This is a genomic window from Pseudomonas sp. 32A (assembly GCF_052682255.1).
Genome location: NZ_JBQYLY010000001.1, coordinates 7,023,168 through 7,233,297, shown reverse-complemented (window position 1 = coordinate 7,233,297; position 210,130 = coordinate 7,023,168). Strand labels below are relative to the sequence as shown.

The 210,130-nt window shown below is 59.0% G+C and carries 186 protein-coding genes, 23 pseudogenes and 1 riboswitch; of the genes and pseudogenes, 104 read left to right on the top strand and 105 right to left on the bottom strand.

Annotation, left to right across the window (positions count from 1 at the left end; translation table 11 throughout):
* From tnpB (ACUN0G_RS33080) to ACUN0G_RS33065, 4 genes and pseudogenes are all read left to right on the top strand, one after another.
* Window positions 1-390: IS66 family insertion sequence element accessory protein TnpB (tnpB, locus tag ACUN0G_RS33080; protein WP_445575501.1), on the top strand; the 390-nt coding region annotated here is incomplete at its 5' end.
* Window positions 391-441: 51 nt separating this feature from the next.
* A pseudogene (gene tnpC, locus ACUN0G_RS33075) lies at window positions 442-1,979 on the top strand (IS66 family transposase).
* A gap of 228 nt (window positions 1,980-2,207) precedes the next feature.
* Window positions 2,208-2,660: a MarR family winged helix-turn-helix transcriptional regulator gene (locus tag ACUN0G_RS33070; RefSeq protein WP_445575500.1), complete on the top strand. Its 453-nt coding sequence runs from the start codon at window positions 2,208-2,210 to the stop codon at window positions 2,658-2,660.
* Window positions 2,657-3,472, top strand: a complete 816-nt coding sequence (locus tag ACUN0G_RS33065; RefSeq protein ID WP_445575499.1) for an NAD-dependent epimerase/dehydratase family protein — start codon at window positions 2,657-2,659, stop codon at window positions 3,470-3,472. The genes ACUN0G_RS33070 and ACUN0G_RS33065 overlap by 4 nt, the downstream gene beginning before the upstream one ends.
* A 484-nt stretch (window positions 3,473-3,956) precedes the next feature.
* Here the strand turns inward: ACUN0G_RS33065 and ACUN0G_RS33060 are convergent, their stop codons facing one another.
* Window positions 3,957-4,529, bottom strand: coding sequence for a hypothetical protein (locus ACUN0G_RS33060; protein ID WP_445575498.1), 573 nt, complete (start codon window positions 4,527-4,529; stop codon window positions 3,957-3,959).
* 109 nt (window positions 4,530-4,638) lie between these two features.
* Here ACUN0G_RS33060 and ACUN0G_RS33055 point away from each other — a divergent pair, with 109 nt between their 5' ends.
* From ACUN0G_RS33055 to ACUN0G_RS33045, 3 genes are all read left to right on the top strand, one after another.
* Complete coding sequence (locus ACUN0G_RS33055; RefSeq protein ID WP_445575497.1) at window positions 4,639-4,938, top strand: helix-turn-helix transcriptional regulator; 300 nt, start codon at window positions 4,639-4,641, stop codon at window positions 4,936-4,938.
* Window positions 4,935-5,555, top strand: a complete 621-nt coding sequence (locus ACUN0G_RS33050) for a helix-turn-helix domain-containing protein (protein ID WP_445575496.1) — start codon at window positions 4,935-4,937, stop codon at window positions 5,553-5,555. Before ACUN0G_RS33055 ends, ACUN0G_RS33050 begins: the two co-directional genes overlap by 4 nt.
* 214 nt (window positions 5,556-5,769) lie before the next feature.
* Window positions 5,770-6,042: a hypothetical protein gene (locus tag ACUN0G_RS33045; protein ID WP_445575495.1), complete on the top strand. Its 273-nt coding sequence runs from the start codon at window positions 5,770-5,772 to the stop codon at window positions 6,040-6,042.
* An 86-nt stretch (window positions 6,043-6,128) separates the two neighbouring features.
* Here the strand turns inward: ACUN0G_RS33045 and ACUN0G_RS33040 are convergent, their stop codons facing one another.
* The 3 genes from ACUN0G_RS33040 to ACUN0G_RS33030 all read right to left on the bottom strand — a co-directional run bounded on the left by ACUN0G_RS33040 (window position 6,129) and on the right by ACUN0G_RS33030 (window position 8,058).
* Complete coding sequence (locus tag ACUN0G_RS33040) at window positions 6,129-6,320, bottom strand: hypothetical protein (RefSeq protein ID WP_445575494.1); 192 nt, start codon at window positions 6,318-6,320, stop codon at window positions 6,129-6,131.
* Between the two features lie 610 nt (window positions 6,321-6,930).
* Window positions 6,931-7,239 carry a hypothetical protein gene (locus tag ACUN0G_RS33035; protein ID WP_445575493.1) on the bottom strand — a complete coding sequence of 103 codons (309 nt, stop codon included), beginning with the start codon at window positions 7,237-7,239 and terminating at the stop codon, window positions 6,931-6,933.
* Window positions 7,240-7,518: 279 nt separating this feature from the next.
* Window positions 7,519-8,058 (bottom strand): hypothetical protein, encoded by a 540-nt coding sequence (locus ACUN0G_RS33030; RefSeq protein ID WP_445575492.1) that lies wholly within the window; start codon window positions 8,056-8,058, stop codon window positions 7,519-7,521.
* Between the two features lie 100 nt (window positions 8,059-8,158).
* Here ACUN0G_RS33030 and ACUN0G_RS33025 point away from each other — a divergent pair, with 100 nt between their 5' ends.
* Complete coding sequence (locus ACUN0G_RS33025; RefSeq protein WP_445575491.1) at window positions 8,159-8,407, top strand: helix-turn-helix domain-containing protein; 249 nt, start codon at window positions 8,159-8,161, stop codon at window positions 8,405-8,407.
* Window positions 8,408-8,918: 511 nt separating this feature from the next.
* On the opposite strand, the pseudogene ACUN0G_RS33020 reads toward ACUN0G_RS33025, so the two are convergent.
* Window positions 8,919-9,395 (bottom strand): annotated as a pseudogene (locus ACUN0G_RS33020) (IS30 family transposase); the annotation flags it as partial.
* Window positions 9,396-9,530: 135 nt separating this feature from the next.
* Between ACUN0G_RS33020 and ACUN0G_RS33015 the strand changes: the two are divergent.
* From ACUN0G_RS33015 to ACUN0G_RS33005, 3 genes are all read left to right on the top strand, one after another.
* Window positions 9,531-10,037 (top strand): sigma-70 family RNA polymerase sigma factor, encoded by a 507-nt coding sequence (locus ACUN0G_RS33015; protein WP_445575490.1) that lies wholly within the window; start codon window positions 9,531-9,533, stop codon window positions 10,035-10,037.
* Entirely contained in the window at window positions 10,037-10,975 is a 939-nt protein-coding gene (locus ACUN0G_RS33010; RefSeq protein ID WP_445575489.1) for a FecR domain-containing protein, read from the top strand. Before ACUN0G_RS33015 ends, ACUN0G_RS33010 begins: the two co-directional genes overlap by 1 nt.
* 72 nt (window positions 10,976-11,047) lie before the next feature.
* Window positions 11,048-13,465: a TonB-dependent siderophore receptor gene (locus tag ACUN0G_RS33005; protein WP_445575488.1), complete on the top strand. Its 2,418-nt coding sequence runs from the start codon at window positions 11,048-11,050 to the stop codon at window positions 13,463-13,465.
* A gap of 275 nt (window positions 13,466-13,740) precedes the next feature.
* Here the strand turns inward: ACUN0G_RS33005 and ACUN0G_RS33000 are convergent, their stop codons facing one another.
* From ACUN0G_RS33000 to ACUN0G_RS32970, 7 genes and pseudogenes are all read right to left on the bottom strand, one after another.
* Window positions 13,741-14,226: a hypothetical protein gene (locus tag ACUN0G_RS33000; RefSeq protein ID WP_445575487.1), complete on the bottom strand. Its 486-nt coding sequence runs from the start codon at window positions 14,224-14,226 to the stop codon at window positions 13,741-13,743.
* Between the two features lie 37 nt (window positions 14,227-14,263).
* A pseudogene (locus tag ACUN0G_RS32995) lies at window positions 14,264-14,536 on the bottom strand (tyrosine-type recombinase/integrase); the annotation flags it as partial.
* 2 nt (window positions 14,537-14,538) lie between these two features.
* Window positions 14,539-14,654: pseudogene (locus ACUN0G_RS32990) on the bottom strand (IS66 family transposase); the annotation flags it as partial.
* Window positions 14,655-14,693: 39 nt separating this feature from the next.
* A complete protein-coding gene (locus ACUN0G_RS32985) occupies window positions 14,694-16,022 on the bottom strand; it encodes an OprD family outer membrane porin (RefSeq protein WP_445575486.1) in 1,329 nt (442 codons plus the stop codon).
* Between the two features lie 89 nt (window positions 16,023-16,111).
* Window positions 16,112-17,404, bottom strand: a complete 1,293-nt coding sequence (locus ACUN0G_RS32980) for an APC family permease (protein WP_445575485.1) — start codon at window positions 17,402-17,404, stop codon at window positions 16,112-16,114.
* Window positions 17,405-17,618: 214 nt separating this feature from the next.
* Window positions 17,619-18,521 carry a phytanoyl-CoA dioxygenase family protein gene (locus tag ACUN0G_RS32975; RefSeq protein ID WP_445575484.1) on the bottom strand — a complete coding sequence of 301 codons (903 nt, stop codon included), beginning with the start codon at window positions 18,519-18,521 and terminating at the stop codon, window positions 17,619-17,621.
* Window positions 18,522-18,643: 122 nt separating this feature from the next.
* Complete coding sequence (locus ACUN0G_RS32970; RefSeq protein ID WP_445575483.1) at window positions 18,644-19,327, bottom strand: LuxR C-terminal-related transcriptional regulator; 684 nt, start codon at window positions 19,325-19,327, stop codon at window positions 18,644-18,646.
* A 776-nt stretch (window positions 19,328-20,103) separates the two neighbouring features.
* On the opposite strand from ACUN0G_RS32970, the gene ACUN0G_RS32965 reads away from it, so the two are divergent.
* Window positions 20,104-20,982, top strand: a complete 879-nt coding sequence (locus ACUN0G_RS32965; protein WP_445575482.1) for a DMT family transporter — start codon at window positions 20,104-20,106, stop codon at window positions 20,980-20,982.
* A 30-nt stretch (window positions 20,983-21,012) separates the two neighbouring features.
* On the opposite strand, the gene tnpC (ACUN0G_RS32960) is transcribed toward ACUN0G_RS32965, so the two are convergent.
* From tnpC (ACUN0G_RS32960) to ACUN0G_RS32945, 4 genes and pseudogenes are all read right to left on the bottom strand, one after another.
* Window positions 21,013-22,560: an IS66 family transposase gene (tnpC, locus tag ACUN0G_RS32960; RefSeq protein ID WP_445575481.1), complete on the bottom strand. Its 1,548-nt coding sequence runs from the start codon at window positions 22,558-22,560 to the stop codon at window positions 21,013-21,015.
* A gap of 81 nt (window positions 22,561-22,641) precedes the next feature.
* Window positions 22,642-22,977, bottom strand: a complete 336-nt coding sequence (tnpB, locus tag ACUN0G_RS32955) for an IS66 family insertion sequence element accessory protein TnpB (protein WP_058392002.1) — start codon at window positions 22,975-22,977, stop codon at window positions 22,642-22,644.
* Window positions 22,974-23,306 carry an IS66-like element accessory protein TnpA gene (tnpA, locus tag ACUN0G_RS32950; protein WP_445575480.1) on the bottom strand — a complete coding sequence of 111 codons (333 nt, stop codon included), beginning with the start codon at window positions 23,304-23,306 and terminating at the stop codon, window positions 22,974-22,976. Before tnpA (ACUN0G_RS32950) ends, tnpB (ACUN0G_RS32955) begins: the two co-directional genes overlap by 4 nt.
* A gap of 218 nt (window positions 23,307-23,524) precedes the next feature.
* A pseudogene (locus tag ACUN0G_RS32945) lies at window positions 23,525-24,619 on the bottom strand (glutathione-independent formaldehyde dehydrogenase).
* Window positions 24,620-25,231: 612 nt separating this feature from the next.
* On the opposite strand from ACUN0G_RS32945, the gene ACUN0G_RS32940 reads away from it, so the two are divergent.
* Both ACUN0G_RS32940 and ACUN0G_RS32935 read left to right on the top strand, forming a co-directional pair.
* A complete protein-coding gene (locus ACUN0G_RS32940; protein WP_445575479.1) occupies window positions 25,232-25,603 on the top strand; it encodes a hypothetical protein in 372 nt (123 codons plus the stop codon).
* Window positions 25,604-25,632: 29 nt separating this feature from the next.
* Window positions 25,633-25,941, top strand: coding sequence for a hypothetical protein (locus ACUN0G_RS32935; protein ID WP_445575478.1), 309 nt, complete (start codon window positions 25,633-25,635; stop codon window positions 25,939-25,941).
* A 49-nt stretch (window positions 25,942-25,990) separates the two neighbouring features.
* Here the strand turns inward: ACUN0G_RS32935 and ACUN0G_RS32930 are convergent.
* From ACUN0G_RS32930 to ACUN0G_RS32920, 3 genes and pseudogenes are all read right to left on the bottom strand, one after another.
* Window positions 25,991-26,893: pseudogene (locus ACUN0G_RS32930) on the bottom strand (IS3 family transposase); the annotation flags it as partial.
* Window positions 26,894-28,243, bottom strand: coding sequence for an IS110 family transposase (locus tag ACUN0G_RS32925; RefSeq protein ID WP_445575477.1), 1,350 nt, complete (start codon window positions 28,241-28,243; stop codon window positions 26,894-26,896).
* A 207-nt stretch (window positions 28,244-28,450) separates the two neighbouring features.
* Window positions 28,451-28,729, bottom strand: a pseudogene (locus tag ACUN0G_RS32920) (transposase); the annotation flags it as partial.
* A 63-nt stretch (window positions 28,730-28,792) separates the two neighbouring features.
* Between ACUN0G_RS32920 and ACUN0G_RS32915 the strand changes: the two are divergent.
* Window positions 28,793-29,116: a hypothetical protein gene (locus tag ACUN0G_RS32915; protein ID WP_445575476.1), complete on the top strand. Its 324-nt coding sequence runs from the start codon at window positions 28,793-28,795 to the stop codon at window positions 29,114-29,116.
* Between the two features lie 303 nt (window positions 29,117-29,419).
* Here ACUN0G_RS32915 and ACUN0G_RS32910 read toward each other — a convergent pair whose 3' ends face one another.
* Together ACUN0G_RS32910 and ACUN0G_RS32905 are read right to left on the bottom strand one after the other, a co-directional pair.
* A complete protein-coding gene (locus ACUN0G_RS32910; protein ID WP_445575475.1) occupies window positions 29,420-30,346 on the bottom strand; it encodes a 2-hydroxyacid dehydrogenase in 927 nt (308 codons plus the stop codon).
* A 107-nt stretch (window positions 30,347-30,453) separates the two neighbouring features.
* On the bottom strand, window positions 30,454-31,533 hold the full coding sequence (locus ACUN0G_RS32905; protein WP_445575474.1) for a tartrate dehydrogenase: 1,080 nt from the start codon (window positions 31,531-31,533) through the stop codon (window positions 30,454-30,456).
* Window positions 31,534-31,641: 108 nt separating this feature from the next.
* On the opposite strand from ACUN0G_RS32905, the gene ACUN0G_RS32900 reads away from it, so the two are divergent.
* From ACUN0G_RS32900 to ACUN0G_RS32885, 4 genes are all read left to right on the top strand, one after another.
* Window positions 31,642-32,553, top strand: coding sequence for a LysR family transcriptional regulator (locus ACUN0G_RS32900; protein ID WP_445575473.1), 912 nt, complete (start codon window positions 31,642-31,644; stop codon window positions 32,551-32,553).
* Window positions 32,554-32,781: 228 nt separating this feature from the next.
* Window positions 32,782-33,831, top strand: coding sequence for an ABC transporter substrate-binding protein (locus tag ACUN0G_RS32895; protein ID WP_445575472.1), 1,050 nt, complete (start codon window positions 32,782-32,784; stop codon window positions 33,829-33,831).
* Between the two features lie 9 nt (window positions 33,832-33,840).
* Window positions 33,841-34,122, top strand: coding sequence for an NAD(P)-binding protein (locus ACUN0G_RS32890; RefSeq protein ID WP_445575471.1), 282 nt, complete (start codon window positions 33,841-33,843; stop codon window positions 34,120-34,122).
* The gene (locus ACUN0G_RS32885; protein ID WP_445575628.1) at window positions 34,122-35,573 is read left to right on the top strand and encodes a GMC family oxidoreductase; all 1,452 of its coding nucleotides are present in this window, start codon (window positions 34,122-34,124) and stop codon (window positions 35,571-35,573) included. The genes ACUN0G_RS32890 and ACUN0G_RS32885 overlap by 1 nt, the downstream gene beginning before the upstream one ends.
* 37 nt (window positions 35,574-35,610) lie before the next feature.
* On the opposite strand, the gene ACUN0G_RS32880 is transcribed toward ACUN0G_RS32885, so the two are convergent.
* Window positions 35,611-37,038, bottom strand: coding sequence for an aldehyde dehydrogenase family protein (locus tag ACUN0G_RS32880; protein WP_445575470.1), 1,428 nt, complete (start codon window positions 37,036-37,038; stop codon window positions 35,611-35,613).
* 137 nt (window positions 37,039-37,175) lie between these two features.
* Between ACUN0G_RS32880 and ACUN0G_RS32875 the strand changes: the two genes are divergently transcribed.
* The 4 genes from ACUN0G_RS32875 (at window position 37,176) to ACUN0G_RS32860 (ending at window position 41,040) form a co-directional block, all read left to right on the top strand.
* Entirely contained in the window at window positions 37,176-38,123 is a 948-nt protein-coding gene (locus ACUN0G_RS32875; RefSeq protein WP_445575469.1) for a LysR family transcriptional regulator, read from the top strand.
* A 142-nt stretch (window positions 38,124-38,265) separates the two neighbouring features.
* Complete coding sequence (locus tag ACUN0G_RS32870; protein ID WP_445575468.1) at window positions 38,266-38,970, top strand: HAD-IA family hydrolase; 705 nt, start codon at window positions 38,266-38,268, stop codon at window positions 38,968-38,970.
* Window positions 38,971-39,030: 60 nt separating this feature from the next.
* Window positions 39,031-40,314: an NAD(P)/FAD-dependent oxidoreductase gene (locus tag ACUN0G_RS32865; protein WP_445575467.1), complete on the top strand. Its 1,284-nt coding sequence runs from the start codon at window positions 39,031-39,033 to the stop codon at window positions 40,312-40,314.
* Between the two features lie 15 nt (window positions 40,315-40,329).
* On the top strand, window positions 40,330-41,040 hold the full coding sequence (locus tag ACUN0G_RS32860; protein WP_445575466.1) for a cupin domain-containing protein: 711 nt from the start codon (window positions 40,330-40,332) through the stop codon (window positions 41,038-41,040).
* Window positions 41,041-41,124: 84 nt separating this feature from the next.
* Here the strand turns inward: ACUN0G_RS32860 and ACUN0G_RS32855 are convergent, their stop codons facing one another.
* From ACUN0G_RS32855 to ACUN0G_RS32815, 9 genes and pseudogenes are all read right to left on the bottom strand, one after another.
* A complete protein-coding gene (locus ACUN0G_RS32855; RefSeq protein WP_445575465.1) occupies window positions 41,125-41,616 on the bottom strand; it encodes an Lrp/AsnC family transcriptional regulator in 492 nt (163 codons plus the stop codon).
* Window positions 41,617-41,654: 38 nt separating this feature from the next.
* Window positions 41,655-42,341, bottom strand: coding sequence for a hypothetical protein (locus ACUN0G_RS32850; RefSeq protein WP_445575464.1), 687 nt, complete (start codon window positions 42,339-42,341; stop codon window positions 41,655-41,657).
* A gap of 97 nt (window positions 42,342-42,438) precedes the next feature.
* Window positions 42,439-43,728, bottom strand: a complete 1,290-nt coding sequence (gene gabT / locus ACUN0G_RS32845; protein WP_445575463.1) for a 4-aminobutyrate--2-oxoglutarate transaminase — start codon at window positions 43,726-43,728, stop codon at window positions 42,439-42,441.
* 262 nt (window positions 43,729-43,990) lie between these two features.
* A complete protein-coding gene (locus tag ACUN0G_RS32840; RefSeq protein ID WP_445575462.1) occupies window positions 43,991-45,079 on the bottom strand; it encodes an ABC transporter ATP-binding protein in 1,089 nt (362 codons plus the stop codon).
* Between the two features lie 159 nt (window positions 45,080-45,238).
* Complete coding sequence (locus tag ACUN0G_RS32835) at window positions 45,239-46,699, bottom strand: NAD-dependent succinate-semialdehyde dehydrogenase (protein ID WP_445575461.1); 1,461 nt, start codon at window positions 46,697-46,699, stop codon at window positions 45,239-45,241.
* 275 nt (window positions 46,700-46,974) lie between these two features.
* On the bottom strand, window positions 46,975-47,769 hold the full coding sequence (locus tag ACUN0G_RS32830; RefSeq protein ID WP_445575460.1) for an ABC transporter permease: 795 nt from the start codon (window positions 47,767-47,769) through the stop codon (window positions 46,975-46,977).
* Window positions 47,770-48,696, bottom strand: a complete 927-nt coding sequence (locus ACUN0G_RS32825) for an ABC transporter permease (protein WP_445575459.1) — start codon at window positions 48,694-48,696, stop codon at window positions 47,770-47,772. It abuts the gene before it with no gap.
* Window positions 48,697-49,018: 322 nt separating this feature from the next.
* Window positions 49,019-50,071 (bottom strand): ABC transporter substrate-binding protein, encoded by a 1,053-nt coding sequence (locus ACUN0G_RS32820; RefSeq protein ID WP_445575458.1) that lies wholly within the window; start codon window positions 50,069-50,071, stop codon window positions 49,019-49,021.
* Window positions 50,072-50,297: 226 nt separating this feature from the next.
* A pseudogene (locus ACUN0G_RS32815) lies at window positions 50,298-51,232 on the bottom strand (SphA family protein); the annotation flags it as partial.
* Window positions 51,233-51,298: 66 nt separating this feature from the next.
* Here ACUN0G_RS32815 and ACUN0G_RS32810 point away from each other — a divergent pair.
* Window positions 51,299-52,402 (top strand): annotated as a pseudogene (locus tag ACUN0G_RS32810) (IS5 family transposase).
* Between the two features lie 95 nt (window positions 52,403-52,497).
* On the opposite strand, the gene ACUN0G_RS32805 reads toward ACUN0G_RS32810, so the two are convergent.
* Together ACUN0G_RS32805 and ACUN0G_RS32800 are read right to left on the bottom strand one after the other, a co-directional pair.
* Entirely contained in the window at window positions 52,498-54,669 is a 2,172-nt protein-coding gene (locus ACUN0G_RS32805) for a putative bifunctional diguanylate cyclase/phosphodiesterase (RefSeq protein ID WP_445575457.1), read from the bottom strand.
* Between the two features lie 216 nt (window positions 54,670-54,885).
* Window positions 54,886-55,323: pseudogene (locus ACUN0G_RS32800) on the bottom strand (integrase core domain-containing protein); the annotation flags it as partial.
* A 254-nt stretch (window positions 55,324-55,577) separates the two neighbouring features.
* Between ACUN0G_RS32800 and ACUN0G_RS32795 the strand changes: the two are divergent.
* Entirely contained in the window at window positions 55,578-55,727 is a 150-nt protein-coding gene (locus ACUN0G_RS32795; RefSeq protein ID WP_445575456.1) for a hypothetical protein, read from the top strand.
* 213 nt (window positions 55,728-55,940) lie between these two features.
* Window positions 55,941-56,246 (top strand): hypothetical protein, encoded by a 306-nt coding sequence (locus ACUN0G_RS32790; RefSeq protein ID WP_445575455.1) that lies wholly within the window; start codon window positions 55,941-55,943, stop codon window positions 56,244-56,246.
* Window positions 56,247-56,760: 514 nt separating this feature from the next.
* Here the strand turns inward: ACUN0G_RS32790 and ACUN0G_RS32785 are convergent.
* The 3 genes from ACUN0G_RS32785 to ACUN0G_RS32775 are packed head-to-tail and all read right to left on the bottom strand — an operon-like array spanning window position 56,761 to window position 60,933.
* Window positions 56,761-58,185: an efflux transporter outer membrane subunit gene (locus ACUN0G_RS32785; protein WP_445575454.1), complete on the bottom strand. Its 1,425-nt coding sequence runs from the start codon at window positions 58,183-58,185 to the stop codon at window positions 56,761-56,763.
* The gene (locus ACUN0G_RS32780) at window positions 58,182-59,330 is read right to left on the bottom strand and encodes an HlyD family secretion protein (protein WP_445575453.1); all 1,149 of its coding nucleotides are present in this window, start codon (window positions 59,328-59,330) and stop codon (window positions 58,182-58,184) included. Before ACUN0G_RS32780 ends, ACUN0G_RS32785 begins: the two co-directional genes overlap by 4 nt.
* Before the next feature lie 4 nt (window positions 59,331-59,334).
* Entirely contained in the window at window positions 59,335-60,933 is a 1,599-nt protein-coding gene (locus ACUN0G_RS32775; protein WP_445575627.1) for an MFS transporter, read from the bottom strand.
* 193 nt (window positions 60,934-61,126) lie between these two features.
* Between ACUN0G_RS32775 and ACUN0G_RS32770 the strand changes: the two genes are divergently transcribed.
* Window positions 61,127-61,768 carry a TetR/AcrR family transcriptional regulator gene (locus ACUN0G_RS32770; RefSeq protein ID WP_445575452.1) on the top strand — a complete coding sequence of 214 codons (642 nt, stop codon included), beginning with the start codon at window positions 61,127-61,129 and terminating at the stop codon, window positions 61,766-61,768.
* 187 nt (window positions 61,769-61,955) lie between these two features.
* Here ACUN0G_RS32770 and glgP read toward each other — a convergent pair whose 3' ends face one another.
* Both glgP and ACUN0G_RS32760 read right to left on the bottom strand, forming a co-directional pair.
* A complete protein-coding gene (gene glgP / locus ACUN0G_RS32765; protein ID WP_445575451.1) occupies window positions 61,956-64,478 on the bottom strand; it encodes an alpha-glucan family phosphorylase in 2,523 nt (840 codons plus the stop codon).
* A gap of 176 nt (window positions 64,479-64,654) precedes the next feature.
* Window positions 64,655-65,299 carry a TetR/AcrR family transcriptional regulator gene (locus ACUN0G_RS32760; protein ID WP_445575450.1) on the bottom strand — a complete coding sequence of 215 codons (645 nt, stop codon included), beginning with the start codon at window positions 65,297-65,299 and terminating at the stop codon, window positions 64,655-64,657.
* A 423-nt stretch (window positions 65,300-65,722) separates the two neighbouring features.
* On the opposite strand from ACUN0G_RS32760, the gene ACUN0G_RS32755 reads away from it, so the two are divergent.
* From ACUN0G_RS32755 to ACUN0G_RS32740, 4 genes are all read left to right on the top strand, one after another.
* Window positions 65,723-66,793: an HlyD family secretion protein gene (locus tag ACUN0G_RS32755; RefSeq protein WP_445575449.1), complete on the top strand. Its 1,071-nt coding sequence runs from the start codon at window positions 65,723-65,725 to the stop codon at window positions 66,791-66,793.
* Window positions 66,790-69,546: a ribosome-associated ATPase/putative transporter RbbA gene (gene rbbA, locus ACUN0G_RS32750; RefSeq protein WP_445575448.1), complete on the top strand. Its 2,757-nt coding sequence runs from the start codon at window positions 66,790-66,792 to the stop codon at window positions 69,544-69,546. Before ACUN0G_RS32755 ends, rbbA begins: the two co-directional genes overlap by 4 nt.
* 1 nt (window position 69,547) lies before the next feature.
* A complete protein-coding gene (locus ACUN0G_RS32745) occupies window positions 69,548-70,672 on the top strand; it encodes an ABC transporter permease (protein WP_445575447.1) in 1,125 nt (374 codons plus the stop codon).
* Between the two features lie 112 nt (window positions 70,673-70,784).
* Window positions 70,785-71,453, top strand: a complete 669-nt coding sequence (locus tag ACUN0G_RS32740; protein ID WP_445575446.1) for a hypothetical protein — start codon at window positions 70,785-70,787, stop codon at window positions 71,451-71,453.
* A 15-nt stretch (window positions 71,454-71,468) separates the two neighbouring features.
* Here the strand turns inward: ACUN0G_RS32740 and ACUN0G_RS32735 are convergent, their stop codons facing one another.
* The 3 genes from ACUN0G_RS32735 to ACUN0G_RS32725 form a co-directional block, all read right to left on the bottom strand.
* A complete protein-coding gene (locus ACUN0G_RS32735; protein WP_445575445.1) occupies window positions 71,469-71,825 on the bottom strand; it encodes a type II toxin-antitoxin system RelE/ParE family toxin in 357 nt (118 codons plus the stop codon).
* A gap of 2 nt (window positions 71,826-71,827) precedes the next feature.
* Window positions 71,828-72,118, bottom strand: coding sequence for a type II toxin-antitoxin system ParD family antitoxin (locus ACUN0G_RS32730; protein WP_445575444.1), 291 nt, complete (start codon window positions 72,116-72,118; stop codon window positions 71,828-71,830).
* Window positions 72,119-72,332: 214 nt separating this feature from the next.
* Window positions 72,333-72,542 carry a hypothetical protein gene (locus tag ACUN0G_RS32725; RefSeq protein WP_445575443.1) on the bottom strand — a complete coding sequence of 70 codons (210 nt, stop codon included), beginning with the start codon at window positions 72,540-72,542 and terminating at the stop codon, window positions 72,333-72,335.
* Window positions 72,543-73,170: 628 nt separating this feature from the next.
* On the opposite strand from ACUN0G_RS32725, the gene ACUN0G_RS32720 reads away from it, so the two are divergent.
* A complete protein-coding gene (locus ACUN0G_RS32720; RefSeq protein WP_445575442.1) occupies window positions 73,171-73,506 on the top strand; it encodes a hypothetical protein in 336 nt (111 codons plus the stop codon).
* Between the two features lie 467 nt (window positions 73,507-73,973).
* On the opposite strand, the gene ACUN0G_RS32715 is transcribed toward ACUN0G_RS32720, so the two are convergent.
* From ACUN0G_RS32715 to ACUN0G_RS32700, 4 genes are all read right to left on the bottom strand, one after another.
* Complete coding sequence (locus ACUN0G_RS32715; RefSeq protein ID WP_445575626.1) at window positions 73,974-74,768, bottom strand: glycosyltransferase; 795 nt, start codon at window positions 74,766-74,768, stop codon at window positions 73,974-73,976.
* A 72-nt stretch (window positions 74,769-74,840) separates the two neighbouring features.
* Window positions 74,841-75,050, bottom strand: coding sequence for a co-regulatory protein PtrA N-terminal domain-containing protein (locus ACUN0G_RS32710; protein WP_445575441.1), 210 nt, complete (start codon window positions 75,048-75,050; stop codon window positions 74,841-74,843).
* A 217-nt stretch (window positions 75,051-75,267) separates the two neighbouring features.
* On the bottom strand, window positions 75,268-76,662 hold the full coding sequence (locus tag ACUN0G_RS32705) for a sensor histidine kinase (protein ID WP_445575440.1): 1,395 nt from the start codon (window positions 76,660-76,662) through the stop codon (window positions 75,268-75,270).
* Window positions 76,640-77,332, bottom strand: a complete 693-nt coding sequence (locus ACUN0G_RS32700; protein ID WP_428553106.1) for a response regulator transcription factor — start codon at window positions 77,330-77,332, stop codon at window positions 76,640-76,642. Before ACUN0G_RS32700 ends, ACUN0G_RS32705 begins: the two co-directional genes overlap by 23 nt.
* A 118-nt stretch (window positions 77,333-77,450) precedes the next feature.
* Between ACUN0G_RS32700 and ACUN0G_RS32695 the strand changes: the two genes are divergently transcribed.
* Window positions 77,451-78,140, top strand: coding sequence for a response regulator transcription factor (locus ACUN0G_RS32695; protein ID WP_445575439.1), 690 nt, complete (start codon window positions 77,451-77,453; stop codon window positions 78,138-78,140).
* Between the two features lie 177 nt (window positions 78,141-78,317).
* Window positions 78,318-78,632: a hypothetical protein gene (locus ACUN0G_RS32690; RefSeq protein ID WP_445575438.1), complete on the top strand. Its 315-nt coding sequence runs from the start codon at window positions 78,318-78,320 to the stop codon at window positions 78,630-78,632.
* Between the two features lie 100 nt (window positions 78,633-78,732).
* Here ACUN0G_RS32690 and ACUN0G_RS32685 read toward each other — a convergent pair.
* Window positions 78,733-79,405, bottom strand: a pseudogene (locus tag ACUN0G_RS32685) (DeoR/GlpR family DNA-binding transcription regulator); the annotation flags it as partial.
* Between the two features lie 331 nt (window positions 79,406-79,736).
* On the opposite strand from ACUN0G_RS32685, the pseudogene eutH reads away from it, so the two are divergent.
* The 19 genes and pseudogenes from eutH to ACUN0G_RS32590 all read left to right on the top strand — a co-directional run.
* Window positions 79,737-79,874, top strand: a pseudogene (gene eutH, locus ACUN0G_RS32680) (ethanolamine utilization protein EutH); the annotation flags it as partial.
* Between the two features lie 41 nt (window positions 79,875-79,915).
* Entirely contained in the window at window positions 79,916-80,272 is a 357-nt protein-coding gene (locus ACUN0G_RS32675; RefSeq protein ID WP_322148683.1) for a DUF1937 family protein, read from the top strand.
* A 180-nt stretch (window positions 80,273-80,452) separates the two neighbouring features.
* Window positions 80,453-81,235, top strand: a complete 783-nt coding sequence (locus ACUN0G_RS32670; RefSeq protein WP_445575437.1) for an SDR family NAD(P)-dependent oxidoreductase — start codon at window positions 80,453-80,455, stop codon at window positions 81,233-81,235.
* Between the two features lie 13 nt (window positions 81,236-81,248).
* Window positions 81,249-82,454, top strand: a complete 1,206-nt coding sequence (locus ACUN0G_RS32665; protein ID WP_445575436.1) for an acetyl-CoA C-acetyltransferase — start codon at window positions 81,249-81,251, stop codon at window positions 82,452-82,454.
* A gap of 8 nt (window positions 82,455-82,462) precedes the next feature.
* Complete coding sequence (locus ACUN0G_RS32660; protein ID WP_445575435.1) at window positions 82,463-83,866, top strand: enoyl-CoA hydratase-related protein; 1,404 nt, start codon at window positions 82,463-82,465, stop codon at window positions 83,864-83,866.
* Window positions 83,867-83,889: 23 nt separating this feature from the next.
* Window positions 83,890-84,207: a 2Fe-2S iron-sulfur cluster-binding protein gene (locus tag ACUN0G_RS32655; protein ID WP_322145012.1), complete on the top strand. Its 318-nt coding sequence runs from the start codon at window positions 83,890-83,892 to the stop codon at window positions 84,205-84,207.
* 54 nt (window positions 84,208-84,261) lie between these two features.
* Window positions 84,262-85,518 carry an NAD(P)/FAD-dependent oxidoreductase gene (locus tag ACUN0G_RS32650; protein ID WP_445575434.1) on the top strand — a complete coding sequence of 419 codons (1,257 nt, stop codon included), beginning with the start codon at window positions 84,262-84,264 and terminating at the stop codon, window positions 85,516-85,518.
* Window positions 85,515-86,300, top strand: a complete 786-nt coding sequence (locus ACUN0G_RS32645; RefSeq protein ID WP_445575433.1) for an enoyl-CoA hydratase/isomerase family protein — start codon at window positions 85,515-85,517, stop codon at window positions 86,298-86,300. Before ACUN0G_RS32650 ends, ACUN0G_RS32645 begins: the two co-directional genes overlap by 4 nt.
* Before the next feature lie 253 nt (window positions 86,301-86,553).
* Window positions 86,554-88,035, top strand: a complete 1,482-nt coding sequence (locus ACUN0G_RS32640; protein ID WP_445575432.1) for an FAD-binding oxidoreductase — start codon at window positions 86,554-86,556, stop codon at window positions 88,033-88,035.
* Complete coding sequence (locus tag ACUN0G_RS32635; RefSeq protein WP_445575431.1) at window positions 88,032-88,760, top strand: glutathione S-transferase family protein; 729 nt, start codon at window positions 88,032-88,034, stop codon at window positions 88,758-88,760. The genes ACUN0G_RS32640 and ACUN0G_RS32635 overlap by 4 nt, the downstream gene beginning before the upstream one ends.
* Before the next feature lie 29 nt (window positions 88,761-88,789).
* Window positions 88,790-92,302 carry an indolepyruvate ferredoxin oxidoreductase family protein gene (locus tag ACUN0G_RS32630; RefSeq protein WP_445575430.1) on the top strand — a complete coding sequence of 1,171 codons (3,513 nt, stop codon included), beginning with the start codon at window positions 88,790-88,792 and terminating at the stop codon, window positions 92,300-92,302.
* A gap of 106 nt (window positions 92,303-92,408) precedes the next feature.
* Window positions 92,409-94,076: a DUF1302 domain-containing protein gene (locus ACUN0G_RS32625; protein WP_445575429.1), complete on the top strand. Its 1,668-nt coding sequence runs from the start codon at window positions 92,409-92,411 to the stop codon at window positions 94,074-94,076.
* A gap of 20 nt (window positions 94,077-94,096) precedes the next feature.
* Window positions 94,097-95,494, top strand: a complete 1,398-nt coding sequence (locus tag ACUN0G_RS32620) for a DUF1329 domain-containing protein (RefSeq protein WP_322145019.1) — start codon at window positions 94,097-94,099, stop codon at window positions 95,492-95,494.
* A gap of 56 nt (window positions 95,495-95,550) precedes the next feature.
* Window positions 95,551-96,648, top strand: a complete 1,098-nt coding sequence (locus ACUN0G_RS32615; RefSeq protein WP_445575428.1) for a WD40/YVTN/BNR-like repeat-containing protein — start codon at window positions 95,551-95,553, stop codon at window positions 96,646-96,648.
* A gap of 32 nt (window positions 96,649-96,680) precedes the next feature.
* Window positions 96,681-99,170 carry an efflux RND transporter permease subunit gene (locus tag ACUN0G_RS32610; protein ID WP_445575427.1) on the top strand — a complete coding sequence of 830 codons (2,490 nt, stop codon included), beginning with the start codon at window positions 96,681-96,683 and terminating at the stop codon, window positions 99,168-99,170.
* 54 nt (window positions 99,171-99,224) lie between these two features.
* Window positions 99,225-99,953 (top strand): hypothetical protein, encoded by a 729-nt coding sequence (locus tag ACUN0G_RS32605; protein ID WP_445575426.1) that lies wholly within the window; start codon window positions 99,225-99,227, stop codon window positions 99,951-99,953.
* A gap of 15 nt (window positions 99,954-99,968) precedes the next feature.
* A complete protein-coding gene (locus ACUN0G_RS32600) occupies window positions 99,969-100,532 on the top strand; it encodes a cytochrome c oxidase subunit 3 family protein (protein ID WP_322145023.1) in 564 nt (187 codons plus the stop codon).
* A 3-nt stretch (window positions 100,533-100,535) separates the two neighbouring features.
* Window positions 100,536-100,796: a cytochrome C oxidase subunit IV family protein gene (locus ACUN0G_RS32595; protein ID WP_322145024.1), complete on the top strand. Its 261-nt coding sequence runs from the start codon at window positions 100,536-100,538 to the stop codon at window positions 100,794-100,796.
* A gap of 31 nt (window positions 100,797-100,827) precedes the next feature.
* Complete coding sequence (locus ACUN0G_RS32590) at window positions 100,828-101,574, top strand: SDR family NAD(P)-dependent oxidoreductase (protein WP_322145025.1); 747 nt, start codon at window positions 100,828-100,830, stop codon at window positions 101,572-101,574.
* A gap of 42 nt (window positions 101,575-101,616) precedes the next feature.
* Here ACUN0G_RS32590 and aldA read toward each other — a convergent pair whose 3' ends face one another.
* Genes aldA through ACUN0G_RS32575 form a run of 3 tightly spaced genes read right to left on the bottom strand, consistent with a single transcriptional unit; the run spans window position 101,617 to window position 105,541 of the window.
* Entirely contained in the window at window positions 101,617-103,059 is a 1,443-nt protein-coding gene (gene aldA, locus ACUN0G_RS32585; RefSeq protein ID WP_445575425.1) for an aldehyde dehydrogenase, read from the bottom strand.
* On the bottom strand, window positions 103,056-104,270 hold the full coding sequence (locus ACUN0G_RS32580) for an alpha-hydroxy acid oxidase (RefSeq protein WP_445575424.1): 1,215 nt from the start codon (window positions 104,268-104,270) through the stop codon (window positions 103,056-103,058). Before ACUN0G_RS32580 ends, aldA begins: the two co-directional genes overlap by 4 nt.
* Window positions 104,271-104,299: 29 nt before the next feature.
* On the bottom strand, window positions 104,300-105,541 hold the full coding sequence (locus ACUN0G_RS32575) for a cytochrome P450 (protein ID WP_445575423.1): 1,242 nt from the start codon (window positions 105,539-105,541) through the stop codon (window positions 104,300-104,302).
* Window positions 105,542-105,844: 303 nt separating this feature from the next.
* On the opposite strand from ACUN0G_RS32575, the gene ACUN0G_RS32570 reads away from it, so the two are divergent.
* From ACUN0G_RS32570 to ACUN0G_RS32560, 3 genes are all read left to right on the top strand, one after another.
* Window positions 105,845-106,540, top strand: a complete 696-nt coding sequence (locus ACUN0G_RS32570) for a hypothetical protein (RefSeq protein ID WP_445575422.1) — start codon at window positions 105,845-105,847, stop codon at window positions 106,538-106,540.
* A gap of 29 nt (window positions 106,541-106,569) precedes the next feature.
* Window positions 106,570-107,616: an aldo/keto reductase gene (locus tag ACUN0G_RS32565; RefSeq protein WP_445575421.1), complete on the top strand. Its 1,047-nt coding sequence runs from the start codon at window positions 106,570-106,572 to the stop codon at window positions 107,614-107,616.
* 65 nt (window positions 107,617-107,681) lie between these two features.
* On the top strand, window positions 107,682-108,023 hold the full coding sequence (locus ACUN0G_RS32560) for a Rieske (2Fe-2S) protein (RefSeq protein ID WP_445575420.1): 342 nt from the start codon (window positions 107,682-107,684) through the stop codon (window positions 108,021-108,023).
* Here ACUN0G_RS32560 and ACUN0G_RS32555 read toward each other — a convergent pair.
* From ACUN0G_RS32555 to ACUN0G_RS32545, 3 genes are read right to left on the bottom strand one after another with little or no spacing between them, the layout of a single operon-like run.
* A complete protein-coding gene (locus ACUN0G_RS32555; RefSeq protein ID WP_445575419.1) occupies window positions 107,978-108,946 on the bottom strand; it encodes an EthD domain-containing protein in 969 nt (322 codons plus the stop codon). The two genes, ACUN0G_RS32560 and ACUN0G_RS32555, sit on opposite strands and share 46 nt — an antisense overlap.
* Window positions 108,947-109,005: 59 nt before the next feature.
* Window positions 109,006-109,800, bottom strand: a complete 795-nt coding sequence (locus ACUN0G_RS32550; protein WP_445575418.1) for an SDR family oxidoreductase — start codon at window positions 109,798-109,800, stop codon at window positions 109,006-109,008.
* Between the two features lie 38 nt (window positions 109,801-109,838).
* Entirely contained in the window at window positions 109,839-110,252 is a 414-nt protein-coding gene (locus ACUN0G_RS32545; RefSeq protein ID WP_322145035.1) for an ester cyclase, read from the bottom strand.
* A 304-nt stretch (window positions 110,253-110,556) separates the two neighbouring features.
* Between ACUN0G_RS32545 and ACUN0G_RS32540 the strand changes: the two genes are divergently transcribed.
* The gene (locus ACUN0G_RS32540) at window positions 110,557-111,597 is read left to right on the top strand and encodes an AraC family transcriptional regulator (protein WP_322145036.1); all 1,041 of its coding nucleotides are present in this window, start codon (window positions 110,557-110,559) and stop codon (window positions 111,595-111,597) included.
* A 100-nt stretch (window positions 111,598-111,697) separates the two neighbouring features.
* On the opposite strand, the pseudogene ACUN0G_RS32535 reads toward ACUN0G_RS32540, so the two are convergent.
* Window positions 111,698-112,301 (bottom strand): annotated as a pseudogene (locus ACUN0G_RS32535) (glutathione S-transferase).
* 789 nt (window positions 112,302-113,090) lie between these two features.
* Between ACUN0G_RS32535 and ACUN0G_RS32530 the strand changes: the two are divergent.
* Window positions 113,091-113,390 carry an Arm DNA-binding domain-containing protein gene (locus tag ACUN0G_RS32530; protein WP_445575417.1) on the top strand — a complete coding sequence of 100 codons (300 nt, stop codon included), beginning with the start codon at window positions 113,091-113,093 and terminating at the stop codon, window positions 113,388-113,390.
* A gap of 205 nt (window positions 113,391-113,595) precedes the next feature.
* Here ACUN0G_RS32530 and ACUN0G_RS32525 read toward each other — a convergent pair whose 3' ends face one another.
* The 3 genes from ACUN0G_RS32525 to ACUN0G_RS32515 form a co-directional block, all read right to left on the bottom strand.
* Window positions 113,596-113,952 (bottom strand): type II toxin-antitoxin system RelE/ParE family toxin, encoded by a 357-nt coding sequence (locus tag ACUN0G_RS32525; protein ID WP_445575416.1) that lies wholly within the window; start codon window positions 113,950-113,952, stop codon window positions 113,596-113,598.
* Window positions 113,953-113,954: 2 nt separating this feature from the next.
* Window positions 113,955-114,245 carry a type II toxin-antitoxin system ParD family antitoxin gene (locus tag ACUN0G_RS32520; protein ID WP_445575415.1) on the bottom strand — a complete coding sequence of 97 codons (291 nt, stop codon included), beginning with the start codon at window positions 114,243-114,245 and terminating at the stop codon, window positions 113,955-113,957.
* A gap of 207 nt (window positions 114,246-114,452) precedes the next feature.
* On the bottom strand, window positions 114,453-114,593 hold the full coding sequence (locus tag ACUN0G_RS32515; protein ID WP_445575414.1) for a hypothetical protein: 141 nt from the start codon (window positions 114,591-114,593) through the stop codon (window positions 114,453-114,455).
* Between the two features lie 427 nt (window positions 114,594-115,020).
* Between ACUN0G_RS32515 and ACUN0G_RS32510 the strand changes: the two genes are divergently transcribed.
* From ACUN0G_RS32510 to ACUN0G_RS32500, 3 genes are all read left to right on the top strand, one after another.
* The gene (locus ACUN0G_RS32510; protein WP_445575413.1) at window positions 115,021-115,902 is read left to right on the top strand and encodes a FitA-like ribbon-helix-helix domain-containing protein; all 882 of its coding nucleotides are present in this window, start codon (window positions 115,021-115,023) and stop codon (window positions 115,900-115,902) included.
* Window positions 115,903-116,294: 392 nt separating this feature from the next.
* Entirely contained in the window at window positions 116,295-116,555 is a 261-nt protein-coding gene (locus ACUN0G_RS32505) for a hypothetical protein (RefSeq protein ID WP_445575412.1), read from the top strand.
* A gap of 36 nt (window positions 116,556-116,591) precedes the next feature.
* Complete coding sequence (locus ACUN0G_RS32500; protein WP_445575411.1) at window positions 116,592-117,182, top strand: hypothetical protein; 591 nt, start codon at window positions 116,592-116,594, stop codon at window positions 117,180-117,182.
* 157 nt (window positions 117,183-117,339) lie between these two features.
* Here ACUN0G_RS32500 and ACUN0G_RS32495 read toward each other — a convergent pair whose 3' ends face one another.
* The gene (locus ACUN0G_RS32495; protein ID WP_445575410.1) at window positions 117,340-118,344 is read right to left on the bottom strand and encodes a hypothetical protein; all 1,005 of its coding nucleotides are present in this window, start codon (window positions 118,342-118,344) and stop codon (window positions 117,340-117,342) included.
* A 50-nt stretch (window positions 118,345-118,394) separates the two neighbouring features.
* Window positions 118,395-118,972: pseudogene (locus tag ACUN0G_RS32490) on the bottom strand (transposase); the annotation flags it as partial.
* Window positions 118,973-119,258: 286 nt separating this feature from the next.
* Between ACUN0G_RS32490 and ACUN0G_RS32485 the strand changes: the two are divergent.
* Complete coding sequence (locus ACUN0G_RS32485; RefSeq protein ID WP_445575625.1) at window positions 119,259-119,444, top strand: JAB domain-containing protein; 186 nt, start codon at window positions 119,259-119,261, stop codon at window positions 119,442-119,444.
* Window positions 119,445-119,453: 9 nt separating this feature from the next.
* Here the strand turns inward: ACUN0G_RS32485 and ACUN0G_RS32480 are convergent, their stop codons facing one another.
* Entirely contained in the window at window positions 119,454-120,011 is a 558-nt protein-coding gene (locus ACUN0G_RS32480; RefSeq protein ID WP_445575409.1) for a hypothetical protein, read from the bottom strand.
* A gap of 33 nt (window positions 120,012-120,044) precedes the next feature.
* Here ACUN0G_RS32480 and tnpA (ACUN0G_RS32475) point away from each other — a divergent pair, with 33 nt between their 5' ends.
* The 6 genes and pseudogenes from tnpA (ACUN0G_RS32475) to ACUN0G_RS32450 all read left to right on the top strand — a co-directional run.
* Window positions 120,045-120,422 (top strand): IS66-like element accessory protein TnpA, encoded by a 378-nt coding sequence (tnpA, locus tag ACUN0G_RS32475; protein ID WP_218568083.1) that lies wholly within the window; start codon window positions 120,045-120,047, stop codon window positions 120,420-120,422.
* Window positions 120,419-120,763, top strand: coding sequence for an IS66 family insertion sequence element accessory protein TnpB (tnpB, locus tag ACUN0G_RS32470; protein WP_133750717.1), 345 nt, complete (start codon window positions 120,419-120,421; stop codon window positions 120,761-120,763). Before tnpA (ACUN0G_RS32475) ends, tnpB (ACUN0G_RS32470) begins: the two co-directional genes overlap by 4 nt.
* Before the next feature lie 37 nt (window positions 120,764-120,800).
* Window positions 120,801-122,306, top strand: a complete 1,506-nt coding sequence (gene tnpC / locus ACUN0G_RS32465; protein WP_445575408.1) for an IS66 family transposase — start codon at window positions 120,801-120,803, stop codon at window positions 122,304-122,306.
* A 3-nt stretch (window positions 122,307-122,309) separates the two neighbouring features.
* Window positions 122,310-122,889 (top strand): annotated as a pseudogene (locus ACUN0G_RS32460) (plasmid pRiA4b ORF-3 family protein).
* Between the two features lie 900 nt (window positions 122,890-123,789).
* Window positions 123,790-124,614, top strand: a complete 825-nt coding sequence (locus ACUN0G_RS32455) for a DUF932 domain-containing protein (protein ID WP_445575407.1) — start codon at window positions 123,790-123,792, stop codon at window positions 124,612-124,614.
* Window positions 124,615-124,719: 105 nt separating this feature from the next.
* Window positions 124,720-124,827: pseudogene (locus ACUN0G_RS32450) on the top strand (DUF736 family protein); the annotation flags it as partial.
* Window positions 124,828-124,904: 77 nt separating this feature from the next.
* Here ACUN0G_RS32450 and ACUN0G_RS32445 read toward each other — a convergent pair.
* From ACUN0G_RS32445 to ACUN0G_RS32425, 5 genes are all read right to left on the bottom strand, one after another.
* Entirely contained in the window at window positions 124,905-126,650 is a 1,746-nt protein-coding gene (locus ACUN0G_RS32445) for a hypothetical protein (RefSeq protein ID WP_445575406.1), read from the bottom strand.
* A gap of 57 nt (window positions 126,651-126,707) precedes the next feature.
* Window positions 126,708-127,601 carry a nucleotidyltransferase domain-containing protein gene (locus tag ACUN0G_RS32440; protein WP_445575405.1) on the bottom strand — a complete coding sequence of 298 codons (894 nt, stop codon included), beginning with the start codon at window positions 127,599-127,601 and terminating at the stop codon, window positions 126,708-126,710.
* 12 nt (window positions 127,602-127,613) lie between these two features.
* Entirely contained in the window at window positions 127,614-128,576 is a 963-nt protein-coding gene (locus ACUN0G_RS32435; protein ID WP_445575404.1) for a patatin-like phospholipase family protein, read from the bottom strand.
* Window positions 128,573-129,055 carry a hypothetical protein gene (locus ACUN0G_RS32430; RefSeq protein ID WP_445575403.1) on the bottom strand — a complete coding sequence of 161 codons (483 nt, stop codon included), beginning with the start codon at window positions 129,053-129,055 and terminating at the stop codon, window positions 128,573-128,575. The genes ACUN0G_RS32435 and ACUN0G_RS32430 overlap by 4 nt, the downstream gene beginning before the upstream one ends.
* Before the next feature lie 257 nt (window positions 129,056-129,312).
* Window positions 129,313-129,627, bottom strand: coding sequence for a hypothetical protein (locus ACUN0G_RS32425; RefSeq protein ID WP_445575402.1), 315 nt, complete (start codon window positions 129,625-129,627; stop codon window positions 129,313-129,315).
* A 243-nt stretch (window positions 129,628-129,870) separates the two neighbouring features.
* Here ACUN0G_RS32425 and ACUN0G_RS32420 point away from each other — a divergent pair, with 243 nt between their 5' ends.
* The 3 genes from ACUN0G_RS32420 to ACUN0G_RS32410 all read left to right on the top strand — a co-directional run bounded on the left by ACUN0G_RS32420 (window position 129,871) and on the right by ACUN0G_RS32410 (window position 133,435).
* Window positions 129,871-130,923 carry a hypothetical protein gene (locus tag ACUN0G_RS32420; protein ID WP_445575401.1) on the top strand — a complete coding sequence of 351 codons (1,053 nt, stop codon included), beginning with the start codon at window positions 129,871-129,873 and terminating at the stop codon, window positions 130,921-130,923.
* Window positions 130,892-132,421 (top strand): hypothetical protein, encoded by a 1,530-nt coding sequence (locus ACUN0G_RS32415; RefSeq protein ID WP_445575400.1) that lies wholly within the window; start codon window positions 130,892-130,894, stop codon window positions 132,419-132,421. Before ACUN0G_RS32420 ends, ACUN0G_RS32415 begins: the two co-directional genes overlap by 32 nt.
* 243 nt (window positions 132,422-132,664) lie before the next feature.
* Entirely contained in the window at window positions 132,665-133,435 is a 771-nt protein-coding gene (locus tag ACUN0G_RS32410; RefSeq protein ID WP_445575399.1) for a hypothetical protein, read from the top strand.
* A 67-nt stretch (window positions 133,436-133,502) separates the two neighbouring features.
* On the opposite strand, the gene ACUN0G_RS32405 is transcribed toward ACUN0G_RS32410, so the two are convergent.
* The 4 genes from ACUN0G_RS32405 to ACUN0G_RS32390 all read right to left on the bottom strand — a co-directional run bounded on the left by ACUN0G_RS32405 (window position 133,503) and on the right by ACUN0G_RS32390 (window position 140,079).
* Window positions 133,503-134,525 carry a Wadjet anti-phage system protein JetD domain-containing protein gene (locus ACUN0G_RS32405; protein WP_445575398.1) on the bottom strand — a complete coding sequence of 341 codons (1,023 nt, stop codon included), beginning with the start codon at window positions 134,523-134,525 and terminating at the stop codon, window positions 133,503-133,505.
* Window positions 134,526-134,655: 130 nt separating this feature from the next.
* Window positions 134,656-138,078, bottom strand: a complete 3,423-nt coding sequence (locus ACUN0G_RS32400; protein ID WP_445575397.1) for an SbcC/MukB-like Walker B domain-containing protein — start codon at window positions 138,076-138,078, stop codon at window positions 134,656-134,658.
* Window positions 138,065-138,667, bottom strand: coding sequence for a DUF4194 domain-containing protein (locus ACUN0G_RS32395; RefSeq protein WP_445575396.1), 603 nt, complete (start codon window positions 138,665-138,667; stop codon window positions 138,065-138,067). Before ACUN0G_RS32395 ends, ACUN0G_RS32400 begins: the two co-directional genes overlap by 14 nt.
* Window positions 138,667-140,079, bottom strand: a complete 1,413-nt coding sequence (locus ACUN0G_RS32390) for a Wadjet anti-phage system protein JetA family protein (protein ID WP_445575395.1) — start codon at window positions 140,077-140,079, stop codon at window positions 138,667-138,669. Before ACUN0G_RS32390 ends, ACUN0G_RS32395 begins: the two co-directional genes overlap by 1 nt.
* A gap of 96 nt (window positions 140,080-140,175) precedes the next feature.
* Between ACUN0G_RS32390 and ACUN0G_RS32385 the strand changes: the two genes are divergently transcribed.
* The gene (locus ACUN0G_RS32385) at window positions 140,176-141,021 is read left to right on the top strand and encodes a WYL domain-containing protein (protein ID WP_301279513.1); all 846 of its coding nucleotides are present in this window, start codon (window positions 140,176-140,178) and stop codon (window positions 141,019-141,021) included.
* A gap of 392 nt (window positions 141,022-141,413) precedes the next feature.
* Here ACUN0G_RS32385 and ACUN0G_RS32380 read toward each other — a convergent pair whose 3' ends face one another.
* Window positions 141,414-143,210 (bottom strand): sensor domain-containing phosphodiesterase, encoded by a 1,797-nt coding sequence (locus tag ACUN0G_RS32380; RefSeq protein WP_445575394.1) that lies wholly within the window; start codon window positions 143,208-143,210, stop codon window positions 141,414-141,416.
* A gap of 166 nt (window positions 143,211-143,376) precedes the next feature.
* Complete coding sequence (locus ACUN0G_RS32375; protein ID WP_445575393.1) at window positions 143,377-144,216, bottom strand: EcsC family protein; 840 nt, start codon at window positions 144,214-144,216, stop codon at window positions 143,377-143,379.
* Between the two features lie 246 nt (window positions 144,217-144,462).
* On the opposite strand from ACUN0G_RS32375, the gene ACUN0G_RS32370 reads away from it, so the two are divergent.
* Entirely contained in the window at window positions 144,463-145,284 is an 822-nt protein-coding gene (locus tag ACUN0G_RS32370; protein ID WP_421523928.1) for a DeoR/GlpR family DNA-binding transcription regulator, read from the top strand.
* Window positions 145,285-145,334: 50 nt separating this feature from the next.
* Here the strand turns inward: ACUN0G_RS32370 and otnI are convergent, their stop codons facing one another.
* The 5 genes from otnI to ltnD all read right to left on the bottom strand — a co-directional run bounded on the left by otnI (window position 145,335) and on the right by ltnD (window position 150,616).
* Window positions 145,335-146,117 carry a 2-oxo-tetronate isomerase gene (gene otnI / locus ACUN0G_RS32365; RefSeq protein ID WP_445575392.1) on the bottom strand — a complete coding sequence of 261 codons (783 nt, stop codon included), beginning with the start codon at window positions 146,115-146,117 and terminating at the stop codon, window positions 145,335-145,337.
* A gap of 10 nt (window positions 146,118-146,127) precedes the next feature.
* Window positions 146,128-147,588, bottom strand: coding sequence for a GntT/GntP/DsdX family permease (locus ACUN0G_RS32360; RefSeq protein WP_063028994.1), 1,461 nt, complete (start codon window positions 147,586-147,588; stop codon window positions 146,128-146,130).
* A gap of 184 nt (window positions 147,589-147,772) precedes the next feature.
* Complete coding sequence (otnC, locus tag ACUN0G_RS32355) at window positions 147,773-148,411, bottom strand: 3-oxo-tetronate 4-phosphate decarboxylase (protein WP_445575391.1); 639 nt, start codon at window positions 148,409-148,411, stop codon at window positions 147,773-147,775.
* The gene (gene otnK, locus ACUN0G_RS32350) at window positions 148,408-149,700 is read right to left on the bottom strand and encodes a 3-oxo-tetronate kinase (RefSeq protein ID WP_445575390.1); all 1,293 of its coding nucleotides are present in this window, start codon (window positions 149,698-149,700) and stop codon (window positions 148,408-148,410) included. Before otnK ends, otnC begins: the two co-directional genes overlap by 4 nt.
* 10 nt (window positions 149,701-149,710) lie before the next feature.
* Window positions 149,711-150,616 (bottom strand): L-threonate dehydrogenase, encoded by a 906-nt coding sequence (gene ltnD / locus ACUN0G_RS32345; RefSeq protein ID WP_177027471.1) that lies wholly within the window; start codon window positions 150,614-150,616, stop codon window positions 149,711-149,713.
* Window positions 150,617-150,867: 251 nt separating this feature from the next.
* Here ltnD and ACUN0G_RS32340 point away from each other — a divergent pair.
* Both ACUN0G_RS32340 and ACUN0G_RS32335 read left to right on the top strand, forming a co-directional pair.
* Window positions 150,868-151,632, top strand: a pseudogene (locus ACUN0G_RS32340) (PAS domain-containing protein); the annotation flags it as partial.
* Window positions 151,606-152,223 (top strand): methyl-accepting chemotaxis protein, encoded by a 618-nt coding sequence (locus tag ACUN0G_RS32335; protein WP_442968512.1) that lies wholly within the window; start codon window positions 151,606-151,608, stop codon window positions 152,221-152,223. The pseudogene ACUN0G_RS32340 and the gene ACUN0G_RS32335, both read left to right, overlap by 27 nt.
* A 120-nt stretch (window positions 152,224-152,343) precedes the next feature.
* Here ACUN0G_RS32335 and ACUN0G_RS32330 read toward each other — a convergent pair.
* Window positions 152,344-152,886, bottom strand: a pseudogene (locus ACUN0G_RS32330) (methyl-accepting chemotaxis protein); the annotation flags it as partial.
* A 321-nt stretch (window positions 152,887-153,207) separates the two neighbouring features.
* A pseudogene (locus ACUN0G_RS32325) lies at window positions 153,208-154,185 on the bottom strand (HAMP domain-containing protein); the annotation flags it as partial.
* A 425-nt stretch (window positions 154,186-154,610) separates the two neighbouring features.
* On the opposite strand from ACUN0G_RS32325, the gene ACUN0G_RS32320 reads away from it, so the two are divergent.
* From ACUN0G_RS32320 to ACUN0G_RS32305, 4 genes are all read left to right on the top strand, one after another.
* Window positions 154,611-155,480, top strand: coding sequence for an isocitrate lyase/PEP mutase family protein (locus ACUN0G_RS32320; protein ID WP_017475386.1), 870 nt, complete (start codon window positions 154,611-154,613; stop codon window positions 155,478-155,480).
* Between the two features lie 345 nt (window positions 155,481-155,825).
* The gene (locus ACUN0G_RS32315; RefSeq protein ID WP_445575624.1) at window positions 155,826-157,835 is read left to right on the top strand and encodes an ATP-binding cassette domain-containing protein; all 2,010 of its coding nucleotides are present in this window, start codon (window positions 155,826-155,828) and stop codon (window positions 157,833-157,835) included.
* Window positions 157,836-157,843: 8 nt separating this feature from the next.
* On the top strand, window positions 157,844-158,893 hold the full coding sequence (locus tag ACUN0G_RS32310) for an ABC transporter substrate-binding protein (RefSeq protein ID WP_445575389.1): 1,050 nt from the start codon (window positions 157,844-157,846) through the stop codon (window positions 158,891-158,893).
* Window positions 158,890-159,807 carry a homocysteine S-methyltransferase family protein gene (locus ACUN0G_RS32305; RefSeq protein WP_445575388.1) on the top strand — a complete coding sequence of 306 codons (918 nt, stop codon included), beginning with the start codon at window positions 158,890-158,892 and terminating at the stop codon, window positions 159,805-159,807. The genes ACUN0G_RS32310 and ACUN0G_RS32305 overlap by 4 nt, the downstream gene beginning before the upstream one ends.
* A gap of 159 nt (window positions 159,808-159,966) precedes the next feature.
* Here the strand turns inward: ACUN0G_RS32305 and ACUN0G_RS32300 are convergent, their stop codons facing one another.
* On the bottom strand, window positions 159,967-160,518 hold the full coding sequence (locus ACUN0G_RS32300; protein ID WP_445575387.1) for a GNAT family N-acetyltransferase: 552 nt from the start codon (window positions 160,516-160,518) through the stop codon (window positions 159,967-159,969).
* 463 nt (window positions 160,519-160,981) lie between these two features.
* Here ACUN0G_RS32300 and ACUN0G_RS32295 point away from each other — a divergent pair, with 463 nt between their 5' ends.
* The 4 genes from ACUN0G_RS32295 (at window position 160,982) to ACUN0G_RS32280 (ending at window position 166,078) form a co-directional block, all read left to right on the top strand.
* Window positions 160,982-161,491 (top strand): sigma-70 family RNA polymerase sigma factor, encoded by a 510-nt coding sequence (locus tag ACUN0G_RS32295; RefSeq protein ID WP_445575386.1) that lies wholly within the window; start codon window positions 160,982-160,984, stop codon window positions 161,489-161,491.
* Between the two features lie 9 nt (window positions 161,492-161,500).
* Entirely contained in the window at window positions 161,501-162,460 is a 960-nt protein-coding gene (locus ACUN0G_RS32290) for a FecR domain-containing protein (RefSeq protein WP_445575385.1), read from the top strand.
* Window positions 162,461-162,551: 91 nt separating this feature from the next.
* Complete coding sequence (locus ACUN0G_RS32285; RefSeq protein WP_445575384.1) at window positions 162,552-164,345, top strand: ABC transporter ATP-binding protein; 1,794 nt, start codon at window positions 162,552-162,554, stop codon at window positions 164,343-164,345.
* On the top strand, window positions 164,339-166,078 hold the full coding sequence (locus tag ACUN0G_RS32280) for an ABC transporter ATP-binding protein (RefSeq protein WP_445575383.1): 1,740 nt from the start codon (window positions 164,339-164,341) through the stop codon (window positions 166,076-166,078). The genes ACUN0G_RS32285 and ACUN0G_RS32280 overlap by 7 nt, the downstream gene beginning before the upstream one ends.
* Before the next feature lie 34 nt (window positions 166,079-166,112).
* Here the strand turns inward: ACUN0G_RS32280 and ACUN0G_RS32275 are convergent, their stop codons facing one another.
* The gene (locus tag ACUN0G_RS32275; protein ID WP_445575382.1) at window positions 166,113-167,852 is read right to left on the bottom strand and encodes a dipeptidase; all 1,740 of its coding nucleotides are present in this window, start codon (window positions 167,850-167,852) and stop codon (window positions 166,113-166,115) included.
* 330 nt (window positions 167,853-168,182) lie between these two features.
* On the opposite strand from ACUN0G_RS32275, the gene ACUN0G_RS32270 reads away from it, so the two are divergent.
* Window positions 168,183-169,139, top strand: a complete 957-nt coding sequence (locus tag ACUN0G_RS32270; RefSeq protein WP_445575381.1) for a Dyp-type peroxidase — start codon at window positions 168,183-168,185, stop codon at window positions 169,137-169,139.
* A 96-nt stretch (window positions 169,140-169,235) separates the two neighbouring features.
* Here ACUN0G_RS32270 and ACUN0G_RS32265 read toward each other — a convergent pair.
* The 3 genes and pseudogenes from ACUN0G_RS32265 to ACUN0G_RS32255 all read right to left on the bottom strand — a co-directional run.
* Window positions 169,236-169,370, bottom strand: a pseudogene (locus tag ACUN0G_RS32265) (undecaprenyl-diphosphatase); the annotation flags it as partial.
* Between the two features lie 156 nt (window positions 169,371-169,526).
* Window positions 169,527-169,660, bottom strand: a pseudogene (locus ACUN0G_RS32260) (undecaprenyl-diphosphatase); the annotation flags it as partial.
* Between the two features lie 156 nt (window positions 169,661-169,816).
* Window positions 169,817-170,686, bottom strand: a complete 870-nt coding sequence (locus ACUN0G_RS32255) for an undecaprenyl-diphosphate phosphatase (protein WP_445575380.1) — start codon at window positions 170,684-170,686, stop codon at window positions 169,817-169,819.
* Between the two features lie 190 nt (window positions 170,687-170,876).
* Between ACUN0G_RS32255 and ACUN0G_RS32250 the strand changes: the two genes are divergently transcribed.
* Window positions 170,877-171,383 carry a GNAT family N-acetyltransferase gene (locus ACUN0G_RS32250; protein ID WP_309149025.1) on the top strand — a complete coding sequence of 169 codons (507 nt, stop codon included), beginning with the start codon at window positions 170,877-170,879 and terminating at the stop codon, window positions 171,381-171,383.
* Between the two features lie 4 nt (window positions 171,384-171,387).
* Here ACUN0G_RS32250 and ACUN0G_RS32245 read toward each other — a convergent pair whose 3' ends face one another.
* Window positions 171,388-172,344 (bottom strand): GlxA family transcriptional regulator, encoded by a 957-nt coding sequence (locus tag ACUN0G_RS32245; RefSeq protein WP_063029087.1) that lies wholly within the window; start codon window positions 172,342-172,344, stop codon window positions 171,388-171,390.
* Window positions 172,345-172,511: 167 nt separating this feature from the next.
* On the opposite strand from ACUN0G_RS32245, the gene ACUN0G_RS32240 reads away from it, so the two are divergent.
* Window positions 172,512-173,189, top strand: coding sequence for a type 1 glutamine amidotransferase domain-containing protein (locus ACUN0G_RS32240; RefSeq protein WP_445575379.1), 678 nt, complete (start codon window positions 172,512-172,514; stop codon window positions 173,187-173,189).
* Between the two features lie 95 nt (window positions 173,190-173,284).
* Window positions 173,285-174,409 carry an alkene reductase gene (locus ACUN0G_RS32235; protein WP_445575378.1) on the top strand — a complete coding sequence of 375 codons (1,125 nt, stop codon included), beginning with the start codon at window positions 173,285-173,287 and terminating at the stop codon, window positions 174,407-174,409.
* A gap of 6 nt (window positions 174,410-174,415) precedes the next feature.
* On the opposite strand, the gene ACUN0G_RS32230 is transcribed toward ACUN0G_RS32235, so the two are convergent.
* Window positions 174,416-175,021 (bottom strand): glutathione S-transferase family protein, encoded by a 606-nt coding sequence (locus tag ACUN0G_RS32230; protein ID WP_445575377.1) that lies wholly within the window; start codon window positions 175,019-175,021, stop codon window positions 174,416-174,418.
* A gap of 101 nt (window positions 175,022-175,122) precedes the next feature.
* Here ACUN0G_RS32230 and gcvA point away from each other — a divergent pair, with 101 nt between their 5' ends.
* Entirely contained in the window at window positions 175,123-176,022 is a 900-nt protein-coding gene (gene gcvA, locus ACUN0G_RS32225; protein ID WP_445575376.1) for a transcriptional regulator GcvA, read from the top strand.
* A 14-nt stretch (window positions 176,023-176,036) separates the two neighbouring features.
* On the opposite strand, the gene ACUN0G_RS32220 is transcribed toward gcvA, so the two are convergent.
* Complete coding sequence (locus ACUN0G_RS32220; protein WP_258344972.1) at window positions 176,037-177,035, bottom strand: NAD(P)H-quinone oxidoreductase; 999 nt, start codon at window positions 177,033-177,035, stop codon at window positions 176,037-176,039.
* Window positions 177,036-177,211: 176 nt separating this feature from the next.
* Between ACUN0G_RS32220 and ACUN0G_RS32215 the strand changes: the two genes are divergently transcribed.
* Together ACUN0G_RS32215 and ACUN0G_RS32210 are read left to right on the top strand one after the other, a co-directional pair.
* On the top strand, window positions 177,212-178,087 hold the full coding sequence (locus ACUN0G_RS32215; protein ID WP_421523906.1) for a LysR family transcriptional regulator: 876 nt from the start codon (window positions 177,212-177,214) through the stop codon (window positions 178,085-178,087).
* A gap of 107 nt (window positions 178,088-178,194) precedes the next feature.
* Window positions 178,195-178,611 (top strand): DoxX family protein, encoded by a 417-nt coding sequence (locus ACUN0G_RS32210; protein WP_445575375.1) that lies wholly within the window; start codon window positions 178,195-178,197, stop codon window positions 178,609-178,611.
* A gap of 59 nt (window positions 178,612-178,670) precedes the next feature.
* On the opposite strand, the gene ACUN0G_RS32205 is transcribed toward ACUN0G_RS32210, so the two are convergent.
* From ACUN0G_RS32205 to ACUN0G_RS32195, 3 genes are all read right to left on the bottom strand, one after another.
* Window positions 178,671-179,489: an alpha/beta fold hydrolase gene (locus tag ACUN0G_RS32205; protein ID WP_445575374.1), complete on the bottom strand. Its 819-nt coding sequence runs from the start codon at window positions 179,487-179,489 to the stop codon at window positions 178,671-178,673.
* Between the two features lie 87 nt (window positions 179,490-179,576).
* On the bottom strand, window positions 179,577-180,968 hold the full coding sequence (locus ACUN0G_RS32200) for an alginate export family protein (protein WP_445575373.1): 1,392 nt from the start codon (window positions 180,966-180,968) through the stop codon (window positions 179,577-179,579).
* The gene (locus ACUN0G_RS32195) at window positions 180,965-181,861 is read right to left on the bottom strand and encodes a glyoxalase (protein WP_445575372.1); all 897 of its coding nucleotides are present in this window, start codon (window positions 181,859-181,861) and stop codon (window positions 180,965-180,967) included. Before ACUN0G_RS32195 ends, ACUN0G_RS32200 begins: the two co-directional genes overlap by 4 nt.
* Window positions 181,862-182,011: 150 nt before the next feature.
* Between ACUN0G_RS32195 and ACUN0G_RS32190 the strand changes: the two are divergent.
* Window positions 182,012-182,176, top strand: a pseudogene (locus ACUN0G_RS32190) (NAD(P)-dependent alcohol dehydrogenase); the annotation flags it as partial.
* Window positions 182,177-182,314: 138 nt separating this feature from the next.
* Here ACUN0G_RS32190 and mntP read toward each other — a convergent pair.
* The 10 genes from mntP to ACUN0G_RS32140 form a co-directional block, all read right to left on the bottom strand.
* The gene (gene mntP, locus ACUN0G_RS32185; RefSeq protein WP_063029108.1) at window positions 182,315-182,878 is read right to left on the bottom strand and encodes a manganese efflux pump MntP; all 564 of its coding nucleotides are present in this window, start codon (window positions 182,876-182,878) and stop codon (window positions 182,315-182,317) included.
* A 10-nt stretch (window positions 182,879-182,888) separates the two neighbouring features.
* A riboswitch (yybP-ykoY riboswitch) is annotated at window positions 182,889-183,056 on the bottom strand.
* Window positions 183,057-183,096: 40 nt separating this feature from the next.
* Entirely contained in the window at window positions 183,097-184,047 is a 951-nt protein-coding gene (locus tag ACUN0G_RS32180) for an oligopeptide/dipeptide ABC transporter ATP-binding protein (protein ID WP_017475343.1), read from the bottom strand.
* The gene (locus ACUN0G_RS32175; RefSeq protein WP_445575371.1) at window positions 184,047-185,039 is read right to left on the bottom strand and encodes an ABC transporter ATP-binding protein; all 993 of its coding nucleotides are present in this window, start codon (window positions 185,037-185,039) and stop codon (window positions 184,047-184,049) included. Before ACUN0G_RS32175 ends, ACUN0G_RS32180 begins: the two co-directional genes overlap by 1 nt.
* Entirely contained in the window at window positions 185,036-185,917 is an 882-nt protein-coding gene (gene ddpC / locus ACUN0G_RS32170; protein WP_032868129.1) for a D,D-dipeptide ABC transporter permease, read from the bottom strand. Before ddpC ends, ACUN0G_RS32175 begins: the two co-directional genes overlap by 4 nt.
* Before the next feature lie 19 nt (window positions 185,918-185,936).
* Window positions 185,937-186,953, bottom strand: coding sequence for an ABC transporter permease (locus ACUN0G_RS32165; protein ID WP_258344985.1), 1,017 nt, complete (start codon window positions 186,951-186,953; stop codon window positions 185,937-185,939).
* A 188-nt stretch (window positions 186,954-187,141) separates the two neighbouring features.
* The gene (locus tag ACUN0G_RS32160; RefSeq protein ID WP_421526528.1) at window positions 187,142-188,692 is read right to left on the bottom strand and encodes an ABC transporter substrate-binding protein; all 1,551 of its coding nucleotides are present in this window, start codon (window positions 188,690-188,692) and stop codon (window positions 187,142-187,144) included.
* 118 nt (window positions 188,693-188,810) lie between these two features.
* Window positions 188,811-189,353 (bottom strand): D-alanyl-D-alanine dipeptidase, encoded by a 543-nt coding sequence (gene ddpX / locus ACUN0G_RS32155; protein WP_177045484.1) that lies wholly within the window; start codon window positions 189,351-189,353, stop codon window positions 188,811-188,813.
* A gap of 21 nt (window positions 189,354-189,374) precedes the next feature.
* Window positions 189,375-190,229, bottom strand: a complete 855-nt coding sequence (locus ACUN0G_RS32150; RefSeq protein WP_032898755.1) for a MurR/RpiR family transcriptional regulator — start codon at window positions 190,227-190,229, stop codon at window positions 189,375-189,377.
* A gap of 866 nt (window positions 190,230-191,095) precedes the next feature.
* Complete coding sequence (gene potE, locus ACUN0G_RS32145) at window positions 191,096-192,412, bottom strand: putrescine-ornithine antiporter (protein ID WP_445575370.1); 1,317 nt, start codon at window positions 192,410-192,412, stop codon at window positions 191,096-191,098.
* A 48-nt stretch (window positions 192,413-192,460) separates the two neighbouring features.
* Window positions 192,461-193,357 carry an AraC family transcriptional regulator N-terminal domain-containing protein gene (locus ACUN0G_RS32140; RefSeq protein WP_445575369.1) on the bottom strand — a complete coding sequence of 299 codons (897 nt, stop codon included), beginning with the start codon at window positions 193,355-193,357 and terminating at the stop codon, window positions 192,461-192,463.
* A 139-nt stretch (window positions 193,358-193,496) separates the two neighbouring features.
* Here ACUN0G_RS32140 and ACUN0G_RS32135 point away from each other — a divergent pair, with 139 nt between their 5' ends.
* From ACUN0G_RS32135 to ACUN0G_RS32125, 3 genes are read left to right on the top strand one after another with little or no spacing between them, the layout of a single operon-like run.
* Complete coding sequence (locus ACUN0G_RS32135) at window positions 193,497-194,240, top strand: SDR family NAD(P)-dependent oxidoreductase (RefSeq protein WP_445575368.1); 744 nt, start codon at window positions 193,497-193,499, stop codon at window positions 194,238-194,240.
* Between the two features lie 16 nt (window positions 194,241-194,256).
* Entirely contained in the window at window positions 194,257-194,658 is a 402-nt protein-coding gene (locus tag ACUN0G_RS32130) for a VOC family protein (RefSeq protein WP_421524482.1), read from the top strand.
* The gene (locus tag ACUN0G_RS32125; protein WP_445575367.1) at window positions 194,655-195,632 is read left to right on the top strand and encodes a saccharopine dehydrogenase family protein; all 978 of its coding nucleotides are present in this window, start codon (window positions 194,655-194,657) and stop codon (window positions 195,630-195,632) included. Before ACUN0G_RS32130 ends, ACUN0G_RS32125 begins: the two co-directional genes overlap by 4 nt.
* Before the next feature lie 19 nt (window positions 195,633-195,651).
* Here ACUN0G_RS32125 and ACUN0G_RS32120 read toward each other — a convergent pair whose 3' ends face one another.
* Window positions 195,652-196,521, bottom strand: coding sequence for an AraC family transcriptional regulator (locus tag ACUN0G_RS32120; protein ID WP_421552523.1), 870 nt, complete (start codon window positions 196,519-196,521; stop codon window positions 195,652-195,654).
* 147 nt (window positions 196,522-196,668) lie between these two features.
* On the opposite strand from ACUN0G_RS32120, the gene ACUN0G_RS32115 reads away from it, so the two are divergent.
* Complete coding sequence (locus ACUN0G_RS32115) at window positions 196,669-197,418, top strand: SDR family NAD(P)-dependent oxidoreductase (RefSeq protein WP_445575366.1); 750 nt, start codon at window positions 196,669-196,671, stop codon at window positions 197,416-197,418.
* A gap of 15 nt (window positions 197,419-197,433) precedes the next feature.
* Here ACUN0G_RS32115 and ACUN0G_RS32110 read toward each other — a convergent pair whose 3' ends face one another.
* Window positions 197,434-197,862, bottom strand: a complete 429-nt coding sequence (locus ACUN0G_RS32110; protein WP_258345043.1) for a hypothetical protein — start codon at window positions 197,860-197,862, stop codon at window positions 197,434-197,436.
* Window positions 197,863-198,023: 161 nt separating this feature from the next.
* Here ACUN0G_RS32110 and ACUN0G_RS32105 point away from each other — a divergent pair, with 161 nt between their 5' ends.
* Complete coding sequence (locus tag ACUN0G_RS32105) at window positions 198,024-199,025, top strand: ABC transporter substrate-binding protein (RefSeq protein ID WP_421524487.1); 1,002 nt, start codon at window positions 198,024-198,026, stop codon at window positions 199,023-199,025.
* A gap of 77 nt (window positions 199,026-199,102) precedes the next feature.
* Here the strand turns inward: ACUN0G_RS32105 and ACUN0G_RS32100 are convergent, their stop codons facing one another.
* Both ACUN0G_RS32100 and ACUN0G_RS32095 read right to left on the bottom strand, forming a co-directional pair.
* Window positions 199,103-199,486: a LysR substrate-binding domain-containing protein gene (locus tag ACUN0G_RS32100; RefSeq protein ID WP_421524537.1), complete on the bottom strand. Its 384-nt coding sequence runs from the start codon at window positions 199,484-199,486 to the stop codon at window positions 199,103-199,105.
* Window positions 199,487-199,659: 173 nt separating this feature from the next.
* Window positions 199,660-200,910, bottom strand: a complete 1,251-nt coding sequence (locus ACUN0G_RS32095; protein ID WP_445575365.1) for an MFS transporter — start codon at window positions 200,908-200,910, stop codon at window positions 199,660-199,662.
* Window positions 200,911-200,980: 70 nt separating this feature from the next.
* On the opposite strand from ACUN0G_RS32095, the gene ACUN0G_RS32090 reads away from it, so the two are divergent.
* Both ACUN0G_RS32090 and ACUN0G_RS32085 read left to right on the top strand, forming a co-directional pair.
* Entirely contained in the window at window positions 200,981-201,676 is a 696-nt protein-coding gene (locus ACUN0G_RS32090; RefSeq protein ID WP_445575364.1) for an ArsR/SmtB family transcription factor, read from the top strand.
* 90 nt (window positions 201,677-201,766) lie between these two features.
* Window positions 201,767-202,345 (top strand): M20/M25/M40 family metallo-hydrolase, encoded by a 579-nt coding sequence (locus ACUN0G_RS32085; protein ID WP_445575363.1) that lies wholly within the window; start codon window positions 201,767-201,769, stop codon window positions 202,343-202,345.
* Here the strand turns inward: ACUN0G_RS32085 and ACUN0G_RS32080 are convergent.
* On the bottom strand, window positions 202,293-203,081 hold the full coding sequence (locus ACUN0G_RS32080; protein ID WP_421524491.1) for an AraC family transcriptional regulator: 789 nt from the start codon (window positions 203,079-203,081) through the stop codon (window positions 202,293-202,295). The two genes, ACUN0G_RS32085 and ACUN0G_RS32080, sit on opposite strands and share 53 nt — an antisense overlap.
* 85 nt (window positions 203,082-203,166) lie before the next feature.
* Between ACUN0G_RS32080 and ACUN0G_RS32075 the strand changes: the two genes are divergently transcribed.
* From ACUN0G_RS32075 to ACUN0G_RS32065, 3 genes are all read left to right on the top strand, one after another.
* Window positions 203,167-204,165 carry a bile acid:sodium symporter family protein gene (locus tag ACUN0G_RS32075; RefSeq protein WP_445575362.1) on the top strand — a complete coding sequence of 333 codons (999 nt, stop codon included), beginning with the start codon at window positions 203,167-203,169 and terminating at the stop codon, window positions 204,163-204,165.
* A gap of 88 nt (window positions 204,166-204,253) precedes the next feature.
* Entirely contained in the window at window positions 204,254-205,444 is a 1,191-nt protein-coding gene (locus tag ACUN0G_RS32070; protein ID WP_445575361.1) for a sugar transporter, read from the top strand.
* Window positions 205,445-205,486: 42 nt separating this feature from the next.
* On the top strand, window positions 205,487-206,053 hold the full coding sequence (locus tag ACUN0G_RS32065; protein WP_445575360.1) for a hypothetical protein: 567 nt from the start codon (window positions 205,487-205,489) through the stop codon (window positions 206,051-206,053).
* Between the two features lie 18 nt (window positions 206,054-206,071).
* Here the strand turns inward: ACUN0G_RS32065 and ACUN0G_RS32060 are convergent.
* Window positions 206,072-206,188: pseudogene (locus tag ACUN0G_RS32060) on the bottom strand (outer membrane lipoprotein carrier protein LolA); the annotation flags it as partial.
* Between ACUN0G_RS32060 and ACUN0G_RS32055 the strand changes: the two are divergent.
* The 3 genes from ACUN0G_RS32055 (at window position 206,187) to ACUN0G_RS32045 (ending at window position 209,725) form a co-directional block, all read left to right on the top strand.
* Window positions 206,187-206,555 carry a lysozyme inhibitor LprI family protein gene (locus tag ACUN0G_RS32055; protein WP_445575359.1) on the top strand — a complete coding sequence of 123 codons (369 nt, stop codon included), beginning with the start codon at window positions 206,187-206,189 and terminating at the stop codon, window positions 206,553-206,555. The pseudogene ACUN0G_RS32060 and the gene ACUN0G_RS32055 overlap by 2 nt on opposite strands.
* A 726-nt stretch (window positions 206,556-207,281) precedes the next feature.
* A complete protein-coding gene (locus tag ACUN0G_RS32050; protein WP_445575358.1) occupies window positions 207,282-208,835 on the top strand; it encodes a TerC family protein in 1,554 nt (517 codons plus the stop codon).
* A gap of 47 nt (window positions 208,836-208,882) precedes the next feature.
* Entirely contained in the window at window positions 208,883-209,725 is an 843-nt protein-coding gene (locus ACUN0G_RS32045; protein WP_445575357.1) for a PhzF family phenazine biosynthesis protein, read from the top strand.
* Here the strand turns inward: ACUN0G_RS32045 and ACUN0G_RS32040 are convergent.
* Window positions 209,661-210,038 (bottom strand): thioredoxin family protein, encoded by a 378-nt coding sequence (locus tag ACUN0G_RS32040; RefSeq protein ID WP_445575356.1) that lies wholly within the window; start codon window positions 210,036-210,038, stop codon window positions 209,661-209,663. The two genes, ACUN0G_RS32045 and ACUN0G_RS32040, sit on opposite strands and share 65 nt — an antisense overlap.
* Window positions 210,039-210,130: the final 92 nt, after the last annotated feature.

The following is a 210,130-nucleotide window of genomic DNA, read 5'->3' as shown; positions in this document are numbered from 1 at the left end:
GTGGCCAGCCTCGGATCCGGACGGCTGCGCGTGTTTCGTTCGTGGCCTGGCCCAATGATTCGCGTCGATGCCATCTGGCTCGCCACCGAGCCCATGGACATGCGCGCCGGCACTGAGACTGCATTGGCCCGAGTGGTCGCGGTGTTCGGTGCGGCGAAGCCGCACTGCGCTTACCTCTTTGCCAACCGTCGGGCCAATCGGATGAAAGTCCTGGTGCACGACGGCGTCGGTATCTGGCTGGCGGCACGGCGCTTGAACCAAGGTAAGTTTCATTGGCCAGGCCTCCATCGTGGAACGGAAGTCGAACTCGACCCCGAACAACTCCAGGCCCTGGTACTGGGATTACCCTGGCAACGAGTCGGTGCGGGCGGCGCAATTATATTGCTTTAAATGCTGCCTTTTAGCTGAAGCAGTCGGGCTGCTTTGGTAAAATCCACCCCTATGACTTCCTTCCCCGATCTCGACCAAATGACCCCGAACAACTGCGCATACTGGCTGCGCAGTTGATGTCCAAGGTCGATACCCAGAGCCGAAAGATCAATCGTGATGAAACGATCATCGAGCAGCTCACTCACGAAATCGCCATCCTTAAACGCCACAAGTTTGCCAAGCGCAGCGAGCAGATCAGCCCGGCGCAAGGCAGCTTGCTCGATGACCTGCTCGATACCGACCTCGAAGCCATCGAGGCCGAGTTAAAAGCCCTTCATCCCGCTCCCGCACAGGCAGAGCCACGCCAGCAACCCAAGCGTGCGCCGTTGCCGCCGCAGTTTCCACGCACTGTGATTCATCACGAGCCGGACAACACTCAGTGCGCTTGCGGCTGCCAGCTTCAGCGCATCGGTGAAGACGTCAGCGAAAAACTGGACTACACGCCGGGGGTGTTCACCGTCGAACAGCATGTGCGTGGGAAATGGGCCTGCCGGCAGTACGAAACACTGATTCAGGCCCCGGTACCCCCACAGGTGATCGACAAGGGCATCCCCACTGCCGGCCTGCTGGCGCACGTGATGGTAGCCAAGTTCGCCGACCACCTGCCGCTGTATCGACAGGAAAAGATCTTCGGCCGTGCCGGCCTGGCTATCCCACGTTCGACCCTGGCGCAGTGGGTGGGCCAAACCGGCGTACAGCTTCAGCCACTGGTCGATGCGCTGCGCGAAGTGGTGCTGGCCCAGCGCGTGGTTCACGCCGATGAAACGCCGGTACAAATGCTGGCGCCCGGCGAGAAGAAAACCCACCGCGCTTATGTCTGGGCCTACAGCTCAACGCCGTTTTCGGCCCTCAAGGCCGTGGTCTACGACTTCAGCCCCAGCCGTGCCGGCGAACATGCGCGTAACTTCCTGGGCACCTGGAACGGCAAGCTGGTCTGTGACGACTTCGCCGGCTACAAGGCCAGCTTCGAGCTGGGCATCATCGAAATCGGCTGCATGGCCCATGCGCGCCGGAAGTTCTTCGACCTGCATATAGCCAATAAAAGCCAATTGGCGGAGCAGGCGCTTCACTCGATTGGCGGGCTTTACGAAGTCGAGCGACATGCCAGGGAAATGAGCGACGAAGACCGTTGGCGATTACGCCAAGAAACAGCAGTGCCCATCGCTGAAAAGCTGCATGAGTGGATGCTGGCCCAGCGTGAACTTGTGCCCGAGGGTTCGGCCACAGCGAAGGCTCTGGATTACAGCCTCAAACGCTGGGTAGCGCTGACGCGCTACCTGGCAGATGGTGCTGTGCCCATCGACAACAACCAGATCGAGAACTTGATCCGGCCGTGGGCGCTTGGGCGGTCTAACTGGTTGTTTGCGGGATCGCTGCGCAGCGGCAAGCGGGCGGCTGCGATCATGAGCCTGATCCAGTCAGCGCGCTTCAATAGGCATGATCCGTATGCTTATCTCAAGGATGTACTGACGCGGCTGCCGACGCAGCGGGCCAGCGAGATCGAGCGACTGCTGCCGCATCAGTGGACGCCTGCCCTACCAGACAAGTAACTCCGGCGGAAGCTTAGGCGGCGTTGGTAAGGATTGCCGAACATTTTGAGCCTACCTTTGCGCCGCTCATGGAGCAGGAGCAGGCCCCCATGTGCCCCAGAGGGTTAGCGGGTAGACGAGCCCAGAGCCTGCAGCACCAAGGCTGTTTATCAGAAACACCACATTCCTCCTTGACATAGTACGCTACCGAACCATAATGGTCCGGTAGCGCACTATAATGGAGTCTACTTGAATTTCTCTCAACAGAATTCGGCCGGTGCCTGGGCAAAGAAATATCACCAGGCTGCGCGTTCGGTAATCGAAGCTACGTTGAAGCCGTACGATCTCGGTTCAACGCAATGGTACGTATTGTGGCAGTTGATCAATGCCGGGCCGACGCCTCAGCGGGATTTTTTGGCGTATCTAAATATTGAAAAGACGACGCTCAGTGGCGTTACCTCTGCATTGGTACGCAAAGGACTCGTGGAGCAGGCAACCGACAGTAACGACCAGCGCCAGAAGATTTTATCCATCACTCCGGCGGGACAAGCCTTGTGGCAAGTATTGCCTGATCCGATTGATCTCATCCTGAAAACCGCTTTCGAAGGAATTCCCAGCGATGACCTTGCGGTCGTTGTTCGAGTTCTTAGCACTGGCACAGAGCGCCTTAATGGCCTTATCAAAAAAGGAGTTGAAAGATGAAAGTTCTCGTCACTGGCAGCACAGGCCTCGTTGGCACTCGCCTATTACCCCGCCTTTCAGAATCAGGTTTCGAATGTCGTGTGTTGATTCGCCCAGGAAAGACAGCTCCAGATGGGGTCACCGTCTTCGAAGGAGATGTGCTAGATCAGAAATCACTGATCAACGCTGTAGAGGGCGTTGACGCTATAGTACATCTAGCGGCGGTTCTACGGACACCTGATGCTTCCCAGATTTGGAACGTCAACCTTGAGGGCACACGGAATCTGATCGCGGTTACGAAGCAGTTTGCGCCAAATGCTCGATTTATAATGGCAAGTACCGGCCTTGTTTATGCTGACAGTAATCACCGCCCTTCCGGGGAGAGTGATAGCGTTAGCTCTGCGCGTGACTATCCTGCTAGTAAAATCGCTGCTGAAATCTTGCTCCGTGAAAGTGGGTTAACCTGGTCCATTCTGCGCTTCGGATTCGTCTACGGAGATAATGACGGCCATGTTGCGCAAATCCCGCACATCGCAAAATTAATGGATTTGCACCCATCCAACCGCTTGAGCATGATCCACCACCGTGACATAGCTAATGTTGTGCATATGGGACTGAGTGGACGCTTGGATGAGGCCACAATCAATGTGGTAGACGAGTCGCCCATGAGCGTTCTAGAACTAAGCAACATAGCTGGCTCCGCGATGGATACCGTCGATGCTCCGCTCGCGAAACCTTGGTTTGGAGTCATGGACGGTTCTTTGGCCAGAAGCCTCGGCTTCAAGCCGGAGGTTTCTACGACCTGGCAAGCCGTTAGGGAGGACGCCATCTGACGCGCTTGTACAAGGACGGCCTAATGGTAATAACTGCTTGTCGCATAGCGATGCAGAACGTGCGCTAGCCCAGTCGCTTTCAGCAAGAGGCGATGCCGTGACTCAGCGCGATGTCCGCGACTGAAACACCGAGTTATTGGCATTTTTGGACGACCTGAGATTTAAAGAATTTCGGTTAAGACTTACGTTGGCATATGACTATCCTAATATTGAGGGTAATTGCATCCGCCTAAATACGCGGACACCATCGCCCTTACTGCTGGGATTTTGAAGGTGTGTTCCCCATCCGCTTACCAAGCACAAGCAAAAGCTGCGCCAATTCGATTTGCTATTTCATGCGATGGTTGGTCTGATGCCGAGGCTGGAGACTCGCCGGTACTGGCACAATTGATTGACGATCCCATCATGTCTTGGCGTTACGGGGCTAAGCAGATAAGTTGTCTAGACCGATGCGTAAGAGGTGACTTGGCCGGACGCTTACCAATTACGCATCAAGAGACAGGACAAGCTCTCTAGTATCTGAGTCGGTTCGCAATCGAGTAGCCGCAGCCTGATCGCGCTCCTGCTGCCTGAGCTGATAAACCTCATAGAAGCTCGTGACAATCTGCTCCTTGGTCAAATCAGGGAGCGTCGTCCGACGCTTGAGGGTGTTCACTATTTTCCGTGCGCAAAGCTGAGCAGCTTCTCGCTCATACGACCGGAAAGCCAGATCGCGAAAAGCCCATATGCTGATCCAGCCGCTTGATAACGCCCATAGCATCAACCGCTGATAGGTCGACCAAGCCATACGTATTTGACCGCTCAAATACCGTCGGAGAATCCGGCCGTCCGCGTCTTTGAATCCGTAAATCCCTAGCTCTGTCAGCAACCGCTCAAGGGCAACCCGCGACATCCCTGACTTGCGCAAAATGGCTGAGAACAGATACTCAAGCAGATCCACGGGGACGCGGACAACAAAGTTTCTCCGGCCCGTTTCTTCATGACGTTTCAGTTCACGAAAAACAAGCTGGAAGGCTTCATCCGGGTCGACATCTGCATCGGGAATGTGTGGCTGCATGGAGCCATTCTTTGGCTAATTCGCGCATCTGTCAAAAAGGTGTCCTAGTGAATCAGCAGTCGCATGGCGAAAGCTGGAGGCATTCCCTAGCAGCCGAGCGACAGTCACGATGAGTATCGATTACGAAACCATTCAAAAAATTCAGAAGCTAGCAGATGACGTACTGATCGGCGTTGCCGAGGTCGCTGCATTGACAGGCTTCAGCGCTCTGACCGTGCGTCAGCGCAAATTGCCGGGGCTCGAGCCAGTTCCCGGCCTGTCACGCTTGCGATGGCGGCTAGGTGATCTCAGACAGTGGATGCGTACCGGGGCAATCACATCGGCTCCTCTCCTCAAGCAAGCCTCGACTGAAGGACAACATAAAGTCGGGCGCCCTACCAAGAAGTCTCAGGTGGAGGCTCGGAAATGAGTGAGCTGGAATTGTCGGTTGATGTCGCCACCGGGCAGGAACCACAGGATCAATTGAAATCCAACACCTATTGGTTTCACATTTTCCAGGCCATGGTGGATCACGAACTCGCAAAACTCGGGCCGTATGCATTTGCGGTTTACTGCGTGATCAAATCCCACTGCGATCTCAGAACGGGACTGTCGATTCCTTCAATCCCAACCATTGCTCGCAAAGCCGGGATCAGTCCACGCCAGGCTATGCGCGAGATCAAAACGCTTGAAACCCGAGGCTACATCAGCAGGACTCGGTCCCGTAAACATAACGAATACAAGCTCACGGAAAAAATCGCAATTAGCGACTCGCAAGGCAGACCCAGAGGCCAAGCACAGTGGGAGTACCGTCCAGCCCAGATCAAAAGCACGGTTGAGGAGCTGAAACGTATGCTCTTCAACAGGGAGGCAGTCGGCCAAGGTATTCACATCGAAAACCTACAGATCATCGAGAACCAGACCAACATTGGCTTCCAGATCAGCCAAGCTGACTTGGACCATTTGGCCGAGAGCAATCCGTACATCTACACCAAGCTACTGTCTATCCGGAACTCGATCCGGGAGCGCAAGGCGACCAAAACATGAGTTATACACAGGACCGCCAGTCACGTGACAGAGTGGCATGCATGCGCTTACTTCAGGTGACTGTGTGACATGTGTAACCTGATTTGAGGTGACACAGAGTCACCCATACAAGAAGAGAAAAAACCATATCAGTTGGAACGCCATTACTGCTGGCGACCTGACAAGATCCAGGAACGCGGCAAGCCATGATAACGATCAGCAGGAGGTCTCAACGATGACCCAACCATCAGATGCTCATAGACTGGAAATCGCCCAGGACGTCTTGGGCTGCTTGATAGCGCTCCGCTCCGAGTCAATATACTACGAGCGAAAGAAAGCCGAGCCGAATGCTGAAATCATCAGCTTGTGGGAAGCCGAGCGAAACACCCTCTTCGACCTGACCCGCAGTTTGAACTGTAACGACCGGGATACCATCGAGAATGTCATCGCGACCTATGGCCCCTCTGCCAGAGCTCTGTTTGATCAGGAAGGTAGTCTGAGCAGCTAGCCCTGCGTACCGGCTACCCAAGGTGCGTATCAGTTAAGGCGTTCCACTTTTACTGACAGGCGTTCAGCCACACTGAGATGCTGCACTCATTCTGAATCGGGCGGCGTGGAGCGTCTGGCAGATTTTGACTCTGGAATGAGCTCAGGTATCAGCTTGAGCTCTCCCGCATAGACCATGAGGGTTCCGCACCCGGTAAACGGCTTACCACCGTTCATCGCGTCTACAGATTTCCGTCCCAGTGCAAGCGACCGCATTTTTTTCAGCCAGCTTTCACTCATAGCGTTTACTCCAGTTGTGGATGACGTGCCCAGATTTGCCTACCGGATGCCTCCCTCAGCATCACCGGATTTACCTTTCCCTGTGCTGCCAGATGTTTTTCACTTCTTACCCGAGCGATGCACGCACAGTCACCAACGGCAAACGCGCGCGCTCCAAAATACTGACACCATCACAGGCAACGCCCTGCTTCGTACAGCGTCGTGTTGCGGTGTTTTCTGAAAATTACCGCGCTCACTTCGCAAAATATTTTGATGATCAATTTTGTTAGGCCGATGGCGTCTGATTCTTGTGTCTATCGAGTCATTGGACGATTCCCTCTGCACCCTCCCTAACGATGCTTTTATTCATCGAGGGCTAAGAAATCCAGGACCAACGTACAGATAGCTTTTAGTCACCAACATCGTCCACAAAGGCTGCAACCATTTGGAGGATAAGGACTGGGACAGGGTAGGGTTTGTACTACCGCCATGAATGGCGTACTTACAACCGGCAACGCGGCAGTCGTTTCACTTCTTTGCTTTGCCTACCGTCCCTGCTCAGGGCAAGCCCCGAGACCTCACTGCGGCCAATGGCCGGAAAGTTTTGGTAGAACGCGCTGCCGTCGATGGCTCACAACTCGGTAGAGATGCCTGACAGCACAAGAACCTCATGCTCTGCAAGCCCTTGCCTGCGCTGCGCCAATCCAAGGGGCGAAATAAGCGCCTCATGCTCGACGACCTGCTGTTCAAGCAACCGCCCTAAAAGCAGCAGCTCTCCCTGCACTTCGAGTGCGCGAAGCTGCTCGGGAGAATTAAACGCCCAGCGGTCAAGAATCTGCCAGCCGCAGGCATGATACGAAGTCGATCGGCGGACAGAGTCGATGGTCGTAGCCGCCAGGACGCTTGACGCGATTCTCAATGGCGTGTGGTTAATCAGCATGGGCAGATTTCCTTTGTTGTCGGCAATTGATCATTCGTGTGTTCTGCGCAATGGAAGAGGCTCTGAAGCCGCCTTTGCGTCTTAGCTCTCGAATGTGAGCGAGCGAAAAACCGAGAGTGGATAGAACGGCAACATCGTCAGAGGCCAGCGCTTGATTGGCCAAATGCATAGTGGCGTTGGCTTGCTTCAGTTAAGCGATATCTACCTGCCAAACACTGCCTGCGGTTACGTCGGTCATAGGGCTACTCCGAATAGGTAAGTGAAGCCTCCATCAACCAGCTAATTGCTGAAGATTGAATGCAGCCGTGCCTCCGTATTGGTCACGTCCGCCGTTTTAAGCGCTAGGCTGAAAGTCGGAATAGCCAAATCGCTGGTCAACAGCTCCAATCGATGGTTGCTCTTACCGACTGGAAGAATGCGCCAAGACCGAATCTCATCCAAACGGAAGAGATGACCATCCAGACCTACGGGGTAAGCCAGCAACATTTTCGATTCCAGGTCGACACCAACATAGGCGTCATTGATCTTCGCGAATACCTCGACCTGAGGGCGGAACCCTTTAGCCTGATAGCCGACGACCATTATTCTCAGCTTTTCGGCATAGCGCTGGTTGATTCGGGAAAACAGCCATCCGCCCCCGACGAAGTAGAGAACCAAGACCCAAAACAGCCATCGAATCGCCGGGTCTTCGCTACTGGTCAAACCAAGAAAGAAAGGCAGGTTGAAGCCAGAAAAAACCATCACGACTAGCAAAAGCGAACCCACCGGTAAACACCCGACGGCCCATGCCACGCGAAACAACTCCCAGATAAGTCTCATGCATCCTCCTAAACCAAACGTGCACAAACAAAATAACTGAAAATCAGATATCCCAAAAGCAGATATAGCGTGATAAGCCGAACCTTGCCAGGACACGGCTATGACGAAGGCTATTTATCGACACGAGCATGTGGTTTTTCTGCATGTGCTGAAGCTTAAGAGGGTTGAGTCCGGGATGACCCAGGCGCAGTGCTCTGCTGCGCTGGGGCGGCCGCAATCGTTTATGAGTGATGTGGAGAGAGGGGTGAGGAGGCTTGATATGGTTCAGCTTCGTGATCTGTGTCGGGTCTTGGGTAGCGACCTCATTAGCTTTACCAAATCATTTGAACAAGCCCTCGACGATGAGTGAATCGCCCCGGGTTGGTGGACGAACGCCTGGCGGACAGCGACCTGCTCAAACCGACATTCGTACAACGCTATTGGAGCTTCTGAAGTCCGACGATCACGTCAGGCAGCCGATCCAGCAAATCGCCGTCACGTCGCCCGCCCCTCGATCTGCAGGGCCCCAAAGCCAGCCGAATGCCTGCTATGCCGAGCGGGAGCTGCTGGGCTGAATGATCGCGGATGCCGAACTGAAAGATGCATGGCTGAGCGTTGACGAACCTGCAGAGCGCCAACTGGTCAGGCTGATTGCGACAGCCGCTCAATGGGACAGGTTGTTGCTGATGTGGGATCGCTTCGCCGCCCGCTGCAAAAATGAAAAGCGCAAGGCGTCACCGACCGAGCTGAACATCCTGAGCCGTAGCCTGGATATTCATAACCTCATATGGCAGGAACGCCAGGCCAATCTGCAAACCGCCGGGGCGGGCACAGCGTTCGATCCGCTCCTACACGAGCGCGGGCAGTTACAGGGTGACACCGTACCGCTCGCGCCGACCAGGATGCTTGGATCGCGTTCGCCGCTTGCTGTTGCCCTGGCGAAGATAGCCAATGAGCTGGCGTTTGAGCTCGCCACGTGGGTAGGCATAAATCGTCAGGTAAATAGTTTCGTGACTCACATGCCGCTCGGGATTGTCTGGCCAGTAGGCCTTGAGTTTGGCGGCTATTTGCTGGGGAGACCAGCCCCTGTCCAACATGCGTCGGATGATCTGGAAGAGCTCGGAGTTGTGACTCAGAGTTTTTTGCCGGCGAGGGATACGCCTGAGGTGGCGGGCCCGGGCTCCGGCGGAGCTGGCATCGTAGCGCTCGGGCTGGGGCTGGCGACGTACCTCTCGGCTAAGCGTGCTGGGCTGTCGACCCAGTATGTGGGCGATGGAGCGCAAGGAAGATCCATGCAGACGCATGATCATGAGTGTCACGCGCTCCTCGACGGTCAAGTGGGTGTAATGAGTAGTCATGCAGCACCTTACCTTGGGTGTTGCACTTGGTCACTGAGACCGCCCTTCCTGCCATGAAAAATCAATATACTCCACGCTGTATTGTTATAAGAATCATTACCAATTACTATCGCTACTTATTTCGGGGGGCGAGTAGTGAGTGATGACCGTCTAGGCCAGCTCTATGCAGAGCACAACAGGTGGCTGACGAGCTGGCTTTATCGCCGCCTGGGCTGCAACAGTCAGGCGGCGGACTTGGCGCAGGATACCTTTCTACGCATCCTTACTTCACAGCGTAAGACCGGCGAGAGGTCGAGCGTGAGTCGACCACGAGCCTACCTGGCGACGGTAAGCCACCGGCTGGTTTGCGACTATTTTCGTCGCCAGTCGCTGGAGCGGGCGTACCTCGATATGCTCGCCACGATGCCGGAAGCCTTTGCCCTGTCCCCGGAAGAGCAATGGCAGATGCGCGAAACACTGTTCCAGCTCGACGCATTGCTCGATTGCATGAAGCCTGTGGTACGCAGCGTATTTCTCCTGGCGCAGCTCGATGGCCTGACCTACCTGAAGATTGCTCGCGAGTTGGGCATTGGCGAGCGTACGGTCAAGCGTCATATGGCCACTGCCTTCGAAGCCTGCATTCTGAATGACATGGCGTTTTAATGTCCGCATCCGCACCGATCAGTCGCGATGTCGCGCGCCAGGCCGCCCAGTGGCTTGTGCTGATCCACGAACAGCCATTGAGTGTCGCCCAACAGGAGGCTTGTGCACGCTGGCGTCAGACTGACCCTGAGCACGAACGGGCCTGGCAGCGGGTGGCGTATGTGCAACAACAGCTGGGCGGTCTTCCCCAGGCAATCGCCATCGGGACCTTGAACCGCCAGCGGCGTCAGGTCCTGAAGACCTTGATGGCATTGGCTGCGGTGGCGCCCGTGGTTTACCTCGGCTACCGCCTTGGCGCCCAGCAGGGTTGGATGGCCGATTACCGAACTGCTGTTGGCGAGCGACGACGGATGACGCTTGCTGATGGAAGCATGGTCAACCTGAATACGGGCAGCGCCATTGATGTGCGCTTCGATGCTGAGCAGCGACTGATTCATTTGGTACGCGGCGAGATCATGGTCACCACAGGCGCCGATGCAGCTCGACGTCCGTTACGAGTGCTCAGTAAGCAAGGGCTCATGGAGCCTTTGGGCACTCGCTTCAGTGTGCGGCAGTTCGATGGGACCACACAGCTGGCAGTGCTGCAGGGCAAGGTGCGCGCCACTCCCGCACAGGCTGTGCCACAGATGGTGGAGGCGGGAGAACAGCGGTCTTTCAGTGATACCGCCTTCGGCCCTTCGCGCGCGGCTAGCGAGCTCACGTCGTCCTGGACGAAGGGGCAACTGGTGGCAGAGGATCTGCCGCTGCCCGATTTCTTCCAGGAGTTGACCCGCTATCGTCCAGGCCGGCTGCACTGCGACGAAAGTGTTGCGCACTTGCGTATCAGCGGCGGTTTTCAACTCGACAATACCGACGCCATTCTCGCCGCGCTGCCGACAACCCTCCCGATCAAGGTCATGTATCGAACCCGCTATTGGGTGACGGTGAGCAAAGCCTGACTTTTTTGGCCCGTTTTTTTATGGCGTCCGTCCTTAGTAGTAATAGGTCATTTTCTAAGGACAACCAGCCCCATGACTCATCTTGTTATCCCGCGCTCTGCCGTGGGCAGTACGCTCGCCGTCTCATTGTTCACATTGGCCCTGGCAATGCAGCCCCGAGGCGTGCGCGCAGAAGAAGGCATACATCATTACAACGTTCAGTCCGCGAGTCTGAGTCAGGCGCTCACCAGCTTCAGCTCGCAGGCCAGTATTACTGTGCAGTTCACCCCGTCGATGGTTCGGGGTTTGAGCTCTACAGGACTGGATGGGGACTACAGCATCAAGCAAGGGCTTGACGCGTTGCTGGCAAGTTCCGGTCTGGGAGCAGTGCAACTCGCAGATCACGTGTATGGGTTGGTGAATGTCAGCGCCGATGAAGCCGGCACGTTGACCCTGCCAGATGTCGATATCAACGGGCACCGTGCTGTCGAAGAGGGGTCGCAAGCTGCAGGCTACGTGAGTGAAAACGTCAGCAATGTTGGCGCTCTGGGCGGCATGAAGTTGCAGGACACGCCCTATTCCATGAGTGTGACCTCACAAGCGTTGCTCAAAAACCTGCTGGCGACCTCGACCGACGATGTGCTCAAACACAATCCGTTCACCCAGCTTTACTCCCCCAAGAGTGCCGGATACGCCAGTGCCGTAACCATCCGGGGTTTCGGCAGCTCCGCCAGCCTGAACATCGCCAACGACGGTCTGCGTTTCAGCACATTGGCCGATGCCGGCAACTTCATCGAAGATACCGAGCAACTGGAAGTGGTCACGGGCCTCACGGGCTTCCTGTATGGCCCGGCGTCTCCCGGGGGGCTGCTCAACTACGTGCTCAAACGGCCAACCTATCAGCGCTACAACAGCGTCACACTCGGTAATGCTGGCGGCGAGAACTACTACCTGCACGGCGACTTCGGCGGCCCGATCGACAGTGAGGGCAAGTTCGCATACAGGCTCAACGTCCTGACGCAGGATGGGGAAACCGCAATCGACCTGCAGAAGCGTCGTCGACAGATGATCAGCCTGGCTTTGGACTGGAACATCAGTGATGACTTGCAAGTGCAATTCGACGCTTCCCACAAGGAAAGCCATACCGGTGGCCTCACCAGCTACTGGTATTTCGCCGACCAGGCGTATCGCCCCAGTGCATCCTCGCTGGACACAGACAAGCTGTACAGCCAAAAATGGGCGTTCTCCGACAACGAAACCGACAAGGCAGGCGTGCGCGCCAAGTGGCGTCTGAACGATATCTTCAGCTTGCGCGGGGCCATCGCGGCGCAAAAGTACACCCAGGAATACACCTACACCGGCCCGCAAATCGATGCGCCGGGTGTGTACACACAGCCGCTGTATGCATTTGCTCCTATCGAAACCCAGGAGTACTCAGGCTACCTGTTCCTCGACTCGCAGTTCGCCACCGGCCCCCTGGATCACAAGGTGACGCTGGGGTATCAGGGCAATACCGCGCGCAGCCTGATGTACCAGAGCCACATCCCCAGTCAGCAATACACCTCGGTGACTGGGTCTGCGGTGTCGCTCGATGAACGACCGCAGGTCAGCAAACCGGATTATTCCATTGGCCACGGTGCTCAGCACATCTCCAGTACTTCCGACACTCACAATCTGTTAATCGGCGACATCATCACCTTCAACGCGCAGTGGTCGACGATCTTGGGGGCGACCCATACCCAGATCAAAACCTATAACAACGATTTCGTTTATTCGGTGATTCCCCGCAAAACCGAATACGACAAAAGCACCACCTCGCCCAGTGTGTCGCTGATCTACAAGCCTGTGCCTTGGCTGACGACGTATGCTACTTACATCGAAGGCTTGCAAAGTAGCGGAGTTGCACCGGCAAGGGCCATCAATGCCGGGACTGCGCTTTCGCCGCAGATCAGTGAGCAATACGAGATCGGCGCCAAAGCCACCCTAGGCAACACACTGGTCACTCTAGCGCTGTTCAACATTGACAAGCCCAACGCCTACACCAACAGCGCCCGCGTTTTCGTACAGGACGGTCGTCAGGAGAACAACGGTCTAGAGTTCAGCGTCACCGGCAGGGTCACCCCACAACTCACTCTTGTCAGCGGCTTCACGCTGCTCGACCCCGAAGTGAAAAAGGGCGCCAATGCGGCGAACAAAGGCAATATCCCCATCAACGTGGCCAAACAACTGGCCAAGATATATGCCGAATATGACGTGGCATCCGCACCAGGATTTGCCCTGACCGGCGGCGTTTTCTACACCGGCAAGCAGTACATCGACGAGGCCAACGACTACAGCTTGCCTTCGTTCACGACCTTTGACGCAGGTGCCCGTTACCGCCTGCCGCTGGGTGACAACAACCTGACCCTGCGGATGAACGTGAGCAACCTGACCGATAAAAAATACTGGCTCAACAGTAGCTATTTGGGTGATCCACGGACTGTCACTTTCTCGGCGCAGCTGGAGTTTTGATAACCCGCGTGGACCCTCGAAGATAGCTGTGATGTGTAGCCCTTGCCGAGCGCGGATTGGTGGCGAGCAGGGAGTCCGACTTATGCTCCGGGAAGTCGTCCCTGCTTTTCAGAAGAAGCCGCAGATCGGGCTCGACCTCGTGACGGAGGGCCAGCTCGTTGATATTGATAAGGGTATTTCGACGCCGGTATACGGCTTGGCGGCACTATTCCTCGCGCAACTGAATCTGCCTAGGATAAGAGTGCTGATGCTTTTGCCGGTCTTGCGCACTCCGTTTATTGAATTAGATGGAAGACTGAGACCCCAGTGATGTAAAGTTGAGAGATCCGCTTATTTACAGGTCCTGTAGCGATGCCGATCTTGATGATTTCAGTGCCATCAGCTGTGAAGAGATTGGTCCCCAGGACATATAGGGTGCCAATATCTTCAGCCAGCTTTTCGAGATTCTCACCCTCGATGAAATCTTCCGCCTCTAATTCGATAGGCCCCGCACTTGCCTCTAATGACATTCTGTGAGGCTTCTGAGATTTGTCAGCAAAAATATCTCTAGCGCTGCGGCAAGTTAAGTAGATCCGTGCCAGGACAGCATGATCAACATCCTTGTAGTTTCCGTTCTGGACATTACGTAGGTGCGACTCGGTGCCGTAGTGCTCAGGGTAATGAACCTTAACGACTTCCCTGATTTCTTGAGGCGTCATGCCTGCAGGGTGATCCCGCAGAATCGTGCGTACTACATCGGCAAAGCTAAGATCAGGTTGCATCCATGCTCCTTGTTTTCGGAGGCAGGATTGGCAAGAAGCTTTTTTCCCGACGCAGGCCGTGGTACAGCACCACGGCCAAAACTGCGCGATCCCTCATCCCCTTTAATATCTCAGTGGCCGGAGCCTCTAGCAACAACTTCGTCTGGCCGTTACAGAGTGCTGGCGTCTTGCCTTCGTTGGTTTCGAATCTGGGCCGTTTGACACCGTGCACGGGGCTGCCGCCGGCGACGGCATTGTTCTCCAGGAGGTGATCAAATAAGCAGGCCAGCGCCGCCAAGTTGCGCCGAATGGTGCCCCTGGCCAGGCTCCGGATTGACTTTTGTCGGCCACATGCAGATCGAAAAACTTGCGGGAGGCATGGGCCGTGCAGACGTTTTTAGTGATGTTTTTGCGAAACCAGCTTTGTAGCCAGCGAAGTCATCGCATACCTCGAAAGAAATGCTCAGACTGAATCACACGCCTCGTGCTCAGAAAAACGAAAAGGGGTAATCTAAAATCAGTCGCGTCTGGGAGATACGCCCACCGGTCGATTGTGCTCCCGAATGCCAGCCCTGCACCAGGCGCATGCTGAAGTTCTTTGCTGCGCCACTTTGAACCACGTAAGTCAGATCGAAATCGATCTCGTGTTCGCGCTGACCATCGCCATAGAACCCGTAATAGGCAGAATCAGCCTGAGTATCGCTGCCATCGATACCTGTGCCGCGCGTATACTTAAGGTTAGTCACCGCTCCCGGCCAGCCGAGCCCGGCTAGGTCCAGTGCATAGCGGACCTGCCATGAGCTTTCATTCGGCGCGTTGAAATCCGATATGTAGTTGGAGTTGGCCAAGTAGATGCTGTTGGAGAATTTACCTCCGGCCACGCCCGCTGACTCGCCACCGATGGCCGCATAGTCGTAGGGTTGGTCCCCGTGAATCTGTTGGTTAGAGACACCGACCGTTTGCGCACCGAAGGTGTATGCGAGCGATAGGGACAACGCCGTCATGTCGATGCCGCCGGCATTTGCCGAGCCCGCATCGGTGGCTCGATAAACTGTGACATCGCCCAACAGCGACTGGTGATCACTTAGTGCGTAGGCGTCGTTTAAGTTGAAATAGGACAGGTTCATCACGTCCTTGTATTGCGCCTGGTAGAAGCTGGTCGACAGCCCCTTGCTCAGGGTGTAAGTCCCCCCAGCATAATCGATGCGTCGTGTGGTGGTGCCACCATAGCCCAGCGCCAACGTGCCAGAGTGGCTGGTGGACGCGTAGCCGGTTCCAGAGGTGAAGCTGCCCGCCTTGAGTGCCAAGTCGCCAAATTCATTACTATCAATCATCCAGCCGCGCACAGTCTGATCGAGTTGGTAGGAGTTGCCGACGGCCAGCACCGGCGTAGTGGGCTCGGCATCGCCATAGCGGATCGTGGTGTTGGAGACACGCATTTTCACGCTGCCGCCGCTCTTCGCCCATGTCGATTGCGGATCGCCGTTACTGTCCATCGGCACACTGACCGAACCCGCATGGCCGCGGCCTCCGTCCAGTTTGACCGCCGTATCCACTTGCGCATCGAAGCCGAAGCCGATGAGTCCTTGGGTAAACCCCGAGATATAGTTGATCAGCAGCCCCTGTGACCAGTCCCGGTAATTGGCCGAGTCGCCACTCTGGCGTTCCAGCAGCGTACGGGTGATGGCGTTCAAATGGCTGTCGGCAATCAAACCGCCGCTGTCCGATTGCTCACTGGCCCGGCTGGCGGGTGCCCATGCGAACACCGCCACAGCTGCCATTTGAGTGGCAACGGAAAAAATTGATTTTGAGAACATAAATACCCATCAATAAAAGGAATGAGGGCAGTAGAAAGGCATCGATAGTGGCCTTTTCCAGGCTCTGATAACGGGTATGTACAGGCGCCTCAAGCGTCCTGGGCAAAGCGCTCGTATCGTGGGGATTTGCGTCGTTTCAATTGCCAGGCGATCACCACACCGATGACGAACACCATGGGTACCGAGGTCGGCAGCCAGAAATTGATCTCGCCAGTCTTGCCGGTGATCAACTCCACATTGGCCACTGCGAAGTACAGGATCATCCCCATCACCACCGCACTTAATGCCGGCGCTACTAGCGTGCGCCACAGGCTAAGCCCATGACGGTCGAAGCGAAAGAACGACATCACCGCCAGAGCTGTCAGCACTTGCAGAACCAGTACGCCGTAGATGCCTGGCGTGGTCACCGGCACGAAGAAATCGTTGAACGGATCGGCACCCGCCATCCAGAACGGCACGATAAACAATAGTGCGAGCAACGACTGAAACAGCGACGAGATCCAGGGCGACTTATATTGCGGATGAGTGCGCGCAAAGACTTTAGGGAAGATGCCCTCTCGCGCTAGGGCGAACTGATAGCGAGCCACGAAGTTATGGAACGCCAGCAGGCAAGCGAACATGCTGAGCAGGATAAACACCTCCATGGTCATCTTTGCCCAGTGCCCGACGTATTGCTCTGCGGCGGCGAAATACATGCCGGTCGGATCGCTGTTAGCCATCGCCACCGCGGCCACCGATCCATAGCCACTGATGATGGCCCACACGATGAAAGCATAGAAAATCGCCAGGAACGCGATGGCGATGTAGGTCGCACGGGGGATCGTCTTTTCGGGCGAGAGGGCTTCCTCACTGAAGATGGCCGTGGCCTCGAAGCCAATAAAGGTCGAGAAGGTGAACAGAAACATCGCCCCCATGCCTGGACTGAACAGGTGCGAAGGTGCCAGTGGCGCCAGCGACAGCCCGTCGGGGCCGCCGCCCTTGAGCAGAATGGCAGCGGCGACAATGATGAGGATCGTGCATTCAGCTATCAGCACGACGCCGAGCACATTGGCGCTCAAAGTGATATTGCGCACCCCCAGCCAGGTAGTGGCTATCAGCGCGATGATCACGATCAGCGGCCATGCCACGTTCAACCCTAGCACGTCGAGAAAGACCTTCTGGGCGAACACCGCGAATGCACCGTAGATCGCGATCTGCAGCGAGTTGTAGGAGAACACTGCAAGCAACGCTGCTCCCAGCCCCACGGGACGCCCCAGGCCACGTGATATATAGGTGTAGAACGCCCCGGCATTTTTGATGAACATGCTCATGGCGGTAAACCCCGCGGCGAACAGGCCCAGCACGATGCCGGCAACAATGTAGGCCAGCGGTGCCAGTGCCACCAAAGCCGATGGAGATCGGGCTGGTTGTGCAAAGGGCTGTCAAAGGCCCGGCGGCCGCGACGACGAAGAACACCAGGTGAGGTACGTTGATCGCGCCCTTGGCCAATTGGCCGGTATCGGGCGTTTGCGCCGTCGAGGGCTGCGCGTCAGGCGCGCTGTAATCCGCTGCTTTAGCCATGGTCTACCTACTGATCAAAGGGGACGAATACGCAAATCAATCCTTGAGAGCGTTACGGATGCTGGCAGCGGTCTTGGAGAACTGCGCCGTGGTGTCCAGCATCTGGTTGAAACTGGCAGGTGACGCCGGCAGGTCGGGAAACAGCGCGACGATCGGGTCTTCGAATTCGCGAACATAGCCCAGACTTGCCGCCCCCAGTGAATAGCCCATGAGGCTGCGCAGGTCTTCGGGCAACTCGCGGGCGATGTTCAGCGGCGTCGACAGGTACTGGTTTTCTTCCTGGCGTACCCAGCCCACGCAGTAGTCGATGTTCATCGCCCGCCGCGGCGCAGTGCTGCGATTGGCCCCGCCACCATGGATGGTCTTGCCGGTGTACACCAGCACTGAGCCTTTACTCATCTCGGCAGCGAGGGTGTCGCTCTGGCTGAAGTGTTCCGGAAATTCACGGTGTTTGTGGCTGCGCGGAATCACCCGGGTGGCACCGTTTTCTTCAGTAAAATCGTCCATCGCCCAGATGGTACTGACCTCGATATGCACGTCCGTAGGAAAATGATCGAAGAAGTCCCAGGCGGTTTCATCGCGATGCAGAAACTGAGCTTTTTCGCCGGGGTCGATGCAGATCAACTGCGTCAGGTTCAACTGCGTAACCGTCGCGTTGCGGCCCAAAAACCGGCGCGCGGCGCCCAGTACCGTGGGGTGCATGATCATTGCGTGGGAGGCGGGGGAGCGACCCGCAATTGCGCCACTGCGACGGGTCTTTTTGCCTACACCGTTGTTCTGCCCGGAATAGGTGCCATCTAGATATGGTTGCATTTGCTGGTTGACGGCATCAATGACTTCTCGCGATACGGCGTTATCGATAATGCAATAGCCTTCCAGATCAAGGCATTCGACCACTTCATCGACGGAAGCATCGGATCGTAAATGAATCAGCGACATTGTTTTCTCTCCCCCAACATGAATAAGTCCGCATGACGCAAAGGTTCTGGCGGATAACTCCATGCTAGGGAAAGCAGTGACTTCTGGCTCTCCACCAAATGGTGGAACTTGACTACGCGAGGCTAAATCGCGGCCACTACTGCGCCTACCGCCGCTCGAGTCTTGACATTCAGCTTGGCAAAGATATGCAGGGTGTGGGTCTTGACTGTTGCCGCTTCAATATTGAGCGCTTGGGCAATGGCTTTGTTGGGCGCCCCCTCGAGTATCAACTCGGTGACCGCCAACTCACGCGAAGTCAGGCCGTATTGTTGCCCCAGCCTGGCTTTGACCACGACAGGGCGCAAACAGGGCAGCCGACTCAAGCTCGACTGTAGGTAGCGTTGCAAGGCCTCGAACTTGTTGAGCGAAGAGAACATCGGGTCGTTCTCGCGTCTCAACGCGGCGATCAGTCCGAACGGCTGATCACCCAAGCGAAAAATGAAATCGACCTCATCGACAACCGCGTACTTATGCAGGTACCGGTCGTAGCGAATATGGCTATCGGTAGGCACACCGGCACGCTCGATCACTAATGAAGCAATGGTCTTGCGGTTCAGCAGCAAGCGCTCGATATTGAGCGGATCATCCTGCTGATAAGGCGGGTAATCCTCAAACATACCCTGGCCCACACCGCTTTTGATCGGATCACCACTCGCTGACCCCAGCCAAGTGAAGGCTACGCCCGAGCACTCAAGTGACGCACGGACAAAGATAAGCGCGTCATTCACGAGCGTCGTGGATACTGCGTCGACAGTGGATAAAGGCATAACAACTCCGCAAGACTATTTCGGCTCCAGCCCTGCTATGAGCAACCCTCCATGTTGCAGGAGGAATTAGCAATGTTTGTGCCGTCCTGGCGTAGTTCTCAGTTTGCATTTTGATGACGGATTTACCTTGGCAGCCAATAGTCGTCATGACCGTGTAAACAAAATGCGCCGCGTCACTCCATCCTCGGCGGATAACTCGCGCCATGTACACCTAAGCGCCGCCGTAGAGCCTGGGGCCAGGTACGTAGGAGAGGAAAGCTTTTCGATCCTCAAGACCGAGTAGCATAGGGCTGATCAGTTTTCAAAAGGCGCTGCTCAGCGGCACTATCAAGCCCAAGCGTTGCAAGACACAACGCGAGCTTTATTTTCTTCGTGATTAGCCGACTCCTGACGCCATTCGCCTGACTTACGCAATAATTGTAGGCCTTCAGGTTAAGGCCATGGTGCCTTACATTGAGGCTGAGCCAAACGAAGGAAAACGAAGCCATGGAAAAAACAACGGCAAGTTGAAACTGGTCTTTCCCCGCGCCAGGGCACTATCGTCGATGCCATATCATTGTAAGCGTCCGGCGAAGTGACCTACCTCGAATTGTCATTTAGGCAAGATAGTGATTGTTGATCGAATCGCCGACTGTTAATTTTCGAGCATGCTGCACAGGGAGAGCATTGTTGATTGCCAACGCCTTTGCTCTCCACTATCGTAGGCCTTTCTGGGTACCGCTGACATACAGCTCTTGGCAAGGCATTCGGTATAAATGCCTGCCTTGGAGCCGGCTATGTCATACCGAACCCTTTGGTCAATTGCGCTTTTTGCTGTCACGGCTGTGTGGGGCTGGAGCTTCGTTGCTAAGCACGAAACGCTGGCAATCATGACCGCATCCACGCTGAACGCCTGGATGTTCAGCTTAGCGGCTTTAGCGCTTCTTCCCTTTTCAATCCGCTCATTTCGATATCTGAAGCCGCGCGATTGGGTAGGCGCTGTAGTTGCAGGAACAGTGCTCTTTGCAGCGTTTTCAATGCAAACGTCAGGTGCAGCCCTTACTACTCCTTCCAATGCCGGGTTCATTACGGGTTTATGTACCGTGTTTACACCGTTGTTTGTGTATCTTATAGGCGGAGGACGCCCTAGTCCAAGACAGGCAGGAGGAACAGCAATTGCCGTGGTCGGGCTCGGCTTACTGAGCCTTGACGGGTTCGCGCTGCACTACGGAGACCTTCTAATTCTGGGTTGTGCAGCGTGCTTCGCAGTACATATAGTGATTATCTCGACTTTCACAACGCCTGCCGTATCCATGGCATCAGCGTCTGTACAGCTGGCGGTCGTTGGCTTGCTTTCTATGGCATGGAGCTTGGCTAGTAACCAGTTTTCTTTACCAAGCTCACTGCCTACGACGGTCACTATTTTATTACTAGCGCTGTTCGCTACGGCCTTGGCTTACGCAATTCAAAATCACGCTCAGGCTGTGCTAGCTCCTGAAAAGGTCGCCCTGATACTTATCTGCGAACCTCTCTTCAGTGGTTTTTTTGGCTATTTTCTAGCTGGAGATCGCTTGCCCCCTGAAAGACTTGCAGGGGCGGTGCTAATCCTTCTCGGGCTTGCAGTAACTGAGCTTCGAATCGCGAGTACCGTGCATGCCCCCCGGCGCAGATCGTAGGGTCGCGTCAGTTCAACACACCTTGCGCTGTTAAACGGGGGCCCATTTATGTGGAAGCAGCTCGGTAATATCGCTTGCCCGCTGCGTCGGCAGGCGCATGAGGACATCCTTCAGATACGCGTACGGATCATGACCATTCAGCCGCGCAGACTGGATCAAGCTCATGATCGCCGCCGCCCGTTTTCCGCTACGCAACGAACCTGCAAAGAGCCAGTTCTTGCGCCCCAATGCCCATGGCCGGATCTGGTTTTCTGCCCAATTGTTATCAATGGGCACGGCCCCGTCATCGAGGTAGCGCGACAGCGCTGCCCAGCGTTTCAAGCTGTAATCCAGCGCTCTGCTGATAGCCGAACCTTCGGGCACGAGATCGCGCTGGGCGATCATCCAGGCATGCAGAGCATCCATCACCGGTACAGCTTTTTCTTGCCGTATTCGGCGGCGTAAATCCGGTTCAAGGTCGCGGACTTCACTCTCGATTTCGTAAAGCAACTGGATGTAGCGCAAGGCCTGTTCGGCGAGCAGGCTCTTGTTGGTGGCGTGCAATTCGAAGAACTTGCGGCGCGCATGGGCCATGCAGCCGATCTCGGTGACGCCGAGTTCAAAGCTGGCCTTGTAGCCACCAAAATCGTCGCAAACCAGCTTGCCCTTCCAGCCTTGCAGGAAGTTACGTGCGTGCTCTCCGGCGCGGCTGGGGCTGAAGTCGTAAACGACCGCCGCCAAGCCCGAGAACTGGCTGGTGGCGTAGGCCCAGACATAGGCGCGATGGGTTTTCTTTGCGCCCGGCGTAAGCATCTGCACCGGCGTTTCATCGGCATGGATTACGCCATGTTCGAGAACATCATCGCGCAGGACATCGACCAGCGGCTGCAACTGCACACCACAGTGGCCGACCCATTGCGCCAGGGTCGAGCGGGCGATGGCCAAACCGGCCCGACCAAAAATCGACTCCTGACGATAGAGCGGTAAATGGTCGGCAAACTTCGCAATCATGACATGGGCCAGAAGGCCGGCGGTTGGGATACCTTTGTCGATGACCTGCGCCGGAACCGGTGCCTGGATCAGCGTTTCGCACTGACCGCAGACCCACTTGCCACGGATATGACGCTCGACGGTGAACACGCCTGGCGTATAGTCGAGTTTCTCGCTGACGTCCTCGCCGATACGCTTGAGGGCGCAGCCGCACTGGCAGTGACTGTTGTCGGGTTCGTGGTGGATCAAGGTGCGCGGAAACTGCGGCGGCAAGGCAGTGCGTTTTGGCTTTTGCCGAGCCTCGGTCGAAACAGGAGCGGGTTGCAGCGCCTCAAGTTCGGCTTCGATGGCCGCGATATCGGTGTCGATCAGGTCATCGAGTAGGCTGGCTTGATCCGGGCTCAGTTGCTCGCTGCGCGTGGCAAACTTGACGCGCTTGAGCTGCGCGATCTCGTGGGCCAGTTTCTCGTTGACCGTTTTGTGGTGGTGGATTTTCTTGCCCATTGTCTTGACTTTCTGATCGAGACTCTCGACACGCTGCAGCAACTGCGCCGCCAGAGCGCGCAGTTGTTCAGGGTTTAAGTGGTCGAGATCAGGAAGCGAAGTCATGCCGCCGATTTTGCCAGAACAGCCTAAAAGCGACGATAGGCTCATCGGACAATTGCACGGCCTGGCTGGTCGTGGCAGGCGTTATATGATGGAAATCGCGCTCCCTGGCCCAACTCTTTGCCAAGGCAAACCCAGTACCAGGGCATGCAGTTGTTCGGCACCTAGTTCCATCTGAGAGCCGTGTCGAGAACCCGGCCAGAAGAACTTGCCTTGATGCAGGCGGCGCGCCGCCAGCCAGATACCCAACCCGTCGTGCACCAGCACTTTCATGCGATTGGCGCGGCGGTTGGCAAACAAATAAGCACAGTGCGGCTGCGCCGCACCGAACACGGCGACCACACGCGCCAGAGCGGTTTCGGTGCCGGCGCGCATGTCCATGGGCTCGGTGGCGAGCCAGATGGAGTCGATGCGGATCATCGCAACAGGTCTCGAAGAAAGGTCGCGCAGGCAGCCACGCTTTCGGTCGGCCAGTTCACTTTGACAGTGCCACGCGGGTGTGGGATTTCAACGCAGATATTCGATGATGCAGCTTGCGAATTTGCTCCGGCTAGCTGTATGGGTAACGGAATAAAAGCAGGTTGCAGCTCCGTGTTTTTTTGCGTTTGCACCCGAATCCATTTGTGGACGAGGTTCGCGTTGAGGCTATGGCTCAGCGCGACGCTGGCAATCGAGGCACCGGGCTGGGCGCACTCTTGAATGACTTGGACTTTGAAGGATTTGGAGTAGGAACGGCGTTGTGGCTGCATGAAATACCCGCTTAAAAGGCTAGAACTGGTGCCCACTTAAATTTAAGTGCACACCATGTCTTGTCTCTGCGGGGCCGGGTAGATGACTTGGCCGGACGGATACATATCATTCACGTCCCCAGTTCGACCAAGAACCAGGAAAGCGTGGAGGGATGTGTAGCCTTGCAAGCCTGAAAAAAGCCCTCGCATCTACGACGACTTCATTATAAATAAACTTATCAGGCTCCTGGTTTGAGCACGACTTTGGTCCAGCCATCGTCACGGGCGTCGAAGTGTTTGTAAGCGTCAGGCCCTTCAGACAGCTTCAAGCTGTGGGAAATGATTTGCGAAGGCTTGGCGCGATCGTGATGAATTAGCTGGCTCAAACGACGGTTGTAGGCCTTGACGTTGGCTTATCCGGTTCGGATCTGTTGATCTTTGAACCAAAATGAGCCGAAGTCGAAAGCCATTTTTCCCTCCTTTGCCAATTCATTTTCAGCGCCAGGATCCTGGGGCACAAAAACCCCCACGACGCCGATGCCGCCGGTTGGCTTTGTAGTTGCCACCAAGTTATTCATCGTGACGTGATTAGCCTCATGACCGTGTTTGTCCCAGCACTGATAGCCCACGCATTCGCAGCCGCGATCTGTTTCTGCGCCGTTGACAGGTGTGGCGCCTATTTTGGCTGCCAACGCCAGTCGATCTGGGTGAGTGTCCACAACGAACACCTGAGAGGCGCCTTTGATCAACGCCGAGCGGGCAGCCATAAGGCCTACAGGCCCAGCACCGTAAATGGCAATACTTTCGCCCTGTAACAGCCCTGAAAGCTCAGAGGAATGCCAGCCGGTTGGGAATATGTCCGACAGCATGACGTAATCGTCTTCTTTTTCCTTGGCGTCTTCTGGCAGCACCAGACAATTGAAGTCGCCGTATGGCACACGCAGAAGCTCGGCCTGCCCTCCTTGATTGGGGCCCATGTCAGCAAAGCCGTAGGCGGCTCCGGCACTACCCGGGTTGGCAGTCAGGCAGTAACCGGTCAACCCTCGTTCGCAGTTTTCACAAAAACCGCAACCGATGTTGAACGGCAGGCAGACCATATCACCTACCTTGACTCGGTCAACGGCGGTGCCGATTTCAATCACTTCACCCATATTTTCGTGACCCAGAATCCTGCCAGCTTCAAAGCTGGTGCGTCCTTCGTACATGTGAGGATCCGAGCCACAGATGTTAGTGGTGGTGATGCGAACGAGCACATCAATGGCTTTTTCAATTTTTGCGTCGGGAACGTTCTGAATGCTGACGTCGAGGGGCCCGTTATAGATGATGGCTGTCAATGTGTTCTCCTACGGGGTGATGGCTTGATGCAAATTTTAAGCACTATTTTTTGGCACCCCGCGAGCCCCTACTGTTCAACTAAATAGATATGCCCGATAAGCGGTACGAAGATGTGAATCGCCCCTGATTTTATAGACGCGCTCAATTGTCTGACTTTTGCCAATTAGCCAGTTCTGAATGACGGAAGCGGGTCGGAAGTCGCCTGATCCGATCGGCGGTTTTTGGCCGATTTCTGCCTGTTGTGACCGGCTAAATCTGCCTGTTGTGACCGGCTAAAAACGAAATCGTCGCGACAATTCAGCCACAAAATTTTCAGTCGTTACGCGATCCGTCTCTGCTTTTGCGGTCTGTAATCTTGACTCTGCAAAAGGAAATGTTTTATGTCGATACGCCGTCTGCTCTGCCTGCTTGCATTGCCTATGTTCGCAGGCTGCCAGTATCTGCCCCACACCAACTATTTCACCACGCCCGAAAACGAGCCCAACCCCGCCTGAGTACGTATCGTCGACTACACGCAGCACGCCGAAATTTACCAATACGAAAACGGCAAGCGTTCGGGTGGCGCCGTTCGCTCAAGCCCGTTACCGTTCACCCACACACAGGAAGTGGGCATGCCCAAGGCAGGACAAGACCTGACATGGGACTATTACGAAACACAGATTCGACCCGGTATCGAAACGCGGGTGGATCTGTTCTGGGAGGGCGCACGCACTCGTTCCTGCAACGTCTCAGCGAAGTTCACGCCCCAAGCCGGACGCTATTACCAATTCAGGCTAACATCCGGCTCAGCAGGCAACTGTAGGTTGTACGCATCGCTGATCGAGCGCGACAAGGAAGGAAGCGGTTGGCATCTCACACCAAACCCGCAGGTGACCTATGGCGGCGATGGACCGACGACAAAAACCTATTACAAGAACAGCCGCTTTGAGAACCCCGATTTTCATCCACCTGAAGATCTCTATCCGGGAATAGACGTTCACTAAACATGTCCACGACTACAGGGAATCGTTCTTTGGCTAGCGCAAAATACTTCCGAACGCTTGGCGAGCGAGCCTCAGAGAATCTGTTTGCGTGGGCGGCATTTGTCGCTCAAACAGAATTCCTGTGGCAAGACACGGCGTCAATTCAGGATAACTTTGCATGGCAGCGTGTTTGGTTCGAGCTGGAAATACTCAACGGGCTTGCGTTGGCGCAATGGGAGGATGAGGGAAAGCCGGATAACTGGTCCTGCCGCTGGAACAACGACTATCGAGAAGAAGCGGCGACCCTGGCGAATGAGTTGTTGGAACTGCTGTGCGATGCAGAGTCATCAGGAGGCTGAATCATCACGTTAGCCTCACGCACAATGCCATGAGGTCGGATTGTAGTGGTCAACTAATCCCGGACACTGCGTGAAGTTTTTCTTCAACCACGGCGGGCGCTAGCCCGCCGTTGAATTGGTGTGGCCGTTGCCCGTTGTAGCGTTGCATCAAAAACCGGCCGATATCCTGCTGTGCCAGCGAAGCGCTCACATAGCCTACGATCGGTACCCATTCCGTTTTCAAGCTGCAAAACAACCTTTCCATCGGCGCATTGTCGTGGCAGTTTCCGCGCCGACTCATGCTCTGTGTGAAGCGAGAACGCCACAGTCGCTGACGGAAGCTTCGGCTACCGTATTGGCTGCCTTGATCGCTGTGAAACAGCACACTCTGTGGCCGACCACGCCGTTCATAGGCCATGTCCAAGGCCTTGATCACCAGGTCGGCATCGGGCTTCGCTGAAAATGCCCAGCGCACCACGCGACGGGCGAATAGATCGATGACGGCAGCCAAATAGTGCCAAAGACCTTGAGCCCAGACATAAGTGATGTCACCTCACCAAACTTCGTTTGGTGTCGATACGGTGATCGCTCGATCCAGCACGTTCGGGATATCTGGCCGCTCGACCGTCGCCTTTTTGTAAGCATGTGAACCGGGTTGCTTGCTGATTAGCTTCATTTCGCTCATCAGCTTGCGCACCTTGAAGCGCCCAATTTCTATGCCGTCCTCGCGTATCATAAACATGATGCTTCGGCTGCCCGCGGCGCTGCGGCTGTGAGTGAACAGCTCGTTCACGCGGCTGCGTAGAACCAACCGCTCAACGTCCGGAAATCGGCGCTTGCGACAGTGCGCGTAATAACAAGATCGAGCAACTTCAAATACCGAGCACAACAGATCAACAGGCTCTTCAGAACGAAGTTGAACAATTAACGCGAACGCTCGTGTTCCTCGGCCATCAAGAGCGCGGAGGCCTTCCTAAGAAACACCCTCCGCAGGCTGAAGAGTGAAACCAAATTCGGCAGCGCGGCGATGTAGACCTTTTACGACTCGCTCCCGATATCTCTGTTCGTACTGGTCTGCTCCGGGATCTTGATAGCTCATACCGAAACGCATCGCGTTGTAGAACAGAATCGCAATTTTCCGGGCGGTCGCGGTGACTGCTTTGGCTTTTCCGATTCGAGCGGCAAGACGTCTGTAGAAGGCCCCAAGCGCAGTACTCGTTCTCCCGACTTTGACAGCAGCCAAGCGCAGGTGGGCGGTCACTCGATTCTTGGTTTTCCGAGTATGAGCGGAAAGCACCTTGCCGCCACTGATCCTACATCCCGGTGCGAGCGTCAGCCACGAAGTGAAATGATGACAAGTACGCCATCGGCTCAGATCTGTACCGCATTCGGCGACCAGCCGAAGTGCCAAAAAGGGGCCAATACCATGTATTTGCGTGAGGTCCACACCGACCAGTTGATAGCGCAACGTGCGAACATCGAAGTTAAGCGCATTAGGTTGCCGGGTTTTATGACGGGGTTTAGGCAATGGTTCTGACGGGCGCACCTTTTCCTGCGAAAGCTTGATGAGCACTTGTGCAATTTGTTGATCACAGATGAGGAACTGCGCTTGGTACGCGTCATACATCGTCAGTGCTTGTGATAGGGCAAATATATGTTCCGGTTGATAATTGCCTACTAACGCAGCCTCAATGACATCAATACCAGCTTTGCAGCGAGTATCGCTCATGGCGGCCAATACTGACGGGCTTCGCTCACCGGCCACAATGGCTCGGATTATTCGCATACCGGTCACTCCGGTGACATCCGCCACAACATGATGCAGTTGCAGATTCATATGTGTGAGGGCTTTTTGCATGTGCTGAATATGCGCGGCCGCGTAGTCAAGGTGGCGCTCTCGCAATCTTAAATAGCTGCGTAAAGCCGAGATTTCGCGATCTGGACGGACGCTAGCTCGAAGCAATCCGCAAGAATGGAGTCGTTGAATCCACTGCGCATCATTCACGTCGGTTTTACGCCCAGGCACTGCGCGAGCATCTCGGGCATTGGCAAGTACCACATGAAGTCCGTGCGTTTCGAGTATCTCGTAAAGCGGAATCCAATAAACGCCGGTCGACTCCATGGAGACTGTCGAGATGCCGAGGCTCACTAGCCAGTTAGCCATCCGCTCAAGATCAGCGGTGAAGGCATTAAAGGTCTGAATCGGATCTTGCGCGAGATCAGCTGGAACGGCGACAACATGAAAGCGTGAACCGATATCAATGCCGGCCGCTCGAGTATTAATTACCGGTAACCCTCTGGTTTTTAAGTCAGACTTTTTCATACGCACCTCCAGTCAAGGGCAGGGCAGGACTGGACGGGGACTCGGATCAAATCACATTCCTAAACGGGTCATGAAAGCGCCACCACTAACGGGTCCGCAGCTTCCCCTGGGTCAAGTTTTTTGACGGGGACTTAGCCTCCAAAAAGCCAGCGACCACTGTCCAGGATGTAACTGTAGTACGTAGTGTTTCTAGCCCAATGGGCCGCGGAGCGCCGGGGAGGCGGTTTTTAATATTGATTTCTCGCGTTCGAGGGGAGCAATCCGAGCTTCCAACTCCTGGATTTTTTGCTGCTCGGGTGTCAGGGCCTTGCTCTGGGGCATGACGCCGGTACGCTCTTGCTGAAGCTGGTCGATCCAACGGCGCAGCGCCGACTCACCCACACTCAGTGAGCGACTGGCTTCGACGACGCTGTAGTTTTGCTTGAGCACGAGGTCAGCAGCCTCGCGTTTGAATTCTGGTGAAAAGGTACGGCGTTGCTTGGTCATCTGACACCTCAGTCTGGCGGGTATTCTCGCCTAAAGGGGTGTCCGGTTTCATTAGACCACTACATGAGCGTCCTTCAAAAGGTCTATGGCGATGAAGGGATCAGTTCGACGACGTCACCAGCGCCATCGCCGCGGTTGAGGAAACCTGTGGTCACCCATGATGCGCCTTTTGACCGCCGGCTCAAGGGAGACAAGAAGACCATCAGCCCGACAGTCCTGCAAGGCTATCAACTGCTCAAGAGCATCGGTTGTGTTGCTTGCCACTATCGTGAGGCCGTGGGCAGTGGTTTATTCCAAAAGATGGGCACGGTCGACCCCTACGCTATCCAGAATCCTGCCCAGGGCGTATCTGGCCTGATCAGCCAGGACGCCGCCGGACGAAGCTAAAAGTGCCGACCCTGCGCAACCTCGCTGGCGTATCCCTACTTCCAAGATGGCGCCGGCTGGAAACTGGAAGACACGGTGAGGTGATGTCTAGGCTGCAATTACGGCGCAAGTTGAGCACCGATAAAATCGATCAGATCTTTGCTTTACTTTACGCCCAGACCGGTCCGGCAGGTAAGCCGCCGAGCTTCAGGTGCCGATTCTGCCACCATCAGACACTTCGCCTGACACAATTCAACTGACCTTTCGAAAATCGCGACACGGAAAAAAGAAAAAAGACCTTCTGGTACTTTTTTCTACGGAGCCTCAATACCCATGACCGTGCTTGATCAGGCCTTGCATGGATTCGCCGGCCTGATGACGCCTGATATTGGCCAGCAACCCCCCGAACGCGCTCTGCGGTGCCGTCATTGCGCCAACGTGTGGCGTCAGCCAGATATGGGGGTGCTGCCAGAACCGATGATCCGGCGGAGGCGGTTCTTCGTTGAGCACGTCGAGAATGGCGTGGCTCAGTTGTCCGCCATCCAGTGCTTGAAGTAGATCATCTTCCTTGAGATGACCGCCCCGGCCCAAGTTGATGAGGCTGGCACCCTTTGGCAGTGCGGCCAGCGTTCTCGCGTTTAGCATGCCGCGAGTGTCGTCGGTCAGTGGCAGTAGGCAGATCAGAATGTCGCACTGATTGAGAAAAGTCTCGAGCTGGTCGCCCCCGGCATGGCATTGCACGCCGTCGATGCGCTTCTGCGAGCGCGCCCAGCCATGCAACTGGAAGTTGAATGCACGCAGGCTCTGCAGCACCGCAACACCCAGGTTACCCAGGCCCATGACTCCGATGCGACGTTGCGCTGCCGGGGTCAGGAGGTGGTCTTGCCAGTGCCCGGCCTGTTGTTGGTACAGGTACAGCGGGATCTGTCGATGCAGGCTCAACACGGCGAAGCAGGCGTACTCGACGATGCCTTGGGCTATGCCGGGGTCAAGCATGCGGACGACCTTGATGTGCTCTGGCAGCTCGCCGAGGTCGAATTGATCGACTCCCGCCGAGGTGGCGAAGATCACTTGCAGGTTCGGGAAGCGTTCATGCAGCTGCCGTGGCGGTTGCCAGGCCGCAAAGTAGCGTACTTGCGACGGGTCGCCGATGTCCGGCCAGAAGCGCACGTCGATGTCCGGCGCGTGTTGTTCGAACATTGATTTCCAGGCGCCGCCACGGGCATCGTCGACTTTGAACAGCAGGGTCATGGTGTCTCTCGCAAGCGCTGGAAAGGTATTCACACGATGCCAAAGTCACGCGCAACAATCTCCCGTATCACGCGCTGTGAACGGAAGATTGCGCGTTATTTGCCGGCTCAGACCGCAGCGGCGATGGCCTTGCCCAGGGCTTCGGTATTGCCCTTGCCGCCGATGTCGGCGGTCAATGGCGCGTTTCCCGGTCCCATCGCCAACACCGTTTCGATGGCCGTCAGCACCGCCGCGCCTGCCTGCGGGTGGCCTAGATGTTCGAGCATCATCGCGCCACACCAGATCTGTCCGATTGGGTTCGCAATGCCTTTGCCGGCGATGTCTGGCGCCGAGCCGTGCACGGGCTCGAACAGGCTTGGGAAGTTGCGCTCCGGGTTGATGTTGGCTGACGGCGCGATACCGATGGTGCCGGTGCAGGCGGGGCCGAGATCGGAAAGGATGTCACCGAACAGGTTGCTGGCGACCACCACGTCGAACCAGTCCGGATGTAGGACGAAGTTCGCGGTGAGGATGTCGATGTGGTACTTGTCGACCTTCACTTCAGGAAATTTCTTGCCCATCTCGACGACGCGCTCATCCCAGTACGGCATGGTGATCGCGATGCCGTTTGATTTGGTGGCGGAGGTGAGGTGTTTCTTCGGGCGGCTCTGGGCCAGGTCGTAGGCGAACTTGAGAATGCGGTCGACGCCGATGCGGGTCATGACGGTCTCCTGCAAGACGATTTCCCGATCGGTGCCCGGGAACATCTTGCCGCCCACGCTGGAGTATTCACCTTCGGTATTTTCCCGTACGACCCAGAAGTCGATGTCGCCCGGCTTGCGATCGGCTAGCGGCGCCTTGACGCCCGGCATCAGACGGCACGGACGCAGGTTGACGTACTGGTCGAATTCGCGACGGAACTGCAGCAGTGAATCCCACAGGGAAATGTGATCAGGCACGACGTCTGGCCAGCCCACCGCACCGAAGTAGATCGCGTCGTAGTCTTTGAGAATGCTGAACCAGTCGTCGGGCATCATTTTGCCGTGGGCCAGGTAGTAATCGGCGCTGGCGAAATCGAACCAGTCCCATCGCAATTCCAGGTCGTGTTTAGCCGCCACGGCGTCGAGTACGCGCACGCCTTCGGGCATAACTTCCTTTCCGATGCCGTCGCCGGGGATCACTGCAATTTTGTACTGGGCTTTGCTCATGGATTCGACTCCTGGGATTGATGTGAACTGATTGCCAGTGTATTCAGTAGTTCTTTATTAATAATTGGCCTCGTGTGAAATCCATTCTTAGTTTTAAGGAAATAATCCATGACGATGACCGATGACTTGTGTTTCTTCCAGCAGGTGGCGACACGCGGCAGTCTCACCGAAGTGGCGCGGCACCTCGGCCTGTCGTTGCCAGCGGTGAGCAAACGCCTGAGCCAGCTTGAAGCACGTCTGGGGGTGCAGTTGCTGCAGCGCACCACCCGACGCCTGTCGCTGACACCGGAAGGGACTTTGTATCTGGAAGGAGGGCGGCCGATCCTGCTGCAACTGGAAGAGTTGGAGAGTGCGCTCAACAGCCGGCAGCCGACGTTGCAGGGACGCTTGCGGATCAATGGCACCCTAGGTTTCGGCCGGCAACACCTGGCACCGGTGGTCTCCAGCTTCGCCCGATTGCACCCGGAGTTGGAGCTTTCCCTGGAGTTGTCCAGCCAGCCTTCAAGCCTGCTGGATGACCAGTTCGACATGAGCGTGTGCATGGGAGAGCCGCCCGATTCGCGACTGATCGCGTTGCGCCTGCTGGAAAATCCGCGCATCCTCTGCGCCTCTCCACAATACCTTGAAGCTATGCCTGAGCTGACGGGGTTGGCCGATCTGGCTCGGCATAACTGCATCATACTGCGCCAGTTCGGCAGTGATTACGCGATCTGGCGTTTCAGCAAGGCTGGTCAGGATTACTCGCACAAGGTCAGCGGCACGCTGTCGAGCAACGATGGAGAGGTCGCGTTACGCCTAGCCCTGGACGGGCATGGGCTGATCCTGCGTTCTCGCTGGGATGTTCAGGAGCACCTTGAAAGCGGGCGCCTGCGGGCGGTGCTCAGCGATTACCAGGCACCCAGAGCCGATATCTTTGTGGTCTATCAGCATCGCCGGCATATTCCGCAACGCATCTCGGTGTTCGCCCGCTACCTCGCGCAGGAGTTGGCTAGACGCTTGCCGTTCGCGGCGTTCAGGTAGGCGAGTGGCCGGGGCGATCGAGGGCAGGTGCCTAGGAAAATCAACATGATTTTAAGTTATGACATCCCTGACTATTCGTGCATTGCCCCGTGGTGTCATGCTCTTGTAACGTCGAAATGTCCCGCTCGGTCGAACAATAAAATCAAACCTGAGCAAAGCACGCTGGTGCAGGGTGTTCAGTCGAGGTTTTAACGCTGCCGAATTAATCTACGTCCAGGATGATTTGCCATGAAAACCTTGTCTGTTGCTCAAACGATCGGTTCCGTCATTTCCCTGTTGAGTCTTTCGGTGGCGTGCGCCACGCCCGCCGTGGCCGACGAAATCACCTTTGTCTCCCAAGGCGGCGCTTACCAGGAGGCCCAGACCAAGGCCATTCTGAATCCGGCGGCCAAGCTGCTGAATATCACCATCAAGCAGGACAGCGCCCCCGATGCCTGGCCGATGGTCAAGGCCCAGGGTGAAGCGAAGAAACCGGTCTGGGACGTGATCGATACACCACCCTCCAACTGCCTGCGCGGTGGCAAGGAGGGGCTTATCGAACCGTTGGACCTGAGCAAGTTGCCGAACGTGCAGAGCATGCCGGCGGCCTACCGCACGCCGTACTCGGTGGCTTACGAGTTCTATTCGTCGGTCATTGGCTACAACAAGAAAAACCTGAAAAAAGTGCCGCAGACCTGGGCCGAATTCTGGGATGTGAAGACATTCCCCGGAGTGCGTGCCTTGCGTAACGATCCGATGAGCACCTTGGAGGCGGCACTGCTGTCCGACGGTGTGCCTCGCGACAAGCTTTACCCGCTGGATGTCGACCGTGCCTACAAGCGTCTCGAGCAGATCAAGCCGAACATCGCCGTGTGGTGGACTTCGGGTGGTCAGTCGGCGCAATTGCTCGCCGATGGCGAAGTCGACATGCTGATGATCTGGAACGGTCGCGCCAGCGCCGTGCAAAAGAGCAACCCCGACGTGGCCTTCACCTATAACGACGGCCTGCTGCAAAACACCCAGTTGTGCATCCTGAAGAATGCCCCCAACTATGCGGCGGCCGTGAAGTTCCTCAACGAAGCGGTGTCGCCTGAGCTGCAAGCGAACCTGCCGCTCTACATCGACTATGGTCCAGGAAACCCGGCGGCGTTCGCCACGGGGAAAATCACCACCGAGCGGGCCAAGGAACTGCCAAGCTCGCCAGACAATGCGGCCAGGCAAGCGCTGATGTCGGAAGAGTGGTGGGCCTCCGCCGAAGGGATAGCCGCCAAGGATCGCTGGCTCAAGTTCGTTCAGTAAGGTGTCGGCATGATCGATTATTTGATTCTGGGCGGTGGGTCGGCCGGCTGTGTGCTGGCCGCCCGGCTCTCGGAGGACCCCGACAAACAGGTGTGCCTGATCGAGGCGGGGCGCGATATTTCCCGGCAGACAATGCCCCCCGAGATACGTAGTCGGTACCCGGGGCGCGCCTATCTGGATGTCAGCAATATCTGGCAGCGCCTGACGGCATTGATGGGCCAGCGTGCCAGCGCCACGCGGCGCTATGAGCAGGCGCGGATCCTGGTGGCGGCTCGGCGATCAATGCCTTGATGACCAACCGTGGCGCGCCGGCCGACTACGACGAATGGCAGGCGCTGGGGGCCGATGGCTGGAGTTGGAAAACCTGCCTGCCGTACTTTCGCAAGTTGGAAAACGACACCGACTTCTGCAGGCCGCAGGACCAGGCGCTGCATGGCAGCGACGGCCCGGTGAGGATCCAGCGTACGCCATCGGAGCGCCTTTCGCCTTTCGTCAAAGGTGTGATGAAGGTGCTGGTCGGGTGCGGCATCGAGCACAAGGCCGACCAGAATGGCGCCTGGGAGGAGGGCGTGTTCGTCGGCGCTATTGGCGTCAGCGAGCAGGGCGAGCGAATCCCCACATCGGTGTGTTATCTGACCGATGAGGTGCGCAAACGCCAGAACCTGACCTTGCGCACCCACTGCGTGGTGGATCGGGTGTTGATCGAGGCGGGCCGTGCGACGGGCGCCAGGATTATCGACAGTCATGGTGTCGTCGAGTGCCTGCGGGCGCGTGAGGTCATCGTCTGTGCCGGTGCGATCCACAGTCCCGCGGTGCTGCTGCGAAGTGGCATCGGCCCGACGGACGATCTGGCGTCGCTGGGCATCGCGTCGGTGGCGGACCGTCCAGGGGTGGGCGCCAACCTGATGGAGCATCCTTCGATTGCGGTGTCTGCGTTGCTCAACCGCGAAGGCCGCACGGCGTTTCCCGACGAGCACCATGAACAGGCCATCGTGCGTTTTTCCTCCGGCCTGGCCGACACGGTGCCCTGTGATATGCACGGTGCAATCCTTTCTCGATCCGGCTGGCATTCGATTGGCCATCGATTGGGCACGATCTTTTTCTGGGTCAACAAATCCTACTCCCGCGGGCGCCTGCGCCTGACATCCAGCGATCCCCATGACGAACCGAGCGTGCGCTTCGACATGCTGGGCGATGTGCGGGACCTTGAGCGTCTGAAGCAGGCGTTGCGCTTCGGCGCCCAGACGTTGTCGGCGTCCGCCTTGAACCGCGAGTGCAGCGTGGTGTTTCCATCGAGCTACTCACCACGGGTGGCCAGGGTCGCGATGCCGGGCAAGATCAATGCGCTGCAACGCGGCGCCCTAAGCTGGATGCTGGATATCGCCGGGCCGTTGCGGGGCTTGCTGATTCATGGCTTGGTCACCCAGGGTGTCACCCTGAAAAGGCTGCTCGCCGACGACAAGGCCCTGACCGAGTTCGTACAGCGCAATGTCGGTGGCACCTGGCATCCGTCGGGCACCTGTCGCATGGGGCGTGCCGATGATCCACTGGCGGTCACCACCGGTGACGGCCGAGTGATCGGTGTGGGAGGGCTGCGTGTGTGTGATGCCTCTCTGATGCCTTCGATTCCCTGCGCCAACACCAACGTCCCCACCCTGATGATCGCCGAGCGCATGGCCGATCTGATCAAGGCTGAGGCGAAAGTGTCGGGCAGTGTGGCCACGGTGGTGGCTCGACTGTAGCAACCACCTGGCCGGCGAACCTGTCAGGACGGGGGCATCAAGCCCCCCAACCGACAATCCCCTTCACTTCCAGAAACGCCTCCAGCCCCCATTCGGCGTATTCGCGGCCATTGCCCGATTGCTTGTAGCCACCAAACGGCGCGCCGGAATCCCAGCCTGGATAGTTGATATAGACGCTGCCGGCACGCATTTTCAGGGCGACGTCGCGAGCACGCGCCCGGTCCGCCGATTGAACGTAGGCGGCCAGCCCAAACACGCTGTCGTTGGCCATCTCGACCGCTTGCGCTTCATCTTCGTAGGCCTGGATGACCAGTACCGGGCCGAATATTTCCTCGCGGGCAACGGTCATGTCCTGGGTGACGTTGGCGAAGATCGTCGGCTGCACGTAGTAACCCCGAGGCAGGTGATCGGGGCGACCCGGTCCGCCGCACACCAGTTGTGCGCCTTCGTCGATGCCGATGGCAATCATCCGCTGGATGCTGTCGTACTGACGCTCGCTGATCACCGGGCCCATGGTCGTGGTGGCCGCATCGGGCGCGCCGACGCTGTGTTTTTGTGCGGCGCGGCGGGCAATGTCCACGGCCTGGTCGTGCAGCGCGGCGGGCACCAGCATGCGCGTCGGCGCATTGCAGGACTGCCCGCTATTGCCAAAGCAACTGTCGACACCGCTGGTCACTGCCGCTTGCAGGTCGACATCGTCGAGCAAAATGTTGGCCGATTTGCCGCCGAGTTCTTGATGCACACGCTTGACCGTCGGCGCAGCCAGGCGCGCGATTTCCGTACCCGCACGGGTCGAACCGGTGAACGAAACCATGTCCACTTGCGGATGGGCGGACAGGGCGGCACCGACCGTCGGTCCATCGCCGTTGATCAGGTTGAAAACGCCTGCGGGTACGCCGGCCTCGTGCATGACCTCGGCAAACAACAAGGCATTGATAGGTGCGATTTCGCTCGGTTTGAGCACCATGGTGCAACCGGCGGCCAGGGCCGGCGCGACCTTGCAGACAATCTGGTTGATCGGCCAGTTCCAGGGCGTGATCAGCGCCACCACGCCCACGGGTTCATGGGCAATCAATGTGGTGCCACGGGATTTCTGGAACTCGAACGTGTCGAGGGTGCGCAGCAACTGCTCCAGGTGATGCTTGCCGATCCCGGCTTGCCAGGCGTGGGACAAGGCTTTCGGCGCGCCGACTTCCTGGACGATGGCCTCGGCGATTTCGTCGTAGCGCGCCATGAAGACATCCAGAATCCGTTGCAACAAGAGTTTGCGTTGCGCGGGTGATGTGCTTGAGAACGCTGGAAAGGCGCGCTGGGCGGCCATGACGGCGGCCTCGACATCGTTCAGGTCACCCATGGCGATTTCGCAGAATGCCTGCTCGGTGGCGGGGTTGATCACGGGCAGGCGATCGAAGCTGTGAGGCTCCACCCAGCGGCCATCGATGTAAAACTTCAGGTTGTTGTTCATAGCAAGGAAGGGTCTCGTGAGGGGAGGAGTGCCGCGCCGAATATCCGTGGTCGCCTTACGCAGCCGCTCACCAGAATAGGCGGGGAATTTTGTTCGGGACAATTTACTAATAGTTGTGCCAGGCATAAACTCAGATCATGTCTAATCTTCGTCGCAAGATCCCCAGCTCCAGCTCGTTATTCGTCTTCGAAGCGGCCGCTCGATGTGGCAGCTTCACCCGGGCGGCGGATGAACTGTGCGTCAGCCAGCCGGCCGTGAGTCGCATGTTGTCGCGTCTGGAGGAACACCTCGGCGTGCAGCTTTTCGAGCGTGTTCGTGGCGGTGCGAGGCTGACGGAAAGCGGCAGCATTTTGTACCGTCGCGTACAGGAAGGCTTCAGTACCATCGAGTCGGCCATCAGTGAAATCGAGGCACGGGCGACGGGGATCGAGACCGTGACGCTGTCGGTGTCCACGGCGTTCACCACCCATTGGCTGATGCCGCGCATGAGTCGTTTCAGCCAGCGATTCCCCACCGTCGACATGCGCTATCAATTGATGTCCGGCAGGATCGGCGGCCCTCTGGTAGACGTCGACCTGGGCATGCGTTACCTCGAAGTAGGCAGTCTGAAAGCCACGGATACGCTGGTTATTCCGGAAATTACCCTGCCGGTGTGCAATGCCCAGTACCTGGCCGATGTCGTTCAGGGCAAGGGCAAAAAACAAGTGCCGACGCTGATCAGCATGGACAACCAGGATCGTGGCTGGGCCGCCGCTTTCGAGACACCGGGGCGTGCCGACAATGCGCTGGTGTTCTCCGATTATGCCGTGGTGGTACAGGCTGCCTTGTTGGGCCAGGGCATGGCGCTGGGGTGGTTGAACGTGGTGTCGAACTCCTTGTGCAAGGGGGAACTGGTGCCGGCGACGGACGCCTTTCGGGTCCATTCCCGGCGTTGCTGCCTGGTGGTCCCGGCCAATCGCCCGGTACGTCCGATCGTAGAAAGTGTGCGTGACTGGATCATCGAAGAGATGCGCGAGGACATGCTTAGGATCGACGCGCTTTACCCTCATCTGGGGTTGCTCGCGACCCTGGAATCGACCCATTGAGCACAGGTGCGGCACGTCGAGTAAAAAAACAGTAGGTTATGCCTCTTGGGTAGGGCAAAACAGAATATTTCGCGAGAAGGCGGGCAGATAATGGGCCTGTCCAGTCAGTTTCACCCTTACGACTTTTCTTGCGGAGCGCCCTATGTCTTTCACGCAGTTCAAAGCCCTGACGTTTGACGTTGTCGGTACCCTGATCGATTTCGAAGCCGGAATCCTGGCCCATGTACGCGAAGTCGCGGGTGACGCGGGCAAGGCTCGCAGCGACGACGAGATTCTCAAAGCCTACCGCGAGGCCCGCGCCTCCACCGACTCGGGCTGGTGGCCGGATGACCTGGAGCGTTGCTACCACGTCATCGCTTCCAAGCTGGGGCTGCCGGACAACGACGACTACGCCAAGGGCCTGGCGCAGGCGGTGAAGAACTTCCCGGCATTCCCTGATTCGGTCGAAGCACTCAAGCGCCTGCGCAAGCACTTCAAGCTGGTGGCCACCACCAACTCGCAGATCTGGGCCCTGAACTACATGGCCGAAACCCTCGACCAACCGTTCGACGTACGGGTCACCGTCGACGATGTGCGCTTCGAGAAACCTGATCCGCAGTTCTTTGCCTACACCCGGGGTGTGCTGGCGACCCAGGGCATTCTGTTCGAGAACATCCTGCATGTTGCCCAGAGCCAGTATCACGACATCGGCGTGGCCATGCGCCTGGGTTATCAGACCTGCTGGATCGAGCGTCGTTTTGCCCAGAAAGGCACCGGCGGCACCTTGGAATCGGAGCGCACTGAGCCGCATTACCACTTTACCTCGCTGGCACAACTGGCTGACGCGGTCGAGAAAGAGTTGGGGTGATCCCCTCGGCGCTCGGGCTCTGGCCGCGAGCGCCAATCCCTATTGAGTCGAGAGGCTGGCATGACTGTTCTGAGCTTATGGGCGGCCACCGCCCAACCGGCACCGGCGCTGCAATCCCTGGAAGGCGAGCGACAGTGCGACGTGGTGATCATCGGTGCGGGTTACACCGGTCTCTCGGCAGCCCATCACATTGCCCGCAGTGGCCGCGAGCCCCTCATCGTCGAGGCCAATACCCTGGCCTGGGGCGCCAGTGGACGTAACGGCGGAGTGGTCTCACCGAAGTTCCGGGTTGGCTTCCCCGCGCTCATGTCGCGCTTTGGCCGCGACACGGCGTTGCAGATGTACCACACCGGTTATGCCGCGGTGGACAGCCTGGTGGAAATGGTCGAAACCCTTGGCCTGACCGGTGTCGAGCTGCACCTGGGCGGGCATATCGCCGCGGCGCACAACGTCCATGCGTTGGGTGCTCTGGAATCCACTGCGGACTGGATCAAGCGTGAAACCGGCGGTACGTCATCACGGATGATCTCGGCCGAGCAGGTGCGGGAAATGACCGGCTCGACGATCTTCGCCGGCGGCCTGCTGACCCCCAAGGCCGGCGGTATTCACCCTTTGAATTACGCGCGCGGCATGGCTCGCTGCCTGATTGACCATGGCGTGAAAATGTTCATCAACAGCCCGGCCGAGCAGGTTCGTCGTAAAGGTGATCGGGTCATCGTGCAGACGCCGCAAGGGCGGGTCAGTGCCCGGCAAGTAATCTACGCCACCAACGGTTATTCCGATCAGACTCGAGCCACCGACACGTTGCATCGAAGGTTGATTCCGTTTCGCAGCGCGATCATCGCCACGCAACCCCTGCCGCCGCACATTCTCGCCGCGATCATGCCGGGCGGGCAGGTGTGTGGTGACACCAAGCGCATGTTGCGCTGGTTCCGCGTCATCGGCGATCGCTTGATTTTTGGTGGGCGGGGTGCGTTCGGCAAGGGCGATTCAGAAGGTGCGTACGATGCTTTGCAGCGCAGCATGGGCGATGTTTTCCCGATCCTGCGCGACCAGCCCATCGCCTATCGCTGGTCGGGCCTGGTGGCCATGACCCTGGATTACCTGCCCCATGCAGCGCAACTCGATGATCGCAGCTACTACGCCATTGGCTACAACGGTGGCGGGGTCGCGATGTCGACCTGGATGGGCAAGCAACTGGCCGCCATGACGGCGGGCGAGAAGGTCGAGCTCGGCTTGCTCTCGGGCGAGCATTTCAACCCCATTCCTCTTCATGCCTTCCGGGCGCCGGGCGTTCGCCTGGCGGCGGGCTGGCAGCAATTCCTAGACATCATCGGCCGATGAGCGAGCGTTAAGCGTATGCCACCGATTCTGCATTACTCCCACCCCCACACTGATCGTCAATTGCCCTGCGCAGCGTTCGTCCTGCAGGGCGATCCGCTGGCGGCCGGGCGTGTCATCAACTTCCACGACCCCGTGCAGGGCTATGCCGCAGGCAGCAGTGTCAGCACGGGGGCAAACCTGCTGATCGAGGCGTTTCCCTGGGCTGAACTGGGTGTGGTTGAAGCCGGAGAACTGCGTTTGCAGGGGGAGGGTTTCGACCTGCAACTGACGGCGGGGGATTGCTTCGTCGTGCCCCGTGGAGTCCGTGTGCGCTGGCAACATCACGGGCAATTGCGTCGATTGTTCATGGCGTTTCCGGGGCTTTCAGCCTCCACGCAAATGCCCAGCCCTCCCATCAGGATCGATCTGTCCCAGCCGCTTGCGCCGGCGATCCCGCCAGCAGCCAATGTGCTGTTGACCGCGACGCCCAAGGCTTGGAGTGAAACCCTGTTCAGCGCCGGTAGCCTGCGCATCGGGTTGTGGCAATGCGAGGCGTACGCTCGCAAGCAGGTCGAGCCGGGTTACAGCGAGCTGATGTTTATTCTCGAAGGCTCGGTGATGCTGCAGGCTGAACAGGGTGACAGCCATCATGTGCGGGTGGGGGAGACGGTGATCGTGCCTAAGGGCGCCACCAACGCGTGGGTCAGCGAGGAGACCGTGCGCAAGGTGTTCTGTATCTTGTCGTGAGTTCGGGAAAGGCGCTGCATGACCCATCCGACCTGCAGCTGTGCGCTAACCAACGATGGCCAGCCGCACAGCTGCAGGTTTTGTTTATACCGCCCGAACGAGGCTGCGCAACGGCACGGTGCTCTTGACCACGGGGGATTTGATCACGATGTAGCTGAAGTACTTCTCGATGCCAATGTTTTTGTCGAGGATCGATTCCATCAGCTCCTGATAGTGCTGAATGCTGCTGCACAGGAAGCGCACCAGGTAGTCGTAGCCGCCACTGATTAAGTGGCACTCCAGCACTTCGTCGATGTTGCGGATGCTCGATTCGAATTTCACGAAGTCGGCACGCTTGTGATCCGAGAGGGTCATTTCGGTGAACACAGTCACCGAGTTGGCGAACTTGGCCAGATTGACGTGGGCTTCATAACCGCTGATGTACCCGGCAGCCTCCAGGCGTTTGACACGTTGCAGGCAAGGGCTGGGCGACAGTGCAACGGCTTCGGCGAGGCTGACGTTGGTCATGCGCCCGTCCTTCTGCAATTGGACCAGGATGTTGATGTCGATACGGTCGAGCTTGGTTGCAGCGTCCATTGATCAATCCTCGCAATGTCAAGTCAGGGCCGTCGTACTCAGGCGTGCAATGCCTTTTGATGGGCATGGGCCAGGTCAGCGAGGCTGGCGTATTCACAGCGCTTGCCGTCCATTGCCTGAGGCGAATGGTTCCACGGCTGGTCATGGCCGCGACGGAGTGTGCAGACCGGAAAATCCACCCGCTCAATCCACGGGTCATCGCTTTCCGTGCTGCGCACCGGTAACAATTCCGAACGCTCCAGCCCCAGGCGATGCAACTCGCTTTCCAGGCTGTTGTGCCAATCCTCGTCGCTGGGCTCGATGATCGCATCGAACTCGACCGGCAGGCGACGGGCCAGGGCGAGTACATCGATACCCTGAGGTGGGGCGATCAGTATCAAACGGTAGAACTTGCCCAGGTACTGAAGGGCACCGGGCGCGTCTTCAAAAATCGGCCATAGGGATGAAGAGCTACTGAATGCCACACTTTCATCCCGGCCCGGAATAATTTGCAATTGTTGCGCCACACGTTGGTAAAGCTTGCCGTGGAAAGCGGCTGCGCTGACCTGCGGTGTACTGCTGGCAAGCTCTTGCGCCACTCGTCGGTAAGTGCTGAGTAACTGCGCATCGCTGGCGCGGGATTCACTTTGCACTGCCAGCGGTCGCAGGCCTTCGAGAATGCCCCGTTCGCGGTCAACCAACGTGCCGAATGACAGACCCAACGCCTTGTAATGGGTGACTCTCATGACTTGCTCCTGAGTAGGCCATGCCGGTTCCATCATGATTCAACCCTGGGCCCGACACTGCCGGAGCAGGTCGGGCCGGGTGTTACCGTTACTGCGTTCAGCAGGCGGTGGCCAACGCTTTTTCGAGCATCTGCAAGGCTTCTGCCACTTGCTCCGGCGTGGTCACCAGCGGCGCGAGGAAACGCACCACGTTGCGATGCACGCCGCACTTGATCACCAGCAAACCGGCGTTGCGGGCTTCATCGATGACCTTTTGCGCCAGTGCTGCATCGGGGCTGCGGGCAGCGTCGCCGGCGACCATTTCGATCGCCTGCATGAAGCCCAGACCGCGCACGTCACCGATTCGCGGGTAACGTTTCTGCAAGGCCAGCAACCCGTCACGCAGTTGGGCTGCCAGTGTCTCGCCTTGTGCCAGTAGATCCTGCTCTTCGAACAGGTCCAGCACGGCCAGCGCCGCAGCACAAGCGACTGCATTGCCGCCATAAGTGCCGCCCAGGCCACCCGGGGCCGGCGCATCCATGATCTCGGTGCGACCGACCACGCCCGACAGCGGCATGCCACCGGCCAGGCTCTTGGCAACGGTCACTAGGTCAGGCTGGATGTCGGCATGCTGGAAGCCGAACATCGTGCCGGTACGGCCGAAACCCGCCTGGATCTCGTCGAGGATCAGCACAATGCCGTGCTCGGTGCAGCGGGCGCGCAGGGCTTGCAGGAATTCGCTGGGGGCGGCGAGGAAGCCGCCATCGCCCTGGACCGGTTCGATGATGATCGCGGCGACACGATCCGGCGCCACATCGGTGGCGAACAGCTCATCCAGCTCGGCCAGCGCGTCATCGCTGCTGACACCGCGATAGGCGTTGGGGTAGGTGGCATGATAGATCTCGGCGGGGAAGGGGCCGAAGTTCTGCTTGTAGGGCTGGCTCATGCCGGTCAGGGTCACACCCAGCAGCGTACGGCCGTGGAAGCTGCCGCGAAAGGAAATCACCGCCGTGCGGTTGGTGTAGCCACGGGCGATCTTCACCGCGTTCTCGACGGCTTCGGCGCCGGAAGTGAACAGCACGCTTTTGTAGTGGGCATCGCCGCCGACCAGTTTGTTCAGGCGGGCGGCCACCTGGATGTAGTTCTCGTAGGCCACCACCTGGAAGCTGGCGTGGGAGATCTCGCCGACCTGCCGACGCACGGCCTCGACCACCTTCGGATGGTTATGGCCCACGTTCAGCACGCCAATACCGCCGACGAAGTCCAGGTAACGCTTGCCATCGACATCCCACAGTTCGGCGCCCTGAGTGCGTGCTGCAACAACCGGATGGGCAGTGGCGATGCCACGCGGTACATGCTGTTCGCGCAGGGCTATCAGGCGTTGGTTTTCAGTCAGTGCAGAATTCATCTCGATCTCCATGAACGCCGAAGGTGGCGGGCGATGTCATCAGGATAAGGATTGCCTGGAACCACAAGCGCTGAACTTGGGGCGTCGGGCGCTGTGATCGACTGTTTTGCAGGGGTGTGACGAAATATTTCGCTGCGCAGGGAGCCGGGTATCGTCTGTGCCAGAAACGACATGGGCCCGTGGCAGGGCGGTTTGTCGGCGGGACTCTGCATCGCAAATGCCGACAAACCGTGCTGCTACGGGCCGAAAGGTTCCGGGTGAATCAAACCCCGGCGCGAGGCACGACGATGGTGTCTTCCGGGTGCAGGCGCATCATCATGGGCGCGCCAATGGGCGGCAGGCTTAGGTTGCCTTCGTGATGGCTGGGTTGGCGCAGGCTGACCGTTGGCCCGCCTTCGAGGTCGACGAACACCTTCAGGCTTTCGCCCTGGAAAACGATGTCGGCCACGCGGCCACGCAGACGGTTCCATTCCGGTCCCGAGCTGTCGTTGTCCAGCAGCAGTTTTTCCGATTGCAGAGCCAGGAACACATCCCCCGATGCCGGCACCGGGCGGGTGGTGCGCAGGGCCGTGCTGCCTAGGGTCAAGCCGTTGTCCGAGCTGCGTTGCAGCGGCACCAGGGTACTCTCGCCGATGAAGCTGGCGACGAAATCGTCGGCCGGGTGATCGTGCAGGCGACGCGGTGTATCGACCTGCACCAACTGGCCGCCGCGCATGATTGCGATACGGTCGCTCATGGTCAGGGCTTCGCGTTGATCGTGGGTCACGTAGATCATGGTGGCGCCCAGGCGTTTGTGCAGGGCACGCAGTTCGATCTGCATGATTTCACGTAGTTGCTTGTCCAGGGCCGACAGCGGTTCGTCCATCAGGATCAGTTTGGGTTCGAAGACGATGGCGCGGGCCAGGGCCACGCGTTGACGCTGCCCGCCGGACAGCGCCGCGATATTGCGGTCTTCATAGCCGGACAGCTCCACGGTCGCCAGGGCGCTCTTGACCCGGTCGCGGCTTTTGCTGGCGCTTTCACCACGGGCACGCAGCGGAAAGGCCACGTTCTCGCCAACGGTCATGTGCGGGAACAGCGCGTAGTTTTGGAACACCACGCCGATTTCGCGCTTGTGCGGCGGCATCAGGGTGACGTCGCGCTCGCCGAATAAAATGCTGCCGGAACTGACCCGGATGAAACCACCCAGGATGCTCAATAAGGTGGTCTTGCCCGAACCGGACGGGCCAAGCAATGACATGAATTCCCCGGCTTCGACCTTGAGGTCAACGTTGTTCAACGCCTTGAGGTTGCCGTAGTGCTTGCACACCTTGTTAACGCTGACCGATTCAAAACCTTCAGTGAAATTCATGAAGCGTCGTCCTCTGTAGAACCAGGGATTACCCGATAAGCCTGCTGGTTATCTGAACACAGGCGCAGGCCTGATTCGTGCTGTTTTGGGGCGCCGGACCAACAGGATCTGCTGTCCGGCGCGAGTGGGGGACTACAGGCTGCTTTACGCCTGCCTCGATCAATCCAGGCCGCCGATGTGCCAGGCCTTCACCTCGAGAAACTCGTCCAAGCCATACTTGGAGCCTTCGCGACCGGTGCCTGATTGCTTCATGCCACCGAAGGGCGCCACTTCCATGGAGATGATCCCGGTGTTGAGCCCGACCATGCCGAACTCCAGGCGCTCACCGACGCGCCAGGCGCGGCGCATGTCCTGGGTGAAGTAGTAGGCGCCCAGGCCATAGGGCGTGGAATTGGCCAGGGTCAGTGCTTCGGCCTCATCCTTGAAACGGAACAGCGGAGCGACCGGTCCGAAGGTTTCTTCCGTGGCCAGTAGCATGTCGGCGTTGGCATCGCGCAGCACGGTCGGTTGCACATACAGCCCCTCGTCCTGCGGAACGCCACCGATGGCGATGCTCGCGCCTTTCTCCAGGGCGTCGTTGATGTGCCGTGCCACCTTGTCCACGGCGGCGGCGTTGATCAGTGGCCCGATGGTGACACCGCTTTGCAGGCAGTCGCCGACTTTCAACTCGGCAACGGCAGCGCTCAGGCGCTCGGCAAAACGGTCGTAGATGCCGTCCTGCACCAAGATGCGGTTGGCGCACACGCAGGTCTGGCCGGCATTGCGGAACTTGCTTTGCATGACACCGGCGATGGCCAGGTCAAGGTCGGCGTCGTCGAAGACAATGAACGGCGCGTTGCCACCCAGTTCCAGGCTCAGGCGCTTGATGGTGGCGGCGCATTGGCTCATCAGCAACTGACCGATCCGGGTGGAACCGGTGAACGACAGCTTACGCACATCGGGGTTGGCGGTCATCTCGCCGCCGACCTCGGCAGGCAGGCCGGTCAGGACGTTGAACACGCCGGCCGGGATGCCCGCGCGCTCAGCCAGTACCGCCAGCGCCAGGGCCGACAGCGGGGTCATCTCCGACGGCTTGACCAATACCGTGCAACCGGCCGCCAGTGCGGGCGCGCATTTGCGGGTGATCATCGCGTTCGGGAAGTTCCAGGGGGTGATGGCCGCGACGACACCGATGGGTTGCTTGAGTACCAGAATGCGCCGGTCGGCAGCCGGCGAAGGGATCGTATCGCCATAGATGCGCCGGGCTTCCTCGGCGAACCACTTGACGAAACTGGCGCCGTAGGCGATTTCGCCGCGGGACTCGGTCAGCGGTTTGCCTTGTTCGGTGGTCATGATCAGTGCCAGGTCTTCCTGGTTTTCCATGATCAGGCTGAACCACACCTCCAAGTAGCGCGCGCGTTCGGCAGCAGGCACTTCGCGCCAGGCGACGAAGCGCGCTTGCGCGGCTTCGATCGCACGGCGGGTTTCAGCGGCCTGCAACGCCGGGACCTGGGCAATTACGCTGCCATCGGCGGGGTTGGTCACGTCGATCGTCGCGCCGTCATCGGCCTCGATCCAGGCGCCATTGACGTAGGCGCGTTCGACAAGCAGGGAAGGGTCACGCAGTTGGTTTTTCAACATGATCAGGGCCTTGAGGGTGCGAACGGTGGGCCCATTGTAAAAAGCCCCGTCCAGTGGCCGATGCCGAGATGAGCCTGCGCACGGGTGATAGATGCTGAAATAAGGCGCGTGACGGCAGGCTGTGCTGGGGTTGGAAATGGCCGGGTGGCGGGTGAGAGACCGGTGCGCAACAAAGCCCCCGAAACGACGTTGCCCGCCTGGGCGGTGCAGCGCGTACATCGATAATGTCCGGCGCACCGCCCAGGCGGCGGGCAACAGTGTTTCTGCGGGAACGGTTACTGCTTGTTGCGTCCGGCGATCACCACCAGGATCAGGGAGGCCAGGATCAGGATCGAGCTGATGGCGGCAATGGTCGGGTCGATCTCGTCACGCAGTGCCGTGAACATGCGTTTGGTCAGGGTCTGGTTGTCGCCACCGGAGATGAACAGGGCCACCACGGTTTCATCCAGCGAGGTGATGAAGGCGAACAGCGTGGCCGACACCACGCTCGGCTTGATCTGCGGCAGGGTCACGGCCATGAACGCCCGGAAGCGGTTCATGCCCAGGCTGCGCGCCACCATCTCTTGCGACATGTCGAAATTACGAAAGCCGGCCAGCAGCGCGATGATCACATAGGGCAGGGCGAGCATGATGTGCGCCAGCACCAGCCCGGTAAGCGTGCTGATCAGGCCGACCCGGGCATACACGAAGAACACGCCGGCGGCGATCAGAATGATCGGCACCATCATAGGCAGCAGCAGAATGATCTGCAGCGTGCGCACCACCTTCAGGCTCGAATTGTTGATGGCGTAGGCGGCCGCCATGCCGATCGGCAGGCTGATTGCCATGGTGAAGAAGGCCGTGATCAGGCTGACCCGTGCCGCCGACATCCACTCCACGCTGTTGAAGAATGCCTCGTACCAATGGAATGACCATTGCTTGGGCGGGAACTGCAGGAAGCGCGCTTCGGAAAACGACATGGGCACCACAATCAACACCGGGATGATCAGGTACAGCAGGAACAACGCGACCACGAGGGTGAACAGCACGTGGGACACGCGCCGGTGACGCAGGTTGGCAAGCAGGTTCATTTAGCGAGCTCCCAGGATGCGTTCGATGGGAATGAAGCGGTTGATGCCCCAGAAAATCAGGAACACCACGAACAGCAGCACGAGGCCGACCGCACTGGCGGCGCCCCAGGCGTGGTACAACTCGACATTGCGTTGCACCAGCATCGACACCAGGATCGTGCGGCCGCCACCGAGCAGTTCAGGGGTGATGAAGAAGCCCAGGCAGATGACGAAGACCAGGATCGAACCGGCCATGATCCCGGGAGCCGCCATGGGCAGGAACACGCGGCGGAAGGTGTAGAAGGGTTTTGCGCCCAGGCTTTCCGAGGCTTGCATGAGGTCCTGGGGAATCTTCTTCATCACCGAATACAGCGGCAGGACCATGAAGGGCAACATCACGTGCAGGGTGCCGATCACCGTACCGGTGGTGTTGTGCATCAGCGTCAGGGGCTGGTCGATGATGCCCAGGTCCATCAGCGTCTGGTTGACCAGCCCGCGGCGTTGCAACAGCACCAGCCAGGCATAGGCACGCACCAGCACGCTGGTCCAGAACGGTAGGATCACGCAGATCAGGATCAGGTTGGCCCAGAAACCCTGCAGGCGCGAGGCGGCGTAGGCGATGGGGAAGCCCATCACGATCGACAGGATGGTCACCATGAAGCTGATCTTGAAGGTCAGGGCGAAGGTGTCCCAGTAGATAGCTTCCTGGAAAATCCGGATGTAGTTGGCCAGGGAAAACCCTTCCTCGGTCTGGACCGACTGCAAGGCCAGCCAGCACAGTGGCATGATCAACAGCACCACCACCATCACCAGCGCAGGGGTGAGCAGCAACAGCATCGAGGTGTGTTCCTTGCGCTCTTCGCGGGCCAGGGCGTCTTCGCTGGTCAACGGCGGCTGGGGCTGGTCGCTGGAGTCAGGCATGGATTTGGCGAGATAGGCGTTTGACATAAAGACCTCTCGTCACTGCTGGGGGCTGGAGGGAATACAGCGCTGGCTGACAGGGCTGGCGGCAATCGTCCTCGCGGACTGCAAGGTGCGGTACTCGGTTAGTGTCATGTAAGGAACTCCCAATGGTGGGCAGGTACTTAGGGCGAGCGCGAGTTGTCTGCACAGGTCACTCTGCGGGACCCTCAGGCCTAATGTACCGGGATGCCAACGAACGAAGCGGGTGGAATTGGCCGGTGCCGAAGTGCTTTATGTCGAAATCGGGGAGGCAGACGGCATGTCCTGCGCCGAGGCTTCTGGTCCGCGGCGCAGCATCAATCGGCCATCATTTTTTCTGGACGAAGGCCAGCCAGCGCTCTTCTGCCTTGACCCCGGCTTCCGATGCCCACCATTGCGCCGAAAGCAGGGCCTGGCGGGAGATGTTTTCTGGAGAGGACGGCAGTTTGGCCTCGCGCTCGGCCGGGATCACCCCGGTCTTGAACGCTTCGGGATTCAGCGGGCCGTAGTCGATGATCATCGGCAGAGCCGCCTGGAGTTTGGCATCGATGGCTTCGTTGACGAACTTCATCGCCGCCACCTTGTGCGGGGACCCCTTGAGTACACAGAGTGAGTTGGTTTCCAGCACGCCTTGGTTGTAATCGAAGGATACCGGTGCGCCGGCGGCCTGCACGGCGGTGATCCGGCCGTTCCAAGCCTGGATCATGTCCACTTCGCCGTCGCTGATCAACTGCGCCGACTGCCCGCCGGATGTCCACCAGGTGGCGATGTCGGGCTTGATCTGTTCGAGCTTCTTGAACGCGCGATCAACGTCCAGTGGGTAGAGCTTGTCCACCGGCACGCCGTCCGCCAGTAAGGCGATTTCCAGGGTCGGGCGCGGCAAGTTGCGCAGGGACCGTTGGCCTGGAAACTTCTTGATGTCCCAGAAATCGGCCCAGGTCCTGGGTACGTTGTCGCCCTTGAAGGCATCCGTCCGATACGCCAGCACCGTGGAGTAACTGATGTAGCCGACGCTGTATTCGTCCTTGAGGCTGTCGGGGATCTGCGAAGCGTTGGGAATCAGGGACAGGTCGAGCTTCTCGAACAAGCCTTCGGCTTCGCCCCGGATGCAATCCCCGGTGGGCAGGTCGACCACGTCCCAGGTGACCTTGCCGCTCTCGACCTGGGTCTTGATGATCGGGTAGGCCTTCGGTGAACTGTCCTGCTTGAGTGTCAGGCCGAGTTTTTTCGCGGCCCGTTCGAGAATCGCCTTACTCTGTGCCTCCTGATAGGCACCTCCCTGGGAAACGAATGTGATGTCCTCGGCCATGGCCTGGCTGGCGCCACCGATGAACAGGGCCAGGCTCGCGAGTTGGAAAGCTGGAGTGCGCAATGTGCTCATGGAAAAACTCCGAATGGTTGGCAGATTTCTAAGGCGAGCTGTAGGTTTTGTTGTCGGTCGCTCTGCGGGACCATGGAGATCTAATGTACCGGCTTGTCCATGAACGAAGCGGCTACAAATGCGCGGATGAAAAGTGGTTTATTGCGAAGATGGGAGCGTCCACGGTACTTCGTGCGTCAAGCGCCACCCTCGATGTATCGCTGCATCGAGGATGATGCTTTTGCCCTCAAAAGGTGTGTGCGTAACGTACCTGCACGACATAGTCATTGCGTGCTCGGTTCTCTACTTCCGACTCACGGTAGGTGTTAACCCAGGCACCGTCACCATCGCCTATTTTGCAGAAAATCCCCGGGCCAATCCCAAGCACTTTTTCGCGGGAGTCGGCGAGTTGTTGACCATTGACCTCGTCATCGCTTAGTTGCTTGAAATAGTACCCATTGAGGCCTACCGACACTTTGGGTATCACTTAATAGGAGGCGGTAAAATTAACCCATGCCGCTTTGCCTGCCTGGGTATCACGCACAGGCTGGCCTTTAAACAATTGCACTGAACTGCTGGCTGGATCTTTGTTTTTGAAGTTGTACAGATAGTGCAACCGCCAGCTCACTTCCCAGCGGATAGCGGGCATCCAGGTCGCCGCCCAGAATGGATTGATCGAGTAAAAGTTAGAGCTTTGGTTGAAGTCCTTGTGTTCATCATATTTACCGTGGGTAACAACACGTCCAGTGCCAAGCGCTGGACGAAAACAGGTCGCCCATGTTCATCGACGATAGGATCGAACTGCACCAGCGGACCGGTGGTGACGTCGCCGATGCCGGTGGCGTTGTCCTTGAGTTGCGGTCCGTTGTTACCAAAGTCGCCGTCGAGTGAAATGATCGGCACAAGGATGCTCCAGCGCAGGTGTGCGACTGCGCCAATTGTATTGGGCGAGTAATAGCTGAGTTGGTTGATCAGGCTGGTGACATTAACCTTCGGGTTATCGAAATCTTTGATGTCCTTGCCCGAGTTATCGCGAATAGAACTGGCGCTGGTGAATCTCAAGTATTGCTGTAACGAAAAGCCAGGTAAGCCAGCAAACCCATCGTAAAAACTGGTGCCTCCGAGATTCATCCCGTTCGGTTCCCCAACGCTAGGCGGTGGAGGGCCGTTGGCGGCTACAGCTTCTACGAGGGTGTAGACAAAATAAACTACCCTTACTACTCCTTCCGCCTGAACGGCCTTGAAGCCATGCCTCGAACCGGACGACCACCTGCGATTTCCGCAGAGCAGTACCCAATACTGGTCAAGCTCGCCCATGCCCACCCCTTTTTCGGCCAAGCTGAACTAGCGGATGCGTTCCACGATGCAACGGGTATCAGTGCTCATCCCGATACCTTTGCAAAGGCTTTGACGCTGGCTGGGATTACACGCATTAAGCAGCGTGCCAAGGGCAGCTTCGTGTCACCCGAACCGCGTAAGTCCTATGGTTATAACGACACGCACCGACGCCAGTTGCCGGAGCAGCGATACCCTAGCTGCCTGACCGATGCTGAATGGGCAGTGGTCTGCGATCTGTTTGAAACCGAGGGTGATCGTGGCGTGCTACCGCGTCACTCTCGACGGACGCTGCTCGAAGCCTGCTGTTATGTGGTACGCACAGGATGCTCCTGGCGCATGCTTCCGCACGAGTTTCCTCACTGGGACAATGTCTACAAGACCTTTCGCCGGTGGAGTCTTCAGGGGAGATTCGAGCAGATGCATGATCGCTTGCGCACGCAATGGCGGGACAGGGAGGATCGCGCTAACGCTCCGTCAGCGGCTATCCTGGATTCGCAATCAACCCGCAGCTCTCCACAGGGAGGGGACAGTGGATTTGATGCTGGTAAGAAGGTAAAGGGACGCAAGCGAAGTCTGATAGTAGATACGCTGGGGCTGCTGCTGGCGGTGAGCATCAGCGCAGCAAGCGTGCAGGATCGGGACGCTGCGGACGCCGCAGTGGCGTACTCGAAGGAGAAATATCCGTCATTGGATACGCTGTTCGTTGATAGTGCATACGCCGGAAAATGGGCTCAACGCATAAATCAAACACACGCCGTCGATGTTCAAGTGATCCGTGGGCCAAACAACCGGCGAACAGGGAAATGGCATTCATAGCAAGGGGATATGTTTGCTATAGCCCCTGCTCCGACCGGTTTTGTAGTGATGCCCAAGCGCTGGGTAGTGGAGCGAACTCATGCCTGGAACGAGAGGGCCCGGCGACTAATCATGCACCACGACCGATTGTTTGCCGTGAGCGAGGCTTGGGTGTGGCTGGCCGAAGCTCGCATGCTTGCTCGTCGGCTTACTACTTGATTTTGTCTACACCCTCCTAAGCGGATGGCGAACACACCATAGTGACGCTGTATCGCGTTGTGAGGAGTACTATGGCCTGATTTTCATAGGTGAGGTCACTCGCGTGACGTAGTTGGTTTCCGACAAATGAATCGATCCGAGAACTCCGAACTAGGCACAGGCTTCCCGAATAGATACCCTTGGGCTTCAAAGCATTCATTAGCGGTGAGGAAATCAAGCTGCGCCTCAGTCTCTACACCTTCAGCAATGACGCCGAGACCGAAACTTTTGCCGAGATAAATGACTGCTTTCACAACCGCAGCATCACCTTGGTTAATGTTCAGCTCACGAATAAAGGAGCGGTCAATTTTCAGGCGCGTGACAGGATACTGTTTCAACAAGCTCAGCGAGGCGAAGCCTGTGCCGTAGTCGTCAAAAGCGAGTCCTACTCCAAGCTCTCGCAGCCCATTTAACAGCCGAACTGTTATTTTATCCCGACGTAGCAGGATGTTCTCAACAATCTCTAGTTCGAGAGCTTCGGGAGGGAGGCCCGACTCTGCAAGTACATCTCTAACAACAGCGAGTAGTCGCCCTGAACGCAATTGAGCATCAAATAAGTTGACGCCTATCCGGAACGTGGGATCGTCCACCCGCCATGTCACAGCTTGCTTGCAGGCCGTGCGCAATGCCCATTCGCCCACCGCGGCAGCTATAGGCTTGTCACCGAGCACGTCAATGAATGACGCGGGCGAAAGCAAGCCTCGTGAAGGATGGCGCCAACGCATTAGTGCCTCAGCGCCAGTCAGCTTACGTGTACCGGTCGCTATTTGTGGTTGATAGAAAAGTTCGAATTCATCATTTTCGAAGGCAAGTTGTAATTCACGCTCAAAGATACGCCGGGCGATCGCTACGTCTCGGAAAGCGGGTATGAAGAGCTCATAGCGGCCTTTACCTGCTGCTTTGGCTTTATAGAGTGCTAGATCCGCAGCGCCCAGCAAGTCCTCAGGCCTACTTCCATGTATAGGAGCGAATGACACACCTATGCTTACGCCGGTGGATATAGATTGTCCAGCGAATTCATAAGGTTTTGAAATGGCTAATACCAACTGCTCAGCCAGAGCTCTTGCCGCTCTCACGTTATCACCGGCCATTAAAACAACAAATTCATCCCCTCCTAACCTTCCCAACATGAGGGGTTTTTTGCAAACAGACTTCATACGGGACGCCACATCTTTTAATACAGCATCCCCAGCTGAATGACCCAGTGTGTCGTTGACTTCCTTAAAACCGTCAAGATCGAAAAGGATAACAGTTGCAGACTCTCCAGCATGAAGTGTTGCTGTTAGAGCGGCGCGCCAGGCACTTCTATTCGGAAGATCGGTCAAGGGGTCGAGTGATGCCAATCGGAACAATCGCTCTTCATTCTGACGCCGTTCGGTGATATCGCGCACGATGGCACCGACGCTGACTTTATCTCCCTCCCCCCAAGTAGATAGTGAAAACTCGGCAGGAAATTCGCTCCCATCCTTATGTAAACCTGAGAGTTCAACGGTCTGGTTCGCAAGCTCCATTTTTTCGCCGGTTCTCAGCCGTACCATTTCGGCATCATAGATAGCCCGCCAACTTTCGGGTATCACTATAGCGCCCGACTTATCAGCGATCTCACTCGCTAAATAGCCAAAAAGCTTTTCGGCGGATCGATTCCAAAAGGTGATTTTTCCTTCCACGTCGGAGCAGATGATCGCATCAGGAGACGTTCCCGCGATATTTTCAAACCTTGCCAGGCTGACAGTCTTAGCATACTCGAGACGGCGCATTTCCATGCGGTCCATCACCAGCTCAGCTAAATCCGATATATTCTTGCGATCCTCTTCGCCAAACGTCATCCGAGGCTCGCTGTCAATCAAACAGATAGTGCCAAGGCTATGTCCATTAGAAGTAACCAATGGCTTACCAGCGTAGAAACGGATAAACGGCGGGCCTAATACTAGGGGGTTAGAAGAAAATCGTGGATCATTCAATGCATCCGGAACGAACAAGATGTCGTCTTGTAAAATCGCATGCGCGCAGAAGGAAACCTCACGGCTTGTTTCGCAGATATCGATCCCGACCCGTGCTTTGATAAACTGTCGGTCGCGTCCCACTAACGAAATCAGCACGATGGGTACATTAAAGAGCGAGGACGCGAGGCGAGCTAATCGATCAAAATCGCCAGACTGGGGTGTATCCCAGATCCGATATTCTGCCAAGGTGCTGAGACGCTGTTCCTCGTTGAGGATATGGGGCATCGCTAGAACTCCCTAATTCCGGACGTTTCGGCTCATAAGCAGTCTATGCTTGAAACGCTGGAGGCAACGATTTAATTAGAGGTGCTTTCTTATGATAGTAGAGGCCAATCAGTACATCAATCCGGTCGCCGATGGTGGTTTTAAGAAAATGGTAGTCTCATTCTCCGAATTTCCTACTGAGCCACGCTGGGGTTCATAGAGGCCGTTTCGTTTGAGTCAGACTGCCATGGACTGACCTGCTTTTTGCTGGTGGAGTTTTGCCTCAGCCTTTGCAGGCGTTACATACCCAATTGAAATTAGTGGGCTCTGATGGTTGTATCATTGCTACCCAGTCCAGAGTCGCCATTTCAACCTCTTCCCGACTATTCCAGGGTTGACGGTAAATTAGCTCAGTCTTGCACGGACCGTTGATGGTTTCAGCCGCGGCGTTGCCGTAGCTATCGCCCTTGCTGCGATCGAGGGCTCGATGCCGGCCCCCGCCACCTGCTCGGTGTTGTGGATAGAGACGTGCTGGTTATCACGGTCGCTTTGGAGAATCAGACCACCCGTGCGGTGCGGTTGGCGGGCGTACAGGGCTTATTCCAGGGCATTGAGCATGAAGTCGGTTTACATGCGTGGTCTCAATTTGCAGCCGACGATGCGCCGCGCAGAAACACGTCAACTACTAAAAGCAACAGGTGCTCCAGAACCATTCGCACGGTACGTTCATGGACTTCAGGGGAATAGTTGTTGTCTTTTTCATGGCCTCATCTTCTCAAGAGTTGTGACCCGCAATGAAACCCGGGGCGATTTAACGTATACGAACACTGAGTGTTTTGTCGGATGGCTGCTAGGATTGGACTGAGAGCTGCAATTATGCCTTCGGCGACCGTACGCCGCGCAGTGATCAAAAAACCACGAGGCGCATCGTGTTGCTGTATCTGTTCGATAACGGTGTGGCGCCCTATGTCAGCCACGGCCAGTTGTTCCAGCCTGTTGATGTCGCCAACCCTGGCGGGGCGGGGGCGTTTGGTTCGATCGAAGGTGAGCAGTACGAGGTGGGCATTTGCTACCGGTAGCCGGGCAGCAATACAATGTTCAGCGTGCCGGCCTACGAGCTGACCCAACCTACACGATCACTTAAGACGCTTTCACCAAGCAGTGCGAGCAATACGGCAAGAGAAGCTCCAAGGGGCTCGAACTCGAAGTCAAGATCGAGCGGACCGACAACCTCGGTATCGTGGCGGGCTACACCTGCACCGTCGCCCACGTACTGGACGACGTCATCACCAATGTCGGTAAACGCCGCGAAGAGCGCCGCACGACAACGCTTCGCTCTGGACGTATTATCGTTCGCCGACTTTCGGGCTGCCACAGGTCGAGGTGGGCTTGGGCGCCTTTCCACCGGTGTCACCCGGTCCGCCTACCGTGCAGATCGAAAAAATCCGGCCTATACGCGCTTCGATACACGGGGCAGTTTCTACATCGACGAGCATTGGCACCTGGCCGCTAAGGCGCAAAACCTGACCAATGAGTCCTATCTGTCGTGCACCACGTCCGCCGTTATGGCGAAGAACTCAGTGTCGTTGGTTCTGTGAACTACCAATGATAACGCACTGCAAAGCTGCGAAGTCCTGCCGTTATCGGCTTGCGGAGTTCTCACGGTTTTGGCGGGAGTGACTGGCGGATATCAAGCGTCTTGATCACCAGTTCGGCGCCGGGCTTTTCCGACTGTGCCCATCCCAATACCCGGCGGGTGCACAGATTCAAGACGACAACCAGGTTATGCCATTTTCCTGTGGGTATCCCTGCAATACACCTTCCTTCAGGAAACTGACCTCATTCGGGTTGAAAGCCCAATCGCAGCGTCCGGCCGCAGGAAACCTCCTAAGCGCAATGGGCTTGACCGAAGAGCTGAAGTCAACGTCAGAGCGATGAGGTACAGGCAGTGTGACAAGGTCAGTTGCAAAGATGTCCGTTACTCTAAAAGCCTCGGGTGACTGGGGCATGCCATTTTAATCGCGGTTGCTGTCACCTCCGGAGGGATTTAAGGCTGTGATACCGGCGCCAGAGATGAGCGATACGCTACAACAATGTAATCCGCCCATCGATTCAGTTTACATTCCTGACGGCTCTTGTGGCTTGGTTCAGATTCGAGCCAGGCCAACCTCCACCGAGTGCCTGATACAGCGAAATAACGTTGTTGAGTTGACTCTCTCTGACCTGAATCGCCGCTAACTCGGTGTTGAATAGATTGCGCTGGGCGTCGAGCACCTCCAGGTAGGAGGAATAACCACCTTGATAACGATCTTGAGCGATATCCAATGAACGGCCCAGCGTGTGTATCCGGGTGCGTGTCCATTCGATTTGTTCTTCAAAGCGCTTGACCGCCGACAGCGAGTTTTCCACTTCGCCGAATGCGTTGAGCGCGACAGCGCGATAGTTGTAAGCGGCCTGATCTCGTTGCGCCGTCGCCACCCCAACCTGTGCTTCAAGCCGTCCGGCACTGTAGATTGGGGCCAGTACGCTGGCGCCCAGATCCCACACCTTGACCGGATCGAAGTCCAGAGCGTTGACGTAGAGTCGACCGAAGCCTGCCGAGAGTTGCACTTGAGGCAGGTACTCATCGCGACGTGCCTCCAGGTTGTAATCCGAAGCCGCCACCATAAGCTCCGCTTGCTGGATATCCGGACGGCGCCGTAGCAATTCTGCTGGCAGCATCCCTGGCACTGAAGGAGGGACGACGTTCTGGAACAGGCTGCCGCGGGACACATAGCCCGGCAGCGTTCCTGTCAGCAGGCGGATGGCGTTTTCCTGCTGGCGTATCGATTGTTCCAGTTGCGGAATCATCTGCTGGGCGGATTCATACTCGGACTGCGCCTGGGTCAGTTCCAACTGCGAGGTATAGCCCTCATTGGCGCGGTCCTGAGCGACTATCAGTGCATCGCGGCGCGACGCGGCAGTATCGCGAGTGACCTTGAGCTGGGTGTCCAGCGACAGCAGGGTAATGTAGGCGCGTGCAACCGTGCTCGCGACCGACAGATGAATATTGTCCAGGTCTGTGCGGGTGGCCTGGTATTGCAACTGAGCCGCCTTGTCCAGGTTGCGCAGGCGCCCCCAAAGGTCTAACTCATAGGCCACCTGGATTTCCGGTTGCACCGATCGGGTGTGAGTCACGCCGGTCAGACCAAGGTTGCGTGTCGTCTGCGCGCTCAGTGTCCCGTCAAGCGTAGGCAACAGCGCCGAATGAGCCAGACCGATCTGCTGACGCGCCTCCTCAACGCGCGCGACCGCTGTGAGCACGTCGTTGTTATGCATCAACGCCTCATCGACCAGTTGGCTCAGGACAGGGTCATTAAAGGCTTGCCACCACTGCGCCGAGACAGGCGCCGGAGCTTCGGTTTGACCTCGCCACTGCGAAGGGGGGAAGACCTTGGATCGCGTTGGCGCAGGCGCTTTGGCGGGTGCGCAACCGGCCAAAGCGATTAGGGTTGCGAGCGCGAGGTGTTGCCACGGGCAGGAGGCTGACCGACTCATGGTGCACTACCTTCGTCGCCCGCGCTGGCCGTATCGACATGAGCGACGACCGACATACCGGGCCTGAGCCGCCGGGCCATCGGTTGGTTGGCGTCCAGTTCGATTCTTACGGGAATGCGCTGAGCGACTTTGGTGAAGTTGCCGGTGGCGTTGTCGGGCCGCAAGACGCTGAATTCCGAACCTGTGGCCGGAGCGAACCGCTCGACGCGCCCGCTCAGTCGCGCGCCGTCGAGGGCGTCCACGTCGAGGGTTACGGCTTGCCCCGCCAGCATGCCATTCACTTGGGTTTCCTTGTAATTGGCCACCACCCAAAGCTGCTCGGGCACCAGATACAGCAATTGTGAGCCGGCGCTGACGTATTGTCCAAGACGGACCGAGACCTCGCTGAGCACACCATCACGCGGAGCGCGGATGCGAGTGTTTTCCAGATCGATCTGCGCCAGGTGCAGGGCGGCCTGCGCGCTCCTGACGGCAGCCTCCAATACCCCCCGCGAAACCTGGGTGGATTTCACCGTCTCTTTCGCGATGTCGATTGCGGCTCGCGCTTTTTTTACATTGGCGCCCGCAGCGCGGGCGCTAGCGCGGATCTGGTCACGTTCGCGAATAGACACCGAACCTCGCGAGGCGAGTTCATTGACCCGCGCTTCGTCGGCTCTGGCACGATCAAACTCGGCCTCCACCGAAAACATCTCCGCCTGCCTGGACGCCAGCGTCGCCTGATCCGACGCCTGGGTTTGCAGCGAGTTTTCCAGGTCCGCCTTGCGCGCGTCCAGATCGGCTGCCGCTTGTTCAACCCGCTGCTGATAAATACGATCGTCGATTTGTATCAGCACCTTTCCCTGCTTGACCACCTCGAAGTCCCGCACGAGAACTTGCGCTACGTAACCATTGACCTGCGGCGCCATGACGGTGATCTGCCCCCGAACATAGGCATTCTCTGTGGTCATCACTGCGCTGTTGAACGGCCAGAACTGCCAGGCATACAGAACCAGGACGATGCCAACGCCGGCCACGCCCGCCATCAACCACAGGGTCGTACGGCTCGGTTTGATGATTTTCGGCGGATCGACCGCGCCACCTGCATCGGGCACATCGCTGGGAGAGGTTGAAGTTTCGATGTTTTTCGTCGGATCGGTCTGGCTCATAAGGTCACACAACTGCGGAGGAGGGAGTGGCGGGGGGCGGCGGTGTCGCTTTACGTGCAGCACGGGCGGTGTGCACCAATGACCAACACAGGAAGCTGATGGTCATCACACCCAGTACCCGGAAGACGTCATTGAATGCCAGTACATTGGCTTCTCGGGTGGCGGCCTGGCTTAGCTGGGATATGCCCTGCGCATTGCGTAGGGCGGGATCAGGCTGGGTCGCGGCATAGATCTGTCCCTGAATCTGCAGACGCTGCGCGATTATGGAATTGGTGGGGTCGATGTGCCCGTTGATCTGGCTGGAGTGAAACTTTTCCCGCAGGACCTGAAACGAGCCTAAAGCGGCTGGCCCCGCCAGCCCCCCAATACTTTGAGTGAGTGAGAAAAGTACAGCGAAGCTGACCATGTAATGAGGCCCGTTTTTCAGCGCGCTCATCACGCCTATCAGCAACAAAGGCCCCATGAACATTCCTGCCGCCACCGATAACAGGAGCTGACTGAGGAACATATTTTGCGGACGTGTCAGGTTGGTGGCATCGGCATCCATGAAACTGCCTACCGCGACCAGCACGATAGACGCCAGAATTTGCGGTATGGCAGCTTTTTCGCTGAAGGTCAGGGCGCTGACGAGCATCCCGGCCACAAGACCTGCAAGCATGACTGCATACAAGGACTGCAATTGATCGGCGGCCATGCCCAGATTCTGTAACAGGCCAACCGCGCCATAGGTTTGTTCGGAAAGGATGAAGCGCAACATCAGCGCGCCCATGGCAAAGCGTATCGTTTCGAGCGAAGCCAGCCAGCGGGTTTGCAGCAACGGGTTCTTGCGCTGGTGTTCGATCATGACGGCCACGGTCAGCAATACAATCGCGGCGATCAGTGCATAGCCAATCCACGTTTGGGTATTCCACCACTGGACGCGGCCCTGGGTCAGTACCGCAGCAAACAAACCCAGCGCAGGCGCGAGCAGGAAAAAAGTGAGAAAGTCCAGTGGTTCGAAGGCCTTGATCTGCACTCCGGGCGGCAGTTTGAGCGCCACTACGGCGGCCAGGCAGCACAGCGCCAAGCCCGCCTCGAAGACATATAGACGATGCCATTCGCCCATGTCGAGCAAGGCGGGGGAGATCAGCCAGGCGAGCGGCGTGGCCAATTGAGAGATACCGATGCCAAGGACTAGGGCGCTCCCCATTTCAGCCTTTTTAAATGCCTGCAACATGTACATCACGGCCAGTGTGCTGACGGTCGCCCCGGCAAAACCGCTGGCGGCCCTGACGAATACCGCCATAGTGAAGCCCTCGATGAATACATGCGCAACCGTGAGCACGACATAGGCGAGCAGACCAATTTCAGCGAAACGTCGCAGACCATACTGTTGGCGAAACTTAACCAACAGCAGTGCGGTAGATAGGTTCACCATCAGGTAGGCAGCCGGCAACCAGGCCGCTTCCGAGGGGGTCAATCCCAGATGCCCCTGGATATTGGCAAGGTTGGCGCTGATCAGTGCGTTGCCTAATCCCCCTGTAATGGCCAGCAACGTCGCAACAAGCGCATAGGCCAACCGCACGAGCGGGCTGTGATACGGGGTGGAAGGAGAACCTGGCATCGATGGCCGTTCATGCGCTTCCCATTTTGGCGTCGGTTCAAGGTACTCAGCCAAGCGCAGTAATCTCGATAAACCGTTATGGGCGAAGGTGCCGTTCAGTTTGCGGGATACTAGACGGGTGAGTCGAGTATTAGTTCATTTTACGACGATATCAAATCGGTCATAATGGACGGCCAAATCATGTATCTCTCCCATGACTGACAAGAAACCCTCTTCATCCCGTCCTCCTCAGCAAGCCCGCGGCCGCGAGCGGGTATCGGCGATATTGGACGCTTGCGCCCGTTTGACCCTGCTCGAAGGTGCCGCCCAGGTGACGATGCATGGCATTGCTCGAGAAGCTGGAACATCGATTGGCTCGCTCTACCATTTCTTTTCAGACAAGCAGCGAGTGCTGGAAGCGTTGGGCGAACGCCATATACAGTCACTGGCGGTCATTACGGACGAATTGATGGCCATCGACGACAGTGTCTGGGTCGACGAAAGCGCAGAGGGCGTTATCGCTCGACTGATCGTACCGATCCTGCGCTACACCGAGCAGCATCGGGACCTGGTTTCATTAATCTTTCCGCTCGATGGCACTTATCGTTTGAGTAACCCTGATCTGCGCCTGCGGATCGAAGGCATCTACGCACGGGTGCTTCAGATCCGATTGCCGGATGTTAATGCCGAGGCACGCCAAACTTACGTCCTGGCATTGATAGGGCTGCCCATGGGCGCCTTTCAGATCGCGCAGGAAAATAATGCGTTGTCCAGGCGTATCTTGATTGAAGAGCTTCCGAGAGCCCTGACCTCTTACCTGAAAGCCCTGGAAGGACTTCATAAAGTAACTGGGTAGATGTGCGCCCAAAACATGGGTGTGCCGAATGCCGTCGTGAGTCTGATCTGTGCCGCAATACCGGAAGGTGGATTGTCCCGTACAGACATACGGTGAATAGAAGATCATCGGCGGAAACCGTAATCCAACGATTCGTGCTTCGGCCGAGCCTTCTCGGAGAGCTGCAGTACCGCGTTGTTGCCTGGTGTCAGCTTGCCCAGTGAATCTGTTGACTTTCCAATGGCACCGCCAGGCCATATTCGCTGTCGGGAATGATGCGGACAGTGAAGTCTTCTATCTCCCGGTCACCGCGCGTCTCCACAACGTAGAGCCGCGTCTGGGCATGCTCATCGGCCTGTTTGAGCGTCATGTCCAGCACTTGCGCGGGCGCATGACCGCGTTGCTCCGCATACAACTGTACGCATAGAGCACTTACGGGTAGAGCGCCAGTATCGATTGCCACTTCCACTTTGTACGTCAGTGCCGGCCCGCGGGTGATCCGAGTGTCGAGTATCTTAATCTCGTCCCAATGTTCATCCAAGGACGTGAGTCGATCTCTCAACAGGTTCGCCACGGCACTACGCTCTTTCGTCCGCTCACGGTAGCGGAGGGCGCCTGGCAGATAGTAGCGCTCGGTGTACTCGCGTACCGCCCGGTCGGCGGAGTATTCCTGCACCAGATTGCTCATGCTACTGCGGATGTGCTGGATCCAGCGCCGCGGCAGTCCACCGGCGTCGTGCTCATAGAAGGTCGGAATGATCTCGTTTTCCAGCAGTTGATATAGCTGTTCAGCGTCCCTGGCATCTGCACCCGGATCGGCTTCGGGCTCCTCGCTACCATCGCCAATGGCCCAACCCAGCCCTGGCTCATAGGCTTCTGCCCACCAACCGTCCAGTTGCGACAGGTTCAGACCCCCATTGGCCAGGATCTTCATGCCGCTGGTGCCGCTGGCCTCCCATGGACGCCTTGGGGTGTTAATCCAGACGTCCACACCGCTTACCAGATGCTGTGCCACACGCATATCGTAATCGTCGAGAAAGGCGATGCGCCCCTGGCTGTCGGTGTCGCGAATGAAGGCATGCCATTGAGCGAGCATTGCCTGGCCCTGCAGATCTGCAGGATGCGCCTTGCCTGCTACCAGCAACTGGACCGGCCATTGTGAATGTTGGATCAGATTGAGCAAGCGTTGTGGATCATGCAGCAACAGGTTGGGGCGTTTGTAGGTGGCGAAGCGGCGGGCAAAACCCAAGGTCAGAACATCGGGGTCGAACCACTGCTGACACGCGTCGATCTGTTGCAGCGATGCTCCATGAATCGCTCGCTGACGAGCCAGATGATCACGGCTATAGTCCAGCAACGCACTCCGGGCCCGGCGGCGGATATTCCAGAGGTCCTGATCACTGAAGCTGCTCAGCGCCTGCTCGGCGGGCAGTTCCGGTTCACCTCCGCTGGGTTGTCCCTTATGCCAGTGTTTCCAGGCCTCCAGTGCGTCGGCGCCTATCCAGGTCGCCAGATGAATGCCGTTCGTGACATGGCCGATGGGTACTTCCGCCGCTGGCCAGCGTGGATACAGCGGTTCGAAGATGCGTCGGCTGGTGGCGCCATGCAGTTCGCTCACTGCATTGATCGCCCCCGCGGCACGACTGGCAAGCCAAGCCATGTTAAATGGCGAATCAGGCACTCCGGGCTGTTCCTGACCAAGACCGATCACTCGTGCCACGGGCTGTGCCAGCTCCTGCTGGATGTAATGGCCCAGGTACTTTTCGATCAGCGCGGGCGGAAAGCGATCAAAGCCGGCGGTGACCGGCGTATGGGTGGTGAACAGGTTGCCTGCACGAGTGGCTGTCAGGGCTACCTCGAAGTCGACATTGTGTTTGCGCTGATAGCTGAGCGCACGCTCCAGCACTGCAAATGCGGCATGGCCATCGTTAAGGTGCAGCACGTCCGGTTCGACGCCGGCGGCCTCCAGTAGACGCCAGCCGCCAATGCCGAGAACCAGTTCCTGGCGCAGACGCATTTCCAGATCGCCGCCATAGAGTTCGCCGGCGATCAAGCGCACTGGCGGCGGATTGGCCGGGTCATTGGTGTCGATCAACAGCAGGCGGTTACGTCCGACATTGACTTGCCATCCACGTAACCAGATGGTCCAACCGGGGAAATGGCAGGCCAGCCGCACCGGGTTTCCGCTGCCATCGAGCAACGGCCTTACGGGCATCTGTCGGGTGTCATTGACCGGGTACAACGCTTGCTGATGCCCCTGGCTGTCGAACTCCTGACGAAAGTAACCGTGCTGCCAGAGCATGCCTACCGCCGTGACCGGCACGCCTAGATCGCTGGCCGCCTTGAGCTGATCCCCGGCAACGTTTCCCAGCCCGCCGGAATAAATGGGCAGCGCATCGCTGAGCATGAACTCCATGGAAAAGTACGCGATGCAGCAGGCTTGTTCTTGCCGATGGCTTTGGTGAAACCAGCCTGGCGTGTTCAATTCGTCGTAGCGGGTCTGCGACAGCGCCTGCAACTGCGCACGAAACGTCGGCTGTCGCAGCAACGCCTCAATGTGATCGTCACTGACACTGGATAGCACCAGGCAAGGATTGCGGCTGAGCAGCCATAGATCATTGTCCATTAGCCGCCAGATCATGTCGTTCAAACTCGACCAGGTAATGCTCAGGTCGAATGCCAGCTCATCCAGGTCCATGCGCAGCTTTTCGATACTTTTTTCCAGCGCCATAAAGCCTCTCCGGTGCGTGTCACTAGCTTGGTAAAGGGCGGTTGACGCGTGTTGAACTATTTCTCCTGTCTCAGGGCTCGGAAGAACCGAATGCACGCCGTTGCATTGACGGCGTAAACGCCTGCGTATGTCGCCTGTGATGACCGACGAATAGGTTGCACAAGCAGCTTGCGTGTTCAAATTTCCCGCTGAAGAAGTGACCTCCATAGCGATTTCATGCCGGGCAAAAAATGTTCAGAACTGAATGCATTACCGCCGAGCTGTCCGACCAAAGAGCGCATCGAAACTGTCAGGGCAATAGCACCGGAGACATTATAGAAAAACAGCTCGGGATCAACGTTTTCAAGAAAGCCATCAGCGATTGCGAGCTCAACGGTTGGCAGCAGGACCTCCTGTGCTGGCCTGATGAGGCGCTCATAGACGTAGCGAAATCTTTCATCCCGCTGGGCGATTTCCTTTATGACGAACATCGACATTTCCGGCGCATCTGCTGAAAAGTCGATCATCTGGTCAATCGCAAGCTGAAGTCGGTCCATGGAAGTTCCATCCGCGAATTCGGCGGGACTTCGTGATCGACTCAGTTCCAGGACAAATTTACTTGCTATGTCATCCACGACTGCTTTCCACAGCTCCAGCTTTGCGCCATGGCGATACGCGATCAAGGCCACATCGACGTCCGCCGCAGTAGCGATACGCCGCAGGCTGGCACCTTCGAAACCGTGCGTTGCAAAGCACGTCAATGCCGCTCGCAGAATGGCATCGGGTTTGACCTCGTCGGCTTTGGGCGGCCTGCCTCGGCGTTTGGTGAGCTCGTTGGGCATTCGGTGGATATACCTGATCTAGACGGATTGGTTGACATGTGCGTCGAAGCGACGCTTTAATCAACGCTCGATGAATTAATTTTCATGATGGCTAATCCTAGCACCGGATCGTGGGGGCGTCTCACTATTGAGGGCCCGAAACGAGGCTGACCCACTGTCGTTTCAGGGGCAACCAACTCCCGACCTGAATTCGCAGCCAAATTCGCTCGCCGCGGCTGGAACCGGATATTGCTCGAGACTTGCGCGTTGCCGTTGCGCGAATCGAACACTTTTGAACTCGCTAGGGGATTCAGTGGGCGGACCTATTCCCATGCATTGCAGCCGAGTCGCTTTGTACGCCGCACAAGCGCAGACCAGGCCACTTCGCTATGGCTGCCGAACGCCTGAATTGAACGTAAAGCCCAAGGACTAAGGTCGTTATTCATGAAAGTACCTGGCAATAAGCTGTTAGTGCCCCTGGGCGTCGTCGTTGTATTGGTTGCAGGCTGGTTTATGTGGAAGGCCTTGAACCCTGTCGGGTTTGGCGATGGGTTTGTCAGCGGGAACGGGCGTATCGAGGCCACCGAAGTGGATGTCTCGGCAAAACTTGCGGGTCGTGTGGATGACATCCTGGTGCAGGAGGGTGACTTCGTCGAACGCGGACAGATGTTGGCAAGCATGCAAATCCAGACGCTTACGGCTCAGCGTGACGAGGCTGTCGCTCAGCATCAGCAGGCGATCAACACCGTGTTGGGCACCAAGGCACAGGTATTGGTGCGTCGAAGCGACAAATTGGCTGCCGAGGCGCTGATCGCCCAACGCGAAAGTGAACTTGACGCCATGAAGCGGCGACTGAAACGTTCCGAAATGCTGTCTCGTGAAGGCGCTTTGTCGACTCAGCAATATGACGATGACCGAGCGAACGTACGAAGCGCCAAGGCGACGCTGAAGGCGGCTCAGGCTCAGGTGGCAGCGGCTCAAGCCAATATTGAGGCTGCTCAAGCCGAGGTCGTGGGCGCGCAATCGGCGGTGACGGCGAGCCTGGCCACGATTGCTCGAATAGAGGCCGACATCACCGATAGCCAGTTGGTCGCGCCACGCGCCGGGCGCGTTCAGTACCGCGTCGCTCAGCCGGGCGAAGTGTTGGCGGCGGGCGGCAAGGTACTCAACCTGGTCGATCTTTCCGACGTGTACCTGACGTTTTTTCTCCCGGAAAGTGTGGCAGGGCGGGTCGCGCTGGGCAGCGATATCCGCATCATTCTGGATGCCGCACCTCAGTACGTCATACCGGCGAAGGTCTCGTTCGTCGCCAGCGTTGCACAATTCACCCCGAAGACCGTTGAAACGGCCAGCGAACGTCAGAAGCTGATGTTTCGTGTCAAGGCGCAGATCGATCGGGACCTTTTGCTGCGCAACCTCACACAGATCAAGACCGGTCTGCCCGGTGTGGCCTGGGTCAAGCTTGACCCGCAAGCCGACTGGCCAGTTGAACTGGCTGTGAAAGTTTCTAAATGACGGACGAACCCCAAGGCGATCCGTTGCCTGGCGTCGCCAGCGTCAGGGACGTAGTGCTGACCTACGGTAAGACCCAGGCATTAGCCAACATTACTCTGGATATTCCCGCAGGCCGAATGGTCGGGCTCATCGGCCCGGACGGTGTCGGTAAGTCCAGCCTTCTGTCGCTTCTGGCGGGAGCCAGGGCGATACAGCAGGGCCAGGTCAGCGTGCTGGGCGGCGATATGCGCCAGGTTGCCCATCGCAATCGGGTCTGCCCACGTATTGCCTATATGCCACAGGGATTGGGCAAGAATCTCTACCCGACGCTTTCGGTCGAAGAAAACCTGCAGTTTTTCGCCCGCCTGTTTGGCCATGACGCCGCGGAGCGCCGTCGCCGTATTGATGACCTGACCCGCAGCACGGGGCTGTACTCATTCCTCACCCGTCCAGCAGGCAAACTGTCAGGCGGCATGAAACAGAAGCTGGGCCTGTGTTGCGCGTTGATTCATGACCCTGATCTGCTGATTCTGGACGAACCTACCACCGGCGTGGATCCTCTGGCGCGGGCCCAGTTTTGGGACCTGATCGGTAGCATAAGGCAGCAACGGGCAGGAATGAGCGTCATTGTTGCCACCGCATACATGGATGAGGCGCAGCGCTTTGACTGGCTGGTCGCGATGGACGCCGGCACGGTGCTGGCGACCGGTTCGCCCGAGCAATTGCTGGCCAGTACCCAATCGCGGGATCTGGAAGCGGCGTTTATCGCCTTGCTGCCGGAGGAAAAGCGCCGCGGTCACCAACCGGCGCATATCGACCCGTTGGAGAACGTCGCTGAACCCGAGATCGCTATTGAAGCCCGGGATCTCACCATTCGCTTCGGTGATTTCGTGGCGGTGGATCATGTCAGTTTCCGTATTCGCCGCGGCGAAATCTTTGGTTTTCTCGGCTCCAACGGCTGCGGTAAATCCACCACCATGAAGTTGCTGACGGGGCTGTTGCCGGCCAGTGAGGGCACGGCAAGTCTGTTTGGACGCGAAGTCGACCCCGACGACATCGGTACACGACGTAGAGTCGGTTATATGTCGCAGGCGTTTTCGCTCTATAGCGAGCTTACCGTTCGGCAAAACCTGGTACTTCACGCGCAGCTGTTCCAAATGCCGGAAGAGCAGATCGGCCCGCGGATCGACGAGCTTGCCGATCGCTTCAGCCTCGGCGAGGTGCTGGGCAGTCTTCCAGAAAGTCTGCCGCTGGGGATCCGCCAGCGCCTGTCTCTGGCGGTTGCGACGGTTCATCGGCCCGAGTTGCTGATTCTCGATGAGCCGACCTCAGGCGTCGACCCGATTGCGCGCGACGGCTTCTGGAACCTGCTAATCGAGCTGTCCCGACGCGATCGCGTGACCATCTTCATTTCCACCCACTTCATGAACGAGGCTGAACGTTGCGATCGCATTTCGTTAATGCACGCGGGCAAGGTGCTGGTCAGCGATACGCCTGGCAATATCGTTAAGCAGCGTGGAGCCAGCTCACTGGAGCAGGCCTTCATCGCTTACTTGCAAGAGGCAGCAGGCAAGTCGGAAGAAGAGCCGGCGAAGGCCCCTTCACCTGCGGTCAATCCCAATCCGTCCAATTCCGCGGGTCAGCCGAGTTTCAGCGTCAATCGCATGTTCAGCTACCTGTGGCGCGAAGCATTGGAACTGCAACGTGATCCCGTGCGTGCGACGCTGGCCCTGATAGGGTCACTGGTGTTGATGCTGGTGATGGGTTTCGGTCTGAGTATGGATGTGGAAAACCTCAGTTATGCCGTGCTGGACCATGACCAGACCGAACTGAGCCGCAACTATGCGCTCAACCTTTCCGGCTCGCGGTATTTCAAGGAGATGCTGCCGTTGGCCGACTATCAGGATCTGGACCAGCGCATGCGCAGTTCGAAGATCACGTTGGCCATCGAGATACCGCCAGGTTTCGGGCGCGATCTGCAGAGGGGAGCACCGGTGCAGATTGCGGCGTGGATCGACGGCGCGATGCCGTCCAGGGCCGAGACGATACTGGGCTATGTACAGGGCATGCACCAGACATGGCTGCAGGATCAGGCCTTGCATCGCCTGGGCAAAGCGGTTAGCGACAGTTCGTTCAGCATCCAGACCCGGTTTCGCTATAACCCGGATGTCAAAAGCCTGCCCGCTATGGTCCCGGCCATCATTCCGCTGTTGCTGCTTATGCTGCCCGCCATGCTCACGGCGCTATCGGTCGTCCGGGAAAAAGAGCTGGGCTCGATCATCAATTTATATGTCACGCCGGTGACGCGAACCGAATTCTTGGTGGGTAAGCAGCTGCCGTATGTGGCGTTGGCGATGATCAACTTTCTGCTGATGACATTGATGGCGGTCACGCTGTTCGATGTGCCGGTCAAAGGCAGCTTCATGACTCTGCTTCTGGCCGCGTTGATTTATAACGTCATCGCCACCGGGATCGGCTTGCTGGCCTCGACACTGACCAGCAGCCAGATCGCTGCGATGTTTTTTACCATGATCGGTACGATGATTCCGGCTATCCAGTTCGCAGGGCTGCTTAACCCGGTCTCCTCGTTGGAGGGCGCGGCGAGATTCGTCGGTGAGCTTTATCCGGCGACTCACATGCTCAATATCAGCCGTGGCGTGTTTGGGAAATCCTTGGGGTTCAGTGATCTGCATAGCGAGTTCTGGCCATTACTGGTCGCTGTGCCGTTGATCCTGATGCTGACGGTTGCCCTGCTAAAGAAACAGGATCGCTGACATGCAGTCGTTCAAGAATATCTACCGGCTGGGTATCAAGGAGCTGTGGAGTCTGGCCCGCGACCCGACGATGCTGGTGCTGATCATCTACACCTTTACCTTTTCGGTATACACCGCAGCGACTGCACAGCCGGACGTGCTGCACATGGCACCCATAGCCATCGTCGATGAAGACCAGTCGCCATTATCCGGACGCATTGCCTCGGCTTTTTTTCCACCGCAGTTCACTACGCCGGTAATGATCTCCCTGGAGCAGGTTGATGCCGGCCTGGACGCAGGTGACTACACGTTCACGCTCACTATCCCGCCAAACTTCCAACGGGATGTGCTGGCGAACCGGGAGACGGAAATCCAACTCAACGTGGATGCGACCCGCATGTCCCAGGCCTTCACTGGCAGCGGTTATATCCAGCAAATGATCAATGGCGAAATCACCGAGTTCGTGCAGCGATACCGCGGGGCTCAGGCCCTGCCTGTGGAGTTGGTCACCCGCATGCGGTTCAATCCTTCTCTTGAACACGCCTGGTTTGGCGCGTTGATGCAGATCATCGACAACGTCACCATGTTGTCCATTGTCCTGACCGGCGCAGCGCTGATTCGTGAGCGTGAACACGGCACCATTGAACACCTGTTGGTCATGCCGGTGACACCTCGGGAAATCATGTTGGCCAAAGTCTGGTCGATGGGCCTGGTGGTACTTACCGCCGCTGCGCTGTCGTTGATATTCATCGTGCAGGGCGTGCTGCATGTGCCGATCGAGGGCTCCATCCTATTGTTCCTGGCCGGGGCCGCGTTGCATCTGTTCGCGACTACTTCCATGGGCATATTTCTGGCGACACTGGCGCGAAGCATGCCTCAGTTCGGCATGTTGATGATTTTGGTACTGCTGCCGCTCCAAATGCTCTCAGGCGGCAGCACGCCACGCGAGAGCATGCCCGAACTCGTCCAGAACATCATGCTGATAGCGCCTACCACCCATTTCGTTGAGCTCAGTCAGGCGATTCTTTATCGCGGGGCAGGGCTGATGGTGGTGTGGCCAACATTCGTGACGCTACTCATCATCGGCTCGGTGTTGTTTGCGATTTCGCTTTCGCGCTTTCGAAAAACGATTAGCCAGATGGCGTGATAGCTACGTTTACCAAAGCAGAGCAGACACTCGGATTGTCGTTTTCATCAGTAAGGGTTTTTTTGTGTCGTTGCATCATTTGAAGGGTTCGGCTCGCGTTTGGCCGGGCGCCATGTTGGTCTTGCTCGTGATGGCTATGGGTGGTTGTGCCGGGGTTAAGGTCAACACCATCGATAATCGCGATTATCTCTCGCTTCGGCGTGGCGACGTGCTGACGTCTGGGCAACTGAGCGCGGCATCGCGCACCGCTTTGCAAGTTGCTGGTGTCGAAGAAAAACGCTGCGACGAGGCCCCACAAGACTGCCGTGAACAGGTGCGTAATAACACTGGCTTGGGTGAGGAACAGCGTCTTGCCACGCTGTCTGAATTGTGGCTACAAGAGGCCCAACATGCACACAGCTCGTTAAGTGCCGAACGGCGTACCGACGCATTTCTGGAAAGCGCGCGTTATGCCTATGCCTATCTGTTCATGACCGCAAGAACACCCGGTCAGAGAGCATTGGAGGATCGTCAGTCTCAGGTCCGCGATTACTACAACTTCTCCGTTCAGCAAGCGCTCAGCGAGTTGTTCGAACGGTATCGGGGGCATCCGCCGAAGGCCGAAGACGACCAGGGGAATTTCCGACTGCGCGCAGGTCGCATCGTGCTTCTGGTCGTGGGTCTCGATAATCCGGTCGGACCCAGAACCTCCCGCTTCAATTGGCCACCGAGTCGGCTGGCAGCGAGGGCGCCCAAGTTGCTTGTAGAGGCGGGCGCCTTACCTTCGCTGTTGGCTAGCTAAGCCTTTGGGCTAGGATCAGTCATTAGGCAAGTGCAATTGCACTTCCATGGCGTCATGAAGGAGTCGGACGACCTCGATCACGTCGTCGCTTGCTACACGATAAAACACGACATGGCGTGGGCTTTTGACCGCGCCATGGGGGTGTTTGGCCTGCTGGCGTGAATAGATGAGGTGATAACTGCGAAGGCCCGGTGCCAGCTCATCGCGTTCGTGGCTGCCAATGCGATAAGGCGTGACGGCAATCGCTTGCAGCGCCGCTAGGATCAGTGCCAGATACCGCTGGCGTGTTTGATCGCCGAACTGCGTCTGGGAGAGCTTGAGGATGTCGACAATGTCGGCGCGCGCCGCGTTGGAAATCCGATACTGCGGCATGCTCAGTGTTTCTCTCTCGCAGGGATCGTTGCCTCCAGGCTCAAGCCCTCGAGGTAGTGCTCCAGATCCCCTTCGTTCATCTGAGTAAAGCGCCCGTGCTCAAGGTCCATGATGCCGATCGAGGTCGCCTGACGCAGGGCCTCAATTTTGGCGGTGTCTTCGGCGACGCGCTGTTCCAATAGGCGCAAACCTTCCCGCATCACTTCGCTGGCATTCTGATAGCGGCCGGACTGGACCAGGTCATGGATAACCTGTTCTTGGTGAGGGGTGAGCACAACGTTTCGCGTCGCCATAATGAGCTCCAGCTACCGGCAAACCTGTTTTTTCGGGCATTGGCATATTATGCCATTTTACGCCGCGAACACAGCGTTTGGGATTTGTATCTGACGAACTGTGTCGCAGGGGGGCATCCTTTGTGCCGACCAGCGCGAGCTGGCCCGTACCGCATGAGTACAAAATCCAAACAAGGCTGTCGCAGGCGTGACGTCGTGGACAGCTTGATCAGTGTTAGCCTTGTGCCTTCAGTTTGGCCAAGCCGTGTTTGATGTGTCCAGCGTTCCCCCCGATCGTTTGCAGCGCACCTCGGAAGTTGTCCCCAGTCTCCGTCGCACCCTGGCGCTCAGTCCTCAAGGTCAACTCCATCACGGCCGCTTCTAGGGCGAGCTGGTTTCCGTACAGACGCTCAAGGACATCGGGGAGTGAATATTCAATGGGCATTGTTTCGATTCCAATAGAGGATGTCGAAAGCGTAGCAGCGGGAAGGGCGGACGTCCTAAGGCAGGAGCGAGGTAAGTGCACGAATTGGCTTGGAGTGGGTGACAGCAAACGCCCGATTGTGTTGAAAAAGTCGGTTTGCCCAAAACGCTCGAATATTGATGGATGAAAACATCTCTTTTGCACGCTGCTACGTGAAATTTGACTCTTGAACCTTCCGCGCAAACTCAGATTTCTTCTCAGGCGCGTACTTTTCTGCCATAGAATTCGAAGCCGACTTTTCAACAGAATTAGCCGATAACCGCCAATCAGATAAGATTCGCCCTTCTCAGTCGAGCCACCTCTTGTTTGTCCTAGCATGCGTTCTCATCGTGAGCTTGCGGCCAATATACCTTGCGTGGTTATTCCAGTAACTCAACACAAGCGTCGCTGAATATCACGAAGCTTTCACGTTTATCCGACGGAGGCCAGACAACTGGGTGCCTACTCTGGCCGCTGCCATAGGGTCATACCATGGGTTCATAAAAGGGGATAAGCAAAGCAGTCCTGATGCAGGGACTTGATGGGTAAATGTTGACGTAATCGCAATGATTAAGAACGCACGTGCAATCTACTCAATGAGGAATCACCTATGACTATCGGAGCCGTATCAGCTTCAAATCCAGTGACTATCAATGGGCAGAGTTCTGCCCCAAGTCAGCCCCAGGCAAAAGCAAATCAGACACCGGCCTCTGCTACTGCTACCGCTACCGCTCCTGCTACTGCGGCCAGCAATGTCGCAGCCGCACTGAAAGAAGCTACTGAGACCGCCGCGCAAAGCGCTCAAGAGGCGGGACATGGTGATCGTCAGGCGCAGCGCTTGATACAAAAGCACCACCATCAAGCAGCAAACGCAGTAGCGCCTACGTCTGGTGTTGTGAATGGTAACGGGCAAATAACCGGCGAGATCATTAACACTAAAGTGTAACCTCTCGGATGCACTGAAAAGACTGGCGAATCCTGTACGAGCAGGGTTTTCCAGTTGCCTTTAAAGCACAGCAATACGCCACTTCTACAGCACTCTTCAGACTTCCTGGGCCTAAGCCTGACAGCTGTACCCATCCGGGTATTCCGTCTTGTGCAACTAAGCCTGGCAGCAGTTCGGCAAGGGTGATCGGCGCCCGCTTAAAGTAAGCGACGCAATCATCCTTTATGTTAAGTCTCTGTGTGAATCGACCCTAACTGATTAAGTACATTAAATGTCTCCAGTAGTGAGTTCAGCCATTACGATTTTGGCTGGCCTGACCTGACGCAGAGTGGCCACAACCAACTCGCGACTAACCACTAGTATGATCAGCATGCGAGTTAGCAGGCGAACGACTCTTTTTAGGCAACGGCGCAAGGTGCTGTCAAAGGTCCTGCCGTTCTAGAACATGCGCCTGCGGGTCTATCCATTCACCAGACTCTCAGGGTTTTCCCTTTGGTGATTTGCTCGTACATCCGAACCCTACGGTGATTGCGCGCATAACCGCCCATCGCAGAAACGGTGCCGCTTTGAATGTGATCCAGATAACGGAATATCTTTCGCGGTGAAATAGAACGCACCTGGTAGCCCAAGGCAGTCATTCGATCCTGCAGTTCATAACCCGGATTACGTTTATCCATTTGAAAGTGAAAGCCGTGTTGCTTGATGAACGCCACATTCCACAGTGTGCAAAAGCTCTTCAGGTGGATTTCTCGATACGGCTTGGGCGCTCTTGCCTGAACGCCGAGTGCCAGCAAACTCCGTCGGGCGTAGTGCTTGCAAAAGCGTGAGGCCAGGCGCCAGGCCGAGCGAACGCTCCCTCGATCCAATTGCTCCAAGCATCCGACGGCAGCCACGTCGCGTTGCTCCGTGCATTGGTCGAGCATCATGGTGAACACTGCCGGATCGTAAATGAAGGTATCGGTGTGCAACAGAAACAGATAGTCGGTTTCAACCTGCGCCAAAGCGAGATCCAGAGCACGGCCATGGGCAATGTTTCCGGCTTCGGAGCCGGTGTGCTTGCGTTCGATCAGCTCAATCCAGTCCAGCGAGCGCAAGTACTCGCTGCTCGCATCGTCGGAGTGGTTATCCACCACAATCACCGGAACATTTGTCCCGCGCAGAGCCTTCTGCAGAAGCATCAGACAGGTTTTGGTCAGATCAAGTGTTTTGTAGTTAACCAACACAATGCTGTAGTTGGCGGTCGCTGGAATTGGACGGGTCATAATCTTTGGTACCACGATGATTTCACCGATATCGCGCAACACCGTTCTTAACGGTGACGGACGTTCACACGGTCAGTTCGAACGCGAGGCGTCACTGGTGGAGGCGTTCTGGTTGCTGGCAGTGGCTGCAGCCGTGGCAGACTCTGACTGTTGATGCGAGGTCATGGCGGTCATCCTTGCCGCTTCCATTTTGGCCGTCACGGTATCGCCACCGCCTTCTGCCATTGCGGCGAAGGAAGCGGTCATCAAGGTCACGATCAAAAGGGCTTTAAGGCTGTTCATGAGTGTTTTCCAGTAATGAGTTGAGCCAACACATTGTTTGTTGGCTTGAACTCATCTTGACGCTCACTGCCTTTCGCCCTGTTCTCCGCAAAATGAATTTTTTGACAGGTTGGCGGCGAAGCTGGATTTTTTGAGGCCGAGGGGAAGATAATATGGCGGGAGGTTTTGTCGCGTTGCGTGTTTCGGCTCACGCTCAGTCAAACCCGAAAAAACCTGATCAGACAATGCCAAGTGGCGCGGATGGGCCCGTCGACCCAGCCTTGCCAAGCAGTTCGATGCGACAGCCAGGCGCCGCATCACTGACGGTCAGCTTGAGGTCGTGTAAGCGCGCAACGGCGCAGACCATGCTTAACCCCAGGCCATTACCCGGTGTGTTTCGGCTCGCTTCGGCGCGGTACAACCGACGAAAAACGGCTTCGCGCTCACCTTCGGCAATGCCCGGTCCGTTGTCTGTGACACAAATTCCGACCGACCCATGATCGGCGATTACGGTCAGGTTGACCTGGCTATGGTCGGGACAGAACTTGATGGCGTTATCCAGCAGATTGCAGAGTGCATCAAACAGCAATTGTGCGTCTCCGGCGATGACGGCAGGACCCTGGCTTTTATAGAGCGTGAGGCTGATGCCACGTTCTTCTGCCAACGGCTCATAGAGCTCGGTGGCGTCGGCACTGATCAGGTTCAGATCCAGCGGCGCGAAGTGACTGCGGCGGGCGCTGTTTTCGATTTCCGAGATACGCAGCAAGGCCTTGAAGGTCAGAAGCAGTGCCTTGGCTTCAACCAGTGCCGCGTCGATGCTGGCGGCGTATTGCGCTTCATCGAGACCGCGGCGCTGGGTGCGCTCCAGCCCGGCGATCAACCGCGTCAGAGGGGTGCGCAGGTCGTGAGCGATGTCGTCGCACACGCCTTTGACCTCGTTCATCAAGCGTTCCAGCTCATCGAGCATGCCGTTGACCACGGAGGCGAGGCGGTCGATGTCGTCGTTGTTGCCTTGGATGGGCAAGCGGCCGGTCAAATCGCCTTCGATGATCCCCTTGATCGAGCGACTGACCTTGTCCAGGCGTCGGTGGGCCGAGTAACCCAGTACCACCGCGCCAAACAGGCCGACCACCAGCAACAGCACGCCACCGGAAACCAGCGCCTTGATCAGCAGTTCATCAAATTCGCGTATGTCGTGGATGTCCTGGGCCACCAGCAAGGTCTTGCCGTCGGCCAGGTGATGGAAAATGAAGCGTATTGGGCGCTGATGACCGCTGGGCTTGCGCCAATCGAACTCCTGAGGTTTGTCGTAGGCGGAGAAGGGCGGCACTTGCTGGATGGCCCCGGCAATGAACTGGCCTTGTGCGTCGAACAGGCTCTGGGGAGCGCGCGCTTCGGTATCCTGCTCGGCGTGATTGCGGATTTCCCTGAGTTGTAACTCGGTATCCTGTGCACTGCGGGTTTCCACCTGGCGATACAGCGCGGTATCCGCTTCGGTTTTCAGGTAGAACGCTGTTTGCCAATAGACATAGCCGAACAGCGCCAGAAACGAACAGCCGAACAGTCCGAGAAACAGCAGGCCGGTGCGAAAACTGATTGTGCGTGGGATCTCACTCAGGCGAACGGAGGACATAACCGGCTCCACGAATGGTATGGATCATCGACGGTTCGTTTTCGTCGTCGATCTTGCGTCGCAAACGCCCCATGTGGACTTCGATGACGTTGGTGCGCTCATCGTAGGCGTAGTTCCAGACCGCTTCGAATAGCATGGTGCGGGTGACCACTTGCCCTGCATGGCGCATCAAGTGTTCCAGCAACGCGTACTCACGGGGCACCAGATCAATGACACGGTCACCACGCCGGACTACCCGGCTCAACAGGTCGACCTCCAGATTGCCGACCCGCAAGCGTGTTTCCCGAGCTTCGGAGACCGGTTCGGCGCGGCGACGGTTCAACGCATCCAGCCGTGCGGTAAGCTCGATGAATTCGAAGGGTTTGGTCAGGTAATCATCACCGCCTGCGCGCAGGCCGCGAACCCTTTCGTCCAGCGCACTCAAGGCGCTGAGGATCAGCACCGGGGTGCTCACGCTTGCCGCCCGTAAGGCGGTCAGTACACCAAGTCCATCGAGGCCGCCGGGTAGCATGCGATCCAGGACGATCAGATCGAACGGTTCACTCAGGGCCTTGAGCAGACCTTCGCGACCATTGTGGACGCAGCTCACGGTGAAGCCGTGGTCACACAGCGCCGCTTCGATTTCGCGGCAGGTAAGCAAGTCGTCCTCGACGACTAGAACATGGGTCATGGCAGATGAACCGCTCACATAATCGGGCAGAGATGGCATAGTGTGACAAAGCCTGCGGCTGTGCCACGTTCCCGCCAGGTAAATAAAAGTTTAGGTTGGATTTCTGGAGACGGTGCCTTTGCGCATTCTTGTGGTTGAAGATGACGCCCAGACCGCTGCTTACCTGTTACGTGGGTTGAGCGAAAGTGGTCACATCGTCGATATCGCCAGCGATGGCAATAGTGGGCTTGGCATGGCCCTGGAGCAAATCCATGATGTGCTGATCGTCGACCGCCGTTTGCCCGGCCTCGACGGTGTTGGCCTGGTCAAGGCTCTGCGAGCGCAACAGTTGCGGGTGCCGATCCTGATGCTCAGTGCGCAGGCGTCCACCACCGACAAGGTTGAAGGCCTGCAGGCCGGTTGCGATGATTATCTAGCCAAGCCTTACGCGTTCGCCGAAGTACTGGCGCGGCTCGATGCTTTGCTGCGCGGGCGCGAACAGACGACGAGGCCCGCGCGTCAGTTGCAAGTCGGTGAGCTGCAACTCGACTGCGCCACACGCACCGCGGTACGTCAGGGCCGAGTCATTGCCTTGCAGCATCGCGAGGCGCTTTTGCTGGAGAAGCTCATGCGCCACAGTGGTCAGGTGGTGACCCGCGACATGCTGCTCGACAGCGCCTGGGACTACTCTTTCGACCCCAACGACAACGTCATCGATAAACATATCCATCGCTTGCGGCGCAAACTCGATGAAGGTTTCGACTATTCGCTGATCAAGACCATTCCGGGTGCCGGCTACAGCTTTCAGGAGACGCCGAAGCAAGGCTAAACAAAAGTTTATCTGCCGACGAACGCTCTGGCAGGCACCCCTCGCTATCTTCTGCCCATTCGTGGATTGCTCCACACAGGATTTAGCGGGGATGGCTTGCCCATGTCGGTAACAACTTTGGTGGCTCGCCGCAGGCGGGTTGCGTGTCTTTCATCCGTGGCGTTAACGTTGTTCGGCATGCTCATGCTTGACGGCTGCTCGATGGTCCCGCAGTACCAGCAACCCGAGTTGCCCCTGGCGCAACAGTTCAATGGCCCGACAGACAGCTCGGCGGCTGAGGGCGGCCAGTGGTGGCGCGAGTTTCACAACGCCGAACTCGACTCATTGATCGCCCGGGGCCAGGCCTCCAACTACACCCTCAAGGCGGCGGTCAGCCGCATCGATGAAGCCCGCGCCTCGGCGCAGGTGGCGGGGGCGGCGCAATATCCGGCGCTTAATCTGGGAGGCAATTTACCAACGACAGAACAATTACGGCTCCACGGAAAAACGTAGCGTATTTGCCGAAGCCACCTATGAAGTGGATTTCTGGGGCAAACAGCGCGCTGCCGCTGACTCCGCCGATGCGTTGGCCAATGCCACGGTATTTGATGCGCATTCGCTCCAGCGGGAACACTTGGAACAGCGCACGCTTGCCCATTTTCGATGAGTCTGCAATCACCGTGAGATAACGCGTGCGGGCAATCATTGCGCGGGTGATTTCAGCTTCCTCGATGGAAAAGTCAAACGCGCCATCCGCGCTCAAGGCGCCGATCGTCACCACCGCGTGTTCAGCATTGAACCTGGCGATTTGCTCCATGGCCAACGCGCCGATGTTCTGTTCCGACTCCGGCCGATATTCCCCGCCGATCACAAACACCCGGTTGCCGCTGGCCCCAATGCTCACGGCAATCAGCAGGGAGTTGGTGATCACTGTGATGCGACTGAGCCTGGCCAGTTCGCGCGCAAAAAAACAGCGTCGTGGTGCCGGTGTCGATCAAGATACTGTCGCCCGGCGCATACAGCCCCGCGGCGTACCTGGCAACGGCTCGCTTCTCTGGCGAGTACTCATTCATCCGAGTCTGGAAGGCGTTTTCATGCTCCCCGCTCGGTGGAAAGGATGCGCCGCCGTGAAATTTGGTGACCTGGCTTTCTTCGGATAGAACCGTCAGGTCCCTGCGAATCGTTTCCTGCGAGGTGCTGAGGGTGCGAGCCAATTCATCGACTGAAATTCGCTCGAGCTGTCGCAGCAATTCAAGAATATGTTGGCGTCGTTCTGTAGGGCGCATGTGTCGTCCTCGGGTGCTACACGAAGTGCTGTGTTGGGGCGCATCCCTGTTACCTGGGAACACAAATGGAGCGATGGTAACGCGGCGGGTGCCGCCTCTGCGAAACCACAGGCAATGGGCCGTGGCATTCAGGCACAGCGGCCTCGCCCCGTGCCCACTGCACTGCAAGGCTGCCCTGCAGAATACGCCGCAGAAATGACCGATTCCAGTGGGTTTATCATTCAAAACCACATCAAAACAACGAATGGCATATGAAGTGTTTGTAATACGGTGAGAAACGGCAGGGCAGGTACGCGTCCACCGTGGACTTATGGAAGCAGTCATTAAACAGGGCGTCTGTGCGCAGGCAACCCTCGGCGATCATTTAGCTTTTATCGCCCACTTCCAGCCGACGCTGATCATGCCGATTTGCTGGCCAAAGCTGTTCGGCGGGCTGCTCGCCGTTGGCGCCGCTATCAAACAATCCATCACTTGGAAGGGGTAGAACCCTTCCATTTCAACGAGGTAAACATGCGAAAGATTTTTCTAGCCTGCCCGTATAGCCACGCTGATGCTTCGGTAACCCATGAGCGATTCATTGCGTGCAATAAAGTCGCGGCAACCCTCGTTGAGTCTGGCAACGCTGTGTTCAGCCAGGTCTCCATGTCCCATCCGATCAACCTTGCCTTTGAAGGCAAAGACAGCGCTGCTGTCGGCAAGCTTTGGGCACCGGTCGATGCGTTTTTCATGGAAGCATTGGAAGAACTGATTGTTCTCGACCTGCCCGGTTGGGACCTGAGTTCCGGGATCAAACGCGAAATAGAGTTCTTCAAAAGTCGCGGTCGCCGGGTGAGCCTCTGGTCTGAAGTGGCGTCGCAGTTCAACTGAGGCGAAAAGGGCAGGCCCGCCAGCGCGTCGTCGTCGGTCACCCTCACTAATGTCATGAAATGGCACGCCCTGGCGCCTTTGGTTGTGGCCGGTTTTCCACAAACCCGCACAATTGCCTGCAAATAATCAGATCAATCGCCGGTGCTTGCTCCACCGCCCGGCGATTCTGGAGGCAGGCAGATGAAACTCGACGCGAGCATAGCAGCAGTGGTCACCGGGGGCGCCTCGGGGTTGGGTGAGGCGGTGGTGCGCAGGTTGGCTGCGGCCGGTGTGAAAGTGACCATTTTCGATATGAATGCCGAGCGTGGGCAGCAGGTCGCGTGGGACGTCGATGGGCTGTTTTGCCAGGTCGACGTGCAGTCGGATGAGTCGGTGGACCAAGGGTTTGCCGCCGCCCGCGAGGCCCATGGCCAGGAGCGCATTCTGGTGAACTGTGCGGGTATTTCCAAAGGCGCCAAGACCGCTGGCCGCGACCGCGCCACGGGCGTGATCAAAGCCTTCCCGAGTGCCGATTTCGACCGCGTGATTCAAATCAACCTGGTCGGCAGTTTTCGCTGCTTGTCGCGCTCCGCCGCCGGCATGCTCAACCTTGAGCCCCTGGCCCATGGCGAGCGTGGGGTCATCGTCAACACCGCAAGCGTAGCGGCCCAGGACGGCCAGGTCGGTCAGTCGGCCTATTCCGCGTCCAAAGCCGGGGTGGTCGGCATGACGTTGCCGATCGCTCGCGACCTGGCGGGTGAGGGCGTGCGCATCAACTGCATCCTGCCGGGCCTGTTTGCCACGCCGATGATGGCGGGCCTGCCTGACACCGTGCAGCAGTCCCTGGCAGCCTCGGTACCGTTCCCCCATCGCTTGGGCCTGCCTGAAGAATACGCCGACCTCGCGACGTTCCTGATCACCAACAGCTACATGAACGGTGAATCGGTGCGCCTTGATGGTGCCATTCGTCTTGCACCTCGCTGATCCCGGAGCTTCCATGACTTGTGCTTATATCTTTGACGCCGTGCGCACCCCGCGCGGTCGCGGGCGGCCGGACGGTGCGCTGCATGAGGTGACGTCCCTGGCCCTGGCAGTGCAGGTGCTGCAAGCCATCCGTGAACGCAACCACCTGGACACCACCTGGGTCGATGACGTGATTCTTGGCTGCGTGATGCCGGTGGGCGAACAGGGCAGCGACATCGCGCGCATTGCGGCGCTGGTCGCAGGCTACGCGCAGAGTGTGCCGGGGGTGAGCATCAACCGGTTCTGCGCCTCGGGCCTTGAGGCGTGCAATATGGCTGCGGGCAAAGTACTCAGCGGCGAGGCACGCATGGTGGTGGCCGGTGGTGTGGAGTCGATGTCGCGGGTGGCGTTGGGTGCCGATGGTGGTGCGATGCTGGTCGATCCCAGCTTTGCCTTCGATCACTACTACGCGCCCCAAGGCATTGGCGCCGACCTTATCGCCACCTTGTTCGGCTACAGCCGCGAGGCCGTGGATAGCTACGCCGTTGAAAGCCAGCGCCGCGCCGCGCGTGCCTGGGAGCAAGGGCGCTTCGCCAGGTCGATCGTGCCGGTGCTGGACCAGAGCGGCATCGTGCTGCTGGATCGCGATGAGCATATGCGCCCACAAACCACCGTGCAGTCCCTGGCCGGGCTCAAGCCGGCATTCGCCAAGCAGGGCGAGTCCGGTTACGACAGCGCCGCGCTCGCACGCTACCCGATGGTCGAGCAGATCAACCACGTTCACCACGGCGGCAACTCGTCTGGCGTGGTGGACGGCGCCTCAGCCGTGTTGATCGGCTCCAAAGCCGCCGGCGAAGCATTGGGTCTTAAGCCTCGTGCACGCATCAAGGGCATGGTTTCGGTAGGTTCCGAACCGACCATCATGCTCACCGGCCCGGCCATTGCCACGCGCACAGTGCTTGATCGCCTGGGCATGACCACCGCTGACATCGACCTGTTTGAACTTAACGAAGCGTTTGCCGCTGTGGTGCTGCGCTACTTGCAGGTGCTCGACCTGGACCCGGCCAAGGTCAACGTCAACGGCGGTGCGATTGCCATGGGGCACCCGCTGGGGGCCACCGGCGCGATGATTCTGGGCACCGCCCTGGACGAGCTGGAGCGCACCGGCCAGGGAACCGCACTGGTCAACCTGTGCGTGGGTGCCGGCATGGGCACCGCTACCGTCATCGAGCGGGTTTGAGGAGCGATATGAACAATTTTTCCATCACGATCGACGCCGAGGGTGTCGCGCTGATTACCTTAGATGTGCCCGGCAAGGGCATGAATGTGATCAGCTTTGACGTGCAGCGCGAGTTCGGCGAGCTGGTCGAAACGCTGCGCAGCAACCCCAAAATCCGCGGGGCGGTGCTGGTCTCGGGCAAAACCAGCGGTTTTTGCGCGGGGGCCGATTTGCCGGAAATCGTCGGTTATTTTGACCGGTGGCGAGCGGCCCGAAGCCAGGCAGAACTGCGCGCTGCGTTGGCCGAAAGCGCCAGTTGGTCGCGGCACCTGCGCGCCCTGGAAACCTGCGGCAAACCCGTCGCGGTGGCCATCACAGGCCTGGCCCTGGGCGGCGGGCTGGAACTGGTGCTCGCCTGTCATTACCGGGTGGCGGTGGATGACCCCAAGCTGCGCCTGGCCTTTCCGGAAGTCGGCGTAGGCCTGTTGCCCGGTGCCGGTGGCACGCAGCGCCTGACCCGCTTGCTCGGCGTGAGCGCGGTACTGCCCCACTTGCTGGAGGGCACACCGATTGCACCCGCCGAGGCGCTGGCGACCGGCGTGGTGCACGCCTTGCTGCCCGCCGATCAACTGCTGCAAACGGCACGGCGCTGGGTACTCGAACACCCGGATGCCCAGGCGAGCTGGGACCAGGCCAATTTCCAGTTGCCCGCGGGCGGTGTGCATTCGGCCCAGGGTTATCGGTATTTCGGCCCGGCCCTGGCGGCGCGTCTTGGCACGGCGGGTGAGCACTACCCGGCAGTCGCCAATATCCTTAAATGCGTCTATGAAGGCGCTCAAGTACCGATAGACGCAGGGTTGCGCATTGAATCGCGCTACTTTTTCAACACGGTGCGTTCGCCGCAGGCCAAGGCCATCGCGCGCACCCAATTCATTTCGCGCCAGGCCCTGGCCAAGCGTGAAAGCCGCCAAAACCTCAGTGACTACCTCAGTCAATTGCGCCATGCCGTCGCGGCGGAGCAACGGGCGATGAAAGAGGAAGGGGTGTCGCCCACGCTGGTTGCCAGCCTGTCCCGGCGCAATGCGTTGAGCGCAGAGGCCGAGTGCCCTTTAGGCGCTGTTGAGCCAAGCGTGGAGGACGTGGATTTTGCCGCGATTGCCGAACTGGAGCGGCGGTTGCTCTACACCCAGGCGTTGACCGCCGTACGCTGCCTGGACAACCACGTGGTCGATGACCCGCTGGAGGCCGACTGCGGCGCTGTGGCGGCAGGCTTCCCGGTATGGAGCGGCGGGCCGGTTTCATACATTGAGGTGCAAGGCCTGGACGCCTTTGTTGCCGAGGCCGACCGCTTGGCCAGCCGTTTCCCGCAGCGCTTCAGTGTGCCCCACAGCTTGCGTGAACGGGCCGCCGCCAAGCGTGGTTTCTATTCCTGATCCTTAGTGCATCGAGGCAACACATGGCCATTGTTATTGTTGAAAACCGTGCAGGCGAACACATGACCCTGCAAGCGCAAAACGCACAGAGCCTGATGGACATCATGCGGTCCGGCGGCGTCGACGACATCCTCGCGTTGTGCGGTGGCACCTGCTCCTGCGCTACCTGCCATGTGATCGTCGATCCCGCTTTTGCCGATCGGCTGGCGCCCATGGGCGACGACGAAAATGACCTGCTCGACAGTTCCGACCACCGCACCGCGACTTCGCGCCTGTCCTGCCAGGTGATCTTCCGGGAAGACATGGATGGCCTGCGCGTCACCATCGCGCCGGAAGACTGATACCGCCTGCTGGGTTTGCGTTGACGCCGATAAGAACAACAAGAGGACCACACCATGCACAAAGACGTCGTGATCGTCGGTGCCGGCCATGCCGGTGCCCAAGCGGCCAGCCTGTTGCGCCAGCAGGGTTTCGAAGGCTCCATTGCGCTGATCGGGGAGGAGCATGAGCTGCCTTATGAGCGTCCGCCATTGTCCAAGGAATACCTGGCAGGCGAAAAAAGCTTTGATCACCTGTTGCTGCGCCCGGCGAGTTTCTGGAACGAAAAACATATCGATCTGCGCTTGGCCCAGCGTGTTGTGGGCGTCGATGCCCGAGCGCATCGGCTGACGCTGGACAGCGGCGCCCAGCTTGATTATGGCCAGCTCATCTGGGCCACCGGCGGCGCACCACGGCGCCTCAGCTGCCCAGGTCACGACCTGCAGGGCGTGCATTCAGTGCGTAACCGAGCCGATGTCGACCGCATGATCCACGAGCTGCCCGCCACGCAGCGGGTGCTGGTGATCGGCGGTGGCTATATCGGGCTGGAAGCCGCGGCGGTCTTGAGCAAACTGGGCAAGTCAGTGACCGTACTCGAAGCCCAGGACCGGGTCTTGGCACGTGTGGCCGGGGAAGCGCTGTCGCGTTTCTACGAAACTGAGCATCGGGCCAATGGTGTGGAGGTTCGCCTTAACGTGTTGGTCGATCATTTGGTCGGGGAGGGCGGCAAGGTCGTCGGCGTGGCCCTGGCGGACGGTAGCGTGCTGCAAGCCGATATGGTCATTGTCGGCATCGGTATCGTGCCGGCCATTGCGCCGTTGCTGGAAGCCGGCCTGCAAGACTGCAACGGTGTGCAAGTGGACGCGTTTTGCCGCGCGGCGCTGCCGGATGTGTTTGCCATCGGCGACTGCGCCGCGCACCTCAACCCCTATTGTGCGGTTCAGACCCCGATTCGCCTGGAGTCGGTACAAAACGCGAATGATCAGGCCAAGGTGGTCTCACGGTTTATCACCGGCCAGGCGCAAGCCTACGATGCGGTGCCGTGGTTCTGGTCCGACCAGTACGACCTGAAACTGCAAACCGTCGGCCTGTCCCTGGGCTACGACCAGACGGTGCTGCGCGGCGACCCTGCGACCCGCAGCTTCAGCGTGGTGTACCTCAGGCAAGGCCGGGTACTGGCCCTGGACTGTGTGAACCAGGTACGCGATTACGTGCAGGGCAAAGCGCTGGTCAAGGCAGGTTTTGCCCCCGACCTGGTTGCGCTGGCTGACGCCGACCTGCCGCTGAAGGCTGTGCCTGGCGTGGCGGCAGTGGTGCAGGAGTCCGCCCCATGAGCCCTGCACCAGTACGCCTGGATATTACGCGGGGCATCGCCAACCTGACGTTTGATCGGCCTGAGGCACTCAACGCAATCAACGTCGAAATGGCCCAGACTCTGTTGGTGCTCTGCGAGCAACTGCAGGGGCGTGAAGAGGTGCGCGTGATCGTACTCAGCGGCGCGGGCCGGGCCTTTATGGCCGGCGGCGACCTTGCGGCATTCGACGCCAGCGACGCCCCGGCTGAACTGGCCTCGGCGATCATCGAGCCGCTGCATGCCGCCCTCAGGCTGCTGGCACACATGCCCCAAGTGGTCATCGGCAGCGTGCACGGGCCGGTATCCGGTGCAGGCATGAGCCTGGCCCTGGGTTGCGACCTGACCATCGCCGCGAGCAACACACGGTTTTGCCTGGCCTATAGCGACATTGCTACCAGCCCCGATGGCGGGGGGTCCTGGCATTTGCTGCGGCAGCTGGGGCGCCAGCGCGCGCTGCAACTGGCCCTGTGCAATAGCGTTTTGAGTGCCAACGAAGCGCTGGCCCTGGGGCTGATCGCAAGCGTGGTGTCTGCAGGCTCGTTGCACGAAGACACACAGTGTCTTGCGCGCAAGCTGGCCTGCGGGCCCACCTTCGCCTACGGCCAGATAAAGCACTTGCTGCGCCAGGCCGCCGACCACACGTTGGAGCAGCAATTGGAGGCCGAGCACCAGGCCTTCCGTGCCTGCGCCGGCACAGCGGATTTTCGCGAAGGTGTCGCAGCGTTTTTTGCCAAGCGCAAGGCGATATACAACCACAGCTGATGCGTGACATTCCTTTGGTTTGACGCGGTAAAGCGAGCGTCATCGGGCCGATTCAGTGCTGACTGAATCGGCATTTTTTTGTCCGGCGTTTGTTCGTGCTGCAGCGGTCGCGGTTTTTGGCACGAAATGCTTCGCAGGCTCCAGCGTTGCCATCGCTGCGAGCCGGCCGATAGGCCAACAATTGGTCAACAGCCTCCCATTCGCCGGCCAGCCACGAATGGCGATAAATCTAAAAATGGGCAAGTGACGACTTATGACCACACGCGATGTTCTCTCTACCGACCGCACCGAATTCAAACCGGCGATCAGCGCTGGCGTGGTGCCCGCCGGCCTTCTTCAACAGCTGCATGCGGTGGTCGGTGAGGGCGGCATGCTCACGGGCGAAGACGTCAGTTCACGCCATCCGGGTGTGTTCATGGCACGCATCGAGGCAGATGCCATCCTGCGCCCCACGACCTCAGAGCAAGTGTCGCAAATCCTTGCCTTGTGCAACGCCGCGCGCCAGCCGGTGGTGGTGCAGGGCGGGATGTCCGGCTGGGTGCGGGCCACGCAGACTCGGCCGGGTGATGTGGTGGTGTCGCTGGAACGGATGAACCGTATCGAACACATTGACCTGGAGAACCGCACCGCCACGGTCCAGGCCGGGGTGATCCTGGAAACCTTGCAGGATCACGTGCAGCCTTCAGGCCTGAGCTTTGCCCTCGACTTGGGCGGGCGCGGGTCCTGCCAGTTGGGCGGTAACGCGGCGACCAACGCCGGCGGCGTGCGGGTGATTCGCTACGGAATGATGCGCGAGCAGATCCTTGGTATGGAAGTGGTGTTGGCCGATGGGCGCATCGTTTCGTCGCTCAACCGCATGCTTAAAAACAACACGGGCTATGACCTCAAGCAGCTGTTTATCGGCAGCGAAGGCACCCTGGGCGTGATTACCCGCCTGGTGTTGCGCCTGCGCGAATTGCCCTCGAGCAGCAACACGGCGATGGTCTGTGCTTCGCGTTTCGAGCAGTTGGCAAAACTGCTGCGGCACATGGATGGCGCCCTCGGGGGGCAGCTCAGTGCCTTCGAGATGATCGACAATAATTTTTACCGGGTGAATACCCGGCCCGGCCGCCATCAACCGCCGTTGCCGGTGGACAAGCCGTATTACGCGATCATCGAGACCCTCGGCGCCGACCAGCCGCGGGACACCGAACTGTTTGAAAAGGCCCTGGAAGCAGGTATCGAGAAAGGCCTGATCGACGACGCGGTCATCGCCCGTTCGGAGCGCGAGAAGCTGTCGATCTGGGAAATCCGCGAAGACCTTGAGCATCTGGTCAAGGATTTTCGCCCCTTCTACGCTTTTGATATTTCCCTGCCGGTGGGTGACATGGAGGCCTATATGGCCCAGGTCACCGCGCGCTTGCACCAGCGCTGGCCCGACGGCTTGATCGCGTTTCTGGGGCACGTCGGCGACGGCAACCTGCATATTGCGATTGGCGCCGGCACCGGCACCGACGATGAACGTGAACCGGTGGAGGCCTGCGTCTATGAGCCACTGGCCGCGTACCAGGGGTCGGTGTCGGCCGAGCATGGGATCGGCCTGGAGAAAAAACACTGGTTCCCCATCAGCCGCACGCCTATCGAGCGCGCGTTGATGCAGAACCTGAAAAACCTACTCGATCCCAACGGCATCCTCAACCCCGGCAAGATCTTCGACACCGAGCCTGGCTCGGCGGCGGGCGAGCAAGCGCCATGACTCGCCTCCAACCCTTGCGCCTGCACGGTTACGCCGTCAGCAACTACTTCAATATTGCCCACGCCGCGTTGATCGAGACCGCAACGCCGTTTGAACTGGTGACTACCCGGGCCAGCCAGCAGGCGGAGTTCCTGGCAATCAGCCCGATGGGCAAAATTCCGGTGCTGCACACCCCTGCCGGCTGGATCGGCGAGACCGTGGCGATCCTGGGCTATATCGAAGACTGCCTGCCAATGCCGACCTTGCACGCTGTCGATCCGTTCCAGCGTGCCCGTGAGCGCCAGGTCATCAACGTGGTGCAGTTGTATGTCGAGGCACCTGTACGTTCATTGTTCCCCGGCGTATTCATGGGCGCCAATAACAGCCCCGTGAGCGTTGCGGCAGCACGTATCACCCTCGACCGCGCCGTCGTTGCCTTGCGCCACCTCGTCGCCCCGGGGCCGTTTCTGATGGGCGCGGCCCTCAGCTATGCCGACCTGTTCGCGTTCTATTGCCTGGACATCGCCGAGCGCGTCAGTGGCTTCGTCTACCGCCGCTCAATTCTGGCCGAACTGGGCTTGCAAGGCTGGTTCGCACAGATGGCCCAGCGTGACAGCACCCAGACGGTGCTGGCGTTGTTCGAGGACGCCTTCGGGCAATACCTCAAGGAAAAAAATGCGACTTACCGCTTTCGACCTGTGGGTTACCGAACTCGGACCCCAGCCATTGAGCAGCGGCCCGCCTGATACACCCACGATTGAATGGGACATAAAAAATGCGTGACGTGAAGCTTGAGGATAAATACACCGCCGATACCGGCACGGTACTGATGACCGGGACCCAGGCGCTGGTACGCGTGCCGATGCTGCAGCGCGAGCTGGACCGCCGTGCCGGGCTGAATACGGCGGGTTTCATTTCCGGCTATCGCGGCTCACCCCTGGGCTCGTTCGATCTGGAGCTGTGGCGCGTCAAAAAGCTGCTCGACAGCCATGACATTCTGTTCCAGCCCGGCGTCAACGAAGACCTGGCCGCTACCGCCGTGTGGGGCACCCAGATGCTGGCCTCCACGCCGCTGCCGAACAAGGACGGGGTGTTTGCCATCTGGTATGGCAAGGGGCCTGGGGTAGACCGTTCCGGCGACCCGCTCAAGCATGGCAACGTCTGCGGCACCCACCCTCATGGGGGGGTGCTGGTGGTGGCGGGCGATGACCATTCCGGCAAGTCCTCAACCCTGGCGCACCAGAGTGAAGTGGCGCTGATGCACTGCAATATCCCGGTATTTGCCCCGTCGAATGTCGAGGACGTGATTCGCCTGGGTTTGCTGGGCTTTGCCATGTCGCGCTACACCGGCCTGTATACCGGTTTCAAAATGTGCAACGAAACCCTTGAGCAGACCATGACCCTGGACATCCAGGCGGCGGTGGTCACCCCGGTGCTGCCGCCGTATGGCGAGCTGCCGGCGAAGGGCATCCATAACGTTTCATCGCACATCGACCGCCAACAATCGGAAGTGGTGGTCAAGCGCTACCGTTGGCCGCTGGTGGCAAAATTCGTGCGCGCCAACCGTATCGATCAGGTACGCATCGACGCGCCGCAGCGTTGCCTGGGCATCGTGTCCACCGGCAAGGCGGTGCAGGATGTAATTCAGGCACTGGACATGCTCGGGCTGGATGCCGACAGCGCCGCGGCCCTGGGTATCTCGTTCTACAAATTGGGCTGCATGTACCCGGTGGAGCGCGAGGGCCTGGCCGAGTTCGCCGCAGGCCAGCGCGAATTACTGTTTATCGAGGAAAAGGATGGCCTGGTGGAAGCCCAGGCCAAGGCGATCCTTTATGGCCTGCAGGATGCCCCGCTGATCGTCGGCAAACTCGACGAAGACGGCGTGTTCATGATCCCGTCGGACATCCAGCTTGAGCCGATGCAATTGGCGGTGGTGATCGCCGAACGCCTGCGCCGGCTGGGCAAGTTGGACGAGACCCTGGCCGCCACCAGTTCCCACATGAGCCGTGAACTGGCGCGGGTTGACAGCATGGACCCGGCACAAGCCTCACGTTCGCCGTACTTCTGCTCGGGTTGCCCGCACAACACCGGTACGCGTACGGTCGAGGGCAGCATCGCTGCAGGTGGCATCGGCTGCCACGCCATGGCCATGTACAGCGGCCCGGCGATGCTGCCCAACACGCAAATGGGCGGCGAGGGCGGGCACTGGTACAGCCTGGCGCATTTTTCCGATACGCCGCATATCTTCCAGAACATGGGCGACGGCACCTATTACCACTCCGGCTTGCTGGCGGTGCGCGGAGCCGTGGCCGCCAAGGTCAACATGACCTTTCGCATCCTGTTCAATGACGCCGTCGCCATGACCGGTGGCCAACCGGTGGACGGCCCGCTGACCCCCGGCGACATCACGCGCCAGGTCCTTGCCGAAGGCGTGGTGCGCTGCGTCGTGGTCACCGACAGCCCAGCCAGCTACAACAGCCAAAGCGGCCTCGGCGAGGGCGTGAGCGTGCACCATCGCGACACCTATGAAACCGTGCAAAAAGAGCTGCGGGACGTTAAGGGTGTGACCGTCATCGTCTACGAGCAGACCTGCGCCGCCGAGAAGCGCCGCCGGCGCAAACGCGGCAAATTCCTCAACCCGGCCAAGCGCATGTTTATCAACTCGGACGTGTGCGAGGGCTGTGGCGATTGCTCGGTGCAGTCCAACTGCGTGAGCGTGGGGCCCAAGGAAACCGAAGTGGGGCGCAAGCGCGAGATCGACCAATCCAACTGCAACAAGGACTACAGCTGCGTCAAAGGCTTTTGCCCAAGCTTTATCACCGTGCTGGATGCCGAACCACGCAAGCCGAAAAAGTCCAGTCGCGTGGGCGAGTTGATCCTGGGCCTGCCGGAACCCCGGCAGGTGGCGTTGAGTGGCGCGTTCAACATCATGGTCACGGGTATCGGCGGTACAGGCGTGGTCACGGTCGGCGCCTTGCTGGCGATGGCTGCGCACCTTGAAGGCAAGGCCTGCTCTGTGTTTGACATGACCGGGTTGAGCCAGAAGAACGGCGCGGTGTATAGCCACGTGCGGATTGCCCGCGAGGCATCGCACCTTGGCGCGCAAAAGCTTGGTGTGGGCGAAGCGGACCTGGCGCTGGCCTTCGATGCGGTGGCGGGGTTGGCCAAGGAACCGATCATGACCCTCAATACCCAGCGCACGCACGTGGTGGTCAACCAGCGCGTTACGCCGACGCCGGCCTTTCAGCGCAACCCGGACTTGCACGTGGACAGTCAGCGCCTGGTCGGCCACCTGGCGCAATTGTCCAAGACGCTGCACGGCGTCGACGCCACTGGCCTGGGCCTGGCGTTGATGGGCGATACCATCGCCTCCAACCTGTTCATGCTCGGCTATGCGTGCCAGAGCGGGCTGTTGCCGGTTTCACCGCAGGCGATCGAGCGCGCGGTGGAAATCAACGCCGTGTCGGTCGAATTCAACCAGCAAGCCTTTGCCCTGGGTCGTCTGCAAGCCTGCGACCCGGCGCGTATCGATGCAGCGCTGGCCCAACAGCGTCCGTCCCTGGCGTTCACACCATTGACGGCCCTGGCGGACATTGTTGCGCACCGCACCCGTTTGCTCACCGACTACCAGAACGCCGCCTGGGCCAAGCGCTATCAGCGCCTGGTTGAGGCGGTCGGCATTGCCGAGCAACGGGTGCTGCCCAGCAGTGAGGCACTGACCGTGGCCGTGGCGCGCAACTTTGCCAAGTTGATGACCTACAAGGATGAATACGAGGTGGCGCGCCTGCATAACTCGGCGGCGTTCAAGGCGCAGCTCAAGGAGGCGTTCGAAGACGGTGCGCGTTACCGCTACAACCTGGCGCCGCCGCTGTTTGCCCGGCGCGACCCGCAAACCGGGCACCTTAAAAAACGTGAGTTCGGCCAGTGGATGGGCGCCGTCTTTGGGGTGCTGGCACGCTTCAAAGGCCTGCGCGGCAGCGCCCTGGATGTGTTCGGCTACACCGAGGAACGCAAGATGGAGCGCCGCCTGATCACCCATTACGAACAGCAGATGGTTGCGTTGATCGAGCACCTGACGCCCGTCAACCATTCCATAGCGATTCAGATTGCCTCGTTGCCGGGGCAGATCCGCGGCTTTGGCCACGTCAAAGAGGCGAATGTTGAAAAGGTCCGTGGGCTGGAAGCGCAGTTGCTCACGCAGTTCCACAACCCGTCGGTGGGCCAGCCCATCCAGTTTATCCCTGTGCGCCAGCTCTCGCCGCAGGAGCAGTTAAACCAAGCCGGTTAACCAGAATCGCAGGTGTTGCGCGGTGTCGCGTGGGCAGTCGTGAAGGGCCTGCCTGCGCGCACAAAACTAAAAATGACATCAAATAATAAGTCCAAAAGGATGTGTCATGAATACTAAAACCAAGCGTGGAACGTTACCGTCTCTGAAGTTCTTGACCCTGGTATTGGCCAATATCGGGGTGATGCATCAGGTTCAGGCGATGGACCTCGATACCGGCGAGAACTGGGACACCAGCCTCAATACCACCTTGCAATACACCATGGGTTGGCGAACCCAGGGGCGTAATGCCGGGGTAGCCAACAACCCGTCCTACGACGAAGGCGATTACAAATTCGACAAGGGCGACATGGTCACCAACCGTGTCAATGCCCTGGTAGAGCTGCAAGGTATCTACCAGCAGAACCTCGGTTATCGGCTGTCGGGCTCGGCCTGGAAAGACTTCGCCTACGACGATCACGTGGAGTCCAACCCGGCGTTTGCCGATATCACCAGCTACAGTAACAGCCGCTATTCCAGCACCACTAAAAAGTACAGCATGCGCGGCGCCGAGTTGCTCGACGCGTTCATGTTCTACAACACCGACATGGACCAGACCCCGGTGTACCTCAAGGCTGGGCGCTTTACCCAGTATTGGGGTAATGCGTTTTTCTTCGGGTTCTCCAACATCGGCTATTCGCAGCACCCGATCGATTACCAGAAGTCGTTCACATCGCCCGGCACCGAGGTCAAGGAGCTGTTCCTGCCACGTACGCAATTGATGGCGACCGCGGACCTCACACCGGAGCTGTCGGTCACCGGCCAGTACTTCCTGGAGTTTCGCCCCAACCGGTTCCCCGAAGGGGGTACTTACCTGGGGCCGTTCGACTTCCTCTATGCGGGGCCGAACCAGGCGCTGTCGTTGGGTGGGCCGTTTGATGCCGGGCATGAAAACAAACCCAAAGACATCAACAATAACTTTGGGGTCAAGGTGTCGTGGTCGCCGGAATGGGCGCATGGCGACCTCGGTTTCTACTACCGCCAGTTCGACGAAGTGCAGCCGTTGGCGTTGGTCGACCTGTACTCCGGTGGTGGCGGCAGCGTGCATCAGGAGTTCGTGCGAAACGCCAAGCTCTACGGCTTCAGCTACGAGGTCAACCTGGGCCCGGTGAGTACCGGCATGGAACTCTCCTACCGCCAGGACACTGGCCTTGCCAGTGCCTTGCTCAACGGCCAACCCGATACCCCGTACAACAAGGGCGCCACCGGCGACATCGCCAACTTTATCCTCAACGGCGTGTACACCCTGGGTAAAACCCCGCTGTGGGACACCGGTGCGCTGGTGGCTGAACTCTCGTACACGCGCCTGGTAAAGGTCACTGACAACAAAGAGGTCTACAACGGCATCGGCTATGCCGGCTGCGCCGGCGGCTCCAAAAGCGACGGGTGCGCCACGCGTAATGCACTGGGTGTCGCAGTGTCTTTCGAGCCGCAGTGGTTGCAGGTGTTCCCCAGCATTGACCTGAGCGCACCGATGTCCCTGACCTACGGCGCCAACGGCAACCCGGCCTACAACGGCGGCGCGTTCTACGCCGAAGGCACGCAGATCTATTCAGTGGGCATGCGCGCCACGTATCGCCAAACCCATTCCGCCACCCTGCAATACAACGGTTACCACTGGAACGCCAAGCACAAAGACACCGATTTCGGCGGCGGCATGGCGTACAGCGGTGGCAACGGCGCCATCGGGCTGAATGACAAAGGTTGGATCGAGTTGCAGCTCAAGACGTCCTTTTAAGAGTTCTCGGGAGAATAACAATGAAAAAGCTGAAGAAAATCTATCTGTCCGGCTTGACCCTGGCCATCACGCTGCTTGCGGCGCAGACCGGTTATGCCGCGGTTCCTGCCGAGGAAGCCAAGGTGCTGGGCACGACGTTGACCAAGTTCGGCGCCAGTGCCGGCGCGAGCAAGGACGGTGCGATACCGGCCTATGACGGCGGCTTGAAAACCCCGCCCAAGGTCGGTGCCAACAACTACCCGGACCCGTTCGCCGGCGAGAAACCGCTGTACACCATCCAGCAATCGAACATGGCCCAATACAAGGACCAACTGGGCCCGGGCAGCATTGCGTTGCTGGAGCGTTTCCCTGACTACAAGATCGACGTGTATCCGACGCATCGCACCATGGCATACCCGGACTGGTTCCTGGACAACACCGTGAAAAACGCCACCACCGCCACCGTCGGCGGAGCCGTCGAGGGTGACAAGGTCGCGGGCGCCGCAGCCGATGGCCTGCCGTACCAGGGCATTCCTTTCCCGGTACCGAAAACCGGCTACGAGGTGCTGTGGAATCACTTCTTCCGCTACGCGCCACCGATCTCGCGCCTGCGCTCCAGCAACTGGCTGGTAGACAGCAACGGCAGCCAGAACCCGCTGCCCGGGATCGACGCGGCTTACCTGCACCCCTGGTCGGAAAAGACCGGCGAACTGCGCAAGAAAACCTTCGATTCGATGTTTGGCTTCTGGACCACGCTGTTCTCGCCACCGACCTCGGCGGGCACCCAGTTCCTCAACTACTACCTGCCCGATGCCACCGATATTTCCAAGGTCTGGTTCTACACCCCGGGGCAGCGCCGCGTGCGTCGCGCGCCGGAGTTCACCTACGACACGCCGATGGGCAGCTACGCCGGGGTGATTGTCTGGGATGAACCGTTCGGCTTCGTCGGGCGCATGGACCGCTTCAACATGAAGTTGATCGGCAAAAAGGAAATGATCGTTCCCTACAACGTATTCGGCGTGACCAACCAGAGCACCTCCACGGAAATTCTCGGCAAGCAGTTCATCAAGCCGCAATACATGCGCTGGGAAAAACGCAACGTGTGGGTAGTGGAAGCTGACCGCAAGCCGGATGCACGGCACGCCTACAGCAAGCGCAACTTGTATGTCGAAGAAGACTGCTGGTGCCTGGTCGGTACAGAGTCCTACGACGATGGCGGCAAGATCTGGCGCGTATCGCAGATCCTCAACTTCCCAACCTGGGACATCGGCGGCATGAACAGCGACACCTGGATGTTCCAGGACTTGCGTAAAGGCAACTACATCATCATCAACGCCGGTCGTACCGAACCGGGCAACTACGTCAGAAGTTTCGGCAGCGACGAGAAGCTCAACCTCCCGCTCAACCCCAAGGCGCTGCAGAGTTCCAGCGCACGCTAGCGGCCGGCAACCCGCAGGGTGACAAGCCCTGCGGGCGTGCCTGAAGGTGACAGATGATGAACCAATTCAATGCAATCAAGCTTCGGGCGGGCTGCTTCGCCACGGGGCTGCTATGTGCCACGTTGACGCTACCGGCCGGTGCGGCATTCCTCGACCCCCTGGACCTGCCAGCCAGGCCTATGGAAAACCTGCAATCGCGCCCGCTACAGGCGGTGGCCAAGGCGGGCGAGCGGTTGGTCGCGGTCGGTTTGCGCGGCTTGATCATGACTTCCGATGACCACGGTGAAACGTGGCAGCAAAGCACGGTGCCGGTGCAGGACGACTTGGTTGCGGTACGGTTTCCGACCGCCACCGACGGTTGGGTTGTGGGGCACGATGGCGTGATCCTGCACAGCCAGGACGCCGGGCAAACCTGGGAGAAACAGTTCGACGGCCGCGCGGCCAAAGATCTTTTCACCCGTCATTACCAGCCCCTGGCCGACAGCGGCGATGCCGATGCCCAAGCGGCGCTGGCGTTGATCGAGCGCAATTACAAAGTCGGCCCGGCCTTGCCGTTGCTCGACCTGTGGTTTGAAGACGCGCAGCAAGGCTATGCGGTGGGCTCGTTCGGCATGTTGCTGAAGACGCTTGACGGCGGCCGCACCTGGCTGCCGTGGCTGGAACACATCGACAACCCGGACGTGCTCAATTTGAACGCGATCACCGGTATCAATGGCCAGCTGTACATCGCCGCCGAGAGCGGCACGGTGTATCGCCTCAACCGCGCCACCCAGCGCTTTGACACGCTTGCCACGGGTTACGACGGCAGCTTTTTCGGCCTGGCTTGCCAGGGCCAGACGGTATTGGCTTTTGGTCTGGTGGGGACGGTGTATCGCAGTGAGGACCAGGGAGACACCTGGGCACCGCTGGACACACCCTCCGAGGCGATTATTACCGCCGGTTTGGCGTTGCCCGACGGCCAGCAGTTCGTGCTGGTCAACGCCGCAGGGGACCTGCTGACGGGCATCCAGCAGGGGCCGGCAATGGCCCTGCACAAGACCGCAAGGCCTGCGCGCTACACCGGCATCCTGGCGCTGGGCGACGGCCGCTTCCTGATGAGCAGCCTGGAAGGTATCCGCACCGAGACGCCGTCTGACTCGACGGCGCAACGGTAACTTCACGTGAATCGATTTGGAATGCACAGCTGATGGCACACTCTCCCGGTCAAAGCGACGGCATGCCGATTACGTCCAATCTCAAGGATTTCGACACGGCCTCCGGAACGCGCACTGAGCGCCTGATCTTCAATCATCGGCGGCTGCTGATCGCCATTTGTATCCTGCTGACCCTGGGCCTGGGCTTTTTGTCGGCGCGGCTGCAAGTCAAGGCCAGCTTTGAAGACATGATGCCGCAGTCCCATCCCTTCGTTAAAAACTACCTTGAACACGCCAGTTCGCTGCGCAGCCTGGGCAACTCGGTGCGCATTGTCGTCACCAACCGTGACGGCGACATCTACGACCCGGCGTACCTGCAAACCCTGCGCGAGATCAACGACAAGGTTTACCTGTACCCAGGCGTCGACCGCGCGTTCGTCAAGTCGCTATGGATGCCGGTGGTGCGCTGGAACGAAATCACCGCCGATGGCTTCCAGGGCGGCCCGGTGATGCCCATCGGTTTCGACGGCTCGGCGGCCAGCGTAGAAGCGCTGCGGTTCAACGTGCGGCGCTCGGGCATTACCGGCTCGCTGGTGGGCAATGACCAGAAGTCCTCGATGATTTTCCTGCCGTTGATCGACAAGGATGCGGTCACGGGCGAAGCCTTCGACTACAAGGCTTTTCGCGACCAGATCGAAACCCTGCGCGGTGACTTCAAACAGCGTGGCGTGGATATCCAGGTGATCGGTTTTGCGCAATTGATCGGCGATTTGATCGACGGGCTCAACCAGGTGTTGGTGTATTTCCTGATCGCCGTTGTCACTGCGACCCTGTTTATCCTGTTCTACACCCGCTGCTGGCGCAGTACCTTGCTGGTGACCGGGTGCTCCATCGTCGCGGTGGTCTGGCAGATGGGCTTGATGCAAGCCTTCGGTTTTGTGCTCGACCCGTATTCGATCCTGGTGCCCTTCCTGATCTTTGCCATCGGCGTTTCCCACGGTGCGCAAAAGATGAACGGGGTGATGCAGGACATCGGGCGTGGTACCCACAAATACATCGCCGCGCGCTTCACCTTCCGGCGCCTGTTCCTGGCCGGGATGACCGCGCTGCTGGCCGATGCCGTGGGGTTTGCAGTACTGGCGGTAATTGATATCCCGGTGATCTGTGGCCTGGCGGCAGCAGCCAGTATTGGTGTGGCTGTGCTGATCTTCACCAACCTGATTCTGTTGCCGGTGTTGCTGTCGTTCACCGGCGTCAGTGCTGCCTCTGCGGCACGCAGCCAGCGCCGGCTGGAGGGCACGCACCCATTACTGGTGTGGCTCAGCAGGTTTGCCGACAAGCGCCGCGCGGTATGGGTGATCGTGGCGACGGTGGTACTTACGGCGGGCGGCTGGATGGTCGCACTCAACATCAAGATCGGCGACCTCCACCCCGGCGCACCGGAGCTGCGCGCCGACTCGACCTATAACAAGGACAACGCCTACATCAGCGGCCACTACCAACTGTCCAGCGATCAGTTCGCGGTCATCGTGGCCACGCCGCCCCAAGGCCTGATCAACTATGAAACCCTGTTGGAAATGGACCGTTTGGAGCAGGTCCTGCGTGACTTGCCCGGGGTGCAAACCACTGTGTCGGCGGCCACCCTGGCGCGGGCCTACACCAAGGTGGGCTTCGAAGGTTCATTGAAGTGGGAAAGCATCAACCGCGACCCGTTTGTGCTGCAGGACGCGATGAACCTGGTGTCTGCCACCAGCCCGGAGATGTTCAACGACGCCCGTTCGGTGGCGCCGATCATTGCGTTTCTCAGCGATCACAAGGCCGAGACCCTGACCCGGGTGGTCACCGCCGTCGAGGCGTTTGCCAAGGCGCATAACACCGACGAGCGCCAGTTCCTGTTGGCAGCCGGCACCTCGGGCATTGATGCCGCGACCAACATTGCGGTGGAACACGCCAACCGCACGATGTTGTTGTACGTGTACGCAGCGGTGATCCTGTTGTGCTTCATCACCTTTCGCAGCTGGCGCGCGGTGATCGTCGCGGTGGTGCCACTGGTGGTCACCACCATCCTGTGTGAAGCGCTGATGGTGATGCTGGGCATCGGCGTCAAGGTCGCGACCTTGCCGGTGACGGCGCTGGGGGTCGGGATCGGCGTGGACTATTCGTTGTACCTGCTGACCATCCACCTCTATCACCAGCGACAGGGCGCCTCGATTCGGGAAGCCTACCTCGCCGCGTTGTCCTCCACCGGCAAGGTCGTGGCCTTGATCGGTGTAACGCTGTCGGCCGGGGTCATCACCTGGGCCTGGTCACCGATCAAGTTCCAGGCCGACATGGGCATCCTGCTGGCGTTCATGTTCCTGTGGAACATGCTCGGTGCGCTGATCCTGGTACCGAGCCTGGCCGCGTTCCTGTTGCCGCAGTCGCGGATGACCCGCCAAGGCGGGCAAACCGATCAAACCGATGTGCTCAAGACCCAGGCCAGGCGCCCGCCGCCCATGCCGGCGCAGGCGGCCCGCAAGCCGCCCGCCGTGCGGGCGGGCTAAGGCACAGCCAGTACCAATCACCCCAACAATAATCACAAAAGGGCAGGGCGCGTGATGCACGACACTATCTTGCGAGACACCACTGTATTCCGGGTCTGGCGCCTTTGCGCCTGGGCCGGGCCGGTTTATCTGGTCGGGCTGGTTGCCTTCTGGGGGCTGCTCGCCGGCTTCCTGCCGGCGCCACCGCAGTATTTGAATGCGCAGCAGATCAGCGAGTTTTTCCTGGCCAATAACCTGAAGATCCGTGCCGGCATGGTCGGCACCTTGTTTGTTGCACCGCTGTATTACGTGTGGAGTCTGGTGATTTCCGCCGTGATCAAAAAGATCGAAGGCCCGGACGGCTTGCTGGCGCAACTGGAGTTCGTCGGCGGTATTGCAACGGCCTTCGTCACCCTGGGGTTTTCGATCATGTGGTTGACCGCCAGTGTGCGAACCAGCCTGCGTTCGCCCCAGGACATACAGCTGTTGAGCGACATCGGCTGGTTCATCTTCGACACCACGATCATGGTCACCGCGATCCAGATGTGCGCCTTCGGTGGGGCCATTTTCATGGACCGGCGCACGCAGCCCTTGCTGCCCAAGTGGCTGGGCTGGGCGACCTTCGCGATTGCCGCGACGTTTATCGCGGCGTACATCATGCCGTTTGTCGAAGACGGGCCTTTTGCCTGGCATGGGTTGATCACCTACTGGGTGGTACTCAGCAGCTTCTTTGCCTGGATGGTACTGACCAGCATTCTGCTGTTTCCGGCCATCCGCCAGGTCGAGCAGGAATCTTTGGCCTAACCCGCAGGTGCCGTGATGAATAGGACCCGTGTGTTACCCGGCGTGCCGGGGATCTGGATTTTCATTCTGCTGGACATGCTGTTTTTCAGCGTTCTGTTTTTGGCCTATGGCATGGAAAGGGCCAGGCAACCCCAATTGTTTGCCGCCGCCCAGGCGCAACTGAACGTGGCCCTTGGCCTGTGCAACATGCTGGTGCTGTTGACCAGCTCCTGGCTGGTTGCGCAGGCCGTGCATGCCATTCGCCTGGGGCGCACGCGCGCCGGCAAGCGCCTGTTGGTCGCGGCGCTGTGCTGTGCGCTGGTGTTTGCCGCGGTCAAGCTGGTGGAGTACGGGCAGGAGTTTTCCAGGGGTATCACGCCGCTGACCGACAGCTTCTTCACGTTGTATTTCAGCCTGACATTTTTTCATTTTCTGCATGTACTGGCGGGTAGCGTGGTGTTGGCCATCCTGGCGCGCAACACCGGCCTGTGTGCCTACGACAGCGGACGAACCTCGGGCCTGGAAACAGGCGCCACCTATTGGCACATGGTCGACCTCATCTGGATCATGCTTTTTCCACTTCTGTACCTGGCGAAGTAACCCATGGAACTGTTCTTCAACCGTCTAGGCGCCGTGTGGCTGGCGCTGATGCTCGCCACGGCGGGCGGCGCCTGGGTTGCCGCGCTGCAGGCCGGTGAACAGTGGGCTCCGGCGGCCATCCTGGGTTTGGCGGCGCTGAAGATCGCGCTGGTCATGCTCTGGTTCATGGAGCTGTTTGGCGCCCCGCGCATTTGGCAAGCGGTGTTCGGTACCTGGTTGCTGGTGGTCAGCGCGTTATTGATCGCCAGTTTCATCCTTATCTGATTTATCTGAAAAACAACAACAGGAGATTCCCATGTTTGATCTCACGGGCAAGAACGCCATCGTCACCGGCGGTGCATCCGGTATCGGCGCTGCCACCGCGCGCCGTTTGCGCCAGGCCGGCGCGCAGGTCTGGATCGCCGACGTTACCCAGGCCAGCGAAGACGGCTGTCATTACCGGCATGTCGATGTGGCCAACGAGGCTGCTATCGCCACGCTGTGTGACGAGGTGATGGACCGCACCGGGCACCTGGACATTTACGTGAACAACGCGGCGATCTCCAGCGGGCACTTGCTGGCCGACGCGGACCTGGAGCGCTCCGAGCGGTTCTGGCGTGTCAACCAGATGGGCGTGCAAATGGGCATCAAGCACGCCGCGGCGCGCATGACGGCAGGTGGCTCGATCATCAATTTTTCATCGATCACGGCGGTGCGCGGGTTTGCCCAGTGGGGTGAATACGCCGCCACCAAGGGCGCGATCATGGCATTGACGCAAACGGCGGCGGTTGAATACGGCTCGCGCGGTATCCGGGTCAACTGCATCGCGCCCGGCATCATTGAAACGCCGATGGCCATGAGCGAAGCGCCAGATATGGTGCGTAAGAACGCCGCGGTATTTGCCTTGCTCGGCCGTATCGGCCAGCCCGAAGAGCTGGCCGCCGTGGTGCATTTTCTGGCCAGCGACGACGCCAGCTACATCACCGGGCAGATCCTCTCGGTAGACGGTGGCTGGAGCACGGGCACATCGATCAGGGGGATTGAACTGGCGTTGGCGACTTGAAGGGTTGAACGTCGAGCCGCATTGCGCGGCTCGACGCCTGGGTCAGCCCTGGATGTAGGCGACCTGGGTGTGGGTGTACTCGTACAGACCGTGCTTGCCATCCGCGCCGCCGATACCGGAACGACGCACCCCGGCATGGAAACCCTGGAAGGCCTCGAAGTTCTCACGGTTGACGTAGGTCTCGCCAAATTTCAGCGCACCGATGGCGTGCATCGAGCTGGCCAGGCTGCTGGTGAAGATCGACGAGCTCAGGCCGTACTCGCTGTCATTCGCGCGGGCAATGCCCTCGTCGAGGTCTTCAATGGTGTCGACCATGACCACCGGGCCAAAGATCTCGCGTTGCAGGATATGCATGTCGGCGTGGGTATTGGCGATCACCGTCGGCTTGAAAAAACAGCCGTTATCGCTGTTCAGGCCGCTGCCGCCGGTGAGGATCTGCGCGCCCTTGGCCAATGCGTCATCCACCAGCAGGCCCAGGCGCTCGACGGCAGCGCGGTTGATCACCGGGCCCATTTCGACGGGGCGGCCACCCAGGGGGTCACCGAACTGAATACTCTCGAACGCCGCCGCGAGTTTTTCGTTGAACTCGGCCTGCACGCCACGCTGTACGTAGACCCGCTCGGTGCAGTTGCAGGCCTGGCCACTGTTCAGGCTTTTAGTGGCCTTCATGGCAGCGACAGCCAGGTCGATGTTGGCATCATCGAGGATGATCGCCGGGGCCTTGCCCCCCAGTTCCAGGTTGACCTTGGTAATGTTGCGCGCGGCGTTGGCCATGATTGCTGCGCCCGCGGCTGAACTGCCGGTGAAGCTGATCATATCCACCAAGGGGTGGGCCACGAGCGCCTGGCCGACACTGGCGCCCACGCCGCCGATCAGGTTGAACACGCCGGCGGGCAATTGCGCCTGTTCGACAATACGCGCGAACTCGTAGGCGCTGTATGGGGTTTCCTCACTGGGCTTGATCACCACCGTATTGCCCGTCAGCAGGGCCGGGGCGACCTTGCGCACCACCATGAACAAGGGGAAGTTCCACGGCAGGATGCCGGCCACCACACCCATTGGGCGACGAAACAACAGAATGTTTTCCTTGGGCCGGTCACTGGCGACGATCTCACCCTCAAGCCGTCGCGCCCACTCGGCGTTGTAGTCCAGGTATTCGGCGGCCAGTGCGACCTCAAGCTCCGCCAGCGGCATGACCTTGCCTTGTTCGATGGCGATGACCTGTGCCAGGCGCGGCAGGTTCTCGCGGACCAGTTTGGCCATGCGTCGCAGGTACTGGCCGCGCTCATTGGCGGGCAGGGCGGCCCAACTGTCCTGGGCCGCGCGTGCGGCGCCAACCGCTTCGTCGACCAGTGCCGCATCACCATCGGGAATAGAACCGATCAGGCCTTGGGTCGAGGGGTTGAACACCTCGATACGTTGGCCGGAACCTGGGATAAAACGGCCATTGAGGTAATGCTGAAAAGTAAATTCAGGGCTTGTCATTTCACGCTCCGAAGCAAAGTGGTTGAGAGTGGCGGGTGATCAGTGCCGGCCAAAAAATGCGGCAGCTTGCCGGCCACGGTGATGTGTTGGCGGTTGATCTCATCGAGGTTGGCACAGCCAAGCAGGGCCAGCGTGCGCGCCGTCTCCTGGCGCAGCAGGCTGAGTACGCGTTGCACACCGGGCTGGCCGAAAGCAGCCAAACCGTAGAGGTAAGGGCGGCCGAGCATGCAGGCGCGGGCGCCCATGGCCAGCGCCTTGACGATATGGCTGCCACGCCGTACGCCGCCGTCGAGGACCACTTCCAACTGGTCACCCACGGCGTCGACAATGTTGGCGATCAGGTCCACGGTGGCGGCGGTGCCGTCAAGCTGGCGCCCGCCGTGGTTGGAAACGATGATTCCATGCACCCCGGCGGCGGCCGCGTTACGCGCATCGCTGACCGATTGCAGGCCTTTGATCACGAACGGCTTGCCCCAATGCTGCATCAGCCGTTCTACCCGCGCCCAGGTGATGTTCTGTTCCATTTTTGCGGCAAAAAAAGCCGCCAGTGTGCCCAGGTCGCCGCCATCGGGCGTGGGTACATTGGGCAGGCTGATCCCGCCACCCACCAGGTAATCCAGGCACCAGTGCGGGCGTTGGGCAAAGGACCAGAGGTTTTTCAGGTTCAGGCGCGGCGGCACGGTGAGACCATGGCGCAAGTCGCGCTCGCGGTTGCCGGCGACGATGGTGTCGACCGTCAGGCAGATCGCATCGAAACCGGCAGCCTTGCAGCGCTCGATCATGTGCAGGTTCAGCCCGTCGTCGTTGAGCAGGTACAGCTGATAAATCTTTGGCCCACTGCAGGCCTGAGCAACGGCTTCGATACTGGTGGTGCCCATGGTCGACAGGCTGTACGCCACACCGGCCCGGGCTGCTTCCCGCGCCACCGCCAACTCGCCGGCAGGGTGAAATACACGCGTCATGCCGGTGGGCGACAACAGCAGTGGCCATTCCAGCGGGCAGCCAAACACGCTGCGGCGCATGTCGACCTTGCGGATATCGTGCAGGTACTGCGGCACCAGGTCGTAGCGGGCAAAAGCCTCGGTATTGGCGCGCAGCGTCAGTTCATCGTCGGCGCCGCCTGCAATGTAGTGGAACAGCGGCGCCGGCAAGCGGCGCCGGGCCGCCGCCGCGAAATCCCCCACGTTGAAGCAGTCTTCAAGTCGGCTCATAGGCCCACCCCCTTGTTGAAGGATGAGGCTTACTGAGCCTTGAAACGTACGCGCAGTTCATGGGGCCCGCGGGCAAAGTAGGAGTCGATCCAATGCACGTCCTTGGACAGCGGCTCCAGCAGGGTCAGGCGCTTGAATACCACCTCCAGTGCTTTGCCGGCTTCCATGCGGCTCAAGTAACTGCCCAGGCAAAAGTGCGGGCCCTGGCCGAACGACATGATCGGTACGCTGACCTTGCGGTCGATATCGAACACCTCGCCGTTGGGGAACTTGCTCTCGTCACGATTGGCTGAAGCGAGCAACGGCATGATGGTGGAGCCTTTGGGAATGGCCACGCCTGCCAGCTCGGTGTCTTCGGTGGTATGCCGGAAAATCATCTGCACGGGCGGTTCAAAGCGCAGCACTTCTTCAAGCAGCGCAGGGATCAGGCTCGGGTCGTTGCGCACGCGTCGCTCCACGTCCGGGTAGCGGTGCAGCAGGGTCAACGTGCTGCCCAGCAGGTTGGTGGTGGTTTCCACGCCGCCGATCAGCAACAGCACGGCCATCGACAGCACTTGCACATGGCTGAGTTTCTCACCCTGGACATCGGCCTGGATCAAGGTCGAGATGATGTCGTTGCCAGGCTCGGCGGTGCGCAGGGCGATGATGTCTTCCATGAACGCGCGCAACTGTTCGGAATTGGCCTTGATCTGGGCCAGGCGCGGTGCGTCATAAGCGGCGCGATTGGCGGCGGCCAGGGTGTCGTCGACCCATACCTTGAACTCCGCGCGGCGTTCGGTGGGCACGCCGAGTACTTCGGAAATCACCGTCACCGGGAACAGCGCGCAAAAGTCCCAGACCCAGTCGCATTCACCTTCGTTACCGTGCTTGGCAATGATGTCGTCGATCAACTCATGCGCGATATTGTTCGCGCGTTCCTGCAGCGCCTGGATCTTGCTCGGGGTGAACGCCTTGTTGGCGATCTTGCGCAGGTGGATGTGGTTCGGCGGGTCCATGGAGATCATCGGCGGTACCTCTGGCACCGGGTCAAACTCCCCGAGCAGTGCCGGCCAGAACTGCGCCGAACTGTAGAGTTTGCCGTTCTTGAGCAGTGCATCGACCTCCTCGTAGCTGGCCACTGCGAACGCTTGCATGCCTTCGAGCCACTTCACCGGCTCATCGCGCCGCAACTGGTTGTAGAACGGATAGGGATTCTGTTTGACGTCATGGTCCAGGGGGTCGTAGGTCTTGGTGGCGATATCGCCGTCCTGGGCAGCATGTGACTGATTCATGGGTATCTCCGGCGCTGTGGACTTTTATTCTTATTTCCCGAGAGGTATCCGGGTTCGCCTCTACACGCTATGCCTTCGTTGCCACTTTGCTCAATGGCAATACGCGCCATCGCCGCACTGCCTGTGCCATTCGCTGCGCGAGCGCTGCCAAGGGGTTTGCGGGCGCAAGGGCGGCCCAACGATTGTCACGAACCGCCTGCCGCTGGCATTTAAAGCAACGGGCGGCGGCAGTGGGGGCCGTTATAAGTATCGAGCGTGAAAACGGCTTGATGATTCATCCCAGAACAATAAGAGGACACGTGTATGCACATTCTTTATGCGAACCAGGTCAACGACGAGCACCTGGACCCGCACCAGCGCGAATTCATCCGTACTTTGCGCACGCCGGCACCGCTTACCCACGTCGAAGGCGCCAGCGCCCTGGGCGGTGGCCACGCCCGCAAGAGTTTCACCACGGCGCAGGACTGGGTCACAGCGTTCTTCGAGAAGGGCGCCGATGAGGTGCTGGGTTACTACGCCGACGATTTTGTCTGGGAAGACATAGAGTTTGGCCAGACCATCACCACCAAGGAGGAGTTGTACAAAGCCTTTGTGGTGTTCAACAACTCCGGACCCGACTCCGAGTTCGGTGAGCACCTGTTTGAAGTGATCAGTTATGACGGACACACCGTGCCCGTCTCCAAAGCCACTTTGCGCGAGGCCGGTACGCCCGCCGGCTGGGCCGAGCAGGACTACCACCGGCTGACGGACAACATGCGCCTGGGCGCCGATTTCGAATACGACGAGTGGGGCTACATGCAGTGGATCTGGAAAGCCCGGCATAACGCCGATTTCTTCGGCATCCCGGCCAAAGGCAAGACCACCGTGACCCGTGGCACCACCACGCAGTTCTACCGCCACGGCAAGATCGTGCGCTGCCGTACCCACTGGAACTTTCGAGAGTTCGCGATTCAGCTGGGGTTGATCCCCCCACCAGACGAAGCCTGGCGCAACAACTGAGCCCACCGTCAACCGAGAAGGAGCTGAACATGCGCTACTCGATTCTGGGTCGCAGTGGGTTACGTGTTTCGCAAATTTGCCTGGGTACCATGACGTTTGGCCCCGGTGCCGAATGGTCGCGCTCTGAAGCCCAGGCCCGTGGTGTGTTCGATGCCTTTGTGGAGGGCGGTGGGAACTTTATTGACACTGCCAATATGTATACCGGTGGTGAAAGTGAGCGGATTGTCGGCCATCTGGTGGCCGATGATCGTGAACGCTTTGTAGTGTCGACCAAATACGCCAATGCCGTGCCCGGAAAAGGCGACCCGAACGCTGCGGGCATGCACCGCAAAAGCCTGACCCAGTCGCTGGACGCCAGCCTGCAGCGGCTGGGGCTCGATTACATCGACCTGTATTCAGTCCACTGGTGGGATTTCACTACGCCAGTGGAAGAAGTCCATCGTGCGCTGGATGACGCGATCCGTGCCGGCAAGATCCTGCACATCGGGTTGTCCGATGTGCCGGCGTGGGTGGTCTCGCGTGCCCAGGCATTCCACGAGCTGCGCGGCCTGGCGCCGATTGCTTGTATGCAAGTGGAATACAGCCTGGTGCAGCGTTCGGTCGAGCGCGAGCACCTGACATTGGCTGACGCCTATGACATCGGCGTTACGGCCTGGTCGCCGCTGGCGGGCGGTATTCTCAGCGGCAAGTACACGCGGCAACAACCGCATGAGGGCTCCAAGCGTCTGGATTCGATGCAGTTGCAGGCACTGGATGCGCGTAACCGTGGGATCGCCCTGGCGGTAGACCGGGTGGCGGACCGTTTGCAGTGCTCATCGGCCCAGGTGGCGTTGGCGTGGGTGATGTCGCGCGGGGTCATTCCCATTATCGGCGCGACCCGTGCGCAACAGGTCCACGAGAACCTGCAGGCGGCCGAGCTTGAGCTTGATGCCCTGACGCTTGCAGAGCTGGACCAGGCCAGCGCCTTTGATGCCGGGCACCCCTACTCGATGCTGGGGTGGGACATGCCCATGTCGCTGGGGTATGGCGGCATGTTCGACCAACTTGACCTGCGGCGGTTTCCTGGCCGTCGTTGACCACAGCCGCAGGCAGGGCCTCTATGCGCCTGCCCGGCATAACAAGAACGTGTGAGGAGAGTTGCATGAGTACACCAGACAGTGCCCGGCTGATCGCCAGCTCGGGTGAGTTTCGACGGGTCGGTTCGGTTGTCGCGCTGCGTGGCGGTGAGCCGGTGGCGGGCATCGTTGACGGGCAGGCAGTCGCCGTTTTTGTGGTGCAGGACGCTGTTATTGCCACGGCGGGTATCTGCCCCCATGCAGAGGGGCCCTTGCACGAAGGCATCGTTGAGGGGCACTTGTTGACCTGCCCGTGGCACGGCTGGCAATTCAACCTGCAGACGGGGGGTTGCGAGGACGACCCGTGCATTAACCTGGCGCGCTACGAGGTGCGTATCGACGGTGACGATATCCTGGTGCGCGTCTGACCCCGACGCCAAGCGCTGGAACACAACGGGCGTGTGGTTACACGCCCATTTTTTTGGGTCGGGGGCCGGAGGCTGACGCCGTAAAGGGTGCGGACCACCGCGCTCTGCAACTGCAGGTCTGCACCGGCAAGGATAATGGTTTGCAGGGCATCCAGCCCGCGCAGGCCCAAATGCGTGGGCTGGGCGTTTTCCACCATCACGTGCCGGGCATCGACGCGGTACAGGTGCAACTTGCCTACCACCATAAAGTCTTGATGGCTGCCGGCGGCGCAGGCGTTTTTGATGCTGTCGAGGGTCAACTGGCTGTCGACGCCTTCAATGCGCAGCACCGCCTCAAAGGTGGTGGCGGTGCCGGCTTCGTTGTCGACGCCAGGGGTGCGCCACTGGCTCGGGTCGCCACTGCCCAGCACATGTACATGCAGGGCGCCGATAGCCGGGGCTGCACGCAATGCCGGTATCAGCCACTGCTCGATTGTATTGATGAGCTCCTTGGGGTTGTGCCCGGCACGCAACCCCAGCAGCATTACAAACCCCGCGTTCTCTGCGCCTGTCTCGGCCTGCGCATAACTGCGGCTGGCACCTGGCTCCAGGTTATAGAGCAGCGACGTCTTGAACAGGTAGCGCTCATCGGCCTGGATCAGTGCGGCGACTTTGCTGTTGGCCAGCCCCTCACGCGCAGCCGTATTGGCGAAGCCAACTTCGGCCAGGCCATGGAACCGCGCAGCCACAGGCCACGAACGCGAGACATGGGTGGGCAGCGCCAGATTGCGCACCACCGCGCCCAGGTGAAATTGCGTGTAGGTCTGGAAACCCGGAATACGCGCTGCAAGCACACCGTGGACATCGCGCCAATAGCGGAAGAACAAACGGGCGGGCAGGGCGTCCTTTTTGCTCAATAAGGCGAGCGTGGTCACTGGGGTCATAAAGGGGTTCCTGGCCGGTGAGTGCAAGGGCTCACCGGCTTCACCAAGAGAAAGTAGCGCTAGGCCGCGCCAAGAAAGCCACCGTCCAGCGCGGTGACGGTGCCGGTCAGGTAGGCACCTGCCCGTGAAGCGAGAAACACGACCATGCCGCCGATGTCTTCCTGGCTGCCGAAACGCCCTGCCGGGATTTTTCCGAGCATGGTTTGCTCCAAGTTGGGCACTGCCTCAAAAAAGCCTGCGGTCATGTCGCTGGGGAAGTAGCCGGGGGCAATCGCATTGACGTTGATATGGCGCACACGCAGGTCAGAGGCCAGCATGCGCGTGAGTTGGTGCAAGGCCGCCTTGCTGCACCCGTAGGCGTAGGCGCCGTTGCTCTGCGGCATCAGGCCGCCAATGGAGCCGATATTGATGATGCGCGCGGGGTCGGCGGTGCTCGCCTTTGTACCCAGCAACGGCAACAACGCCTGGATCAGCAAAAACGGCGTGCGCACGTTGAGCCCCATCAGGTCATCCCAGCTTTTTTCGCTGACGCTGCCCAATGGCTCGGCGTTGAAGGTCCCGGCATTGTTGACCAGAATATCCAGCGACGCGCTGTGCTCGGCAAGTTCCCTGGCCAAGGCCTGGACCTGCTCGGCGTCAGCCAAGTCGTGCTGCAGGAAGGTGCACTCGCCGTGTTCGGCCAATTCATCGACCAGCCGTTGACCCGCGTCGCGCGAGCGGCCGCTGATGAACACCCGGCAGCCGGCGCGCACCAGGGTCTTGCTGATCAGCGCGCCGACGCCCTTGGCGCCGCCGGTGACCAGCGCGGTCTTGCCCTTGAGTGAAAACAGCTCGTGATAGATATCCGCAGCCATGGTCTGTGTCCCGAAAAGTTGATGGGGTTGAGCCGAGGTCAGCTCGGCACAGCGCCCAGTTGCCGGAACACCGGGATCGCATCCCAGATGCTGCGTTCGAGGATGATCTTGCCGTCCTTCCAGCCCATCACGGTGACGCCTCGGGTTTTAGTGACTTTGCCGGCTGCCGGCACGCCGAGAAAATCGCCGGCATGTTTGGTTTCCCAGGTCCACTGGAAAGAACCCAGGGTTTCGTCACCCACGTAGTCGAACACTTCAAAGCGGTTGTACGACAGGCTCGGGTCGGCGATTTCGAACCCTTCAAAAAATTTGCGCAAGGCAGGCAGGTCATTGTTGATGCGCAGGTCGAAGTTGACGTCCTCGAACTCGAACTTGTCCGAATACAGCGTCATCAATTCGTCGGTGCCGTTGGCAAACAGGCCTATCCAATATTGGGACCATTGCAGGTTCATGCAGAGCTACTCCTGAGGCGTGGATTATTGTTGTTGGGGATGCAGGACGTTGTTGTAAGCCCGGTTACCTTACTCCCGCTCAAGGCCTGCTGCGATGGCACGAAATGCCAGGCCATGGCCGAACGTGACAATGTCACCCAGCGTCTGCGCCGGGTACCAAAAACCCTTGTGACAGCACCGAACGCTCTGTTTCAGGCGTTGCCGCGGGCTTTGTTGACAAGCATGGAAAGCTATGCGTAATTCAGCGAACAAAAATAAGATTAAGGCCTTGGCGCGATTAGCCGTGGGGCCCTGAGGAGGCGCGATGAAGTCGGGAATTTCGGGTTGGGTATTGGCCATTGCACGCACGCTGGACGTCGCGGGCATACCCCACGAAAAGATTTTCCAACAGGTGGGCATGGACCCCGCCGGTCTCAACGCAGGAAGCAACCGTTACTCTCAGGAAACCGTCAGCCGCTTATGGCGGGCCGCCGTGCAGGAAACCGCAGACCCTTACTTCGGGCTGAAAGTAGCCTCGCAAATCCGTCCTTCGACCTTCAGCGTCGTTGGCTACGCCATGAGCTGCAGCGCCACCCTGGGTGATGCCCTGAACCGTTTCGCGCGCTACGCCAAGCTGATCTCCAACTCGGCGACGGTCACCCTGACCGAGGACTGCGGTAAATTATCCATCAGCTTCAACTTCGACACCGGCGGCGCCCCGCCGATTTTTCACACCATCGACACCGTGGTAGCGGGGCTGGTGTGTTTCAGCAGTTGGATCGCCGGCAAGCAGGTGGTGCCCCACGAAGTGCATTTTCGGCATGAGCGTCCAGAGGATATCAAGGCTTATACCAAGATCCTCAAATGCCCGATTCATTTCGGCCAGGAGAACGATTGCATCGTCTTCAACAGCTGTGACATGACGCGCCCCATTCTCTCGGCGGACGAGCAATTGGCCGCACTGCTCGACAGCATGGCGGTGACGCAGATGGCGCAATTGTCTGAGCGTTTTTCCAAGAAAGTGCGTGATTGCCTGGTTCAGCAATTTGCTGAAGGGGAGATCTCGCGACGCGGCACCGCCGAGCGCATGCACATGACCGAGCGGACCTTATTGCGCCGCTTGAAGGACGAGAACACCACGTTCCAGGAAGTGCTTGACCGCTTGCGCGAGGAGTTGGCTTACGAATACCTGAGTGGCTCGGATGTTACGGTGCAAGCGGTGTCTTCCATGCTCGGGTTTTCCGACGCGAGTACCTTTTCCCGTGCGTTCAAACGCTGGACGGGCCGCCGGCCCAGCCTGGCCCAGCACAAAGACACGCCACCCAGCCTGCACCGCTGGACCGAAGAGAGCGCGCTGGCGGGGTAGGGGCGAGCCGTTTCATTGGCCACGGCGTTGAACGGCCATTCAGGTGATGTTGGCCCTCAAAAAAACAGGTCCTGGAGTGCCGGCTCGCAGTACCGTGCGCTTATTCGATGGGGTATTGCTTGAAGGCTGGGTGTTCTTCAAGTCGCTTGGCATGGCGCTGCAGATGCGGGAACGTCCCGGCGTTGACCACTGAAGCAACGGTGAACTGGCTGAAGGACCAGGCCACTGCGGCGGTTAGGGCACCTTGGGTCAGCGCTTCGTCAGCGCCGTGGGCCAGGCGCTTTTCCAGGGCGCAGTAGGCCGCCAGTAACTGGCCAGTCACTCGGTCGAGCCAGGGTTCGTGGAGTTTTTCTGCGGGGCGCAGATTATGCTCGTAAACAATCTGTACGGTTTTTTCACAGGCGGCCAGGGCGAGGCCGGTCAATTGCAAGTCTTGGGCGCGCGCGCTGGCCTGCTGTGGCAACAACTTCTTGTCGGCTGGCGCCAACGCTTCGAAGTAATCAAGGATCAGGCTTGAGTCCATCAACACGGGTTGAGTCCTCCAGCACCAGGCTGGGGGCCTTCACGACCGGATTGATCCTGGCAAACTCGTCGTAGATACTGAATACCGAGAGCGGCTGATGCTCAAAGTCGACGCCGTACAGGTCCAGGGAAATTGCTACGCGGCGCACGTAGGGCGAGTCCAGCATGCCGACCAGTTTCATGAAGCCTCCATTTACGTCAGGGTGATTTTCAAAGTGCAGTGAGGGTACTTGAGGAGTTGACGGTGTAACGGGAACCTCCTGCAACTGGCAGGATTGTTTAATTGAGGTTACTTTATAGCGAGAGAGGTCCACGCAATATCGAAAGTTTTTACCAGAATAGGTTAGTTTTACTTACATGAGCGCATTTCCTCCATTGACCTGCCTGCGACCTAGCGGTAAGCGATAAAAGCGTTAAACCATTGCCTTCCGAGCCCTCGTTCGAATACATCCCGCAGGGCCAGATTTTTGACATCGCCAGAACGAGGCGCTGGTTGATTAGTATGCGTGAAGAGAGTGATGTGCCTGTGATTGAGATCAACGAAGCATTGCTGGTGATCATTCGATAATGGTGCGCTTGCACTTGATCACTCATGCTGTCGCGCGACAAGCGAGGGGCTGTGCTTTGGTACTTGATGCCCTGGGAAAACAAGTCCAGAATTAAGTCTTTTCCTGCCTTGGCAAGAAAATAAATCCCTTAGATTTCAATAGGTCGGACGCTAGATACGAGTCTCGTTTCCCGCTCCAATTATTGTTCTACGGGTTTCTATTGAGATCTGTAGAGACTTAAAAAAGAGGCTTCGGCCTATTTTTTAGTTCCAGTAAGCTCCACTCGAAAACATTACCATCCACGTTTTCTTAGTACATTTTTTAGTACATTAATCCGGCGCTTGGTAGATCACTTTTTCGTGGGACTCGCCTCTCTGGAAACCGTACAAATCTCCTCCATCCAAACGAGACGGAGATTGTACGATGGCTTTCACCGATACCTCGGTCCGACACGCCAAACCCCGTGCTAAGGACTACACCCTCCCTGACTACAACGGCCTCGCCCTTTTCGTGAATACGAAAGGCGTCAAGTGCTGGCACTTCCGCTTTTCCTGGGCGGATAAGCAACCCCGTATTTCTCTCGGTACCTATCCTGAAATTAGTTTACGAGATGCTCGCGCTCTGCGTGATGTTGCGAGGGCACTGGTCGCTAGGGGTATCGATCCGCGTGTCCATCGGCAGCTGGAGCGTAATGCCAGGCGCCTGGCCACGGAAAACGCCTAAGAAGCGGTTGTTCAGCATTGAAAGTGTTACGCAAAGTTGAACATCGTGTTCTGGTCGTGGGTCTCGATAGTCCGGCCGGGCCCAGAACCTCCCGCTTCAATTGGCCGCCGAGTCGGCTGACAGCGAGGGCGCTCAGGTTGAGATGTAGAGGGGCGCCAGACCTTCGCTGTTCATGGCCAGTTAAGCCTTTGGGCTAGGTCGGTGATCAGTCGTTGGGCAGGTGCAGTTGCACTTCCATTGCGTCATGAAGGAGTCGGACGACCTCGATCACGTCGTCGTTTGCCACGCGATAGAACACGACATGGCGCGGGCTTTTGACAGTTCCATGGGGGTGTTTAGCCTGCTGGCGTGAGTAGATGAGGTGATAGCTGCGAAGACCCGGTGCAAGCTCATCGCGGTCGTGGCTGCCAATGCGATAAGGCGTGTCGGCAATCGCTTGCAGCGCAGCGAGGATCAGTGCTTGGTAGCGCTGGCGTGCTCGATCGCCGAACTGCGTCTGGGAGAGTCTGAGGATGTCGGCAATGTCGGCGCGCGCCGCGTTGGAAATCCGATACTGCGGCATGCTCAGTGTTTTTCCCTCGCGGGGAGGGTGGCTTCCAGGCTCAACCCCTCGAGGTAGTGCTCCAGATCCCCTTCGTTCAACTGCGTGAAGCGCCCATGCTCAAGGTCCATGATGCCGATCGAGGTCGCCTGACGCAGGGCCTCAATTTTGGAGGTATCTTCGGCGACGCGCTGCTCCAATAGCCGCAAACCTTCTCGCATGACTTCGCTGGCATTCTGATAACGGCCGGACTGAACCAGTTCATGGATAACCTGTTCCTGGTGAGGGGTGAGCACAACGTTTCGCGTCGCCATAATTAGCTCCAGCTCTGGGCAAGCAGGTTCTTTCGATCATTGGCATATTATGCCATTTTACTAAGGTGCACATAGCTTGAGAGCTGTATCTGACGAACTGGGTCGCACGGGGTCATCCTTCGCGCCAAACAGCGCGTGCTGGCTCGGGACTGTATGTGCACAAAGTCCAAAAAGGCTGTTGCAGGCGATACGTCGGGGACAGCTTTATTAGTGTGGGCCTTGGGCTTTCAGTTTGGCCAGGCCTTGTTTGATGTGTCCGGCGTTCTCTCCGATTGTTTGAAGTGCATCGCGTACATTGTCGCCAGTGTCCGTCGCGCCGTGGCGCTCAGCCCTCAGGGTCAATTTCATCACGGCCGCCTCTAAGGCGAGCTGGTTTGGGTACAGGCGCTCAAGGGCATCAGATAGTGAAGGCGTGCAGCGCCATCAAACATCGGGCAGGGCGAACTATTCCTTCGATAGGTGCCTAAGTACGACTGCAGGCTGCTCCGCCGGTCACCGTGCGCTGTGACGAGGGATAAGATGCTGGTGGGATTATGGATTCACTGCCGGGAGATTCTGTGGTGTTTGTAGGGAATGGCGCTAAAGAAGCAGCCTTCCCTCTAATTTGTTGAAGATCGATCCGTCCGAATTTCAGCGTTTCAAAGCTTGCTCTTTGTAGCAGAATGTCGGATATTGCCATTTCGCCCTCAAAGCGGGGGCTTTTTTTTGCACGCAGTGACTTCATTTTGACTTCAAAGTGATGTCATTGAGTCGCGAGCATTCAGGAGAGCGTGTTATGGCGAGAATAAATATCCGCGAGCTACCAGATCACATCCACCAGGCGATTAGTGAATCCGCCATCAAAAACAATCGATCCACTGAAGGTGAAGTCCGTTCGATACTGCAAAGCTACGTATTGAGCTTAGAAGCTAAACCGGCGGTGGCCGAAACCTACCGTCAGTCTTGGCAGAAGGGTTTTGGGTATCGCCTGGATCAGCTGTTCGCTTGCGTGCGCAGAGATCAAGTTTTTCCGATCACGGAGCCTCAAAGCATTGCTGACATAGCACGAGCTATTGGCGAAGAATCGCCTGCGAATTTGCTGGACTGCTTGGACGGCCTTAGCTCGCCGACCTTTGACATGTTGGATCGGATCGTTGTTTGGTCCGGCGGGTCCCACCGTTGGTTGCTGAGCGGTATGGGCACGGTCTTTCCTGTCGAAAACATCGGCAACAAATATCAAGATTTTTTCCTGTATGACCGGCACAGCAAGAACGTTACCTTCCACCTATTACGCATCTGCGGAGGGCGTTCTGATGGGATGATTTTGTGCGTTCGGCACGATATCGCAAAAAAAATCTACGCCAGCGGCTACATATACGAACACTTTATGCTTAAGGAGGGAATGGGTTCAGGGGGAAGCGGTAATCTCAACAGGTTTATTCGCTTTCTGAAAACGAACTGTGGCAACCGCGTTCTGAAAGCTTATAACTACGAAGAAACCGAGATGAATACGCAGCAAGGTGCTCATCATCCTCTGCATTACCTACGCTTAGCTAGCCAGGCTGATTGGTTGCGCAAGCTATTTAGCGGGGAAGATCCTGCTAATTGGCTGGCTGGATATTCGCCTCTGTGGACGGATATGGATGAGCTACCGTTTGGCAATGGCGAGGCGGAGTGAGATCGGGTGGTAGCAACCCATTCTTACGTATCGTCTTGGCACTACAAGCGCGATCACCCTTAATGTGGTGCTCTGTGCTCGCAAACCCTGAGCCACCCTCCTGACCATCAAAGAGGTTCAGATTTGGCTAGGCTCCCATATGAGATTGATATCCAAATCAGTCTCGATTCTATCAATGCTGAGATATTTGAAGTCTTACATGATGCGAAGGTGCTTGCCCGGCGTTACTACCGGTTAACGGGCAAGCCGTAGGGTATCACTGGTGATGTAGCTGAGTTCGAATCGGCTCCAAAGCTTGGCTTGGATCTGCACTGCGCCAGAAGGCTGGCTACGACGCTGCCGAAATCAGAAATGGCTGCCCTATACATATCCAGATCAAAGGTCGGTGGGTGGTGAACCAGACCAAGATAGTCGGCCGATTAGGCTCGATTGATTTGGCGCAACCCTTCGACGTGGTGCTGTTAGTGTTGCTTGACTCTGATTTGAACGCTTTTGCTATGTGCGAGGCCAGTCGTGATCCGGTGGTCACCGCCCTAACGAAGCCGGGTTCAAAAGCTCGCAATGAACGGGTTGCTAGGGATTCGGTAGTTCATGGCGATCAGTTCGCAGCGCTGGCTGCGTCCGTAGTGGACTACCTGCCCAGCCAGGGATGAACCTGAAACAGTGTAGAAACCACTCAGGAGGACAATATGAGCGTCGAGAAACAATGGGAGAATCTATTGACGCCTGCAGTGATGCAGGAGCGAATGATCACTGTCTCGCTCTACATCACGGCCTATGAAATGCTTAAAGAGTCCATCATTGGTCGTTTAAAAGATTTCTACAGCATCGGCTTTGATTCCGATGGTACAACCACCTCGCCAGATTACGATCTAAAAGTACTTAATCTTCATAAAAGGAAAAGCCCTCTTTACGCATCATTATTATGGTTAACGAATATAGGGGCAATTGATCAGGAGGATAATGAAGTGTTAGAGCAACTCAAGGAACTACGCAATTCATTAGCGCATGAAATGCCTGAAATTGTTCTCGCTGGAAAGGACCTTGCACTTACGGAGAAAATGCAAGATGTCATGAATTTGATCCGCAAGGTTGAGGTTTGGTGGATCGTTAACGTCGAACTCGAAACTGATCCCGATTATGATGGACGAGACGTCAATCCTGATGAAATCACGCCGGGCCCTATTCTCATGATGCAGATTATGATGATGGTGCTCTCAGGAGATGAAAAATTGAAAGAGCACTACAATGACAATAAACCAACTTCGTCGGAGCTGTAGTCAAGCTTTTAGACTTTATAATTGGCTTCTGCTGACCTAATCAATATTACGGCCCGGGGTAGCAACGGGGATTCTGAGCGTTTATTGGCGCCCGCAGTTCACGTGGCATTATCAATATGCTCCGACAGTGGCCCGTGCCACCAGCGAATCCCAAGTATCACCCGGCACTTTCCTGGAAATACGATGACTTTCTTTCGTCCGTAACGTTCGGGAGCAAGGCTTCAATGGGCGAAAATGTGCACTCAAAGTGACCTTCGTTCAGTCTGAAGTTGGACGCCCTGATTCCCGCCCAGAAAAGTGCCAGGTCCTTATCGCCAGTGCAGAGCAGAATCTTTTCGTCCGGGAACATGGCAAAGAGATGCATCAGTAGCTCAAGGGAGCGCAGGTCGGCAAGTGCGTTGTAGGCATGCTCTAACGAATAATTGCGCTCATTCATTTTCAGCAATCTCTTCGCCGGGCTCTTTCCATTGGGTACGCATACCGCGCTAAGGGCCGCAAGAACCACGAGTGAGCGCCTGGGGACGCCGCACTCGTCAGCGATCTTCAGTACCTCATCCCATATCTGGCCAACACGTCGGGCAGCCACCGGCGCTCGCAACATTGGGGAAAGACGAATCAGGAATACCTGCTTGCGTGCCATGCCAGCTTGCGTGTCGTTCATGATACCAATTGCACCCCGCAGCCCGCCGCGTCCTGAAGGAACCAGTTCGGCCAGCGGCAAGGCCGCCCTAATCATGGCGCAGGCAATATCAAACTGTTGCTCGATAACTTCAGGAGATGGATTGCTTCGAACGTTTCCTTCAAGGGCAAAGAGCAACGGGTTGATGCGAACGGTGTGATCTGCAAACAAATCGAGGAAATCTCTATCGTCTTCGTTCGTTTTTGCGCCGTCCCGGAATCGGCCACTCAACTCACTGAAGGTACATCTATCGGGCATGACTACCATGTTGTCTTGGAGGGCCATTCCCGACGGAAGCCAGCCGTCTTGCACTAAGCCAATGGTGCGAGACGAGTAGGGGCTTTCCAGGGAAGTGTTGACGGGGGCCACATCCTCAGGCGACACACCTTCGAGATCGCTCTCGACAACGCGTGCATTCGTCCATCTCAGCGGGATGTTGATCGGGGTGTTGAGCTTGTGATCGATGAGGTCTGCATACTTCAATCCGTGGAACTCGACGCCAACGAACGTTGCGCCGCGTCCAGTAGGAGCGCCTGTTTGCTGACTAAATCAAGCTCGCGCATCAAGCTACGCACTTTGAATCGACCGAGTTGCTCACCGTCTTCACGCATCAGCGACAGGATGCTGCGGCTGCCCGCAGAGCTGCGACTTCGCGAGAACAGCTCACTGACGTGACTACGCAATCGAAGCCGTTCAACATCGGGCGTGCGGCGCCGCAGGCGCTGGGCGTAGTAACACGAGCGCGTGACGTCAAACACCTTGCACAGCCAATCAACCGGCTCATGTGCGCTCAACTGGTCAATCAGCGCGAACGCTCGTGATCTTCCGACATCAAGAGCGCGGTAGCCTTTTTTAGTATCGATTTCTCTCGCTCAAGCCGAGTAATCCGGGCTTCCAGCTCCTGAATTTTTTGCTGTTCCGGTGTCAGAGCCTTGCTCTGCGGGGTGATGCCTTTATGTTCTTTCTGAATCTAGTCAACCCAGCGGCGCAATGCCGACTCACCAATGCCGAGTGAACGGCTGGCTTCGATGTAGCTGTAGTTTTGTTTGAGCACAAGGTCGGTAGCCTCGCGTTTGAATTCAGGAGTAAAGGAGCGGCGTTGTTTGGTCATCTGACACCTCGATCTGGCGAGCATTCTCGCCTAAATGGGTGTCCGGTTTCATTAGACCACTACACCTTGCTTGGTGTCGCAAATAAGGGGGCCTAGCTAGTTTTTGGAAAAACGCTGAAAAATGATTGGCCGGAAAGTCAAAGAATGCAGGAACCTTGCTGCTACATATTTTGGCTGGCATACGCCGAGATGCTACGCGGTACGCTCGACGCGGCTGAAGTGTATCTGCCGAAGTGCTCAAAGACCCTGCGGCGCGACGCAGCGGAGGTGATCGACCGGCACAACCATCCGATCGGGAATCCAGCCGAGCACGTTCGACCGGGTTCTGACGCCACAGCTCAATCAGGCGCTAGTCGTAGTGGACGTGCGCGAGCTCGACCATGGCATAGTCGCGGGAGGCGGTATGGCGTCCTTCGCCGAAGGGCTGTTCCAATCCAAGGGCTCTTGTCCATTTTCACCTTGTCTTGATTGAATTAGCCGTCTATATCCAGCGCCCCCATCCTTGCGGCACTTGAATTTGAAGTATGGCCTCTTGAAGTAGTGCCCAGTGCTTATAAAAATCAGCCGATGGTTTGTTCTGGACTGCCACCTCATCAACTACCGAACGCCACCCCAACATCTGCTCGATATATCTTATTTGTCCAATTTCGGCCCAATAGGGGTGGGTGCAGTAGTCAGCTACGCAGCTCTTGCATCCGTAGAGAAAATGGATTGAATTTTCATTGTCAATATAGAAGCCTGCAAGGGAGTATGGAATTCGCTCTTTGCTTATGATGTCTTTGCCGCACTCATCATTCATGCACTGCAGGGGTTTATAGCCGCCCGCTTCGGCTAAGTGATGGTGCATTTCTTGCGGGCGTTGGAAATATTTTTGAAGAGTGAATCCCATCATGGTTGGGATGATGTCAAGAACATTGTCTAGATATATCTCAATTACATCTATCCCGACCTTCTCTAATGAAATGAGTTTTCTTTTGAGTGCTGTTGTCGGTAACCGTCCGGCCAGCACCCTCTGCTGAGGGCCTCCAAAATTGGCCAAGATAGTGGACACCATTTTTTAGTGGACACTATCTTGGATACAGTTGCCCCCGTTCGTCGAACCGGCCGCCGCCCCAACTTCTCGCTGGCGTTCAAACGCCAAGTCGTCGAGGCCACCCTCCAGCCTGGCGCCTCCGTGTCGTTGATCGCTCGTGAGCATGACGTAAATGCCAACTTGGTCTTTCGCTGGCGGCATCAATATCAGGAAGGAACATTCGGCGCCGTCAGCCAGAGCACAACGCTTTTGCCCGTCCAGGTGATCGAGGCGCCAATGGATTTACCGCAAGTCATTCAGCCACCGCCAGAGTGTCATTCCGTGATCGTTGTTGAGGCGGGAAAAGCCAAGCTGCGCATCACTGGCACGCCTGACCCACATACCCTGCAAATCATCTTGCAGCAGTTACTGCGATGATTGCTCCTCCCGCTGGAACCCGCATCTGGATCGCTGCCGGCGTCACGGACATGCGCCGTGGCTTCGACGGTTTAGCCGCACTGGTGCAGACTCAGCTTGAAGCCGATCCGTTCTCCGGTCAGATTTTCGCCTTTCGCGGACGGCGCGGTGACCGGATCAAATTGCTATGGTGGGACGGCGACGGGTTGTGCCTGTTTTGCAAACGGCTGGAACAAGGGCGCTTCATCTGGCCGCAAGCAACCAGCGGCAGCGTGTCGCTGACGGCTGCGCAGTTGTCGATGCTTTTGGAAGGCATTGATTGGCGCAGGCCAATTCGTACAGCACCCGTCCTCGCGGTCTGACTTGCCACGCTGAAAAAATCCCAAGTAACATTCGGTCATGACTCTCGCGACCGACTCCCTGCCTAACGATCTTCAAGCATTGAAGGCACTGGTCTCTGCCCAGCGGGCAGAGATTGAGCGTTTGAAAATGATGATCGCCAAGCTGCGTCGTATGCAGTTCGGTCGCAGCTCCGAGCAACTGGACGCGATGATCGATCAGCTCCAACTGAGTCTTGAAGAGTTGCAAGTCAGTCAGACTGAACTGACGCCGCCACCCGAACCGCCACCTCGCCCTGTCTCTCGGCGCAAGCCGTTACCTGAACACCTACCTCGCGAAACTCACGTCCATCAGCCCGAGTCGCAATGCACTGGCTGCGGTGGGAAGCTTCGCCATTTGGGTGAGGATGTGTCCGAAGTGCTGGAGTACGTTCCGGCACGTTTCAAAGTGATCCGCCATGTTCGCCCCAAGTGGGTTTGCCGCTGCTGCGAACACATCGCTCAGGTACCGGCACCGAGTCGGCCGATAGCCCGAGGCCTTGCAGGCCCTGGGCTATTGGCCCACGTGCTGGTCTCCAAATTTGTTGACCATTTGCCGCTGTATCGGCAATCCGAGATTTACGCCCGTGAGGGCGTGGAGCTGGAGCGCTCAACTCTGGCCGACTGGGTCGGCCAGAGCAGCCAATTGCTCAGGCCGCTGATCGACGCCCTTGAGCATCATGTGATGAGAGGTCATAAAATCCATGCCGACGACACGCCGATTGGCGTGCTCGCGCCAGGCAACAGCAAAACCAAAACGGCTCGCCTATGGACGTACGTTCGGGACGACCGACCTGCCGGTTACGCGACGCCGGCGGCTGTATGGTTTGCCTACTCGCCGGATCGCAAGGGGCAACATCCCCGAGCTCATCTCAAGAGCTTCAGCGGGATTTTGCAAGCTGACGGCTACGCCGGCTTTGCTCAGCTTTATGCGACAGGCACCATTCAGGAAGCCGCCTGTTGGGCTCACGCCCGCCGCAAGTTTTACGATGTCTACAAAGACCAGGCTTCACCACTTGCCAGCGAGGCGCTGCAAAGGATTGCGGCCCTGTATGCCATCGAGAGCGAGATCCGAGGACAGCCGCCAGATCAAAGAAAAGCGGTTCGGCAAAGCCGAGCAAGTCCGCTGCTGGAACAACTACACGCATGGCTTAACCAGACGCTGACTCAACTGTCGAAAAAATCGACATTGGCCGGTGCAATCCTCTATGCCCTCAACCGGTGGCAGGCGTTGACGCGTTACTGCGATGACGGCCGAATCGAAATCGACAACAACGCCGCCGAACGGGCGCTACGCGCCGTCGCGCTGGGCCGCAAAAACTACCTGTTTGCCGGTTCCGATGCTGGCGGAGAACGAGCGGCTGCGATTTACAGCCTGGTCGGTTCGGCCAAGCTAAACGGGTTGAACCCACAGGCGTATCTAACCTATGTGCTTGAGCACATTGCCGAGCACCCGATCAATCGGGTGAGCGAGTTGCTGCCTTGGAACATTTCCTTGAACCACACCGAACACTGCGAGGCCGCCTGATTCATGGTTAAAACTGTCCGTTTACCCAAACCCACCCCCGACCTGTTGCTGCTGCACATTGAGCTGAAGTGGATCACTCCGACGATCTGGCGTCGGTTCGCGGTGCCTGAAAATATTACCTTGGGCAAGCTGCATCATGTCATCCAGGTCGTGATGGGCTGGAGTGATACCCATCTGCATGAGTTTGAAATTGCCGGTGAGAATTACGGCATGCCCGACCCTGATGGTTGGGGGCCTACGGTAAACCCGGAAGCTCGTAAAACGCTGATCAAGGCGCTTAGCGGAAAGCGGACATTCAATTATCTCTACGACTTTGGTGACAGTTGGCATCACCGTATCAAAGTCGAAAAAACGCTCCCCCCAATTGCCTGTCCTCAGGTTCCGTATTGCATCGACGGCGCCAATGCGTGCCCCCCGGAAGACGTAGGTGGCGGGCCTGGTTACGAGGACTTCCTGGAGGCGATGGCCAACCCCGATCATCCGGAGCATGACGCAATGGTTGAATGGCATGGCGATGTTTTTTGATCCAGCAGCATTTGAGCGCGAGCGCGTGAATCAGTGGTTTAAACGGATCAAGGTTTGAGTTGCAAGGCGGTGTAGCTCGGACGCTTACTGTTGTCGCGCCTACGGAGTAGAAGGCAATAAATCCAGTGCATTTATGCTGCTCCACCCTGTCTCTTATGTCCGACTCCTCTCTGACTCCGACATTCTTTCGCGATTTATGGTTGTGCTTGCAGCTTACTAAATACTTCACGTTTTCGCGCTCAACGACCATGTCAAGGCCATCATCCGGCCCTTCTGATGGCCCCAGAAGGATCATAAAGCCTAGGTGGAATAAGACATCCTGCGCGAACCATTCCCATTCGTTTGGCGTCAATCGATAAATATCTTCTTGATACATTGCTCCCCCTCCCTGAAGTATTGCCTTGATTTGAACAGTTGATTATCAATTAGAACAATCGACCTAGTGGCATTCAGTTCATAAAATATAAGTGAAGACAGCCTGTGCGTCTCCGCTGCGTGGATCACGTTACTCCAGATTCGCTATTCGCTCATCCCTGACGGGACGGGCATTCGCCAGCCTTCCATATCGCTGACGCCTACGGCCCGGACTCCTCGATCCGGGCCTGCGCGCTTCGCTTGCGTGTGGTCTGCACATTGAGGCGGCCATTGCCTGTTCAGCCGTCTCCCCTGACTTCATCACCTTGTCCGCGACTGTAGCCCGCGTCCGTGTGCCATCAAGGCGTGCAGGGCCGTGTCCTCGGCTGCGCCTGTGGGCCGCACCAACCCTGCGCTTGCCTCCTTGACAGCACCCAGCCGCGCGCTCCTCGCCGTCGCGGGCGATGAACTCAGGAAAGACGGTGGCAACGAGGCCAACCGGGTTCTTCGTGCCAACCACACCGAACAGCCGAAAGGCTGGGCTCCGAATCTAGGAATTCGGTGTGCGGTTTCTTCAACAGCCAACCTTGTCAGGAGAAATGCCATGCAACTCGCATCTCGCTTTGCTTCCCGTTCTCCGGTGTTGCGCTCGGAACATCCCTTGTCGGATGAACAAATCCGTGCCGTCGCCCCTTCCATTTTCGCGGACGCCCCGCACGAAGGCCGCTCGCAGCGGTACAGCTACATTCCGACCGCCACTGTTCTGCAGGAATTGCGCGGTGAAGGCTTCCAGCCCTTCATGGTGTGCCAGACCCGTGTGCGGCAGGACGACCGCCGTGAGTACACCAAACACATGATCCGGCTGCGGCATGCCAGTCAGATCAATGCCCGTGAGGCCAACGAAATCATCCTGCTTAACTCGTACGACGGTACCAGCAGCTATCAGATGCTCGCCGGCATGTTTCGGGTCGTGTGCAGTAATGGACTGATTTGCGGCGACACCCTGGCGGACGTGCGCGTGCCTCACAAGGGTGACGTAGGAGGCCACGTCATCGAAGGCGCCTACGAAGTCTTGCACGGCTTCGACCGAGCGCAGGAATCCCGAGACGCCATGCAGGCAGTCATGCTGGGCGCCGGGGAATCGGAAGTGTTCGCCCGCGCTGCGCTGGCGTTGAAGTACGACGAGAACAAGCCTGCGCCTATCACGGAATCGCAAATCCTGATGCCGCGCCGCCACGACGACAGCCGCCACGACTTGTGGAGTGTGTTCAACCGCACGCAAGAGAACCTCATCAAAGGTGGCCTGTCCGCCCGCGGTGCCAACGGTCGCCGCCAGACCACGCGCCCAGTACAAGGCATCGACAACGGCATCCGCCTGAATCGCGCTTTGTGGCTGCTGGCGGATGGCCTGCGCCAGTTGAAAGCCTGAACCTGCACCTTGGCAGGGGCTGGCAGCAACCCTCCGCCATTTCTCTTGCTGCTACATCCCAATCACTAGGAGTTATCACGATGAACGCCATCATCAACCGAATTGGATTACATATCCGTGACCCTCGATGTCCCGTCATTTCCGGCGACGGTCTATGCGTGCCTGATTGAAGCCAAAAAGGGAATGCGCGACCTGATCTGGTCGCGCAGCAAGCTCAGGTGGTCTGATTGTCGCCCGCTGCACCTGGTCCATTGCGGCCGGACGCTGACGAAGCGATTGCGATGCAGTAGTTAGTTGGTGAGATAGCTTTCGTCCATCTCTGGGTGGGTCTCAAATTTATCCGTTCCGAGATAGATAAGGCCTACTTCTTTTGGAAGAGAATCTAGTCTATCGATCGCCTCATTAATCCGGTCACATTGCTCAGCGTTGATATAGAAGCGATGCCTGTCTAGCCAATTTCGAGAATCATGATAATTATCGAGCGTTGCCTCCTCAAAAGTTGCGACATGTTGCACGATTTTTGAGCGGCTTACCAAGCCTCTGATTCGAGGAATGATATCGACAGTTCGATCATCCGACACGACGATCGCAAGCCTCCTAGGACCATTTTCCTGTACGTAGCGCACGCCAGAGTTGTATCTAGATCCCCTGGATGGCGTGCATTGATCTGTCGCCTCGCCGTCTAGAATGATCCCGATAGCGTGACAGAATCCAGCTGGATCGAGCAATATTGTCCCGTCGATACCGCTGACACTCCGGAGCAACGGTTCAGTAAGTCGGGTTGGTTCGATGTTGGTGCCTTGCTTGCTTAGCCTGCGCGCCTCGCTTGCCGCATCTTCCGCGACGACAATCATGCTGCCATGTTCTTGATGGGCCTGGGCTAGTAGCAGATTCCACAAGTTCAATCCGGCGTCTTGCGTTGAATGCGGGAACAGCCTTGCATAGTTTGCAAGGAAAGCTGTTTTGTCAAAGGGTTCCTGCGGAAGTTTGGGTATTGCATAGTGACTACGAAGCAATGCCTGGCTGCCACAACGCAACTCCCAGTGATAATGATCCAGGAAGGCAACTGTGAACGCATCCTGCTCGCTCGATATGTGTGACTCTTTCAACTGCCCGAGTCCGTATATGTTCTGACTATCTGCGATGATCCCTACGCCAGTGGTCGCCATCTGCAAGACTTTTCGAACCCAGCGTGGCTCACGAAAAGAGACGGGCTCAACAAACTTCACTAGGAATTCGACCGCATCATTCTCTGGATTGACGAGAATGAGCTGACCAATGCCTTTCGCCCCTTCGTACATGAGAGAGGAGACGAGGTTCAAGGCATCAAAAAGATCGGTATGAATGTACCGTCGTTCGATCGCTAGCCCTGGCGTATGCAGAAAGTCTTTCGCTGCGATCCGTATGATCTCCTCCGCATCTCTCATACTGCGATGGGTAAAGCGCCCAGGATCTGGGTTATGCAACTCTTCGGTAGCTTCATGAAGAGCCGCATGCATCGCTGCATGTATCAGGCTGCGAAATCCGCCTCCTTGTTGCCCCTTGTCAGTAGGCTTGGAACGCAATGGAGGGAATTGCGCGAAAGTTGCGTTTGGAATCTGTATGACTGGAGTGACGTAATAATCTTCAATGCGTCTAACCTCTCCGCAGAAGGATGTCACATTGTGCTCTGCATCAAAGTCTTCGAGTGCCTTGCCAACCGATGTCCGTACCGAGTCGCGACGCATCCATTCCGGCTTGTCTCGCATGCTTGGCTCATCGCCAAAAAACATGTTTTGCAATCGATGGCTCTGGTAAGTCAGTTCAACCGAATCGAGCAGTCCTTCGAATAAGGATAGCTGCCACCTACCATCTTCTGGCTCTACGCAAACGGGATTGGTATTTTTGCTATCCGGGCGACGTGCGCCCACAAGCAGAACTTCTGCATCAGACGGCGCGCCTAATTTTTTGAGTACATTTCGCGCCAAAATCTGGATGTGGATCCTATAGCTCGTTTGATAGGCCCACATGAAAAGGTAAATGACGCTGCCTGCCACATTAACTCCTCCTGCCTGTTGAATGCCGTGTTCTAAGACAGATGTCTTCGCCTCACTTCACCAATCATTCCATGCCTTGATGGCGGCCTCGATAAATTCTTCGGCGTTAGCTCTCTCCCACGAGGTATGCGTGCCTTCCCAAAGCAAGTAATACTGTTCATTGGCGCAGAGCAGCTTCTCCTTATCTGCTTCCGTTTGAATCCAATTCATTGCATTGACGAAAGAGTCGCCATGGCTAACTCCAAATTTTTCGTTTGGGACGTTGTAGAGCAGCCCTTCCAGGTAGTATGACGGAGCGAGTCCGGGCTTCAGCATACCGTCAGTAACGAGCTTGCTTCGAAGGTTCTTCAGCACGCGAACCATCGGTTTTAGCCAATTGTTGCTTGCTTGGTGTTTCTTGGTGAGATTCTCCGAATGCTGCTTCGGATAGTTGGCAATGCGTTCGCCAGACCCATTAAAGAAGCAGATTCCCTCGTCGTAGCGCGAATCGTAACTGCCATTGAATTTCCAATATCGACGAAATTGCATGGCTGCGATAACGTCCGCTTTGCGTCTGCTTCCATTTGCAGCAATGGCGATGGCCTTTTCTCCAGCCTTGGCATCAGAGCCAAAACGGTCGGTAAGGACCTTCAAAACATCATGTTTGTACTGATCGTACGAGTAACTAGCTGGCACGAATGCACGGTCATACGCCTCTTTCTCTTGTGGCGACAGCTGCGAAAGATCGCTGTAGTAGACATCATCGAGCCGTATAACCACATCCACATCGCTTTCTGCATAGATGTTGGTGTCGTTTCCATAGGACCCTTGAAGGAATACCTTGTAGCTCTTGTCGTGGTACGCAGAGCCTGTGCTCTCCAGTGCGTTTTTTATAGTGCTGTAAGTTGAGGCGGACTGCGTGATAGACCCTTGGTGGGACCATGTTTCGAGCTGCGATTCAGGTATTCCCATGTTGCACGCCCCTTATGTCAGAAACTCTCTTAGCTGCATCTCACGAGATGCAAACGATTCGCTCCCGCGCTGTCGAAGAATGTTCAGCTTATCGAGGTTGTGCTCTAGCAAATCTGTCGCCATTTCAGGCCGTTCGAACGTGTCGCTGATACGAATCGTCGGGATGTCCTTGAACAATATTTCGCGTAGCTGATCCAGCGACTGCGTGTTGATCTCAAGAGTCTTTTGAAGCAACTGGACGGCGAGCCACTTCTTGGCGATCCGCATCAGCAGCCCCGGTTTTGGTTCCGGGTAGATGCCCACACCGACATTTACGACCCGGATATCCTTACGGTCTTTTTTCAGGGCAACGGTCGCATCCGCGACTGCAAAAAGGGTGGGATTGTTTGCACAGTAGCCGCCATCAATCAACTCGATCTTGTCACCGGCAGCAGTGACGACCACCTTTCTCTCGAAGAACGGATAGGCCGAGCAAGACGCCTGCACTGCGTCAGCGATGCTAACCCCGAACCCGGGACTGAATGTTCCCTTGCGCCCATGGGCCTGCGCAACGCTACCCTTGAAGATCATGGGCCGTTCGGTCATCCAGCGGGTGGCGACGATGCCAACACCAGTCATCACATCTTCAAAAGTCTTGTCTTGGAAGACTTCCTTCGCCAAGTCTTGAAGTGCTGCTGTCCTTGCCGCAGCTGACCGGCTGGACATTACTCGCGGTACGTGCGCAGTGTAGAGGGCGTGTATCTGATCTACTTCATATCCCAAAGCAATCAGCGCGGCGATGATCGCCCCTGTGCTTGTACCAAATACAAGATCGAACCTCTTGTATAGCGGACATCCGAGCATGGCCTCAATTTCCTTGAGAACGCCCAGCGTGTAAAAGCCCTTTGCACCACCACCATCCAGTGCGAGAACACGGCATACGCAATCGCTGGCGTACTCAGTGGTGAGCGATGACGATGGATTGGATTTACTCATCCTTTTTGTTTTCCTTGTTCTCGGCCACCCAGCGTACTCCCGGCATAGAACATACCGCCGGGAAGCGAAAGGCCAGAAACAGTGACAGACTCGCCTGACGGCACCCAGCGGGCATCAGACCTCTGTGAGCTTGCATCTGGAATTTTAAAGGAGGTGGAGGGGCGCGAGCCGAGTTGGACGGTATAAAACTCGGGACTTTCTTCAACGTCCATATTGCTCGTCGAAACTTCATGCATAGAGGACGTAAGGCCTATGCCTTGTGAGTTCTGCGGGAGAGTTAACTCTTGAGGCGATGTCGGGATTTGATTGAGCTGTCGCTTTGCGCGTTGAGCCGGCAGCCATATGATCACGCCGATGCCGGCTATGACACCAGTGGAGATCCAAGCATTCTTCGGGATCGCAGCGACCGCACTGAAGGCCAGCGCAAAAATAATCAGGATGCCGATGCCACTGGAGTTTTTTGCCTTCTTCCTTGCCATGAGTCATTTCAACCTTGAAAAATGGGCGCTGACGCAATGGCAGTATCCGATAATTACCTTGCTAGAGCCATGGGCTGAGGAGAGCTGTTGATCTGAAAAATGACCAGCGTGGAACCAATCCAGAGCGCTAGCCGTGTTCATTACATTGCTCTGCCACTGAAACTTTAGCTCCGTTTTTTTCCGCGAATCGTGAAAGCCCCGTCCTGCAGCGGGGCGAGCGATAAGGAGGATAACTAGAAGCACTTCGACACGACCATTCATGCCGTCAGTATGGAGCCTACATCGACCACTCGTCCTGGATGGCATCGGCCTGAGGAATGTAACCCTATTTGAGGTTTGTCAAGAAGCATCGGCAGATTTGTTCGAGGTTGACCCTGTGCCGCTATCAATATCGCCGTTAGGATCTGGCCTAAAACTTCTTTTTTCGGATTTTTTTCCAGCCCCTGTCTGACGTGTCTTATGGCTGCCAGCTGTAAAGTTCCAGTATCGGAAATTTCGTAGCGAATAATTGAACGCACCAGATTATTGCGTAGCGCAATGAAATCGCGAACGTCCCTTAATACTTCCATCAAAAATAGGTGCTCTTCTGTTTTCGGTAGCTTACATTTCGTAATGGCTGCTTGCCACTAGCTCTGGCGGCAACCTATCCTCTGGCGCAACGTAGCACTATGGCGATTTTATCAATACGTAACGCGAGCTACGTAGGGATCACACACACAACCCAGCCGTGATACGAGATCAGGCCATTCGGTTTGCTCGGTAGCGGCTCGCCGTGCCTTTTGAACAGGATGGCGTGAGCAAATTATGGAGAATCAATGAGCTTTTTTACGGAAGAAGAAGAAGCCTCCCTGACGATAAAAAAGATGATTTTGCATGTCGTTGGCGGTAAGAATTTCGAGGCTATGCCCGAGCGCGACCTTGAGGAAGAAAGTTTTTTCACAGGGAAGATACTAGAGACAGCTGCCTCGCCCGTGTTCATGTTCAAGAATCTCTCCGCCTCGCGGCGGGAACTTGAGGCCATCGCGAACGGCGATATCGGTTTCGAAGCCGGTGCCCAAGGCCTTGCCCGAAGCTTCAATACCGCTCACGTCAGTGGTAGTGCCGATGGGGTATTGTGCATGTTCGAGCTGGCGGTTGATGATCCTAGCGTCGTGATATTCAGCTTGATCAAGTACGACTACAAATTCGCTCTAGAGCAGGATGATGCCAACCCCCAGAAATCTCTCAGGCGCATTCTGACCGCACTTGTCGATGACAAGAAGGCAATCCAGAAGACTGCTCTGGTGCGTGTGATCAACGGGGTGGCCAGTCAAGACGTATCAGCTACAGATAGAACCAAGCAGGGTCCCGACATCGCGGATTACTTTGCAGACTTCCTGTCGGTGACGAGGGCTATCTCTAACAGCGAGCTGAGTGAGATATCCCGTAAATTGCTCCGCAGCATCCTGCAGGCATGCAAAAAGGATTTGCCCGGTGAAGACGTGCCCAAGGCAATCAAGCATGCCCAAGGGATTTTGGGCAGGCGTCTGAAAATTGATGAGAATGCAATCGTAGAGGCTGTACTCGTTGCTGCTGGCACCCCTGACGATGTGAAGGTCGCGAATCGCCTGGAACGCGAGACCCGTAAGCGTGTGAAATCCAGCAAGTTGCATGAGCTTACGTTCAAGCCTGACCGCAAAATCCTTCGTCAGCCCTATATGCGCAAAATCATCACTGTTGAAGGTGTGACCATTACCTTCCCGGACAAGACTGATAACCCGAACGTGCGCGTGGTGGATTTAGAAGACGAACGGAAGCAGATCATCGTGGAGACCAATCGGGTCACGGAGGACAGCGTTGTCGCACCTAAAGCTAGCGTCACTTCTTAACGATCTTGCTCGGACAAAGCAGGCTCTTATCAGCGAGGGTGAATCGTCTCTCTCAGCGTCGAGCCTGCAGGAATCGGCGACGCTTACGGTCATCGATGCTGCGTCAGTAGCCGGTTGGTATTTCAGCATCTATGACATGCACGGTAACGAGTATCACCGCGACGAAGTGTCGGATGATTTTGGCCCATTTCGCATCGAACTCGAAAAGCCAGAGCAGCAGATGGGGAAGGAGGGGGCAGTCCTCTTTCTGGTCACCGAAATAGGCTTCAGCAATCATCTGAAAAAAGGGCACTCTGCGACTCAGTGGAGAGTGCTTGGCCTCACGAAACCGTTCTGTAGTCGCCTTCGTGCATACAGCAACTGGGATGAAGCGTTGGAATGCACTGAGACGCCCCCCACGAAGGCACCGAGGTTGCTTGTTAAAGAGTCAGCTTCCGTTAGGTCGGTGCCTGATGACATTCGACATTGGCTGCTGGCTGATGGTCAAACACTCGATTCTGCTGATGCACTCAATATCATTTGGGCTACGCACGCCTACGACGCGTTGTGCCGCTGTGTCGCAAATGAGATCGATGAGACTGGGTCGACGCTAACCTTCAAGGGGCCGCCAAAACTCAATCTTAAGTTCGATGAGAACCTGCGGCTGAATCTCTCTCGCATTCCGATGGATGAGTTTCATGGCCTTCAGGACGCAGTCGCTTGGGTGTACGAAAATTCCAGGGAAGCTGAGGTTAAACACATCCTGCTTTCCGCTGAGATAGCACGCTCCGGCCGAGCTGACGGTACGGTCACAGCTTACTTCAAAGAACACCTTGCCTCCGCGTTGGAATGCGCCAAGATTGCCTATCAGATGTCCGTCTCGGAAGTTACGAAAGACACACTGAAGTCGTTGGGTGACCTACGCAAGGCCGTGACTGAAGAAACCTCTAAAGCCACAGATGCAACGCGCCAAAGCGTGACCGCGATTGCGACCGCGCTGACCGTCGGCCTGGGTTTGATTGCCGCACGAATCAGTGTGCAGGTTAACGCGTACCTGATCAGCATCGTCATGGTGGTCGCCGTTGCGTATACGGTAATTAGCGTTTTTTCAGGTTGGAAGTTTATTAGCATCCAGAAAAATTTGCGCGAGGAGTGGCAACCGAAGCTGTATCGTTACCTATCAACTGACGAATTCAACAAGATGGTGAAAGAGCCCATTGGTCAAGTTGAGCGCGTGTTCTTCAACGTGGCAAGGTATGGCTTGGGCGTCCTCTCCGTTGTGGCTCTAGGGGTGATTCTCTTTGCATTTTTGCATGTGGATCAAGCGTTGCCCCCTCCGGTGCCTTCACCATCCGTGATGCCTAAAAAACAAGCTCGTCCGGACGTTCACTCTGAGCGCACTTCCCCCGATCCTTGGACCATAACGATCCAAGCCTCAGTCGTCAGTGATCCGCCCAGAAAAGGAGGCACGGGATTGATTGCACGGCCCCCACCATGCTGTAGCAATTTTGGCGTGTAGTTAGGCGAAGTACAGAATGCCTTAGGTAGTTATCTATTTCTCTAACGAGTTCAGGGCGAGTGGGGGCTAACCGCGAGCTGATGCTTCGGCGAGGTGGTACGGATTTGGTGAGTTTCTCGGGGGCATTCTTAACTTTGTCGCTATCTAAAATGCTGGTGCGCTAAAGGCATCCGACAAGCGCAGTCAGTGCGCTTGCCCTCAGACGAGGATCTTGGCTCGCTCAGCCAGCGAACTGAAATTACTATGATCACGAATAAAGGAAGCGAGACGTTGAGTTGGGAAAAAGTCGGAAAATCTCTGGTGACCTTGATCGGATGTCTGGCATCAATTACGGCAATCTACGTGGCATTCAAGGACGATACTAAACTTGAAGCCTACCTTGCCTACGATTACCAGACCTATCCCAGCCAATTTTCTGAGCGTGTAGACAAAGCGAAGGACAAACTCAAGTACGGCTATCTCTATGACGGTATCAAGAGTATCGCCAATGACACCCTTAGCCATGAACAGATCGACAAGGTGGTGACTCTGAGCCAAGCGCCTTATCTCTACATGTTCGATGGCCCTTTCGAGAAAGGCCCCGACAATTATCCGGTGGGACTCTACATTCATCTGCAGAACACCGGTGATAAGGTTGTAAAGGATGTACACATCAAGCTGCCTGCCAAGGGGCTGGTCCAGATCAGAGATGATTCGCGTAGTGATACGGTTATGGCCGAGCCGACCAGCAGCGTGGTGATTCCGTCGATTGTGCAGAATGGCGTCTATAAGCTCTGGGTCTATTTTGAGGGTGACCTCAGAGCGCTCAAGAAGGAGGAGGTGCACATCGGGTACAGCGATGGTGTGGCGCATGTTCAGGTGTATGAGGGGTTCGTAGGGTTCGACGCTTGGGTGGCGAAACATAGCCGTGAGCTCATGGTTGTTTTGGCTATGCTTGCGATGTTTCTACTGTTGGCCGTCTATCTCCTAGTTCTCTTTAATGAAAATACTGATGCGAATTCAGGGGCTAGTTGACCACTACACACCAGGCTGTTTTCCGCTTCGTGCATTAACCCAGCACCTGGGGATGACTCGCAAATTCTCAAAGGGGTAAAAGAAGTGTTTGGCCTTCCTGCTCAAACAGCACTGGGCTTATCCGCGAGGCTAGCTCGAACCATCCTGCTCGCTCTGCACTCTTGACCATAGAGCGATGCTGGTCAGACTTGGCTGGTTCGCCGCTTTTTCCCCATTGTGATGCGTCCATGGACCACGGTTTGAGGTCGCGCTCGACCTCTGCTGCAAACTGCGCCACCCGTGCCGCAATCCGGAAGCCGCCCTCGTCGTGATCGCCCCAGTGGTAAACGCTAACATCAGTGGGGAGCGACGAAAGTATATGGGAGTAGGCCCTGCCCCAACTGGGCGAAGGCATGCCTGCTGTGTAGATGACAATTCCTTGCCGTGTATCGCCAAGTGCGCGGGCGGCCTGGTGGAAGGTGGTTAGGTTTTCGATCGACAGCAGCCACGATGGAGTACCTGAATAACCATGTACCGCTGTGTTTGCCACTCCCACGAACGGACGGACGATCGGGCAATCAATACCATCGGAGAGTCTGAGCGCTCCGATGCCTGAGACCAGAAACGGCTGCGGCTCTTTGGAAAGTCCGATAGCGCCGAAGACTTCACTCCAGTGCCTTGCTGGCGCATTCAGCGCTTCGGATGTGAGCAGATCCAGATGCTTGCACAGTGCTTCAATACGCTTGGAGTCACGGAACAACTGAACGCTGAGCTGACGTACGACGCGGTCCTCACTCGCGACGGCCATGCTGTCGAGAACGCGCAAGGCGTCAGCAAAGTCCGCAGCGGAGTTTGGCCCGAGTGATCGCACCTGTTTAAGGCGCCTCCAACAATCGAGTAACTCTTCCACCCGACCGTTCATGCTCCATGGTGCAAGGACGTTCCCCGCTTGAGCAACGGATGCATTTACGGTGGAGCGGCCCAGGTACGCCGCCAGCCTGTCGAGGTCCTTGAGCACGACTGCATCAAGGGGGCGGTCATCTCCACCCTGTCGGGCCCATTCGAGCCTGATCGCGCCCGCTGATGAGGCTGCTTGCATGTAAACGTGCATCCGGTCACGCTCGTCCAGGCTCTGTTGCCAGTAAGGCGAGAGAGATGACTTGAATGACTCGCGAAGGACTCGGGTATTTCCGCTCAGCCGGGAACGCTCGCCCCGCAAGAGGAGTCGATCAAGTGCAGAGTCAGCCAGTGACATTGTCGGCCTCGGTAAGACGATCAATTTCCTGCTGCAGCAGGTTGGGATTGACGAAGAAATTGTCGCTCTGTAACAGGTCACGGGCGCCGTCGAGCACTACATTCTTCTTGAACTGCACGTTCCGCGATCCGAAGCGGGACATGTCGTAATAGATGCTCAGGAACGACGATAACTTGGCCTGGTCGGATTCGGGGCCTGCCATGATTAGTTGCAGGCCCAGCGCATTGAGATATTGGACCGTGGCTCGGACGTTTTGCGGATCCATCTTCTCGAATGCCTCATCCAACAACATGATCCCGCCGCCCGCCGTACTTCCCTTGGACTTGCCGTAGGCGGCCGCGAGCGCAGCCCCGAAAATAAGGTAGACCGGAGTCCGATGCTCACCGCCAGATGCCGGCCCGAAGCGCTTACTTAGCCATCCGACCGAGGTGCCATCTTGGAAGACCTCAATGTCGTAGCTGAAGAATCGGCGGTGGTCATTGAGTGGGCTGGTTTCGTGCAGCAGGGGTGAGCTGTTGTCTCCTTCTACCAGCATGCGGAACTCATCCGGGATATCTCCAGACCCTCCAAAGAGGTCGTCTTCTGAGCTACCCTGTGTTCGCACTCTGCGAAGAAAGTCGTAAAGACTGCGGTGTTCGTCAACCACCTTGTGTTTGAACTCATATCGTTCATTGTTCGAGAAAGCTGGTGCCGACTTCAGTACCGATGTGAGACCGTCAATCTGTTCTTGAATGCGGTCGAATCCTGTGAGCAGTGTTTGTGCTACGTCCGTGCGGAACACCTTCACTGCCGCCTGGTAAGCCTCTTCGGCTTTTTCCTCTTGCTCGGCCAATTCCAAGTCCTGCAGTCGCTGCCGTTCGGCCAAGATGAATTCGAATGCGCGCAACCAGTCGCCACTGCTGACGTCGATGTTTTGAAGGTTGTAATCCCGAGTGTAGTTAGCAAACAGATACCATGCATCACGGTCCGCGTTATCGGCTGCCGAGCGCGCCTGCTGGAGTGCACGGTCCAGACTGGATAGCTTCTGGGTCCAATTCTCCCTGTGGCGTTCGTCCAGTCTGGCACGGTGGCGCTCCACTTCGTTCGCGTTGTAGAGCGTGTTCTGACGACATTCTTGCTCCCGTAGCGATTCGACTTCCAGTTGCTGTTGCAGACCCGCCACGTGGGTGTTTGTATGCGTCAGCTTCTCTCCGAGACGGGTAACCTCCCTAGTCCACTGCAATTCCTTTTCTCGGGCGCTAGCCGCGTTGCTGTCAGCCGCTGCTTTCCTCGCCTGCAATCCGGCCAGGGAATCAGTCTGTGTGCTTTCGAGCGCAGACCTCAGATTCGCGGCCGCGCCAGCCGTTTGGGCTACGACCAAAAACTGGCTCTCGAGGGTTCCCTGCAGCACCGCTGTGTCCGCGAAGGGCGCCAGCTTTTGCTGACCAGCCAACAGCCGGTCTACGGCAGCAGTCGTTATTCTTAGTAGCTCTTCTACCGCCAGGAGATCCTGTTCGGCCCGTTGGCGCATCGCGCCGCTATCAGTGCGGCCGAGCCGTAGCTCGCCTGCACCCGGGAGGCGCCGACGTTCTATGCCGCCGCCCGAACTGGCCATGCCTTCCTTGGAAATCGCCTTGGCGCCAGCACGAAGCTGCTCATTCGATTCGGCCAGCACCGTACGGCCAAGCTCGCCCTGAAGGTATTGTACTGCCTCTGTGCTCTTGCCCTGGATTAGCTCTGCCGCATATTGCTCATTGCCCATAGCACGCCATTCACGGGTACGAGACGGTAGGGCCAACTTTACGCCGTAAATGCCGGTGGCTGCCTTGCTGCGATAGATGGCAATCGCATCAAGCTCTTTCTCAGCAGGAACTAGCAAGGCCTCAATGTGCCGGCCCAGCCAGGACTCGATGGCGGGCTGCCAGCAGGGGTCCGAAACAGTTACCAAATCGCAAACGGGAGTAACGTTGATACCCGCATCGGAGAGCACACCCATCAATTGCATCGTGGACTGATGTAGAGACGTAAGTCCGCGACTGGCACGTTCACGGGCGATCATCGCCTCGCGGCGTTTTTCAGTCGCAAGCTTATGCTCTGCTTCGGCCTCCGCTACCGCGCGGCGTACCACATCGTAGGCCTGAGCCATGGAGCGAAGGGTAGCCTGAATCGCAACTGCTGGAGGGACCCTGCCGTCATCGCGTATATGCTCCAGGTCTTGCACCTGCGCAGCCGCCTCTTCGAATGCGCCACGGTGGGCTTCCATGCCTGGCAAGTCGGTGGCTGCACTCAGCGCGGCCAACATAGCGAGGAACTGCAATCGAAGTTGAGCTTGCCTCTGTTCAAGCGTTGATTCCAGTTGCTTCAGATTCTCGGCATGGCCAGCTTGTTTGCGAAAATCGGGATCGCGGTTGAGTTCGGCAATCACCCGATCTCGTGTCTCGCTGGCCAGTGTTAATTCGGCCTCGGACCGACCCAACTCCAGCTTCGCCCGCTCAATATCTTCAGCCAGTTTCTCTATTTCTACCTCGGCAGAGTCCAACGTTTCGCCCAGCCGCTCGGTGGAGTAAGTGTGCTTGAGTACTGCCAGATTTGCGTCGGAGGTTCGCTCGCGTTTGACTACCCCGTATTTTTCGGCAACCACGGTCGCACGATCGATGCGTTCCTTAAGTCGTGTGATGAGGTCGCGCAGGTCGCGGACCTCGTCCAGGCGAGCCCGAAACTCTTTTACCCCCGTAGGCATGGGCTCAATCAGGTGTTGCCGCAGCGTCTCGCTCAAATCAGTGATGTCCTCATTGAGCTTGAGCGAGCGCGCAAAGGCGGCACGAAGAGACTGCGAATTCGGCTTGTCGCCGGGCCCCGCCAAGTGATCGATTAGAAGACGTCGGACGAAATCGTCGCGGTTCTGGGTGAACACCGGCACGGTCTTCGCCTCGAGCCGACAAAGATCGGTCGCCATGTGTTGAAAAGCACGCCACGGCATTACCGTCTCACGCTGACCTTCAGTTTGCAGGTGGTGCTTCGCAGTCATTGCGACGCCAGGCAAGATGTAGAGGCCGTTAACCTCCGCCTTCGGATCGTCAATGTGAGCACTGAGGGAAACCCCAGCAGTGAAGGGAACTCCGGTCTTGGCATCGCGAAACACTAGGTCCACGTACGTGTTTGCGGACGTTCGGGCGTAGGAGCTACCGCCTGGAATGTAAGACCCGAGACAGTAGTCCCGCAGCGTACGGGAGCGCTTCTTGCCTTCGCTGGCCGCATTGAAGTGCGTGCGGTTACCGTCGGCCGCAAGCATGACCACTTGGATCGCATCCAGCAAGGCGGACTTGCCGGTACCGTTGGGGCCCAGAAAGGCGGTGTTGATGCCGGTCTCCAGGTCCTTTGCCTCGTAAAGGAAAAACTGGACCAGGGCGATGTTCTCAAGCAACTTCAATGTCGTTCTCCTCATCCAGTTCTGGCGCATGCGCGGCCAACTGATGCAATGCGCTTTCCCCCAACACGTCAGCGATTCCAGGACGAATCGCAATCTTGAAGGGCTGTCCGTCTTCGGAGTCCAGCACTCGCACCAGTCCATAGCGTCTTAGGGCAACGGCCAGTTCGCGCAGATCACCCCGCTCGGGAAGCTCCCGACCGAGCCACTCCTTGTAGGCGCGTTCCAGTTCTTCGAGGTAGATATAGGCCTCGCCGTCAGTGATCTCCGCCGACTGCATCCGGTCGTCGTAGAGGCGGCGTAGCACCAGCGCCAGACGGGTTTCGCTAAGGCGCATTTTCTCGGCAACCTGGTGGGTTGGAATAGCGGCTACATAGGAATGGTGATGATTGTGTATCAGACTCATGCCCAACTTGGACAAGACGTCTCGGTATGCCGTGAAATGCTTGACTATCAAGTGATACGACACACGGCTAAAACGGTCGCTGGCATATAGCACTTGCTCCACGATTAGCCGATAGGCCGCTTTCTCGAAGTCGGCGACCACGTACTCACCTTGCGTCTGTTCTGACAATCGCTCCCAGCTGACCATCACTTCCTCCCCACTCGAATCACGAACTGTTGATGCTCCATGTATTCATTCCTCGTATTGGTTTCGGGCACGAATGTGACGTACATACCCGGAACCATCTGCAGGTGGGGATCCGACTTGCGTTTGCCCTGAGGACAACCGTCGCGTGAGGCAATCAGCAGCAGTCGCTGATAGCAGCAGAGATCAAGGATCGAATCGATATTCAACTCATCCGAGCGGATTGCGTTTTGGTCGCCTAAATGCCGCGCCACGTATTGGGCCAGTTTCAAGGGCGTGACGTTGCGATCAGCGTTCATCCGCTGCCGGAGTGCTTCCTTGGCGAGCTCCTCGATGGTCGGGACGATCTCTGCGACCGTGGTCGATACGTGCTCTCGCAGCGGTGTGCGGGGCTTGGCTAAACCAAACTCGGACGCGTGATAGATCCCTGCGATGCCAGGTAATGCAATATGGCCTTCCTCCAATACCTTCGCGGCACTGATGGCCTGGTCGATCAGCTTGTCGAAGTTGCCCGGTGATCGTAGCTTGTACTCGAAGAATGCCATGGCGCGCTGATGCGCCACGCGAATCTCTTCATCCAGCCGACGCAGGTGCTCCTCGACACCGCGTAATCGCAGAAGCAAACGGGTGTCCCGCTCGTACAAGGCCTCTGCTTGCAGGAGGTCACCATCTGCCTGCTTCTCGGCATACCACGTGATCAAGGATTGGCGCAGATTGGCATCGTGCTGGAACTGGAGTGTCAGGCTGACGATGTCCGATCGGTACTGCAGTGGATGGTTATTGGTGCGGAAGTCGCTGTAATCCGCAATGAAAACTTTCTCGATGTATTCCTCAAAGAAGCCTCGAACGAACTCACTAGCCGTGGTCTTGGTCACGAGTACGTCCATCAACTCCTGAACGCGGCAGCTGGTGTTGATGATGTGCGCCATGCACTGCTTGGCCTGCCGGGCAGCCTCGGGATAGAGTTCGGGAGCCTTCCCGGCAGAGACCTCGCGTAAGTTGAGGAAGATTGATCGAACCTTGCCACCAAGGAACTCGGGCTTGTGGTGAGCAAATTCGGTCAGAACTGTGAAAAATTGGGCGATGACTGGCCGCACCGTGACGTGATCGATGACACCACGGCGACGTTGGCTGAGCCATCCGCTCTCGCAGAAAAAGTTGAAGATGCCGTGGGCGCGGATAGTGATAGGACTTTCCACGTCCTCCCATGGATCGTCCGCCACCAGGAAGGACTCAATGGCGCGAATTACTGTTGTTTTGGGAGCTTCTTCACCGGGAGAGCGTCCGCCATCCCCCCACATTTCTATCATTAGTCGGCATAGAAGATCCCAATAACGTAGATTGTTGGTCGCTGCTAAGGGCCGGAATAGGTCCTTGGGTAGGCGCTCAAAAAGCGGTGGCGTGCTGGCTTCCATTTCCAATGCCCCGGTTTGATTTACTCGGATAACCGCAGCATAGGTCTATTGCTACATCTATGCTATGGCTCTAAATGTTCTCATTGGTTTCCGGATATGACTCGTCGCAACTCTGCTCCAAAGGAGCGCTTTGAAGCTATCGAGATTCTGCTCCTCTGGGAAGGGCGCGTTTCGCGCTCCCGACTGCTTGACCTGTTCAACATCCACGAGACGTTGGCCAGCCGGGACATTGCGGGGTTTCGGGCAGAGTATCCGGATGCTTGCGAGCCCGATAGTGGTAGCAAGAGCTATGTGGGTTCTTGGAGCCTACGTCCTACACTCACCCGTGGCACTTTCGATGAGTACCAGAGACTCATCGGAGCGATTGGAAGCCTAGATGCAGTATCCGCAGGTGTGGCGGTTGAGAGCATTCAGGTCGATGCCACATCGATCCGGCACCCGCTGTTCGCTCAGATTCACCGTGCAATGCGGCTAGGACGCTGCATCAGAGTGCTCTATCGCTCCATGAGTAATCCTGAAGCACATGAACGAGTAATTCGCCCGCACTCGCTTATTCAAACGGGACCGCGGTGGCACATCCGTGCGTACTGTTCGAAAGCCGAGGCATTCTGCGATCTAAATCTTGGCCGAATTTCGGCGGTAAGTGCATCTGAAGACGCCGTCCTCCCAGGGCTGGATCGAGACGTAGATTGGCACAGGATAGTTGCAGTGCGCCTGGTGCCACACAGGGATCTGTCGGCCGAGCAGGCCCGTATGGTCCGTGAGGAATACATGGGGGGGACTGCAGCAACGGTTTTTAACGTGCGCGCCCCTATCGCCAAGTATTTAATCCAATCCTTCCGAGCGGCCATCGATCCTGAGCGGGAAAGGGCTCCAGAACATCTGCTCATGGTCTACCAGCCCGAAGAGTTGCCTGCGGTAGCCGATATTCGTCGGTTGTGAGTTGACTGGTGAGCGGGGGAGGTTGGGACGTCTTTTCGGGGGGGTCATACCCTGTTGATCCTGTGAAAATGACACTGCCAGCTTGATGGTCGTTCGTCCATTGGCTATGGGTAGAATCCAATAGCCTTGCTTAGAATTGCCCCTTTTTTCGCTCTTGAAACACCCCAAAAACAAGTCCAGAATTGAGTCTTTTCCTGCTTCGGCAAGAAAATAAACCCCTTAGATTTCAATGGGTCGGACGCCAGATGCGAGTCTCGTTTCCCGCTCCAAACACAAAGAAAAAGCCACTCAATAGAGTGGCTTTTTTTTGCCTGTAATTTAAGGAATAGACGCTTCGGCGTCTTTTTTCGTTTCTGCGCAAAACTACTGAAATCCAGGGCGATCCAGTACGTTTAAGTAGGGTTTTGTGTACCGTCTAATGAAGGGGCGCCAGAGCACACTCCTATCCAGGTTTCCAGATCCGCTGCGCTCATAGGCTTTGCTATCAGGTAGCCCTGCGCTTCGGAACACCCCCACTGTATTAAAAGGTCGAGGATTTCTTCATTTTCTACGCCTTCGGCAACAACGCGGTAGCCGAGCCCCTTCGCCAGGCCTATCAGGGTTTTAACCAGTTGCTTGTCATTTTGATTGGTGCCCAGTCCGCTGATCAGTGATTGATCAAGCTTGACGGTAGTGGCGGGCAGTTCCTTCAAATACGCCCAGTTACTGTAGCCCGTGCCGAAATCATCAACGGCAACCTCTACGCCAAACTTACGAACCCGTTCCAGCTGCCGAATGACTTCTTCGGGATTGGTCATCAGCATGCTTTCGGTAAACTCAAGTTCAAAGCTGGCCGGGTCCAGGCCGTGGGTTTGAATTTCATGAATCATCGCGTCTACGAACTCGGAACTTTCCAGATCGCTGACGGTGATATTCATCGCGATCCGCAGGCGCACACCTTGCGCTTTCCAGACAAGCGTTTGCCGGATGATTGCGTTGAGCACCCATAGTCCCACGGAGGGTATCAGGGCGGTTTTTTCAGCCAAGGGGATGAATTCAGCAGGGCTGATAGGGCCAAGCAACGGGTGGGTCCATCGTAGCAATGCCTCTACCGAGTCACACTTTCCCGAGGGCAGTTTGATTTTGGGCTGATACACCAGGCTGAACTGTTGGTCGGAGCTGACCGCTTCCGGCAACGAACTCAACAACATGAACGCGCGTTGCTGAGCCGCATCAAACTGAGGTTCATAAAGAGACCATCCCAGCTTGCGGTCACGTGCCTCATCTGCCGCGCTGACCAGCAGGCGCAGCCAGTCTTGCTGCCCTGCGCCTTGAATAGGCAGGACGCCAATTCCCACTTGCATGAGGATGGGGATGCCGTGGCATTCCACCGGCTTTTTGAAATCCGTCAGAATACTTGCGCAGATGTGCTCGGTGGTGTGTTCCTCCTCAAGGAGGAAGCCAAACCGGGTCGGGCTTATTTTGTAAAGCAGGCACCGCGGGGGTAAGAGTGTTTGCAGGCGAGATTTGATCGCCAGGACCAGGTCTCCCGCAAAGCTATACCCCAGGGCCTTTACGATGTCGTTGAGGAACTTTGGCGAGATAATGTCAACGGCATACACCTGGCACCGGGTTTTAAGCTTCACCGCTTGACGGATATCTTCCTCAAGCCTGAGTCGATTAAACAGCCCCGTGGGTTGGTCTATAAAGTTGCGAGACCGCATGCCCTGTATGCGCATCATCACAAGTTCCGCGAAGCCGTTGAGCATGGCACTGTCACGCTCGTTCATGGGAGGGCGGGAGACGGAGTCAATGATGCAGAGACTTCCCAGTGTAAAACCATCCTCCGTGGTCAACGGCGCGCCCGCGTAATAACGAATATGCGGCGGCCCTGTTACCAGGGCGTTGTGTTTAAAACGGGCATCCAGCGTGGCGTCCAGCACCTCCAACAGGGAATTGTCCAGCGTGGAGTAGGCGCAAAAAGAGACTTCTCGCGGCGTCTGCGTTTCTGTAAGCCCCACGCGTGCCTTGAACCATTGCCGGTGTTTATCGACAATTGAAATCAGTGCGATGGGGGCGTTGAAGTAGGCAGACGCCATCTCGACGATTTTTTCAAAGACATCATCGTGGTCGCTGTCGGGTGGACAAAATTTCGCGACCTCTTTTAGCCGTTCAACTTCATTCGGCGGAATAGGAGCGCCTTCGCCCATGACAATCCTCGGAGTGGCTGTGTTCGTACAATAACGTATCAGACAGTGCCATCATTATGATGTTGTTTTTTCTATTCAACAAATAGCTCAAACGTATGCATCCGGGCGGCCCCTCCCGGAAAACCTGCTCCCGGGGCATCGTGGTGCCAGGCATTTCCCCCCGCGTCTAGTGCACCCGGGGGGCTGCCTTGATGGCCATGTACTCATCCTTGACCGCCTCAAACCCATATTTATCTTCAAGCCGTTTGACGATGAAGTGCCCCCGCGCCATGTCCTGATAGAAGTGGGTGAACAGCGTATTGATGGTCGCCCCGGTAAAGGCGCCCATCACGGGAACGGCCTGCGCCGCGAACTTGCTGGAAATGGTAAAGCCAAACTGGGTCGCGACCTTGTCGATCAGGATCGCCAGCCATTTGCCGGCTTGCCCCGGGGATAAGGTGCTGATGGCCTTGGAACCCTGCTTGGCGGCGATTCCCGCCAGTTCTTTCGACAGTTGCTGCATGGCCTGGGTGGTGAAGCTGCGGGTCATGTAGTAACCCGTTTCCGTTGCATCGTCGACCTGGCTGTTGCCGCCCATGGCAAACACCTCAATACACGCCTGCTTGGTCGAAAAGTCCCCCAGGTCAAAACCTTCGCTGCGCGCCACATCGGCGACCGCGCGCATCATGATGGTGGTGGAGATCGGCAGTTCGACAAACAGCGCCGCAAAACCGAAGGCTCCGCCGATAGCGCCCGAGGTCGCCGCGAAGGCCTTGTGCAGCCGGGTGGAGGCCGGTTTTTTCGGGCTGTTCTCCAGGCTCCTCAGCGCCGCGCCGGCGGAGGAGTGCAGCGCCGCCGCCACGGCGCCATTGATCCTTTTTGAAACCACCCCGGGCAATGCCTTCACCGCACTTTCGATGGGTGAGCCGATCATGCCGGACAGCCTGGCGGTCAGGGAGGGTGACTCGAGCAAGCCGACGGCCCGCTTGAGTTCCTGGTAGTCCTCGGGGTGGTCTTTGATGTTCACAGGTGTCTCCACGCATTTTTTTAGGCTCTCATAAACCAAAGACCCTTGGGGCGGGTCATCGTGCCATCACGCTTTGCCCATTCGTTATCTGCGCACGTGCTTCGTTCGCCAGCGGGTCGGTTAGGCTGCCACTCAAGGCGTCGCGTCTGCCGACTGCATTTTTTTGTCAGGCTCGCGCGGGCCTCGGTGGATTCGCTACTATGGGGTTCACCCGAACCCCGTCCGCCGTACCCGTTGGAGCCTCGAATGCCAAGCCAGAAGGACATCACCGCCGAGAGCGGCGCACCGATGATTCCTGATCAGCGCCGTGAGCTGATACTGCGTCAATTGCGCAAGCATCAAGTGCTGAGTGTTCATCAGTTGATGGAGATGTTCGACTGCTCCCACATGACCGTGCGGCGCGACATTGCGTTGCTGGAGCAGGAAGGCCGGGCGTATTCGGTCACCGGTGGGGTGCGCATTGCCAGCCAGCTTCACAGTGAGCCGAGCCATCAGCTCAAGGCCGTGGTGGAGTTGCCGCAGAAGCAGGCCATGGCCAAGCTTGCCGCGCGCTTGCTGCGTGCGGACATGACGGTCTACCTGGACGCAGGCACCAGCACGCTGGAGATCGTGCCTTACATCAAGGCACTCGCCGGCATGACGGTGGTGACCAACGACTTTGGCGTGGTGCAGGCACTGATGGACGCCCCGCAAGTGACGGTGATTCACACGGGCGGGCAGCTGGATCACTCCAACCACTCGTGTGTGGGCGGGCTTGCGGTGGCCACCCTGCGCCAGATGGTCACCGACATCGCCTTTATCTCCACCAGCTCCTGGGACCTGCGACGCGGGATAACCACTCCTTCGGCGCTGAAGGTGGAGGTCAAGCAGGTGGCCATGCAGTCGGCGTCGCAAGTGGTGCTGGTGGCCAGCAGTTCCAAGTACGGCACCTTCAGCATGTACAAGATCGCCGGGCTGGAGCAGTTCGATATCGTCATCAGTGACGCCGCGCTGGCCCCCGCCGCGGCGGACGGCATACGCAAGCAAGGGGTCGAACTGATGTTGCCGTCCGACCTCACGCCGGACTAACGGGCCTTTTCAGTCTGCTGCGAGCGGCGCGCAGGGGAGGGTAACGTTGTTTAGCGTGCCTTCCAGTCCCGCAGCCATTGCAGGCCGGCCGAGGTATCGCCCCGCGGTCGGTATTCGCAGCCTATCCATCCGTCATACCCCAGTTCATCGATCAGCTCGAACAGGTAAGGGTAATTCAACTCCCCGAGGTCCGGTTCATGCCGATCGGGCACGCCGGCAATCTGGATATGGCCAATGCCGCCCATGTCACGACGCAGCTTCACGGCCAGGTCGCCCTCGACGATCTGGCAGTGATAACAGTCGAACTGGACCTTCAGGTTGCGGGCGCCGACCTCCTTGCAGATGGCCTGTGCCTGATCCTGGCGGTTGAGGAAAAACCCCGGCATGTCCCGGGTGTTGATCGGTTCCAGCAGCACTGTAACGTCGGCCTGCGCAGCTTGGGCGGCAGCGTAGGCAAGGTTTTCCAGGTACACGCCATGGTGCCGCGCGCGGTCGATTTCCGACGGCAGCAAGCCGGCCATCACATGGATGCGGGTATTGCCCAGCACGGCGGCGTACTCCAGCGCCCGGTCGAAGCCGGCGCGAAACTCGTCCTCGCGACCCGGCAAGGTCGCGATGCCGCGCTCGCCCGCCGCCCAATCACCCGGCGGCGCGTTGAACAGGGCTTGTACCAGGCCGTTGTCGTTCAGGCGTTGTCGCAGTTCCTGCGGGCTGTACTCATAGGGAAACAGATACTCCACCGCCTCGAATCCGTCGGCGGCGGCCGCGGCGAAGCGCTCCAGAAACGGGTGTTCGGGGTAGAGCATGCTCAGGTTGGCAGCAAAGCGAGGCATGGGAACTCCTTCAGACAAAAGGCCAGATCAACAGGGTGACAAGGAAACCCAGGGTACCCAGCAGGGTGGTGATCACCGTCCAGGTGCGCAGGCCGTCAGCCACGTTGAGGCCGGCCAGTTTAGTGAAAATCCAGTAGCCAGCATCGTTGATGTGCGACATCGCCAGCCCGCCACCGCCCATGGCCAGGCACAGCAGGGCCATATGGTTGGGCGTCAGGTTAAGCGTGGCAATCAACGGGCTGATGATACCCGCTGTGGTCACCAGCGCCACGGTGGTCGAACCCTGTACCGCGCGCAACAGCATGGTCAGCAAAAAGCCCAGCGCCAGCACTGGCAGCCCGGTGGTGCGCAACAAGTCGGAGACCACCGCACCGATCCCGGTGTCCACCAGCACCTTGCCGAACACGCCGCCGGCGCCGGCGATCAGGATCACCATGGCCACGCCGGGCAATGCCGAGCCGATCACATCGGACACCTGGGTACGGCTCCAGCCGCGACGGGAGCCCAGCAGCCAGGCACACAGCAAGGTGTCGAGCAGCAGTGCCACCAACGGAGCGCCGAGGACGGTCATGATCGCCCGCAACGTCGACTCGATGGGCAGCAGCGACGTCGCCAGGGTGCCCAGCAGAATCAGGATGATGGGCAACAGGATCAGGCTGACGATCAGCCCGAAACCCGGTGCCGGCGCGGGCGGCAGCTTGGCAACGAGACTGCTGGTGGACTCTTCGAGGCCCATGTGCGCGACGGCGCCAGCCCCCTGTTCGACGTTCTGGGCGTTGCCGTTATGCCAGGCGCGCAGGTCATCGTTGGTCACGTGGGGGCCGTAGACCTCTGCACGGATATCATCGGACATCGGGTAAAAACGCCGGGTCATGCGTCCGGCCACGCGGTAGCCGACGTAGCACAGGAAGGCCGTGAGCGGCAGCCCGAACATCAGCACCCGGCCCAGGTCGGCGCCCAGTTGGCTGGCGGCCGCGACGGCACCGGGATGCGGAGGCAGGAAGGCGTGCACCGTGAGCAGCGCCGCGCACATCGGCAAGGCAAACATCAGCAGCGGTTTGCGCGCCCGGCGGGCAACGCCATAGGCCAGCGGCATCAGGATGATCACCCCGACTTCGAAGAACACCGGCACACCGATGATGAAGCCGGCCACCGTCAACGCCAGCGGCGTGCGTCGGTTACCGAAGCGTTCGATCAGGGTTTTCGCCAGCGCCTCGGCGCCACCGGACAACTCGATGATGCGACCTATCATGGCGCCCAGGGCGATGATGATTGCGATATGGCCGAGGGTCTTGCCCATCCCGCCTTCGATGGTGGCGACCAGGTCGGCCGGTTTCACCCCGGCGACCAACGCCACCAGGATGCTCACCAGCATCAGCGCCACAAACGGCTGGAATTTGTACTTGAGCACCAGAAACAGCAGGAGTGCGATCCCAAGGCCGGCGGTTGCCATCAGAATAAGCGGGCTCATAGCATCCACCCTGCGCATTGAGCGTGCGAAAGGTGAGTGCCGCTGTAAGGGTCAACACTGCAGTAGGGCTTGATCATGCTGGAATGTCCTGTTGTTTTTATTGTTCAGGCACGTGCTCGCGACAGCGTGGCTGCCTCTGGTCGCGAAGGCGTGCATCAAGGGGGTTGCGGGTAAAACCGGAGACCTACCACTGGGCGCCGAACGTCTCCCGCAGTTCGTCCAGTGCGGACTGGTCCAGTGGCGCCGGGCGCGGGTTGCTCATCAGCCAAAGCCGTGCGGTTTCTTCGAGTTCTTCCAGGGCATAACTGGCCTTGGACACGGAGCTTTCCCAGACCACCGGCCCCAGGCGTTCGAGCATCACACCGCGTACGCGGTTGGCCAGTTGCGCCACTTGTTCGGCGACATTGGGGGAGCCAGGGCGTTGATAGTTGATCAATGGGATATGGCCAACTTTCATCACCTGATACGGCGTCAGCGGCGGCAGGATGTCGTCCTGGCTCCATACTCCGGCCAGGGTCAGTGCCACGAGGTGGGTGGAATGGGTATGCACCACGCCACCCACGCTAGGGTTGCGATCGTAGACCTGGCGATGCAGGGCCAGGGTCTTCGACGGCTTGTCGCCCGACACCCATTTGCCCGCCAGATCGACCTTGGCAATGGCTGTCGGGTCCAGGCGTCCAAGGCAGGCGTCGGTGGGGGTGATCAGCCAGCCATCATCGAGCCGGGCGCTGATGTTGCCGGCGCTGCCCACGGTAAACCCGCGCTGATAAAGGCTGTGCCCAACCGTGCAAATCTCCTCGCGCAGTGCGTGTTCGCGACTCATTGCGCACCTCCGGCCAATTGCTTCAGGGCCTTGTCGAAAAAGTCCCGGCCGCCGAAGTTGCCGGACTTGAGGGCCAGCGCCAGCGGTTCGGCGGTGTTGCTCACGGTGGCCGGCACCCCGGGGTCGATCTGCGCGCCAATCTGCAACAGCTGTACGCCGAGCGCCTTGACCACCGCGCCGGAGGTTTCACCACCGGCGACAACGAAGCGCCGCACGCCGCTGTCGCGAAGGGCCTGGGCGATGGCGCCCAAGGCGTTCTCCACCAGCTCGCCCGCATGCTCGACACCCAGTTGCTGCTGGACCGCCTTGACTTCGTCCGGGGTGCTGGTGGCGTAGATCAAGACGGTGTGTGGCTGGTCGCGTGCAAAAGCCAAAGCGTTTGCCACCACCGGTTCACCGGCTGCCAGGGCCAGCGGATCGATGCGCAGTGCTGGTCGCCCGGTCTCGATCCAGGCGGCAACCTGGCCGTTGGTGGCGATCGACGCGCTGCCGGCCAACACCACTTCGCCGCCTTCCACCGTTGGCAGTGATGCCGGGTCGAAGTCGCGCAGCTTGCCGGCACGGCGGAAGTTTTCCGGAAGTCCCAGGGCCAGGCCCGAACCACCCGTCAACAGCGGCAAGTCGGCGCAGGCGACGCCGAGGGTATAAAGGTCCTGGTCGGACAGCGCATCGGCAACCGCCATGCCTACACCTTGGGCGCGCAGTTCAGCGATTTTCTCGCGAACCTGCGAAACGCCCTGGGCAATGCTGTCGTAGCGCAGCAGCCCAACCTTGCAGGAGGTTTGCGACTGCAGCACACGGACCAGGTTGGCATCGGTCATGGGGGTCAGCGGATGGTGCTGCATGCCCGACTCGTTGAGTAACTGGTCTTGCACGAACAAATGGCCACGGAAGATCGTCCGGCCGTTTTCCGGAAATGCCGGGCAGGCGAGAGTGAAGTCACTGCCCAGCGCCTTGAGCAGCGCTTCGCTGACTTGGCCGATATTGCCGGCAGACGTCGAGTCGAACGTGGAGCAGTACTTGAAGAAAATCTGCTCGCAACCCTGTGCGCGCAGCCATTCCAGGGCGGTCAGGGAGTCGGCGATGGCGTCGGCAACCGGCAGGGTGCGGGATTTCAGGGCAATGACGATTGCGTCTGCGTCCAGCCCGGCCGCGACTTCGTCGCTCGGAATGCCAATGCTCTGCACCGTACGCATTCCGCCGCGCACCAGCATATTGGCGAGGTCGGTGGCCCCGGTGAAATCGTCGGCGATGCAGCCCAGTAAAGGGCGTGCGGCAGGTAGGTTCATGGCGCGGTCCTTATACGGAGTCAGGCTTGGCGGTCGGCAGTTCGATGCCCGGGAAAATCTTGATCACCGCCGAATCGTCCTCACGCCCGAAACCGGCGCTGGAGGCCTGCATGAACATCTGGTGCGCGGTGGCCGACAGCGGCAGCGGAAACTTGCTGGCCCGTGCGGTATCCAGCACCAGGCCCAGGTCCTTGACGAAAATATCCACGGCGGACAACGGCGTGTAATCGGCCTTGAGAATGTGTGGCACGCGGTTCTCGAACATCCAGGAATTGCCGGCGCTGTGGGTGATCACCTCATACAAGGCATCGGCGTCGACCCCTTCGCGCAGCCCCAGCGCCATCGCTTCGGCGGAGGCGGCAATGTGCACGCCCGCCAGCAGCTGGTTGATGATCTTGACCTTGGAGCCCAGGCCATGCACATCGCCCAGTCGATAAACCTTGCCGGCCATACCCGCGAGCACCGCATCCGCCTTGGCATAGGCTTCGGCCGGGCCGGAAGTCATCATGGTCATTTCGCCGGCCGCGGCCTTGGCGGCACCGCCGGAGATCGGCGCATCCAGGTACAGCAACCCGGCGTCTGCGAGGCGCTTGCCCAGCTCCACGGCATAGGTCGGCGCCACCGTGGCACAGCCAATCACCAGGCTTCCCGGGCGCAATGCGGCCGCCGCCGAGTGTTCACCAAACAGGACGGTCTCGGTCTGTTCGGCATTCACCACCACGGTGATGATCACATCGCATTCACCCGCCATCTGTGCCGGTGAACTGCAGGCTACGCCGCCTTCGCTGGCGAACTGTTGTGTGACGGTTTCACGCACATCACAGGCATGCACATTGAAACCATTGCGCAGCAACGAGCGGGCAATGCCCAGGCCCATCGCGCCAAGTCCAATAACACCGACGTTCTTATTATTCATGGGGGGTTCCTGTTTTGTGGTCAGGGGGTGAGACAGGTTGGGCTGATAATCCACCAGTGATCGGATTATGTGAAGTTATTTTTTAAAATAACATATTTTAACATTGGCAATGTGAGCGTCCCGCAGGCCTCGTGGTGCAAGGAAAAGAGCACTAAATTGACGTCAAATAAAAAGCCTGCCGGGCTGTGTTTAGTTCCGCAACTCACAGCCGATAGCGCCTTTAAGAGTCCATTGCTCTGAAGGGGTACGTCATGTTCAATAAAACGTTGAAAACAGAACTGGCAGCCAGGACGGCCGATGTTGCAGGGTACAAAGGATTGATGGCTGCGCTTGAGCGCTCGATGGCCGTGGTCGAGTTCGACTTGAACGGCAAGGTGCTTCGCGCCAACGATAACTTCTTGCAGGCGTTGGGATATCGCCCGGATGAATTGAGTGCAAAGTCACATCGGGACTTTTGCTTGCCTGCATTGACGAACAGCGCGGCATACGGCGAATTCTGGGCCGCGCTTCGGGCCGGAAAATTCGTTTCCGGCACCTTTCAGAGAGTCAATAAAGACGGGCAGACGGTCTGGCTGGAGGCCAGTTATAACCCGGTGCTGGACGAACGTGGCCAGGTGTTGAAGGTCGTCAAGTATGCGCTTGTCGTCACCGACAAAGTGGCCCAGGAGGCCGCCACCCGCAGCAAGCTTGCGGCGCTGGACCGGGCCATGGCGGTGATCGAGTTCGACCTGAGCGGCAATGTGCTCGTCGCCAACGAAAACTTTCTGAATGTCATGGGTTATGGGCTGGCGGAACTCAAGGGCAAGCATCACCGGATGTTTTGCGAACCCGGCCTGGTGAACAGCGATGAGTACACCGACTTCTGGCGTCGGCTGAATGGGGGCGAGTTTTTCAGCGGGCAATTTAAACGCCTGGGCAAGCACGGCCGCGTCGTGTGGCTGGAGGCAAGCTATAACCCGGTGTATGACGCCGACGGCAAGTTGACCAAGATCGTCAAATTCGCCAGTGACATCACCGAGCGGGTCGAGAAATTCGAGGCCGACTCCCGTGGCGCTTCCCGGGCTTACCATATTTCTGCCGAGACCGAGAAGTTTGCCGAGCAGGGCACCCAGGTCATTCAAGAGACCGCCAGCGAGATGCGCCGCATTGCCGAAAACATCGGGGCGTCTGCGCGACTGGTGGGACAACTGGGCGATCGCTCCGAGCAGATCACCGCCATCGTCAATACCATTCGCGGGATTGCTGACCAGACCAACCTGCTGGCGCTCAATGCCGCCATCGAGGCTGCCCGCGCCGGGGATCAAGGGCGGGGGTTTGCCGTGGTTGCCGACGAGGTGAGGCAATTGGCGGGGCGCACCAGCCGCTCTACGGCGGAAATCGCCGAGATGATCAGCAAGATTCTCGCCGAGACACGGGACGCGGTCGTCAGCATGAATGCCACCCAGGAAGGGGCGCAGCGCGGCGTTACGTTGGCCGATCAAGCCGGTTCGGTGATTTTGCAGATTCGCACTGGCACCAGCGACGCGGTCGAGGCGGTGAGCATGTTCGCTTCCAAGCTCGATGAATCCGAAGTGATTCCAAAGACCGCCATCAGCTGGGTGGGGTAGAGCCTCAAGCTGCGCCTTGCTCTTGACGTCGAACAGGGAATAGAAAAAGCGCCACTCATTGAGTGGCGCTTTTTTTTGCCGGCGCTGTAAGCGGTTCAGGCATTACCCTCAGCGAAATGCCTAGAACTTGAAGCGCCCCACCAGGCCCTTGAGCTGACCGGAAATATCCGTCAACCGTCCAGACCCGGTCTGCGCCGAATGCGCAAAGCCTTCCACCAACTGCGCATCGGCATGGATCTGCGCGATGTGCCGGTTGATCTCTTCGGCCACCTGGTGCTGCTCCTCGGCGGCTGTGGCGATCTGTGTGTTCTGGTCGCGAATCGAGTCCACCGAGCCACGGATCTTGTCGAAGCTGTCGCGGGCCTGCTGGATGCGTTCCACGCTGGTGTGGGACACCAGCAGGCTGCCCTGCATCTGCTGGGTGACTTCCTGGGTGCGGCGGGCGAGGTTGCCCAGCAGGCTGTCGATTTCGCCGGTGGAGTCGGCGGTGCGTCGCGCCAGGGCGCGCACCTCGTCGGCAACCACGGCGAACCCACGGCCCTGGTCACCGGCACGTGCGGCTTCGATGGCGGCGTTAAGCGCCAGCAGGTTGGTCTGTTCGGCAATCGAGCGGATGGTGTCGAGGATGGTGTTGATGTTTTTGCTGTCCTGCTCCAGTTGCTGCATCGTCTGGGTGGAGCGCTGCAGGTCTTCGCTAAGCTTGAGCACGCTGCCGGTGGCTTCGCCGATATGCTGCTGGCCGTCGTGTACATCGCGGTAGCCTTCGTCGGCACTCGATGCGGCAGCGCTGCAGGAGCGGGCGACTTCGTTGGCGGTCGCCACCATTTCGTTGAAGGCGGTACTGACCAGCTCCACGGCTTCACGTTGGCGGCCTGCCGCCTGGTTCATGTTATGGGCGACATCGCGGGTGTCGGCGGCGGCGGCTTGCAGGTCGGAAGAGGCATTGCCGATGCGCTGCACCAACTGGGCGATCATGCTCAGGAACTGGTTGAACCAGCCCGCCAGGCTGGCGGTTTCGTCCTTGCCCTGCACCTTGAGTTGGCGGGTGAGGTCGCCTTCACCTTCGGCAATCTCTTGCAGGCCGTCGGCAACCCCGCGAATCGGGCGCACAATCACGCTGGCAAAGCTGGCGCCGACAATCGCGAACACCACGGCCAGTGCGGCGGCGATGGCGGCGATCAGCCAAGTCAGGCGAGTGGCGCCGGCCATCACTTCGTCGCGCTTGATCAGGCCGATAAAACGCCAGCCCAGGTCTTTGGAACTGACCACGTTGGCCATGTAGGTCACACCCTCGATGTTCACCTGGGTCACGCCGTCGCCGCGCTTGGCCAGCTCGGCATAATCAGGGCCCAGATCGGCCATCGGTTTGAAGTTGTGCTTGGCGTCGCTGGGGTCTACCAGCACGTTGCCGTTGGCTTCCACCAGCATCAGGTAGCCGCTGTCGCCGAGCTTGATGTTGCGCACCAGTTCGGTGAGTTGCTTGAGCGACACGTCCAGGCCGACGACGCCGAGGATCTTGCCCGTGTCGTCGGCGACGGTGTGCACAGTGCCGATCAGCGACACATCGTCTGGCGCCCAATAGTAGGCGCCGGTACGCACGGTCTTGCCTGGCGCAGCGATGGCCGCCTGGTACCAGGGGCGCACGCGCGGGTCGTAGTTGTTCAGTTTGGTGTCGTCAGGCCAACTGGCGTAACCGCCGTCGCTCAGTCCCAGGGACAGGTAGACGGTGCTGGGATGGCTTTTGGCGAACTGGTCGAAAATCCCCAGAAGGTCCTTGTTGGTCGCAGTCAGCGGAATTTGTGCAGCGTCGGCGCCGGCATAACTCTTGAGGTCCTTGGCCGCGACAACGCGCGGGTCCTTGGCCACGTATTCGACGTTCTGGCTGATGCCGTCGAAAAATTGCTTCATGCCGTTGTCGATCTGACGGATCTCGCGGCCGCTGCTGTCGAGGAAATTGGCCATGGCCCCCTCGCGCACATTCAGCACCACCAGAATGGCCACCAGGATGACCGGCAGGCACGCGATGGCCGCAAAGGCCCAGGTCAGCTTCTGCTTGATATTCATGACTTCACCTGCGGGTATTTATAGTTTTGGCAAGGAGAAACAGTGGGGTCGAACGTCGCATGTGTTGTTTTGACGGCGGGTGTGGCCATGCGTACCCCCTGTATATCGACTGCTGGGGCACGCACTTGAGGCCGAAGGTGCGGTTTAACGGTGGGGGCTGGTGGTCTCAGTCCTCGAACACCGCGCCATCAAACGCCTCTGCTAAACGTGATGCATAAGTTTCTCAAACGTCATCAACCATCTTTTTACGGCGTGATACGCTAGCCCTACTTTTGAATTGGCACTGGTCGTTCCCGCATATACGGCGACAGTGAGGAGTGAACATGTCGAAAATTTCCCACCATGATCTGCGGCGCTCGTTTCGCGAGCTGCTGGCCTCCCAGCACTGCTTTCACACCGCCTCGGTGTTCGACCCGATGTCTGCCAGGATTGCGGCAGACCTGGGCTTTGAAGTCGGCATCCTGGGTGGTTCGGTGGCGTCGCTGCAAGTGTTGGCTGCGCCGGACTTCGCGCTGATTACCCTGAGTGAGTTCGTCGAGCAGGCCACCCGCATCGGCCGGGTGGCGCAACTTCCGGTGATCGCCGACGCTGACCACGGCTACGGCAATGCTCTGAACGTGATGCGCACGGTCCAGGAACTGGAGCGTGCGGGCGTTTCAGCGCTGACCATTGAAGATACCTTGCTGCCCGCGCAGTTCGGGCGCAAATCCACCGACCTCATCAGCACGGAAGAGGGCGTGGGCAAGGTCAAGGCAGCCCTGGAGGCGCGGGTCGATCCGCAGCTTTCAATCATCGCGCGCACCAACGCCGCCGTGCTGCCGGTGGAAGACGTTATCCATCGCACCAAGGCGTATCAAGAAGCCGGTGCAGACGGCATCTGCATGGTGGGTGTCCGTGACTTCGACCACCTTGAACAGATCGCCGAAGGCCTGACGGTCCCGTTGATGCTGGTGACCTACGCCAACCCGAATCTTAATGACAACGAACGCCTGGCCAAACTGGGTGTGCGGATTGTGGTGGCCGGCCACGGCGCGTACTTCGCCTCGATCAAGGCCACCTACGACAGCCTTCGTGAACAGCGCAACCTCACGCGCAGCACGTCGAACCTGACCGCCAGCGAACTGACCCATACCTACACCTTCCCCGACACCTACGTGAGCTGGGCCAAGGAGTTCATGGATGTTCAAGAGTAGAGCCCGCTAGGCGTCAGGCGTTACGCGACAGAAACTGAAAAAGGACCTCTGAAAAGAGGTCCTTTTTTTTCGTCTGCACAAACGTGTTTCTTCGTGGGTTGCCACCGCCGACAACGTCCGAACCGCAACGCTTAAGCTAATGCAAAAAAGGTATTTATTCCTGCTTTTTAAGATCGTTTAGCTTTATGCCCACGGAAGGTGTTGCGCTTCAAGCGCAGCGCTTTTTTTTGCGTTTGGCTACCTGGAGCTACTGTGACAATCATTCAATCCCCGTTGGCGACTGCCTGGGTCGAGCCTTCCCGACACCCTGAGGGGACCGGAGACGATCACGCGAACGACGGTGATGTGGTGCTTGAGCTGCGAAACATCACCAAGGCTTATGCGCGAAAAGACGCGTCTGCGCTGCCCGCCGTCAGCAATATCAACTTGAAGGTACGCCGCGGAGAAGTCCTCTGTCTGATGGGCACCTCCGGCAGCGGCAAGTCGACGTTGTTGCGGCACATCAACCGCTTGATCGAGCCCACCAGCGGCGAGGTGTTGATTGAAGGCGAGGCCATCAGCGAGCTGAGCAGCAAGGCTTTGCGTGCATTGCGCTCGCGCCGTATCGGCATGGTGTTTCAACATTTCGGCCTGTTACCCCACCGCACGGTTCTGGACAACGTCGCGTTGCCGTTGGAGTTGCGCGGGGAACCCGAGCCGGCTCGTCATGCGGCGGCCATTACGCAGTTAAAGGCCGTAGGGTTGGACGGTTGGGGAGAGCATTATCCCCATGAGCTGTCCGGAGGCATGCAGCAACGCGTCGGGTTGGCCAGGGCGCTGGTGACGCAGCCCGATATCCTGCTGATGGACGAGCCATTCAGCGCACTCGACCCCACCATCCGACGCGATTTGCAACGTCACTTCCTGGCCCTGGCACGGGAGCGCGGGATCAGCACCTTGCTGGTCACCCACGACCCGGCAGAAGCTATCCTGCTGGCCGACCGTATTGCCGTGCTACGCAAAGGCCGATTGGTGCAATTGGGCACTCCGGCACAGTTGCTTGAGCGTCCTGCCGATGCAGAAGTCGCCGATTTTTTTCGCGACTGCGCGCCCACGCCATCCCCGGTGCAACAGCTTGCCAGCGTCCGTCTCCAGGCTCCCGATGCCGAGCCTCGTGAGCAACGCGCCAGCTCCCGTCTACGCGGGTGGCAAGCGCTGCTGCTGGGGCCGGCAGCGCTGGCGGCCCGTGGCAGGGGCGGCTTGTTCTGGCTGACATTCGCCGCCGAACTTGCCGCATTGACCTTCCTGGTCAAAAGCATTATCAGCGGCGCGTGGTTCGCGGTCCTGGCCGCCATGGCGGTGCTCGGCGCCAGTCGTTTCCTGGCTGTTTCCCTCAGCCGTCAGCCGGTGCGCCGCAACGTATCGAGTTGGGTGCTGCCGTTGATGGTACTGCTTGCGAGTGAGGCGCTGGTGGTCTGGCGAGTCATCACGCCGGACACCCATAGCGCGTTGCTTCAGTTTCCGGCAAACCGGCAAGCGTTGTTGTTTGCAGCAGACAGTATCGACCAGTTCATCGGTTGGTCTCAGGTGACCTTCGAAGGCGCATTTGTCGGGGTGATTGTCGCCGTCCGTACCGTCATCGAGGGCATCGAAAACCTGCTGGGATGGTTGCCATGGTCGGTTTCGGCATTGGCGCTGGTGTTGTTGGCCTGGCGTTCGGCCGGCCTGGCGCTGGCGCTGACAAGCAGCGCCGCATTGTTGTACATCGGCCTGTTCGGTTTCTGGGAGCGCACCATCGCCACGCTGGCGCTGGTGGGCTCGTCGGTACTGATCGCGCTGGTCATCGGCGTGCCCACCGGCATCCTCCTGGCGAAACGACGGCTGTTTCGCCGTGTGGTAACGCCGTTGCTGGATGTGATGCAGACGCTGCCCACCTTTGTGTACCTGATTCCCGCCGTGGCGTTCTTCTCCGTGGGCAAGACGCCGGCGGTGATCGCGACGGTGATTTTTGCCTTGGCGCCGATGATTCGCCTGACATCGCTGGGCATCCAGGAAGTCCCCAAGGATGCCGTCGAGGCGGCTGTCGCCCATGGCGCCAGTCCCTGGCAAACCCTGATCAAGGTCCAGTTGCCGCTGGCCCGCCGTTCCTTGTTGCTGGGCATCAACCAAACCATCGTCATGAGCCTGTCGATGGTCGTGGTCGCGGCCCTGATCGGCGCCGGAGGCCTGGGTTATGACGTGATGACGGCGCTGCGCAACATCAAGGGAGGCGAGGGCATGCTGGCCGGTGTCGCGATTGTGCTGTGCGCGCTTATCCCGGACCGAATCATTCAATCGAGCTTGCGCAAGCAAGATCACCTGCACAACCCAGAGTGAGATTTATCGTGAACACACCCTTATCGCGCCGCTGGGGAGCCGCCGCACTGTTGGCTTCCCTGATTTTCTCCCCGACGGTTTTCGCCAAGGACAAGATTGTCATTGGCGAGCAAAACTGGACGGGCGCAATCGCCATTCAGCACATTCTTGGAGAAGTTATCGAAAGCCGCCTGAACGGTGATGTGTCGTACCTGGCCGGGGACGTGGCGGTGCTGTTCAGTGCCGCTGCCAAAGGCGATGGCGCGGTGGATGTGCTGACCGACATCTGGTTGCCCAACCAGTCGGCAGCATGGGCCCGATACGTGACAGGCGGCACCCGTTCACTGGTGCCGAACGCCCACCCTTATGCCGGCGAGCAGGGGTTTTACATCCCGGGGTATATCCAGGACAAGTACGGTGTGAAATCGGTCTACGACCTGAAGAAACCGGAAGTGGCCAAGCTCTTCGAGCCTCTGGGCGGTGGCGAGGCACAGCTGCTGGTCGGCCCGGCAGGCTGGGAGTCGACCTATATCGGCCAGATCAAGGCCAAGGATTATGGGTTCGCCGATCAATTCGAGGCGGTGTCCACCGAGGCTTCTGTGACCTACGCCAAGCTGGCGGCGGCGTACAAGGCGCAACGCGGCGTGGTGTTTTACGCCTATACCCCAGACTGGATTTTCTCGGCGTTTGACCTGCGACGTCTGGAAGAACCGGCGTTCGACGGTTACGCCCAGGACAACAAAAAGGATGACCCGCTGTACAAGGCCGATGGCTGCTGGAAATTTATCAGCCCGACGGTCGACCCGGATTGGCTGAACAAGAGCCAGATTACCTGTGCCTTCCCCGACGCCAGGGTCTATGTGCTGGCTTCGACGGCCTTGCAGAAGCGCGCACCCAAAATCGCTGAATTCCTGCGTAATTTCTCGATTGAACCGGCGCAGTTGAATACCCTGATCCTGAAGATCGAAAAAGAGAAACTGCCGGCAGATGCAGCGGCCAAGGCGTGGGTCCAGGCGAACCCGGCGACGGTTGATCAATGGTTGGCCCCGTCGGCGCAAAAAGTGAGTACAAACCCATGAGCCAGATTGCTTTGCGCCTGCTCGATGGCGGCATGGGCCGTGAGTTGAAACGCATCGGGGCGCCGTTCCGCCAGCCTGAATGGTCGGCGCTGGCGTTGATCGAGGCACCGGAGTTTGTGCTCCAGGCTCACGGAGCATTCATTGCTGCCGGTGCCCGGATCATCACCACCAACAGTTATGCCGTGGTGCCGTTTCATATCGGCGATGCACGTTTTGCCGAGCAGGGTCGTTTGCTGGCAGAGCGGGCAGGGCGCCTGGCGCGTCAGGCTGCCGCCGAGAGTGCCGAGCCAGTGGTGGTGGCGGGCTCGTTGCCACCGGCCCTGGGCTCCTATCGCCCCGACCTGTTTGATCATCAACGTTCGGTCGCGATCCATCGCGAGCTGATCGATGGGCTGCAAGCCCATGTGGATGTCTGGCTGGCGGAGACCCAGAGTTCGACCGCTGAAGTTCGAGCGGTCGTTGAGGCGTTGGGCGCGCAATCCAAGCCACTTTGGGTATCGTTTACGCTGCTGGATGAAACGGATGGGCCCGCGCGGCTGCGCTCCACCGAATCGGTGGGCGACGCCGTACGTGTGGCGGCACAATTGGGCGCGCAGGCGGTGCTCTTCAATTGCAGTCAGCCGGAAGTCATGGCAGCGGCACTCACCGAGGCCAGGATGGTGATTCAAAGCCTTGGCCAACGCATCGAGCTGGGGGTTTATGCCAACGCGTTTCCTCCCGTCAGCACAGAGGCCAAGGCGAATAGTACGCTGTTGGAAATTCGTAGTGACCTGGGCCCCGAGTCTTACCTGGACTGGTCCAGAACCTGGGTCGAGGCGGGCGCGACCATCGTTGGCGGCTGCTGCGGCATCGGGCCCGAGCACATCGCGCAGTTGCACCTGCACCTGAGGCCGCAAAGAGAGGTTGCGCCATAGGAGTGAACCAAGACCATGGCGACCGTGATCAACCCGGATGACTATCTGGAAACCGAGTTCGGACGGGAGTACACGCCTGAGCGCAATCGCAAGGCATGGCAGCTCGCGTATGCACGCTTGAGGGATGCAAACCATAGAACAGCAGGCCAAGGGCACTCGTTAAAGGTACTCACACTCCGTCCGCAGCAGCGAAAGCTGAACCAGGTCTTGATGAACTCCGTTCCAGTAACCCGCCTGCCTCAACGTTCCTTCCCGCACGAACCCGGCTTTTTCAAGCAGGTTCAGTGACCGGGCATTGTCGGGATGAACCAGCGCTTCGATCCTGTTGAGTTCCATGTGCTGGAACGCCCATCGAACGGCGGCGTAAACCGCCTCCTTCATCAGCCCGCGGCCTTGTGCTGACTGCGCCATCTCAAAGCTGATCGCACAGCTTCGCCACGCACGATTCCATTTGAAGAAACCACAGGTGCCGATCAGCTCTGCCGTGGCTGTGTTCTCAATCCCCCAGCGAATGCCTGGGTTGGGCGACGTACGCCAACTGGCAAATACCTCAATCAATTGCTCCGCTTGGCGAGGTTCGGTCAGCGGATCGGTGCCGAACCACCTCATTGCCTCTGCGTCGCCATGAATCGCAAACAACGCCGCCGCGTCCTGCTGTGTCAGCGCCCTGAGGGTCAGGCGTTCGGTTTTGACGATGGGGAATTCGGACACTGGCGGCGTCACCTTTAAGAAAAACGATTCTCTAAGGTGTGTCTTACACGGCAAAAAATCAATCAAGTGGGCCCATGATCGCACCCACGCACCGTGTGGGGAGTGAAAGCACAGCTGCTTTTATGTGGGAGCGGGCTTGCTCGCGAAAAACCTGAGAGCGCCGCGTTCATCCAGAATGCCCGCGTCATCGTTAACGACCTTCGCGAGCAAGCCCGCTCCCACATTTGGATCGTGCCCGCTTTAGCTTTTGATTTACAACACTCAAGCCGGCCGGGAGGCCGCTGTGCTTTTGATCTGCTTTTGATCTCAGGCGCCCCAAAAGCCACCGTTACCGAAAAACGGATAGGCACACATCACCCCACCCAGCCCCCCCACATTGCACCCACGCCCCAGAGCCGATAGTCTTGCAAACCATTACCAAAACCCCAATGCCCCCGGGCCCATTGGGTAAAAGGAGAGGTTTGTGAACATCGGACAGTTCGCCTTTCAACGCCAGGTTGAAACTCTATACGTCGACCACAACAGCTGGCTGCGCACCGTGCTGCGGCGCAAATTGGGCAACGCATTCGACGCCGCCGACCTGGCCCACGACGTCTACCTGCAACTCATGCGCAAGGGCCAACTCCCGCCCACCGGCGAATCCCGCCGCCACCTGACCCAAATCGCCAACGGCCTGGTCATCGACCTCTACCGCCGTCGCCAGATCGAAACCGCTTACCTGCAAGCCCTGACCCTCTTGCCCGAACCCTGCGCGGCCGATGAAGAAACCCGCGCCCTGGCCATCGAAGCCCTGATCGAAATCGACGCCGCCCTGCACAACCTGCCACCCAAGGCCCGCCAGGCCCTGTTGCTGTGCAAACTCGATGGCCTGAGCTACCGCGAGATCGCCGCCGAGCTGCACGTCTCCGTCTCCTCGGTGGAAAAATACATCGCCACCGGCCTGCAGGCCTGCTACCAAACCCTGCACGGCTGACCCACGGCGATGTCGACCGAACAGCCAATCGCCCCCGATATCATCGAGCGCGCCACCGCCTGGATGGCTCGCCTGTGGGCCGATGACGTCAGCGCCGAAGACCACGCCAACTGCCTGCGCTGGCGCGCCGAACACCCCCATCACGAATTGGCCTGGACACGCCTGCTGGGCTTCGAGCAAAAACTCAACAGCGTCCCCGCCGCAGTAGCCAGGCACAGCCTGGCCGAACCCGAAGCACCCGATTCCCTCAATCGCCGCCGCACCCTGCGGCTGCTGGGCCTGTTGGTCGCAGCCGGTGGCCTCACCTACGGCGTGCTCCGCACTGACGCCTGGCAACTGGCAAGTGCCGGCCATAGCACCCGCACTGGCGAAATTCGCGAAGTCGTATTGCCCGACGGTACCCGCCTGGTGTTGGGCTCGGCCTCGGCGATTGACGTGCAATTCGACGACCACCAACGCCTGATACTGCTGCGGGCCGGTGAGGTCTTCATCGCCACTGCGCCTTCACCCCGGCCGTTTCGGGTGCAGAGTCGCCAAGGTGTGTTTCAGGCCCTGGGCACGCGCTTCAGTGTCCGCCAATGCGACGACGACAGCTGCCAGTTGGCAGTGCTTGAGGGCGCCGTACGCGTGCAGCCCGACCATGGCCCAGCGGCGCGAGTGGAGGCGGGGCAAGGTGCCGCGGTTTCCAGGGACAAGGTGCAACCGACTGCGGCGGTGACTGACCGCAGCATCGCCTGGGTCAAAGGACTATTGATCGCCGATGGCACCCGGTTGGACGAACTGATCGCCGAGCTGGCGCGCTACCGCCCCGGTGTACTGCGCTGTGCGCCGGAGGTGGCGACGCTGCGGGTCAGCGGCGTGTTGCACCTGGAAAATACCGACCTGGCCCTGAACAACCTGGCCGCCGCGTTGCCGATCCAGGTGGTGAGGCGCACCCGCTATTGGGTGACGGTCAGTGCCCCGGCCTGAAAAAACCTTGAGATTTTGATTGAGGGTTTTGGCCGCTCGTTCGGAAGATAAGGTAAGGGCGAGCAAAGGCTCATTCAGTCAGGGAGACTTCATGAGTAACAAGGATGTGGCTGCGGCCAAACCCAGGGGGCGGGGCGCGGTCTCGCAAGTGCTGCGGCCGGTGCGCGGGCGACTGATCGCTGCGGCACTGCTGGCCGGTGTGGGCAGCATGCTGACGTTGGTGCCGCAGGGGGGCATTGTGCACATTGCCAGGATTGCACTCGGCGGGCCGTCGATGGCCCAGGCATCGGGCGAGGTGTGGTTGACCATCAGTGTCAGCCTGGCGAGCCTGTTCGTGGGCCTGCTGTTGATGACGGTTGCGGAGACGGTCGCGCACCTGGCCGACAACCACCTCACTCGCCACCTGCGCCTGGCAATCGCCCAGCGGCTGAGCCAGGTGCGGCTGGGCTGGTTCACCGAGCGGGCGTCGGGCGAGGTCAAGCAGGCGATGCAGGACGACATCGGCACCCTGCACAGCCTGACTGCACATTTCTATACCACCGCCGGGCGTTGCGCCGGGGCAGTGCTGCTGTCGGCGGTGTATCTGTTCTCGGTCGACTGGCGCATGGCGCTGGTATCGCTGTTGCCGTTTCCGGGGTTCTTCCTGTTCTTCAATCGTGCGATGAAAGCCAGCGGCCGCACCAGGCAGGCCTTTGTCGAACGCATGACCCGGGTCAATAACGCAGTCGTCGAGTTCGTCAACGGCATTCCGGTGGTCAAGGCCTTCGGTGCCATCGGCAAGGCCCACGCAAGCTACCGCAAGGCGGTGGATGATTTCAGCAAAGCCTTCGTTGAATTCACCCGGCCGCGGGTGGGGACGATGGCCAACGCCAACGCAATGATCGCCCCGGTGACGGTGCTGGCAACGGTGCTGACGTTCGGCCTGGTGTTTATCAGCCTGGGCTGGATCAGCGCCGTGGAGGTACTGCCGTTCGCCATTGTCGCGCCGGGTATTTGCGCGCCGCTGATGCTGCTGAGTTACATCACTCACGACCTGAACAACGCCGTTGGCGCCGCCGAGCGTGTACAGGCACTGCTGGCGACACCGGTGCTGGCGCAGGTGGAACCGGGTTCCGAGCGGCTGCCCAAGGACGCCGAAGTACGCGTGGAAAACCTCGGGTACGCCTACGACCCGCAGAACCCCGTACTGTCGAACATCAGCTTCACCCTCAAGCCCGGTACCGTCACCGCCATTGTCGGCGCTTCGGGCTCGGGCAAGTCGACCCTGGCGCGCTTGCTGCTGCGCTTTTTTGACCCGACCGAAGGGCGTATCACCCTGGGCGGCGTCGACCTGCGGCAGATCGAGACCTCGCAGCTCTACAACCTGATCGGGTTTGTGCTGCAAGAGGTACGCCTGGTCCACGCCAGCGTTGCCGAAAACATCGCCCTCGGCCGGCCCAGCGCCAGCCGCAAGGAAATCGAGGCGGCCGCCCGGGCCGCGAATATCCACGAATGCATCATCGGCTTGCCACGGGGCTACGCCTCGGTGATCGGCGAGGACGCGCAGTTGTCCGGTGGTGAGCAGCAGCGCATCAGCATCGCCCGCGCGGTATTGCTGGCGCCGCCGGTGCTGGTGCTGGACGAGCCCACGGCCGCCGCCGATGCCGGGAACGAGGTGGCGATCCAGGACGCGCTGTCGCGCTTTGCCCAAGGGCGCACGCTGCTGGTGATCGCCCATCGCCTCGACACCGTGATGCACGCCGACCACATCATCGTGCTGGAAAACGGCCGCATCGTTGAGCAGGGCAACCATCCTCGACTGATCGCACAGGAGGGCCGCTATGCGCGCCTTTGGGCGTCGGGCGGCTACAAACAGACCCGCGAACAGGCGCTGCCGACATGCTGAAAACCTTTATCGAACTGTTGGGCGACGACGGGCCAGTCTTGCATCGCTATGTGAGAAAGGTGGTGTTCTACGGCGCGCTCTGTGGGCTGACCATCGCTGCGCTGGTGCCGGTACTGACCGATATGCTCAACGGTGATCTTGCCGAAGCAGCGCTGTGGCTGGTGGTATTCCTGGCGGCGGTGGCGACGTGTTGGGCGACGCGACGGGAAGTTGAAAAGGCTGGTGTCGCGGTGGGCGTGGCGGTGCTGCAAGGCGGCCGTCAGCGGATCGGCGACCACGTCGTCGGGCTGCCGGTCGGCTGGTTTACGCCGGATAACACTGCGCGGCTCAACCAGGTGGTGACCCAGGGCATGATGACCGTGGCCCAACTGCCGGCCCATGTATTTACCCCGGTGCTCAGCGGCATAGTGACGCCGTTGGTGCTGGTGCTGGCGTTGTGTGTGTTGAACTGGAAAATGGGCCTGATCGCCTTCTTGGCATTGCCGATTCTCGGTGCCGTGTTCTGGTTCAGCGCGCGGCTGGGCCGGCGTGCCGACCGGGCGTTCCAGCGCAGCTCGGCCGATACCAGCCAACGCATGCTGGAGTTCGCCCAATCGCAGTCGGTGTTACGTGCGTTCAGTGGTGGCGGTCGCTCGGTGTTCCTGCAGCGGGCGATTGAGCAGCAGCACGCGACAGGGGCGCGCCTGATCCTGTTGTCCGCAACCTCGGTGCTGCTGAATATGTGGCTGGTGCAGATGGTGTTCGCCGCCCTGTTGATCGCCGCTGCAGTGTGGCTTGACGCGTACCTGGGGAATGCCTTGCACGTGGGTTCGGTGATCGCAGTGATGGTCTCGCTGTTGCTGGTCAGCCGCTTCATTGACCCGCTGCTGGAGGTGGCCGGCTACGGCGAGACGTTGCGCGGCGCCGGGATGCAACTTGAGGCGGTGCGCGAGATACTGGCCGCATCGCCGCTGAAGGAGCCGAGCGCGCCGCAATCCCCACGGGATGCCTCAGTGGAATTGTGCGACGTCAGCTTTCGTCACCCGGGTAGTCCTCGGGACGTGCTGCGCGGAATAAACCTGCGTATTGAGCCCGGTAGCATGACCGCACTCGTAGGGGATTCCGGCTCCGGCAAGACCACGCTCTTGCGGTTGGTCGCGCGATTTTTCGAGGTCAGCCAGGGCCAGGTGTGTATCGGTGGCGTGGATGTGCGACAGATGTCCGTTGAGCAACTCCACGCGCAGATCAGCCAGATCTTCCAGGACACCTACCTGTTTCAGGGCAGCGTCGCCGACAACATTCGCCTCGGCAAGCCCGATGCCAGCGATGCACAAGTGCTGAAGGCCGCGCGACAGGCCGGCGTGCAAGACATCATCGAGCGTCTGCCCATGGGCCTGTCGACCAGCGTGGGCGAGGGCGGGGCACGCCTGTCCGGTGGCGAGCGCCAGCGCGTCGCGATCGCCCGGGCGCTGGTCAAGGGCGCGCCGATCCTGTTGGTGGACGAAGCCACGGCTGCGCTGGACGCCGAGAACCAGGCGGTCATTGCCGAAACCCTGGCACGGCTGCGCGGCACGTGCACATTGATCGTGATCGCGCATCAGCTGTCGACAGTGGTGATGGCCGACCAGATCGTGGTGCTTGAAGAGGGCCGGATCGTAGAGCACGGCACGCCTGAACAACTGACGGCCCGCCAGGGGCGCTATGCCCGGTTCCTGGCGCAGCGGCGGGCGTCGAAGGGCTGGCGTATCGCCTAGTGGACCCGCCAGGAAGGCGGGTCCGAAGGGAGGATCAGAGCTTCGGCAGTTGCCCGATGCGGCCCATCATTTCAGTGACGATCTGCAGGTCCAGCAGGAACTGGTCGACGGTCTTGAACTCGTTGTCGGTATGGCCGGTGTACTTGACCTCTGGCCGTGCCAGGCCGAATTGCACGCCATTCGGTAACTCATGCACCGAGGTAGCGCCGGCCGACGTCCCGTACTTGTGCTCCATGCCCAGGTTCTCGCTGGCCACCGCCAACAGCGCCTTGACCCACTCGCCTTCAGGGTTGCGGTACATCGGCTCGGCGATCGAATAGTCGAAGCTCACGGCCACGTGGTTCTGCTTGGTCCAGGCTGCCAGTTTGTCGGCGATTTCAGCTTTGAGCGCTTCCGGCGACTTGCCCTTCGGCACCCGCAGGTTGACCGCCAGCTTGAAGGTACCGTCATCCTCACCCACATAGGTCAGCGAAGTGGTCAGCGGCCCCATGAACGCATCGGAGAAGCCCACGCCCAGTTTGCCGCCCAGGTAATCCAGGCCCCAGTTGGTGGCGGCATAACGCGCGGCGTCGGTGAACTGGTTGTGCTTGAGCGCCACCTTGCCGTCGAGGCTGTTGAGGAAGTCGAGCATCCGGGCCACCGGGTTGACCCCGGATTCCGGCTCGGAAGAGTGGGCGGACACGCCGGTGACGGTCAGCTGAACGTCTTTGCCGACGACCTTGGCTGCCACGTCGAAGTCACCGCCATTGTTTTTGGCGTATTCGCTACCGGCCTTTTGCAGGCTGGCGGCCAGTTCGGCGGGCTTGTCGCTCAACAGTGTCACCACCGACGCCGACGGAATCTGGTTGGTGGCCTTGCCGCCGGTCATCGAGATGATTTCTGCGCCTTTGCCTTCAGCCTTGCGCTTGGGGAACTTGGCCATGACCGTGCCGTAGCCTTTCTCGGCGATCACCACCGGGTAGCCGCCATCCAGCGCCAGGTTGTAATTGGGCGTTGGGTTATGTTCGAAGTAGTACGGGATCGCGTCGCCGGAGGTTTCCTCGGTGGTGTCCACCAGCAGCTTGAAATTGCGTGCCAGCGGCAGCTTCTCTTCCTTGATCACCTTCATCGCGTACATCGCCACCACGATGCCGTTCTTGTCATCCTCGGTGCCGCGACCATACATGCGGTCGCCAATCAGCGTGACCTTGAACGGATCGAGCTTGGTGCCGTCCTTGAGCACCCAGTTTTCCGGGGTTACCGGTACCACGTCGGCGTGAGCATGAATGCCGACGACTTCATCGCCGCTGCCTTCCAGGGAGATCTCATACACGCGGTTGTCGATGTTGCGGAAGTTCAGGTTGAACGACTCGGCCAGGCTCTTGATCCTGGCGGCGATCTTGATGAACTCGGGGTTGTCGTGCTGGGCTACGCCGGCCACCTGGAACGTCGGGATCTCCACCAGTTCGCGCAGGGTTTCAGTGGCGGCAGCACCGTACTTCACCCGCGCATACAGGCCCAGCAAGCGATGGATTTCATTCTGCTGGTCGGCGGTCAGGTTCTTGTTGTCGAGGAACGCGCTGATAGCCGGGCCGAGGTTGTCGCTCTTGGCCACGTCACTCTTGGCCAGGCTATCGAGAAACTGCCTGAAATCCTTGACCGAAGCATCGCTGAAGGTCTTCAGGATGATCGCATTCTGTTGCGGGGTGAGGTTGGCTTGAGCTTGGGTGGTGAACACCGAAAGGCTGGCGGCCATCAGGGTGGCTACGGCCAGTTGCTTGAGGGAAAAATCCATTGCTGAGGGCATTCCTTTGCAGGGAGTGAGTGAGAAATGTCTGATCAGAAGGTCAGAAACAATTTCACACACTACCATCGGGAGGCCGTAGGAGGGGAGTCCCTGTTGTGGGGTTTGTCCGAAGGAAATGCGCATGTGGCGCATAAACGAAAATCCAGGGTGGGAGCTGTCGAGCTTTAGCGAGGCTGCGATAGCGGTGGTTCAGGCAGCATCCATGTTGACACTGCTGCCGCCTTCGCAGCCTCGCTGAGGCTCGACAGCTCCCACAGGGTTTGGTGGTCTGCTAATCTCCCGACGTTGAAATCTCGACCGCCACCCGTGGACCTCCCAATGACAACCCCAACCGATCCAAACCTCGAACCCCAATCCGTCTGCAGCCCGATCACCAGCAGCGCCATTTTCATGGTTGCCACCCTGGCTCCGGGCAGCGACTCGGCCGAGGCGGTACGCAGTTGGTGCGCCGATATTGCCGGCCTGGTGCGTTCAGTCGGCAAGCGTGTGCCGGCGGGCAACCTGTCCTGTGTCGCAGGTTTCGGCTCAAAGGCGTGGGACGCGCTGTTCGGCAGCCCGCGCCCGGCGGCATTGCATCCGTTCAAGGAGGTAGGCGTGGCAGGGCGTCTGGCACCGGCCACGCCGGGGGATATCCTGCTGCACATCCGTGCCGATCAGATGGACCTGTGTTTTGAGTTGGCCACGCAGTTGATGGCCGCGCTGGGCGATTCAGTGACAGTGGTGGACGAGGTCCAGGGGTTCCGCTACTTCGACATGCGCAGCATCATCGGTTTTGTCGACGGTACCGAGAACCCGGTCGGGCGCAAGGCGGTGGGCTTCACCATTGTCGGTGATGAGGACCCGGACTTCAGTGGCGGCAGCTATGTGTTGGTGCAGAAGTACCTGCACAACATGACGGCCTGGAACGCATTGTCGGTCGAGGCTCAGGAGCGGGTGATCGGGCGTACGAAACTGTCGGATATCGAACTCGACGACGCGGCCAAACCGACCAATTCCCACAGTGCGCTGACCACCATCACCAAGGACGGCGAGGAGGTGAAAATCCTGCGGGACAACATGCCCTTTGGCCGTCCGGGCGCCGGGGAGTTTGGTACGTACTTCATCGGCTACGCACGGTCGCCGGAGCCGTTGGAGTTGATGCTGGAGAACATGTTTGTCGGCCGGCCGGCCGGCAACTATGACCGCCTGCTGGACTTCAGCACGGCGGTCACCGGCGGCCTGTTCTTCATACCATCAGCGGATTTGCTCGAAGAACTGGCCGACCGCTTGCCTTAACTGTAGGAGCGAGCTTGCTCGCGAAAAACGCCCAGGCACCGTGTTTATCCAGGCTGGGCGCGTCATCGTTAACGACCATCGCGAGCAAGCTCGCTCCTACAGGAACCCGGTGCTCACCGCCACAATCAGGAACACCCCCAGCACCGCACGGTAGATCACGAACGGCCAGGTGGAAAACCGCTCCAGAAACTTCATCAGGCCCCAGATCGCGAAGAACGCCGAGACACTGGCGGCCTGTTCTTCATACCATCAGCGGATTTGCTCGAAGAACTGGCCGACCGCTTGCCTTAACTGTAGGAGCGAGCTTGCTCGCGAAAAACGCCCAGACACCGTGTTTATCCAGGCAGGGCGCGTCATCATTAACGACCATCGCGAGCAAGCTCGCTCCTACAGGAACCCGGTGCTCACCGCCACAATCAAGAACACCCCAGCACCGCACGGTAGATCACGAACGGCCAGGTGGAAAACCGCTCCAGAAACTTCATCAGGCCCCAGATCGCGAAGAACACCGAGACACCGGCGGCCTGTTCTTCATACCATCAGCGGATTTGCTCGAAGAACTGGCCGACCGCGTGCCTTAACTGTAGGAGCGAGCTTGCTCGCGAAAAACGCCCAGACACCGTGTTTATCCAGGCAGGGCGCGTCATCATTAACGACCATCGCGAGCAAGCTCGCTCCTACAGGAACCCGGTGCTCACCGCCACAATCAGGAACACCCCCAGCACCGCACGGTAGATCACGAACGGCCAGGTGGAAAACCGCTCCAGAAACTTCATCAGGCCCCAGATCGCGAAGAACGCCGAGACACTGGCGACCACCAGGCCAAAGATCAGGTGCGGCCAGGCATGGGCCGGAAGGTCGGCGTGAAACAACACCCACAGCTCCTTCAAACCCGCCAGGGCGATCGCCGGCAAGCCCAGCAGGAACGAAAACCGCGCCGCTTCTTCACGCTTGAAGTTGAGGAACAGTGCGGCGGTCAGGGTCGAGCCCGAGCGGGAAACCCCGGGAATCAACGCGCCGATCTGCGCAATGCCGACAATCAGCGCATCCCGCAGGCGCATTTCGCCCACCGTGCGCTTGTGCCTTGCGCTGAGTTCAGCCGCCGCCAGCAGCACCGCCATCACCAGGCAGGAAATCCCGATCACCATCAGCCCGCGCAACGGCGAGTTGCACGAGTTGAGCGTCGACGATAAGGCAATCCCGGCTATACCAATCGGAATCGTCGCCAGCACAATGGCCACCGCCAACTTGAACCACGGGTTGTTGTAGTCGCCCTGGCGCACCGCGCTGATGCTGCCCACGGTGACCTGGCGCACATCCTTCCAGAAGTAACTGACCACCGCTGCCAGTGCGGCCAACTGCATGGCCGCGGAAAACGCCGAGCCGGGATCCGGCCAGCCGAGCAGGGCGGGCACGATGCGCATATGGGCGGTGGAAGACACGGGCAGCAATTCGGTAATGCCCTGAATGATGCCCAGGATGCCGATTTGCAGGTAATCCAGGGACGCAAAACCGACATCGAGGCCGCTGGTGCAGACGTTTGTCAAAGTACTTATCCTGAAAACGAGGGGAGGGAAGTGGCGCGGAGTTTAGTCTAACTTTGTAATGATTTTGTCGTTGACAAGAGAAAAGTGCGATCGGTTCAGCAAGTAGAAAGCTTGGCCGATGTATTGGCATTGCCGGTGGCTTTTGTTGACAATGGCGCCCTGTTTTTTTGCCGAGATGCCCATGCCTGCAATCCCCGATACCACCGTCGAATTGATCGAAACCGGCCCGGAACATGCCGCGCTGATCGCCAACCTTTACCAGTTCTACGCCTACGAGTCCTCGGACTGGGAACAGGAAGACGTCGAGGTGGACGGCCGTTTCTACATCCATGAAGAGCACCTGGCCCGCTACTGGCAAGACCCGCAATGGAGCGCCAACCTGCTATTGGTCGATGGCTTTATCGCAGGTTTCCTGCTGATCGAAGGCAGCGAACTCCCGGGGATCGACGCGCTGGAGCTGGCAGACCTGTTCATCTTGAAGCGCTATCGCCGCAAAGGCATTGGCCGCGCCATCGCCACCCAGGTCTTGAGCAGTGGCGAGGCGAACTGGCTGGTGCGTTTCTATGATCAGGATGAAGTGAGCCAGGCGTTCTGGCGCACGGTATTGGATAACCTGCCCCGTCCGGTGCAGGCCATTGAGCTGGATGATGAGCCGAACCTGCTGAGCTTCCTCGTGACCCGCGCGGCGTTGCACTGAGGCCTCAGCTAAACGCTGCGCCAGCCCCTGCACTGAACAGCGCCGCCTGCATCGCCTGAGGCGGTTGCCCGAATGCGCGCAGGAACGCCTGGCGCATGCGCTCGCGATCACCGAACCCGGTCTCGCGGGCGACCACTTCCACCGGATGGCGGCTGGTCTCCATCATCGCCCGCGCAGCTTCTACTCGCAGGGATTCGATGGCCTTGGCCGGGGTTTGCCCGGTCTCTTCGCGAAACACCCGGCTGAACTGGCGCGGGCTGAGGCGCGCCACGGCCGCCAATGCCTCGACTGAAAGGTCGTGAGTCAGATTCTCCCGAGCGTAGGCCAGTGCCAGTTGCACACGGTCGGATTTGGGGTCCAGTTCCAGCAGCGCCGACAGTTGCGACTGTTCGCTGCCACGCCGCTGGGCAATCACCAGCTTGCGCGCGATGCGGCGGGCGAGGTCGCTGCCAAGGTCGTTCTCCACCATCGCCAGCGCCAGGTCCACCCCGGCGCTCATGCCGGCGCCGGTCCAGATCTGGCCGTCGACGACGAACAGTTTGTCCTCCTCCAGGCGAATCTGCGGATAACGCTTGGCAAACGCCGGTGCGTGCAGCCAGTGGGTGGTGGCGCGCTTGCCCTCGAGCAACCCGGCTTCGGCCAGCACGAAGATGCCCATGCACAGCGAAGCAATGCGCCGGGATTGCTTGGAGGCCGCCTGGACCAGCCGCAGCAGGTTGGCATCAGGCAGTTGGAACTCCAGGTAGCCGCTGACGATCAATGTGTCATAACCCTCGGGCCGGATCGGTGTGCTGTTCACCGAGAACCCCTGGGACGTCATGATCGGGCCGCCACTCTCCGACACCAGGTGAAACTCATACGCCTGCTCGCCCCGCAGCAGATTCGCGCACTCGAACACCGAGCCCAGGCTAAGGCTGAGGGATTGAAAGTTCGGGTAAACCATCAGCGCAATGCTGTGCATCTCATCTCTCCAAGGGGCGCGGAGCGGTGATTGTCGGCGTGTAACCGGTAAACGGCAACCGGCTTGGCACAATGTCCGGAATCCTTGCGGACATGACATTGTGCGGTGTTGGCCCGGCTCATAAGCTTCACTCCATTCCACCCCACATCACCCCGAGGCACTGGCACATGAAAGTATTGATGGTTTTGACTTCTCACGACCAGCTTGGCAACACCGGCCGCAAGACCGGGTTCTGGCTCGAAGAATTTGCTGCTCCCTACTACGCGTTCAAGGACGCCGGGGCCGACGTGACCCTGGCCTCGCCAGCCGGTGGTCAGCCGCCGCTGGATCCGGTCAGCGACCTGCCGGATTCGCAAACCGACCAGACCCGCCGCTTCGCCACCGACCCGGCGGCACAGCAGGCCCTGGCCACCACGCTGAAGCTGGACTCGGTCAACGCCGACGACTTCGACACCGTTTTCTACCCAGGCGGCCACGGCCCGCTGTGGGACCTGGCAGAGTCGAAAACCTCCATTGCCCTGATCGAAGCCTTCGAGCGTGCCGACAAGCCGATTGGCTTTGTGTGCCACGCCCCGGGTGCCTTGCGTCACGTCAAGGCCGTCAACGGCGAGCCGCTGGTCAAGGGTCGATGCGTCACCGGCTTCTCCAATTCGGAAGAAGCCGCGGTTGGCCTGACCGACGTGGTGCCGTTCCTGATCGAAGATGATTTCAAGGCGCTGGGCGGCAAGTACGAGAAGGGTGCCGACTGGCAGTCCTTTGTGATTGAAGATGGCCTGCTGGTCACCGGGCAGAATCCTGCCAGTTCCAGCGACGTGGCCAAAGCGCTGTTGAAGCTGACCGCGTAACCCGCTAAATCCCCCAAAAGTAAGTGGTTGGCGGCTCCCCTGAGCGGGAGCCGGCCACTTCTGCACGCCCGAAATTCGCTTCTGGAACCCCCATCATGAGTAACAGCGCTTTAGGTACCCCGATCAAACTGGGGCACCACACCCTGAAAAACCGCATCGTCCTGCCGCCACTGACCCGCCAGCGAAGTGCCCAGCCCGGTGATATCGCCACGGACTTGATGGCGCTCTATTACCGCCAGCGCGCCACCGCCGGCTTCATGGTCAGCGAAGGCACGCAGATCGAGCCTCGCGGCCAGGGTTATGCCTGGACTCCGGGCATCTACACGCCGGAGCAGATCGACGGCTGGCGTACCGTGACCGATGCCGTGCATGCCGAAGGCGGCGTGATCTTCGCCCAGCTTTGGCATGTGGGCCGCGTGTCCCATCACGATCTGCAACCCGACGGCGCAGCCCCCGTCGCGCCGTCGGCGATTCAGCCGCAGCAAGCCAAGGCATTCGTTGCAACCGGGCCCGGCACCGGTGAGTTGGTACAGCCACCAGAGCCCCGCGCCTTGACTACCGCAGAGGTCAAGGAGCTGGTGGGGCTGTATGCCCAGGCTGCAAAAAACGCGTTGGCCGCCGGGTTTGATGGCGTGGAGATTCATTCGGCCAACGGCTACCTGGTCAACCAGTTCATCTCGGCGCATTCCAACCAGCGCGACGATGAATACGGTGGCTCGTTGCACAATCGCCTGCGTTTTTTGCGGGAAATCGTCGAGGCGGTGGCTGAAGTGGTCGGCCCGGAACGCCTGGGTGTGCGTTTTGCGCCGTTGTTCAGCGGCACTGACCAGGATCGGGTTTACATCGGCCTGGTCGAGGAAGATCCGCATCACACCTACATTGAAGCGATCAAGATACTTGAGGCCACCGGCATCGCTTACGTGTCCATCGCCGAGGCTGACTGGGACAACGCGCCGGAATTGCCCGAGTCGTTCCGCCGAGCTGTGCGCGACACCTTCACCGGTCGCATCATCTACGCCGGCCGCTACACCGCAGAGCGTGGCGTACGACTGGTAGAGGCGGGGCTGGCGGACCTGATTGCATTTGGCCGGCCATACATTGCCAACCCCGACTTGCCCCAGCGCCTGCTCAACGGTTGGCCGCTGAACCCGTTGAACGCTGCCGGCCTGTATGGCGGCACGGAGGTGGGCTTCACCGATTACCCGGTGTACGCCGGGTAAACGCGGCTACTCGGTCGGGTACTTGCGGAACGCCGAATGCTGTTCCGCACGTGCCGCATGGCGCTGCAAGTGCGGGAACGCATCGGCCTTCACGGCGTCGCCTATCTTGAGCTGGGTGAAGGACCAGGCGACCGCCACCGTCAGGCTCGCCTGGGCCAGCGGCGCGTCGCTGTCGCGCTCGGCCACCAGTGCCTCCAATAACGAGTAAGCCGCCAGCAGTTGCCCGGTCACGCGGTCGATCCACGGCTGGTGAAGTTTCTCGGCAGGCCGCAGGTGGTGTTCGTAGACGATCTGCACGGTCTTTTCGCACGCGGCCAGCGCCAGGCCGATCACTTGCAGATCCCGGGCAAGTGCCACTGTTTGCTGGGGCAACAGCTTTTTATCAGCCGGCACCAGGGCTTCCAGGTATTCGAGGATCAGGCCGGAATCCATCAGCACCGTCCCGTCGTCGAGCACCAATGTCGGGGCCTTGACCACCGGGTTGATCCTGGAGAACTCATCGAAGGTACTGAACACCGACAGTGCCTGGTGTTCAAACGCGACACCGTACAGCTCCAGGGAAATTGCCACGCGGCGCACGTAGGGCGAGTCCAGCATGCCGACCAGTTTCATGTAGCCTCCATTTACCGCAGTGTTAAATTCAGATTACTTTATCGGGGGATCCACCCCTGCAATATCGATCTTTTTTATCACGAAAGGTTAGCCGCGCTTACATGAACGCTTTCCCGCCCCTGACCGCACTGCGCAGTTTCGAAGCCACCTCCAGGCTCGGGAGCGTGACCCTGGCCGCCAAGGAATTGCACGTCACCCACTCGGCAATCAGCCAGCAGATCAAGGCGCTGGAGGAGATGGTCGGCCTTACCTTGTTTGTGCGTGAAGGTCGCGGTCTGCGTGTCAGCGAGGATGGCCGTTTGTACGCGCTGCAAATCCGCCAGGCGCTTGCGGACATTGAGCACGCTACCCGCACGATCCAGGCCCAGCCGAAAATGGGCGAACTGGTGGTGGCCGTCATCCCCTCGTTTGCCCGCGCGTGGTTGATCCCCAGGCTGCCGGCGTTTCAGCAGCGTTACCCGGACATCAACATCCGCCTGCAAGCCAGCCTGACAGTTTCCAACCTGCATCAGGAGTCGGTGGATATCGGCATTCGCATGGGCAAGGGCGACTGGGAGGGCGTGGAGCAGACGTTACTGTTCCATGACGAACTGGTGGTGGTCGCGGCGCCACACTTTAACGGTGGGCATCTGCCGTGCACGCCTGCGCAGATCATCGAGAGCCGCATAATTCACAGCACCGAATCCTGGCGGCCCTGGTGCCAGGCGGCCGGTGTGGACATGGCGGTTGAGCGTCAGGGCCTGTGCAGCAACGATTCGAACCTGGTGCTGGAGGCGGTGCGGCTGGGGCAGGGCATCGCGCTGGATCGGCGCAGCCTGGTGCAGGACGCCATTGGGCGAGGTGAGTTGGTGCAGTTGAGTGAGATCACCGCACCGTACCCTTATCCGTATTGGCTGGTGTGGCCGCCACGGGAGCGTGCGGCGAACAAGCGGCGGGAGTTTTCCGAGTGGTTGTTCGCCGAGGCGCAAGCGTATCAGGCCCTGTTGAAACCCCAGGCCTGACCCGCTGCGTTTTTTCAGTCCACCCGCAACACAATCTTGCCGATATGGTCACCACCTTCCATTCGCGCATGGGCCTTCGCGGCGTCGGTGTACGCATACACCTCATCGATCATCGGCAGGCAACGCCCGGCCGACAGCACTGGCCACACGTGTTCACGCAGTTGTGCGGCAATCGCGGCTTTTTCTTCCCGGGTGCGTGAGCGCAACAACGAGCCGGTGACGATCGCACGTTTGCCGAGAATTGCCAGCAGGTCGATATCTTTGGCGCGTGCGCCGCCCAGGAAGCCCAGCATCACCAGTCGACCTTCCATGGCCAGGGCGCTGATGTTGTCGTTCAGGTAGGAGCCACCCATGATGTCGAGGATCACATTGACGCCCTTGCCAGCGGTTTTGTCAGCGATGACCTCGGCGAAATTCTGTTCCCGGTAGTTGATCGGCTCGGCTCCCAGCTCGCGGATGGCGGCGCATTTTTCCGCGCTGCCGGCGGTGGCGAACGCTTCGATACCGAACTCGCGGCAGAGCATCAGCGCGGTGGTGCCGATGCCGCTGGTGCCGCCGTGGATCAGCACGCGCTGGCCTTTATGCGCGCCGCCGATGCCGAACAGGTTGGCCCACACGGTGAAGAAGGTTTCCGGGATCGCTGCCGCCTGAATCCAGTCCAGGCCATCGGGAATCGGTAAGGTCTGGCTGGCGGGTACCGCGCAGTACTGCGCATACCCACCGCCATTGGTCAGGGCGCAGACCTTGTCGCCCAATGCGTACTCGCTGACGCCTTCGCCCAGCGCGACCACCACACCGGCCACTTCCAGCCCGGGAATCGGGCTCATGCCGGGCTTCATCGGGTACGTGCCGGCGCGCTGCAGGGCGTCCGGGCGATTGACGCCGGCGGCGTGCACGCGGATCAGCACTTCGCCGGGGCCGGCGACAGGTACAGGCTCCTGGCGTGGTTGCAGGACTTCGGGGCCGCCGGGGCTGGTGATTTCGATCAGGGTCATTTCGTGGGGCAGAGTCATTTGAGTGCACCTGTAGCAATGAACGTATGGGGTGGGACCGCGCCCGTTACCGAGCGGTTCAGCCTGCTGGCGATCCTGGGTATTTTTTCTGGTGCCCAGCATAGCCGTGATGAGTGATGCAATAATGCTGCGATTACACGTCACAACGATGCAAAACCGCATCGCAGGGAGAAGCCATGAACTGGGACGATGCCCGGGTATTTCTCGCGGTGTGCCGCGAGTCCACTTCGCGCGGTGCCGCGCGGGTGCTGGGGGTGGATCAGGCCACCGTAGGGCGGCGAGTCAATGCCCTGGAAAAATCCTTGAACGCGACGTTGTTTCTGCGCACCTCCGAAGGCTATGCGCTGACGGCCGTGGGTGAGGCCGCCTTGCAATCAGTGGAGAAAATGGAGCGTTCGGCCATTGAACTGGAACGTCAGGTCCAGGGCCTGGACGACCGCCTGACCGGCACCGTACGGGTGACCACCACCGACTCCCTGGCCATCGACTTCCTGATCCCGGCCATCGCCCGGCTGCACGACACGCACCCTGACGTGCGCGTGCAGATGGACGCTTCGACCCAGATCCTGAGCCTGGCCAAGCGTGAAGCTGACATCGCCGTGCGCAACACCCGCCCGGACAACCCCGACCTGATCGCCCGGCGCATCGCTCGCTGGCCGGTGGGGCTATTTGCCTCGCAGGCGTATATCGACCGCCACGGCGTACCGGAGCCGGGCAGCGTGTTCGAAGGGCACGACCTGGTGGTGTACGAGCCGCACCTGCACAGCCAGAAAGACATGACCCTGGTCTCCGAGCCGCTGGGGCGCGGGCGCATCGTTGCGGCCATGAGTTCCAGCCTGCTGGTGCGCCGGTCCATTGCCGCGGGCCTGGGCATCGGTGAAATTCCGCTGATTACCGGCGAACGGGACGGTCTGGTGCGGCTGTGGCCGGAGCGTACGCGGCCGTTGCCCTACGATGTGTGGCTGGTGACCCACGCCGACCTGCGGCACACCGCGCGGGTGCGGGTGGTGATCGATGAGATCGTCGCCGGGTTTGCCGACACGGGTGAGTAAGGTCCCAGGTCAGCACAACGCTGCAATTTCCGAGGCGTCCGTGGCCGCACAATCGGCTCCGGTTCCGGCGTAAATACGTCGGTAAACGTCACGGGAACAGGTCGCTTATGAACGCATTACTACGGGATGACGGGGCACGGGATTTAGGGCTGCTGTTTTTGCGGGTCAGCGGGGGATTGTTCCTGCTGTGGGTCCATGGTTTGCCCAAGCTGCTGGACTATGGCGAACAGTTGAAGGTGATCGAGGATCCTTTTCACCTGGGGGCGAGCGTGACACTGTTGCTGGCGATTTTCGCCGAAGTGCTGTGCCCGCTGTTGATCATCGCCGGGGGGCTGGTGCGCCTGGCCTGCCTGCCGATCCTGAGTGTGCTGCTGATCGCCATGCTGGTGGTGCATCCGCAATGGACACTGCTCGAAGGGCAGTTTGGCTGGCTGCTGTTGATCATTTTCACCAGCATCCTGATTGCCGGGCCCGGGCGAATAGCGTTCAACCAGCGGTGGGGCGGCGCCCTGCGTTACGCCTGAATAAAAAAGGCCGGGTGTAAACCCGGCCAAAAGGAGTGGAGCAGGGTGCTGCAATCGCTTCAGCGCTTCAGGAACGCCAGCAGGTCGGCGTTCAAGGCTTCGGCATGGGTGACCGCGAAGCCGTGTGGCGCATCCTTGTACACCTTCAATTCGGCGCCCTTGATCATCTCGGCAGCCACCTTGCCGGTGGTTTCGAACGGTACGATCTGGTCGCCATCACCGTGGATCACCAGCGTTGGCACGTCGATCTTGGCCATGTCTGGACGGAAGTCGGTTTCCGAGAACGCAGTGACGCAATCCACGGTGGACTTGAGCGAGGCGAGCAGGGCGATCTGCAAGGTCTGGGTCAGTACGCCCTGGGAGACTTTCTGGCCCTTGTTGATGCCGAAGAACGGTGTGTTGAAGTCGGAAATGAACTGCGCGCGGTCCTTCAGCAGGCCGGCCTTGATGCCGTCGAACACATCCTTGGGAACACCTTGCGGGTAGTCGGGTTTCTGGCCGAACAGTGGCGTCACCGCCCCCAGCAACACCAGGCCGGCGACGCGCGCGCTGCCATGGCGCGCGATATAGCGGGCGACGTCGCCACCGCCCATGGAGAAGCCCACCAGCGTCACGTCCTGCAGGTCCAGGTGGTTGATCAGTTCGGCGATATCGTCGGCGAAGGTGTCGTAGTCGTTACCGGTCCAGGGTTGGTCCGAACGGCCAAAACCACGGCGGTCAAACGCGATGGTGCGGTAGCCACGGCTGCTCAGGTACTCCATCTGGTATTCCCACATGTCGGCGTCCAGCGGCCAGCCATGGCTGAACAGCACGGGTTTACCGCTGCCCCAGTCCTTGAAGTAGATTTCGGTGCCGTCTTTGGTGAGTAAAGTGCTCATGGAAACTCCTTGGGTGAGTACGAAGGCAAAGGCTGACTATTGTCGAACAGGCGCTGGCAGCGCTTGTACGGGTGTGCTTGGTTGGGTTTACCAACTGAACTTGAGCTCGACCCCCAGGTAATTGCTGTCATGCCCGCCGGCATCCCGCAGCGTCTGGCCGACCGCGTAGTGCACGGCCTCGACGGCGCCGGTGAGGTTGGGGGTAAACCCGTAGTCGGTACGAGCTTGAGCATAGGCGCCGGTCCAGCGTTCACCCTGGCCTGCGGTGCCGGCCACCGGCAGGTTGGGCTGAGTGTAGACCGCGTCTGCGGTGGTTTGCCGCCAGAGCAGGCCCACGGCGGTCTGAACACTGAGCTTGGCGATGGGCTTGACGGTGACCGACGGCTTGACGTGAATCAGGTTGCTGTAGCCCGTATAACCCGCCAGGGAAAAGTAGTAGCCATTGGGGAACAGCGGGTTGAAGGTACCCACCGTGCCGTCACCGGCATGGCGGTCCCCCGAGGCAATATCCATCTGCAGTCCCAGGCGCGGGGTCCAGGCCAGGTTGTCGAAGGTGTAGCCCACGCGGCTGCCGCCACCCCAGGCACGGATATCCTTGTGCCCCACCGAGCCACCTTGCAGCATGGCTTCAATGTCCCAATCGAACCCCAGGGCCGCGCCCCCCAGCCGGGCGTCGAACAGCTGGCGTTTCTCATCGCCGTCGCCGTCCAGATAGTGGGCATCACTGCGTTCATACAAACCGTAATAGGCCGACAGCTCATTCTTGCCACCCACCAGCCGCTCGACCCGCAGCATGTGAAACTGCGCGTCAGCGTTGGATTTATCGTCGAAGTGCCGCTCGTCCTGGTACTGCACCGGGTGGCTGGCGATCCCGATAAAACGCCAGTTCGAGGTTTCCCAGTCAGCCCATAGCGCATCAAAGGACTGGCGCACATTCGGTCCATCCCGTGACGAGATGAAGCGCTGCAAGTCGAAGGCAAAGTCCTGCCGGCCGACGCGGCCCTTGAGCGTGCCGGCACTGAAGGTGTTGATGTATTCGGCAAAGGCCAGGCGCAGGTCGACACGATTCTGGTCGGCGCCGCCGATTGAGGTCTTGTCATAGGCCCGGGCGTCTTCCAGTTGGGTGAACACCCGCCAGTTTTCATTCAGGTGCAGGTCGGCATGCACCTGGAAACGCTGGATCAGGTAACGGTCACGGGCCACGTTATTCACGCCGAAACCGCCCGCGTCATTCATCTCGAAGCGCTCACGCAAGGTCGCGCCCAGGGACAGGTAAGTGAACGGGTTGGCACTGGACAGCGGGATGTACTTCAGGCTGTCCAGGGGGTGGGTGCGCAGCGTCGGGTCCTTGAGCACGGACCAGTCTTCCTGCCAGCGGTTGGCCTTGATCGTCGGGCGCGTCGGTTGATCGTCAGCGTGGACGCTGCCGGCCAGCAGCGGCCACAGCACCGCCAGGCCCCAGCCTGTGCTGCGGATCATTTTGCGCCGCTGAGCTGGTGAATCTCCGCGACGTAACCGCCCGGGAACTCCACCAGTGCGCTGCGCCGGCCCTTACTCTCAAACGCCGGAACCAGCACCTTGGCCCCGGAGCCAGTGGCTTTGCCCAACGTCTCGGTCAGGTTGGCCACCTGGTAGCCGGTGGTTTCATGGCCGAAGGGGTAGGGCAGTTGGCCGTTGGTGACCAGTACCGCCATGCGCCCGAACGGCGACTCGATGTCGACGCGCCGATAGCTGCCGCTGGCCTGGCCGATCTCGACCGCCGGGGCATGCTTGTCATCGGCCAGGACTTTGCCGTGGGAAAACCCGACGAAGGACTTGATGAACGTGTCGGCGCGGTCGCTGGAGACATACACGCGGTTCTCCGGAATGGTCTGGAACGCCGCGTAATCCGGGGCCTTGGTGTGCCAGTAGAGCTGCATGTTCACACCGCCCGGCCACTGGATCACCGCATCACGGCCGATGGGGTCGGGAAAATTACTGACAATCACCGCCGCGCCGTTTTCCCGGGCAGCCTTGAGTGCAACGTCCATGTCCTTGACCAGATAGCCGTTGCGCTCCTGGCCGAACGGGTGCGGGACAGGTGTGGTGAAACCGAACAGCGACACCGTGCCCGCTGGTGTCTGCAGGAGTTGCGAGGTGGTGCTGCTGGGCACCGGCAGGACATTCACCACTACCTGGGACGTGCTCTTTCCGCCGAATGTGGCGAGGAAACTCTGGGCAAAGCGGTCCACGTCAGCCGGGGCGACGTAGACGTGACTGGTGTCGTATTGCGGCGCCACGGCCACATTCGGTGTTGCCGCCAACGCGCTGCCCACCAGCTGCGCGCCCAATAGCGTCAAGGCCAGCGATATCGTCGTCACTTTCTTGCACATACCCATTCTCCAGCACTTTTCAGCGTGATCGAAAAGTCGCCAGCTTAGGGGGCGGGTTGCCGTGCGGATTGTACGGGCGTGCTCGGTTGAACGGTTCAGCGTCTATGCGGGTCAACTGACTTCAACCGTCTGAACAAACAGGTGAACGAAATGGCCAAGGCTTACAGCTAAGCCGCTCGTGACTCCAAGGATTCACTCAAGCCCTTCACGTTTGAACGACGCGCCCCCGGGGCCGATGACGTGCAGATCGACATCCTTTACTGCGGCGTCTGCCACTCGGACCTGCACACCGTACGCAACGAATGGAACAAAACACGCAGCCTGATTGATCGCCGCAGATCCCCTGTGGGAGCGGGCTTGCTCGCGAAAGCGGTGGTTCAGCTGGCATATTCAGCGACTGACACACCGTCTTCGCGAGCAAGCCCGCTCCCACATTTTGATCTTCGCAAGTGTCTAGACCGACAGGTGCTCATACAAGATCGTCGCACCCACCAGCATCAACACCACGCCGCCAACCATCTCGGCGCGCTTGCCCACCACAGTGCCCAACACCCGGCCGAGCATCATGCCGATGGTTACCATGGTCATCGTCGCCAAGCCGATCGCCGCAGCGGCCACCAGGATATTCACGTCAACAAACGCCAGGCCCACGCCGACCGCCAGGGCATCAATGCTGGTGGCAAACGCCGTTACGGCAAGGATCATGAACGAGTGCTGGCTCGGTTTCTCTTCTTCTGGATCATCGGCCTTCAAGCCGTTGTAGATCATGTGCAGACCCAGGGCTACCAGCAGGGTAAAGGCGATCCAGTGGTCCCACTGTTCCACCCAGCGAGTGGCAGCCTGGCCAATAGCCCAGCCAATAATCGGCGTGATGGCTTCAATCACACCAAAGATCAGACCGGCCCGCAGGGCTTCGGTCAAACGCGGTTTGTGCAGGCTGGAACCTTTGCCGATGGCCGCCGCAAAGGCGTCCGTGGACATGGCAAGGGCGAGCAGGATGAGGGAAATGGGGTTCACGGTAAGGCTTCCAGTCGGGCTATATGAGTCAACGACACAACCACACGCCCGACTTTAGGCATGGATGTGTCGCTGGTCTCACCAACCAAAATGGTGTTCGCACCACGGCATGTTGCCGAGAATGTTGATACGAACGCTTCGAGAATCCGAAGCAGGCTACTCCCCAACGAGGTGGCGGATCATAGCCTTGGCTACATGAAAATTTTGTTAACCGTGCCTCACGGATGTTCCAGATGACACCGCACCTGCTGACTCATCCCACCGGTCAACCGCTGCGGCCGTTCGCAGCCTTGGGTGCGGCGCGGGCAGCGATCCAGGAAAAAGCACCCGCCCGGCAACACCCGGTTTCCCGGCAGCTCTGTCGGTGCACTGACATACGCATCGTCCAGCGCCACCCCCAGCTTGGGGACGGCCTCCAGCAGCAGCTGGGTGTAGGGATGCTTCGGCTGCTCCAGCACTTGCTCGGCACACCCCAGTTCCACAATTTGCCCCAGGTACATCACCGCCACCCGGTCGGCCATGTGCCGCACCACGGATACGTTGTGGGAGATCAGGATGTAGGTCAGCCCCAGTCGGCGTTGCAGCTCGGCCAGCAGGTTGAGGATTTGCGCCTGGACCGAGATGTCCAGGGCCGAGGTCGGTTCGTCCAGCACCAGGATGCTCGGGTTGGAGGCCAGTGCGCGGGCGATGGCGATGCGTTGGCGCTGGCCACCGGAGAACTGGTGCGGGTAGCGGTCCAGGTATTCGGCACGGATGCCTACTTGGGCGGCGACCTTGGCGGCGATGGTGCGCATTTCACCCTTGGGCGTGTCGCCAAGGGCGAACAGCGGCTCGGTGATGATTTTCCAGATGGGCAGGCGCGGGTCGAGGGACGATTGCGGGTCCTGGAACACGATCTGTACATGGCGATGACGTTCCCGGGCGCTTTCGTAGACCCAGTCGACTTCGCCGTCGCTGGGCTTGACCAGGCCCATCAGCAATTGGGCGAGGGTGCTTTTGCCGCAGCCGGATTCGCCGACAATCCCCAGGGTTTCCCCACGGCGCACCTGCAAGTCGATACCGTTGAGGGCGTGGGCATAACCGCGCGGGCGGCCCAGCCAGTCGGTTTTTACCGGGAACTTGACCCGTACATCCCGCAGGGCCAGCAGTGAATCTTGAGGCACTGTCATTAAACCGACTCCCCGGCAGTCAGCCAGCACGCGCTTTTGCGGGTGCCGACAGGGTTGATCAGGTTCAGGCGCGGGCGCTTGATGCATTGGCTCATGGCCTGGGGGCAGCGTTCGCGGAAGGTGCAGCCTGAGGGCAGGGCGGCGAGGTTGGGCACCTGGCCGGGGATGGTCAACAGGTCATCGCCGGGCTTTACCTGTTCCGGCAAACCGCTGAGCAGGCCTTGGGTGTAGGGATGGCGCGGATCGCTCATCACCTGAGCCGTCGGACCTTCTTCCACCACCGCGCCGGTGTACATCACGTAGACCCGGTCGCAGAACTGCGAGACCACGGCCATGTCGTGGGTGATCAGCAAGATCGCGGTGCCGCGTTCCCGGGCTTTTTCTCGCAGCAGCAACAGCACCTGGCGTTGCACGGTGACGTCGAGGGCAGTGGTGGGTTCGTCGGCGATCAGCAACTGCGGGTCGCAGGAAAACGCCAGGGCGATCATCACCCGCTGGCGCATGCCGCCGGAGAGTTCGAAAGGGTAACTGTCGAGCACTTGCTCGGGGTCGGCGATGTGCATGTCCCGCAGCAGGGCGATGGCCTTGGCGCGGGCGGCGGCTTTGCTCAGGCGCTGGTGGTGGATGATCACGTCGAGCATCTGCCGGCCAATGCGTCGGGTCGGGTTCAGCGCGGTCATCGGCTCCTGGAAGATCATCGCCGCGTCACGCCCGCGAATCTGCAACAGCTCTTTTTCGCTGGCGCCGAGCATGTCGCGGCCAAGCATCTGCAAACTGCCGGCGGTGATCCGGTAACTGCGCTCCGGCAGCAGGCGCAGGCTGAGCATGGCGGTCACGGATTTGCCGGAGCCGGACTCACCCACCACGCCGACCACTTCGCCGGGGTTGACGTGCAACGACACGCCGTTGAGTGCCTGGACGTTGTTGCGGTAAGCCGGGAATTCCAGGCTCAGGTTATCGATGGCAAGGACTGCCGGACTGGACATGGTCATTTCCCCTGTTGCCGTGGGTCGAGCAGGTCACGAACACCGTCACCCAGCAGGTTGAAACCGGTCGCGGTGACCAGGATCGCCAGCCCCGGAAAGGTCGAGTACCACCAGTTGTCGAGAATGAAATTGCGCCCGGTGGCAACCATCGCGCCCCATTCGGCGGTGGGCTGTTGTGCACCCAGGCCGATGAAACCCAAGGCCGAAGCCATCAGGATCGCGCTGCCGATGTCCAGGCTCAGCTGCACCAGCAACGGCGGCATGGCATTGCGGCCCACGTGCCACGACACGATGTGCCAGCGCCCGGCGCCGAAGGTCTGGGACGCCTTGACGTAGCCCATCTGGCGAATGCTCAAGGCTTGCCCGCGGGCCAGGCGCACGTAGAACGGAATGCGCACCACGGTGATCGCCAGCATCGCGTTGAACAGGCTCGGGCCCAGGGCTGCGGCCAGGGCCATGATCAGCACCAGGGACGGCACCGACAGCATGATGTCCATCAAGCGCATGATCAGGCTGTCGAAACGCCCACCGATAATCCCCGACAGGCAACCCAGCAAGCCGCCCACCAGGCAGGATGAAAACGCCACGAACAAGCCGACGCCCACCGACTGGCGGCTGCCGTACAGCACCCGGCTGAACAGGTCGCGGCCGACCTCATCAGTGCCGAACCAATGTTCGGCGGAGGGCTCGGCCAGGCGTTGCGCCAGGTTCAACGCGTTGGGATCATGGCTGGCCAGCCACGGAGCGAAGGCCATGCAGATCAGCACGATCAAGGTGATGGTCAGGCCGGCGATGGTCAACGGGCTGCGGCGTATTTGATAACCCAGGTACTCCATTCGCGCACGCCAGGTGGGGCGTTGCTCGAGGGGCACCGGTACGGGCATGTTCACGGGTGCGGTCATCTCAATTCACCTCGCCGATGCGTGGGTCGACCACCCGGTACAGCAGGTCGATCAGCATGTTAAGCAGCACATAAATAAACGACACCATGATCGCGAAGCCCATCACCGCCGGGAAATCCAGGGACTGGATCGACTTCACCACATACGCGCCCATGCCCGGCCAGGCGAACACGGTCTCGGTGAGCACGGCGCCGTACAGCAAATCGCCGAGGGTCAGGCCGAGCACGGTGATCGACGGGATCAGCGCATTGGGCAGGGCGTGGCGCAGGATCACCGCCCAGCGCGACAGGCCGTAGGCGCGGGCGGTACGGATGTAGTCCTCGCCCAACTGGTCGAGCATCGCCGAACGAATCTGCCGGGCGACCACGCCGAGGTTGACGAAACCCAGGGTGACGGCGGGCAGGATCAGGTGTTCCAGGGCATTCAGGAACAGCGGGATATCGCCGGCCAGCAGCGAGTCGATCAGGTAGAACCCGGTAAGGGTGCGGGGTGGTTCGAGGCCTTCATCCAGCCGACCGCTGCCGGGCAGCCAGCCGAGCTGGCCGTAAAACAATACGATCAGGCCCAGGCCGAGCCAGAAGGCCGGCGTGGAAATGCCGGTGACCGCCAGCGTTCGGGCGATCTGGTCGATGGCGCGGTTGTGATACACCGCTGACAACACGCCAAGGGGGACGCCTACCAATACGGAGAGCAACAGGGCGGCAACCGCCAGTTCCAGGGTCGCGGGGAAGAAGGCTTTCAGGTCTTCAAGCACCGGGCGGCTGGTGCGGATCGACGTGCCGAGGTCGCCGTGCAGCAGGTCGCTCATGTAGCGGCCGTATTGCTGGTACAGCGGCAGGTCGAGGCCCAGTTGATGGCGGATATTCTCGACAATGGCGTCACTGGCCCGGTCGCCGGCAATCAGGCGCGCCGGGTCACCCGGGATCAGGTGGGAGATGCAAAAGGTAATCAGCGAAACGCCGACGACGACCAAAATCAGGCCGAACAGGCGTTTGCGCAACATATTCAGGAAGGCCATGAGTACCTCATTGTGGCGAGGGGGCTTGTCCCCCGTTGGGCTGCGAAGCAGCCCCCAGCAAGATCAGAGCATTTTCCCGGCCAATAACCCGGTGGCGAACTTAGGGCTGCTGCGCAGCCCAACGGGGGACAAGCCCCCTCGCCACAACAGCGTTCTCCCCACAGGGTGTATTGGCGCCGGAGCGGCAGTTACTTACTGATCTCAGCCACGTTGAACACCTGCTCCAGCATCGGATGGAACACATAACCCTTCACCGAATCACGCATCGGCAGGGTGTAGTTCTTCTGATACAGGTAGGCGTACACGCTGTCCTTGAGCACGATCTTCTGGGCTTCCTGGTACAGCTCGGTGCGCTTGGCCGTGTCGTTGTTGGCCGCCGCATCGCGAATCAGCTTGTCCACCACCGGGTTGCTGTAGAACGAACGGTTGCCCGGCAGCCCTTGCAGGGAGGAGTCGAACCAGAAGTTCATGTACATGTAGGGATCGGAGAAGTCCGGCGCCCACGAGCCGATGGACACGTCGAAGTCACCCTTGCCCAGGCGCTCGCGCATGGTGGCGTTGGCCAGTTTTTCCATCTTCAGGTTGATCCCCAGCGGCGCCAGGCTGGCTTGCAGGGTCAGGCCGATGGATTCCCAGTCCGGGTCCTTGTCGGAGTACATGTAGTTCAGGTTGGTGATTTTTGTCGGGAGCTTCTTCAGGTTGGCGCCGGCGCTGTCCAGGTCCTGTTTCATCAATGGCAGGCTCGGGTCATTGGCCCACATGCCGGCGGGAATCGGCCCGTTCATCAACTTGGCCTGGCCCTTGAGGATGCCGTCGACAATGCCTTTGTAGTCCACCGCATCAACGATTGCCTGGCGGGCGTTCTGGTTGTTCAGCGGGGCTTTCTGGTTGTTCAGGTACAGGTAGGTCACCCGCAGCGACGGGAACTCCTTGATCACCACGTCTTTCTTTTTGGCCAGGTTGGTGAGTTGGTCCTGAGGCATGTCTTCGGCGATGTCCAGGTCACCGCGTTCCAGTTGCAGGCGGCGCACCGAGGCTTCGCTGATGATCTTGATCACCACCTTGTTCAGCGCAGGTTTGGCGCCGGCGTAGTAGGTGTTGGGTTCCAGGGTCAGGCTCTGGCCCTTTTGCCAGTTGGTCAGGCGGAACGCGCCGGAACCGGCGGTGTGGGTGGACAGGTAGGCGTTGACGTCGCCCTGTTTCACCACGTCCGGGTTGATGATGCCGGCGCCGTTGTGGGCGAGGGTGTAGAGGAAGGGCGCGTAGGGTTTGGTCAGGGTGAAGCGCACGGTCAGCGGGTCGACCACGGTGACTTTCATGTCATCCGGGAACGCGCCCGACGGGCCTTGCTTGAGCTGCATCACGCGGTCGAAGGAGAACTTCACTGCGTTGGCGTCGACCTCGGCGCCGTCATCGAACTTGTTGCCGGGCTTGAGTTTGAAGTCCCACACCAGGCCGTCGGCCGAGGTGGTCCAGCTGTCGGCCAGGTCGCCCTTGACCTCGGTGCTGCCCTTGCCGTTTTCGACTTTGTAGGCCACCAGTTTCTGGTACGCCGGGTACGTCACCGCCCAATCGTTATTGTCGATGGTCACGGCCGGGTCGAGGGTTTGCGGGTCGGCGGCCTTGCCGATCATCAGGGTGTCTTTGGGGGCGGCGGCACTTGCCGATTGCCACGCGCCCAGGCTCAGGGCGGCGCACAGCAGGGAGAGTGCGAGGGTCTTGCGGTTGCTTGGGGTCATGCCGGTTTCCTTGATTATTTAGAGGAAAAAGCGGGTTGGTTTATTTTTATGAAATCTATAACCGGGCAGTTGGAGCTAAAGGGTGCTGCTAATTATTGTGATGGTACGGTCCTTGTGATCAGTGTGACTCCTCAATTAATGGGAAAAGTTCGGCATCCGGCAATTCGTAATGCCACCACTCGGTGGCAATCGCCTTGAAGCCGGCGCCGAGCATGATGCCCAACAACAGCAGGCGGTTGCGCTGCACCTGCGGCGGCAGGTCGGGGTAGAACTGGTGGGACTTGGGCTCCATGGCATCAAACGCCGTGCCCATGTCCAGGGGTGTGCCGTGTTCATCAATCAGCGTCAGGTCGACGGCCACGCCACGGGTGTGATGCGAGCCCAGGCGCGGGTCGCGCACGTAGTCCGGGTTGGGCAGGGCTTGCCACAGCAGTTGCTGGGCGTAGGCCGGCCGGTAGGCGTCGTAGATCAGCAGGGTCATGCCGGCCTGGCGTGCCAACAGGCTCGCCTTGCGCAGGCAGGCCGCCGCTTCGGTGTGCAGCAGGCAGCGGGTGTTGCGGTAGATCACGGTGCCTGCGAGGTTGTCGGCACTGGCGTAGATCAGGTCGACCTGTACCGGGTATTCCGGTGGGGCGATTTCTACCAATGGGCTGGTATTCACTCAAAGATTTCCTTTCCAGGGTCAGGATTCGAACTGGCCGAAGGCCTGTTGCAGGGCGCGGTTTTTTGCCAGGCGTGCATCCAGTCGCTCGCCGTAGCGGTCAGCGACGGCAGACACCATGAGGTTGAACAGGCACGTCAGGGGCGCCATGGAGTCCCAGAACTGGCCAACATCGGTTTTCAGTTGCAGCAGGTCCAGGTCGTAGTCCCGGGCCCAGGGGCATTGCAAATCGGTGATCAGCGCCAAGGGTAGACCCTGGGCATTCGCGGTCTCGCAGAACGTGGGCGTGATGCTCGAATACGCGCGGAAGTCCGCCGTGATGGCGTAGGGTTTTTCAAAGCCGGAGTTCAGAGTCTCGGCGTAGATCCCCGACAGGCCGTCGACGTAATAGACCTTGGGGCGAATATATTCCAGGTGACTATGGAACGCATTGAGGATGCCGCGGGTGGACTGGATGCCGAGGATGAAGACGGCGTCGGCGTCTACGATGTGCTGCACGATGTCGGCGAAACCCTGGCTGCGGGCCAGGCCGTAGACGTGCTGGATGGCTTCGATCTCGCGGTTGAGGGAGCGGTCGAGGGCGTCTTCCTGATCGTTCTCCTGGCGAAAGGCACCCAGGCGGTCGGTGATCAGCCAGGACGCTTGCGGGTCGCCGCGCAGGCCTTGCTTGACGTCATCGAGGTTGCGATAACCCAGGGTTCGCAAAAAACGTCCCACTGAAATTCCGGTGGTGCCGGCTTGCTGGGCGATGCTGTCGGCGGTTTCGAACGGCAGCTGTTGCAGGTTGCCCAGCAGGTAGGTGGCGATGCGTTTGCCGGTGGGCGTCAGCGTCGGGAACTGCTGTTCCAGCGTGCGCTGGAAGCTGTTTTTATCCATGACGTTTTCGCGCAGACCGGTCATTGATGTTACTCAGATGTCGTATTTTGATTGGCTGTTAGAAACATAACATCGGCAATCGCGATAACACAATGGCTTTTTTTCGAGTGGATATGCAGAGCGGGACAAGCGGCGATCAAGGTCGCTGAGGTTTCACCGAGTGTGTGACGTGCATTGATGGGGCGCTGTTGGTTGTTGCTGCTGATGAATGCGGAGTTGGGCACGCGGCGGGTGCTGGCGCGGCTAAACCGGCGTCCTGCCGGTTTACCCGCTCCGCACTGCCTGCGTTCGGCCTCGGGCTGAATGGGGCAGTCAGATCAAAATCAAAAGCCAGAGCACAGCGGCCTCCCGGCCGGCTTGAGTGTTAAAAGCAAAAGCAAAGACCAGAGCGAAAACAGAGCTGCTTTTCTGTGGGAGCGGGCTTGCTCGCGAAAAACCTGAGGTCGCCGCGTTCATCCAGAATGCCCGCGTCATCGTTAACGACCTTCGCGAGCAAGCCCGCTCCCACATTTTTTGGACCGTGCCCGCTTTAGATTTTGATTTGGCTTTTGCTCTTCAACACTCAAGCCGGCCGGTAGGCCGCTGTGCTTTTGCTTTTGATCTTGATCTTAGGCGCCCCGTTAAACCACGCTGGCCGAACGCAGGCTTTGGAGCGTGGGTAACCTGGCAGGACGCCAGGTTAGCCGTCCTGGGCCAGGGATGGCCCATGACGGCGGCCCACGGTCCAAAGCCGGAGTGAGGGCACACCGAGCCCAGGCGAGGTGCCGAGTGGTGGGGCAAGAGCGTTTTGCTTACTTTTGCGCTGTTCAAAAGTGAGCCGCTGTAAGAGCGGAACCATAAGCGGCCGTTACCTAAACAACGGATATTCACCCCCCACCAGCCGTAATAAACCGCCGCGCCAAAAACCCATACAACAGATACCCAAACGCCAACACCAGCGTCGCACCAAACACCGCCTCCTCACCACACGCATATATCGCATACAGCGAATACCCCACGGCAATCAGCAACACCGTGGTATTGCGTGCATAAATCGAGGCCGCCACCCGCGCCTTGTGCATCATCACCAGCAGCCCGGTCAGCGCAGTGACGTAAGGAATCAAATTAGTCACCACCGCCAGGTTCACCAACTTGCCAAACTGCGCACTGGCCGTGGGCGAGACGGTCGACAGGGCAATCAAGCTCTGCAACGCCGCACAGGCAATCAGCCCCCACACGGGTGCCTGGGCACGGCTCACCCGGCTGAAGAACCGCGGAAACAGGCGCTGGTCCGCCGACATCTTGGCCGTTTGCGCCAAGGTGAACTGCCATCCCAACAGCGAACCAATACACGCCACCACCGCCAGCGCCATGATGATGTCGCCCACCAGCGGCGTGAAAATCTGCGCGTACACCAGGGCAAACGGCGCAGAAGACTCGGCCAGTTCAGCATTGGGCACGATGCCCTGAATCACCGTGGTCGACAGCACATACACCAGCGCCGCGCCGAGGGTGCCCAGCAGGCAGGCCAGCGGCACGGTACGCTTGGGATCTTCCACCGCGTCATAGCCCTGGGCCGCGGACTCCATGCCGAGGAACGCCCAGAGGGTCAGCGGGATACTCGCGCCAATCGCATCCCACAGTTGCAACTGGTTGGGGTTCCAGGCGTCGCTGAACACCTCAGCCTTGAAATAGAACCAGCCGAACACGCTCAAGCCCGCCACGGGAATGATCACGCCCCATACGGTGACCACGCCGATCCGGCCAGTCAGGCGCGGGCCGCCGAAGTTGGCCACGGTGGTCAGCCAGATCAGCGCGAGGGTGCCGATAAACAACGGTATCGGCCCGCTGCCCAGCCACGGGATGAAGGACGACAGATAGCCCACCGCCGAAATCGCTATCGCCACATTGGCGATGATCAGCGACAGGAAATACAGGAACGAACAGAGGAAGAACCCGGACTTGCCGTGGGCCTCTTCGGTGTAGGCCGACATGCCGCCCGTGCGGGTACAGAACAGGCCGCACTGGGCAAAGCAGTACGCAATGGCCATCGAGCCCACGGCGGTGATCAGCCACGACAGCAGCGAGATCGCGCCCAACTGCGCCATGCTGGCGGGCAGCATGATGATGCCCGAGCCCATCATGTTGATCGTCACCAGGGTGGTCAGGCCCATCAGGCTCATCTTTTTGCTTGGCTCGGCCATCGGCAACTCCTTCGTGGGGGCGTGCGAAGGCAGGCTAGCACGTTGTTGTCAGTTCGCCTTCGGGCCCCGGTTTTCCCCCAGGATTCGCGCCGCATCCCGTGCCGGTGGCAGGCCGAATACCCGGGCGTAATCGCGGCTGAACTGGGTGGCGCTTTCATAGCCGACTTCGAAGGCGGCGCTGGTGACGTTTTTGGCGCTGGCCACCATCAACGTGCGGGCCTGCAGCAAGCGCACGCGTTTTTGGTACTGCAACGGGCTCAGGTTGGTGACGGCCTTGAAGTGGCGGTGGAAGGCCGACACGCTCATCGCGGCTTTCTGCGCCAGGGCTTCTACCCGGATCGGTTCGGCGAAGTCCCGGCGAATCCATTGGATGGCCTGGCTCACCCGGGCCATGGCGGTGTCCGGCGCGGCGATTTCACGCAGCATCCAGCCGTGGGGCCCTTGCAGTACACGGTAGAGAATCTCGCGCTCGTAAACCGGCGCGAGGGCGGCGATCGCCTCGGGGTTGCCCATCAGCCGCAGCATGCGCAGCCAGGCGTCCATCAGTTCGGGGGTGACGGCGGCCACGGAAAAACCGGCATTGTGGTCGTAGCGCCCGGCAGGTTCGGGCAAGTCGCTCAGCAGCGTCGCGAGCACCGTCGGGTCCAGTGTCAGGTTGACCGCCAGGTAGGGTTCACCGGTCGCCGCCGGGTGCACGGTGCCCACGGCGGGCAGCTCGATGGACATCACGAAATACGTCGCCGGGTCGTACCGCAGGGTGCGGTCGCCCACGGTCATGGATTTGCTGCCCTGCAGGATCAGGTTGATCATCGGGTCATACACGGCGGCCAGCATATGCTCGGGAATCGCGCCCTGGACCATGGCCACCCGCGGGATACCCGTTTCAGTGCGGCGGTTTTCGGCCTTGGCGGCCAAGGCACGCAGTTCGATCAGTTGTGTGTTCATGCCGGGCATGCTGAGCGCCCAGGTGGGCCCAGTGCAAGCAAAAAGCAGAAACAGGCAGGTTTCGAGCAGGAACCGCTGCGCCGGCGCAGGCGCGCAGGCCTACTGTGGTGACTCATTTGAGCAAGCAGTGGAGCCACACATGGGCGTTATCCTTATCACCGGCGGCAGCCGTGGCATTGGTGCCAGCACTGCAGAGTTGTGTGCCCGGCAAGGCATGGGCGTGATCCTGACCTACAACAGCCATCCAGAGGCCGCACACGCCGTAGTGCAGAAGATTGAGGTTGCAGGCGGCAAGGCGCTCGCGCTGCCCTTGGATGTGGCTGACGTCGGCGCCTTCGAGGGTTTTGCCGAGGCGGTAAAACGGGCGCTATCGGCGACCTGGGGCGTAAGTGGCTTGAGTGGGCTGGTGAATAATGCCGGTTATGGCCTGTTCAATCCCCTGGAATCGGTCACCGAGGCCCAGTTCGACGGCCTGCTGAATGTGCACCTCAAAGGGCCGTTTTTCCTGACTCAAACCCTGTTGCCGCTGCTGCAAGCCCATGCCTGCATCGTCAACCTCACCAGCGCCACGACCCGTGTGGCCACCGCCGGCGTAGCACCTTATGCAGCCTTCAAGGGCGCGATGGATGTACTGACCCGTTACATGGCCAAGGAGTTTGGCGAGCGGCAGATCCGTGCGAATGCCGTCTCTCCGGGAGCCATCCGCACCGAACTGGGCGGCGGGCTCAATGACGAGTTCGAAGCGCTGCTGGCTTCCCAAACGGCCCTCGGCCGAGTGGGCGAGCCTGAGGACGTGGCGCGCGTGATCGCCATGTTGCTGTCTGAAGAAGGCCGCTGGATCAATGCCCAGACGATCGAGGTCGCGGGCGGTTACATCATCTGAAAAGCGAGGCTACAGCATGCTGGATCATGTCTTTTTGTCGGTCAGCGACGTTCAACGCTCTATCGATTTCTACCAGGCGGCACTCACCCCGCTGGGCATCACCACGCGCCACGACTACGACGGCAAGGACGGCCCACCCGGCCATCCGGACCTCAAAGGGTTTGGCGCCAACGGGCGGATCTTCTTCTGGTTGCGCGAGGGCGTGGTTGAGGGCAGGGCGGTGCACGTGGGGTTTGTCGCCGGCAGCCGGGTCGAGGTCGATGCGGCCTACTTGGCGGCCATCAATGCAGGGGCTGTCGACAACGGCGCACCGGGCGCACGTTTGCACTATGACCCGAACTACTACGCCGCCAATGTGCTGGACCCCGACGGCTACAGCCTGGAATTTGTCTACAAGAACTGGCAGCACGTCCAATGAAAACCTTAATGATCTACGGTGCCACGGGCTACACCGGGCGCATGGCGGCCGAAAACGCTCAGGCACAAGGGCTGGACCTGGTGATTGCCGGGCGCAATCGCCAACGCCTGGAACCGCTGGCTGCGCAACTGGGTGTGCCGTACCGAGTATTCACCCCGGACACCCTGGGAACGGACGCTCTGGAGGGTATCGACGTGCTGTTGAACTTCGCGGGGCCGTTTGCGCAGACGGCGGGCGCGCTGATGCAGGCATGTATCGCAGCAGGTGTCGACTACCTGGACATCACCGCCGAAATCAACGTTTACCGCTTGGCAGAGCAACTGGGCGCGCGGGCAACTGAGGCGGGCGTCATGCTGTTGCCCGGGGTGGGCTGGGACGTGGTGCCGACGGATTGCCTGGCGATGCAGGTGGCGAGTCGTGTGCAGAACCCGCAGTCGCTCAAAGTAGCCTTGCAGGTGCCTGGCTCCATGTCCCGGGGCTCGGCCTTGAGCGTGGGTGAAATCATCGGCGCGGGGATCCTGGCGCGGGTGGACGGGCAGCTCATCGCCACCCCGGATGCACAACCGTATTCCATGGATTTTGGCGATGGCCCGGTACTGTGTGCGCCGCTGTCCTTTGGTGATTTGGTGACGGCGTGGCATTCCACGGGCATCCCGAATATCGCCATGTTCGTGCACATCAGCGGTGATGCGTTTCCCGAAGGTGACCTGTCACAACTGCCCGACGGCCCCAGCCTTCAACAGCGTGAGGCCCATCGTGCCCGGGCAGTGGCAGAAGTCACAGGCGCCGATGGCCGGGTAGTGCGCGCGGTGATTGAGACCGTTAACGGCTACACCTACACCCCCTTGGCGGCGGTGGAAGCGGCACGCCGGGTGTTGGCCGGTGAACGCCAACCGGGGTTCGCAACGCCGGGGCAACTGTTGGGTAGGGAGTTTGCCGAATCGATCGCGGGTACCACGATTATTGACGTGTAAGCCAATCACCGGACCCTCGTCACCCGCCAGGCACCTTGAACCTGGCGGCATCACGCCCCGGCGGCAAGCCAAATAGCCGGGCATATTCGCGGCTGAACTGTGAGGCGCTTTCATACCCGACGCTGAATGCAATCGAGGCCGCATCCTGGGTGTCGAACAGCAGCAACCAGCGTGCTCTTAGCAGGCGCAGGCGTTTCTGGTACTGAATCGGGGTCATGGCCGTAATGGCTTTGAAGTGCCGATAGAACGCCGCGACGCTCATGTCGGACATGGCTGCCAATGGCTCAACGCGAAAGGGTTGATTGAAGTGCTGGCGAATCCACTCGGTCGCGCGGCGGATCTGCGCCAGGCGGCCATCGGGGCGGGCCATGTCCAGTAACGTTGCCCGTAGCGGGCCCTGCAAGACCCGAAACAGAATCTCCCGCTCGATCATCGGCGCCAATACGGCAACTTCGTTGGGCCTGTCCATCAGCCGCAGCATGCGCAGCCAGGCATCAATCAGCTCGGCGGGTGCAGGCACGGCGGCAAAGCAACTGTCGGTGGTGCGCTCGCCGGTCGCGATCTCGTCGGCCAATAGCGTGGCGATCACGTTGTGGTCCAGGGTCAGGCTCAGAGCCAGATAAGGCAGCCCCGGGGCACAAGGGTGAATCTGGCCGGTGGCGGGCACCTCGACGGGCACCACGAAATAGCTGGCGGGCCCGTAGGTTTGCTCCTGGTCGCCTATCCACAAGGTCTTCGAACCTTGCAGCACCAGGTGCAACATCGGCTGGTAGACCTGATCGGCACAGGCTTCGGCCCGCACCATCGTCACGCGCGGCAAGCCGGTGTCGGTCCATTGGTTGCCAGCACGCATGACGAGGCTGCGCAGTTCATCGAGTTGATTGTTCATGGCGTTGAACATGAGGCACGCCGCCGGACAACGCAAGCCAGGCGAGAAGAATAGGCAAGCACGGGAGAAGAACCGGCAACCGCTGCACCCGCTGCGGCCTGAATACTGTCGGCAAGCGGTATCACTTAACCTTTGGAAGGTCACACCATGAAGCTCGACGGAAAAATCGCAGTGGTTACCGGCGCCTCAAAAGGCATCGGCGCAGGAATTGCCAAGGCACTGGGCGCAGCGGGGGCTACGGTGGTGGTCAACTATTCCACCAGCAAGGCCGACGCCGACGCGGTGGTTGCGCAGATCCAGGCCAAGGGTGGCAGCGCCATGAGCGTGCGGGCTGACATGAGCCAGGCAGTCGACGTGACGCAGCTGTTCGACACGGTCAGAAGCGAATATGGCCGCCTGGACATCCTGGTCAATAATGCCGGTGTCGCGGTGTTCCAGATGATCGAGGACTTGACCGAAGAGGCGTTTCATCGCCAGTTCAACCTCAATGTGCTGGGTTATCTCCTGGCTGCTCGGGAAGCCGTCAAGTTGTTTGGCCAAGGAGGCAGCATCATTAATATCAGCTCGATCCTCAGCACCGATCCCTACCTGGCCTCCAGCGTCTACTCGGCGACCAAAGGCGCGGTGGATACGCTGACCTTCGCTTTGGCGCGTGAGCTGGGGCCGAAGGGGATCCGGGTCAATTCGATCCTGCCGGGGCATACAAACACGCCTGCCACCGACGGGCATTTTGCCGGTGAGTTTGGCCAGCAGCTTATTGCGGGCACGCCGCTGGGGCGTTTTGGCGAGCCGGATGATATCGCGCCGGTTGCGGTGTTCCTGGCGTCCGACGACGCCCATTGGGTCACCGGCGAATCCCTTCGCGCTTCGGGCGGGGTGCGTGGCGTGGGTTACTGATCAACGCAGGGCGGATCAGGCGGCCTGCGGCTGCATCCGCCATTCACCTTCCACATCCTTGACCAGCCCACTGGCCAGGAACAGCGGTGCCACGCGTTTGTGCAGCTGCGGCTCGACAAACTCTTTCACCGTGTCCAGTGCCAGCGCGCCACTCAGCGGCAGCTCGGCCTTGGTGTAGGACAGCCAGGCCTTTTTCAGCATCAGCAGCACGTCGCTGCCGGCGGTGGAGGCGAAGCGGCGGTGGGTTTTTTTGCCGTCGAAATCGAAGGTGTGCTGGAACTCGTAACCGGCCTCGTTACCTTCGCTGGCAACGCAGCGGATGCAGGTGCAGGGGCCATCGCCGAAGGCGCTGCGCAGGTAGTTGTTGAAGTCCACCACGGGCTTGAGTGACAGGCGCTTGTCCACTTCGAACAGGTCGCCGGTCATTTTTTCGTCAGAGTTCAAGGTCGATTTCCTCGCAGCGGCTTTTTCAAGGGCGGCACCATACCAGCCGAAAGCGTCGGCGGGCAGTGTTTTTCGTATATCCATAGATCCCGATATTCTTTTTCGCCCCGTACGTGGGTCGCTACGCTCGCAACCCTTCTCAACATCGCGGCAGCGTTCTCATGATAATAAAACGACCCACCCTGACGCTCCTGGCAGCCGCCAGTGCGCTCCTCAGCCTTGGTGCACACGCCGAAGGCAAAATCAGCATCGCCCAGCAGTTCGGCATTGGCTACTTGATCCTCGACGTGGTGCGCGACCAGAACCTGATCGAAAAGCACGGCAAGGAACAGGGCCTGGACATCAAGGTGGAGTGGAACAGCATTTCCGGCGCCACCGCGATGAACGAGTCGTTGCTGGCCGGCGCGCTGGACGTGGTCTCGGCGGGTGTGCCGCCGATGCTGACGCTGTGGGACCGCACCAAGGGCAAGCAGAACGTCAAGGCTATCGCCTCGCTGGGGTCGATGCCCAACTACCTGCTGACCAACAACCCGGACGTGAAGACCCTCAAGGACTTCAGCGAAAAAGACCGCATCGCCGTGCCGGCGGCGGGCGTGGGCTTCCAGTCGCGCACCTTGCAGATTGAAACCGCCAAGCAATTCGGCGATGCCAACTACAAGAAGTTCGACGACATCTCCATCAGCCTGGCGCACCCGGATGCTACTGCCGCGTTGATTGCCGGCGGCTCGGAGATCAACGCGCACTTTTCCAGCCCGCCGTTCCAGTACCAGGAATTGTTGAATCCCAAGGTGCACAAGGTGCTGAGTTCCTACGATATCCTCGGCGGCCCGGCCACGTTCAACGTGCTGTACACCACCGAGAAATTCCACGACGAAAATCCCAAGACCTACAAGGCGTTCTACGACGCGTTGGCCGAGGCGGAGACGATTATCAAGGCTGACAAACCGGCAGCGGCCCAGGCCTATATCCGTGTCGAGCAGTCGAAGCTGCCGCTGGCGCTGGTGGAGAAGATTGTCCAGGACCCGGAAATCGACTTCACCATCGTGCCGCAGCGTACCTATATTTATGCGGAGAAATTGCAGGCGTTGGGAGTGTTGAAGAACAAGGCGGGGAGCTGGAAGGATTACTTCTTTGAGGAAGCTCATGGCGGCAATGGGAGCTGAAACAGCACCCGAGATGCAAAACCGCTAATGTCCCAGCGGTTTTTGACAGGGTAATCATCCGGTTATGCCGTGCATGCTTATTCGCATATGTAATCAGCTTGTCGGGAATGGAGGGAGGGGTCGGTTGTCTTGAAAAACAGGCCGACCTCCGCCTTTATCCAGTTCTTGAAGATGTTTATCTTCCAATCGTCCGCTTGTTCCTGGGTGCTCACCAGGTAATAAGCCTCCTCGGTTTGCGATGAGGCCTCAAGGACCGGCACCACCAATCCCGCCTCAATGGCAGGGCGCGCATACACATCACTGACCAGTGCCAAACCCTGGCCCGCTATGGCTGCTTCGATCAGCAGGTGGTCATCGGTAAAGCTGGAGCCGCGCCGTGAACGGTTATCCTCGACGCCGTAAGTCTTGAGCCACAGCTTCCAGTTCGAACGACTGGCGTCCTGAAGCAGCGGGTAGCACAGGCAGTCGGCAGGTGCCTTTCAAAACCCATGGGCTCACCCTGCGAGTGGAGAAGTTCACTCGATGGTGTTTCCGGGAGGGTTGATTGACAACGCAGAATTATTCAATTCTGGATTAAGGAGGACTAAATCCAGGGCAGGGCGCAGGCAGCGCAACTGCCTGGCCGGAGGAGGGGTCAAAAGGCGGTTTTGCCGAATGGGCGCGCGGTCGAACCGTGATAAAACGACAGGATTGCCAGTGTTTGTACAACCACGGCAGCCACCACGAGGGCGATGATTGCCTGGCCGGGTTCGGAAAAGCTTGAGCGAATCAGGCCGAAGGACGCCGGGGCAAAAGCATAGGTGGCTTGACTGATCGCCACCATTAACGCGATCACCCTGGCGGTTTGTTCGCGACTGAATTCGGTCTGTGCGATCAGCGGCGGCAGGGAGGTGGCGTTGCCGATGCCTGAACCGATCAGCAGCACCGCCACCCAGGCCACTGCCGGGTGACTGTCCAGGCCAAGCAGCATCAGCGTCCCGAGCATCTGGATGGCGTAGCCCAGGCAGGCCAGTTGACGGCGGTCGATGCCCTGGGTCATCAGCCGTGCGGCGAGGTAACGACCGCCCATTGCGCTGGCGGTGGCAAGGCCCATGGCGAATGAGGCGTTATGGGCGCCCATGCGTCCCACCAGGATCGAATACAGGTGCGCGATCAAGCCGATCTGCGCGAACAGCCCCAACGACATTCCGGCGGCCAGGGTACGGAACTTCGCTGACTTGAGGGTCTGTGCGGCAGTCCAGGGCGCCACGCTGGCGCTGGTTGCGATGGGTTCCGGCAGTGCTGCATTGTCGGGATGCTGGCCCAGGCTCTGCGGGCTTTTGTTGAAGACCAGAAAGGCGAAGCTGCCCATCAGCGCCACTGCGGTGAGGGTGATCACCAGCGCCGCCGTGCCAAAGCCAAAACGCTCAATCAAAAACACCCACAAGGGCGAGAAGATTACCCCGCCCAGGCTGGCACCGTTGTATGCCTTGCCCAGAGCCTTGGGCCGCTCATTGATATACCAAGGGGCGATCAGTGTATTGACGGCGGCGGCACCCAGCGTGACCCAGCCGATGCCCGAGCAGATGGCGCCGGCATACAACACCCATAGCTGGTTGGCCTGAGCCCAGATATTTACCCCGACTCCCAATACGATGCTGCCCAGCAACGTAATGGCAGGCACGCCGAAGCGGGCATAAATCCGCGGCAGGTTGGCAATGACCAGTGTGCCGCTGAGAAAGTGCAGGGTGACGGCTGCCGATACCTGGGCGATCGGCCAGCCAGTACGCTCCATGACCGCTTGCATGTAAATGGGCGGCCCGTAAAAACCTATGCCCCAGCCGACCACTGCCAGGATGAACGTACAGGTCAATACGGTTTGTCCAAAAAAACGGGTGCTCTTCATCGCCATCTCCTCCATGTTGGCTCATAGGTTATGCTTGCGGTGTACGTTTCACTTCGAGGAGCATCGAACAATGGATGTTGAGCAATCCGAATTGCGCCTGGCCAATGTCGCCTCGGCGATTGCCGATCCTGCCAGGGCGCGCATGTTGTGCTGCTTGCTGGATGGCCGGGCTCGTACGGCCACCGAGTTGGCTGTGGTCGCGCAGAAGAGTCCTTCCACGGCGTCCAGCCATTTTCAGAAACTGCTGGACCAAGGGCTGGTGACGTTGGTTTCCCAAGGGAAGCATCGCTACTTTCAGCTCGCAAGTGCCGATGTCGCCAAGGCACTGGAAGGGCTGTTGTCCATTACCTCATTTGAGGTGCCGGCGTTCAAGCCTTCCACGCCTTGCCATCTGCGCCATGCCCGCACCTGCTACGACCATCTGGCCGGGGAAGTGGGTGTCATGCTGCACGATGCCTTGCTGGTGGGCGAGTGGATGTGCCAAGAGCAGGGCGACTATGGGCTGACCCCCAAGGGCATTGAGCACCTGACCCGAATCGGCATGGACCTCACTCCCGACACCCAGGCGCGGCGCCGGTTTGCCTTTCCCTGTCTGGACTGGAGCCAGCGCTGCGCCCATGTAGGTGGCACCCTCGGCGCAGTGCTGCTGGGCCATATGGTGCAAGACAAGTGGCTCGTGCGTGCCCTGGATTCGCGTGCGTTGACAGTCACTGCCAAAGGCCGCAAGCGCCTGGCGAGCGCCTTTGATATCCAGTGGGAGGGCTGACTGGGTTTAGTTTTTTTCACGCCTGGGTTTAACGCAAATCGATTTTCATCAGGGCGGCAGCGGTCATGATACCCGTCGGAGGACGACATCATGATGATGACCCTGAAGCAACAGCAACGCTTTGTGGACCGACTGGCGAAGCTGCGAAAGACCTTGCATGGCATTCCCGAATTGGCCTACCAGGAAACGCAAACCGGCGACACTGTCTGTGCAGAGTTGGACGCGTTGGGCATCCCGTATATTCGCGGGATCGCCAGGACCGGCGTCGTTGGCGTGATCACCAAAGGCACGGCAGGCCCCTGCATTGCCATTCGTGCCGACATGGACGCTTTGCCCATCGCTGAACAAAATACGTTTGGCCATGTATCACGGCACCCGGGCTGCATGCATGCTTGCGGTCATGACGGCCATATGGCGATGCTGTTGGGCGCCGCCGAGCTGATCAGCCGCCATGTCGATTTCAACGGTACCGTGTGCCTTGTCTTTCAGCCTGCCGAGGAGGGACACGCCGGTGCCAAAGCCATGCTCGATGATGGCCGGCTGTTCACCCTTCCATGCGGACACCTGATACCAGCGGAAGACCCTGAGGGCCTGGCGAAGATCGTTTGCCTGTTCGTCAGCGGAAGAACTCTCCCGGTGTGCTATCCAATTGCTGCCGAAAAGCGCTGATGAATGCCGAAGTGGACTCGTAACCACAGGCCAATGCCACATCGGTCACCCGTTCACCTTGCTCCAGCGCGGGCAGGGCACTCAACAGTCGCAGGCGCTGGCGCCACGCGCGGAAGGTCAGGCCGGTGTCGCTCAGGAACAGCCGGCTGAGGGTTTTCTCGCTGACCGCCAGTTTCTGGCTCCATTGCCCCAGGGTGGTCTGCTGCTCGGGGTGCAGGTTCAGGCTGCGGTAAATCTGGCGCAAGCGGCTGTCAGCGGGCAGCGGCAACATCAGGTCGACCTGGGGCGCGGCGGCCAACTGGTCCAGCACCACTTGGGCCAGCCGTCCATCCGGGCCGTCCTCGGCATATTCCACCGGCAACTCGCTGAAGCTGCGGATCAACTCCCGCAACAGGCTGCTCACCGCCAGCACCTGGCAGCGCTCAGCCGCCCAGCCGGTGACGCTGCAATCCAGGTACAAGCTGCGCATCTCGGTATGGGGCGAACTGAACACCCGGTGCGGCATGCCGGCCGGGATCCATACGGCCCGCTGGGGCGGCGCGACGAAGCGGCCGACACTGGTCTGGATCTCCAGCACCCCGGATATCGCGTAGGACAACTGCACCCACGGGTGGCTGTGGCGGCGGGTCAGTGCGCGGTTGGGCAGGGATTCGGTGCGGCCATACACCGGCCTCGGCAGGCTGGAAAGCCCGGGCACGCTGCGGCGCACGGTTTTTTCATGTCCTTTAGGCGGCATTTACTGGCTCATTGGCGTTAGTCGGTAACAAGCCGTTACGTTAGAGTCGCGATGATGCTCTTGGCAACCCCTGGAAGATTGGCTTATGACCCGCCCACGCTTTTTACCTGACAACTTCACCCTGACCCTGGTGGCCACGGTGATCCTCGCGTCCCTGCTGCCGGCCAGCGGCCAGACCGCCGTGGCCTTTGGCTGGGTGACCAACCTGGCCATCGCGTTGCTGTTTTTTCTGCATGGCGCCAAGCTGTCGCGTCAGGCCATCGTCGCCGGTGCCGGGCATTGGCGCCTGCACCTGCTGGTGTTCAGCCTGACCTTCGTGCTGTTTCCGCTGCTGGGCCTGGCGCTCAAGCCGGTGTTGTCACCGCTGATCGGCAAAGACCTGTACATGGGCATGCTCTATCTGTGTGCATTGCCCGCCACCGTGCAGTCGGCGATTGCCTTTACTTCCCTGGCCCGGGGCAACATCCCGGCGGCGATCTGCAGCGCGGCGGCGTCGAGCCTGTTCGGGATCTTCCTGACGCCGTTGCTGGTGACCTTGCTGCTCAACGTGCATGGCGATGGCGGTTCCACCGTCGATGCGATCCTGAAAATCAGTGTGCGACTGCTGCTACCGTTCATCGCCGGGCAAATCGCCCGTCGCTGGATCGGCGAGTGGGTGGGGCGTAATAAGTCGTGGCTGAAGTTCGTCGACCAGGGTTCGATCCTGCTGGTGGTCTACGGCGCGTTCAGCGAAGCGGTCAACGAAGGCATCTGGCACCAGATTCCGTTGTGGGAACTGGGCGGCCTGGTGGTGGCCTGCTGTGTGTTGCTGGCCCTGGTGCTGGTGGCGTCCACGGTGCTGGGCAAGGCGTTTGGTTTCAGCCAGGAAGACCGGATCACCATCCTGTTCTGCGGCTCGAAGAAAAGCCTGGCCACGGGTGTGCCGATGGCCCAGGTGCTGTTTGCCGGGGCGAGTATGGGCGTGTTGATTTTGCCGCTGATGCTGTTTCACCAGATCCAGTTGATGGTCTGCGCGGCGCTGGCCCAGCGGTATGCCAAGCGTCCGGAATCGATTCCCGAGCTGATGGGGCAAGTCGATCCCTGAATCGTCGTGTTACTATTTTTTGCGCGCGGCTCAAGGCCCGGCATCGGGCCGGCTTGATCTGCGCGCAAACGAGTACGACGACCTGTCAATGAGCATTTCCGCCGCAACACCTCAAGCCAACTGGCAACCGGTCTTCGCTCTCGCGTTGGCCGCTTTTGTGTTCAATACCACCGAATTTGTGCCGGTCGGCCTGCTGAGTGCCATCGGCGCGAGCTTCGACATGCCCATCGCCAGCGTCGGCCTGATGCTGACCATCTATGCCTGGATCGTGTCCCTGACCTCGCTGCCGGTGATGCTGCTGACCCGCAACGTCGAGCGGCGCAAGCTGTTGATCGTGCTGTTCGGCATGTTTATCGCCAGCCATATCCTGTCCAGCGTGGCCACCAGCTTTGGCATCCTGATGCTCAGCCGGGTCGGCATTGCGCTGTCCCATGCGTTGTTCTGGTCGATTACCGCCTCCCTCGCGGTGCGCCTGGCGCCGGAAGGCAAGCAAGTGCAGGCCCTCGGCTTGCTGGCTACCGGTACGTCGCTGGCGATGGTGCTGGGCATTCCGCTGGGCCGCCTGCTGGGCGAAGCCATGGGTTGGCGCACCACCTTCCTGGTGATCGGCGGGTTTGCCGCCGGGCTGGTGTTCTGGCTGGCGCGCACCTTACCGCTGCTGCCGAGCCAGAACTCCGGCTCGTTGCGCAGCCTGCCACTGCTGTTCAAACGCCCGGCGCTGGTGGCGCTGTACGTGCTGACGGCGATGGTGGTGACGGCGCAGTTCACGGCCTACAGCTATGTTGAACCGTTCGTTGAAGGCGTTGCCGGCATGAGCGGCAACACCGTGACCCTGATCCTGCTGGTGTTCGGCGGCGCGGGCATCATTGGTTCGTTGTTGTTCAGCCTGGTGCACCGCTTTAACCCGCATCGGTTCCTGATCAGCGCGGTGACCATCCTGGCGCTGTGCCTGGCGTTGTTGTTGCCGTTGAGTGGCGAGGTGTCGTACCTGGTGACCCTGAGTGTGTTCTGGGGCATGGCCATCATGGGCTTTGGCCTGGCGCTGCAATCGAAGGTACTGGTGCTGGCGCCGGATGCGACGGACGTGGCGATGGCGATGTTTTCCGGGATCTACAACATCGGTATTGGTGGTGGGGCGTTGATGGGCAGTTGGGTGGGCAGCCACTTTGGTTTCGCCTGGATTGGTGCGGCGGGCGGGTTGTTGGCGGCAGTGGCGTTGATTGGGTATTGCCTGGCGATTTATCGGTTTGGGCAGGGTGTGGCTCGCGGCCCTCTGTAGGCGCGACATTCTTAATGCAGTGGTTTTTTCTAGGGATTTAATATGAAAGCAGGGTTGCTGATCGCTGTTTTATTGATGCTGGGTGGTTGCGTCACCAATCAGTTGCACTTCGCTTCTTATACCTCTGACGCGCAGTTGGCCAGCATTAAGAACAGCGCTGTTCAGTCGGATATTGTCGGGGTCTCAGGCTACGAGCGTTGTGGGCCCTGCACTGAGCGAAGCAAGATTGTATGGCATGCCGCGAACCACGAAATCGTCAGCCTCTACGAGGGGATGGCCAATGTTCCTGTCGATGATTGGGTTGGCTTTACCAAGCGGGCTATAGGGTCTGATTCGGCATCGTCCATTAAAACCCGGGTCGAGATTGATCGGGTTTTCGTAAAAACCTGGAGTGATCCCGAATACTATGCAACTGATGTAGAACTTTCGGTCTATATCGGCGGTGTCAAATATGCCGGGCATTCACGAATCAAGATAAAAGGCGCAGGCCAGACGCTTATTCAGCGGGATAAAGTGGCTTTCAATTCAGCTACCCTCGATGCCGTCAGTGTGGGATTGAAGGCAGCTTATCTGGATGCATTTGCAAAGTTTAAAACCTCAACTCACTGATTGGCGCCGCTTACTGCCTACTGTAGGAGCGAGCTTGCTCGCGAAGAACTTGAGTGCGCCGCTGGGTGTCAGACTACCCGCGTCATCGTTCACCACCATCGCGAGCAAGCTTGCTCCTACAGGAGGTATTTCCATGGCAGTTCGTTTGATTAAACCGGCGGTATTTGCAGTGCTCGCCGGGTTTTCCGTGTTGTGGCTCAGCCCTGCAAGCCTGGCGGCCAGTTTTGACTGTGACCGGGCGAAGGCGGCTGACGAGAAAACCATCTGTGCCACGCGCTCCCTGAATGATCAGGACGTGACCATGGCGCTGCTTTATGACCTCAACCGGCACTTCATGGCCATGGGCGGGCGCGGTTCGTTGATGGATGATCAGGCTGTGTGGCTCAAGCAGCGGCATACCTGCGGCGCCCAGGTCAGTTGCCTGAGCAAAGCGTATACGCAGCGGATTGCGATGTTGCGTAGCTTCATTGATGAGCGGGTGATGACGAAGGGACCGTTCTGAACAGGCCGCTTTCTGTAGGAGCGAGCTTGCTCGCGAAAAACCTGAGAGCGCCGTTGGGTGTCAGGCTTCCCGAGTTATCGTTGACGTCCATCGCGAGCAAGCTTGCTCCTACAGAAGCAGGGTGTGCTTGTTCAGGTGTCGCTAGGTTGGATCCGGCGGCCTATTACGTCCATCAGGTCACAGCCATCGCGTAGAGGAATGGCGAGCAGGCGTGCAAAGCCAAACGAATGGGTGACAGCTGTACGCAGGTTGGCGAACCGGGACCGAGTTCCGGCAGACCCCAAGGTCTCCCGCGCACAGCTGCCATAAAGCAGCTTTGCGGGTGCGAAAGTGCCTGCAATCAAGCAGAGTGCTTTCGCATACGGTCAACGGATCGCCAAATCCGATCGCCATGTCGGGCGACCGGCGGGCTATAAGCGCTGCCCTTCAACCCATGCAAGGCAATCGTCGACACGCTATCTATTACAGATCTTGTAATAATTTTAGATTGTAAGAAATTCCTAGTTCGCCTGTACGATTCAAGTCCTTTTTCCACAACAGGACCTACATGAACACCCTCTCGGAGCCTCCCAGTCGTCTTTCCCCAAGACATGCACTGTCGCCGTTCCCGCTGATCGCCTGCCTCCGGGCCAAGCATCCCGTCTTCCGATTGCCTACCCTTACCCGGTCCCTCGACCGTGCGTTGCCGTGCCCGGCATTCTGAAAAACTTGAAGAGATACTGAAAAATGGAATGGTTAGCGGATCCAACGGCCTGGCTCGGCCTGTTGACTTTGATTGTGCTGGAGCTGGTGCTGGGCATCGACAACCTGGTGTTTATCGCGATCCTGGCGGACAAGTTGCCGCCGGAGCAGCGTGACCGTGCGCGTCTGATCGGTTTGTCCCTGGCATTGCTGATGCGTCTGGGCTTGCTGGCAAGTATTTCGTGGTTGGTGACCCTGACCCAGCCGCTGTTCGAGGTGTTCGACAAGAGTTTCTCGGGCCGTGACTTGATCATGCTGTTTGGTGGTGTGTTCCTGTTGTTCAAGGCCACCATGGAATTGCATGAGCGGCTTGAGGGGCATGTGGCTCAGCGCACTGGCAACGTGGCTTATGCGATGTTCTGGCCGATCGTTGCGCAGATTGTGGTGCTGGATGCGGTGTTCTCCCTCGATGCGGTGATTACCGCCGTGGGCATGGTGGATGAGCTGGCGGTGATGATGATCGCGGTGATCATTTCCATCGGCCTGATGATCGTTGCCAGCAAGCCGCTGACCCGTTTCGTCAACGCCCACCCGACGGTGATCATGCTGTGCCTGGGCTTTTTGATGATGATCGGTTTTGCCCTGACCGCTGAAGGCCTGGGCTTCCACATTCCTAAAGGCTATCTGTACGCGGCCATTGGTTTCTCGATCCTGATTGAGGTGTTCAACCAGATCGCCCGGGCACGCCGCAAGAAGTCGGCACAGGGCACGCTGCCGATGCGTGAGCGCACGGCCCATGCGGTGATGCGTTTGCTCGGCGGGCGTAACCTGGCGGTGGAGGAGGTGGGTGACGAGGTCGCCGACCTGCTGGATAACCCTGATGCCACCGGCGGGCCGCTGTTCGACCGGCGTGAGCGGGTGATGATCAGTGGCGTGCTGCAACTGGCTGAACGCCCGATCCGCACACTGATGACGCCTCGGGCGAAGGTGGACTCTATAGATCTGTCGGACGATCCCGATACTATCCGCCTGAAACTGATGCACTCGTCTTACTCACGGCTGCCCTTGATCCGCAACGGTAACGTCGACGAGCCATTGGGCTTTGTGCACAAGAAGGAGTTGCTCAAGGAATACCTGGCCGGTAACGAGCCGAACCTGGAGCACCTGGCGCGCCGGGCGGTCAACCTGCTGGAGAGTTTTTCGATTCTCAATGCCCTGGAGCAGATGCGTCAGGAATCCACTCACATTGCCTTCGTGATCAACGAATTTGGCGACTTTATCGGGGTGTTGAGCATGACCGACATCCTCGAGTCCATTGCCGGTGAGTTGCCGGACGCGAGTGAAGTCGAAGGGCCGGATATCGTTGAGGAGGAGGGTGGTTTCCGGGTCAATGGTGCCTTGAACCTTAACCTGATCCGCCAGCGCACCGGCTTCAAGGCGGTGGCGACGGAGGATTACCAGACGCTGGCCGGTATGGTGATGAGCCTGTTGGATCGCCTGCCGATGGTCGGCGACAGCCTGGAGCATGAAGGCTGGCGCCTGACCGTGGCGGCGGTGGAGGAGCGGCGGGTCACGCAGGTATTGCTGGCGCCTGTTTAGCTGGATAGCATCGCCGCTCACTGAACCGTTAAGTAAGGGTTACCCGAATGACTTTGGACGTGCTTAAGATTTCTGCATTTTGTGACGGTAACCAGGGCGGTAACCCGGCAGGCGTATGGATCGGTGACAACCTGCCGGAGGCCGCAGAAATGCAGCGTATCGCCCACGAAGTCGGGTTTTCGGAAACCGTATTCGCCTGCCCACAGGATGACGGCTGGCGTGTGCGGTATTTCGCGCCGGAGTCCGAAGTCGCGTTTTGCGGGCACGCCACCATCGCCCTCGGCGCGGCCTTGAGCCTGGCGCTGGGCGACGGTGAATTCCACCTGACCTTGAACAATGGCGATATTTCCGTCAGCGGTCGCAGCGAAGGCGACCTGATCGAAGCCGCGCTGCAATCCCCGCCAACCCGCAGCGCACCGGCCAACGATGCGCTGGTGGAGGCGGGCCTGACCTTGTTCGGTTACACCCGCAATGACCTGGACCCGAGCATTCCGCCGGCGATCATCCATGCCGGCATTTCTCACCTGGTGCTGGCCCTCGACAGCCGTGCCAGACTCAGCCAGATGCACTATGAACTGGAAGCCGGTCGCCGCTACATGACCGACGCCGGTTTGGGCACCGTGGTGCTGGTGTTTGCCGAAAGCCCGACACTGTTCCACACCCGCAACCCGTTTGCGGTAGGCGGCGTGTACGAAGACCCGGCTACAGGCTCCGCGACGGCCGCGTTTGCCGGCTATCTGCGGGACCTGGGCTGGCCGCACAACGGGCGCATCGACATCATTCAAGGCGAGGACATGGGCAGCCGTTCGCGATTGCAGGCGCAGATCACCGATGAGAAGGGTGCCTCGATTCGGGTTTCCGGCACGGCGCGGTTGATGTTGGAGGACTGATTCTGGTCTTGGCGAACGTCTCCCTCAGCGTTTTTTCGTCGAACCCCTTCAGCTTATTGATCATCTTGCCATTCTGAAAAACCAGGAGGGTGGGAGTGCCGGTTACCTCGGGATGCCTTGGGGTATGGGCGGTATCGAGCACCAGGCTTTTCACGGTGCGAACGTATTTTCTCGCAAAGCGTTCAAACAGTGGCCCGGCCTCCCCGCAGGCCGGGCAATGCTGCGAAACAAACAGCATAAACACCGTTTTGTGTGCCTTGAGCACCTGCTGATACGCCATGGCATCGGCAATCACCGCCGTTGCAATTCCCATGATGATCTCCTTGAGCGAAGGGCCTGACCCACGCTAATCCCGGCGATCAAAACGGTCTACTGTCAAAACTAACAGGTACCCACCTCCATGTG

Bases quoted from the DNA above. Each gene is read 5' to 3' on its own strand.
- ACUN0G_RS32840 (WP_445575462.1), bottom strand. From the start codon at position 45,079: ATGAATTTCACTGAAGGTTTTGAATCGGTCAGCGTTAACAAGGTGTGC.
- ACUN0G_RS32130 (WP_421524482.1), top strand. From the start codon at position 194,257: ATGCTGGATCATGTCTTTTTGTCGGTCAGCGACGTTCAACGCTCTATC.
- ACUN0G_RS32455 (WP_445575407.1), top strand. From the start codon at position 123,790: ATGCAACTCGCATCTCGCTTTGCTTCCCGTTCTCCGGTGTTGCGCTCG.
- ACUN0G_RS32835 (WP_445575461.1), bottom strand. From the start codon at position 46,699: ATGTTGAAAAACCAACTGCGTGACCCTTCCCTGCTTGTCGAACGCGCC.
- ACUN0G_RS33025 (WP_445575491.1), top strand. From the start codon at position 8,159: ATGACGAAGGCTATTTATCGACACGAGCATGTGGTTTTTCTGCATGTG.
- ACUN0G_RS32660 (WP_445575435.1), top strand. From the start codon at position 82,463: ATGAACAATTTTTCCATCACGATCGACGCCGAGGGTGTCGCGCTGATT.
- ACUN0G_RS32215 (WP_421523906.1), top strand. From the start codon at position 177,212: ATGAACTGGGACGATGCCCGGGTATTTCTCGCGGTGTGCCGCGAGTCC.
- ACUN0G_RS33050 (WP_445575496.1), top strand. From the start codon at position 4,935: ATGAGTGAGCTGGAATTGTCGGTTGATGTCGCCACCGGGCAGGAACCA.
- ACUN0G_RS32780 (WP_445575453.1), bottom strand. From the start codon at position 59,330: ATGAGCCAGACCGATCCGACGAAAAACATCGAAACTTCAACCTCTCCC.
- ACUN0G_RS32270 (WP_445575381.1), top strand. From the start codon at position 168,183: ATGACAACCCCAACCGATCCAAACCTCGAACCCCAATCCGTCTGCAGC.
- ACUN0G_RS32910 (WP_445575475.1), bottom strand. From the start codon at position 30,346: ATGACCCTGCTGTTCAAAGTCGACGATGCCCGTGGCGGCGCCTGGAAA.
- ACUN0G_RS32165 (WP_258344985.1), bottom strand. From the start codon at position 186,953: ATGGCCTTCCTGAATATGTTGCGCAAACGCCTGTTCGGCCTGATTTTG.
- ACUN0G_RS32925 (WP_445575477.1), bottom strand. From the start codon at position 28,243: ATGAAAAAGTCTGACTTAAAAACCAGAGGGTTACCGGTAATTAATACT.
- ACUN0G_RS32510 (WP_445575413.1), top strand. From the start codon at position 115,021: ATGGCGAGAATAAATATCCGCGAGCTACCAGATCACATCCACCAGGCG.
- otnI (WP_445575392.1), bottom strand. From the start codon at position 146,117: ATGCCTCGCTTTGCTGCCAACCTGAGCATGCTCTACCCCGAACACCCG.
- ACUN0G_RS32890 (WP_445575471.1), top strand. From the start codon at position 33,841: ATGATCGATTATTTGATTCTGGGCGGTGGGTCGGCCGGCTGTGTGCTG.
- ACUN0G_RS32735 (WP_445575445.1), bottom strand. From the start codon at position 71,825: ATGCCGCAGTATCGGATTTCCAACGCGGCGCGCGCCGACATTGTCGAC.
- ACUN0G_RS32875 (WP_445575469.1), top strand. From the start codon at position 37,176: ATGTCTAATCTTCGTCGCAAGATCCCCAGCTCCAGCTCGTTATTCGTC.
- ACUN0G_RS32380 (WP_445575394.1), bottom strand. From the start codon at position 143,210: ATGGGCGAAGGCGCTCCTATTCCGCCGAATGAAGTTGAACGGCTAAAA.
- ACUN0G_RS32305 (WP_445575388.1), top strand. From the start codon at position 158,890: ATGAGCCAGATTGCTTTGCGCCTGCTCGATGGCGGCATGGGCCGTGAG.
- tnpB (WP_133750717.1), top strand. From the start codon at position 120,419: ATGATTGCTCCTCCCGCTGGAACCCGCATCTGGATCGCTGCCGGCGTC.
- ACUN0G_RS32805 (WP_445575457.1), bottom strand. From the start codon at position 54,669: ATGCCCCATATCCTCAACGAGGAACAGCGTCTCAGCACCTTGGCAGAA.
- tnpC (WP_445575408.1), top strand. From the start codon at position 120,801: ATGACTCTCGCGACCGACTCCCTGCCTAACGATCTTCAAGCATTGAAG.
- ACUN0G_RS32220 (WP_258344972.1), bottom strand. From the start codon at position 177,035: ATGACTCTGCCCCACGAAATGACCCTGATCGAAATCACCAGCCCCGGC.
- ACUN0G_RS32965 (WP_445575482.1), top strand. From the start codon at position 20,104: ATGTCATACCGAACCCTTTGGTCAATTGCGCTTTTTGCTGTCACGGCT.
- ACUN0G_RS32740 (WP_445575446.1), top strand. From the start codon at position 70,785: ATGTTGGTCTTGCTCGTGATGGCTATGGGTGGTTGTGCCGGGGTTAAG.
- ACUN0G_RS32850 (WP_445575464.1), bottom strand. From the start codon at position 42,341: ATGAGAGTCACCCATTACAAGGCGTTGGGTCTGTCATTCGGCACGTTG.
- ACUN0G_RS32070 (WP_445575361.1), top strand. From the start codon at position 204,254: ATGAGCATTTCCGCCGCAACACCTCAAGCCAACTGGCAACCGGTCTTC.
- ACUN0G_RS32500 (WP_445575411.1), top strand. From the start codon at position 116,592: ATGAGCGTCGAGAAACAATGGGAGAATCTATTGACGCCTGCAGTGATG.
- ACUN0G_RS32785 (WP_445575454.1), bottom strand. From the start codon at position 58,185: ATGAGTCGGTCAGCCTCCTGCCCGTGGCAACACCTCGCGCTCGCAACC.
- ACUN0G_RS32725 (WP_445575443.1), bottom strand. From the start codon at position 72,542: ATGCCCATTGAATATTCACTCCCCGATGTCCTTGAGCGTCTGTACGGA.
- ACUN0G_RS32320 (WP_017475386.1), top strand. From the start codon at position 154,611: ATGTCGAAAATTTCCCACCATGATCTGCGGCGCTCGTTTCGCGAGCTG.
- ACUN0G_RS32895 (WP_445575472.1), top strand. From the start codon at position 32,782: ATGAAAACCTTGTCTGTTGCTCAAACGATCGGTTCCGTCATTTCCCTG.
- ACUN0G_RS32860 (WP_445575466.1), top strand. From the start codon at position 40,330: ATGCCACCGATTCTGCATTACTCCCACCCCCACACTGATCGTCAATTG.
- ACUN0G_RS32045 (WP_445575357.1), top strand. From the start codon at position 208,883: ATGACTTTGGACGTGCTTAAGATTTCTGCATTTTGTGACGGTAACCAG.
- ACUN0G_RS32210 (WP_445575375.1), top strand. From the start codon at position 178,195: ATGAACGCATTACTACGGGATGACGGGGCACGGGATTTAGGGCTGCTG.
- ACUN0G_RS32525 (WP_445575416.1), bottom strand. From the start codon at position 113,952: ATGCCGCAGTATCGGATTTCCAACGCGGCGCGCGCCGACATTGCCGAC.
- ACUN0G_RS32675 (WP_322148683.1), top strand. From the start codon at position 79,916: ATGCGAAAGATTTTTCTAGCCTGCCCGTATAGCCACGCTGATGCTTCG.
- ACUN0G_RS32385 (WP_301279513.1), top strand. From the start codon at position 140,176: ATGACTCGTCGCAACTCTGCTCCAAAGGAGCGCTTTGAAGCTATCGAG.
- rbbA (WP_445575448.1), top strand. From the start codon at position 66,790: ATGACGGACGAACCCCAAGGCGATCCGTTGCCTGGCGTCGCCAGCGTC.
- ACUN0G_RS32710 (WP_445575441.1), bottom strand. From the start codon at position 75,050: ATGAACAGCCTTAAAGCCCTTTTGATCGTGACCTTGATGACCGCTTCC.
- ACUN0G_RS32175 (WP_445575371.1), bottom strand. From the start codon at position 185,039: ATGACCATGTCCAGTCCGGCAGTCCTTGCCATCGATAACCTGAGCCTG.
- tnpA (WP_445575480.1), bottom strand. From the start codon at position 23,306: ATGCAGCCACAACGCCGTTCCTACTCCAAATCCTTCAAAGTCCAAGTC.
- ACUN0G_RS32440 (WP_445575405.1), bottom strand. From the start codon at position 127,601: ATGGGAATACCTGAATCGCAGCTCGAAACATGGTCCCACCAAGGGTCT.
- ACUN0G_RS32915 (WP_445575476.1), top strand. From the start codon at position 28,793: ATGAGCGTCCTTCAAAAGGTCTATGGCGATGAAGGGATCAGTTCGACG.
- ACUN0G_RS32550 (WP_445575418.1), bottom strand. From the start codon at position 109,800: ATGGCTGCGGATATCTATCACGAGCTGTTTTCACTCAAGGGCAAGACC.
- ACUN0G_RS33000 (WP_445575487.1), bottom strand. From the start codon at position 14,226: ATGCAACCTGATCTTAGCTTTGCCGATGTAGTACGCACGATTCTGCGG.
- ACUN0G_RS32605 (WP_445575426.1), top strand. From the start codon at position 99,225: ATGCACGACACTATCTTGCGAGACACCACTGTATTCCGGGTCTGGCGC.
- ACUN0G_RS32600 (WP_322145023.1), top strand. From the start codon at position 99,969: ATGAATAGGACCCGTGTGTTACCCGGCGTGCCGGGGATCTGGATTTTC.
- ACUN0G_RS32595 (WP_322145024.1), top strand. From the start codon at position 100,536: ATGGAACTGTTCTTCAACCGTCTAGGCGCCGTGTGGCTGGCGCTGATG.
- ACUN0G_RS32125 (WP_445575367.1), top strand. From the start codon at position 194,655: ATGAAAACCTTAATGATCTACGGTGCCACGGGCTACACCGGGCGCATG.
- ACUN0G_RS32590 (WP_322145025.1), top strand. From the start codon at position 100,828: ATGTTTGATCTCACGGGCAAGAACGCCATCGTCACCGGCGGTGCATCC.
- ACUN0G_RS32195 (WP_445575372.1), bottom strand. From the start codon at position 181,861: ATGTGCAAGAAAGTGACGACGATATCGCTGGCCTTGACGCTATTGGGC.
- potE (WP_445575370.1), bottom strand. From the start codon at position 192,412: ATGGCCGAGCCAAGCAAAAAGATGAGCCTGATGGGCCTGACCACCCTG.
- ACUN0G_RS32280 (WP_445575383.1), top strand. From the start codon at position 164,339: ATGCTGAAAACCTTTATCGAACTGTTGGGCGACGACGGGCCAGTCTTG.
- ACUN0G_RS32370 (WP_421523928.1), top strand. From the start codon at position 144,463: ATGCCAAGCCAGAAGGACATCACCGCCGAGAGCGGCGCACCGATGATT.
- ACUN0G_RS32580 (WP_445575424.1), bottom strand. From the start codon at position 104,270: ATGAGCCGACTTGAAGACTGCTTCAACGTGGGGGATTTCGCGGCGGCG.
- ACUN0G_RS32905 (WP_445575474.1), bottom strand. From the start codon at position 31,533: ATGAGCAAAGCCCAGTACAAAATTGCAGTGATCCCCGGCGACGGCATC.
- ACUN0G_RS32090 (WP_445575364.1), top strand. From the start codon at position 200,981: ATGGATGTTGAGCAATCCGAATTGCGCCTGGCCAATGTCGCCTCGGCG.
- ACUN0G_RS32040 (WP_445575356.1), bottom strand. From the start codon at position 210,038: ATGGGAATTGCAACGGCGGTGATTGCCGATGCCATGGCGTATCAGCAG.
- ACUN0G_RS32885 (WP_445575628.1), top strand. From the start codon at position 34,122: ATGACCAACCGTGGCGCGCCGGCCGACTACGACGAATGGCAGGCGCTG.
- ACUN0G_RS32135 (WP_445575368.1), top strand. From the start codon at position 193,497: ATGGGCGTTATCCTTATCACCGGCGGCAGCCGTGGCATTGGTGCCAGC.
- ACUN0G_RS32655 (WP_322145012.1), top strand. From the start codon at position 83,890: ATGGCCATTGTTATTGTTGAAAACCGTGCAGGCGAACACATGACCCTG.
- ACUN0G_RS32975 (WP_445575484.1), bottom strand. From the start codon at position 18,521: ATGTCGCTGATTCATTTACGATCCGATGCTTCCGTCGATGAAGTGGTC.
- ACUN0G_RS32180 (WP_017475343.1), bottom strand. From the start codon at position 184,047: ATGACAGTGCCTCAAGATTCACTGCTGGCCCTGCGGGATGTACGGGTC.
- ACUN0G_RS32730 (WP_445575444.1), bottom strand. From the start codon at position 72,118: ATGGCGACGCGAAACGTTGTGCTCACCCCTCACCAAGAACAGGTTATC.
- ACUN0G_RS32555 (WP_445575419.1), bottom strand. From the start codon at position 108,946: ATGACCCCAGTGACCACGCTCGCCTTATTGAGCAAAAAGGACGCCCTG.
- ACUN0G_RS32625 (WP_445575429.1), top strand. From the start codon at position 92,409: ATGAATACTAAAACCAAGCGTGGAACGTTACCGTCTCTGAAGTTCTTG.
- ACUN0G_RS32855 (WP_445575465.1), bottom strand. From the start codon at position 41,616: ATGGACGCTGCAACCAAGCTCGACCGTATCGACATCAACATCCTGGTC.
- ACUN0G_RS32570 (WP_445575422.1), top strand. From the start codon at position 105,845: ATGCACATTCTTTATGCGAACCAGGTCAACGACGAGCACCTGGACCCG.
- ACUN0G_RS32540 (WP_322145036.1), top strand. From the start codon at position 110,557: ATGAAGTCGGGAATTTCGGGTTGGGTATTGGCCATTGCACGCACGCTG.
- ACUN0G_RS32775 (WP_445575627.1), bottom strand. From the start codon at position 60,933: ATGCCAGGTTCTCCTTCCACCCCGTATCACAGCCCGCTCGTGCGGTTG.
- ACUN0G_RS32240 (WP_445575379.1), top strand. From the start codon at position 172,512: ATGAAAGTATTGATGGTTTTGACTTCTCACGACCAGCTTGGCAACACC.
- ACUN0G_RS32635 (WP_445575431.1), top strand. From the start codon at position 88,032: ATGACTCGCCTCCAACCCTTGCGCCTGCACGGTTACGCCGTCAGCAAC.
- ACUN0G_RS32395 (WP_445575396.1), bottom strand. From the start codon at position 138,667: ATGGTCAGCTGGGAGCGATTGTCAGAACAGACGCAAGGTGAGTACGTG.
- ACUN0G_RS32615 (WP_445575428.1), top strand. From the start codon at position 95,551: ATGAACCAATTCAATGCAATCAAGCTTCGGGCGGGCTGCTTCGCCACG.
- ACUN0G_RS32820 (WP_445575458.1), bottom strand. From the start codon at position 50,071: ATGAGCACATTGCGCACTCCAGCTTTCCAACTCGCGAGCCTGGCCCTG.
- ACUN0G_RS32700 (WP_428553106.1), bottom strand. From the start codon at position 77,332: ATGACCCATGTTCTAGTCGTCGAGGACGACTTGCTTACCTGCCGCGAA.
- ACUN0G_RS32715 (WP_445575626.1), bottom strand. From the start codon at position 74,768: ATGACCCGTCCAATTCCAGCGACCGCCAACTACAGCATTGTGTTGGTT.
- ACUN0G_RS32825 (WP_445575459.1), bottom strand. From the start codon at position 48,696: ATGTCAAACGCCTATCTCGCCAAATCCATGCCTGACTCCAGCGACCAG.
- ACUN0G_RS32200 (WP_445575373.1), bottom strand. From the start codon at position 180,968: ATGATCCGCAGCACAGGCTGGGGCCTGGCGGTGCTGTGGCCGCTGCTG.
- ACUN0G_RS32080 (WP_421524491.1), bottom strand. From the start codon at position 203,081: ATGCCGCCTAAAGGACATGAAAAAACCGTGCGCCGCAGCGTGCCCGGG.
- ACUN0G_RS32545 (WP_322145035.1), bottom strand. From the start codon at position 110,252: ATGAACCTGCAATGGTCCCAATATTGGATAGGCCTGTTTGCCAACGGC.
- ACUN0G_RS32410 (WP_445575399.1), top strand. From the start codon at position 132,665: ATGATCACGAATAAAGGAAGCGAGACGTTGAGTTGGGAAAAAGTCGGA.
- ACUN0G_RS33005 (WP_445575488.1), top strand. From the start codon at position 11,048: ATGACTCATCTTGTTATCCCGCGCTCTGCCGTGGGCAGTACGCTCGCC.
- ACUN0G_RS32205 (WP_445575374.1), bottom strand. From the start codon at position 179,489: ATGAGCACTTTACTCACCAAAGACGGCACCGAAATCTACTTCAAGGAC.
- ACUN0G_RS32515 (WP_445575414.1), bottom strand. From the start codon at position 114,593: ATGAAATTGACCCTGAGGGCTGAGCGCCACGGCGCGACGGACACTGGC.
- ACUN0G_RS32290 (WP_445575385.1), top strand. From the start codon at position 161,501: ATGTCGACCGAACAGCCAATCGCCCCCGATATCATCGAGCGCGCCACC.
- ACUN0G_RS32705 (WP_445575440.1), bottom strand. From the start codon at position 76,662: ATGTCCTCCGTTCGCCTGAGTGAGATCCCACGCACAATCAGTTTTCGC.
- ACUN0G_RS32770 (WP_445575452.1), top strand. From the start codon at position 61,127: ATGACTGACAAGAAACCCTCTTCATCCCGTCCTCCTCAGCAAGCCCGC.
- ACUN0G_RS32390 (WP_445575395.1), bottom strand. From the start codon at position 140,079: ATGGAAGCCAGCACGCCACCGCTTTTTGAGCGCCTACCCAAGGACCTA.
- ACUN0G_RS32650 (WP_445575434.1), top strand. From the start codon at position 84,262: ATGCACAAAGACGTCGTGATCGTCGGTGCCGGCCATGCCGGTGCCCAA.
- ACUN0G_RS32870 (WP_445575468.1), top strand. From the start codon at position 38,266: ATGTCTTTCACGCAGTTCAAAGCCCTGACGTTTGACGTTGTCGGTACC.
- ACUN0G_RS32120 (WP_421552523.1), bottom strand. From the start codon at position 196,521: ATGAACAATCAACTCGATGAACTGCGCAGCCTCGTCATGCGTGCTGGC.
- ACUN0G_RS32235 (WP_445575378.1), top strand. From the start codon at position 173,285: ATGAGTAACAGCGCTTTAGGTACCCCGATCAAACTGGGGCACCACACC.
- ACUN0G_RS32435 (WP_445575404.1), bottom strand. From the start codon at position 128,576: ATGAGTAAATCCAATCCATCGTCATCGCTCACCACTGAGTACGCCAGC.
- ACUN0G_RS32140 (WP_445575369.1), bottom strand. From the start codon at position 193,357: ATGAACACACAACTGATCGAACTGCGTGCCTTGGCCGCCAAGGCCGAA.
- ACUN0G_RS32620 (WP_322145019.1), top strand. From the start codon at position 94,097: ATGAAAAAGCTGAAGAAAATCTATCTGTCCGGCTTGACCCTGGCCATC.
- ACUN0G_RS33055 (WP_445575497.1), top strand. From the start codon at position 4,639: ATGAGTATCGATTACGAAACCATTCAAAAAATTCAGAAGCTAGCAGAT.
- gabT (WP_445575463.1), bottom strand. From the start codon at position 43,728: ATGAATTCTGCACTGACTGAAAACCAACGCCTGATAGCCCTGCGCGAA.
- ACUN0G_RS32520 (WP_445575415.1), bottom strand. From the start codon at position 114,245: ATGGCGACGCGAAACGTTGTGCTCACCCCTCACCAGGAACAGGTTATC.
- tnpC (WP_445575481.1), bottom strand. From the start codon at position 22,560: ATGACTTCGCTTCCTGATCTCGACCACTTAAACCCTGAACAACTGCGC.
- ACUN0G_RS32075 (WP_445575362.1), top strand. From the start codon at position 203,167: ATGACCCGCCCACGCTTTTTACCTGACAACTTCACCCTGACCCTGGTG.
- ACUN0G_RS32150 (WP_032898755.1), bottom strand. From the start codon at position 190,229: ATGGATAAAAACAGCTTCCAGCGCACGCTGGAACAGCAGTTCCCGACG.
- ACUN0G_RS33065 (WP_445575499.1), top strand. From the start codon at position 2,657: ATGAAAGTTCTCGTCACTGGCAGCACAGGCCTCGTTGGCACTCGCCTA.
- ACUN0G_RS32790 (WP_445575455.1), top strand. From the start codon at position 55,941: ATGTCGGTAAACGCCGCGAAGAGCGCCGCACGACAACGCTTCGCTCTG.
- ACUN0G_RS32645 (WP_445575433.1), top strand. From the start codon at position 85,515: ATGAGCCCTGCACCAGTACGCCTGGATATTACGCGGGGCATCGCCAAC.
- ACUN0G_RS32900 (WP_445575473.1), top strand. From the start codon at position 31,642: ATGACGATGACCGATGACTTGTGTTTCTTCCAGCAGGTGGCGACACGC.
- aldA (WP_445575425.1), bottom strand. From the start codon at position 103,059: ATGACAAGCCCTGAATTTACTTTTCAGCATTACCTCAATGGCCGTTTT.
- ACUN0G_RS32065 (WP_445575360.1), top strand. From the start codon at position 205,487: ATGAAAGCAGGGTTGCTGATCGCTGTTTTATTGATGCTGGGTGGTTGC.
- ACUN0G_RS32760 (WP_445575450.1), bottom strand. From the start codon at position 65,299: ATGCCCAACGAGCTCACCAAACGCCGAGGCAGGCCGCCCAAAGCCGAC.
- ACUN0G_RS32970 (WP_445575483.1), bottom strand. From the start codon at position 19,327: ATGCCTTTATCCACTGTCGACGCAGTATCCACGACGCTCGTGAATGAC.
- ACUN0G_RS33045 (WP_445575495.1), top strand. From the start codon at position 5,770: ATGACCCAACCATCAGATGCTCATAGACTGGAAATCGCCCAGGACGTC.
- ACUN0G_RS32665 (WP_445575436.1), top strand. From the start codon at position 81,249: ATGACTTGTGCTTATATCTTTGACGCCGTGCGCACCCCGCGCGGTCGC.
- ACUN0G_RS32720 (WP_445575442.1), top strand. From the start codon at position 73,171: ATGACTATCGGAGCCGTATCAGCTTCAAATCCAGTGACTATCAATGGG.
- gcvA (WP_445575376.1), top strand. From the start codon at position 175,123: ATGAACGCTTTCCCGCCCCTGACCGCACTGCGCAGTTTCGAAGCCACC.
- otnK (WP_445575390.1), bottom strand. From the start codon at position 149,700: ATGAACCTACCTGCCGCACGCCCTTTACTGGGCTGCATCGCCGACGAT.
- ACUN0G_RS32115 (WP_445575366.1), top strand. From the start codon at position 196,669: ATGAAGCTCGACGGAAAAATCGCAGTGGTTACCGGCGCCTCAAAAGGC.
- ACUN0G_RS32230 (WP_445575377.1), bottom strand. From the start codon at position 175,021: ATGAAACTGGTCGGCATGCTGGACTCGCCCTACGTGCGCCGCGTGGCA.
- ACUN0G_RS32865 (WP_445575467.1), top strand. From the start codon at position 39,031: ATGACTGTTCTGAGCTTATGGGCGGCCACCGCCCAACCGGCACCGGCG.
- ACUN0G_RS33010 (WP_445575489.1), top strand. From the start codon at position 10,037: ATGTCCGCATCCGCACCGATCAGTCGCGATGTCGCGCGCCAGGCCGCC.
- glgP (WP_445575451.1), bottom strand. From the start codon at position 64,478: ATGGCGCTGGAAAAAAGTATCGAAAAGCTGCGCATGGACCTGGATGAG.
- ACUN0G_RS33035 (WP_445575493.1), bottom strand. From the start codon at position 7,239: ATGCTGATTAACCACACGCCATTGAGAATCGCGTCAAGCGTCCTGGCG.
- ACUN0G_RS33040 (WP_445575494.1), bottom strand. From the start codon at position 6,320: ATGAGTGAAAGCTGGCTGAAAAAAATGCGGTCGCTTGCACTGGGACGG.
- ACUN0G_RS32560 (WP_445575420.1), top strand. From the start codon at position 107,682: ATGAGTACACCAGACAGTGCCCGGCTGATCGCCAGCTCGGGTGAGTTT.
- ltnD (WP_177027471.1), bottom strand. From the start codon at position 150,616: ATGAATAATAAGAACGTCGGTGTTATTGGACTTGGCGCGATGGGCCTG.
- tnpB (WP_058392002.1), bottom strand. From the start codon at position 22,977: ATGATCCGCATCGACTCCATCTGGCTCGCCACCGAGCCCATGGACATG.
- ACUN0G_RS32565 (WP_445575421.1), top strand. From the start codon at position 106,570: ATGCGCTACTCGATTCTGGGTCGCAGTGGGTTACGTGTTTCGCAAATT.
- ACUN0G_RS32275 (WP_445575382.1), bottom strand. From the start codon at position 167,852: ATGGATTTTTCCCTCAAGCAACTGGCCGTAGCCACCCTGATGGCCGCC.
- ACUN0G_RS32880 (WP_445575470.1), bottom strand. From the start codon at position 37,038: ATGAACAACAACCTGAAGTTTTACATCGATGGCCGCTGGGTGGAGCCT.
- ACUN0G_RS32050 (WP_445575358.1), top strand. From the start codon at position 207,282: ATGGAATGGTTAGCGGATCCAACGGCCTGGCTCGGCCTGTTGACTTTG.
- ACUN0G_RS32690 (WP_445575438.1), top strand. From the start codon at position 78,318: ATGCTCATGCTTGACGGCTGCTCGATGGTCCCGCAGTACCAGCAACCC.
- ACUN0G_RS32640 (WP_445575432.1), top strand. From the start codon at position 86,554: ATGACCACACGCGATGTTCTCTCTACCGACCGCACCGAATTCAAACCG.
- ACUN0G_RS32670 (WP_445575437.1), top strand. From the start codon at position 80,453: ATGAAACTCGACGCGAGCATAGCAGCAGTGGTCACCGGGGGCGCCTCG.
- ACUN0G_RS33030 (WP_445575492.1), bottom strand. From the start codon at position 8,058: ATGAGACTTATCTGGGAGTTGTTTCGCGTGGCATGGGCCGTCGGGTGT.
- ACUN0G_RS32830 (WP_445575460.1), bottom strand. From the start codon at position 47,769: ATGAACCTGCTTGCCAACCTGCGTCACCGGCGCGTGTCCCACGTGCTG.
- ACUN0G_RS32630 (WP_445575430.1), top strand. From the start codon at position 88,790: ATGCGTGACGTGAAGCTTGAGGATAAATACACCGCCGATACCGGCACG.
- ACUN0G_RS32085 (WP_445575363.1), top strand. From the start codon at position 201,767: ATGATGATGACCCTGAAGCAACAGCAACGCTTTGTGGACCGACTGGCG.
- ACUN0G_RS32430 (WP_445575403.1), bottom strand. From the start codon at position 129,055: ATGGCAAGGAAGAAGGCAAAAAACTCCAGTGGCATCGGCATCCTGATT.
- ACUN0G_RS32055 (WP_445575359.1), top strand. From the start codon at position 206,187: ATGGCAGTTCGTTTGATTAAACCGGCGGTATTTGCAGTGCTCGCCGGG.
- ACUN0G_RS32530 (WP_445575417.1), top strand. From the start codon at position 113,091: ATGGCTTTCACCGATACCTCGGTCCGACACGCCAAACCCCGTGCTAAG.
- ACUN0G_RS32755 (WP_445575449.1), top strand. From the start codon at position 65,723: ATGAAAGTACCTGGCAATAAGCTGTTAGTGCCCCTGGGCGTCGTCGTT.
- ACUN0G_RS32405 (WP_445575398.1), bottom strand. From the start codon at position 134,525: ATGCACGTTTACATGCAAGCAGCCTCATCAGCGGGCGCGATCAGGCTC.
- ACUN0G_RS32360 (WP_063028994.1), bottom strand. From the start codon at position 147,588: ATGAGCCCGCTTATTCTGATGGCAACCGCCGGCCTTGGGATCGCACTC.
- ACUN0G_RS32940 (WP_445575479.1), top strand. From the start codon at position 25,232: ATGCCCAAGGCAGGACAAGACCTGACATGGGACTATTACGAAACACAG.
- otnC (WP_445575391.1), bottom strand. From the start codon at position 148,411: ATGAGTCGCGAACACGCACTGCGCGAGGAGATTTGCACGGTTGGGCAC.
- ACUN0G_RS32245 (WP_063029087.1), bottom strand. From the start codon at position 172,344: ATGCACAGCATTGCGCTGATGGTTTACCCGAACTTTCAATCCCTCAGC.
- ACUN0G_RS32745 (WP_445575447.1), top strand. From the start codon at position 69,548: ATGCAGTCGTTCAAGAATATCTACCGGCTGGGTATCAAGGAGCTGTGG.
- ACUN0G_RS32985 (WP_445575486.1), bottom strand. From the start codon at position 16,022: ATGTTCTCAAAATCAATTTTTTCCGTTGCCACTCAAATGGCAGCTGTG.
- ACUN0G_RS32160 (WP_421526528.1), bottom strand. From the start codon at position 188,692: ATGACCCCAAGCAACCGCAAGACCCTCGCACTCTCCCTGCTGTGCGCC.
- ACUN0G_RS32610 (WP_445575427.1), top strand. From the start codon at position 96,681: ATGGCACACTCTCCCGGTCAAAGCGACGGCATGCCGATTACGTCCAAT.
- ACUN0G_RS32575 (WP_445575423.1), bottom strand. From the start codon at position 105,541: ATGAATCAGTCACATGCTGCCCAGGACGGCGATATCGCCACCAAGACC.
- ddpC (WP_032868129.1), bottom strand. From the start codon at position 185,917: ATGCCCGTACCGGTGCCCCTCGAGCAACGCCCCACCTGGCGTGCGCGA.
- ACUN0G_RS32285 (WP_445575384.1), top strand. From the start codon at position 162,552: ATGAGTAACAAGGATGTGGCTGCGGCCAAACCCAGGGGGCGGGGCGCG.
- ACUN0G_RS32095 (WP_445575365.1), bottom strand. From the start codon at position 200,910: ATGAAGAGCACCCGTTTTTTTGGACAAACCGTATTGACCTGTACGTTC.
- ACUN0G_RS32105 (WP_421524487.1), top strand. From the start codon at position 198,024: ATGATAATAAAACGACCCACCCTGACGCTCCTGGCAGCCGCCAGTGCG.
- ACUN0G_RS33060 (WP_445575498.1), bottom strand. From the start codon at position 4,529: ATGCAGCCACACATTCCCGATGCAGATGTCGACCCGGATGAAGCCTTC.
- ACUN0G_RS32420 (WP_445575401.1), top strand. From the start codon at position 129,871: ATGAGCTTTTTTACGGAAGAAGAAGAAGCCTCCCTGACGATAAAAAAG.